The organism is Bradyrhizobium sp. 21 (genome assembly GCF_023073335.1).
Classification (GTDB): Bacteria; Pseudomonadota; Alphaproteobacteria; order Rhizobiales; family Xanthobacteraceae; genus Bradyrhizobium.
This window is the reverse complement of sequence record NZ_JADPJG010000003.1, coordinates 204,164-431,989: the sequence shown is the minus strand read 5'-3', so window position 1 is coordinate 431,989 and position 227,826 is coordinate 204,164. Positions and strand designations below refer to the sequence as shown.

General features: G+C 64.4%; 208 protein-coding genes and 1 other RNA gene (1 of these 209 running past the window's edge). 113 read left to right on the top strand and 96 right to left on the bottom strand.

Annotation, left to right across the window (positions count from 1 at the left end; translation table 11 throughout):
- Window positions 1-92 precede the first annotated feature (92 nt).
- From IVB31_RS07085 to IVB31_RS07045, 9 genes are all read right to left on the bottom strand, one after another.
- A complete protein-coding gene (locus IVB31_RS07085) occupies window positions 93-1,244 on the bottom strand; it encodes an ABC transporter substrate-binding protein (protein WP_247320231.1) in 1,152 nt (383 codons plus the stop codon).
- 78 nt (window positions 1,245-1,322) lie between these two features.
- The gene (locus IVB31_RS07080) at window positions 1,323-1,754 is read right to left on the bottom strand and encodes a thioesterase family protein (protein ID WP_247320230.1); all 432 of its coding nucleotides are present in this window, start codon (window positions 1,752-1,754) and stop codon (window positions 1,323-1,325) included.
- Window positions 1,755-1,762: 8 nt separating this feature from the next.
- Window positions 1,763-2,524 carry an SDR family NAD(P)-dependent oxidoreductase gene (locus tag IVB31_RS07075; RefSeq protein ID WP_247320229.1) on the bottom strand — a complete coding sequence of 254 codons (762 nt, stop codon included), beginning with the start codon at window positions 2,522-2,524 and terminating at the stop codon, window positions 1,763-1,765.
- Window positions 2,525-2,550: 26 nt separating this feature from the next.
- The gene (locus IVB31_RS07070; RefSeq protein ID WP_247320228.1) at window positions 2,551-4,434 is read right to left on the bottom strand and encodes a feruloyl-CoA synthase; all 1,884 of its coding nucleotides are present in this window, start codon (window positions 4,432-4,434) and stop codon (window positions 2,551-2,553) included.
- Window positions 4,431-5,240: a crotonase/enoyl-CoA hydratase family protein gene (locus tag IVB31_RS07065; RefSeq protein ID WP_247320227.1), complete on the bottom strand. Its 810-nt coding sequence runs from the start codon at window positions 5,238-5,240 to the stop codon at window positions 4,431-4,433. Before IVB31_RS07065 ends, IVB31_RS07070 begins: the two co-directional genes overlap by 4 nt.
- 298 nt (window positions 5,241-5,538) lie before the next feature.
- Complete coding sequence (locus IVB31_RS07060) at window positions 5,539-6,000, bottom strand: DUF3237 domain-containing protein (protein ID WP_247320226.1); 462 nt, start codon at window positions 5,998-6,000, stop codon at window positions 5,539-5,541.
- 11 nt (window positions 6,001-6,011) lie between these two features.
- On the bottom strand, window positions 6,012-7,331 hold the full coding sequence (locus IVB31_RS07055) for a TRAP transporter permease (RefSeq protein ID WP_247320224.1): 1,320 nt from the start codon (window positions 7,329-7,331) through the stop codon (window positions 6,012-6,014).
- Window positions 7,332-7,333: 2 nt separating this feature from the next.
- Window positions 7,334-7,843, bottom strand: coding sequence for a TRAP transporter small permease (locus IVB31_RS07050; RefSeq protein WP_247320222.1), 510 nt, complete (start codon window positions 7,841-7,843; stop codon window positions 7,334-7,336).
- 224 nt (window positions 7,844-8,067) lie between these two features.
- The gene (locus IVB31_RS07045) at window positions 8,068-9,084 is read right to left on the bottom strand and encodes a TRAP transporter substrate-binding protein (RefSeq protein WP_247320220.1); all 1,017 of its coding nucleotides are present in this window, start codon (window positions 9,082-9,084) and stop codon (window positions 8,068-8,070) included.
- Window positions 9,085-9,293: 209 nt separating this feature from the next.
- Here IVB31_RS07045 and pobA point away from each other — a divergent pair, with 209 nt between their 5' ends.
- On the top strand, window positions 9,294-10,463 hold the full coding sequence (gene pobA / locus IVB31_RS07040; protein ID WP_247320218.1) for a 4-hydroxybenzoate 3-monooxygenase: 1,170 nt from the start codon (window positions 9,294-9,296) through the stop codon (window positions 10,461-10,463).
- A gap of 223 nt (window positions 10,464-10,686) precedes the next feature.
- Window positions 10,687-11,106: a PaaI family thioesterase gene (locus IVB31_RS07035; protein ID WP_247320216.1), complete on the top strand. Its 420-nt coding sequence runs from the start codon at window positions 10,687-10,689 to the stop codon at window positions 11,104-11,106.
- Between the two features lie 132 nt (window positions 11,107-11,238).
- On the opposite strand, the gene IVB31_RS07030 is transcribed toward IVB31_RS07035, so the two are convergent.
- The gene (locus tag IVB31_RS07030) at window positions 11,239-12,123 is read right to left on the bottom strand and encodes a LysR family transcriptional regulator (protein ID WP_247320214.1); all 885 of its coding nucleotides are present in this window, start codon (window positions 12,121-12,123) and stop codon (window positions 11,239-11,241) included.
- Window positions 12,124-12,245: 122 nt separating this feature from the next.
- On the opposite strand from IVB31_RS07030, the gene IVB31_RS07025 reads away from it, so the two are divergent.
- Window positions 12,246-12,869 carry a pyridoxamine 5'-phosphate oxidase family protein gene (locus tag IVB31_RS07025; RefSeq protein WP_247320212.1) on the top strand — a complete coding sequence of 208 codons (624 nt, stop codon included), beginning with the start codon at window positions 12,246-12,248 and terminating at the stop codon, window positions 12,867-12,869.
- A gap of 185 nt (window positions 12,870-13,054) precedes the next feature.
- Here IVB31_RS07025 and IVB31_RS07020 read toward each other — a convergent pair whose 3' ends face one another.
- Genes IVB31_RS07020 through IVB31_RS07010 form a run of 3 tightly spaced genes read right to left on the bottom strand, consistent with a single transcriptional unit; the run spans window position 13,055 to window position 16,600 of the window.
- Window positions 13,055-13,786: an ABC transporter ATP-binding protein gene (locus IVB31_RS07020; RefSeq protein WP_247320210.1), complete on the bottom strand. Its 732-nt coding sequence runs from the start codon at window positions 13,784-13,786 to the stop codon at window positions 13,055-13,057.
- Complete coding sequence (locus tag IVB31_RS07015) at window positions 13,783-15,552, bottom strand: branched-chain amino acid ABC transporter ATP-binding protein/permease (RefSeq protein WP_247320209.1); 1,770 nt, start codon at window positions 15,550-15,552, stop codon at window positions 13,783-13,785. The genes IVB31_RS07020 and IVB31_RS07015 overlap by 4 nt, the downstream gene beginning before the upstream one ends.
- A 7-nt stretch (window positions 15,553-15,559) precedes the next feature.
- Window positions 15,560-16,600, bottom strand: coding sequence for a branched-chain amino acid ABC transporter permease (locus IVB31_RS07010; RefSeq protein ID WP_247320206.1), 1,041 nt, complete (start codon window positions 16,598-16,600; stop codon window positions 15,560-15,562).
- A gap of 176 nt (window positions 16,601-16,776) precedes the next feature.
- Here IVB31_RS07010 and IVB31_RS07005 point away from each other — a divergent pair, with 176 nt between their 5' ends.
- A complete protein-coding gene (locus IVB31_RS07005; RefSeq protein WP_247320204.1) occupies window positions 16,777-17,310 on the top strand; it encodes a MarR family transcriptional regulator in 534 nt (177 codons plus the stop codon).
- Between the two features lie 60 nt (window positions 17,311-17,370).
- Here IVB31_RS07005 and IVB31_RS07000 read toward each other — a convergent pair whose 3' ends face one another.
- The 10 genes from IVB31_RS07000 to IVB31_RS06955 form a co-directional block, all read right to left on the bottom strand.
- The gene (locus IVB31_RS07000) at window positions 17,371-19,569 is read right to left on the bottom strand and encodes an EAL domain-containing protein (protein ID WP_247320202.1); all 2,199 of its coding nucleotides are present in this window, start codon (window positions 19,567-19,569) and stop codon (window positions 17,371-17,373) included.
- A gap of 107 nt (window positions 19,570-19,676) precedes the next feature.
- The gene (locus IVB31_RS06995; RefSeq protein ID WP_247320200.1) at window positions 19,677-20,960 is read right to left on the bottom strand and encodes a glycerate kinase; all 1,284 of its coding nucleotides are present in this window, start codon (window positions 20,958-20,960) and stop codon (window positions 19,677-19,679) included.
- 195 nt (window positions 20,961-21,155) lie between these two features.
- Entirely contained in the window at window positions 21,156-22,385 is a 1,230-nt protein-coding gene (locus IVB31_RS06990) for an ABC transporter substrate-binding protein (RefSeq protein ID WP_247320198.1), read from the bottom strand.
- A 236-nt stretch (window positions 22,386-22,621) separates the two neighbouring features.
- Window positions 22,622-23,848, bottom strand: coding sequence for an ABC transporter substrate-binding protein (locus tag IVB31_RS06985; RefSeq protein ID WP_247320194.1), 1,227 nt, complete (start codon window positions 23,846-23,848; stop codon window positions 22,622-22,624).
- Window positions 23,849-23,964: 116 nt separating this feature from the next.
- Window positions 23,965-25,200 (bottom strand): ABC transporter substrate-binding protein, encoded by a 1,236-nt coding sequence (locus IVB31_RS06980; RefSeq protein ID WP_247320193.1) that lies wholly within the window; start codon window positions 25,198-25,200, stop codon window positions 23,965-23,967.
- Between the two features lie 31 nt (window positions 25,201-25,231).
- Window positions 25,232-26,251, bottom strand: a complete 1,020-nt coding sequence (locus IVB31_RS06975) for a branched-chain amino acid ABC transporter permease (protein WP_247320192.1) — start codon at window positions 26,249-26,251, stop codon at window positions 25,232-25,234.
- Window positions 26,252-26,253: 2 nt separating this feature from the next.
- On the bottom strand, window positions 26,254-27,132 hold the full coding sequence (locus tag IVB31_RS06970; protein ID WP_247320191.1) for a branched-chain amino acid ABC transporter permease: 879 nt from the start codon (window positions 27,130-27,132) through the stop codon (window positions 26,254-26,256).
- A 12-nt stretch (window positions 27,133-27,144) separates the two neighbouring features.
- On the bottom strand, window positions 27,145-27,858 hold the full coding sequence (locus IVB31_RS06965; RefSeq protein WP_007599709.1) for an ABC transporter ATP-binding protein: 714 nt from the start codon (window positions 27,856-27,858) through the stop codon (window positions 27,145-27,147).
- Entirely contained in the window at window positions 27,855-28,652 is a 798-nt protein-coding gene (locus IVB31_RS06960) for an ABC transporter ATP-binding protein (RefSeq protein WP_247320190.1), read from the bottom strand. The genes IVB31_RS06965 and IVB31_RS06960 overlap by 4 nt, the downstream gene beginning before the upstream one ends.
- A 66-nt stretch (window positions 28,653-28,718) precedes the next feature.
- Complete coding sequence (locus tag IVB31_RS06955; RefSeq protein WP_247320384.1) at window positions 28,719-29,585, bottom strand: IclR family transcriptional regulator; 867 nt, start codon at window positions 29,583-29,585, stop codon at window positions 28,719-28,721.
- Window positions 29,586-29,711: 126 nt separating this feature from the next.
- Between IVB31_RS06955 and IVB31_RS06950 the strand changes: the two genes are divergently transcribed.
- The 6 genes from IVB31_RS06950 (at window position 29,712) to IVB31_RS06925 (ending at window position 38,487) form a co-directional block, all read left to right on the top strand.
- Complete coding sequence (locus IVB31_RS06950; RefSeq protein ID WP_247320189.1) at window positions 29,712-31,808, top strand: 3-hydroxyacyl-CoA dehydrogenase NAD-binding domain-containing protein; 2,097 nt, start codon at window positions 29,712-29,714, stop codon at window positions 31,806-31,808.
- 202 nt (window positions 31,809-32,010) lie between these two features.
- Window positions 32,011-33,705 (top strand): dicarboxylate--CoA ligase PimA, encoded by a 1,695-nt coding sequence (gene pimA, locus IVB31_RS06945; RefSeq protein ID WP_247320188.1) that lies wholly within the window; start codon window positions 32,011-32,013, stop codon window positions 33,703-33,705.
- Window positions 33,702-34,889, top strand: coding sequence for an acetyl-CoA C-acyltransferase (locus IVB31_RS06940; protein ID WP_247320187.1), 1,188 nt, complete (start codon window positions 33,702-33,704; stop codon window positions 34,887-34,889). The genes pimA and IVB31_RS06940 overlap by 4 nt, the downstream gene beginning before the upstream one ends.
- A gap of 161 nt (window positions 34,890-35,050) precedes the next feature.
- Complete coding sequence (gene pimC / locus IVB31_RS06935) at window positions 35,051-36,241, top strand: pimeloyl-CoA dehydrogenase large subunit (protein ID WP_247320186.1); 1,191 nt, start codon at window positions 35,051-35,053, stop codon at window positions 36,239-36,241.
- A 181-nt stretch (window positions 36,242-36,422) separates the two neighbouring features.
- Window positions 36,423-37,565, top strand: coding sequence for a pimeloyl-CoA dehydrogenase small subunit (pimD, locus tag IVB31_RS06930; RefSeq protein ID WP_247320184.1), 1,143 nt, complete (start codon window positions 36,423-36,425; stop codon window positions 37,563-37,565).
- 148 nt (window positions 37,566-37,713) lie between these two features.
- The gene (locus tag IVB31_RS06925; RefSeq protein WP_247320182.1) at window positions 37,714-38,487 is read left to right on the top strand and encodes an SDR family oxidoreductase; all 774 of its coding nucleotides are present in this window, start codon (window positions 37,714-37,716) and stop codon (window positions 38,485-38,487) included.
- A gap of 14 nt (window positions 38,488-38,501) precedes the next feature.
- Here IVB31_RS06925 and IVB31_RS06920 read toward each other — a convergent pair whose 3' ends face one another.
- Together IVB31_RS06920 and IVB31_RS06915 are read right to left on the bottom strand one after the other, a co-directional pair.
- Window positions 38,502-39,395 carry a hypothetical protein gene (locus IVB31_RS06920; RefSeq protein WP_247320181.1) on the bottom strand — a complete coding sequence of 298 codons (894 nt, stop codon included), beginning with the start codon at window positions 39,393-39,395 and terminating at the stop codon, window positions 38,502-38,504.
- 1 nt (window position 39,396) lies between these two features.
- Window positions 39,397-40,755: an MBOAT family O-acyltransferase gene (locus IVB31_RS06915; protein WP_247320179.1), complete on the bottom strand. Its 1,359-nt coding sequence runs from the start codon at window positions 40,753-40,755 to the stop codon at window positions 39,397-39,399.
- Window positions 40,756-40,927: 172 nt separating this feature from the next.
- Between IVB31_RS06915 and glpK the strand changes: the two genes are divergently transcribed.
- Window positions 40,928-42,433 carry a glycerol kinase GlpK gene (gene glpK, locus IVB31_RS06910; RefSeq protein ID WP_247320178.1) on the top strand — a complete coding sequence of 502 codons (1,506 nt, stop codon included), beginning with the start codon at window positions 40,928-40,930 and terminating at the stop codon, window positions 42,431-42,433.
- A gap of 85 nt (window positions 42,434-42,518) precedes the next feature.
- On the opposite strand, the gene IVB31_RS06905 is transcribed toward glpK, so the two are convergent.
- The 5 genes from IVB31_RS06905 to IVB31_RS06885 all read right to left on the bottom strand — a co-directional run bounded on the left by IVB31_RS06905 (window position 42,519) and on the right by IVB31_RS06885 (window position 46,884).
- Window positions 42,519-43,895, bottom strand: a complete 1,377-nt coding sequence (locus IVB31_RS06905; RefSeq protein ID WP_247320176.1) for a Dyp-type peroxidase — start codon at window positions 43,893-43,895, stop codon at window positions 42,519-42,521.
- 5 nt (window positions 43,896-43,900) lie between these two features.
- A complete protein-coding gene (locus IVB31_RS06900; protein WP_247320174.1) occupies window positions 43,901-44,353 on the bottom strand; it encodes a hypothetical protein in 453 nt (150 codons plus the stop codon).
- 447 nt (window positions 44,354-44,800) lie between these two features.
- A complete protein-coding gene (locus IVB31_RS06895) occupies window positions 44,801-45,409 on the bottom strand; it encodes a hypothetical protein (RefSeq protein WP_247320172.1) in 609 nt (202 codons plus the stop codon).
- Between the two features lie 43 nt (window positions 45,410-45,452).
- Window positions 45,453-45,890, bottom strand: coding sequence for a DUF6636 domain-containing protein (locus IVB31_RS06890; RefSeq protein WP_247320170.1), 438 nt, complete (start codon window positions 45,888-45,890; stop codon window positions 45,453-45,455).
- A gap of 10 nt (window positions 45,891-45,900) precedes the next feature.
- Window positions 45,901-46,884: a threonine/serine dehydratase gene (locus IVB31_RS06885; RefSeq protein ID WP_247320168.1), complete on the bottom strand. Its 984-nt coding sequence runs from the start codon at window positions 46,882-46,884 to the stop codon at window positions 45,901-45,903.
- 27 nt (window positions 46,885-46,911) lie between these two features.
- Between IVB31_RS06885 and IVB31_RS06880 the strand changes: the two genes are divergently transcribed.
- Together IVB31_RS06880 and IVB31_RS06875 are read left to right on the top strand one after the other, a co-directional pair.
- Complete coding sequence (locus tag IVB31_RS06880; protein ID WP_247320165.1) at window positions 46,912-47,214, top strand: helix-turn-helix domain-containing protein; 303 nt, start codon at window positions 46,912-46,914, stop codon at window positions 47,212-47,214.
- A gap of 152 nt (window positions 47,215-47,366) precedes the next feature.
- Window positions 47,367-47,996: a glutathione S-transferase family protein gene (locus IVB31_RS06875; RefSeq protein WP_247320163.1), complete on the top strand. Its 630-nt coding sequence runs from the start codon at window positions 47,367-47,369 to the stop codon at window positions 47,994-47,996.
- A 25-nt stretch (window positions 47,997-48,021) separates the two neighbouring features.
- Here the strand turns inward: IVB31_RS06875 and IVB31_RS06870 are convergent, their stop codons facing one another.
- The 3 genes from IVB31_RS06870 to metF all read right to left on the bottom strand — a co-directional run bounded on the left by IVB31_RS06870 (window position 48,022) and on the right by metF (window position 54,084).
- The gene (locus IVB31_RS06870; protein ID WP_247320161.1) at window positions 48,022-48,792 is read right to left on the bottom strand and encodes a hypothetical protein; all 771 of its coding nucleotides are present in this window, start codon (window positions 48,790-48,792) and stop codon (window positions 48,022-48,024) included.
- A gap of 513 nt (window positions 48,793-49,305) precedes the next feature.
- Complete coding sequence (metH, locus tag IVB31_RS06865; RefSeq protein WP_247320160.1) at window positions 49,306-53,157, bottom strand: methionine synthase; 3,852 nt, start codon at window positions 53,155-53,157, stop codon at window positions 49,306-49,308.
- A 6-nt stretch (window positions 53,158-53,163) separates the two neighbouring features.
- A complete protein-coding gene (gene metF, locus IVB31_RS06860) occupies window positions 53,164-54,084 on the bottom strand; it encodes a methylenetetrahydrofolate reductase [NAD(P)H] (protein WP_247320158.1) in 921 nt (306 codons plus the stop codon).
- Between the two features lie 392 nt (window positions 54,085-54,476).
- On the opposite strand from metF, the gene IVB31_RS06855 reads away from it, so the two are divergent.
- Window positions 54,477-55,493: an LLM class flavin-dependent oxidoreductase gene (locus IVB31_RS06855; RefSeq protein ID WP_247320157.1), complete on the top strand. Its 1,017-nt coding sequence runs from the start codon at window positions 54,477-54,479 to the stop codon at window positions 55,491-55,493.
- Window positions 55,494-55,500: 7 nt separating this feature from the next.
- On the opposite strand, the gene IVB31_RS06850 is transcribed toward IVB31_RS06855, so the two are convergent.
- The gene (locus IVB31_RS06850; protein WP_247320154.1) at window positions 55,501-56,346 is read right to left on the bottom strand and encodes a prephenate dehydratase; all 846 of its coding nucleotides are present in this window, start codon (window positions 56,344-56,346) and stop codon (window positions 55,501-55,503) included.
- 21 nt (window positions 56,347-56,367) lie between these two features.
- Window positions 56,368-57,108: a 3-deoxy-manno-octulosonate cytidylyltransferase gene (locus tag IVB31_RS06845; protein ID WP_247320152.1), complete on the bottom strand. Its 741-nt coding sequence runs from the start codon at window positions 57,106-57,108 to the stop codon at window positions 56,368-56,370.
- A 233-nt stretch (window positions 57,109-57,341) separates the two neighbouring features.
- On the opposite strand from IVB31_RS06845, the gene IVB31_RS06840 reads away from it, so the two are divergent.
- The 6 genes from IVB31_RS06840 to IVB31_RS06815 all read left to right on the top strand — a co-directional run bounded on the left by IVB31_RS06840 (window position 57,342) and on the right by IVB31_RS06815 (window position 65,834).
- Window positions 57,342-57,896 (top strand): cytochrome c family protein, encoded by a 555-nt coding sequence (locus tag IVB31_RS06840; RefSeq protein WP_247320150.1) that lies wholly within the window; start codon window positions 57,342-57,344, stop codon window positions 57,894-57,896.
- A 212-nt stretch (window positions 57,897-58,108) separates the two neighbouring features.
- Entirely contained in the window at window positions 58,109-60,010 is a 1,902-nt protein-coding gene (locus tag IVB31_RS06835) for an extracellular solute-binding protein (RefSeq protein WP_247320149.1), read from the top strand.
- A 14-nt stretch (window positions 60,011-60,024) separates the two neighbouring features.
- On the top strand, window positions 60,025-61,899 hold the full coding sequence (locus tag IVB31_RS06830) for an extracellular solute-binding protein (RefSeq protein WP_247320147.1): 1,875 nt from the start codon (window positions 60,025-60,027) through the stop codon (window positions 61,897-61,899).
- A 2-nt stretch (window positions 61,900-61,901) separates the two neighbouring features.
- Window positions 61,902-63,011, top strand: a complete 1,110-nt coding sequence (locus IVB31_RS06825; RefSeq protein WP_247320145.1) for a microcin C ABC transporter permease YejB — start codon at window positions 61,902-61,904, stop codon at window positions 63,009-63,011.
- On the top strand, window positions 63,011-64,192 hold the full coding sequence (locus IVB31_RS06820; RefSeq protein WP_247320143.1) for an ABC transporter permease: 1,182 nt from the start codon (window positions 63,011-63,013) through the stop codon (window positions 64,190-64,192). The genes IVB31_RS06825 and IVB31_RS06820 overlap by 1 nt, the downstream gene beginning before the upstream one ends.
- A gap of 4 nt (window positions 64,193-64,196) precedes the next feature.
- A complete protein-coding gene (locus IVB31_RS06815) occupies window positions 64,197-65,834 on the top strand; it encodes an ABC transporter ATP-binding protein (protein WP_247320141.1) in 1,638 nt (545 codons plus the stop codon).
- A gap of 6 nt (window positions 65,835-65,840) precedes the next feature.
- On the opposite strand, the gene IVB31_RS06810 is transcribed toward IVB31_RS06815, so the two are convergent.
- Window positions 65,841-66,707 carry an NlpC/P60 family protein gene (locus tag IVB31_RS06810; RefSeq protein ID WP_247320138.1) on the bottom strand — a complete coding sequence of 289 codons (867 nt, stop codon included), beginning with the start codon at window positions 66,705-66,707 and terminating at the stop codon, window positions 65,841-65,843.
- The gene (locus IVB31_RS06805) at window positions 66,700-68,073 is read right to left on the bottom strand and encodes a leucyl aminopeptidase family protein (protein ID WP_247320136.1); all 1,374 of its coding nucleotides are present in this window, start codon (window positions 68,071-68,073) and stop codon (window positions 66,700-66,702) included. Before IVB31_RS06805 ends, IVB31_RS06810 begins: the two co-directional genes overlap by 8 nt.
- A 202-nt stretch (window positions 68,074-68,275) precedes the next feature.
- Here IVB31_RS06805 and IVB31_RS06800 point away from each other — a divergent pair, with 202 nt between their 5' ends.
- From IVB31_RS06800 to IVB31_RS06790, 3 genes are all read left to right on the top strand, one after another.
- On the top strand, window positions 68,276-68,479 hold the full coding sequence (locus tag IVB31_RS06800) for a hypothetical protein (protein WP_247320135.1): 204 nt from the start codon (window positions 68,276-68,278) through the stop codon (window positions 68,477-68,479).
- Window positions 68,480-68,764: 285 nt separating this feature from the next.
- On the top strand, window positions 68,765-70,267 hold the full coding sequence (locus tag IVB31_RS06795) for a metallophosphoesterase (protein WP_247320133.1): 1,503 nt from the start codon (window positions 68,765-68,767) through the stop codon (window positions 70,265-70,267).
- Between the two features lie 93 nt (window positions 70,268-70,360).
- Window positions 70,361-71,188 carry a tetratricopeptide repeat protein gene (locus tag IVB31_RS06790; RefSeq protein WP_247320131.1) on the top strand — a complete coding sequence of 276 codons (828 nt, stop codon included), beginning with the start codon at window positions 70,361-70,363 and terminating at the stop codon, window positions 71,186-71,188.
- Between the two features lie 59 nt (window positions 71,189-71,247).
- On the opposite strand, the gene IVB31_RS06785 is transcribed toward IVB31_RS06790, so the two are convergent.
- The 10 genes from IVB31_RS06785 to IVB31_RS06740 form a co-directional block, all read right to left on the bottom strand.
- On the bottom strand, window positions 71,248-72,222 hold the full coding sequence (locus tag IVB31_RS06785; protein ID WP_247320129.1) for a type II secretion system F family protein: 975 nt from the start codon (window positions 72,220-72,222) through the stop codon (window positions 71,248-71,250).
- A 9-nt stretch (window positions 72,223-72,231) separates the two neighbouring features.
- Window positions 72,232-73,209, bottom strand: a complete 978-nt coding sequence (locus tag IVB31_RS06780; RefSeq protein ID WP_247320127.1) for a type II secretion system F family protein — start codon at window positions 73,207-73,209, stop codon at window positions 72,232-72,234.
- Between the two features lie 16 nt (window positions 73,210-73,225).
- Window positions 73,226-74,689: a CpaF family protein gene (locus tag IVB31_RS06775; RefSeq protein ID WP_247320125.1), complete on the bottom strand. Its 1,464-nt coding sequence runs from the start codon at window positions 74,687-74,689 to the stop codon at window positions 73,226-73,228.
- A 21-nt stretch (window positions 74,690-74,710) separates the two neighbouring features.
- Window positions 74,711-75,979, bottom strand: a complete 1,269-nt coding sequence (locus tag IVB31_RS06770; protein WP_247320113.1) for an AAA family ATPase — start codon at window positions 75,977-75,979, stop codon at window positions 74,711-74,713.
- Window positions 75,976-76,713: a CpaD family pilus assembly protein gene (locus tag IVB31_RS06765; protein WP_247320111.1), complete on the bottom strand. Its 738-nt coding sequence runs from the start codon at window positions 76,711-76,713 to the stop codon at window positions 75,976-75,978. The genes IVB31_RS06770 and IVB31_RS06765 overlap by 4 nt, the downstream gene beginning before the upstream one ends.
- A gap of 17 nt (window positions 76,714-76,730) precedes the next feature.
- Complete coding sequence (locus tag IVB31_RS06760; RefSeq protein ID WP_247320109.1) at window positions 76,731-78,206, bottom strand: type II and III secretion system protein family protein; 1,476 nt, start codon at window positions 78,204-78,206, stop codon at window positions 76,731-76,733.
- A gap of 11 nt (window positions 78,207-78,217) precedes the next feature.
- Window positions 78,218-79,015 (bottom strand): Flp pilus assembly protein CpaB, encoded by a 798-nt coding sequence (gene cpaB / locus IVB31_RS06755; protein ID WP_247320108.1) that lies wholly within the window; start codon window positions 79,013-79,015, stop codon window positions 78,218-78,220.
- Window positions 79,016-79,142: 127 nt separating this feature from the next.
- Entirely contained in the window at window positions 79,143-79,667 is a 525-nt protein-coding gene (locus tag IVB31_RS06750) for a prepilin peptidase (RefSeq protein ID WP_247320106.1), read from the bottom strand.
- Window positions 79,668-79,790: 123 nt separating this feature from the next.
- Window positions 79,791-79,937 carry a hypothetical protein gene (locus IVB31_RS06745; RefSeq protein ID WP_247320103.1) on the bottom strand — a complete coding sequence of 49 codons (147 nt, stop codon included), beginning with the start codon at window positions 79,935-79,937 and terminating at the stop codon, window positions 79,791-79,793.
- 68 nt (window positions 79,938-80,005) lie between these two features.
- Entirely contained in the window at window positions 80,006-80,170 is a 165-nt protein-coding gene (locus tag IVB31_RS06740) for a Flp family type IVb pilin (protein WP_247320102.1), read from the bottom strand.
- Between the two features lie 260 nt (window positions 80,171-80,430).
- Between IVB31_RS06740 and IVB31_RS06735 the strand changes: the two genes are divergently transcribed.
- From IVB31_RS06735 to IVB31_RS06720, 4 genes are all read left to right on the top strand, one after another.
- Window positions 80,431-81,258 (top strand): sterol desaturase family protein, encoded by an 828-nt coding sequence (locus IVB31_RS06735; RefSeq protein ID WP_247320100.1) that lies wholly within the window; start codon window positions 80,431-80,433, stop codon window positions 81,256-81,258.
- 153 nt (window positions 81,259-81,411) lie between these two features.
- Window positions 81,412-81,909, top strand: coding sequence for a pilus assembly protein N-terminal domain-containing protein (locus IVB31_RS06730; RefSeq protein ID WP_247320098.1), 498 nt, complete (start codon window positions 81,412-81,414; stop codon window positions 81,907-81,909).
- 226 nt (window positions 81,910-82,135) lie between these two features.
- Window positions 82,136-82,708 (top strand): TadE/TadG family type IV pilus assembly protein, encoded by a 573-nt coding sequence (locus IVB31_RS06725; RefSeq protein ID WP_247320097.1) that lies wholly within the window; start codon window positions 82,136-82,138, stop codon window positions 82,706-82,708.
- Between the two features lie 23 nt (window positions 82,709-82,731).
- The gene (locus IVB31_RS06720; protein ID WP_247320095.1) at window positions 82,732-83,346 is read left to right on the top strand and encodes a TadE/TadG family type IV pilus assembly protein; all 615 of its coding nucleotides are present in this window, start codon (window positions 82,732-82,734) and stop codon (window positions 83,344-83,346) included.
- Window positions 83,347-83,446: 100 nt separating this feature from the next.
- Here the strand turns inward: IVB31_RS06720 and IVB31_RS06715 are convergent, their stop codons facing one another.
- From IVB31_RS06715 to IVB31_RS06705, 3 genes are all read right to left on the bottom strand, one after another.
- The gene (locus IVB31_RS06715; protein WP_247320093.1) at window positions 83,447-83,659 is read right to left on the bottom strand and encodes a cold-shock protein; all 213 of its coding nucleotides are present in this window, start codon (window positions 83,657-83,659) and stop codon (window positions 83,447-83,449) included.
- A 268-nt stretch (window positions 83,660-83,927) separates the two neighbouring features.
- Window positions 83,928-84,215 carry a translation initiation factor IF-1 gene (gene infA, locus IVB31_RS06710; RefSeq protein ID WP_007599789.1) on the bottom strand — a complete coding sequence of 96 codons (288 nt, stop codon included), beginning with the start codon at window positions 84,213-84,215 and terminating at the stop codon, window positions 83,928-83,930.
- A gap of 23 nt (window positions 84,216-84,238) precedes the next feature.
- Entirely contained in the window at window positions 84,239-85,804 is a 1,566-nt protein-coding gene (locus tag IVB31_RS06705; protein WP_247320091.1) for a DEAD/DEAH box helicase, read from the bottom strand.
- 481 nt (window positions 85,805-86,285) lie between these two features.
- On the opposite strand from IVB31_RS06705, the gene urtA reads away from it, so the two are divergent.
- From urtA to IVB31_RS06625, 16 genes are all read left to right on the top strand, one after another.
- A complete protein-coding gene (gene urtA, locus IVB31_RS06700; RefSeq protein ID WP_247320089.1) occupies window positions 86,286-87,608 on the top strand; it encodes an urea ABC transporter substrate-binding protein in 1,323 nt (440 codons plus the stop codon).
- A gap of 83 nt (window positions 87,609-87,691) precedes the next feature.
- The gene (urtB, locus tag IVB31_RS06695; RefSeq protein WP_247320087.1) at window positions 87,692-89,302 is read left to right on the top strand and encodes an urea ABC transporter permease subunit UrtB; all 1,611 of its coding nucleotides are present in this window, start codon (window positions 87,692-87,694) and stop codon (window positions 89,300-89,302) included.
- Window positions 89,299-90,468, top strand: a complete 1,170-nt coding sequence (gene urtC / locus IVB31_RS06690) for an urea ABC transporter permease subunit UrtC (protein WP_247320085.1) — start codon at window positions 89,299-89,301, stop codon at window positions 90,466-90,468. The genes urtB and urtC overlap by 4 nt, the downstream gene beginning before the upstream one ends.
- A 4-nt stretch (window positions 90,469-90,472) precedes the next feature.
- The gene (gene urtD, locus IVB31_RS06685; protein ID WP_247320083.1) at window positions 90,473-91,234 is read left to right on the top strand and encodes an urea ABC transporter ATP-binding protein UrtD; all 762 of its coding nucleotides are present in this window, start codon (window positions 90,473-90,475) and stop codon (window positions 91,232-91,234) included.
- A 3-nt stretch (window positions 91,235-91,237) separates the two neighbouring features.
- Window positions 91,238-91,933 (top strand): urea ABC transporter ATP-binding subunit UrtE, encoded by a 696-nt coding sequence (gene urtE / locus IVB31_RS06680; RefSeq protein ID WP_247320081.1) that lies wholly within the window; start codon window positions 91,238-91,240, stop codon window positions 91,931-91,933.
- A gap of 31 nt (window positions 91,934-91,964) precedes the next feature.
- On the top strand, window positions 91,965-92,795 hold the full coding sequence (locus tag IVB31_RS06675) for an urease accessory protein UreD (protein ID WP_247320080.1): 831 nt from the start codon (window positions 91,965-91,967) through the stop codon (window positions 92,793-92,795).
- A gap of 37 nt (window positions 92,796-92,832) precedes the next feature.
- Window positions 92,833-93,135 (top strand): urease subunit gamma, encoded by a 303-nt coding sequence (locus IVB31_RS06670; RefSeq protein WP_007605424.1) that lies wholly within the window; start codon window positions 92,833-92,835, stop codon window positions 93,133-93,135.
- A gap of 5 nt (window positions 93,136-93,140) precedes the next feature.
- Complete coding sequence (locus IVB31_RS06665; RefSeq protein ID WP_247320079.1) at window positions 93,141-93,653, top strand: hypothetical protein; 513 nt, start codon at window positions 93,141-93,143, stop codon at window positions 93,651-93,653.
- Complete coding sequence (locus tag IVB31_RS06660) at window positions 93,654-93,959, top strand: urease subunit beta (RefSeq protein WP_247320078.1); 306 nt, start codon at window positions 93,654-93,656, stop codon at window positions 93,957-93,959.
- Between the two features lie 57 nt (window positions 93,960-94,016).
- A complete protein-coding gene (locus tag IVB31_RS06655) occupies window positions 94,017-94,556 on the top strand; it encodes an HD domain-containing protein (RefSeq protein WP_247320060.1) in 540 nt (179 codons plus the stop codon).
- A 34-nt stretch (window positions 94,557-94,590) separates the two neighbouring features.
- Window positions 94,591-96,306 (top strand): urease subunit alpha, encoded by a 1,716-nt coding sequence (gene ureC / locus IVB31_RS06650; protein WP_247320058.1) that lies wholly within the window; start codon window positions 94,591-94,593, stop codon window positions 96,304-96,306.
- Window positions 96,307-96,435: 129 nt separating this feature from the next.
- The gene (locus IVB31_RS06645) at window positions 96,436-96,735 is read left to right on the top strand and encodes a putative quinol monooxygenase (RefSeq protein ID WP_247320057.1); all 300 of its coding nucleotides are present in this window, start codon (window positions 96,436-96,438) and stop codon (window positions 96,733-96,735) included.
- Window positions 96,736-96,747: 12 nt separating this feature from the next.
- Window positions 96,748-97,368, top strand: coding sequence for an urease accessory protein UreE (locus IVB31_RS06640; protein WP_247320055.1), 621 nt, complete (start codon window positions 96,748-96,750; stop codon window positions 97,366-97,368).
- On the top strand, window positions 97,349-98,077 hold the full coding sequence (locus IVB31_RS06635; protein ID WP_247320382.1) for an urease accessory protein UreF: 729 nt from the start codon (window positions 97,349-97,351) through the stop codon (window positions 98,075-98,077). The genes IVB31_RS06640 and IVB31_RS06635 overlap by 20 nt, the downstream gene beginning before the upstream one ends.
- Window positions 98,078-98,234: 157 nt before the next feature.
- Window positions 98,235-98,858, top strand: a complete 624-nt coding sequence (ureG, locus tag IVB31_RS06630) for an urease accessory protein UreG (RefSeq protein ID WP_247320053.1) — start codon at window positions 98,235-98,237, stop codon at window positions 98,856-98,858.
- 298 nt (window positions 98,859-99,156) lie between these two features.
- Window positions 99,157-100,815 (top strand): HWE histidine kinase domain-containing protein, encoded by a 1,659-nt coding sequence (locus IVB31_RS06625; RefSeq protein ID WP_247320051.1) that lies wholly within the window; start codon window positions 99,157-99,159, stop codon window positions 100,813-100,815.
- 7 nt (window positions 100,816-100,822) lie between these two features.
- Here the strand turns inward: IVB31_RS06625 and IVB31_RS06620 are convergent, their stop codons facing one another.
- The 5 genes from IVB31_RS06620 to IVB31_RS06600 form a co-directional block, all read right to left on the bottom strand.
- Window positions 100,823-101,431, bottom strand: coding sequence for a TetR/AcrR family transcriptional regulator (locus IVB31_RS06620; protein WP_247320379.1), 609 nt, complete (start codon window positions 101,429-101,431; stop codon window positions 100,823-100,825).
- An 84-nt stretch (window positions 101,432-101,515) separates the two neighbouring features.
- Window positions 101,516-102,658, bottom strand: a complete 1,143-nt coding sequence (locus IVB31_RS06615; protein ID WP_247320049.1) for an OpgC domain-containing protein — start codon at window positions 102,656-102,658, stop codon at window positions 101,516-101,518.
- Window positions 102,659-102,878: 220 nt separating this feature from the next.
- Window positions 102,879-103,334 carry a hypothetical protein gene (locus tag IVB31_RS06610; protein ID WP_247320046.1) on the bottom strand — a complete coding sequence of 152 codons (456 nt, stop codon included), beginning with the start codon at window positions 103,332-103,334 and terminating at the stop codon, window positions 102,879-102,881.
- Between the two features lie 75 nt (window positions 103,335-103,409).
- Window positions 103,410-103,781: a DUF883 family protein gene (locus tag IVB31_RS06605; protein ID WP_247320045.1), complete on the bottom strand. Its 372-nt coding sequence runs from the start codon at window positions 103,779-103,781 to the stop codon at window positions 103,410-103,412.
- A gap of 78 nt (window positions 103,782-103,859) precedes the next feature.
- Entirely contained in the window at window positions 103,860-104,972 is a 1,113-nt protein-coding gene (locus tag IVB31_RS06600; protein WP_247320043.1) for an AI-2E family transporter, read from the bottom strand.
- Window positions 104,973-105,174: 202 nt separating this feature from the next.
- On the opposite strand from IVB31_RS06600, the gene IVB31_RS06595 reads away from it, so the two are divergent.
- Window positions 105,175-105,960, top strand: coding sequence for a L,D-transpeptidase (locus IVB31_RS06595; RefSeq protein ID WP_247320040.1), 786 nt, complete (start codon window positions 105,175-105,177; stop codon window positions 105,958-105,960).
- 17 nt (window positions 105,961-105,977) lie between these two features.
- Window positions 105,978-106,631 (top strand): DUF2865 domain-containing protein, encoded by a 654-nt coding sequence (locus IVB31_RS06590; protein WP_247320039.1) that lies wholly within the window; start codon window positions 105,978-105,980, stop codon window positions 106,629-106,631.
- Window positions 106,632-106,652: 21 nt separating this feature from the next.
- Here IVB31_RS06590 and IVB31_RS06585 read toward each other — a convergent pair whose 3' ends face one another.
- Together IVB31_RS06585 and IVB31_RS06580 are read right to left on the bottom strand one after the other, a co-directional pair.
- Window positions 106,653-108,746, bottom strand: coding sequence for a HAMP domain-containing methyl-accepting chemotaxis protein (locus IVB31_RS06585; RefSeq protein ID WP_247320036.1), 2,094 nt, complete (start codon window positions 108,744-108,746; stop codon window positions 106,653-106,655).
- 235 nt (window positions 108,747-108,981) lie between these two features.
- On the bottom strand, window positions 108,982-111,075 hold the full coding sequence (locus tag IVB31_RS06580) for a HAMP domain-containing methyl-accepting chemotaxis protein (protein ID WP_247320033.1): 2,094 nt from the start codon (window positions 111,073-111,075) through the stop codon (window positions 108,982-108,984).
- A 271-nt stretch (window positions 111,076-111,346) separates the two neighbouring features.
- Between IVB31_RS06580 and IVB31_RS06575 the strand changes: the two genes are divergently transcribed.
- Window positions 111,347-111,502 carry a Thivi_2564 family membrane protein gene (locus tag IVB31_RS06575; RefSeq protein WP_084292245.1) on the top strand — a complete coding sequence of 52 codons (156 nt, stop codon included), beginning with the start codon at window positions 111,347-111,349 and terminating at the stop codon, window positions 111,500-111,502.
- A gap of 142 nt (window positions 111,503-111,644) precedes the next feature.
- Here the strand turns inward: IVB31_RS06575 and IVB31_RS06570 are convergent, their stop codons facing one another.
- From IVB31_RS06570 to cysD, 3 genes are all read right to left on the bottom strand, one after another.
- Window positions 111,645-113,810 carry a malate synthase G gene (locus tag IVB31_RS06570; protein ID WP_247320031.1) on the bottom strand — a complete coding sequence of 722 codons (2,166 nt, stop codon included), beginning with the start codon at window positions 113,808-113,810 and terminating at the stop codon, window positions 111,645-111,647.
- Window positions 113,811-114,104: 294 nt separating this feature from the next.
- Complete coding sequence (gene cysC, locus IVB31_RS06565) at window positions 114,105-116,021, bottom strand: adenylyl-sulfate kinase (protein WP_247320029.1); 1,917 nt, start codon at window positions 116,019-116,021, stop codon at window positions 114,105-114,107.
- Window positions 116,022-116,040: 19 nt separating this feature from the next.
- Window positions 116,041-116,835: a sulfate adenylyltransferase subunit CysD gene (gene cysD / locus IVB31_RS06560; RefSeq protein WP_247320377.1), complete on the bottom strand. Its 795-nt coding sequence runs from the start codon at window positions 116,833-116,835 to the stop codon at window positions 116,041-116,043.
- A 236-nt stretch (window positions 116,836-117,071) separates the two neighbouring features.
- On the opposite strand from cysD, the gene cysG reads away from it, so the two are divergent.
- From cysG to IVB31_RS06500, 12 genes are all read left to right on the top strand, one after another.
- Window positions 117,072-118,496 carry a siroheme synthase CysG gene (gene cysG, locus IVB31_RS06555; RefSeq protein WP_247320027.1) on the top strand — a complete coding sequence of 475 codons (1,425 nt, stop codon included), beginning with the start codon at window positions 117,072-117,074 and terminating at the stop codon, window positions 118,494-118,496.
- Window positions 118,493-118,810 (top strand): DUF2849 domain-containing protein, encoded by a 318-nt coding sequence (locus tag IVB31_RS06550; protein WP_247320025.1) that lies wholly within the window; start codon window positions 118,493-118,495, stop codon window positions 118,808-118,810. Before cysG ends, IVB31_RS06550 begins: the two co-directional genes overlap by 4 nt.
- A gap of 11 nt (window positions 118,811-118,821) precedes the next feature.
- Window positions 118,822-120,477 carry a nitrite/sulfite reductase gene (locus tag IVB31_RS06545; RefSeq protein WP_247320022.1) on the top strand — a complete coding sequence of 552 codons (1,656 nt, stop codon included), beginning with the start codon at window positions 118,822-118,824 and terminating at the stop codon, window positions 120,475-120,477.
- Window positions 120,464-120,979, top strand: coding sequence for a DUF934 domain-containing protein (locus tag IVB31_RS06540; protein ID WP_247320020.1), 516 nt, complete (start codon window positions 120,464-120,466; stop codon window positions 120,977-120,979). Before IVB31_RS06545 ends, IVB31_RS06540 begins: the two co-directional genes overlap by 14 nt.
- Complete coding sequence (locus tag IVB31_RS06535) at window positions 120,976-121,707, top strand: phosphoadenylyl-sulfate reductase (RefSeq protein WP_247320019.1); 732 nt, start codon at window positions 120,976-120,978, stop codon at window positions 121,705-121,707. Before IVB31_RS06540 ends, IVB31_RS06535 begins: the two co-directional genes overlap by 4 nt.
- Before the next feature lie 124 nt (window positions 121,708-121,831).
- Window positions 121,832-122,833: a sulfate ABC transporter substrate-binding protein gene (locus IVB31_RS06530; RefSeq protein ID WP_247320016.1), complete on the top strand. Its 1,002-nt coding sequence runs from the start codon at window positions 121,832-121,834 to the stop codon at window positions 122,831-122,833.
- Window positions 122,834-122,869: 36 nt separating this feature from the next.
- Complete coding sequence (cysT, locus tag IVB31_RS06525; RefSeq protein ID WP_346730855.1) at window positions 122,870-123,706, top strand: sulfate ABC transporter permease subunit CysT; 837 nt, start codon at window positions 122,870-122,872, stop codon at window positions 123,704-123,706.
- A gap of 9 nt (window positions 123,707-123,715) precedes the next feature.
- Window positions 123,716-124,627, top strand: a complete 912-nt coding sequence (gene cysW, locus IVB31_RS06520; RefSeq protein WP_247320013.1) for a sulfate ABC transporter permease subunit CysW — start codon at window positions 123,716-123,718, stop codon at window positions 124,625-124,627.
- Window positions 124,617-125,654, top strand: a complete 1,038-nt coding sequence (locus IVB31_RS06515) for a sulfate ABC transporter ATP-binding protein (protein WP_247320011.1) — start codon at window positions 124,617-124,619, stop codon at window positions 125,652-125,654. The genes cysW and IVB31_RS06515 overlap by 11 nt, the downstream gene beginning before the upstream one ends.
- Before the next feature lie 90 nt (window positions 125,655-125,744).
- The gene (locus tag IVB31_RS06510; protein WP_247320010.1) at window positions 125,745-126,248 is read left to right on the top strand and encodes a CAP domain-containing protein; all 504 of its coding nucleotides are present in this window, start codon (window positions 125,745-125,747) and stop codon (window positions 126,246-126,248) included.
- Between the two features lie 78 nt (window positions 126,249-126,326).
- On the top strand, window positions 126,327-127,502 hold the full coding sequence (locus IVB31_RS06505) for a patatin-like phospholipase family protein (protein ID WP_247319999.1): 1,176 nt from the start codon (window positions 126,327-126,329) through the stop codon (window positions 127,500-127,502).
- 2 nt (window positions 127,503-127,504) lie between these two features.
- Window positions 127,505-128,293: a 3-hydroxybutyrate dehydrogenase gene (locus IVB31_RS06500; protein ID WP_106941870.1), complete on the top strand. Its 789-nt coding sequence runs from the start codon at window positions 127,505-127,507 to the stop codon at window positions 128,291-128,293.
- Between the two features lie 134 nt (window positions 128,294-128,427).
- Here IVB31_RS06500 and IVB31_RS06495 read toward each other — a convergent pair whose 3' ends face one another.
- From IVB31_RS06495 to IVB31_RS06485, 3 genes are all read right to left on the bottom strand, one after another.
- The gene (locus tag IVB31_RS06495; protein ID WP_247319997.1) at window positions 128,428-129,252 is read right to left on the bottom strand and encodes a sulfite exporter TauE/SafE family protein; all 825 of its coding nucleotides are present in this window, start codon (window positions 129,250-129,252) and stop codon (window positions 128,428-128,430) included.
- Window positions 129,253-129,450: 198 nt separating this feature from the next.
- Complete coding sequence (locus IVB31_RS06490) at window positions 129,451-130,809, bottom strand: flippase (protein ID WP_247319986.1); 1,359 nt, start codon at window positions 130,807-130,809, stop codon at window positions 129,451-129,453.
- Window positions 130,810-131,071: 262 nt separating this feature from the next.
- A complete protein-coding gene (locus tag IVB31_RS06485) occupies window positions 131,072-131,911 on the bottom strand; it encodes a protein-disulfide reductase DsbD domain-containing protein (protein WP_247319985.1) in 840 nt (279 codons plus the stop codon).
- 157 nt (window positions 131,912-132,068) lie between these two features.
- Between IVB31_RS06485 and IVB31_RS06480 the strand changes: the two genes are divergently transcribed.
- Window positions 132,069-132,713, top strand: a complete 645-nt coding sequence (locus IVB31_RS06480) for a YqgE/AlgH family protein (protein ID WP_247319983.1) — start codon at window positions 132,069-132,071, stop codon at window positions 132,711-132,713.
- A 176-nt stretch (window positions 132,714-132,889) separates the two neighbouring features.
- Here the strand turns inward: IVB31_RS06480 and IVB31_RS06475 are convergent, their stop codons facing one another.
- Together IVB31_RS06475 and IVB31_RS06470 are read right to left on the bottom strand one after the other, a co-directional pair.
- Window positions 132,890-133,777, bottom strand: coding sequence for a TauD/TfdA family dioxygenase (locus IVB31_RS06475; protein ID WP_247319981.1), 888 nt, complete (start codon window positions 133,775-133,777; stop codon window positions 132,890-132,892).
- 112 nt (window positions 133,778-133,889) lie between these two features.
- Window positions 133,890-134,669, bottom strand: coding sequence for an SDR family NAD(P)-dependent oxidoreductase (locus IVB31_RS06470; RefSeq protein ID WP_247319979.1), 780 nt, complete (start codon window positions 134,667-134,669; stop codon window positions 133,890-133,892).
- Window positions 134,670-134,766: 97 nt separating this feature from the next.
- Here IVB31_RS06470 and IVB31_RS06465 point away from each other — a divergent pair, with 97 nt between their 5' ends.
- Both IVB31_RS06465 and IVB31_RS06460 read left to right on the top strand, forming a co-directional pair.
- A complete protein-coding gene (locus IVB31_RS06465) occupies window positions 134,767-135,504 on the top strand; it encodes an SDR family oxidoreductase (protein WP_247319977.1) in 738 nt (245 codons plus the stop codon).
- A gap of 72 nt (window positions 135,505-135,576) precedes the next feature.
- Window positions 135,577-135,945, top strand: coding sequence for a CsbD family protein (locus IVB31_RS06460; RefSeq protein WP_247319975.1), 369 nt, complete (start codon window positions 135,577-135,579; stop codon window positions 135,943-135,945).
- A gap of 165 nt (window positions 135,946-136,110) precedes the next feature.
- Here IVB31_RS06460 and IVB31_RS06455 read toward each other — a convergent pair whose 3' ends face one another.
- A complete protein-coding gene (locus IVB31_RS06455) occupies window positions 136,111-137,862 on the bottom strand; it encodes a DUF459 domain-containing protein (protein WP_247319973.1) in 1,752 nt (583 codons plus the stop codon).
- A gap of 182 nt (window positions 137,863-138,044) precedes the next feature.
- Complete coding sequence (locus tag IVB31_RS06450; RefSeq protein WP_247319971.1) at window positions 138,045-139,451, bottom strand: lytic murein transglycosylase; 1,407 nt, start codon at window positions 139,449-139,451, stop codon at window positions 138,045-138,047.
- A 199-nt stretch (window positions 139,452-139,650) separates the two neighbouring features.
- Here IVB31_RS06450 and galU point away from each other — a divergent pair, with 199 nt between their 5' ends.
- Complete coding sequence (galU, locus tag IVB31_RS06445; protein ID WP_247319969.1) at window positions 139,651-140,526, top strand: UTP--glucose-1-phosphate uridylyltransferase GalU; 876 nt, start codon at window positions 139,651-139,653, stop codon at window positions 140,524-140,526.
- Window positions 140,527-140,707: 181 nt separating this feature from the next.
- Here the strand turns inward: galU and IVB31_RS06440 are convergent, their stop codons facing one another.
- Complete coding sequence (locus IVB31_RS06440; RefSeq protein ID WP_247319967.1) at window positions 140,708-142,204, bottom strand: diguanylate cyclase; 1,497 nt, start codon at window positions 142,202-142,204, stop codon at window positions 140,708-140,710.
- Between the two features lie 141 nt (window positions 142,205-142,345).
- Here IVB31_RS06440 and IVB31_RS06435 point away from each other — a divergent pair, with 141 nt between their 5' ends.
- A complete protein-coding gene (locus IVB31_RS06435; protein ID WP_247319965.1) occupies window positions 142,346-142,615 on the top strand; it encodes a hypothetical protein in 270 nt (89 codons plus the stop codon).
- Between the two features lie 131 nt (window positions 142,616-142,746).
- On the opposite strand, the gene IVB31_RS06430 is transcribed toward IVB31_RS06435, so the two are convergent.
- On the bottom strand, window positions 142,747-145,623 hold the full coding sequence (locus tag IVB31_RS06430) for an EAL domain-containing protein (protein ID WP_247319963.1): 2,877 nt from the start codon (window positions 145,621-145,623) through the stop codon (window positions 142,747-142,749).
- Between the two features lie 136 nt (window positions 145,624-145,759).
- On the bottom strand, window positions 145,760-146,758 hold the full coding sequence (locus IVB31_RS06425; RefSeq protein ID WP_247319957.1) for an NAD(P)H-quinone oxidoreductase: 999 nt from the start codon (window positions 146,756-146,758) through the stop codon (window positions 145,760-145,762).
- A gap of 111 nt (window positions 146,759-146,869) precedes the next feature.
- Between IVB31_RS06425 and IVB31_RS06420 the strand changes: the two genes are divergently transcribed.
- Window positions 146,870-147,061 carry a DUF1192 domain-containing protein gene (locus tag IVB31_RS06420; protein ID WP_247319956.1) on the top strand — a complete coding sequence of 64 codons (192 nt, stop codon included), beginning with the start codon at window positions 146,870-146,872 and terminating at the stop codon, window positions 147,059-147,061.
- 3 nt (window positions 147,062-147,064) lie between these two features.
- Here IVB31_RS06420 and IVB31_RS06415 read toward each other — a convergent pair whose 3' ends face one another.
- Window positions 147,065-147,496, bottom strand: coding sequence for a helix-turn-helix domain-containing protein (locus IVB31_RS06415; protein ID WP_247319955.1), 432 nt, complete (start codon window positions 147,494-147,496; stop codon window positions 147,065-147,067).
- Between the two features lie 89 nt (window positions 147,497-147,585).
- Between IVB31_RS06415 and IVB31_RS06410 the strand changes: the two genes are divergently transcribed.
- Both IVB31_RS06410 and IVB31_RS06405 read left to right on the top strand, forming a co-directional pair.
- Window positions 147,586-148,449, top strand: coding sequence for an oxidoreductase (locus IVB31_RS06410; protein ID WP_247319954.1), 864 nt, complete (start codon window positions 147,586-147,588; stop codon window positions 148,447-148,449).
- Window positions 148,450-148,916: 467 nt separating this feature from the next.
- The gene (locus tag IVB31_RS06405; protein ID WP_247319953.1) at window positions 148,917-149,426 is read left to right on the top strand and encodes a DUF1465 family protein; all 510 of its coding nucleotides are present in this window, start codon (window positions 148,917-148,919) and stop codon (window positions 149,424-149,426) included.
- Between the two features lie 247 nt (window positions 149,427-149,673).
- Here IVB31_RS06405 and rpmE read toward each other — a convergent pair whose 3' ends face one another.
- Window positions 149,674-149,901 (bottom strand): 50S ribosomal protein L31, encoded by a 228-nt coding sequence (gene rpmE, locus IVB31_RS06400; RefSeq protein WP_007599895.1) that lies wholly within the window; start codon window positions 149,899-149,901, stop codon window positions 149,674-149,676.
- 199 nt (window positions 149,902-150,100) lie between these two features.
- On the opposite strand from rpmE, the gene IVB31_RS06395 reads away from it, so the two are divergent.
- A complete protein-coding gene (locus IVB31_RS06395; RefSeq protein WP_247319951.1) occupies window positions 150,101-151,927 on the top strand; it encodes an ABC transporter ATP-binding protein/permease in 1,827 nt (608 codons plus the stop codon).
- A gap of 693 nt (window positions 151,928-152,620) precedes the next feature.
- On the opposite strand, the gene IVB31_RS06390 is transcribed toward IVB31_RS06395, so the two are convergent.
- The 6 genes from IVB31_RS06390 to IVB31_RS06365 all read right to left on the bottom strand — a co-directional run bounded on the left by IVB31_RS06390 (window position 152,621) and on the right by IVB31_RS06365 (window position 156,554).
- A complete protein-coding gene (locus IVB31_RS06390; RefSeq protein WP_247319948.1) occupies window positions 152,621-153,421 on the bottom strand; it encodes an outer membrane beta-barrel protein in 801 nt (266 codons plus the stop codon).
- Between the two features lie 30 nt (window positions 153,422-153,451).
- Window positions 153,452-153,730 carry a hypothetical protein gene (locus IVB31_RS06385; protein WP_247319947.1) on the bottom strand — a complete coding sequence of 93 codons (279 nt, stop codon included), beginning with the start codon at window positions 153,728-153,730 and terminating at the stop codon, window positions 153,452-153,454.
- Complete coding sequence (locus tag IVB31_RS06380) at window positions 153,727-153,954, bottom strand: hypothetical protein (protein ID WP_247319946.1); 228 nt, start codon at window positions 153,952-153,954, stop codon at window positions 153,727-153,729. Before IVB31_RS06380 ends, IVB31_RS06385 begins: the two co-directional genes overlap by 4 nt.
- 95 nt (window positions 153,955-154,049) lie before the next feature.
- Window positions 154,050-154,496 (bottom strand): GNAT family N-acetyltransferase, encoded by a 447-nt coding sequence (locus IVB31_RS06375; protein WP_247319945.1) that lies wholly within the window; start codon window positions 154,494-154,496, stop codon window positions 154,050-154,052.
- A complete protein-coding gene (locus IVB31_RS06370; RefSeq protein WP_247319944.1) occupies window positions 154,496-155,524 on the bottom strand; it encodes a peptidoglycan -binding protein in 1,029 nt (342 codons plus the stop codon). The genes IVB31_RS06375 and IVB31_RS06370 overlap by 1 nt, the downstream gene beginning before the upstream one ends.
- A 4-nt stretch (window positions 155,525-155,528) precedes the next feature.
- Window positions 155,529-156,554 (bottom strand): flagellar motor protein MotA, encoded by a 1,026-nt coding sequence (locus IVB31_RS06365; RefSeq protein WP_247319942.1) that lies wholly within the window; start codon window positions 156,552-156,554, stop codon window positions 155,529-155,531.
- A gap of 207 nt (window positions 156,555-156,761) precedes the next feature.
- Between IVB31_RS06365 and IVB31_RS06360 the strand changes: the two genes are divergently transcribed.
- The 5 genes from IVB31_RS06360 to IVB31_RS06340 all read left to right on the top strand — a co-directional run bounded on the left by IVB31_RS06360 (window position 156,762) and on the right by IVB31_RS06340 (window position 166,787).
- The gene (locus tag IVB31_RS06360; RefSeq protein WP_247319941.1) at window positions 156,762-157,781 is read left to right on the top strand and encodes a cyclopropane-fatty-acyl-phospholipid synthase family protein; all 1,020 of its coding nucleotides are present in this window, start codon (window positions 156,762-156,764) and stop codon (window positions 157,779-157,781) included.
- Window positions 157,782-158,209: 428 nt separating this feature from the next.
- The gene (locus IVB31_RS06355) at window positions 158,210-160,681 is read left to right on the top strand and encodes an autotransporter outer membrane beta-barrel domain-containing protein (protein ID WP_247319939.1); all 2,472 of its coding nucleotides are present in this window, start codon (window positions 158,210-158,212) and stop codon (window positions 160,679-160,681) included.
- 307 nt (window positions 160,682-160,988) lie between these two features.
- Entirely contained in the window at window positions 160,989-162,182 is a 1,194-nt protein-coding gene (locus IVB31_RS06350) for an efflux RND transporter periplasmic adaptor subunit (protein ID WP_247319929.1), read from the top strand.
- Between the two features lie 157 nt (window positions 162,183-162,339).
- Window positions 162,340-165,492: a multidrug efflux RND transporter permease subunit gene (locus IVB31_RS06345; protein ID WP_247319926.1), complete on the top strand. Its 3,153-nt coding sequence runs from the start codon at window positions 162,340-162,342 to the stop codon at window positions 165,490-165,492.
- 164 nt (window positions 165,493-165,656) lie between these two features.
- Window positions 165,657-166,787, top strand: a complete 1,131-nt coding sequence (locus tag IVB31_RS06340; RefSeq protein WP_247319924.1) for an AAA family ATPase — start codon at window positions 165,657-165,659, stop codon at window positions 166,785-166,787.
- A 29-nt stretch (window positions 166,788-166,816) separates the two neighbouring features.
- Here IVB31_RS06340 and IVB31_RS06335 read toward each other — a convergent pair whose 3' ends face one another.
- The 8 genes from IVB31_RS06335 to tkt all read right to left on the bottom strand — a co-directional run bounded on the left by IVB31_RS06335 (window position 166,817) and on the right by tkt (window position 176,482).
- Window positions 166,817-167,602 carry an inositol monophosphatase family protein gene (locus tag IVB31_RS06335; RefSeq protein ID WP_247319922.1) on the bottom strand — a complete coding sequence of 262 codons (786 nt, stop codon included), beginning with the start codon at window positions 167,600-167,602 and terminating at the stop codon, window positions 166,817-166,819.
- 97 nt (window positions 167,603-167,699) lie between these two features.
- Complete coding sequence (locus IVB31_RS06330) at window positions 167,700-168,809, bottom strand: tetratricopeptide repeat protein (RefSeq protein ID WP_247319920.1); 1,110 nt, start codon at window positions 168,807-168,809, stop codon at window positions 167,700-167,702.
- Window positions 168,810-168,817: 8 nt separating this feature from the next.
- Window positions 168,818-169,507 (bottom strand): thiamine phosphate synthase, encoded by a 690-nt coding sequence (locus IVB31_RS06325; protein ID WP_247319919.1) that lies wholly within the window; start codon window positions 169,505-169,507, stop codon window positions 168,818-168,820.
- 3 nt (window positions 169,508-169,510) lie between these two features.
- The gene (locus tag IVB31_RS06320; RefSeq protein ID WP_247319918.1) at window positions 169,511-170,536 is read right to left on the bottom strand and encodes a class I fructose-bisphosphate aldolase; all 1,026 of its coding nucleotides are present in this window, start codon (window positions 170,534-170,536) and stop codon (window positions 169,511-169,513) included.
- A gap of 301 nt (window positions 170,537-170,837) precedes the next feature.
- Entirely contained in the window at window positions 170,838-171,905 is a 1,068-nt protein-coding gene (fba, locus tag IVB31_RS06315; RefSeq protein WP_247319917.1) for a class II fructose-bisphosphate aldolase, read from the bottom strand.
- Window positions 171,906-171,972: 67 nt separating this feature from the next.
- On the bottom strand, window positions 171,973-173,169 hold the full coding sequence (locus IVB31_RS06310) for a phosphoglycerate kinase (RefSeq protein WP_247319916.1): 1,197 nt from the start codon (window positions 173,167-173,169) through the stop codon (window positions 171,973-171,975).
- Between the two features lie 142 nt (window positions 173,170-173,311).
- Entirely contained in the window at window positions 173,312-174,319 is a 1,008-nt protein-coding gene (gene gap, locus IVB31_RS06305) for a type I glyceraldehyde-3-phosphate dehydrogenase (RefSeq protein ID WP_247319915.1), read from the bottom strand.
- 171 nt (window positions 174,320-174,490) lie between these two features.
- Complete coding sequence (tkt, locus tag IVB31_RS06300) at window positions 174,491-176,482, bottom strand: transketolase (protein ID WP_346730856.1); 1,992 nt, start codon at window positions 176,480-176,482, stop codon at window positions 174,491-174,493.
- A 408-nt stretch (window positions 176,483-176,890) separates the two neighbouring features.
- Between tkt and IVB31_RS06295 the strand changes: the two genes are divergently transcribed.
- From IVB31_RS06295 to IVB31_RS06275, 5 genes are all read left to right on the top strand, one after another.
- A complete protein-coding gene (locus IVB31_RS06295; protein ID WP_007599949.1) occupies window positions 176,891-177,181 on the top strand; it encodes a DUF4164 domain-containing protein in 291 nt (96 codons plus the stop codon).
- Entirely contained in the window at window positions 177,178-177,561 is a 384-nt protein-coding gene (locus tag IVB31_RS06290) for a cell division protein ZapA (protein WP_247319913.1), read from the top strand. Before IVB31_RS06295 ends, IVB31_RS06290 begins: the two co-directional genes overlap by 4 nt.
- A gap of 207 nt (window positions 177,562-177,768) precedes the next feature.
- Window positions 177,769-177,928: non-coding RNA, 6S RNA (gene ssrS, locus IVB31_RS06285), on the top strand.
- Between the two features lie 208 nt (window positions 177,929-178,136).
- On the top strand, window positions 178,137-178,733 hold the full coding sequence (locus IVB31_RS06280) for a 5-formyltetrahydrofolate cyclo-ligase (protein ID WP_247319911.1): 597 nt from the start codon (window positions 178,137-178,139) through the stop codon (window positions 178,731-178,733).
- The gene (locus tag IVB31_RS06275; RefSeq protein WP_247319905.1) at window positions 178,711-179,535 is read left to right on the top strand and encodes a TIGR00282 family metallophosphoesterase; all 825 of its coding nucleotides are present in this window, start codon (window positions 178,711-178,713) and stop codon (window positions 179,533-179,535) included. The genes IVB31_RS06280 and IVB31_RS06275 overlap by 23 nt, the downstream gene beginning before the upstream one ends.
- A 151-nt stretch (window positions 179,536-179,686) precedes the next feature.
- On the opposite strand, the gene IVB31_RS06270 is transcribed toward IVB31_RS06275, so the two are convergent.
- The 5 genes from IVB31_RS06270 to IVB31_RS06250 all read right to left on the bottom strand — a co-directional run bounded on the left by IVB31_RS06270 (window position 179,687) and on the right by IVB31_RS06250 (window position 187,680).
- Window positions 179,687-181,030 (bottom strand): cytochrome c, encoded by a 1,344-nt coding sequence (locus tag IVB31_RS06270; protein WP_247319904.1) that lies wholly within the window; start codon window positions 181,028-181,030, stop codon window positions 179,687-179,689.
- Window positions 181,027-183,195, bottom strand: coding sequence for a xanthine dehydrogenase family protein molybdopterin-binding subunit (locus IVB31_RS06265; protein WP_247319903.1), 2,169 nt, complete (start codon window positions 183,193-183,195; stop codon window positions 181,027-181,029). The genes IVB31_RS06270 and IVB31_RS06265 overlap by 4 nt, the downstream gene beginning before the upstream one ends.
- Window positions 183,196-183,203: 8 nt before the next feature.
- Window positions 183,204-183,668, bottom strand: a complete 465-nt coding sequence (locus tag IVB31_RS06260) for a (2Fe-2S)-binding protein (protein ID WP_247319893.1) — start codon at window positions 183,666-183,668, stop codon at window positions 183,204-183,206.
- Window positions 183,669-184,398: 730 nt separating this feature from the next.
- Window positions 184,399-185,823, bottom strand: a complete 1,425-nt coding sequence (locus IVB31_RS06255) for a methyl-accepting chemotaxis protein (RefSeq protein WP_247319891.1) — start codon at window positions 185,821-185,823, stop codon at window positions 184,399-184,401.
- A 108-nt stretch (window positions 185,824-185,931) separates the two neighbouring features.
- Window positions 185,932-187,680 (bottom strand): methyl-accepting chemotaxis protein, encoded by a 1,749-nt coding sequence (locus tag IVB31_RS06250; RefSeq protein ID WP_247319889.1) that lies wholly within the window; start codon window positions 187,678-187,680, stop codon window positions 185,932-185,934.
- Window positions 187,681-187,888: 208 nt separating this feature from the next.
- Between IVB31_RS06250 and IVB31_RS06245 the strand changes: the two genes are divergently transcribed.
- The 7 genes from IVB31_RS06245 to IVB31_RS06215 all read left to right on the top strand — a co-directional run bounded on the left by IVB31_RS06245 (window position 187,889) and on the right by IVB31_RS06215 (window position 193,015).
- Window positions 187,889-188,635 (top strand): YebC/PmpR family DNA-binding transcriptional regulator, encoded by a 747-nt coding sequence (locus IVB31_RS06245; RefSeq protein ID WP_247319886.1) that lies wholly within the window; start codon window positions 187,889-187,891, stop codon window positions 188,633-188,635.
- 71 nt (window positions 188,636-188,706) lie between these two features.
- Complete coding sequence (gene ruvC / locus IVB31_RS06240; RefSeq protein ID WP_247319884.1) at window positions 188,707-189,234, top strand: crossover junction endodeoxyribonuclease RuvC; 528 nt, start codon at window positions 188,707-188,709, stop codon at window positions 189,232-189,234.
- The gene (gene ruvA / locus IVB31_RS06235; RefSeq protein WP_247319882.1) at window positions 189,231-189,848 is read left to right on the top strand and encodes a Holliday junction branch migration protein RuvA; all 618 of its coding nucleotides are present in this window, start codon (window positions 189,231-189,233) and stop codon (window positions 189,846-189,848) included. Before ruvC ends, ruvA begins: the two co-directional genes overlap by 4 nt.
- A gap of 20 nt (window positions 189,849-189,868) precedes the next feature.
- On the top strand, window positions 189,869-190,903 hold the full coding sequence (gene ruvB / locus IVB31_RS06230; protein WP_247320373.1) for a Holliday junction branch migration DNA helicase RuvB: 1,035 nt from the start codon (window positions 189,869-189,871) through the stop codon (window positions 190,901-190,903).
- 129 nt (window positions 190,904-191,032) lie between these two features.
- A complete protein-coding gene (locus IVB31_RS06225) occupies window positions 191,033-191,950 on the top strand; it encodes a metallophosphoesterase (protein WP_247319879.1) in 918 nt (305 codons plus the stop codon).
- A 115-nt stretch (window positions 191,951-192,065) separates the two neighbouring features.
- The gene (ybgC, locus tag IVB31_RS06220; RefSeq protein WP_247320371.1) at window positions 192,066-192,470 is read left to right on the top strand and encodes a tol-pal system-associated acyl-CoA thioesterase; all 405 of its coding nucleotides are present in this window, start codon (window positions 192,066-192,068) and stop codon (window positions 192,468-192,470) included.
- 77 nt (window positions 192,471-192,547) lie between these two features.
- Entirely contained in the window at window positions 192,548-193,015 is a 468-nt protein-coding gene (locus IVB31_RS06215) for a nuclear transport factor 2 family protein (RefSeq protein WP_247319869.1), read from the top strand.
- Window positions 193,016-193,123: 108 nt separating this feature from the next.
- Here the strand turns inward: IVB31_RS06215 and IVB31_RS06210 are convergent, their stop codons facing one another.
- Together IVB31_RS06210 and IVB31_RS06205 are read right to left on the bottom strand one after the other, a co-directional pair.
- Window positions 193,124-193,843: a type 1 glutamine amidotransferase gene (locus tag IVB31_RS06210; protein ID WP_247319867.1), complete on the bottom strand. Its 720-nt coding sequence runs from the start codon at window positions 193,841-193,843 to the stop codon at window positions 193,124-193,126.
- 30 nt (window positions 193,844-193,873) lie between these two features.
- A complete protein-coding gene (locus IVB31_RS06205; RefSeq protein ID WP_247319865.1) occupies window positions 193,874-194,800 on the bottom strand; it encodes a LysR family transcriptional regulator in 927 nt (308 codons plus the stop codon).
- 151 nt (window positions 194,801-194,951) lie between these two features.
- Between IVB31_RS06205 and IVB31_RS06200 the strand changes: the two genes are divergently transcribed.
- From IVB31_RS06200 to IVB31_RS06160, 9 genes are read left to right on the top strand one after another with little or no spacing between them, the layout of a single operon-like run.
- Complete coding sequence (locus IVB31_RS06200; protein ID WP_256464293.1) at window positions 194,952-195,908, top strand: N-carbamoyl-D-amino-acid hydrolase; 957 nt, start codon at window positions 194,952-194,954, stop codon at window positions 195,906-195,908.
- 44 nt (window positions 195,909-195,952) lie between these two features.
- Window positions 195,953-196,777 (top strand): ABC transporter substrate-binding protein, encoded by an 825-nt coding sequence (locus tag IVB31_RS06195; protein WP_247319863.1) that lies wholly within the window; start codon window positions 195,953-195,955, stop codon window positions 196,775-196,777.
- Window positions 196,774-197,631: an amino acid ABC transporter permease gene (locus tag IVB31_RS06190; RefSeq protein ID WP_247319861.1), complete on the top strand. Its 858-nt coding sequence runs from the start codon at window positions 196,774-196,776 to the stop codon at window positions 197,629-197,631. The genes IVB31_RS06195 and IVB31_RS06190 overlap by 4 nt, the downstream gene beginning before the upstream one ends.
- Complete coding sequence (locus tag IVB31_RS06185; RefSeq protein ID WP_247319859.1) at window positions 197,628-198,392, top strand: amino acid ABC transporter ATP-binding protein; 765 nt, start codon at window positions 197,628-197,630, stop codon at window positions 198,390-198,392. Before IVB31_RS06190 ends, IVB31_RS06185 begins: the two co-directional genes overlap by 4 nt.
- 15 nt (window positions 198,393-198,407) lie before the next feature.
- Window positions 198,408-199,238, top strand: coding sequence for an ABC transporter substrate-binding protein (locus tag IVB31_RS06180; protein WP_247319858.1), 831 nt, complete (start codon window positions 198,408-198,410; stop codon window positions 199,236-199,238).
- Complete coding sequence (locus IVB31_RS06175) at window positions 199,225-200,109, top strand: polysaccharide deacetylase (protein WP_247319857.1); 885 nt, start codon at window positions 199,225-199,227, stop codon at window positions 200,107-200,109. Before IVB31_RS06180 ends, IVB31_RS06175 begins: the two co-directional genes overlap by 14 nt.
- Window positions 200,110-200,117: 8 nt before the next feature.
- Window positions 200,118-200,768 (top strand): aspartate/glutamate racemase family protein, encoded by a 651-nt coding sequence (locus tag IVB31_RS06170; RefSeq protein WP_247319855.1) that lies wholly within the window; start codon window positions 200,118-200,120, stop codon window positions 200,766-200,768.
- A 21-nt stretch (window positions 200,769-200,789) separates the two neighbouring features.
- Window positions 200,790-202,373, top strand: coding sequence for an ABC transporter substrate-binding protein (locus tag IVB31_RS06165; protein WP_247319853.1), 1,584 nt, complete (start codon window positions 200,790-200,792; stop codon window positions 202,371-202,373).
- The gene (locus tag IVB31_RS06160; RefSeq protein WP_247319851.1) at window positions 202,370-203,743 is read left to right on the top strand and encodes an amidohydrolase family protein; all 1,374 of its coding nucleotides are present in this window, start codon (window positions 202,370-202,372) and stop codon (window positions 203,741-203,743) included. Before IVB31_RS06165 ends, IVB31_RS06160 begins: the two co-directional genes overlap by 4 nt.
- Window positions 203,744-203,942: 199 nt before the next feature.
- On the opposite strand, the gene IVB31_RS06155 is transcribed toward IVB31_RS06160, so the two are convergent.
- Window positions 203,943-204,842, bottom strand: a complete 900-nt coding sequence (locus IVB31_RS06155) for a LysR substrate-binding domain-containing protein (protein WP_247319849.1) — start codon at window positions 204,840-204,842, stop codon at window positions 203,943-203,945.
- Window positions 204,843-205,116: 274 nt separating this feature from the next.
- On the opposite strand from IVB31_RS06155, the gene IVB31_RS06150 reads away from it, so the two are divergent.
- From IVB31_RS06150 to IVB31_RS06110, 9 genes are read left to right on the top strand one after another with little or no spacing between them, the layout of a single operon-like run.
- Entirely contained in the window at window positions 205,117-206,151 is a 1,035-nt protein-coding gene (locus IVB31_RS06150) for an ABC transporter substrate-binding protein (protein ID WP_247319847.1), read from the top strand.
- A gap of 23 nt (window positions 206,152-206,174) precedes the next feature.
- The gene (locus IVB31_RS06145; RefSeq protein ID WP_247319845.1) at window positions 206,175-207,215 is read left to right on the top strand and encodes an ABC transporter ATP-binding protein; all 1,041 of its coding nucleotides are present in this window, start codon (window positions 206,175-206,177) and stop codon (window positions 207,213-207,215) included.
- Window positions 207,212-208,087: an ABC transporter permease gene (locus IVB31_RS06140; protein WP_247319842.1), complete on the top strand. Its 876-nt coding sequence runs from the start codon at window positions 207,212-207,214 to the stop codon at window positions 208,085-208,087. The genes IVB31_RS06145 and IVB31_RS06140 overlap by 4 nt, the downstream gene beginning before the upstream one ends.
- The gene (locus IVB31_RS06135; RefSeq protein WP_247319840.1) at window positions 208,084-208,890 is read left to right on the top strand and encodes an ABC transporter permease; all 807 of its coding nucleotides are present in this window, start codon (window positions 208,084-208,086) and stop codon (window positions 208,888-208,890) included. Before IVB31_RS06140 ends, IVB31_RS06135 begins: the two co-directional genes overlap by 4 nt.
- 8 nt (window positions 208,891-208,898) lie before the next feature.
- Window positions 208,899-210,035 carry an FAD-dependent oxidoreductase gene (locus tag IVB31_RS06130; protein ID WP_247319838.1) on the top strand — a complete coding sequence of 379 codons (1,137 nt, stop codon included), beginning with the start codon at window positions 208,899-208,901 and terminating at the stop codon, window positions 210,033-210,035.
- A gap of 19 nt (window positions 210,036-210,054) precedes the next feature.
- The gene (locus IVB31_RS06125; RefSeq protein ID WP_247319835.1) at window positions 210,055-210,351 is read left to right on the top strand and encodes a (2Fe-2S)-binding protein; all 297 of its coding nucleotides are present in this window, start codon (window positions 210,055-210,057) and stop codon (window positions 210,349-210,351) included.
- A complete protein-coding gene (locus tag IVB31_RS06120) occupies window positions 210,348-211,766 on the top strand; it encodes an NAD(P)/FAD-dependent oxidoreductase (RefSeq protein ID WP_247319833.1) in 1,419 nt (472 codons plus the stop codon). The genes IVB31_RS06125 and IVB31_RS06120 overlap by 4 nt, the downstream gene beginning before the upstream one ends.
- Window positions 211,763-212,884 carry an FAD-dependent oxidoreductase gene (locus tag IVB31_RS06115; RefSeq protein WP_247319831.1) on the top strand — a complete coding sequence of 374 codons (1,122 nt, stop codon included), beginning with the start codon at window positions 211,763-211,765 and terminating at the stop codon, window positions 212,882-212,884. The genes IVB31_RS06120 and IVB31_RS06115 overlap by 4 nt, the downstream gene beginning before the upstream one ends.
- Window positions 212,885-212,899: 15 nt before the next feature.
- Window positions 212,900-213,247: a RidA family protein gene (locus IVB31_RS06110; RefSeq protein ID WP_247319830.1), complete on the top strand. Its 348-nt coding sequence runs from the start codon at window positions 212,900-212,902 to the stop codon at window positions 213,245-213,247.
- A 264-nt stretch (window positions 213,248-213,511) separates the two neighbouring features.
- On the opposite strand, the gene IVB31_RS06105 is transcribed toward IVB31_RS06110, so the two are convergent.
- Complete coding sequence (locus IVB31_RS06105; protein ID WP_247319828.1) at window positions 213,512-214,840, bottom strand: dicarboxylate/amino acid:cation symporter; 1,329 nt, start codon at window positions 214,838-214,840, stop codon at window positions 213,512-213,514.
- Between the two features lie 133 nt (window positions 214,841-214,973).
- Here IVB31_RS06105 and IVB31_RS06100 point away from each other — a divergent pair, with 133 nt between their 5' ends.
- Together IVB31_RS06100 and IVB31_RS06095 are read left to right on the top strand one after the other, a co-directional pair.
- Complete coding sequence (locus IVB31_RS06100; RefSeq protein WP_247319825.1) at window positions 214,974-216,293, top strand: solute carrier family 23 protein; 1,320 nt, start codon at window positions 214,974-214,976, stop codon at window positions 216,291-216,293.
- 72 nt (window positions 216,294-216,365) lie between these two features.
- Entirely contained in the window at window positions 216,366-217,202 is an 837-nt protein-coding gene (locus tag IVB31_RS06095; protein WP_247319823.1) for an SDR family oxidoreductase, read from the top strand.
- Between the two features lie 26 nt (window positions 217,203-217,228).
- Here the strand turns inward: IVB31_RS06095 and IVB31_RS06090 are convergent, their stop codons facing one another.
- Entirely contained in the window at window positions 217,229-218,347 is a 1,119-nt protein-coding gene (locus IVB31_RS06090) for a LuxR family transcriptional regulator (RefSeq protein WP_247319821.1), read from the bottom strand.
- Between the two features lie 580 nt (window positions 218,348-218,927).
- On the opposite strand from IVB31_RS06090, the gene IVB31_RS06085 reads away from it, so the two are divergent.
- From IVB31_RS06085 to IVB31_RS06045, 9 genes are all read left to right on the top strand, one after another.
- On the top strand, window positions 218,928-220,004 hold the full coding sequence (locus IVB31_RS06085) for a YadA-like family protein (RefSeq protein WP_247319819.1): 1,077 nt from the start codon (window positions 218,928-218,930) through the stop codon (window positions 220,002-220,004).
- 16 nt (window positions 220,005-220,020) lie between these two features.
- Entirely contained in the window at window positions 220,021-220,620 is a 600-nt protein-coding gene (locus tag IVB31_RS06080) for a hypothetical protein (RefSeq protein WP_247319817.1), read from the top strand.
- Between the two features lie 158 nt (window positions 220,621-220,778).
- On the top strand, window positions 220,779-221,102 hold the full coding sequence (locus IVB31_RS06075) for a LuxR C-terminal-related transcriptional regulator (RefSeq protein WP_247319815.1): 324 nt from the start codon (window positions 220,779-220,781) through the stop codon (window positions 221,100-221,102).
- A 37-nt stretch (window positions 221,103-221,139) separates the two neighbouring features.
- Entirely contained in the window at window positions 221,140-221,961 is an 822-nt protein-coding gene (locus IVB31_RS06070; RefSeq protein WP_247319814.1) for an NAD-dependent protein deacetylase, read from the top strand.
- A gap of 141 nt (window positions 221,962-222,102) precedes the next feature.
- Complete coding sequence (locus IVB31_RS06065) at window positions 222,103-224,187, top strand: hydantoinase/oxoprolinase family protein (RefSeq protein WP_247319812.1); 2,085 nt, start codon at window positions 222,103-222,105, stop codon at window positions 224,185-224,187.
- 2 nt (window positions 224,188-224,189) lie between these two features.
- The gene (locus tag IVB31_RS06060) at window positions 224,190-225,848 is read left to right on the top strand and encodes a hydantoinase B/oxoprolinase family protein (RefSeq protein WP_247319810.1); all 1,659 of its coding nucleotides are present in this window, start codon (window positions 224,190-224,192) and stop codon (window positions 225,846-225,848) included.
- Window positions 225,849-225,881: 33 nt separating this feature from the next.
- Window positions 225,882-226,880 (top strand): TRAP transporter substrate-binding protein, encoded by a 999-nt coding sequence (locus tag IVB31_RS06055; protein WP_247319808.1) that lies wholly within the window; start codon window positions 225,882-225,884, stop codon window positions 226,878-226,880.
- A gap of 10 nt (window positions 226,881-226,890) precedes the next feature.
- Window positions 226,891-227,484, top strand: a complete 594-nt coding sequence (locus IVB31_RS06050) for a TRAP transporter small permease (protein ID WP_247319806.1) — start codon at window positions 226,891-226,893, stop codon at window positions 227,482-227,484.
- A 34-nt stretch (window positions 227,485-227,518) separates the two neighbouring features.
- A protein-coding gene (locus IVB31_RS06045) for a TRAP transporter large permease subunit (protein WP_247319804.1) crosses the window boundary here: on the top strand, window positions 227,519-227,826 show its start. Its footprint extends 997 nt past the window's final position; 308 of the gene's 1,305 nt are visible here — the first part of the coding sequence; its start codon is at window positions 227,519-227,521; the stop codon falls past the right edge of the window.

Here is a 227,826-nt window from a genome sequence, read left to right as displayed (position 1 = left end):
AGCGACACCGCGGCGGCAGCTTGCGATCAACTGCACAAACAAAAGAGCCGGCCCATTGGGCCGGCTCTCGTCATTTCGAAACTATCCCGCGTCTACTTCACCAGCGCGTATTTGCCGTTCTTGACCGTGAGCAGGATGCGCGAACGGTCGTCGAGGCCGTAGCGGTCCTTTTCCGTGAAATTGTAGACGCCCTGGCTCGCCGCCAGTTCCTTTTCCGACAGCAAGGCCTGGCGGATCGCTTCGCGGAATTCCGGCGTGCCGGGCTTGGCCGTCTTCAGCGCCGCCGGAATGACGCGCTTCAGGATCTCGAAGGCATCATAGGAATGGCCGGCGAACTGGCTGCGGCTGTTGGGGCCGTACTTGCCTTCATAGGCCGTGTTGAGCGCAAGGCCCGGCTTCTTTGTGGCGGCTTCGTCCGGCTGATCTTCCGGGTCCATCACCGGGCCGGAGGCCATCAGCACGCCTTCCGCCGCTTTTCCGGCGATGCGGATGAAGTCCATGCTGGCAGCACCATGGGTCTGGTAGATCAGGCCCTGATAGCCGCGCTCGCGCAACTCGGTCTGCGGCAGTGCGGCCGCGGTGCCGGAGGCGCCGACCAGGATCGCGTCGGGATTGGCGGCGACGAGCTTCAGTACCTGTCCGGTGACCGAGGTGTCGGGTCGCGCAAAACGCTCCTCGTCGGCCAAAGTCATGCCCATCGGCACGCCCTGGGCCTTGAAGTCGTTGAACCAGAGATCGCCATAGCTGTCGGAATAGCCGATATAGCCGACCGTCTTCACGCCCTTCGACTTCATGTGCTCGTAGAGCACCTTGCCCATGATCGGAATCGGCTGCGGCATCGCCACCGACCACTTCATGCGCTCCGGCGTGATCGGGAACGGCGCCAGGCCGAAATGCGGAATGCCGGCCTCGTTGGCGACGTTGGAGACCGCGATGGTCGGCGGCGTCAGCGCCGAGCCCATGATGATGTCGGCCTTGGATTCGGTCACGAAGCGGCGGGCGTTGGTGGTCGCGGTGGTGGGGTCGCCGCCGTCGTCGAGCACGATCACCTTCAGCGGAACGCCGCCGATTTCTTTTGGCACGAACTCCAGCGCATTGCGCTCGGGAATGCCCAGCGCAGCGCCGGGGCCCGTCGTGGTGGTGGTGATGCCGATGGTGATTTCGGCGGTCTGGGCCAGCGCGGGCAGGGCCGGCAGCGCCAGCGCGGCTGCGGCGACGGCGGCGGTCAGGTAAAAGCGTTTCATCTATTCCTCCCTTTATGTGTTTCTTTGAAAGCAGAAATCGGGGGGTAATTCAGCCCCCTCTTTTGGTGATGTGGCGATTTAGCTCCCGATCTGACTTCCGGTGAATTTGGCTACCATTTCCGCAGGGAACGGTGCCGATTTCAGTTTGTCGGGGTTAACGGGGTCGCGGCCGACGAGGACACGGGTCTCGAAACCCTCGATCGCCAGCGCCTCGCCCTTGTAGACGCTGTGCTTCACCTCGAAGCTCGAGCGCTTGATGCTCTCGATCTTCGTTTCGATGGTGATCCAGTCGCCGTAAGTCGAGGGAATGTAGAACTTGGCGCGCGTGTCGACCATGGGAATGCCCACCAGGCCGTATTTTTTGACCAGATCCTGCTTGGAGAAGCCGGCGACTTCGAACAGGGTCGACGTCGAATCGTCGAACATCGCGAAATAGCGCGGGTAGTAGACGATGTTGGCGGGGTCGCAGTCACCCCACTGGATCTGGACGTCGCGCCGGTTCACGAACATGCCGCGCCCTATTTCGGTGCCATGCGAAGCGAGCCGTCGAGGCGCACCACTTCGCCGTTCAGGTACGAATTCTCGACCATGTGCAGGGCCAGTGCCGCGAACTCGTCGGCGTGGCCGAGCCGGCGCGGGAAGGGGATCGCGGCGGCGAGCGAGTCCTGCGCCTCCTGCGGAAGGTTGGCGAGCAGCGGGGTGAGGAACAGGCCGGGCGCGATTGTCAGCACCCGCACACCGAACTGCGCGAGTTCGCGCGCGATCGGCAGCGTCATGCCGACGATGCCGCCCTTGGAGGCCGAATAGGCCGACTGCCCGATCTGGCCGTCATAGGCGGCGACGGAGGCCGTGTTGATGATGACGCCGCGCTCGCCGGTCGCCTGCGGCTCGAGCCTTGACATCTCGGTCGCCGCGAGGCGCAGCATGTTGAAGGTGCCGATGAGGTTGACCTTGATGACCTTGTCGAAATCGGCGAGGGCCATCGGGCCGTCGCGGCCGACCACGCGCTTGGCAACGCCGATGCCGGCGCAATTGACCAGCACGCGCGCGGGACCATGGGCCTTGGTCGCCTGCGCGATCGCAGCTTCCGCGGAGGCCGCATCGGAGACATCGCAAGCCACGGCCACGCCCTTGATCTCGGCGGCAACGGTTTCGGCGAGCTTGGCATTGAGGTCGAAGACCGCGACCTTGGCGCCCTGCGCCGCCAGTTTTCGCGCGGTCGCTGCGCCCAGCCCCGATGCGCCGCCGGTGACGATGACTGCCTGATCCTTCAACAACATGGCGCTCTCCTGGTGCGATGATTTTCTTAGCCGACCGATATCACACGGTCGGATGGATTGGCAGCGTAGAGCTCCTCGATCAGGAGGCTGCGATGCTCGAGCACAGCGCGCTGGTTGATCGAGCCCTTGTCGGTGACTTCGCCCTTGTCGATCGACAGCGGCGTGTCCATCAGGATCGCGCGCGTGATCCGCGTCGAGGAGCCGGTGGCCTCGCCGAGAAAGCGGGTCAGCCGTTCGCGAAATGCCTCGCGCACCAGCCGGTCGCGTGTCGCGACGACGAGGTCGTCGGCCGGCAGCGTCGGGTTGATCAGCCGACAGCCGTCGAGATCGAGCACGACGAGTGCGGAGACCTCGTCACGGTTGATGCCGGCGATGACGACGTCGCGCACCAGCGGTGCGCAGGCCGCAACGAAGCGCGCGCGCAAGGGCCCGACGCTGACCCACGTGCCGCTGCCGAGCTTGAAATCCTCACCGATGCGGCCGTCGAAATCGAAGCCGGCGTTGAAATCATCGGGATCGACGGGCTTGAGCGCATCGCCGAGCTTGTAGAAGCCCTCTTCGTCGAACGATTTCGCGGTGATGTCGGGCTGGCGCCAGTAGCCGGGCATCACGTTCGGCCCCTTGCAGCGCACTTCCATTTTGCCGTTGTTCGGCACCAGTTTTGCGTCATTGCCCGATACGGGAAGCCCGACATGACCGGAGCGGCTGGTGCGCGGGTTGACCGACATGAAGAACGGTGCGGTCTCGGTTGCGCCAAGGCCGGTCAGCATCGGTACGCGGTAGCCCTTTTCCTTCAGCGCGAGCTCGTCCAGACTGTTCCAGACGAAGGGCGACAGTGCCGCGCCCGAGAAGAACATCGCATGCAGCCGGTCGAAGAATTTTGCGCGCAGGCCCTGGTCGTCGCGCAGATAAGGCAGCAGCGACTCGTAGCCCTTGGGGACGTTGAAATAGACCGTCGGCGAAATCTCCTGCAGATTGCGCACGGTCTCCTCGATGCCGCCGGGCACCGGCTTGCCGGCGTCCAGATACATCGAACCGCCATTGTAGAGCGTCAGCCCGATATTGTGGTTGCCGCCAAAGGTGTGATTCCAGGGCAGCCAGTCGATGATGACGGGCGGCTCGTCCTTGAGAAAGGCGAGCGTCTCGCGCAGCATCACCTGGTTGGCGCAGATCATGCGCTGGGTGTTGATGACGGCCTTGGGATTGCCGGTCGAGCCCGATGTCAGCAGGAATTTCGCGATGGTGTCGGGGCCGATCTTGCCGTGAACCTCGTCGAGATCGCCGCGGATCGGGGTCGCCATGAGATCGGCGAGCGTGGTGACGTCGCGGCCCGGCACGGTGCCATAGGACGCGGCGATCTCGGTGCCGAGCGAGACGTTGGCCGCGAGCGCGTCGGCAAACTTGTCGGCGTCCTCGGCGAAGACGAGGCCGGGCGTCAGCAGCTTCATCAGATAGGAGAGCTTGCCGAAATCCTTCGACACCAGCGAATAGGCCGGCGACACCGGGCAGAACGGGATGCCGGCATAGTAGGCGCCGAAGGCGAGCAATGCGTGGTCGATCGAATTGCCGGAGAGGATGATGACCGGCCGCTCCGCCGACAGGCCGCGCGCAATCAGGCCTGAGGCGATGTGCCGGCTCGCGGCGAGAAGCTCGGAATAGCTGATCTTGCGCCAGCCGCGGCCGCCCTCGCGCTCGGCCATGAAGACGCGGTCGGGCGTGGTCTTCGCCCAATGATGCAGGCGGTCGGTAATGCGGACCGGATAGTCGCCGAGCGGCTGTTTGGGCCGCAGGTAGATCGTGCCGTCGTCGCGCCGCTCGATGTTGACGACGGGATCGCCGAACGAAATGGGCCGCAGCGGGGAAGTGCTCGCGCCGCGCTCCATGCTGGAAGAGGACGGCTGCGCGCTCATGATTTTGGCTTCACCTTTGCGGTCTTGTGTTCGAGGAACTCGCGGATCCTGCGTTTTGCCTCTTTGTCGCTCTGCGCGACGGTCGCCATCAGCGATTCCATCAAGAGGCCCGTTTGGGGATTGGCCTCCGCGATCATCGGCAGCGCCTGGAGCACGGCGAAGTTCGTCAGCGGCGCGTTGGAGGCGACCTTGGTCGCAAGCTCCAGCGCCTTGCCGAGGCCGTTGCCGGCTTCCGTGACATATTGCGCAAAGCCGTAGGAGGTGCCTTCGGTCGCGGAATAGACGCGGCCGGTCAGCATCATGTCCATCATCCTGGCGACGCCGATCAGCCGCGGCAGCCGAACCGAGCCGCCGCCGCCGACGAAGATGCCGCGCTGCCCTTCCGGCAGGGCGAAATAGGTCGAGGGCTCGGCGACGCGGATATGCGCCGCGCAGGCAAGCTCCAGCCCGCCGCCGATCACGGCGCCCTTCAGCGCCGCAATGACGGGCACGCGGCTGTACTGGATGCGGTCGAACACCCGGTGCCACATTTGAGAATGGAGAAGACCACCGGTCGCGTCATGGTCGGTCAATTCAGAGAGGTCGAGACCGCTGGAGAAATGGTCGCCGATGCCATGGATGACGACCGCGCCGATATCCTCGGGCAGGGACGCAAAACACTCGCCGATTTCCAGGATGATGCCGTCGTTCAGCGCATTGCGCTTGGCCGGCCGGTTCAGACCCACGGTCAAAACCCGGTCGGCCCGCTCGATCCTCAAAAGTCCGGAGGCGCCCGCGTCAGCGGTCTCGGCGTTTCCCTGTGTCATTTGCGTCCTTGTAAGAATAGTTATGTTGTATAACGAATTCCGGGGGAGTCAAGGAGGAGACGGGGTTCGGAGCCCTTCGGATGCCCGCGAAGGGGGCCGAAAGGAGCGGTCAGGTGCGGAAGCCGGCGCTCCAGATCCTATGTCATCCCGGCGAAGGCCGGGACCCATAACCGCAGGGAGTAGTTTGGCGAAAACTCCTCGTTCGATACTGCCACCAGTCGCAATCGATAGAGCACACGGCAGGAGCCGGCTTTCGCCGGGACGACGAGCGGAGTGTGTCGGAAGCCCGCTCGCCCCCTTACACCACCTGATGAACGTCGATCACCACCCGGTCGGCGTGCCGCGCGGCTGAGCCGACAAAGATGTGCTGCATCAGCCAGCGGTAGTTTTCATGCCCTGTCTCGAACTTGGGCACGGTGCGAAAATAAATCAGCTTCGGATCGACCGGCTCGCCACGCTTGAGCTTTTGCAACAGCTCCACCGGGCCGAAGCGCATGCCCTTGTTCTCGACGTAGACAACGGCGCCGTCGTCGGTCTCGAAGGCGTATTTGGCTTCGAGATCGATCAGCTCATTCGGGCGGATGGTCTGAAAGTCGGCGCCGAACGGCAGCACCTTGCCGGTAATCGTGCCCGTCACCTCGCCGCCGAGGATCGGGATGATGCGGCGAATGCCGATGCCGGTCTCGCCGGCGGTGACGACGTCACCGATGCGTGCGGTGATGGTGAAGACGTATTTGGTCTCCAGCGCCGGTGTAGTCATTGGTCAACCTCTCAATGCGCCATCATCCGCGTCGGCAGCCATGTCGCCAGCAGCGGGAACGCGATCAAAATCACCAGGCGCACGAGGTCCGTCGCCACGAACGGGATCACGCCCTTGAAGATGGTGGAGAACGAGACGTCCTTGACCACGCTTTTGATGACAAAGACGTTCATGCCCACCGGCGGGTGGATCAAGCCGAGCTCGACCGTCATGACGATGATGACGCCGAACCAGATCGGGTCGAAGCCGAGATGCGTGATGACGGGAAAGATGATCGGCACGGTCAGGATGATCATCGCCATGGCGTCCATCAGGCAGCCGAGCACCAGATACATCACCATGATCAGCGCCAGCACGCCGTAGGGACCGAGGCCGAGGCCGGTGAGGAATTCCGTCACCTTCTGCGGGGTCTGCGTCACCGTGAGGAAATAGCCGAAGATCAAGGCGCCGATCAGTACGGTGAACACCGCGGCCGCGGTGCGCGTGGCCTGGAGCAGCGACGCCAAAATCTTCTCGCGGTCGAGGCGCCCCGTCAGCACGCCGATGATGAAGGCGCCGGCCGCGCCGACGCCGCCGGCTTCCGTCGGCGTGAAGCGCGGCAGATAGGGCAGGCCGTAGAGGCCGCCGATCACGAACACGAACAGCAGCACCGGCGCCCAGATCTCCTTCAAGCCGGCGAAGCGCTCGCGCCACGGCAGCACCTTGCCCTTGGGCAAAAAGTCCGGTCGGAAGTATCCGATCAGAAAGATCGTGATCATGTACATCGTCATCGCCAGCAGGCCCGGAATGATGCCGGCGATGAACAGTTTTCCGATGTCCTGCTCGGTGATGATACCGTAGACCGCAAGCACCGTGGAGGGCGGCAGCATCGCGCCCAGCGTGCCGCCGGCCGCGATGACGCCGGTGGCAAAGGACTGCGGATAGCCGAAGCGGCGCATCTCGGGGTAGGCGACTGCGGAGAAAGTCGCGGCGGTCGCGACCGACGAGCCGCAGATCGCGGCAAAGCCGCCGCAGGCGCCGACCGTGGCGATCCCGAGCCCGCCGCGCAGATGCCCGACAAATCCGTTGGCGGCGCGGAACAACTCGCGGCTCATGCCGGAATTGCTGACGAACGAGCCCATCAGCAAGAACATCGGGATGACGCCGAAGGTGTAGTCGGTGACCGTGCGCATCGAGGTCTGGCCGACCAGCTTCAGCGCCGGCGTCGCGCCGACGAGATAGGTGAAGCCGGAGACGCCGACGAGGCCCATGGCCATGCCGACGGGCACGCGCAACAGCATCAGCGCGAACAGGGAAACGAAGCCGATTACGGCGACGGCATCGGTGCTCATGATTACTCCGTCGCCTTCAGCTTGGGGTCGTGCATCTCTTCCGGATGGAAGATCAGCCGGTAGGTGCGGATCGCGATCAGCAGCACGGCGGAGGCGTCGCCGATCCAGGCGATCGCGAAGAACGGCCAGGTCGGCATGTGCATGTCGAAGGTCTGGACGTTGTCGTTGTAGGTGCCGCGCACCTTGTCGAACAGCGTCCAGGTCTGCACCGTGACGACGAACAGCAGCACCAGGGTCGCGAACACGTCGATCCAGCGCTGATAGCGCGGTCCAACATTGCCCCAGACCAGATCGACCGTGATGTGGGTGCCGCGATAGGAGGTCGCCGCGATGCCCCAGAAAATCAGAATGCCGAGCAGCATGCGGCCGATGTCGAAACTGTCGGGGATCGCGTAGTTCAGCGTGTTGCGCAGCAGCACCGACAGGAAGATGTCGAGCGCGACGATGCCGACGAAGGCCGCCGCGATCCACTCGATCGAATCGATAACGCGATCCATCCAGCTGCGCTTCATGGGGTGGGCCCGTCGTGTGCTGTCATTGTTTGATCTCGGTCTCGCCGCGGACTTCACCTCGCCCCGCTTGCGGGGAGAGGTCGAATTCGAGCGCTGCTCGAATCGGGTGAGGGGGACTCTCCGCGAGTCCATCTGTCACTATCTTTGCCGAAGCAGCCCCTCACCCCAACCCTCTCCCCGTAAGGACGGGGAGAGGAGGAGGAAGGACCGATCGCGCCGCGGCGTCACTCCGCCAGCGCGTTGTACTTCTTCAGCGACGCCTTCAAATCCGCGAGTGCGGCGTCCGGATCGGCACCGGTCTTTTTCGCCCCGTCACTCCAGGTCTTCACCAGCGGTTCGGCGGCCTTCTTCCAGGCGGCGGTCTGGTCCGGCGTCAGCTTGTAGACCTCGTGATCGGTCTCCGCCTTCACCTTGTCGACGCCGGCATCCTCGAACTTGCCCCAGTGCTCGCCGACCACGCCGGCCATCTCGGTCGAGCAGTTCTTGTCGATCGCGGCCTTCTGCTTGTCGGACATCGCATTGTACTTGTCCTTGTTCATGACGAACACGAACGTCGTGGTGTAGAGCGGCGCCTCCATGTCGTACTTGGTCACCTTGTCGATGCCGAACAGCACCAGCGAGCCCCAGGGGAAGGTGACGCCGTCGGCGACGCCGCGCTCGATGATGTCGCGCACTTCAGGCGCGGACGACTGCACATTGGTGCCGCCGAGCGAGGTGACGAAATTCGCCATGGTGGCATGGGCCGGGCGAATCTTCAGGCCCTTCACGTCCTCCGGCATCACGATCTTCTTGGTGCGGGAGTGGAACGAGGAGGGCGAGTGGACGAAGGCCAGGCAGTATTTGACGTCCTTCATCTCCTTCTCGGCATATTTGCGATACCAGGCGTCCAGCCCCATCGAGCCGCCCTTGGCGTCCGAGATCAGGAACGGCAATTCGCCGGCGCCGACGATCGGGAAGCGGCCGGGCTGGTAGCCGGGATTGACATAGGTGACGTCGGCGATGCCGTCGCGCGCCATGTCGTAATGGTCGAAGGCCTTGCCGAGCTGCTGGGCGGGAAACACCTTGCCCTTGATGGTGCCGCCGGAATCCTTCTCGACCGCAGCCGCCCAGTCCTCCAGCGACTTCTGCAGCGGATGCGAGGCCGGCACCCAGTGCGAGATCTTCAAATCGAAGGTTTTATCCTGCGCGAACGCAGGGCTTACGCTTGCTGCCAGCAGCAAAGCCAGACAGGCTTTCCTCATCACGCGTCTCTCCCTGTTTTGACGGCGGGCTTCGATGGCCCGGTCTCGTTAATTAACATGTTATCTAATTGGCCGGCGCGTTCAAGCCGGAATTGGCGCGGCCTGCCGCCGCGTCATGGACCCCAACCGTTATATGATATAATTATCGTGTGCGGCTCGGCGCGACAGGCAGCCGCGACGCAAGCCTACAGGATCGGGAGGAGCAAGTATTGCGGACAAAAGTCGCAATCATCGGAGCTGGGCCGGCTGGATTGTTGCTTGGGCAACTGCTGCACGATTACGGCATCGACAATGTCATTCTGGAGCGGCAGAGCCCGGACTATGTGCTCGGCCGCATCCGTGCCGGCCTCCTGGAGGAGGGAACCGTCGCGCTGCTCGACCAGATCGGTGCGGGCGCGCGGGCGCATGCCGAAGGCCTGCTGCATGAAGGCATCGAGCTGGCCTTTTCCGGCCGCCGTCACCGCATCGACATGAAGGCCGCGACCGGCAAGACGGTCATGATCTACGGCCAGACCGAGGTCACACTCGACCTGATGAACGCGCGCAAGGCCGCCGGCCTGGCCACGGTCTACGAAGCCAGGGACGTGCAGCCGCACGATTTCGACGGCGGTCACCCGCGCGTCACTTGGGTCAAGGACGGCATTACCCATGAGATCGATTGCGATTTCATCGCCGGCTGCGACGGCTTTCACGGCGTCAGCCGCGCCAGCGTTCCGGCTTCGGCGATCGAGGAGTTCGAGCGGATCTACCCGTTCGGCTGGCTTGGCATCCTCTCGGACACCCCGCCGGTCAGCCACGAGCTGATCTATTCCAACCACGCCCGCGGCTTTGCGCTGTGCACCATGCGTTCGACCAGGCGCAGCCGTTACTATGTTCAGTGTGCGCTCGACGACCATGTCGACCAATGGCCGGACGACCGCTTCTGGGACGAACTGAAGAGCCGGCTCGACCAGGAGGCCGCGGACAGCCTGGTCACGGGACCCTCGATCGAGAAGAGCATCGCGCCCCTGCGCAGCTTCGTCGCCGAGCCGATGCGCTTCGGCAAGATGTTCCTGTGCGGCGATGCCGCCCACATCGTGCCGCCGACCGGCGCCAAGGGGCTGAACCTCGCGGCCAGCGATGCGCATTATCTGTCGAGCGCGCTGCGTGAGTTCTACGACGAGAAATCCAGCGCCGGGATCGACGCCTATTCCGCCAAGGCGCTTGCGCGGGTCTGGAAGGCTGTGCGTTTCTCCTGGTGGATGACCTCGATGCTGCACAAATTCCCCGACACCGGCAGCATCGGCGCCCGCATCCAGCTCGCCGAGCTCGACTACGTCACGCAGTCGCAGGCCGCGATGACGTCGCTATCGGAGAATTACGTGGGGCTGCCGTTCTAGGGGGAAACGTGGCGGTGCCGCATACTCCCGTCATTGCGAGCGAAGCGAAGCAATCCAGACCGTCTCTGCGGAAGGACTCTGGATTGCTTCGTCGCAAGGGCTCCTCGCAATGACGGCGCCGTCCATTTCAAACACCCGCGCAAATTCCGTTTAAAACTTTGTAGGCGGTGAAACCGTCATCCACGTCGCATTCAATGGCGGCAGCCAACGACGCGAGGCAGACATGACCAGCACCGACATTCCCGAAGGCTTCGAGCCGCATTTCCGCAAGAGCCCGCTCACCGATCCCTGGGAGCCGCTCTACTCAAAAAAGACCGACAAGGCCGTGATCTTCGGCCTGCGTCTGGCGAAACCGCATACCAACGGGCGTGGGCTGATCCACGGCGGTCTCATCGCATCGCTCTCCGACAACGCCATGGGCTATAGCTGCGCACAGGTGACGGGGTGGACCACGTCGTTCGTGACGGTCTCGCTCACGGTCGATTTCGTCGGCTCCGCCGAGATCGGCCAGTGGCTCGCGATCGAGAGCGACGTGATCAAGACCGGCAAGACGATCTGCTTCGTGCAGAGCCTGGTGAAGGCTGACAATGCCGTGATCGCGCGTGCCAGCGCGACGTTTCGTGTGGTGCCGAAGAAGGGGTGATGCTCTCGTGCCCCGGACGCGGTGCGGCGCGAAGTGCCGCTCCGCAGAGCCGGGGCCCATACTTCAAACGCGACCCAGCCGCCTTCTGGTCCCGGCTCTGCGCCGCTCCGCGGCGCGTCCGGGACACGAGCCCTACCCGAACCTCCACTCCGCCGTCTCCACCACGAGATCGACGAATGCGCGCACCTTGGCCGAGAGCAGGCGCGAGGTCGGGTAGACGATGTGGATCGGCAGCGCCGGCTGCTCGTACTTTGCCAGCACGATTTTCAGCCGGCCGCGCTTCAGGCCCTCGGCGGCCTGATAGGCCAGCACCCGCGTCACGCCGCCGCCGGCCTCGGCATATTGCAGGGCGGCGTCGGCGCTGTTGCTGGTAAAACGCGGCGTCGGCGCCACTTCGATCTCGCGGCCATCCTGCACGAAGCGCCAGCTGGCGGATGGACCGAAGGCGATGGTCTGGTGCGCGAGTAGTGCCTCCGGCGTCTTCGGCTCGCCATGGCGCTTCAGATAGCCCGGCGTCGCCACCGTGATCCGCCGCATCTCGCCGACCTGGCGCGCAACGAGGGAGGAGTCGGCGAGATGGCCGATGCGCACCGCGGCGTCGACGGCGTCCTCGACGAGGTTGACGAGATGGTCCGATAGCCTGAGTTCGCCGGCGACTTCGGGATAACGCTTGAGGTAGGCGGTCATGACGGGCCCGACATGGAGACGGCCGAAGCCGACCGGGGCCGACACCACCAGCCGCCCGCTCGGCCGGTTGCGCTCCTCCCGCGCGGAGCCGTCGGCCTCCTCGACATCGGCGAGGATGCGCCGCGCGCGCTCCAGATAGCGCGTGCCGACGTCGGTCAGCCCCACCTGCCGGGTGGTCCGCTGCAACAGCCGCGCGCCGAGATGCTCCTCCAGCGCCGCGATCAGCCGCGTGACGGCCGAAGGGGACAGCCGCAGCTTGCGCGCCGCCGGCGCAAAGCCGCGCAAATCGGCGACGGTGACGAAGACATGCATGGCTTCAAGCCGGTCCATCGCATTATTGCATATAATGCAACGATGAAGTGTCAAGCGGGCAGATTGTTTTAACCGCGGAAAGGTCCATTTTAGCTCGCGAGAGACGCAGAGATGCGCCGGAATCTTCAGGAGATGTTCCGATGACGGCAACTCATACCTACGCCAGCGACGTGGCGTTTACGCCGGCGGTGAAATCGATCCAGACCCGAAAGGGATCACGCGACGGCTATGCTCATGCCGAGCAGCGTGGCTGGCGCACCGAGGTCGATGAGGACCTCGCGGCGTTCCTGGCCGGGACCAACAGCTTTTATTTCGCCACCGCCTCGGCCGACGGCCAGCCCTATATTCAGCACCGCGGCGGCCCGAAGGGGTTTTTGAAGGTGCTGGACAAGCAGACCCTGGCTTTCACCGATTACGCCGGCAACCGGCAATACATCACGCAGGGGAACCTGACGGAGAATCCCAAGGCCTACATCTTCGTGATGGACTACGCTCATCGCCGCCGGGTGAAGATCTGGGGCGAGGCCCGCGTGGTCGAGGACGACGAGGCGCTGACGACGTCGCTGATGCCGAAAGGCTATCGCGCGCGGCCGGAGCAGGTGATCCTGTTCAAGATCGCGGCGTGGGATACCAACTGCCCACAGCACATCCCGCAGAAGTTCGATGCGGCGGATGTTGCTGGAGCACTGGCGGCAAGGGACCAGCGCATCGCGGAGCTGGAAGCGGAGGTGGCGGCGCTGAAGGGGGAAAAGGCGGCGGGGTGAATTCAAGCCGCGCGCTCGGTGCCCCCTCTCCCCTTGCGGGAGAGGGTGGCTCGCCGCAAGGCGGCGAGACGGGTGAGGGGTCTCCATCCTAACGAGCAGTTTCACATGCGGAGAGAACCCCTCATCCGGCGCTTCGCGCCACCTTCTCCCGCAAGGGGAGAAGGGAAGAGGAGCAAGCTGCGACGTCAGATCACACTCGCACCTTCGTGCTGGAAGCCGAGATAGCTCGCCGCGACGCGCTCGTTCGCGGCGATGTCGCTGGCCTTGCCGCTGAGCACGAACTCGCCGAGCTCCATCACGTAAGCCTGGTCCGCGATCTTCAATGCAGCCTGCGCGTTCTGCTCGACCAGCAGCACGGAGACGCCGCTGGCACGCAGTTCGGTGACGATGCGGAAGATGTCGGCGACGATGATCGGGGCGAGGCCGAGGCTCGGCTCGTCCAGCATCAGCAGTTTTGGCTCGCCCATCAACGCGCGGCCCATCGCGAGCATCTGCTGCTCGCCGCCGGAGAGCGTGCCGGCGAGTTGCTTGCGGCGCTCCTTCAGCCGGGGAAATGTCGTGTAGACGCGCTCCATCGAGGCTTTCGCCCTGCTTCTCTCGATGCGGAAGGCGCCGAGCTCGAGATTGTCCTCGACATTCATGGTCACGAACAACTCGCGATGCTCGGGAACGAGTCCAAGCCCCATCGCGACGCGGTCCTCGATATCGAGCCGGGAGAGGTCCTGGCCTGCAAAGGCGACGCGGCCCTTCAGCGGAAAAATGCCCATGATGGCCGAGAGCAGTGTGGTCTTGCCGGCGCCGTTGGCGCCGACGATGGTGACGATCTGGTTTTGGCCGACTTCGAGCGAGACCGAGCGCACCGCCTCGACCTTGCCATAGGCGACATGCGCGTTGGTGACGGACAACAGCGCGCTCATGCCGCCACTCCGAGATAGGCCTTGATCACTTCGGGATTGGTCTTGATCGTGGCGGGGGTGCCTTCCGCGATCTTGGTGCCGAAATCCAGCACCACGATGCGGTCGGCGAGATTCATCACGAAGCCCATGTCGTGCTCGACCAGCAGCACGCTCATGCCGCCGTCGCGCAGCTCTCGCAGCAGGGTCGCGAGCCGCTGCTTCTCCATGTGGCGCAGGCCTGCCGCCGGCTCGTCCAGGAGCAGCAGCATCGGATCGACGCAGAGCGCACGGGCGATCTCGACGATGCGTTGCTGTCCGAGCGACAGCGAGCCCGCGAGCTGATGCATCTGCTCGCCAAGCCCGACGCGTTCGATCTGGCGGGCGGCTTCGGCGAGCAGCTTGGCCTCGTCGGCGCGGTCGAGCCGCAGCATCGAGGCGATCGGCCCGCAATGGCCGCGCAGATGGGCGCCGATGGCGACGTTCTCCAGCACGGTCATGTCGGGCACCAGCTTGACGTGCTGGAAGGTGCGGGAGATGCCGAGCTTGACGATCTCCTGCGGCGGCGCGCGGTCGACCTTGTTGCCGAGCACCGAGATCGAGCCTGATGTGGCCGACAGCACGCCGGTGATCAGGTTGAATGTCGTGCTCTTGCCGGCGCCGTTCGGGCCGATCAGCGCGACGATCTCGCGGGCCTGGACGTCGAAGGAGACGTTGTTCACCGCAATCACGCCGCCGAATTGCTTGCGCGCCTTCTCGACCTGGAGCAGGACGCTGGACTGTCCGGGCGCACGGGTGCGCTGCTCCAGTTTCAGCGAGGTGTCCGGCTTCTTGCCACCGGTAGCCTCGGGCAGGAACGACATCAGCCAGGGCCAGACGCCGCCGGGTGCGAGCTGGAGCAGCGCGACCAGCATGATGCCGAACACGATGGTTTCGACCTGGCCGGAGCCCGGCAGGATCAGTGGCAGGTAACTCTGGAGCACTTCTTTCAGGACCACGACGATCGCCGCGCCCAGCACGCCGCCCCAGACATAGCCGGCGCCGCCCACCACCGCGATGAAGAGGTATTCGATGCCGGCCTGCGCACCAAATGGCGTCGGGTTCACCGCGCGCTGAAGATGCGCGTAGAGCCATCCGGAGAGGCCCGCGAGCACCGCGGCGTGGATGAACACCAGCATCTTGGCGCGCGGCGTGTGCACGCCGAACGCCTCGGCTGCGACATGGCCGCGCCTGAGCGCGCGGATGGCGCGGCCGGTGCGGGAGTCCAGCAGGTTCATCGTGAGCAGGGCCGAGACGATCACGGCAACCCAGATCGCGTAATAGATCGAGCCGGGCGAGAGCATCTTGAACGAGCCGATCGACAGCGGCGGGATCGCCGAGATGCCGTCGTTTCTGCCCAGGAATTCCAGCTTGCTGAAGAGATAGAACAGGCCGAGTCCCCAGGCGAGCGTGCCGAGCGGCAGATAGTGGCCGGAGAGACGGACCGTAACGAGGCCGAGCAGCACCGCCAGCAGGCCGCTGACCAATAGCGACAGCGGCAGCGTCAGCCAGGGCGACACGCCGTAGGCCGTCGACAGCACCGCGGTGGTGTAGGCGCCGAAGCCGACGAAAGCTGCTTGTCCAAACGAGGTCAGGCCGCCGACGCCGGTCAGCAGCACGAGGCCCATCGCGACGAGGGCGGTGAGGCCGATATTGTCGAGCAGCACGATCCAGAACGGGGGCATGCCCGGAACGAACGGGATCGCCGCCATGAGAAGCGCGAAGATGAGGATGGGGAGCCGGCTCTGCATCTTGGCGTCAGTCCTTCTCTTCCTCGACCGCGGGGGCAGCGAGCGAGCGCAGCAGCAGCACGGGAATCAAGAGCATGAAAACGATCACCTCCTTGTAGTTGGAGGCGTAGAAGGACGAGAACGCCTCGACGAGGCCGACGAACAGCGCCGCGACGGCGGTGAGGGGGTAGCTGACAAGGCCGCCGATGATCGCGGCGACAAAGCCCTTCAGGCCGATCAGGAAGCCCGAGTCGTAATAGAGCGTCGTGATCGGCACGATCATGATGCCCGACAGCGCGCCGATGACGGACGCCAGCAGGAAGGCGATCTGCCCGGACAGCGTGGTGCGGATGCCGGCAAGCCGCGCGCCGAGCCGGTTCACGGCGGTCGCGCGCAGCGCCTTGCCGTAGAGCGTCAGCCCAAAGAACAGCCAGAGCCCGACGATGAAGGCGATGGTGATGCCATAGACGGTGATGCTCTGGCCGGTGAAGCGCAGCGCGCCGGCCGTGAACGAGCCGGACAGCACGGCAGGTCCGCGCTGGCCTTCGGCGCCGAAGAACAAAAGGCCCAGTCCCTGAAGCGCGAGGTGGACGCCCACCGAGGCGATCAGCAGCACCAGCACGGAGGTGTGCGCCAGCGGCTGGAACGCGATGCGGTAGAGGTACAGGCCGATCATCGCCACGATCACCAGCGACAGCGCGATGCAAACCGCAACCGGCGGCTTCTGGGCGGCGAAGGTGATGGTCAGCGCCAGAACGACGGCCGGCAGCACGATGTTGGTGAGAACGCTGCGCAGGACCAGGCGTCCGTGCAGCGCCTTGCGCGCGGCGAACATGTCGAACGCGAAGGCGCCGATGCCGAGGGCAAGCGCGAGCTTTGCCGTCCCCGGCATCTGGCCCGCGGCCAGCGAGGCATAGGTCAGCGCGCCATAGGTGACAAATTCGCCTTGGGGGATGAGGATCACGCGGGTGACGGCGAACACCAGCACCAGCGCGAGGCCGAGCAGCGCATAGATCGCGCCATTGGTGATGCCGTCCTGCAGCAGGAACAGCATGATGGTGGTATTCAAGACCGGACGCTCCCCCTCAAAGATTAAGGACCGGTCCCCTGATTGTGGTGGACGGTCCGCTCACAGCCATTGAAAAACGCTGACGATATTTGATATGGTCCATAACAATTATCAAATATAACTTCAAGGGCGGCGGACGACCCTCCCGAACTTAGCGGGATTACGAGCATGAGGCGATGACCGTTTCGAAAACCTCTGAAAAGTCCTCTGAAAAGCCCGCCGATACGGCCAAGGTCCGCAAGGACGCGGCCGAGGTGCAAGGTCAGGCGTCTGGCGAAGCCCTCCAGCTCGGCGAACTCTCGGAGCAGCTCGGCTATGTACTGAAGCGGGCGCAGCTCAAGGTGTTCGAGAACTTCCTGCGCTGCATGGCCTCGCTCCAGCTCACGCCGGCGCAGTTCTCCGTGCTGCTGCTGGTCGAGAAAAATCCGGGCCGCAACCAGACCGAGATCGCCTCCACCCTCGGCATCCTGCGCCCGAATTTCGTGGCGATGCTCGACAATCTCGAGAGCCGCGACCTTTGCGCGCGGATACGCTCCACCAACGACCGCCGCTCGCATATCCTGGTGCTGACCGACAAGGGCAAGGCGGTGCTGGCCCGCGCCAAGAAGCTCGTCGCCACCAAGCACGAGGCCCGGCTGAACGAGTTGCTCGGGCAGTCCAACCGCGAAGCCCTGCTCGGAATGCTCTCGAAGATCGCCAACGAATTCTGACGAATTCATCGTTCCGGCGACGGCGCGTCGAACCCGGAATCCCGCGCGGGTTGGCGGCGGTTACGCCGCGGCGAACCGGGCGGCCGTGGCAGGTGTTTCCGCGGAGAGGAAACGGCGCTCGATTTCGACGGCCGGCAAGGGAGGGCTGAATAAATAGCCCTGCATTTCCGTGCAGCCCTCCGCTGCGATCCGGTCCCGTTGCTCTTCGGTCTCCACGCCCTCCGCCGTGGTCGTCATGCCCATCCCACGCGCCAGCGCCGCCACCGCCCGCACGATGCTGAGGGAGCCCGCATCGTTTTCCACGCCGCTGACGAAAGACCGGTCGATCTTGATCTTGTCGAAGGGAAAACATTGCAGATAGGTCAGCGACGAATAGCCGGTGCCGAAATCGTCCATGGCGACCTTGATGCCCAGCGCGCGGAGCTGATGCAGCGTCGCCAGCGTCCCATTCCTGTCCTGCAGCAGAACGCTTTCCGTGATCTCGATCTCCAGTCGCCGCGGATCGAGACCGGAGGCCGCCAGCGCACCGACGATCACCTCCGTCAGGCCGGGCTGGCGGAATTGCATCGCCGAGATGTTGACGGCGATGTGCAGATGATCAGGCCACCGGCTTGCCGTGGCACAGGCCTGCCGGATCACCCATTCGCCGATCGGCACGATCAGGCCGATCTCTTCCGCGAGCGGGATGAAGCTGTTGGGCGCAACCAGTCCGCGCCGTGGATGTCGCCAACGGATCAAGGCTTCGAACCCGCTGATCGCGCGGCCGTCGGTCTTCACGATCGGCTGGTAGTGCAGCTCGAACTCGCCCGCGGCAAGGCCGTTGCGGAGGTCCTGCTCCAGCGCATGACGGCTTTGCGACTCTTCGCCCATGGCCGGTTCGAAGAAGCAGTGCATGCCGCGACCGTCGCTTTTTGCGCGATACAGCGCCAGGTCCGCATTGTGCAGCAGTTGCTCGGGCGTTGCGCCGTCGCCGGGTGCAATGGCGATCCCGATGCTCGCGCCGGCAATGGCCTGGTGTCCGTCGAGCCCGAACGGAGCACTCAAGGTTTTGACAACATCACGCGCCAGCGCGTCCGCTTCCCTCTGGCCGGAAATCGGCGTCTGGAGGATGACGAATTCATCGCCGCCCATGCGCGCGATCGTATCGCTGCTTCGTGCGAGCTGCCTGAGGCGGCGGGCGACATCCTGCAGCAGAATGTCGCCCGCCTGGTGGCCCAGGGTGTCGTTGACCGCCTTGAACTTGTCGAGATCGATGTGATGAACCGCGAACATCCCGTCCTGTTCGAAGGCCTGCTTGAGGCGCTGGCCGAGCAGGACGCGGTTGGCAAGGTCCGTCAGCGCGTCGTGATGCGCCATGTGCGCGATTCGCAGCTCCGCCTTGCGTTGCTCGGTGATATCTTCGTGGGTCGCCACCCACCCGAGGTCGGGCATCGGCCGGTGCCTGATCTTGAAGGTGCGCCCGTTCCGCATTTCGACGATGCTGTCCGTGGCCTCAGCCGACGTGGCGACATCGGTCCGCCATCTGGCGTATTCCTCCCGCGTCATCGCCGGGACGCTGCCGGCTTCGAAGCGCAGGTCCAGGATCTCCGCGAGCGGCGTGCCCGGACGAACGTGCTCGGGCGGCAGGCCGTACATGTCGACATAGTGCGTATTGCAGACCAGCAGCCGATGGTCGGCGTCGAAAAAACAAAGCCCGTGCGACATGTTGTTGATCGCGGTGTCGAACTGAAGATTGCGTTCCTGCAGCCGCGCACTGAGTTCTTCGCGCTCGGTAATGTCTTCGTGGGTCGCCATGCCGCCGCCGTCGGGCAGGGGATGGATGGTGTAGGCGATGATCCTTCCGTCGACGAACTGCTGGACGGTCTTCTCGCTGGCCACCGAGCCTTCGGTGCGGGCGCGGACATAGTCGCGGGCTTCTCCGCGGATGTTCAGGCCCAGCTTGAGCCGATGCTCGATCAGGTTTTTGATCGGCGTGCCCGGGTGCACCTGCTCGGGCGAGAGCGCATACATCTCGCGGTAGCGTGGATTGCAGAAAATGACCCTGCGGTCGCTGCCGAACAGGATGATCCCGAGCCACAGATTATTGGCGGCGCATTTGAGCAGCTCGCCGAGCACGAGCGGATCAATGCTTGCGACCTCCTGATCACTCTCCGTCATGCGCGTTGCCCCCGGACGACGCTGATTAGAGCAGGCGGTGGTGAACGAGCTCAACAATTTGCCCAAGTCCGAGGCAGGTTCCTGAAACTGCGGCGAACGCAAGGTTAAAGGCGGCAATCCCGGTCATAGAAATCCCGGTGCCCGGCGAGGATTCAGACGTCGTTAACCATGGCGGCGTGCGGAACTCTCCGCGAGCCGCCGGCCTCGCGTCAGTCGACGAGGATCACCCTGATATCGTTCACATTGGTCAGCGTGGGCCCCGGCAACAACAGGTCACCCGTCGCCTCGAAGAAAGTCGTCGCGTCGTTGTTGGCGAGATAGGCCTGCGGCTGCAGCCCCTGCGCCTTCATCTTCGCGAACGTCGCCGCGTCGATCAGCGCGCCGGCAGGGTCGGTGGGATTGCCGGCGCCGCCGTCGGCGCCGTCAGTGTCGCCGGCGAGCGCAGAGATGTCTGGCGTGTCCTTCAAGAGGCCGGCAAGCGCCAGCGCGTATTCCTGGTTCGGGCCGCCGCGGCCGTGGCCGCGCACGGTGACCGTGAGCTCGCCGCCGGAGAGGATCGCGACGCGCTTGCCCTGCGCGCGGGCCTGGAGCGCCAGCCTCGCGTGTTCGGCGGCGACCTCGCGTGCCTCGCCCTCGAGATCGGCGCCGAGATCGATGGTCTCATAACCGGCCTCGTGAGCGAGCTTCACCGCGGCGTCGAGCGATTGCTTCGGCCGCGCGATCAATTCGAAATGCGCGCGCGCAAAGGCGGCGTCAGCCGGCTTGCAGCTTTCGTTGCCGGCATCGTCCAGGGCGCGGCGCACGGCGTCATCGATGTCAAGCTTGTACCTGGCCACGATCGCGCGCGCATCAGCGAGCGTGCTCGGATCGGCCACGGTGGGGCCGGAGGCGATCGCGGAAGGATCGTCATGCGGCACGTCGGAGATCGCCAGCGTCACGATCTCGGCGGCATTCTTGCCGGCGCGCGCCAGCCGGCCGCCCTTGATCCGCGACAGATGCTTGCGCACGATGTTCATCTCGCCGATCGGCGCGCCCGAGCGGAGCAGCGCCTTGTTGACCGCCTGCTTCTGCGCGAAGCTGATGCCGTCCACGGGCGCGATCCAGTTCGCCGAACCGCCGCCGGTGAGCAGCACCAGGAGAAGGTCGTCGGGCCCGGCCTCTCCCGCGAGCGCGAGCGTGTCGGCCGCGCCCTTCAGGCCGGCTTCGTCAGGCACGGGATGGCCGGCCTCGACCACGCGGATGCGGCGGGTCGGCACGCCGTAGCCGTGGCGCGTGGTGGCGATGCCGACGAGGCGTTCCGGCGCGAGGTGGAGCGTGTCGAGATAGTGCCGCTCAGCGGCCGCGGCCATCGCGGCCGCGCCCTTGCCGGCGGCAAGGCAGATCACGCGTCCCCTGGGTGCGGGCCGCAGATGCGGAGCCAGAATCGTGCTGGGATGGGCGGCGGCAACGGCGGCGTCGTAGAGCGCGCGGAGCAGGGGACGTCGGTCGGTCATGGCGAAAAAGCCCCAGGCGGACGGAACAGACTGGCGGCAAATGCGCCGCTCACCTGCCTACCGCATCATGCGCCAAAGCGTAAGCGGGCTTTGCCATCATTCGATTGTGCAATCGCGTGATCATAATCGACGCGCAAGCAAAAACCCCCTGCGCGACCAGCGCAGGGGGTTTTCATCGTCGCGTTCTTCAGGCGGCTAGCCGCCGACGTCGGCGCTGATCACGTCGCCGAACAGCTCCCACTTGTCGCCCTTGAACTTCTCGAGCTGGAGCTGGCTGATCGGCGCGAAGTCGGTCGGGGACGTGTTGATCTGCACGCCCGGCAGCAGCACTTCGGTGCGGAAGTTCTTCAGGCTGGCGGCCTGCTTCATGACGTTCTCGCGCGTGAGATCGTCGCCGCACTGCTTCAGGATCTGGACCAGGGTCTGGGCCACGCCGTAACCGACGATGGTGCCGTGGTCGAGCTTGTCGCCGTCGGGGAAGTACTTGTTCATGAAGGCGACGAATTCTTTCATGCCGGGATCGCTGTTCCACGTCGAATCCGAAATGTCCTTCAGATAGTCGGCGGAGATGATGTCCTGCGAGTTCTCGAAACCGGCGGGCTTGAGCACGCTGCCGACGGAGGCCGAGACGTTGTTGAGGAAGTGCAGCGGCTTCCAGCCGATCTCAGCCACCTTCTTGATCGCCTGCGCCGCGAATTTCGGCGTCGTGATGTTCATGAAGACGTCGGCACCGGTGGATTTCAGCTTGACGATGTGGTTGTCGATGGTCGGCTCCGAGGTCTCGTAGCTCTCTTCCATGACGATCATCGACGCGGCCTTGGCGCCGAGGCCGTCCTTCAGGCCCTTGAGATAGTCCTTGCCGTAATCGTCGTTCTGGAACAGCACGGCGATCTTGGCGTCCGGCTTGTTCTTGAGCAGCCATTTCGCATAGATCTGCGTCTCGCTCTGGTAGTTGGGCTGCCAGCCCATGGTCCAGGGGAAGTTCTGCGGATCGTTCCACTTGGTGGCGCCGGTCGCGACCAGGAGCTGCGGCACCTTCTTCGAGTTCATGTATTTGTGGATCGCCGAGTTCGGCGGCGTGCCGAGCGAGTTGAAGATGAACAGCACCTCGTCGCTCTCGACCAGCTTGCGCGCCTGCTCCACCGTCTTCGGCGGCGAGTAGGCGTCGTCATAGGAGATGAAGTTGATCTTGCGGCCGTTGATGCCGCCTTCGTCGTTGATCTTCTTGAAATAGGCGGCTTCGGTCCGCCCGATGATGCCGTAGGCGGAGGCTGGTCCGCTGTAGGGCATGATGTTGCCGACCTTGATCTCGGTATCGGTCGCGCCGGTATCGTATTTCTTCTGGGCCGATGCAGTGGAGGCCGAGGCCGCAATGAGCGCAAGCGCCAGTGACGCGACCGCAAGTTTGCCGGTGACAGCGGGCATTCCTATCTCCCTATTTTCTTGGTGTGTGTGCGCCCCTTTTCTTGTGTTGCTTGTTTTTGGCGACGCGGCCGCAATTCAATACGATTTGCCCGACGCCTACAACAGAAAGCCCCTGCGACGGTGTCGCGGGGGCTGCTTCTTTAGTAGTCAGGAACAGGCGCGTCCTCGTGTGCGCTGCGAGAGGGGCGGCTGTCTTGAGTTGATTAACCAATCGGGGGCGATTTTGAGTTGCGATATCAGTGGCCGATCTCGCTCGAGATGACCTCCCCGAACAGCTCCCATTTCCGGCCCTTGAACCGCATCATCTGGAGCTGCTCGATCGGGGCGAAATTATCGGCTGCGGTGTTGATCTTGATGCCGGGCAGCAATGTGTCGGGTTCGAAATCCTTCAGGCGGGCGGCCTGCTTCATGACGTTCTCATGGGTGAGGTCGTCGCCGCACATTTGCAGCACCTTCACCATGGTCTGGGCGGCGGCATAGCCGAACACCACGCCGGCATCGAGCTTGTTGGCCTTGGGATCGTACTGCGCGACGAAATTGTAGAACCTCTTCATGCCGTCATCGGCATTCCATTGCGGGTCGGAGCCGTCCTTGGTGTAGCTCGCCGACAGGATGCCTTGCGAGATCTCGAGCCCCGCCGGCTCGAGCACGCCGCCGACCGAGGCCGAGACGTTGGAGATGATGTGGAGGGGGTGCCAATTGATCTCGGCCGCCTTCTTGATCGCTTGCGCTGCAAATTTCGGCGTGGTGATGCTGACAAAGATGTCGGCGCCGGATGCCTTCAATTTCACGACGTGCTCGTCGATGGCCGGCTCCGACGTGTCGTAACCGTCTTCCAGCACGATCATCGAGCCCTTGGGCCCGAGACCTTCCTTCAGCCCCTTCAGATAGTCCTTGCCGAAATCGTCGTTCTGGTAGAGCACGCCGATCTTGCCGTCCGGCTTCTCCTTCATGATGTATTTGGCGTAGATCCGCGCCTCGCTCGCGTAGCTCGGCTGCCAGCCCATGGTCCACGGATATTGCTTGGGATCGTTCCACTTCGAGGCACCGCTCGCCACGAACAATTGCGGCACCTTCTTCTCGTTCATGTATTTGCGGATCGCGCCGTTGGTGGAGGTGCCGAGCGAGCCGAAGATCAGCAGCACCCCGTCGCTCTCGACCAGCTTGCGGGCCTGCTCCACGGTCTTCGGCGGCGAATAGCCGTCGTCGTAGGAGATGAACCTGATCTTGCGGCCGTTGATGCCACCCTCGGCATTGATCTTGTTGAAATAGGCCTCCTCGGCCTTGCCGATCGCGGCATAGGCGGAGGCCGGGCCGCTATAGGGCATGATGTTGCCGATCTTGATCTCGGTATCGGAGGCGCCGCTGTCGTATTTCTTCTGCGCCAGTGCCGGGCCGCTCATCGCAGTGCACAAAGCGAATGCGGCCAAAAGGGCCGCAACCTGAAATCGAACGACAGTCATCTTTCTCCACCCGGAATGCTGGCGCCGCATTGAACAAGATTGACGCTCGACGTCAACAAAAAGCCCCCGCGATTGTTCGCGGGGGCTTCTTACGGTTGGATTATTGCGTCAGCTTGTCACTCGGTGGCGACGTCGCCACTGATGATCTCGCCGAACAGTTCCCATTTCTCGCCCTTGAAGCGCTGCATCTGGAGCTGCGCGATCGGGGCGAAATCGGTTGCACTGGTGTTGATCTTGACGCCGGGCAGCAAGGTGTCCGGTGCAAAATCCTTCAGGCTTGCCGCCTGCTTCATGAGGTTGGCGCGGGTGAGGTCGTCACCGCACATTTCCAGGGTCTTGACGAGGGTCGATGCTGCGCCATAGCCGTAGACCATGCTGGTATCGGACTTGTCGGCGCCCGGCATGTACTTGTCGACGAACTCGTTCCACCTCTTCATGCCGGGGTCGTTGGCCCACTGCGGGTCGGTGGAGTCCTTGGCATAGGCCGCAGACAGCACGTTTTGGGAGGCCTCGAAGCCGGCCGGCTTCATCACGCTGCCGACCGAGATCGACACGTTGGTGAGGATCTGGAGCGGCTTCCAGCTGAGCTCGGCGGTCTTCTTGATGGTCTGGGCCGCGAACTTCGGCGTCGCGTAGATCAGCAGCACGTCGGGATTGGCGGCCTTGATCTTGACGATGTGTCCGTCGATCGACGGTTCGGAAACCTCATAGCTCTCTTCCATGATGATCATGGATGCGCCCTTGGCGCCGAGCCCGTCCTTGGTGCCCTTGAGGTAGTCTTTGCCGAAATCGTCGTTCTGGTAGAGGATTGCGACCTTGGCGTCCGGCTTCTCCTTCATCAGCCATTTCGCGTAGATCTGCGCTTCGCTCTGGTAGGAGGGCTGCCAGCCAATGGTCCAGGGGAAGGCCTTCGGATCGTTCCACTTGGTGGCGCCGGTGGCGACAAACAGCTGCGGGATCTTCTTGGCGTTGAGATACTTCTGGATCGCACTGTTCGAGGGTGTGCCGAGCGGGTTGAACACCGCCAGCACCTCGTCACTTTCGACCAGCTTGCGGACCTGCTCGACGGCCTTCGGCGGCGAATAACCGTCGTCGTAGGTGACGAAGTTGATCTTGCGGCCGTTGATGCCGCCCTTGTCGTTGATCATCTTGAAATAGGCTTCTTCGGTCTTGCCGATGATGCCATAGGCCGACGCCGGGCCGCTGTACGGCATGATGTTGCCGATCTTGATCTCGGTATCGGACGCGCCGGTGTCGTATTTCTTCTGCGCGAGTGCTGCGCCGGAGGTGAGAGTGATGACCGCCGTTGCCGTGACCAGCGCAGCGGTTCGCAGTGTTCTTTCAAAAAGCAATTCGGGTCTCCTTGGTTAAATTAACGAGTTTTCAGTTCTTTCTGAGCCGGCCGACGATCTGCTGGCCCAGGATCGCGATCTGCCTTGCGCCGTGTGGCACGAGATAGATGACGAGGAACAAGAGCACGCCGAACACCGCGCCGGACAGGCCCTTGGAGATGCCCTCCGCCATGTTCGGCACGAAGATGATGAACGCTGCGCCGACGAATGAGCCGGGCAGCCAGCCGACGCCGCCGACGACCATGCCGAGGAACAGCGAGATCGCCAGCGTGATGGTGTAGCTGTCGGGCGCGACGAACTGCACGGCGATGGCGCCGAGCGAGCCGGCGATGCCGGTGATGGCGGCGGACACGCCGAACGCCAGTGTCTTGTACAGCGCGACGTCGACGCCCATCGCGGAAGCCGCGATCTCGTTGTCGCGGATCGCCATGAAGGCGCGGCCCGAACGGGAGCGCAGCAAGTTTACCGAGAAGATGTAGATCGCGAGCACGACGGCGAGCGAGAAGTAGTACAGCCACATGTCCTGCGACATCGGCAACCCGAACGGCGCGTCCGGCTTGGTGACGACGAGGCCCTGCACGCCGCCGGTCCAGTGCTCGAGAAAGTTGAGTTTCAGAAGCTGAGGCATGGCGGTGGCGAGCGCAAACGTCGCGAGAGCGAGATAGACACCCGAGAGCCGCAGCGCCGGCTGTCCGAACAGGAAGCCGAAGCCGAAGCAGACCACGCCGGCGATCGGCAAGGTCAGCGCATAGTTGACGTTGAAGTACTCCATCAGGACTGCGGTCGTATAGGCGCCGACGGCGTAGAACGCGCTTTGGCCTAGCGAGAACTGGCCGGATCCGCCGGTCAGGATGTTCAGCGCCAGCACCGCGAGCCCGTAAATCAGGAGCATCGTCATCTGGAAGATGATGAAGTTCTTGACGAAGAGCGGCATGATGATCAGTGCGGCAAGCACCACCAGCGAGGTGCCGGTGCCCAGCGTCATGGCCCGCTTCGGAACGGCCTCGACCGCCTGGTGGCCTTCTGTAACGACTTCTTCTGCAGCGCTCATGATCAAACTCGCTTGACGATCTGCCGGCCGAACAGGCCGGCGGGTTTGACGACCAGGACGGAGATGATCAGCGCGAGCGCGATCGGGAGTTTCAACTCGTTGCCGACGCCCGGGATGTAGGTGCCGACAAGGTTTTCGAAGACGCCCATCAGGAAGCCGCCGACCACGGCGCCGAGCGGGCTGGTTAGGCCGCCGAGCACGGCCGCCGCGAAGCCATAGAGTAGCACGCCTACCATCATGTTGGGCTCCAGGAACACGACGGGGGCGATCAGCATTCCCGCGATTGCACCGATCGCGGACGCCATGCCCCAGCCCAGCGCGATCATCCAGCTCGTGTTGATGCCGACGAGGCGCGCCGATTCAGGGAGCGAAGCGGCCGCCCGCATGGAAAGACCTATCCGCGTATATTGGAAGAAGAAGAACAGCCCGACCAGGAGCAGCAACGTGACGCCGATCATGCCAGCCTGGTGCGTCGAGATCAGCTGGCTGCCGAGGAACGGCGAGGATCCGAACGGGGTGGGATATTGCTTGATGGTGAAGTCCCAGATCAGGCCGGCCGAGGAGTTGATGATTGAAAACAGCGCGATGAAGCCGGCGACATTGGTGAGGATCGGGGCCTTGGTAAGCGGCTTGAACAGGATGCGCTCGATTGCGATGCCGCCGATGAAGGCGAACACGAGCGTGAGCACGAAAGCGACCCAATAAGGCACGCCCCACTGCATCAACTGCCAGGAGATGAAGGTCGAGAACATCGCCATCTCGCCCTGCGCGAAGTTGAGATGGTCGATCGCCTGGTAGATCATGACCACGGCCAGCGCCATGCAGGCGTAGATCGCGCCCGTGGCGATCCCGGCAAGCACTTGGTTGGTGAACAGCTCCATCGTGCCGGCTCCTCAGTAACCCAGATAGGATTTGCGGATTTCTTCGTTGTTCGCGATGTCCTTGGCGTTGCCCGACATCACGATGCGTCCGGTCTCGATCACATAGGCCTGGTCGGCGAGTTCCAGCGCGAGCTGGGCGTTCTGCTCGACCACCAGGATCGACACCTTGTCCTCGCGGTTGATCTTGCCGAGGATGCCGAACAGGTCGCGCACGACCAGCGGCGCTAGGCCGAAGGAAGGCTCGTCCAGCAGCATCAGCCGGGGCCGCAGCATCAGGGCGCGGGCGACGGCGAGCATCTGCTGCTCGCCGCCCGAAAGCGTGCCGGCCTGCTGGGTGTGCCGCTGTTTCAGCACCGGGAAATGCGCATACATGCGCTCGATGTCGGAGACGATGCCGGCGCTGTCCTTGCGGGTGATCGCGCCGAGCTGGAGGTTCTCCTCCACCGTCATGGTGGTGAAGGTGCCGCGGCCCTGCGGCACATGGGCGATACCGAACCGCACGATGCTCTCGGTGGAGCGGTTGTTCAGCGGCTTGCCGTCGAACTCGATGCCGCCGGTGGAGCGCACCATGTTGCAGATCGCGCGCAAGGTAGTGGTCTTGCCGGCGCCGTTCGCCCCTAACAGCGTCGTCAGCGATCCCTCGCTGAGCGAGAAGGACAGGCCGTGAAGCGCCTGGACCTGGCCGTAATAGGCGCGGAGGTCCTTGACGTTGAGCAGCGTCGTCATTGGTCCTTGCTCCCGAGATAGGCTTTGATGACGTCGGGATCCGCCTGCACCTGGGCCGGCGTGCCTTCCGCGAGCTTCTTGCCGAAATTCAGCGCGACGACGTGGTCGGCGATCGACATCACGAGGCCCATGTGGTGCTCGACCAGGAGCACGGTCATGTGGCGGTCGTCGCGGATGCGGCGAATGAGGTCGCCGAGCACGTAGACTTCCTCGTGGTTGAGGCCGCCGGCGGGCTCGTCGAGCAGCAAGATCTTCGGATCGGCAGCGAGTGCGCGCGCCAGCTCGACACGCTTCTGCGTGCCGAAGGGCAGGCCTGAAACAACGGTGTGGGCGACGTCCTCGAGTTTGAGATAAGCGAGGATCTCGTGCACCTTCTTGTTGACGTCAGTCTCGCTGCGCCGGACCCACGCCAGCCTCAGCGAATCGCTGATGATGTCGCTGGAGGTCTTCGAGTGGGCGCCGACGCGGACATTGTCCATCACCGTCAGGTTCGGAAACAGCGCCACGTTCTGGAAGGTGCGGCCGATGCCGATCTCCGCGATCCGGTGCGGCGGCCGCGTCAGGATGCTCACGCCCTCCATCAGGATGTCGCCGGACGACGGCTGATAGAGCCGCGAGAGGCAGTTGAAGAGCGTGGTCTTGCCGGCGCCGTTGGGGCCGATCAAGCCGAGGATCTGGCCCTTGTGCATGTCGAAGGACACGCCGTTGAGCGCGACGATGCCGCCGAACACGACGCTGACGTCGCGAACCGCGAGCAGGGGCGATGTCCCCTGCGCGAGCTGTGCCTGCGTCATCTCGTCTCGCCCACTCTGTTGAGTGGACGAAGGGGCGATACGAACCGCTCCTGATGATCACAAAGGCTATCTGATCCCCTCGGCCACACGCGCAACTTTTCCTCCTGATTTCAGCTTTTTGCTGACTTGTTTTTTTGAATGCGGCATCAAACCCCCGAGTGCCGCTTCGATGTTCCTTACCATCGCCAGCAGACGCGGTCCAATGTCACTGATCAATCGCTCTTCCGTGAAACGGAATGCGGGTGCACCGCAGTTGAAGGCATAGGGCCCGGTTCCGTCGTTGAGCTTGAGCGCGACGCCGGCGGCACCGATATCGTCGTGCCAGTCGCCGACCGAGATCGCAAAGCCGTGTTTGGCCACGGTTTCGCCGGAACGTTCCAGTCCATCGCGCATCTTCGGCCATCGGCTGCCGTAATGTTCGCGCAGAACACGCGATAGTTCTGCGCGTTCGCCTTCATCGAGCGCCCAGAAATAGGCGCGGCCCATCGCGCTGGTTGCAATAGGCACGCGTGAGCCGACGTCGAGTTGAACGCCGACCGTCTCGCTGCCGCGGCTCTGCCCGAAATAGATCATGCTGTGACGGTCGCGGCCGCCGATCGCGACGGCTCCCCCGGTCGCGCGCATCATTTCCTCGCGGAACGGTTCGGACAAATGCCGAACGCCGAGGTTGGATAGCGCCGCGTAACCGAGCGCCATCGCAGCCGGCGCGAGCTGATACTTCTCGAAGCGGGGAACCGGCGTCAGATAGCCGAGCCTCGTCAAGGTATAGGTCAGCCGCGAAACGGTCGGCCTGGGCAGGTTGGTGCGGGCCGCGATTTCCTGGTTGCCGAGAAGTCCGTCGCTGGGCTGGAATGCGCGCAATACGTCTAGTCCGCGGGAAAGCGCGACGACGAAATTCCGATCGGTCGCGGTCTTCTTGGCTGTACGCTTCATCCCTGATCTGCTTCTTGCGCGGAGTCGTTGACAAGCCACGTGCTTCAAAATAACCCTGCCGTCAAGATGCGGAATTAAATTCCGCACTGCGAAATTAACAAAGTTAGCCCACCAAGGAGGGATACCGTGAGCGAAGTGGTCAAGCTTGAGCGTCGTGACGAAGTCGGGATCGTCACGGTCAACAGCCCTCCGGTCAACGCGCTGAGTGCCGCAGTCCGCGGCGGCATTCTCGAGTGCATCAAGGCCGCGATCGCTGATCCCGCGATCAAGGGCATCGTGCTGACCTGCGCCGGACGCACCTTCATCGCCGGGGCCGACATCACCGAATTCGGCAAGCCGCCAAAGTCCCCCGGGCTCAATGAAGTGCTGGCCGAGATCGAAAACTCGCCGAAGCCGGTCGTTGCCGCGATCCACGGCACCGCACTCGGCGGCGGCCTCGAGGTCGCGCTGGCCTGTCATTTCCGCGTGGCAGTCAAAGAGGCAAAGCTCGGCCTGCCCGAGGTGAAGCTCGGTCTGCTGCCGGGCGCGGGCGGCACCCAGCGCCTGCCGCGCGCGGTCGGACCGGAACTCGCGGTCAAGATGATCGTCGGCGGCGATCCAATCGGTGCTGCGGAAGCGCTGAAGAACGGTTTGATCGAGGAGATCGTCGAAGGTCCCGCCGCGGGCGGCGAAGCCTTCGTGCGAAAGCTGCTGGCCGAGAAGCGTCCGTTGCGCCGCCTGCGTGACGACGATTCCAAGATCGCGGCGGCCAAGGCCGACCGCTCGATCTTCACCAATGCGGTCGCCGCCATGACCAAGAAGTCGCGCGGCCTGGAAGCGCCGTTCGCGGCCGCCGACGCCGTGGGCTATGCCATCGATCTGCCGTTCGACGAAGGCCTGAAGAAGGAGCGCGAGGGTTTCCTCAAGCTCGTCGCCAGCGATCAGTCCAAGGCGCAGCGCTACGCCTTCTTCGCCGAACGCGAGGCCAGCAAGATCGCCGGCGTCCCCGAGGGCACCAAATCGCGGCCCGTGAACCGCGTCGCCATTCTCGGCGCCGGCACCATGGGCGGCGGCATTGCGATGTCCTTTGCCAACGCCGGCGTTCCCGTCACCCTGATCGAGACTGGCGAGGAGCAACTCAAGCGCGGCCTGGGGATCATGCAGAAGAACTGGGAAGCGACCGCCGCGCGCGGCGGCATCCCGGCGGATGCGCCCGCCAAGCGCATGGCACTGATCACCGGCGTCGTCGGCATCGAGAACGTCGGCGATGCCGATCTCGTCATCGAAGCCGTGTTCGAGACCATGGCGGTGAAGAAGGAAGTGTTCGGTAAGCTCGACCAGTACGTCAAGCCGGGCGCCGTGCTCGCCTCCAACACCTCCTACCTGAACATCGACGAGATCGCGCAGTCGACCAAGCGACCGCAGGACGTGCTCGGCATGCACTTCTTCTCACCAGCCAACGTCATGAAGCTCTGCGAGATCGTGCGCGCCGACAAGACTGCGCCGGATGCCCTGGTGACGGCTGTCTCGATCGCGCGCAAAATTGCAAAAGTTCCGGCGGTGGTTGGCGTTTGCGACGGTTTCGTCGGTAACCGCATGCTGGCTCAGCGCGGCAAGCAGTCCGAGAAGCTTTTGTTCGAAGGGGCGCTGCCGCAGCAGGTCGATGCCGTCGTGACAAAATTCGGCATGCCGATGGGGCCGTTCGCGATGGGCGATCTCGCCGGCCTCGATATCGGCTGGCGTTCGCGGAAAGATCGCGGCATCAAGTCCGAGATTGCGGATGCGCTGTGCGAAGCCGGCCGCTTCGGTCAGAAGACCGGCAAGGGCTACTACAAGTATGAAGCAGGCAGCCGCTCGGCGCTGCCGGATCCCGAGGTCGAGAAGCTGATCGACGAGACGCTGCTGCGTCTCGGCCGCAAGAAGCGAATCGTCGGCGACGACGAGATCCTCGAGCGCATGATGTATCCGATGATCAACGAGGGTGCGAAGATCCTCGAAGAGGGCATCGCGGCGCGTCCCTCCGACATCGACGTGGTTTGGCTCTATGGCTATGGCTGGCCGATCTACCGTGGCGGCCCGATGTTCTGGGCCGACACCGTCGGCCTCAAGCACATCGCCGATCGCCTCGCGTTCTACGCCAAGGAGACCAACGACCCCAGCCTCGAGCCCGCGCCGCTGCTGAAGAAGCTCGCGGCCGAAGGCAAGACGTTTGCCTCGCTTGCGGCGGCGTCGAAGGCGGCGTGATCGGATCAACGGTGGCTGCGATGACGTGCTCCGGGCAACGCTCCCTGCGTTCCCTCCCCCCTTGGGGGGGAGGGTTAGGGAGGGGGGTGGCTCCGGGCGAGCTCCGAGTTTGTGGCTACCCCTCTCCCCAACCCTCCCCCACAAGGGGGGAGGGAGCCCGTCTGTCCGTACCAGCCTTACGTCCGCAGAGTATCGATCGCCAATGACCCATCCCGGCGAACAGTTTTATCCCGAGGGCGTGCGCTGGGACGAATCCATCGTACAGGGCACGCTGCCTGACCTGCTGGCGAACGCCGCCGCCGAATACGGCCCGCGCACCGCGCTGGAATTCCGCGATCGTCCGATTACCTACACCGAGCTCGCCGCCATGGCCGAGCGTGCAGCTGCCGCATTCCTGCGCGCCGGCTATGGCAAGGGCTCGTCAATCGCGCTGTTCCTCGGCAACACGCCGGACCACCCCGTCAATTTCTTCGGCGCGCTGAAGGCCGGCGCGCGGGTCGCGCATCTGTCGCCACTCGACGGCGAGATCGCGCTGACGCACAAGATTTCCGATTCCGGGTCGCGCCTGCTCGTCACCTCCAACCTCGCCGCACTGCTGCCGACCGCGCTGAAATTCCTGGACAACGGCCTGATCGACCGCCTGATCGTCTGCGAGGACGACGATTGGGGCAAGGTCGGCACGCCGCAGGCGGCGATCCCGGACGATCCCCGCATCGTCACCTTCAAGGCTTTCGTCGAAGGCGCGACTGCGCCGATGCGATGGCCGCAGATGACGGCGGACGACGTCGCGCTGCTGCAATATACCGGTGGCACCACCGGTCTGCCCAAGGGCGCCATGCTCACGCACGGCAATCTCACCTCGGCGGTGTCGATCTACGACGTCTGGGGCAAGCCGTCGCGGGCGACGCGCGGTGACGTGATCGAGCGCGTGATCTGCGTGCTGCCGCTGTTCCACATCTACGCGCTCACCGTGGTGCTGCTGTCCTCGCTCCGCCGCGGTCATCTGATCTCTCTGCATCAGCGCTTCGACGTCGAAGCGGTGATGCGCGACATCGAGGTGAAGCGCGCCACTTACTTCCCGGGCGTACCGACGATGTGGATCGCGATCGCAGCCCTTCCCGGTCTCGACAAGCGCGACTTCTCCTCGCTCGCCACCATCGGCTCCGGCGGCGCGCCGCTGCCGGTGGAGATCGCGAACTTCTTCGAACGCAAGGTCGGCAAGAAGCTGCGCAGCGGCTGGGGCATGACCGAGACCTGCTCGCCCGGCACCGGCCATCCGTCTACAGGTCCCGACAAGCCCGGCTCCATCGGCCTGATGCTGCCCGGGATCGAGCTCGACGTCGTCGCGCTCGACGATCCGACAAAAGTGCTGCCGCCGGGCGAAGTCGGCGAGATCCGCATCAAGGGACCGAACGTCACCAAGGGCTATTGGAACAAGCCGGAGGGATCCGCGGAGGCCTTCGTCGACGGCCGCTTCCTCACCGGCGACATCGGCTACGTCGATACCGACGGCTATTTCTTCCTGGTCGATCGCAAGAAGGACATGATCATTTCCGGCGGCTTCAACGTTTATCCGCAAATGATCGAGCAGGCGATCTACACCATATCAGGCGTGCACGAGGTGATCGTGCTTGGCATTCCCGACCAGTACCGGGGCGAGGCCGCAAAGGCCTTCATCAAGCTCAGGCCGGATGCAAAACCGTTCTCGCTCGACGAACTGCGCGCGCAGCTTGCCGGCAAGCTCGGCAAGCACGAACTGCCGGCCGAGGTCGCGTTCGTCGACGATCTGCCGCGCACGCCGGTTGGCAAATTGTCGCGCCACGAGTTGCGCCAGCAGCAGAAACCAGCACAATCCACCCAGCTTGCTACCCAACTTGCATCAGGAGGTCGCTCTTGACCGACGCCGTCATCGTTTCCACCGCCCGCACCCCGATCGGCAAGGCCTATCGCGGCGCGCTCAACGCCACCGAGGGCGCGACCCTGCTCGGCCACGCCATCGGCGAAGCCGTCGCGCGCGCGAAAATCGATCAGAAAGAGGTCGAGGACGTCGTGATGGGGGCGGCGCTGCAGCAGGGGGCGACCGGCGGCAACATCGCGCGCAAGGCGCTGCTCCGGGCTGGTTTGCCCGTCACCGTTGCCGGCACCACCATCGACCGGCAATGCGCCTCGGGCCTGCAGGCCATCGCGCTCGCCGCACGCTCGGTGATTTTTGACGGCGTCGAGATCGCGGTCGGCGGCGGCGGCGAGTCGATCAGCCTCGTGCAGAACGACAAGATGAACGGCTTCCACGCCCAGGACCCGGCGCTGCTGGAGATCAAGGGCGAGGTCTACATGCCCATGATCGACACGGCCGAAATCGTCGCCAGGCGCTACGGCATCTCGCGCGAGAGGCAGGACGAATACTCGCTGGAAAGCCAGCGCCGCACCGCCGCAGCGCAACAGGGCGGCAAGTTCAGGGACGAGCTGGCGCCGATCACCACGAAGATGGCAGTGACGGACAAGGCGACCGGCGAGGTCTCCTTCAAGGACGTGACGCTGTCGCAGGACGAAGGCCCGCGCCCGGAGACCACCGCGGAAGGCCTCGCTGGCCTGAAGGCCGTGCGCGGCGAAGGTTTTTCGGTCACGGCCGGCAATGCCAGCCAGCTCTCGGACGGCGCCAGCGCCAGCGTGATCATGAGCGACAAGGAAGCGTCGAAGCGCGGGCTCAAGCCGCTCGGCATCTTCCGCGGCTTCGTCTCCGCTGGCTGCGAGCCGGATGAGATGGGCATTGGTCCGGTCTTCGCCGTGCCGCGCCTGCTCAAGCGTCACGGCCTCACGGTCGACGACATCGGCCTGTGGGAGCTGAACGAAGCCTTCGCCGTGCAGGTGCTGTATTGCCGCGACAAGCTCGGCATCGATCCCGACAAGATCAATGTCGACGGCGGTGCGATTGCGGTCGGCCATCCCTATGGCATGTCGGGCGCACGCCTCACCGGCCACGCCCTGATCGAAGGCCGCCGCCGCAAGGCCAAGTACGCGGTCGTCACCATGTGCGTCGGCGGCGGCATGGGCGCGGCGGGACTTTTTGAGGTGTTGCAGTAACTCACTGTCGTCTTGGCCTAGTGCGCAATTGCGCACGAAAGCCGGGACCCATACTCCGCAACCGGAGTTTGGGGCGCAGATGGCAATTGCCTTCGCAAAACGAAGGCCGGTGGAAATGGGTCCTGGCCTTCGCCAGGACGACGAGGAAACAGGAGGATCCGATGGATCTTGCATTCACGAAGGAAGAGCAGGCGTTTCGCGAGGAAGTGCGGTCATTCTTCCGCGACAACGTGCCGCCAGATACGCGGCGCAAGCTGGTCGAGGGCCGCCACCTCTCGAAGGACGAGATGGTGACGTGGTGGCGCATCCTCAACAAGAAGGGTTGGGGCGTCAGCCATTGGCCGAAGCAATATGGCGGCACCGGCTGGACCTCCGTGCAGCACTACATCTTCAACGAGGAGCTGCAGTCCTATCCGGCGCCGCAGCCGCTCGCCTTCGGCGTCAGCATGGTCGGCCCCGTCATCTACACCTTCGGCAACGAGGAGCAGAAGAAGCAATATCTGCCGCGCATCGCCAATGTCGACGATTGGTGGTGTCAGGGTTTTTCGGAGCCCGGTTCCGGCTCCGACCTCGCTTCGCTCAAGACCAAGGCTGAGCGCAAGGGCGACAAATGGATCATCAACGGCCAGAAGACCTGGACCACGCTGGCCCAGCACGCCGACATGATCTTCTGCCTCTGCCGCACCGACAACAATGCCAAGAAGCAGATGGGCATCTCCTTCATCGTCTTCAGCATGAAGTCGAAGGGCGTCACCGTGCGTCCGATCCAGACCATCGACGGCGGGATCGAGGTCAACGAAGTGTTCTTCGATGACGTCGAGGTCCCCATCGAGAACCTGATCGGCGAGGAGAACAAGGGCTGGGACTACGCAAAATTCCTGCTCGGCAATGAGCGCACCGGCATCGCCCGTGTCGGCGTCTCCAAGGAGCGACTGCGCCGCATCCGCGATCTCGCCTCCAAGGTCGAATCCGCGGGCAAGCCGATCATCCAGGACGCCGCCTTCCGCGACAAGCTCGCGGCCTGCGAGATCGAGCTGAAGGCGCTCGAGCTGACGCAATTGCGCGTCGTCGCCGACGAAGGCAAGCACGGCAAGGGCAAGCCCAATCCGGCCTCCTCGGTGCTGAAGATCAAGGGCTCCGATATCCAGCAGACCACGACCGAGCTTTTGATGGAAGTGATCGGCCCGTTCGCCGCGCCCTACGATGTGCACGGCGACGACGGCTCCAACGAAGCCATGGACTGGACCGCCCAGATCGCGCCGAGTTATTTCAACAACCGCAAGGTCTCGATCTACGGCGGGTCCAACGAGATCCAGCGCAACATCATCGCCAAGGCGGTGCTGGGACTTTGATCAACAATGACGGTGTCGTCCTCCGCGAAAGCGGGGGACCCAGTACGCCGCGGCGGTCGTGAGTACGATGGGTGGCTGCGTTTACTGGATCCCCGCCCCGGTGCGCAATTGCGCACAAGGCGGGGACGACGTTTGAGGATGAGGCGACGGCAGGGCAATTCCCGCCGATTTGGAGAGAACCATGGATTTTGATCTGAACGAGGAGCAGCGGCTTCTCAAGGACAGCATCGACGGCCTGCTGACCGATTCCTACGATTTCGAGCGCCGCAAGACCTACATGAAGGAGAAGGGCGGCTGGAGCAAAGCCGTCTGGGGCAAGCTCGCCGAGCAGGGCCTGCTCGGTCTGCCCTTCGCAGAGGCCGATGGCGGCTTCGGCGGCGGCGGCGTCGAGACCATGATCGTGATGGAAGCGCTCGGCAAGGCGCTGGTGCTCGAACCTTATCTCGCAACCGTCGTGATCGGCGGCGGCTTCCTGCGCCATGCGGGCTCCGATGCGCAGAAGGCCGCGCATGTGCCCGGCATCGTCGACGGCAGCAAGACGCTGGCGTTTGCCCAGCTCGAGAAGAATTCGCGCTACGATCTGTTCGACGTCACCACGACGGCGAAGAAGAAGGGCGACGGCTGGGTCATCGACGGCGAAAAATTCGTCGTGCTCAACGGCGAGAACGCCGACACATTGATCGTCACCGCGCGCACCAAGGGCGACCGCCGCGACAAGAGCGGCATCGGCGTGTTCCTGGTGCCGACCGACGCCAAGGGCGTCACCAAGAAGTCGTACCCGACCCAGGACGGCCTGCACGCTGCCGACATCACCTTCACCGGCGTCGAGGTCGGTGCCGATGCCGCGCTCGGCAATCCCGACGACTCGCTCGCGCTGATCGAGCGTGTGGTGGACGAGGCTCGCATCGCACTCTGCGCCGAAGCGGTCGGGTTGATGGACGAATCGCTCAAGACCACCGTCGAGTACCTCAAGACGCGAAAACAATTCGGTGTCGCGATCGGCTCATTCCAGAGCCTCCAGCACCGAGCGTCCGACATGTTCGTCGCCGCCGAGCAGGCGAGGTCGATGTCGATGTTCGCGACCATGGCGGGCGATTTCGAGGACGCCAAGGAGCGAAGCAACGCGATCGCCGCAGCCAAGGTGCAGATCGGCAAGTCGCTGAAGTTTGTCGGACAGCAGGCGATCCAGCTCCACGGCGGCATCGGCATGACCATGGAGGCGAAGATCGGCCACTATTTCAAGCGCCTCACCATGATCGAGAACTCGTTCGGCGACACCGACTACCACCTGCGCCGCGTGGCGGATGGTGGCGGGTTGGTCTGACCACACCATGACTGTCATCCCCCGCGAAAGCGGGGGATCCAGTACGCCGCAGCCCCTCGATTCCAGCCGCGCCGTCTCTGGAATACTGGATCGCCCGGTCAAAGCCGGGCGATGACACCGAACAAGTGGACGCGGCGAGGCAACATCAATGAAAAACACCCCGTTCGATCTCACCGGCAAGGTCGCCGTGGTCACCGGCTCCAGCCGCGGCATCGGCCGCTCCTCCGCGGAGTTGCTCGCCAAGCTCGGCGCGAAAGTCGTGGTCTCCTCCCGCAAGGCTGACGCATGCAAGGAGGTCGCCGACGGCATCAATGCGGCCGGCGGCGAGGCCACCGTCATCCCCTGCAATATCGCGCGCAAGGATGAGGTCGAGGCGCTGATCTCGGGCGCCACCAGGCACTATGGCAAGATCGACATCCTCGTCTGCAACGCGGCGGTGAACCCGTATTACGGCCCGCTGCTCGACATCACCGACGAGGCCTTCGACAAGATCATGGGCAGCAACGTCAAGAGCAACATCTGGCTCTCCGCGCTCGCGATCCCGCAGATGGCCGCGCGCGGTAACGGCTCCGTCGTCATCATCTCCTCGATCGGCGGCCTGCGCGGCTCGACCGTGATCGGCGCCTACGGCATTTCGAAAGCCGCCGACTTCGCGCTGTGTCGTTCGCTCGCCGGCGAATGGGGCCCGAAAGGCGTCCGCGTCAACTGCATCGCGCCCGGCCTCGTCAAGACCGATTTCGCCCGCGCGCTGTGGGAAGACGAAGCCAATCTCAAGCGCCGCACCGCCACCACGCCGCTCCGCCGCATCGGCGAACCCGACGAAATCGCCGGCGCCGTGGCCTACCTCGCCTCGGACGCCTCGAGCTTCATGACGGGCCAGACCATCGTCATCGATGGCGGCGTGACCACCGCGGCGCCGTAGTCGCCGCTCCTCCGCTACGGGCGGCGCGCGCTGTCCCGCTCGGCCAAGGAGCGTTCGATGGCGCGTGCGACGATCAGGGCCGAACGTTCGTCGAGATGCACGCCGTCGTCCCAGCGCAGCTCGCTTCGCGGCGGATTGATCGGGAGCCAAAGCCCGCGATCCGGGAAGGCTTCGTTGACGATCTCGTTGGTCATCCGGACCATGCGGGAGCCTTCTATCTCCGGCGCAAACGGAACGTGGACCAGAAACGCGCGGGTGCCGCGCCGCTGCAGCTCGTCGATGAGCTGCCTGATGCGGACCACATTGGCGCGAGCCGGCACGGTCGAGTCGCCTTCGTTCATCTGCTCCAGCGCACGGTCGAGATAGACCTTGTTGTCGAACGTACTCGGCGGCTGGCGGAGGAGGCGATCCCGCTCGACCTGCGCCCGGGCGGGATTGGGCGTACCGTGCTTCCATGTTTCATAGCCCGCGATGGCGGTTCGCACCGGGCGCAAGAACAACGCTTCCGTGCGTGCGCCGCCGGAGAATCTCTCGATCAGCGCGCTGTCCGGCTCGCGGCTCAGAACATTCGTTTCGATCAGCACAATCTTCGGCGAGTTCGGCCGGTTCGCGACGATCTCGAGACCTGTCAACGGCGAGCCGCCGGCCAGTGAGAGATTGCGGACGCGCGGAGGTGAGAAATACTCCTCCTTGAGGCGCCAGGCGATCGAGCTGCCGACCACCACGATATCAGGCGTGGGATCCCGCACGTAGCTATTGAGGCTGATGAGGCTGCCGCCGCGGGAGGTGACCGCCGGCTGCTGCAGGGCAGAGCCGAAGCGCGCCGTGGCGAGGCCGCAGGCAAGCAGCAGCGCGGCGGCAACCACCGCGCATTTGACCAGCCATGAAACCGTCGATTCCTGCTGCATGTCAGAACTGGAAGTAGATGAAAGTGCTGTCGGGCCCCGCCTCGAGACAAGCGAGCGCCGCGAGCGCGCCATAGAGATACGGCTCCCATCGCCGCAACCGGCCCTCGACGAGCGCACCGATGCCGACATGCTGGATGATGACAGGCAAGGCGTAGAGCAGGGCGAGATTGGTGAACAGTTTTGGCGGATTGGGCGCGTCCGTTGCCACGAACATGCCCTTGAGGTAGCTGAGCGCGTGGTCGAAGTTCGGCAGCTTGAAGAAGATCCAGAGTATCGTGACGCAGAAGAACACAATGCCCATCCGGATCACCCGCACCGCAGGGCGTCCGTCCCCCATGAGTTTCAGGAACGGTCGTTCGATCACCAGCAGAACCCCGTGTGCCATGCCCCACAGGGCGTAGCTCAGGCTTGCACCATGCCAGAGTCCGCCAAGCGTCATCACGATCATCATGTTGAGACCGGTTCGTGCCGGTCCATGACGGTTGCCGCCGAGGGGAATGTAGAGATAGGTCCTGAGCCAGCTCGACAACGATATGTGCCAGCGCGTCCAGAACTCGGAGAACGAAACCGAGATGTAGGGCAGGTTGAAGTTCACGGGCAGGCGATAGCCGAACAGCAGGCCGAGGCCGAGCGCAATCGCCGAGTAGCCGAAGAAGTCGGCGTAGATCTGGTAGCTGTAGAGGAACACCAGCAGCCAACGATCCTGCGTGCGCAGGGTCTCGTAGAGCGGGAAGTCCATATAGGACGTCATCTCGTTGAGATTGTTCGCCACATACAGCTTGAAGAAATAGCCGACGAGGATCCACTTCGCGGCCTCGACGAAGGCGACGTCACCGATCCGCTTGGGAACGATCTGCGGCATGAACTGGGCCGCACGCGTAATTGGGCCGGACACCAGCTGCGGAAAGAAGATGATGTAGAGGAACACCTCGCGCAGGCGCACGGCGCGTTTCTCGCGCGTCAGGTCGACCAGCAGGCTGATGTTGTGGAACACGAAGAACGAGATTCCGATCGGCAGCGGCAGCCGCAGCAGGACGTCGATCGGCGCGACGCCGGTCAGATCGGCCGCGGCAGGGTCAACGAACAGGAACTTGTACTTGAAGAACGCCAGCAGGCCGAGGTTGAAGACGATGCCGGCCGGCATCCAGACGGTTCGGTTCTCGAACGCAAGCACCCGGCAGAGATAGGTGCCCAGCACCGCGACGAGCAGCAGCGGCAGCAACCAGGGCTGGCCGAAGCCGTAGAAGAACACGCTTGCGAGGACGAGCAGCGGGACCTGGAAACTGCGCAGTGGCGGCAGGTAATAGATGCCAAACACGATCGCGACGAAGACGCCGAACTGAAAGGAAGTGAAAGTCATGCCGCCCCATCTGAACGCCCAGCGTGTAGCATTTTCGTAGTCTCCGTCCTAGTCCTTCCATATGCGTTGTCGCTCGCCCCGATGACCGCGGCGGGCTTGACCTTCCGCCTCCAATCCGCTCCCTTTGGCGCAACACAACGACCCTGTCAGGAAACCGCCAAGGTAATCCGCCATGTCTTTCGTCCTCGCCATCGACCAGGGCACCACCTCCTCGCGCGCCATCGTGTTTCGCAGCGACATCTCGATCGCCGCCCGTGCACAGCAGGAATTTCCGCAGCATTTTCCGGCCTCCGGTTGGGTCGAGCACGAGCCCGAGGACATCTGGACCTCGACCGTGATGGTTTGCCGCGAGGCGATCGAGCAGGCCGGCATCACCGCAAAGGACATCGCCGCGATCGGCATCACCAACCAGCGCGAGACCACCGTGGTGTGGGACCGCGCCACCGGGCAGGCCGTGCACCGCGCCATCGTCTGGCAGGACCGCCGCACCGCCGACATCTGCGCCAGACTGAAAGCCGACGGCCGCGAGCCGGTAATCTCGCAGAAGACCGGGCTGATCATCGATCCCTATTTCTCCGGCACCAAGATCGCCTGGATCCTCGATCACGTCCCCGGCGCGCGCGCCCGCGCCGCGCGCGGCGAATTGATGTTCGGCACCGTCGATTGCTATCTGCTCTGGCGTCTCACCGGCGGCAAGGTACACGCCACCGACGCCACCAACGCCTCGCGCACGCTGCTGTTCAACATCCACACCGGCCAGTGGGACGACGAGTTGCTGGAGATCATCGGCGTGCCGCGCTCGATGCTGCCCGAGGTGAAGGATTCATCGGCGCGCTTCGGCGAGAGCACGCCTGACCTGTTCGGCGGCGCGATCGCCATCTCCGGCATCGCCGGCGACCAGCAGGCCGCGACCATCGGTCAGGCCTGCTTCCGCCCGGGCATGATGAAGTCCACCTACGGCACCGGCTGTTTTGCCCTGCTCAACACCGGCACCACGCCCGTCGTCTCCAAGAACAAGCTGCTCACCACCGTCGCCTATCAGCTCGACGGCAAGCGGACCTACGCGCTCGAAGGCTCGATCTTTGTCGCGGGCTCGGCGGTGCAATGGCTGCGCGACGGCCTCGGCATCATCAAGCACGCCGCCGAGACCGGACCTCTTGCCGACCAGTCCGATTCCATGCAGAGCGTCTATCTGGTGCCGGCCTTCGTCGGCATGGGCGCGCCCTACTGGAATCCGCGCGTGCGCGGCGCGCTGTTCGGCCTCACTCGCAACACCGGGCCGGCCGAGCTCGCCCATGCCGCGCTGGAGAGTGTTTGTTATCAGACGTTCGATCTCTGGGCCGCGATGCGCGCGGACTGGCCGAGCTCGGAAACCGCCAGCGTCGTGCTCCGCGTCGACGGCGGCATGACCGCATCCGACTGGACCATGCAGCGGCTCGCAGACTTGCTCGATGCCCCCGTCGATCGCCCCGTGATTCAGGAGACCACCGCGCTCGGCGCCGCCTATCTCGCCGGCCTCCAGGCCGGCGTCTATCCCGAGCCGACGAAATTCGCCGACAACTGGCGGTTGGAGCATCGCTTCAAGCCGAACATGAGCCAGGCGACACGCGAGCGGAAGCTTGCAGGCTGGGCGAGGGCGGTGAAGGGCGTGCTGGCGAGTGACGAGGGGGAGGGGTAGGCGCGCGACCGCGGCGACGATTGATTCGGTTTCCACGCCATTTCGTTCTCCTTGGAAGGCCATTGGAGAACTCAGCCTGAATCAATCATGAGGCCCTGTCTGCGAGGGATCGCAATGCTGCGATGCCCGGCAGGAAGAAGTATTCTCCGCCGCGTGTACTCACGAACGCCGGCAGTCCGGGTAATCGACGCCGCGGCGCTCCGACACGCGGAATCGTGAACGTCCCGCTCCCGTCGTTGCCGCCGATTATTGGATCCTTGTCATTCTCCAGTCCGGCGAAGTCACCATCATTGATCCAGACCTTCTGAACAAACTCGAATTGACGCGCGATGTCGGCGTTGACCAGCAGCATGATGGCGCCGCGCTCGGCGCCGTCATCAGCAGTCGCATCTGCGGGCAGGCGCGACCCGTAGGGCAAACCCTGGCGCAGCAGCCGATGCCGATGGACGGATGTACCATTCGGGCCCGCCAGCCCCGAACGCGGATTGACGCGCCGCACGTGTGCCCCGATCGGGCAGCTCGTTCCCCGCAAGTCGTCGGAATACGTGAATTCGTTATTTCGCACTGGATCTCTGGCGAGCATCGGGTCGTCCTGCTCTGCTGCCAGAGCCAGCGGTGCGCCGCTTTGCCAGCGTCCCATCAGCTTCGCCGCCACGCGCGCGACGTCGGCCTCATCGGTTGCGGAGCTTCGCAGAAAACTGCGGAAGGCCCAGACATGCTGATGTAGCTTTCGCAACACCACGAAGGTGCCGTTGCCGGTGAAACTTGCCGGTGTGGGCAAGTCAGGGACTGCACCAGTCTCATCGGGCCTCCCGAGTACGAACTCGCCGGCCTTCAGGGCTCGCCAACCATTTGCGTCCGAAATGCCCGCGCCGGGCAAGGCGGGCTCCCCACTGCCTTCGATGGCGGGTTGCGTAATTCCGTCACGATAGCCGAAGTGCTCGACCGGAACGAGCCTGCCATCTGGCCCGGCCAGTAATTTCGCATCGATGGCACCAACTGCAGTCAAGCCGTTATCGCGCAAATCAGACAACAATGCCGTCGAAGCCGTATCGCGATCCGCGATCGTCATCGCACTCACCACGACGAGTGCGTGCACTCTCTCGTTGAACGGTGCATCCCACCGCGCCGGAGCGCTATCGCCAACATCGCCGAGCCGATCGGCCCGCGCAGCCATTCCCTGCTGGAATTCCTGTGGGAAGCTCGACAAGCTGGCCTCTGGCAGACCTGCCGCCGACAAACCTTGCCACGAGAGGGCGACGTTGAAAGCCATCGAAGGCGGTGCGTCCAGACCAGCCACACTGGTGCATCGCCCGGCGACACCACTGAACCATCGCCGGGCTTTCACCGGGTCGCTCACGTTCAGCAGATGATAATGCGCAAACGGGAAGCGATACGGCCGCATCGCCATCCCCTGGATATCGTTCCGATCCAGGTCGCCGGCAGCGGATTGCGCAGCCATTCCCGTCAACCGATCTGGTCAAGGAACGTGTCGAACTTGGCCTTCCAGGCCAGCGCCTTGTTGATGTCCGCGACGGTGGAATTTGGATAGGCACAATAATAACCGGTGGTTTCGATGGCGCTGCCAAGAATGTAATCGCGCAGTTTTGGATAATCGCGCGCTCCCGGATATCCCTCGCAATGGCCCCAGATCGCGTCGATTCCTTCGGGGGCGCGCTCGGCGAAATCACGCATATAGTCTTCCACGTCGCCATCGAAATTCGTCGCGAATAGCAAACGCGTATCATTGTCGAAAATGACCCAACGCACGATATGGATCGTCCCGAGAGAAGCGATTTTGCCGCCGCTTGCAGCGGTGAGCCCCTGGAGTGTCTGGCGTAAAGCCGCCGCATGATCGGGAAGGATCTTGGTAATGGCGGTGAGAGCGCTGATCTTCCCAACTTTCATTACAACGGTCATGGCAACTCCTCCCTGTTATCCGCCAGAACCGTTGCGAACGGCTCATGTGCGGAATGGCTGCATATATTACCTCACTTGCCTTCCGCCTGTATTCTAGCACGATTACAACTACAATTTGTGATCTGCTTCACTGATCGCCGCGGACAATTCCTGCGCAGCGAGTTTCGCTTGGTGAATGCGAGCGGCGGCAGATTGAGGTGGCGGACGATCCGCCGCGACGGCACTCGCGCACGGCGGCGCGGCATGTGCCGATCATTGATGAGCGCGCAGCTGCCTCCGCACCGTCATTGCGAGGAGCTCGCGGCAAAAGTGCGAAGCAATGTCGCGCTGCTGCGACGAAGCAATCCAGGTTGCTTCCGCGGAAAGATACTGGATTGCTTCGCTACGCTCGCAATGACGAAGTGGGCCGCCGCCGTCGTTCTTCGAATCGGCATACGCGGTCCGGGATCACCGGATCGCACGAGCACTTGGTTCCGGAAGATCATAGGGAGCGAGACGCCACAATCGCTCGGACAGCTTCTGTAGGGTGGGCGGAGCTTGAAGCTCTCCGTAGCTGGAGCGCAGTGGGAGACGTGGCTCCCATCGATGGATGACGAACACGACCCGATACTGGCTCGGCGCAGGTAGCCTTTGCCTGTAGTCGGCCTCGATCACCGTCTCGCCATCCGCGGTCAGGAACGTCTCGTTCCACGCCATCTCCGAGTGATCCTTGGGGTTTGTCGGATCGACCTGGGCAAAGTCTCTGACGGTGAATCGTGAGTCCGGGCTCGTGACCAGCACCTCGAGAAGGGCGGCGCCGTCCAAATAGAATCGCAGATCGCGCTCTAGCTCCTGTCGATCCTCATCAGGCAGCGGAACGAGCTCGTTGCCCCTGCCGGCATTGCGCAGGATGGCCTTAACCTCTTCGCTGAAATTGGGCGGGTCGTGGGAATCGACCAGTTCCTGGATTATGCGGGCGTAGTTGGCCTTGTCCGCGCTGAAAGAGTAGACGCCCAGGATACTCAGCGAGGGAGGTTTGTCGGCAGTCACGTCGATCTGGCCCTGTGCGGCGCCCATCGTGATCGACCCCGTGCATTGATCAAGAGCACGCGAAGCACGATCAAAACACCTTCTGCTCCGCCCTTGCCAGCGAAAATCCGCGCTGCATCGCGTTGAAGCACGTCAGTCCCGTCTGCTCCGATCGGCACGTGAATCCCGCGCGCTGCCAGACCTCGCCATAGGCGAGCACGGGCAGGGACGGATCCATGATGGTGTCGCCGGCGCAGATGCGGCCTGCGGCTCCCTTCGCGCTCATCTCGAAGGCGTTGCCCCATTCGAGTTCGCAATCGGCGGGCCGGCGCGGGCGCGTCTCCAGGTTCATGATATCGCAGCGGAGCACGCCCTGGCCGTTGTCGGCGAAAAATTGGCAGGCGATGTTTTTCGACGGCGTCAAAAAGCCGATCGGGCGGTCCTGCGCGTGGACGCCGTGGCCGGCCAGGGCAAGCAGGATTGACGTCAGCAGGATCGCCGTCAGGATGAGTCCGCGATACCCAATCATGCGAAGCTCGCTAGCTGTTGAAATTGACTGCCGTGGTGTTTGCGCCGCAGACCAGCACCGCGACCCGCTCGCCGGGAGAGGGACGATAGCGGCCGGAGAGCAAAGCGGCAAATGCGGCGGCGCCGCCGGGCTCGGCCACCACGCGAAGGCTCGACCACAGTGCCGCCTGCGCCTGCCGGATCGCGTCGTCGGCGACCAGGACGACTTGCTCGACATGGGCCCGCGCAATCGGAAACATCAATTGTCCGACACGTCGCGGGGCCAGACTATCGGCGGCGATGCCGCCCGCGGGCGCATCGATCGGCGCGCCCGCCGCGAAGGCGGCGTGAAGCGTTGGCGATTGCTCCGGCTCGACCGCCACGATGCGCGTCCTGCCGGCACTCCAGGCTGCCATACCACCGATCAGGCCGCCGCCGCCGACTGCGACCAGCACCGTGTCGATGCCCGCTGCATCCTGCTCCAGCTCCATTCCGACGCTGCCCTGACCGAGCAAGGTCTCGACCTGGTCGTAAGCATGCACCGCCATGGCGCCGGTCTGCGCGACATGGATTTCGCTCGCGGCGAGCGCGTCCGCATAGCGGCTGCCCGTAATCACGAGTTTCGCGCCATAGCCTTTGATGCGCTCGGCCTTGGCCGGCGAGGTGATGTCGGGCACGAAAATCGTGGCTGGAACACCGAGGCGCTGCGCCGCATAAGCCACCGCCGCGCCGTGATTGCCGCCCGATGCGGCGACGACACCGGTCTCCGGCAGCTGCCGTAATAGCAGATTGGCAAAGGCGCCCCGCGCCTTGAACGATCCGGAATGCTGCAGCATCTCGAGCTTGAACGTGACGGGCAGGGGCTTCAGGCCAAAATCGGCAAGATCGGCCTGGATGAGCGGCGTGCGCCTGATATGCGGACGGATGACCGCTTCGGTCGCCGCAATCCGCACCCGCGTGATGTCCATTGTCGCTCTCATGATGCCGTCCTTGATAGCGCATCCGGGTGTTGACATCAATTAGGTAATTAGCAAAATAGCTAAATGAAGTTCGCCGTCCCTTTGCGCGCGCTCGCCAACGAACGCCGCCTGCAGATCCTGGAATGGCTGCGGGATCCGCGGAAGCATTTTCGCGAGCAGGCCGATGGCGATCTGGTCGAGGACGGCGTCTGCGGATTGCTGATCGCCGAGAAGCTCGGCGTCAGCGCGCCGACGTTGAGCGAGCACATGCGGGTGCTGACGGCCGCAAAGCTGGTGCGCGCCAAGCGCGTCAAGCAGTGGACGATGTACAAGCGCAACGAGACCGCCATCGCTGCCATCAAGCGCTCGATCCAGGACGGTCTTTGAGCGTAGAACGCGCGCCTTGGGCGTGATGCTGACGAGAGCGCCATTGCAGCTGGCGCAATGCTCTATTTCCAAGATCTTCCTTGTGCGGCGGCACTCTTCTCGTCGAGACTGATCGGCCCTGCCGTATCCAACAAGCGAGAAGAGCGACAGCTATGTTCCTGATCGGCCAATACGACTCCCCCTTCGTCCGCCGCGTCGCGCTTGCGCTCCGGCTTTACGGGCTCCCCTTCGAGCACCGGCCGTGGTCGACCTTCGGCGATGCCGACAAGATCGCGCCGTATAATCCGCTGCGCCGCGTGCCGACGCTGGTGCTCGACGACGGCGAGGTCCTGATCGAGAGCACGATCATTCTGGATTATCTCGACGAACTCGTGGGACTCGAGAAAGCGATGCTGCCGCGGGACGGCGCTGATCGGCGTAGGCACCTTCGCATCTGCGCGCTCGCCTCCGGCCTCGGCGACAAGGCGGTGAGCCTGCTCTATGAACGCGTGCTGCGGAAGGAGCCGCTTGCGCTGTGGGTCGAGCGCTGTCAGGCGCAAATCGCGGACGTGCTTGGCGTGCTGGAAGCGGAACGCGCCAAGATACCGACGCCGTACTGGCTGGGTGACCGCATCGGCCATGCCGACATCGCGGTCGCCTGCGTGATCCGCTTCACCCGCGAGGCGCATCCGCAATTGTTCGACGCGGGACGCTATCCGGCGCTCACGGCGCATTCTGAGCGCTGCGAGGCGCTACCGGAATTCATGGAGATCGTCCAGCCCTTGGCGCCGCCGAAGGGGTGAGACGGGCATTGCGAGCGGGCTGCCCCTACTTGTTCAAGTGGGTACACTTGAGCGTGCCTGGCTTGGCGCCAGCGATGATTGCGTTTGGCGCCAGTATGACGCCGAAGAACAACTGGGCACCTGAGATCCGATCGGCGGCCTGCTGGCTGGCATCCAGATTGAGCTTTGCCGCGACCGTCGACGTCAGTTTGGCACGCTCCTCCACGGATACCGTGTCTCGGTATTTGATTTCGTAGACAAGATCGGCCTCCAGGACCGATTGCGTCTGGCACACCATGGCGCCGGTCGAGATGTTCAGCAGAACGACCTCCTCGCACGTGTCCTTCAGCAAGGCTCTACGTGCCACGAGCATCGATTCCTCGGAAATCGACTGAAGGGTGGTGTTCTCGAGTTTCAGGTGGATGGAGCTGATTTCGTTGATCCCGACACCCGCGTTCAACTTGTCCCGGAATTCTTCGGAAGCAGACAGCTTCTTTTCGATCGAAAGTTGCCAGTCACGGGCGATCGTTGGGGATCTCTTGACCTTGTTGACAAGCAGTTCGGGGCGGGCATCGCATGTCGGATGCAACTTGACTTTCTGATCGCCCAAAAATTCGACCGTATTGATCGTCCCCGGGCCACCGAACGTGTTCGGGGGGACGATCTCCAGATATCCGGCATCGTTGACGATCGCTGTGATCGCCGCCCTTCCGGGACGCGGCCACATGTACCAAGCCGTCCCAGCAACCATCGCGATCGCGACGAATAATCCCGTTGCCAACCAGGCCCAATTGAAGGCTATGGTTTTGCCGGACAACAGAGCTGACCTTTCTCGCCGCATGGCACGTATCCTCCCGGACATTCGGCCGCGGCAATCGTGGGCAGCAGACAAACGGCGATCGCGGCGACGAACAGCATCGTGAACTGTTTCATGTGCTCGACCCCAAACAATATTGGTTTGAAGGTAGTATGCCGAGAGAGTATCGAATCGAGGTTGAGCGGACAAGTGATCGAGTTCACAAGTGCCCGTTTTCCGCAGAACACGAAATGTTGAGGCGAGAGGTCGACAAGGCGCGTGGCTGAGCGCGCATGCCGAGCGTTCCGACGAGCCACATCGTTTCAGATTGCGGAGCAGCCGATGCTGCCGAAGGGATGAGGAAGCACTCGCATCCGCCGGAATACGGAAGTGCCACGGCCGACGATGATGGAATATTACAGGTGTTTTGCCCGACGGTGCAACCGCCGCGCGCGGGCAGAAAAATCCCAAGGCATTTCAACCCCATCGCTACTGTGCATGGGGTTGTTTTTCAGTTTTTGAGTGAGGGCGGACCTAGCCCGCGCCCGCGCGCTTCTTTTGCCAAACCAGATGCACCGCGCAGGTGCAGCCCGGCGGATGCGAGGCGAGATCCTTTGCCGTCTCGTCATTCGCCGCTGTCGCCGCGAAGGCCTTGTCCTCTCGCGAGGGGATGTAGTTCAAGACCGGCGCGAGCCAGCGCTCGGTTTCCGCGACGCTCATGCCCTTGCGCGCGGCATAGTCCTCGACCTGGTCGCGCTCGATCTTGCCGACGCCGAAATAATAGCTCTCTGGGTTCGCGAAATAGAGCCCGGACACGCTGCTGCCCGGCCACATCGCAAAGCTCTCCGTCAGCTTCACGCCCGCGGTGGCTTCCGCGTCGAGCAGTTCGAACAACGTCGCCTTCTCGGTGTGATCGGGCTGCGCGGGATAGCCTGGCGCGGGGCGGATGCCCTGATACTTCTCCAGGATCATCTCCTCGTTGGAGAGCGCCTCGTCCGGCGCATAGGCCCAGAACTCGCGGCGCACGCGGGCATGCATCCGTTCGGCGAAGGCTTCCGCGAGGCGGTCGGCCAGGGCCTTGCACAGGATCGACGAGTAGTCGTCATTGGCCATCTTGAAGCGGTCGGCAATCACGTCCTCGCCGATCCCGGCGGTGACGACGAAGCTGCCGACATAATCGGGCACGCCGGTGCCGACGGGCGCGATGAAGTCGGACAGCGCCGCGTTGAAGCGACCCTCGCGCTTCTCGAGTTGCTGGCGCAGCGTGTGCAGCGTCGCGATCGCCTTGGTGCGGCTCTCGTCGGCATAGAGCACGATGTCGTCGCCTTGCGCGTTCGCCGGCCAGAAGCCCACGGTGGCGCGCGCCCGGAACCATTTTTCCTTGACGATAAGATCGAGCATCTTGCGCGCGTCGTCGTAGAGTGAGCGTGCGACTTCGCCGACCTTGGCATCGTCGAGAATCGCGGGAAAGCGTCCGGCGAGCTCCCAGGTCTGGAAGAACGGCGTCCAGTCGATATAGGGCACCAGCTCGGCGAGATCGTAATCGTCAAAACTGCGGATGCCGAGGAAGGTCGGCTTGACGGGCCTGTTTGCGGTGAAATCAACCGGAACGCGGTTGGCGCGGGCCACGGCCAGCTTCAGCCGCTTCTTGTCGGCCTGCGCGCGAAAATGCGCATCGGAGATCTTTGCGTATTCGGCGCGCACCTCGGCGGCATAGGCCTCGCGCTTCTCCGGCGAGAGCAGCGAGGAGGCGACACCGACGGCGCGGCTGGCGTCGTTGACATGCACCACGGGACCGGCCCGATAGCTCGGGTCGATCTTGACCGCCGTATGCACGCGGCTCGTCGTGGCGCCGCCGATCAAGAGCGGCAGCTTCAGGCCTTCGCGCTGCAATTCGCCGGCGAAGAACGCCATCTCGTCGAGCGAAGGCGTGATCAGGCCGGAGAGACCGACGATGTCGGCCTTCTCCGCCTTCACGGTCTCGACGATCTTGGCTGCGGGCACCATCACGCCGAGATCGATGACCTCGTAATTGTTGCACTGGAGCACGATGCCGACGATGTTCTTGCCGATGTCGTGGACGTCGCCCTTGACGGTCGCGAGCACGATCTTGCCGGCGGACGAGCTTTTGCCCGCGTCGATGCCGTTGGCGGCGTTACGCGCCTTCTCTTCCTCCATGAACGGCATCAGCCAGGCCACCGCCTGCTTCATTACGCGCGCGGACTTGACGACCTGCGGCAAGAACATCTTGCCGTCGCCGAAGAGATCGCCGACGACGTTCATGCCGGCCATCAGCGGCCCCTCGATCACGTCAAGCGGGCGTTTCGACCCCTTGCGGGCCTCTTCGGTATCCTGCTCGATGAACTCGGTGATGCCGTGCACAAGCGAATGCGACAGCCGCTTCGCCACCGGCCATTCGCGCCATGCGAGATCGGCTTCCTTGGTCTGGGTCTTGTTGCCGCGGAATTTTTCCGCGAGCGCCAGCAGGCGCTCGGACGCGCCGGGGTCGCGGTTGAGGATGACGTCCTCGCACACCTGCCGCAATTCGGGATCGATGTCGTCATAGACGATCATCTGCCCGGCATTGACGATGCCCATGTCCATGCCGGCCTTGATGGCATGATACAGGAACACCGAGTGCATGGCCTCGCGTACCGGCTCGTTGCCGCGGAACGAGAATGACAGATTGGAGACGCCGCCCGAGATGTGCGCGCCAGGAAGGTTCTTGCGAATCCAGCGCGTCGCCTCGATGAAGTCGACGCCGTAATTGTTGTGCTCCTCGATGCCGGTCGCGATCGCGAAAATATTCGGATCGAAGATGATGTCTTCCGGCGGGAGGCCAACGCGGTTGACCAGGATGTCGTAGGCGCGCTTGCAGATCTCGGTCTTGCGCGCGAACGTGTCGGCCTGGCCGACCTCGTCGAACGCCATCACCACGACAGCCGCGCCGTGGCGGCGGGCGATGTTGGCCTCGTGAATGAATTTTTCCTCGCCTTCCTTCATCGAGATCGAGTTGACGACCGGCTTGCCCTGCACGCATTTCAGGCCAGCCTCGATCACGGAGAATTTCGAGGAATCGACCATCACGGGCACGCGGGCGATGTCTGGCTCGGCGGCGACGAGGTTGAGGAAGGTCACCATGGCCGCTTCGGAGTCGAGCAGACCCTCGTCCATGTTGACGTCGATGATCTGCGCGCCGTTCTCGACCTGGTCGCGCGCGACCTGCAACGCGGCGGTGTAGTCGCCGGCCGTGACCAGCTTGCGGAAGCGGGCGGAGCCGGTGACGTTGGTGCGCTCGCCGACATTCACGAACGGGATCGCGTCCGTCAGGATGAACGGCTCGAGGCCGGAGAGCCTCAAGCGCGGTTCGATCTTCGGCACGATTCGCGGCTTGTGCGGGGCGACCGCGGCCGCGATCGCAGCGATATGGTCCGGCGTGGTGCCGCAGCAGCCGCCGACGATGTTGACGAGGCCGTCACGCGCGAACTCGCCGACCAGGCGCGCCATGTATTCCGGGGTCTCGTCATACTGGCCGAACTCGTTGGGCAGGCCGGCATTGGGATAAGCACACACAAGCGTGTCGGCGACGCGGCCGATATCGGCGATATGCGCGCGCAGATCTTCCGCGCCGAGCGCGCAGTTGAAGCCGATCGTGACGGGCTTGGCGTGCTGCACCGAATGCCAGAACGCTTCCGGCAACTGGCCGGACAGCAGGCGGCCGGATTTGTCGGTAATGGTGCCCGACACCATCACGGGCATGTCGATGCCGCGCTGCTCGGTGATCTCGGCGATCGCGTAGAGCGCCGCCTTGGCGTTCAGGGTGTCGAAGATGGTCTCGACCAGCAGCAGATCGACGCCGCCGTCGAGCATGCCGTTGATCTGTTCGCCATAGGATTTGCGCAGATCGTCGAAGGTGACGGCGCGGTAGCCGGGATTGGAAACGTCGGGCGAGATCGAGGCGGTGCGGTTGGTCGGTCCGACGGCGCCGGCGACGAAGCGCGGCTTGCCGTCCTCGGCCTCGACGCGCCTTGCGGCGTTGCCGGCGAGGCGGGCGCCCTCGCGCGCCATCTCGTAGACGATGTCGGTGAGGTCGTAATCGGCCTGCGCGATCGAGGTCGTGGAGAAGGTGTTGGTGGCGACGATATCGGCACCGGCGCGCAAATACGCGGCGTGGATGTCCTCGATCGCCTGCGGCTGGGTCAGGATCAAGAGGTCGTTGTTGCCGCGCAAATCGCGATGGAAATTCTTGAAGCGCTCGCCGCGGAAGGCGGCCTCGTCGAACTGGAGGTTCTGGATCATCGTGCCCATGGCGCCGTCGAGCACGAGAATACGCTCGCGCGCGGCGTTGAGCAGGGCGGTTCGCTTGGAAGAGGTGGATACGGTCATGTTGTCTTACGCCGCCTTCTGCGCGCTCTTGGCGCGGATGCCGAGCAAATGGCTGATCGCGAACACGAGATCGGCGCGGTTCATGGTGTAAAAATGGAAGGTGTCGACGCCGCGCTTGGCGAGCTTCTGCACCTGGCCGGCCGCGACGGTCGCCGCCACCAGCTTGCGGGTCTCGGCATCGTCGTCGAGGCCCTCGAATTTCGCGGCGAACCAGTCCGGCACGGTGGTGCCGGCGCGGGTGACGAAGGCTCTCGCCTGCTTGAAATTGTGCATGGGCATGATGCCCGGCACGATCGGAATGTTGATGCCGCGGGCGCGGACGCGGTCGAGATAGCGGAAGTAGAGATCGTTATCGAAGAACACCTGGGTGATCGCGCGCGTCGCGCCCGCATCGACCTTGGCCTTCAGCGTGTCGATATCATCGTCGAAGTCGCGCGCCTCGGGGTGCTTCTCGGGGTAGGCCGAGACCGAGACCTCGATATCGCCGTGCCGCTTCCTGATGCCGGCGACGAGCGCGGCGGACGTCTGGTATCCGTCGGGATGGCTGCAATAGGCCGTGCCGATGCCGGCGGGCGGGTCGCCGCGCAGGCCGACGATGTGGCGAACGCCGACCTCGTGATAGCGATCGACGATCTCGTCGATCTCGCCGCGCGAGGCACCGACGCAAGTGAGATGCGCGGCCGGCAGCAGCGCGGTCTCCTTCAGAATGCGCGAGATCGTCGAGTGGGTGCGCTCACGGGTCGAGCCGCCGGCGCCATAAGTCACCGAGACGAATTTCGGGTCGAGCGGGGCCAGCCGGTTGATGGTGTCCCAGAGATTCCGCTCCATATCTTCGGTCTTGGGCGGAAAGAATTCGAAGGAGATCGCAGGCCGCTTCAGGTGCCCGTCTTGCCCGTCGGCTTGGGCAGGAATCGTCACGTCAGTCATGGGCACCACTCGCTCCAGATTATTCGCCAGGTTTTGGCGGCCGGCGGTCAGCTCTAGCTTCGGACGTCCAAGATAGGGTAAAGGCGGTCTGATCGACAGCCCATCGCTGATGGGAAGTGGCCCACTTCTCGTGCATTATGTAGAATTTTGATGCCCATCCGTTCAATCGTGGGAAGGGTTGGCATCGAAAAATACTTCGATATTTCAAGTTGTTGATAAGGCGCCGGGTAATTTTTTCGTTCAGCTCTGGTTGTGGGCAATTTGAGTTTTATATGATGGAGAGGTCGTTTGGCCCAACAGCTCGCGCAGGCCGTGGCGACTCGCGGCCCGCACGTCTGACCTGCGCGGCCTGCCCATTGCCGCCGCGCTGCGCTCCACTAATTTAGCGCGCCATGATCCCGCTCTCAGTCCTCGACCTCTCGGTCGTCACCACAGGCACCAAGCCCGCCGCTGCGCTGCGCAACAGCATCGATCTGGCGCGTCATGTCGATGGGCTCGGCTATGTCCGCTATTGGCTCGCCGAGCATCACAACCTCGCCTCCGTCGCGAGCCCGGCGCCCGACGTGATGATCGGGCAGATCGCGGCGGTGACGAACCACATCCGCGTCGGTTCCGGCGGCGTGATGCTGCCCAATCACGCGCCGCTGGTCGTGGCCGAGCGCTTCAAGATGCTGGAGGCGTTGTTTCCCGGCCGCATCGACCTCGGTCTCGGCCGCGCCCCCGGCACCGACGGTGCCACGGCCTATGCGCTGCGTAGCCGGCTCGATCGCCGTGAAGGCGACGATTTCCTCGAGCGGCTGCACGAATTGATCCTGTGGCAGACCCGGGAATTCCCCTCGGGCCATCCCTACCACAACGTCGTCGCCATGCCCGACGATACGCCGTTGCCACCGATCTGGCTGCTCGGCTCCAGCGATTATTCCTCGGAGCTCGCGGCCCAAGTCGGCATGGGCTTCGCCTTCGCCCATCATTTCGCGTCTCACGATGCGATCGACGCGATGGTACATTACCGTAACCGCTTTCAGCCGTCGGCCTGGAGCGCGAGCCCCCGCGCGATCCTGGCCGTCGCAATCATCACGGCGGACACCGATGAGGAGGCAGAAAAGCTCGCGACCTCGTTCGACCTCAACCGCCTGCGCCGCGACCGCGGCCAGTATCTTCCGCTGCCGAGTGTGGAGGAAGCGCTGGCATATCCCTATACGGATTCCGAGCGCACCTCGATGCTCCGCAACCGCTCGCGCCTGTTCGTCGGCAGTCCCGCGACCGTGCAGAAGACGCTGCAGCCGCTGATCGACGCCAGCAAGCCGGACGAGTTGATGGTGATCACCGCGGTGTATGATCACGAGGCGCGAAAGAAGTCTTATTCGCTGCTGGCGGAGGCGTTCGGATTGGCGATGCAGGCGGCCTAGGCCGAGGCTATTCCATCGTCGCCCGGAACGGGTGCCCCGGATACACGCCGACGATGCGGAATTCGCGCGAGAAGAATTTCAGCTCCTCGATCGCAAACGCGAGGCCCTTGTCATCGGGGTGGCCGTCGACGTCGGCGTAAAACTGGGTGGCGAAGAAATTGCCGTCGACCATGTAGCTTTCGAGCTTGGTCATGTTGACGCCGTTGGTGGCAAAGCCGCCGAGCGCCTTGTAGAGCGCGGCCGGCAAATTGCGCACGCGAAATACAAAAGTGGTGACCAGCGGCCCGGAGCTTTGCGCGGCCCATTTCGGCTCGCGCGCCAGCACCACGAAGCGCGTGGTGTTGTGTGCCTCGTCCTCGATGTCCTCGGCGAGGATGTCGAGGCCGTAGATTTTTGCGGCAAGGCGCGAGGCGATCGCGGCGACGCTCTTGTCGTTGCGCTCGGAGATGTCGCGGGCGCTGCCGGCGGTATCGGCGTGCACGATCGGCTTGATGCCGAGCTTGCGGATGATGCGCCGGCACTGGCCGAGCGCGTGGACATGGCTCTCGACGCTCTTGATGTCTTCGAGCTTTGTGCCTTTCACCGCCATCAGCTGGTGGCGGACCGGCAAGAACCATTCGCCGATGATGAAAAGGCCTGAGGCCGGCAGCAGATGATGGATGTCGGCGACGCGGCCCGCGACCGAGTTCTCGATCGGGATCATGCCGAGATCGGCCTCGCCCGACGAGATCGCCGACAGCGCGTCCTCGAAAGTGGCGCAGGGCATCGGTTCGGCGTCGGGATAGGCCTCGACGATGGCGATGTGGGAATTGGCTCCCGGTTCGCCCTGGAATGCGATTTTCAGCTTGCTCATGACGGGCCTTGTAGCAGCGGCTCAGGATTTGGAAAGGATGCTGCGCGCGGTCTCGAGGTCCGCAGGCGTGTCGACCCCGCGAGGCACGGTATCGACGACGGTAAAGTCGATGCGCATTCCGGCTTCCAGCGCCCGGAGCTGCTCGAGCTTCTCCTGCAATTCCAGCGGCGAGGGCGGCAGCGCGACGAAACGCTCCAGCGCGGCGCGGCGATAGGCGTAGAGACCGATATGGTGGTAGCGCGGTCCGTCCCCGGTCGGCGCCGTGGCGCGGGTGAAATAAAGTGCGCGCATCCGCCGGCCTCCGAGCGAGGTTCCCACGGCCTTCACGACACTCGGCGCGAGGTCCTCCTCCTCGGTGTGGATCTGGGAGGCCAGTGTTGCGATGTCCACGGCGGGGTCTTGCAGCGGCTGCAGCACCTCGCGAATATTGTCGATCGTGATCGTGGGGAAATCGCCCTGGAGATTGACCACGATCTCGGCCTTGCCGTCCGGATCGAGCTTCCGCATGGCCTCGTGGATGCGGTCCGAGCCGGAGGGGTGCTCCGAGCGAGTCATCACGGCCTCGCCGCCATGAGCGGATACGACGGAGGCGATCTCGGCGGTGTCGGTTGCAACCGCGACCCGGCCGATGCCGGCGGCTTCGGCGCGACGCATCACGTGCACGATCATCGGCAGGCCCGCGATATCGGCGAGCGGCTTGCCGGGCAGGCGGGTGGCCGCCATGCGGGCCGGGATCAGCACCAGGATGCGGGGGTCGGTCATGGGTTCAAAGGTTTGGGTTCAGGGGCCTGGAAAGGGTACGTTTTCCGCACCGAGAAATGGGGTGGGGACGGGCACAAGGCGGGGTCGCTTATACGGGTTGCCAGACCCCGGGCAAACCGATATCTCAATGGCAAAACTCGGGGAAACAAGAAGGACCATTTGATTCTCCCGAGGCTCGTCCTGGCGGCCGCTCGGCCGCTGTTTCCTTCTTGCGGTGTGGGGCCTAGCCGGAAATGGACTCTTTCGAACTCAACAAGATTCTCGGTGCCGTGCTCGGCACCTGTCTCATCCTGCTGGTGACGAGCTTCACCGCGAGCGCGCTGTTCTCGCCCAAGATGCCGGAAAAGCCGGGCTTCGAGATCGCCGTGAAGGAAGTGGCCGGCCACGAGGGTGGTGCTGCGGCCGCTGCTGCGCCCTCCGAGCCGATCGAAAAGCTGCTCCAGACCGCCTCGGTCGAGAAGGGCGCCTCCGCCGCCAAGAAGTGCGGCGCCTGCCACACGTTCGAGAAGGGCGGCCCGAACCGCGTCGGTCCGAACCTCTACGGCGTCGTCGGCGATCATGTCGGCGAGGGCCGTGGCGGCTTCAACTTCTCGGCCGCGATGAAGGGCAAGGGCGGCGCCTGGGATTTCGATGCGCTCAACAAGTTTATCGCCAATCCGAAGGGTTACATCCCCGGCACCGCGATGGGTTTCGCCGGCATCCCGAAGGATAGCGAGCGCGCCGACGTGATCGCCTATTTGAACAGCCTCTCCGACAGCCCGAAGCCGCTGCCCACCGCGGCGAAATAAGGTCTTTCGGCAATCAGTCTTGGAATATGCGGCCAGGCTGAAAAGCCTGGCCGTTTCCTTATCCGGGCCTCGCGGTGAGTTTATCGGGGCGTTTGGCCGCATGGGAGGGGCGGTCGGGCTTCCAAGATGAGGAAAAAGCAACATATTCCGTCGAAACCTCGCCTATATTGGGACCTTAAAGGAGTAGCCTCCTTCAAGACAGGAATGTTGATTTGGCCATTACCCGACGCGATCTCCTGCTCACCGGCACTGCTGCCGCAGCGCTGCCCGCCCTCGGTTCCGTAGCGGGCATTCCCGTCGTCGGCGCGGCCGAGGCGCAGTCTGCCAGTGAGCTCACTTGGCGCCACGCGCTCTCGCTGTTCGGAAAGGTCAAGTATCCCGCTGACTTCAAGCGTTTCGACTACGTCAATCCGGACGCGCCCAAAGGCGGCGTCGCGCGCCAGATCGCCGTCGGCACATTCGACAATTTCAACATCGTCGTCTCTGGCGTAAAGGGGCAGGTCGCCGGTGCCGTGGCGTTCATCTATGAATCCCTCACAACGGCCTCGCTCGACGAAGTCTCGACCGAATACGGCGCGCTGGCCGAAGCCGTCAGCCACCCGGACGATTTTTCCTTCGTCACCTATCGTTTGCGGTCCGAGGCCAAATGGCATGACGGCAAGCCTGTCACCGCCGACGACGTGATCTTCTCGCTGGATTCCTTCAAGAAGCACCACCCGCAGTACTCGGCCTATTACAGCCATGTGACGAAGGCCGAGAAGGTCGGCGAACGCGAGGTGAAGTTCGTGTTCGACGCGCCGGGCAACCGCGAACTGCCGCAGATCGTCGGGCAGCTCACGGTCCTGCCGAAGCATTGGTGGGAGGGGACCGACGCGCAGGGCCGCAAGCGCGACGTCTCCGCCACCACGCTCGAAGTGCCTCTGGGTTCGGGCCCTTACAGGATCAAGGAGTTCGTCGCCGGACGATCGATCGCGCTGGAGCGCGTCAAGGACTATTGGGGGCGCGACCTCGCCGCCAATGTGGGCCGCAATAATTTCGACGAGATGCGCTACGAGTATTTCCGCGACGCCACCGTGGCGATCGAGGCTTTCAAGGCCGATCAGGTCGACTGGCGCACCGAGAACAGCGCGAAGAACTGGGCGACGGCCTACGACTTCCCGGCCGTGACCGAAAAGCGCGTGATCCTCGAGGAATTCGCCAATCGCAGCTCGGGCGTCATGCAGGCGTTCGTGCCGAACCTGCGCCGCGCCAAGTTTGGGGATCCGCGCGTGCGTCGTGCGCTCAACTACGCGTTTGACTTCGAGGAGATGAACAAGCAGATCTTCTACGGTCAGTACAAGCGCGTCAGCAGTTATTTCGACGGCATCGACGAGCTCATGGCGACCGGCTTGCCGCAGGGAAAAGAGCTCGAGATCCTCGAGACCGTCCGCGCCGAGGTTCCGCCCGAGGTCTTCACGACGGCCTACAGCAATCCGGTCGGCGGTAGTCCGGAAGCCGTGCGCGACAATCTGCGCGAGGCGCTGCGCCTGTTCAAGGAAGCCGGCTACGAGGTGCGCGACCGCAAGCTGATCGACGTCAAGACCGGCGCTCAGTTCTCCATCGAATTGCTGAACTCGGATCCTAGCTTCGAACGGATCACGCTGTTCTACAAGCCCTCGCTGGAACGGCTCGGCATCGCCGTCAGCGTACGGACCGTCGATCCGACCCAATACGAGAACAGGACTCGCGAGTGGGATTTCGACATCGTCACCAACTCCTGGGGCGAGTCGCAATCGCCAGGCAACGAGCAGCGCGAGTTCTGGTCGTCGAAGACGGCCGACATCGCGGGGTCGCGCAATATTACCGGCATCAAGAACCCGGCCGTCGACAAGCTGATCGAGCAGGTGATCTACGCCAAGGGGCGCGACGATCTCGTTGCGGCAACCAAGGCACTCGACCGCGTGCTGCTGTGGAATCACTACGTGGTGCCGCAGTGGACTTATACGAAGGTCCGCACCGCGCGCTGGGACCGCTTCGGCCGGCCGGCGGAGTTGCCCAAATACGGTCAGTCCGGCTTCCCGTTCATCTGGTGGTACGACGCAGACAAGGCGGCGCGGATCGCAAAGAAGTCGTGAGGGGCATTTCTCGCATGGCGCAGCTTTCACGCCGGCATGTGTTGGCGCTGGGTGCCGGCGGCGCGTTCAGCGCTGCCTGGCTCCGGGGCGCGACAGCGTCCGAAATGCCCGCCGAGGCGCACGGCATCTCGGCGTTCGGCGACCTCAAATATCCCGCCGACTTCCACCATTTCGACTACGTGAATGTCGATGCGCCGAAGGGCGGTACGTTCTCGCTGATTCCGTCGGTGCGCGCGTACAACCAGTCCTACCAGACCTTCAACTCGCTCAACGCCTTCATCCTCAAGGGTGACGGCGCGCAAGGCATGGACATGACGTTTGCGCCGCTGATGGTGCGTGCAAATGACGAGCCGGACGCGATGTACGGGCTTGCCGCCAAATCCGTGCGGATATCACCGGACAGGCTGGTCTATCGCTTCACGATGCGGCCCGAGGCGAAATTCCACGACGGCACGAAGCTCACCGCGCACGACGCGGCGTTTTCGCTGACGGCGCTGAAGACCAAGGGCCATCCGCTGATCATCGTGCAGATGCGCGACATGGTCAGCGCGGAAGCGATCGACGATGCGACCCTCGTCGTCAGCTTTGCCAAGGGACGGGCGCGCGACGTGCCGCTTTATGTCGCGAGCCTGCCGATTTTCTCGAAAGCCTATTATGCATCTCGCGCCTTCGACGAAACGTCTCTGGAGATTCCGCTGGGCTCGGGCCCGTACAAGGTCGGGAAATTCGAGGTCAATCGCTACATCGAGTTCGAGCGGGTGAAGGACTGGTGGGCTGCCGATCTGCCGCCATGCCGCGGCAGCTACAATTTCGAAATCGTGCGCTATGAGTTTTATCGCGACCGCGACGTCGCCTTCGAGGGATTTACCGGCAAGAACTATCTCTACCGCGAGGAGTTTACTTCCCGCCTCTGGGCGACGCGCTATGACTTCCCTGCAGTGAAGGATGGTCGCGTCAAACTGGAGATCGTGCCCGACGACACGCCGTCCGGCGCGCAAGGCTGGTTCATCAACACGCGGCGCGACAAGTTCAGGGATCCGCGCGTGCGCGAGGCCCTGATCGATGCTTTCGACTTCGAATGGACCAACAAGACCATCATGTACGGCGCCTATGCCCGGACGGTGTCGCCGTTCCAGAATTCGGACCTGATGGCGAGCGACGGGCCTCCTCCGCCGGACGAGCTCAAGCTGCTGAAGCCGTTTCGCGGCCAGGTTCCCGACGAAGTGTTCGCCGCGCCGTTTACACCGCCGGTTTCTGACGGCTCCGGGCTGGATCGCAGCCTGTTGCGAAAGGCGCAGCAACTGCTGAGCGAGGCCGGCCTTCCGATCAAGGACGGCAAGCGGGTGTTGCCGAACGGAGAGGTGTTCAAGATCGAGTTTCTGCTGGACGAGCCTTCCTTCCAGCCGCACCATGCGCCCTACGTCAAGAACCTCGCGACGCTCGGCATCGAGGCGAGCGTGCGTCTCGTCGATGCCGTGCAACACAAGGCGCGCCAGGAAGATTTCGATTTCGACATGACGATCCAGCGCTTCAGCATGTCGGCGACGCCGGGCGATGCCATGCGCGCGTTCTTTTCGTCGCAGGTCGCGGCAACCAAGGGCTCTTACAATCTCGCGGGCGTCGCCAGCCCGGCGATCGACGCCATGATCGAGAAAATCATGACGGCCGACAACCGCGAGGAATTGACCGTCGCCTGCCGTGCCTTCGACCGTCTGTTCCGCGCCGGCCGCTATTGGGTGCCGCAATGGTATAACAAGACGCACCGGCTCGCTTATTGGGATCAGTTCAGTCATCCGCAGAAGCAGCCGCGTTATGCCAATGGCGTCGGCGCTCCCGACATCTGGTGGTTCGACCGCGCCAAGGCCGCCAAGCTCGAGCAGGCGAAATAGCCATGAGCGCCTACATCGCCCGCCGCATCCTGCTGATGATCCCGACCCTGCTCGGGATCCTCTTCGTCTCCTTCGTCGTCGTGCAGTTCGCGCCGGGCGGTCCGGTGGAGCGCGTGATCGCGCAGCTGTCCGGCGCCGACACCGGCGGGACCTCGCGCATTTCAGGCGGCAGCGACTTTGCACAGCGCGCGCCCGGGCAGCTGGGCGCCGGCGGCGATGCCATCAACTCGAAATATCGCGGCGCGCAGGGGCTCGATCCTGATTTCATCAAGAAGCTGGAGAAGCAGTTCGGCTTCGACAAGCCGGCGCCGGAACGCTTCGCCCTGATGGTGTGGAACTTCGCCCGCTTCGACTTCGGCAAGAGCTATTTTCGCGACGTCAGCGTCCTGCAGCTCGTCAAGGAGAAGTTGCCGGTCTCGATCTCGCTGGGGATATGGCTGACGCTGCTCACCTACCTGATCTCGATTCCGCTCGGCATCCGCAAGGCGGTCAGGGACGGAACGCGCTTCGACACCTGGACGTCGAGCGTGCTCGTGCTCGGCTACGCTATTCCGGGCTTCCTGTTCGCGATCCTCCTGATCATCCTGTTTGCCGGAGGCTCGTTCTTCAACTGGTTCCCGCTGCGCGGACTGACCTCAGACGGCTGGTCGCAATTTCCCTGGTACTGGAAGATCATCGATTACTTCTGGCATTTGACGTTGCCGCTGATCGCGATGGGGCTCGGCGCGTTCACCACCATGACGTTCCTGACCAAGAACTCTTTTCTGGACGAGATCCGCAAGCAATATGTGATGACCGCGCGCGCGAAAGGCTGCAGCGAGAATCGGGTGCTCTATGGCCACGTCTTCCGCAACGCGATGCTGATCGTCATCGCCGGCTTTCCCAGCACCTTCATTCACGCCTTCTTCTCGGGCTCGCTTCTGATCGAGACCATCTTCTCGCTGGACGGGCTGGGGCTGCTCAGTTTCGAGAGCGTTCTCAACCGCGACTATCCCGTGGTGTTCGGCACGCTCTTCATCTTTTCGCTCGTCGGCCTCGTGATCAACCTGATCTCCGACCTGACCTATATGTGGATCGATCCGCGGATCGATTTCGAGGCGCGGGAGGTCTGATGACGCTGGCCGCCCCCACCACGCCGATCGAAGCCACCGCGAAGTCGCCGCTCGGCGACGTCGTGCCGATCACGCGCAAACCGTTCGTGCCGTCGCCGATCAACAAGCGGCGCTGGCAGAATTTCAAGGCGAACCGGCGCGGCTACTGGTCGTTCTGGATCTTCATGATCCTGTTTGTGGTGTCGCTGTTCGCGGAGCTGATCGCCAATGACCGGCCGTTCATGATCAAATATGATGGCCGTCTCTACTGGCCGTCCGTCGTCACCTATTCGGAAACCACTTTCGGCGGCGACTTCGAAACGGCGGCCGATTATCGCGATCCCTATTTGCAGAAGCTGATCAGGGATAAGGGTGGCATCATCGTCTGGCCGCTGATCCGCTACTCCTACGACACCCACAATCTCGATCTGCCGACGCCGGCGCCGTCGCCGCCGACCTGGATGCTGACGGAAGCGCAGTGCAAACCTGTCGTCGAGAAGAAAGGCCTCAAAGGCTGCCGCGATCTCGAATACAACTGGCTCGGCACCGACGATCAAGGCCGTGACGTGGTGGCGCGACTGATCTACGGCTTCCGCATCTCGGTGCTGTTCGGCCTCTGCTTGACAATCGTCTCCTCCGTCGTCGGCATTGCGGCCGGTGCGGTGCAGGGCTATTTCGGCGGCTGGATCGACCTGTTGTTCCAGCGTTTCATCGAGATATGGACTGCGATCCCTTCGCTCTATCTGCTGCTGATCCTGTCGTCGGTGCTCGTGCCCGGTTTCTTCGTGCTTCTCGGCATCCTGCTGTTGTTTTCCTGGGTATCGCTGGTGGGACTCGTGCGCGCGGAATTTCTGCGCGGGCGCAATTTCGAGTACATCCAGGCGGCGCGGGCGCTCGGCGTGTCGAACAAGGTCATCATGTTCCGGCATCTGTTGCCGAACGCGATGGTCGCGACGATGACGTTCCTGCCATTCATCGTCTCCTCGTCGGTCATGACACTCACGGCCCTCGACTTCCTCGGCTTCGGGTTGCCGCCCGGCTCACCGTCGCTCGGCGAGATGCTGTCGCAGGGCAAGTCCAACGTGCAGGCGCCCTGGCTCGGTTTCTCCGGCTTCTTCTCGGTCGCGATCATGCTGTCACTCTTGATCTTCATTGGCGAGGCCGTGCGCGACGCCTTCGACCCGCGCAAGACGTTCAGGTAAACCAATGGACGCGATCAACCAGCCCCTGCTTGCCGTGCGCGACCTCTCGGTGGCCTTCCACCAGGGCGGCGCCACCACGCTCGCGGTCGACAAGGTCTCGTTCCAGATCAAGCGCGGTGAGTGCGTGGCGCTGGTCGGCGAGTCCGGCTCCGGCAAGTCGGTCAGCGCGCTCTCGATCCTCAAGCTCTTGCCCTATCCGAACGCCTCGCATCCCTCGGGCAGCATCCGCTTCAAGGGGCGCGAGCTGATCGACCAGTCGGAGCGGGAGATGCGCGAGATTCGCGGCAGCGACATCTCGATCATTTTCCAGGAGCCGATGACCTCGCTCAATCCGCTGCACACGATCGAGGCGCAGATCGGCGAGATCATCCAGCTCCATAACCCGACCAGCAATGCCGAGGCGCGCAGGCGGACGCTGGAATTGCTGACGCAGGTCGGCATTCCCGAGCCTGAAACGCGGCTGAAGAGCTATCCGCACCAGCTCTCCGGCGGCCAGCGCCAGCGCGTGATGATCGCGATGGCGCTCGCCAACGAGCCGGACCTGTTGATCGCGGACGAACCGACCACGGCGCTCGACGTCACCGTGCAGGCGCAGATCCTGGCGTTGCTCGCCGAAATCCGCGCGCGGCTCGGCATGAGCCTGCTCTTCATCACCCACGATCTCGGCATCGTGCGCCGCATCGCCGACCAGGTCTGCGTCATGAAGGGCGGCGAGATCGTCGAGCAGGGGCCGGTCGAGCAGGTCTTCAAAAGCCCGAAGCATCCCTATACGCGCGATCTGCTTGCCGCGGAACCGAAGCCGGATCCAGCGCCACCGCAGCCGGATGCGCCGGTGGTGATGTCGGCCGACGACCTGAAAGTGTGGTTCCCGATCAAGCGCGGGTTGATGCGCAAGACGGTCGGTCACATCAAGGCGGTCGACGGCGTCAGCATCGCCGTACGCAAGGGTGAGACGCTCGGCGTTGTCGGCGAGTCCGGCTCGGGCAAGACCACGCTGGGGCTGGCATTGATGCGGCTGATCTCCTCGAACGGACGCATCGTGTTCCTGGGAAAAGATATCCAGGGTCTGCGCTTCAAGGAGATGCGGCCCTTCCGGCGCGACATGCAGATCGTGTTTCAGGATCCGTTCGGCTCGCTCAGCCCGCGCATGTCGGTTGCTGACATCGTCGCCGAAGGTCTCTCCGTGCATCAGCCAAGGCTGTCGCGCGGGGAGCGCGAGGAGCGCGTCGTCAAGGCGCTCGAGGATGTCGGGTTGAAAGCGGACACCCGCCACCGCTATCCGCATGAATTCTCCGGCGGCCAGCGTCAGCGCATCAGCATCGCGCGCGCGGTGGTGCTGGAGCCGGATTTCGTGGTGCTGGACGAGCCGACCAGCGCGCTCGACATGCTGATCCAGGCGCAGATGGTCGACCTACTGCGCGAGCTCCAGCGCCGGCGTGATCTCACCTACATGTTCATCTCGCATGATCTGCGCGTCGTCGCCTCGCTCGCCAGCCACCTGATCGTGATGCGCGGCGGCAAGGTGGTCGAGGAAGGTCAGGCCGCCGAACTGTTCAAGAATCCGAAGACGGATTACACGCGCGCGCTGTTTGCGGCGGCGTTCCGGCTTGAGAGCGAAGGTGGAGGCGCGGTCGCGACGTAGCCTCGGCTAGAGCCGCTTGATCGCCACGACCTCGCTGCCGGCCTGCTTGATCCGCGCGATTGCCGGCTCGGTCGGCTCGACCACGGTGGCCATGTGATGCGCATTGGCGTGAATCACGGTGCTGCCGTCGCGAACGATGGCGACATGGCCCTTCCAGAAGACCAGATCGCCACGTTGCAGGTTGCTTCGCTCACGCGGCTCCAGCAAGCGGCCGAGGCCCGCCTGCTGCATGTCGCTGTCGCGCGGGCACCCGGTGCCCGCTGATGTCAGCGAAACCTGCACCAGGCCCGAGCAATCGATGCCAAAACTGCTTTTGCCGCCCCAGAGATAGGGCGTACCGACGAAGCGCTCGGCGACTGCGACGAAATCCGGCTCGCGATGACCAAGCGGGGCGAGGTGGACCTTGGGCAGATATTGTCCCTCGCGCGTCACTGCGAAGCTGCCGTCCTCGCGCGCGACCGCGATCTTCGATCCCATCACCAGCGTGTCGGCGGGCGGCAGCTTGATCGAGGGACCGGGGAACGCAAACGTGCGGAGCGCGCTGACCATATGGGTGGGCGCGGCCGAGGGCTTCATGAGCGCCGCATCCGGCAGCCAGCCGACATAGCCATCGCCGCCAAGCTGACCCCAGGCCCAGCCCTCGCCGTTGCGATCGTAAACCGTGACGCGCTCGCCGCGCAGCGCTTGTGTCATCAGCATCGCGTTCGACGACGGCTGCTCGCGCACGGGCGCGATCGCTTCGAATATCTCGAACTCCTCACCGGTGACGAAGCGCTCCGCCTGCACCTTGCCTTCGAGATATTTCGCGGCGAGGTCGCCCCGCGCTGGCGTCAGCCGCGGATCGTGGCTCGAATCGTGTCCTGGATCAGGCATAGCGCTCGCTCAGCAATGCGTAAATGGCGCGCGCGGCCTGGCACTCACCGCCTTCGGGGCGCGCGGGCTTCGCCGAGGGCGTCCAGCCATAGATGTCGACATGGAGCCAGCTTTTGGCCTGCTCGACGAAGCGTTGCAGGAACAGCGCGCAAATGATCGAGCCGGCGAAGCCGCCGGACGGTGCGTTGGTGATGGTGGCGGTCTTGGAGTCCAGCCACGCATCGTAAGGCGGCCACAGCGGCATGCGCCACAACGGATCGTTCTCCTTCAGAGCGCAACGCGCGACGTCGGCAGCCAGCGTCTCATCATTGGTGTAAAAGGGCGGTAAATCAGGCCCCAGCGCGACGCGTGCGGCTCCCGTCAACGTGCCGAGATCGATCAGCAGGTCGGGCTCTTCCTCGTCGGCCAGCGCCAGCGCGTCGGCGAGCACCAGGCGCCCTTCTGCATCGGTGTTGCCGATCTCGACTGTGATGCCCTTGCGCGAAGTAAAAATGTCGAGCGGGCGGAAGGCATTGCCGGCGACCGCGTTCTCCACGGCCGGAATCAGCACGCGCAGCCGCAGCTTCAGCTTCGCATCCATCACCATGCGCGCCAACGCCAGCACGTTGGCGGCGCCACCCATGTCCTTCTTCATGATCAGCATGCCGCTCGACGGCTTGAGGTCGAGCCCGCCGGTATCGAAGCAGACGCCCTTGCCGACCAGCGTCACCTTGGGGTGAGCCGGGTCGCCCCAATTGAAGTCGATCAGCCGCGGCGCGCGGTCCGAGGCCATGCCGACGGCGTGGATCAGCGGAAAATTCGTCTTCAAGTCCTCACCGATGGTGCAGGCAAAGCTTGCACCGAATTCGGCGGCGAGATCCCGCGCGGCGGCGGCCAATTCCTCCGGCCCCATGTCATTGGCGGGCGTGTTGATAAGGTTGCGCGCCAGCATCGCAGCGTCCGCCATGCGGTCGATCTCGGCCGCGTCGACGCCCTCGGGCGGCACGAGGCGGACCTCGGGGCGATCCGCCTTGCGGTACCGGGCGAAGCGGTAGCTGCCGAGCGCGAAGGCGAGGGCGGCGAGCCGTGCATCGTGCGGTGCATTGGCGAAGCGATAGACGCCCGGCGGCAGCAGGCTAGCCAGGGCGCCCGGCCGGAACAGGTCGCGCGATCTCGCACCTTCGTCCTCGAGGCCGAACAACACTTGCGCGATCGCGCCATCGGGCGCAGGCAGCGCGAGATAGCCGCCCGGCTTGGCAGCAAAAGCGTTCGCGGTGGCGAACTGGCGTTGCGCTGGCTGCAGCGTCTCGGCGACCTGATCCCAGCTCGACTTGGTGACGAAGGTGATCGGGATGGCGGTGGGCGACGTCTCGAAGACAGAAGGCATTGGCGGGTCCGGATCGTCAGATCGAGCGGGTCATACGAACGGACGAGACTTCGCAGAGTTTCGCCGCCGCTGCAATCGGCTTTGCCGTCACCGCTCAGTGAGCCGCTACTCGCAGCAAGGGGGCCATGCTAGGTTCCGGCAACGGCCCTCAGGTGCGGACATCACCGGCGGCCGACGACAAAGCCGGCCGGGAGGAAATGCAATGGAATTTGTGTGGAGCGTGGTCACATTCATGGGCCAGGCCGTCGAGGCGATTTTCGGCTATGTCGAGCATCATCATTGGATCTTCGCGTTCCTTGCCGGCGGTTACGTCTTCTATCTCCACGACCGCTCCGTTCACGCGCGGTTCGATGCGCTTGACAGGCGCATCGACGAAATTCGCAAGCGGCTTGCCATCGAATATTGATCGGGCGGCGAAACCATGATCGCCCAGGTCTCGTATCTTAGGCTGAGAACTACCGTTCACGCGAACGCGGCCGCAGGGCTTTACTAGCGTTCTGGTTGTGGCATTATTGACGAATATTTTAAATTGTGCCGGCGGGTTCTGCCCGTACCGAGCGCAAGAACGCGGCGCGCAGTCGGTACTTACCCGGGTTCATCATGGCCCGTGTCGATACCGGACTGAACCGGATCATCGAAGGCATTTCTCTCATCGTTTGGGCGGCGCAGCATTCGCAATGAGCGGCGCAAAATGGATAGATCGTTCGTCATCGTACAAATTTCAGACCTGCATCTGGACGGGGCGGGCCGGCTGCTCGCGACGATCGAGACGCTCAATGCCGCAATTCGCGAGAGGATGGCGGACTTCGCGGATGTCCCCGATCGCATCCTGCTGATCACGGGCGATCTCGTGGACGACCCGACGCCGCGCGCGCTCGACGAAGCGCTCGCCGTCATCGCGTCCTTCCGGCAGACCGGGCTGTTCACCGACATCCAGGCAATTGCTGGCAATCACGACGTCAAGCGCCCGAGCCAGCGTGCGGGCCGCTACGACGCCTACGATTACCTGCATCTGCCGCGGACCTCGAAGAGCGTCTACTACCGCCAGGCTGGCCTCGATCTGGTGCTGCTGGATTCCAACCGCGCGAGCCTCACGACCCTCGCGAGCGGCAATATCGACCAGAAGGCCTATAGCGCCATGGTTGCGGATTCCGCGCGGCTGAGCGTCGAGCTCGCGGGCAGCCTTGGGTCGGCCGGCCGCGCCGATCATGCCGAGCCGGCGGAAAACCTGGTGCGCGTGCTGGCGCTGCACCATCATCCGCTGCCGCAGGCGACCGGAGAGGGAAAGCGGTTTCTCGGCGTGCCCGACGAGCCGCTGATGTATCTCGCCGCGCCAGCGACCTTCCTCGAAGCGGCGACTTCCCTCAACGTTGATCTGGTTCTGCACGGACACCGGCATGTCGAGGGGCTGACACGCTATTCGATCCCCGATCCGAGCGCCACGTCGAGCGAGAGCAGTGCAGCATTCTGGCGCACGATCTACGTCTTGTCCTGTCCCTCATCGACCGGGCAAGCCGGTGACGATGCCGGCTTCAACATCATCCATTTCGGCCCGATGTCCCATGCCGGCCGCACGGAGTATCGCTTCGAGATTGCGCGCTACTCGCGGCCACGCAACGATGGTGTCTTCAGGCCGCTCGATTCTAACCTGCCTCACGGCGTCATCAGGCTGCCGGCCGGGCGGGATTTTTCCCGTGACCCCGCCGTCCAGTCGGCCATCGAGATCGACGCCTGCACGATGCTGAAGCGGGATCAGGTCGCAGCTTTCGCCAGCCGGCTCCTGCTGCGCCGCGCCTTCTATGCCGACGACGAGGTGGATTGGGCCGACGTGCTCCACGTCTATCTTGTCACCTCTCACGTCTGGGCCGAGCTCGAGGGCAAACTCTCGAGGTCTGCGCGCAAGCATGACGTCGAGGCAGCGGCCGCGGTGACATCGCTGCTGCGCCGATTGATCGAGCAATCGGCCAACGTGCTCGGCATCGATGATGTTCAGCTCGACGAGCTCCGCGCGAGGCGTCTGGTCAATCGTGACGATCTTCGGCGCGAATTGCCGAGGATGGCGCGCCCGGGCATCGATGTGGAAGCCGAGGGGCGGCAACGACTGCATTGGCTGCGGGACCTGAACGCGCAGGCAAAGGCGCTTGGCCTCGATCCGGGTCTCGGCGGCAAGGTGCCGCCGCAGACGCCCCGGTGACGGGCGCGCCGCGCGGCGTTAACCGGCCGTTAGGGTTAACAGTCTATTGCTGGCGCGTTCGGCTCGATCAATCGGCTCGAGAGTCAAAGCGTCATGCGTCAACGGTTCAGTCTTGAGCGGTTCAGTCTTGCCCGGCTTCTTGCGTCCACCTCGCTGGTCGCGGCGGTGGCCATGGGCCTAGGCGGCTGCACGGCGATGTCGAAACTCTCCGACGTCACGGGCTCGACCGGGTCGCACGCGGAGGCCGCTCCCCCCGATCCCGCGCGCGCCGTCGACGTCTATGGCGAGCGCTACCGTGCCAATCCCAAGGACGCCGATGCGGCGCTCGGCTATGGCCAGGCCTTGCGCGCCAACGGCCAGCGCGCCCAGGCCGCCGCCGTGCTCGAGCAGGCGACCATTGCCAATCCCGGCAACAAGGCGCTGATGGCTCAATACGGCCGTGCACTCTCCGACAACGGCAATTTCCAGCAGGCTTTCGACGTGCTGTCGAAGGCGCATTCGCCCGACAACCCGGATTGGCGCCTGCTCTCGGTGCAGGGTACCGCGCTCGATCAGATGGGCCGTCACGAGGAAGCGCGCTCCTATTATGCGAGCGCGCTGAAGATCGCGCCGGGTGATCCGGGCGTGCTTTCCAATCTCGGCCTGTCCTACATGTTGTCGAGAGAGTTGCCGAAGGCCGAAGACGCGCTGCGGCAAGCCTACGCCTCGCCGCGCGCAAGCGCGCGGGTGCGGCAGAATCTCGGTCTGGTCGTCGGTCTCCAGGGCCGTTTCGCCGAAGCCGAGACCATCGTGAAGGCGGACCTGCCGCCGGACCAGGCGGCGGCCAATGTCGCCTATCTCAAGGAAATGCTGAGCCGCAGCGACGGGTCGCGCGGGGCACCGAAGCGCACTCCGGTAGCTTCGCTCGCCCAGCCCGACTGATCAGACGTGTCTTCCAATCTTGAAGGCGTCCGCGGACCGCGCGCGGCCCGCGTCTGACGTCACTGCATCTCGGTGATCTTGATGCCGGTCGGTCCGAGAATGACGACGAACAGCACCGGCAGGAAGAACAGGATCATCGGCACTGTCAGCTTCGGCGGCAGTGCGGCGGCCTTCTTCTCGGCTTCGTTCATGCGCATGTCGCGGTTTTCCTGCGCCATGACGCGCAAGGATTGGCCGAGCGGGGTGCCGTAACGCTCCGCCTGCTGGAGCGCGAGACATACCGACTTGACGCCCTCGAGCCCGGTGCGCCGCGCCAGGTTCTCATAGGCGACCTTGCGATCCTGCAAATAGGACAGCTCGGCCGTGGTCAGGGTGAACTCCTCCGACAGCGCGATCGACTGGCCAACGATTTCGACCGCGACCTTCCGGAACGCCATCTCGACCGACATGCCGGATTCGATGCAGATCAGGAGCAGGTCGAGCGCATCGGGAAAGGCGCGCTTGATCGAGAGCTGGCGCTTGGAGATCGCGTTCCTGAGGAACAGCATCGGCGCCTGAAGGCCGAGATAGGCCGCGCCGACGCAGATGCCGATCTTGATCGGCATCGACTTCTCCAGATGGGCGATCAGGAACACGTAGATGACCGAGCCGGCGAACAACACGATCGGGGCCACCAGGCGGGCAAACAGGAAGGTGATGTAGGGCGCCTGGCCGCGATAGCCCGCCATGATGAGCTTGTCCCGCGCGGCTTCCTGCGCGAGCCATTTGGTCAGGTTGAAGTCGTCGACGACCTTCGAGACGAGCTGCTTCGGCGTCTGGCGCAGCGAGACCTTTTCGCTCTTGTGGAGGCGCTCGCGCTCGCGCTGCCGGATGCGCTCACGTTCGTTCGCCACCGCCTTCATGCGCTTGGAGAGGCCCTCGCCGGCGAACAGCGGCATCACCAGCGTATAGACGGTGGCGCTGGCGGCGATGGCCGCCAGCATCATGGTCATGAAGCGGACGTCGTGAAGTCTCGAAACGAGGAACTCTACCATGAGGCACCATCAGAAGTCGAAGTTGATCATCTTCTTCATCACCATGATGCCGACCGACATCCAGACGACGCAGCCGACCAGCATGAGCTGGCCGGTGGGATGAGTCCAAAGCAGCGAGATGTATTGCGGCGTCGTGAGGTAGACGAGAAACATCACGATAGGCGGCAGCGAGCCGATGATGCCGGCCGAGGCCTTGGCCTCCATCGACATCGCCTGGATCTTCTCTTTCATCTTCTTGCGGTCGCGCAGCACCCTGGAGAGGTTGCCGAGCGCTTCGGAGAGGTTGCCGCCCGATTTCTGCTGGATCGAGATGACGATACCGAAAAAATTGGCCTCGGGCAGCGGCATGCGATCGTAGAGTCGCGTGCAGGCCTCGCCGAGCGGCATGCCGATCGCCTGCGTCTCGATGATCTGGAGGAATTCGCTGCGCAGCGGTTCGGGCGCGTCGGCGGCGACGACCTTGATCGATTCGAACAGCGGCAGGCCCGCCTTGATGCCGCGGACGATGACGTCGACAGCGTCGGGCAACGCCGCCAGGAACTTGTTTTCGCGGCGCTTCTTCAGGAAGCCCAGCGCCCAGCGCGGCAGGCCGAAGCCGCCGGCAAAGGCAAGGCCGCCGGCGCCGAGCAGGCCGCCGCCGACGAACAAGGCGACTGCGAACAGCACGCCCGCCACGACGGCGGACACGATCCAGAATTTCTGCGGCGCCCAGTCGAGGCCGGCCTGCGACAGGCGAACACTGAGCGGTACGCTCTTCTCCTGCTGGCGCCGTGCCTCGAGATCCTTGAGCGAGGTCTCGACCTGCTCGCGGCGCGAGCGCTGCGTCTTCTCGGCCTGGCGGGTCGTGGGCGCCTCCGCGCGCGAGATCGAGGCGCGGCGGCTCTCCGCCTTCCGTTCCCCGGACAGCATGGGATAGAGGAAGACCCAGGCGAGGCCGCCGACGGTGGCGGTGGCGAGGAAGGCGAGGGCAAGGACTTGCATGTTCATGGCTGTGCTGACCTGCTCACGTCGTCGGCGCCACTTCCGCGGCGTCGAGCGCCGCGGCAAGGCGCTTCTCTTCGCCGTAATAGCGGGCGCGCTCCCAGAATTTCGGGCGGCCGATCCCGGTCGAGCGGTGCCGGCCGATGATCTTGCCGTTGGCATCCTCGCCGACCATGTCGTAGAGGAAGACGTCCTGGGTGATGATGGTGTCGCCTTCCATGCCCATCACCTCGGTGATGTGGGTGATGCGGCGCGAGCCGTCGCGCAGGCGCGCGGCTTGGACGATGACGTCGATCGAGGCGCAGATCATCTCGCGGATGGTGCGCGAAGGCAGGGAGAAGCCGCCCATCGTGATCATGGATTCGCAGCGCGACAGCGCCTCGCGCGGATTGTTGGCGTGCAGGGTGCCCATCGAGCCGTCATGGCCGGTGTTCATGGCCTGGAGCAGGTCGAAAGCCTCGGGTCCGCGGACCTCGCCGACGATGATGCGCTCGGGACGCATACGCAGGCAGTTGCGCACGAGTTCGCGCATGGTGACCTGGCCCTCGCCCTCGATGTTGGGCGGGCGGGTTTCCAGCCGCACCACATGAGGCTGCTGGAGCTGGAGCTCGGCGGCGTCTTCGCAGGTGATGACGCGCTCGTCGTGCTCGATATAGTTGGTCAGGCAGTTGAGCAGCGTGGTCTTGCCGGAGCCCGTACCGCCGGAGATCAGCACATTACAGCGGACACGGCCGATGATCTGCAGGATTTCGGCGCCTTCCGGCGAGATCGCGCCGAACTTGACGAGCTGGTCGAGCGTCAGCTTGTCCTTCTTGAATTTTCGGATGGTGAGCGTGGGCCCGTCGATCGACAGCGGGGGCACGATGGCGTTGACGCGGGAGCCGTCGGCGAGGCGCGCGTCGCAGATCGGCGAGGATTCGTCGACGCGCCGGCCGACCTGGCTGACGATGCGCTGGCAGATATTGAGCAGCTGCTGGTTGTCTCGGAAGCGGATGCCGGTGCGCTGGATCTTGCCGTTGACTTCGATGTAGACGGTGTTGGCGCCGTTGACCATGATGTCGGCGATGTCGTCGCGCGACAACAGCGGCTCGAGCGGGCCGTAACCGAGAACGTCGTTGCAGATGTCGTCGAGCAGCTCTTCCTGCTCGGCGATCGACATCACGATGTTCTTGATCGCGATGATCTCGTTGACGATGTCGCGAATTTCCTCGCGCGCGGATTCGGAGTCCAGCTTGGCGAGCTGTGCCAGATCGATGGCTTCGATCAGCGCGCCGAAGATCGTCGCTTTGACCTCGTAGTAATTGTCCGAGCGGCGGGATTCGATGGTCGGCGCAGGCTTTGCCGGAGCAAGCGGCGGCGAGGCGACCGCCGGCGGGGGCGGCGCGCGCGACACCGCGGGCGCCGGAGCCTGTGCTGGCTCTGGCGACACGGCGCCGGGCTTGGGAGCCCGAGTATCGGTGTCTGTTCCGCTACGCTTACCGAACACTTAACGACTCCATGCGGCGGCTTATTTTCCGCGCAACTTATCAATCAGGGGTGAAAGCAAGGACGACTTTTGTTTCTTCGTCTCGCTGCGGCCGGTCAGGCGCTGGGCAATCTGAAGGAACATCTCGATCGACTTGTGGTTGGCGGAGATCTCCGCGATCATCTGGCCGTTGTTCGCCGCCGAGCCGAAGATCTGCGGCTCGAACGGGATCGAGACCACCGGCTGGCTCTCGATCGCCTTGGCGAACTCCGCGGCAGCGATTTCGGGCCGTTTCGGCACGCCGACCTGGTTCAGGCAGTACAACGGCGGCCGGTCGTTGGGGCGCGCGGCCTTCAGCAGATCGAACAGGTTCTTGGTGTTGCGCAAATTGGCGAGATCAGGCGCCGCCACGATCAGGATGTCGTCCGCCCCGATCAAAGCGCGCTTGGTCCAGCCCGACCATTGGTGCGGAACGTCGAGCACGATGCAGGGCATGGTGGAGCGCAGCGTGTCGAACACGGAATCGAAGGCGTCGACGCCGAAATCATAGACCCGGTCGAGCGTCGCCGGCGCCGCCAGCAGGCTGAGGTGGTCGGTGCATTTCGATAGCAGGCGGTCGATGAAGGCGGTGTCGACGCGATCGGGGGAGAACACGGCGTCGGCAATGCCCTGCGGCGGGTCCTGGTTGTAGTCGAGCCCGGCGGTGCCGAAAGCGAGGTCGAGGTCGGCGACGACCGAATCCATCGCGAGATCGCGCGCGATCGCCCAGGCGACGTTGTGGGAGATGGTCGAAGCGCCGACGCCGCCCTTGGCCCCGACCACGGCGATGATGCGGCCGACCGCCTTGGCTTCCGGAGCCGAGAACAGGTTGCAGATCGAGCGCACGACGTCGATCGCGCCGACCGGGGCCAGCACGTAGTCGCTGACGCCGCGGCGCACCAACTCGCGGTAGAGCGTGACATCGTTGATGCGGCCGATCACGACCACGCGGGTGCCGGCGTCGCAGACGGTTGCGAGATGGTCGAGCCCGCCCAGGAGGTCGTTGCGGCCGTCGCTCTCGATCACGATCACGTTCGGCGTGGGCGCCGAGCGGTAGGCCTCGATCGCAGCCGCCATACCGCCCATCTGGATCTTCAGATGGGCCTTGCCGAGACGGCGATCCTCGCCGGCCGACTGCACGGCGGCAGCCGTTTCCACGCTCTCGCAGAAAGCCTGGACCGAGACGCGCGGCGCGGGCGCAATATGCTCCTCGACCGGCGGGAGAGATGCCTCAGGCTGCTCTTCTTGGGACTGGCGAGCGTAGCTGATCATCTGCCGGTGTCGCTGAGTTTGGCCCTGTCGGCCTCAGGATAGGTGATCCCCGTCGACATTCCCTTACGATACTTCTCGAATGCGGCGGTGCGCCGCGCCGTGTAGACCGGCGTTTCGGGCCGCGGCTGCTCGAGATCCGACGGATTGTCGACCATCGCCGCGAGGTTGCGCTGATAAGCGCAGCCGTAATTGTAATAGTCCTTGTTCTCGAACCAGCTCTTGTTCTTCATCGAAGGGCCGATGTCCTCGGGCCACAGACCGCAGGGACCCGCGACCGCGGCGATCTTGGAATAGGTGAGCCGGATCGGCGGCAGGAAGCGCTTGTCTTCCGGCTGATAAGTGCGCGCGCTGACGCCGCGCGGCGGAACGCCCGCCGCCGACAGCATCGCCTGGATTTCACGCATCGTGTCCGCGACCGGACGCGCATTGGGCGTGCCGGACGGCACGTCGATCCGGATCGCCCCGGTGCCTTCGTGCAGCCAGGCCGATGCAACGCCCATCACGTCGGCGCGCTGGGCGGCGGTCAATCCGCCGCGGGCATGGCCGACGAAGACGACGATGGAGCGGTTCTGCTCCTCGATCGCGATCGGATGGCGCTGCTTGTAGTCGTCGGGAATCGAGGCCGTCGCCGCTTCGTCGTGCTGGCAGCCGCCAAGGGCGAGCGCCATGCCGACGAGCGCGCCACCGAGGCGGATGGCGCGTCTGCGAATCTGGGGTGGTCTTGTGATCTTCATGAAGTCCCCGTTCCGCCTCAGTCGGTGATGAAGCCGTAGGTGCCGCGGTAGTTCTTGGCCGGTTCGGTCCGGCCGGGCACACCGTAGATGCGGTTGATGTTGCCGAGCAGCTCGGCCTGCGGATCCGCAGGCGCGGAGAAGCCATCATCCGGCCGCGAGAGGTCCTTTTGCGCAACGGCCCGAACGATATAGGGCGTTACGATCACGACCAGCTCGGTCGTGTTGTTGACGAAGTCGCGGCTGCGGAACAGCGTGCCGAGAATCGGGAGCTGCATCAGGCCCGGCAGTCCGCTGACCGCCTGCTTGGTCTGCTGCTGGATCAGGCCGGCCATCGCCATCGCGCCGCCGGAGGGAATTTCCAGCGACGTCTCGGCGCGGCGGGTCTTGATCGAGGGCACCGTCAGCGAGTTCACCGAAGTCGAGGTCACGGCCTGGGACAGCGTGATCGCATTTTCGTTTGAGAGCTCCGAGACCTCGGTCATCACCCGCAGGCTGATCTTGCCCTCGGTCAGGACGACGGGGGTGAAGTTGAGCGAGATGCCGAACTTCTTGAAGCTGATCTGGGTGGTACAGACGTGCGTGGTGGGGTCGCAAGCATAGCCCGCGGGCACCGGGAATTCGCCGCCGGCTATGAACGTTGCCGATTCACCGGAGATCGCGGTCAGGTTCGGCTCGGCCAGCGTGCGGATCACGCCCGCGGTTTCCATCGCACGCAGGGTGGCCTGCACCGACGGGGTCGCGCCGAATTTCGTCGTCAGGTTGTTGCCGTCGACGAGGTTGCGGCCGAGAGCCGTGAACGGATTGGAATTGCTGAAGCTGACGACCGAGGTGCCGTAGTTGAGGTTGGCGGTGAGGTCGATGCCGAGCTGCTTGACGATGCTGCGCGCGACTTCGGCGACCGTCACCTTGAGCATGACCTGGTCGCGGCCGCGGACCACGATCGAGTTCACGACCTTGTCGGAGCTGCCGGCGAGGCGCGAGGCGAGATCGTTGGCCTGCTGGGCTTCGGCCGGGTTGGCGGCCGTGCCGGTCAGGATGATGCCGTCGCCCAGCCCGTCGATCTGGATGTCTGAATTGGGGAGGATTTGCTTCAGAGCGGCCCGCGCGCCGTTGAGGTCGCGCTTGACCGCGATGTCATAGGCCGCGATCTGCTGACCGGCGGAATCGAAGAACACGATGTTGGTCTGGCCGACCGTGGCGCCGATGATGTAGGCGCGCTGAGCCGAGCGGACGACCGCATTGGCGATCTTGGGATCAGCGACCAGCACGTCCTTGATATCGCGCGGAAGGTCGATGACGATGGACTTGCCGACGCCGAGCGAGAGAAAGCGCGCGTTCATCTGACCGTCGGCCGCGGCCTGCGCCACAGGGCGATAGTCGGCGGCGACCACGGGTGTCAGCACCGGGTTGAGCGCGAGCGCGACGGCAGCCGAAAACGACAGGGCGCGGACCATCGAGGTTCGCATCGTCGTCAACTCCGCCCTGCATTTCATATCGTCAGTCCTCATCGTGGCTTCGCCGTCGAGCTTGGGATGCCGTAGCGAATGATCGAGACACCGTCGCGCTTCTGCGCGGATTCATCGAGCGTGATCTCGCTCAGCTTGACATCGACTATGCTGCGCAGCGCCAGCGACAGCGTGCCACTCTGGCGCGCGGCGGAGAGCGTCGCGGTCTGCCCGGGATTGAGCTCGAGGGTGACGGTCTTGCCGACCACCGCGTTCTGGCCGTCCTTCTCCCTCGGCGCCTGATCGATGGCCAGGACGCGAATATTGGCCAGGATGATCTCGGACGTGACGATGTCCTGGGCGCCGGGACTCTGGTCGGGGTTCTTGAGGCGGCGCGTCAGAAGCACGTCGACGCGGTCGTTGGGCAGGATGAACCCGCCTGCGCCGGTCTCCGGCGAGATTTCGGTCGAGATCGCCCGCATGCCGGTCGGCAGGATCGCCGCCATAAAGCCGGAGCCTTCGGCCTTGACCAGCTTCTGGTCGCGCATCGGCTCCCCCTGGATGAAGGGGGCGCGCGCGATCGAGCCGGTGACCTGGGTCACGCCCTCGGGGCGCTCGTTGCGGCGGATGAAAGTGGCGCTGGCGGTGGCAGACGGCCAGGTCTGCCATTGCACGTCTTCCGGTTTCACGGTCTGGCCGAGGCCGATATCGTTCTTAGCGACCAGGACGTCGACGGTCGGAAGCTGCGCGACCGGAGCCGCCGGAGGCGGCGCAGAGTCCGATCCGCTCGCCAGGTACGCGGCGACGCCGCCGGCGCAGATGGCGGCCGTCAGGACGACTATGCGTGCCCTATTCATACGCTTCACTTTCCACAAAACGCCGCGACGCTGCCGCCGCCGTAATCGGCAGTTGACCAGCTATTCGTCAAAGCATGGTTAATGAGGCGTATCTAAATCGCCTTAACGCCGGGTTTACCCCGTGCGTTCAGCGCAGTGCGAGGTGGGCGAGGTCGATCGCCTTCACCCATTCGGTCTCCGGATAGACCATCAGTGCGCCGATCGTGAGCGCGATGCCGTACGGGATACCGCTCTCCTTGTCGTGCAGCCGTGCCAGCCAGGCCTGGCCAGCCAGCCCGTATGGCAACGGCCATTGCCGGAACTGGAGCAGGAGCAGCGTCAGCGCTCCGCCGAACAGCGAAGCGTAGAGCAGGAAATTCATCAATTGCGCGAAGCCGAACCAGAGCGCGACCGAAGCCGCGACCTTGGCGTCGCCGCCGCCCATCCAGCCCATTGCGAAGCAGGCAAAGGCCACGACCAGGACCAGCGCGCCGGCGCCGACATGGCTCAGCATCTCGTAAGGTGCCATGCCACCGGCGACAGCGAGCGCGAAGAAACCCGCGACCAGCGCCAGCGAGACGCGATTCGAAATCGTCATCGTGAAGAGATCGCTCGCGGCGGCAAACGCCATCAGGGCCGGGAAGAGCAGAAGGCGCGCAAGGTCAAGGATCATGGGTTGCGTCTTGAGGCCTGGATTTGCCGCGGAGCTGGCGTCGCCGGATGCTAGCCGGCAGTGCTAAACAAACCGACAACGGCGGCAGCGGCCTCGAGAGAGGCGGAACCGCCGAAAGCGTGATTACCAGAGGCTGGCAATGCGTGCTGCGAGCGCGGCCGTCGCAAGCAGGAGCGCAAGGCAGACCCAATACGCCGGCGAGCTGGCCTGCGCCGCCTCCACGTCGTCCGCCGCGACTGCGGCATCGGTTCTGTACTTGCGCAACGCCACCGGAACTCGCCGTCTTCAAAAAACAAAGGCCCCGGAGGTCCGGGGCTTTTGCCGTCGTTCGACCGGCCTTACTTGAGGCTGGTCTGGATCGAGGTGAACTTGGTGTTCAGCGTGCCGCCGAGCTGGTTGACGACGGTGATGATCGCCAGCGCGATGCCGGCGGCGATCAGGCCGTATTCAATGGCGGTGGCGCCGGATTCATCCTTCGCGAAACGCGCAATCAGGTTCTTCATGAACAAAACTCCATCTGGGGTGGGATCGCCTCGTTCGGCGCTGTGCTTGACGCAATGACCATGAGAGCCGAGCTCTTTCGGGAGAGTTAACTCGACCGGGCAAACCCGCTTCGCGCTGGCCAGAGTGAATTTCGCCTTAAGGCGGCATCCGCGATTCACTCCGGTTCCGGATGTGCTGCAAGCACAGTGCCGGCTTCACCGTCCCTTAAATTTAGCGGAGTAGGCCTAGGCGGGACCCGAAATTCGCAAGAGAGGCGACGATGTCGAGCCTGCCCATGGAAGTCGCCCTGATGCTCGGCGAGACCATCGCGAAGGTGGTTCCCACGACCTTCGCGCTCGCGGTGGTCTTCACTGCGCTCGAGCATTTCTGGGCCTGCAATGCCGGCGTGCCGTGGTGGCGCAAGCGGGAGATCGTCACCGACATCTGCTATTGGTTCTTCGTTCCGGTGTTCGCGCGCATCATGCGGATCGGACTTATGATCGTTGGCGCGAGCCTCCTCTTCAACATCCATGATGCCGACGAGCTCATCGCCTTCTACGACAATGGCCACGGTCCGCTGTCGCTATTGCCGCTCTGGGTCCAGGCCGTACTGTTCCTGGTCCTGTCCGATTTCATGCTGTACTGGCTGCACCGGCTGTTCCATGGTGGCGGCTTCTGGAAGTACCACGCGATCCATCACTCCTCGGAGGAGATAAGCTGGATCTCGGCGGCCCGCTTTCATCCCGTCAATCTCGTGCTCGGCACGATCGCGGTCGACGTCGTGCTGCTGATGGCCGGCATTTCGCCGAACGTCATGATCTGGCTCGGCCCGTTCACCACCTTCCATTCGGCCTTCGTGCACGCCAACCTGAACTGGACCTTCGGGCCGTTCAGATATTTGCTGGCGACGCCGGTGTTCCACCGCTGGCACCACACCTCGCTCGCAGAGGGCGGCGACACCAATTTTGCCGGCACGTTCCCGATCTGGGACGTGCTGTTCGGTACCTTCCGCATGCCCGAGGGAGAACTACCGCAGGACTACGGCAAGGACGAAGCCACCATGCCGAAGGAGATCGGAGGGCAGCTTGCCTATCCGTTCCGCCGCTAAGGTCCTCGAAGGCCGCAAAACGCCAGTCCGTTCAAACAATAGTCGGCGAATTTGCGGAACGTTCACGAATTGAGGGCAGGTTAGCGGGGTCGGGCACCGGCTCGGCTGTATCTGATCGCTTCTGCCGGTTTGTGACGTCCCGGGGGTAAGAGTATGCGTAAACAAGTGCTGCGCGGCCATGCGCGCGTCTGTCTTCTCGTTGCGGCCGCGGTGCTGGCATCGCCGGCCGCCGGCCTTGCCGAGCCGACTGCCGATACCATCGCCGTCAATGTCGATCAGGCCAAGCTGGTGCGCCTGCCCGGCAAGGTGGCGACCATCGTGGTCGGCAATCCCATGATCGCCGACGTCACGCTCCAGCCCGGCGGCATGATCGTCGTGACCGGAAAAGGCTATGGCGCCACCAATTTCATCGCGCTCGACCGGGGCGGCGAGATCCTGGTCGACCGCCAGATCCAGGTCGAAGGTCCGAGCGACCGGCTCGTCACCGTCTATCGCGGGATCGAGCGCGAGTCCTATAGCTGCGCGCCGCTTTGCCAGCGCCGCGTGACGCTCGGCGACAGCGATGCCTACTTCAACAACACGATGAACCAGGCCGGTTCGCTGAGCAGCACGGCCAGCGGCAGTGCCGGCGCAGGCGCCAAAACCAACTAACAAGACCAACTGGCAAACCAATGGCGGGTCTGCCCGGGAAGGACCGTCTGGTCCCGCTCCGGCAGCCGCGCGTGCGCGGGCTGAGTTCTTCTCGTCGTGCCTCGGGACGTTCGTGGTTAGCGCACCCTTAACGGTGCGGGCCGTCGGGTGCGGATCGCTTGAAACACTTAAACAATCAGTTTCCGCTACTGAATGGGGCAGATGATCGCCTCTGCTGGGGAATTTGATGCCATCGCCTGCACCTAAGAGGTTCACGCTCCTCGCCGCGCTACGCCGGTTTCGCGGCAGCCGCCGCGGCTCCGCGGCCGTCGAATTCGCGCTGGTCGCACCGATCTTCTTCGGGCTGCTGTTCGCCATCATCGAGACGGCGCTGATGTTCTTCGCGAGCCAGGTGCTCGAGACCATCACCCAGAATTCCGCGCGCGTGTTGCTGACCGGGCAGGCGCAATCCGGTTCGGTGACCGCCTGCGCGGTGTCTGGTGTGAGCACGCCCTGCTCGCAAGCGACGTTCAAGACTTACGTCTGTAGCCAGATCCCGGCGCTCTTTGATTGCAGCAAGCTCTACGTCGACGTCGTGAGCACGAACTCCTTCGGAGCGCTAAGCCTCGTCAACTACGGCGATTCCTGCAGCTTCAACCCAACCGGCGTACAGTACGGTGCCGGGACCGCCGGCCAGGTCGTCGTGGTGCGGCTGTTCTATCAGTGGCCGCTCTTCGTCACCGGCCTCGGCTTCAACATGGGGTGCAGCAACAAGCGGCTGCTGGTGGCGACCGCGGCCTTCAAGAATGAACCCTTCTGAGACAGATGGATCCGAGCGGACCGATGCAGGCGATTGTGAATATCTGGAGAAATGCCCGTAGCTCCGTGCGCGACTTCGTCGCCGACAAGCGCGCGCTCGCCGCGACCGAATTCGCGGTGATCGTGCCGCTGATGCTGGTGATGTTCTTCGGCACTGTCGAATTTTCCTCGGCCGTGGCAATCGATCGGAAAATCACGATGATTGCACGGACTCTGTCCGATTTGACCTCGCAATCGACGATGCTCGCCGATACCGACATGCAGGACACGTTCACTGCAAGCATATCGATCATCATGCCTTACGACGCCTCGCTCGTGAAAGGCGCGATCTCCCAGATCTATATCGACACCAACAGCATCGCCACGGTGCAGTGGAGCAAGGGCGGCACCATTGCGAGCGGCGCGACGCAGGCGACGCTGACGGTCTCGGCCCGGACGGCTGGTGACAAGGTCACCTCGATGATTCCCGCGCCGCTCCTGATTCCGTCGACCTACCTCATCCTCAGCGAGGCGAGCTATGCCTACAAGCCTTCGGTGGGCTACGTGTTGAAGTCGAGCATAACGCTGAGCGATGTCTCCTACACGCGGCCGCGCCAGGTCACCTGTGTTCCTTACAACAATGTACCGTCGTCCTGCTGAAATCTGCGAGCAGGTCCTGCAATGAAAAAAGGCCGGGCATGCGCCCGGCCTTTTCTTTTGACTTGTTCGCTCGAGCCGATCGGGGCCGTAAGCGGTAGGCTCAGCCGGCGGAGCGGAGGTTGTCCGCTGCCGACTTGCCGGAACGGCGGTCGGCCACGATCTCGTAGGAGATCTTCTGGCCTTCGTTCAGCGTGCCGAGGCCAGCGCGCTCGACGGCGCTGATGTGGACGAACACGTCCTGGCCGCCGTCGTCGGGCTGAATGAAGCCGAAGCCTTTGGTCGCGTTAAACCACTTCACGGTTCCCATGCTCATGGGGGTAGTCCCTTCTCAGATAATACAATGTCAAAGCCCGCTCGCGCAGGCAGGTTAGATCGAATTTTGGAAGGGTCGTCAGCTTGTCTGAACCGGCTGTACCGGTGGATGCTAATGTCGTCCGGCCGAAAATCGATTAATTCATTTTATTGGAAACAGGGCCTCAAAACAATCCTGACGCGCGCGATTTTTTGATCCGCCGTGGTGTTCACGGCGGATCAGCATACAGGTCAGAATTTTTCGTCCGCGCTGGCGCGCCGAGCCCCGATCAGCGGCGGCGGAACTGGCCACCGCGCTGCCCTGGACGCGGGGGTCCGCCCATGCCGCTCGGGCGTTCGTCCTTGTGGCGGAAAATCAGCCGGCCCTTTTCGAGGTCGTAGGGCGACATCTCCACTGTCACGCGGTCGCCCGCCAGCGTCTTGATGCGGTTCTTCTTCATCTTGCCGGCGGTGTAGGCAACGATTTCGTGCCCGGCGTCGAGCTGCACGCGGTAGCGCGCGTCGGGGAGGATTTCGGTGACCAGTCCTTCGAACTGGATCAGCTCTTCCTTAGCCATGAATTTCTCCAGGTCGTGGACGGCTAGTGCGAATGGGGTTTGCGGTTCGGTTGGCCGTTCGGCCGACTCTCGCGGCGCAAAAAGGCCACGCCTTGTATCCCATCAGATGCCCTGGCGCTATGCGCGGAACGCTGTTCTGGGCGGCCGTTTGGCGAAGAATGCGCCTTTCCGCCGGAGTGGCCGCGACGAGGTCCCTTCGAAGCTTTCGGGCCAGTGCCAGGCCGTCCGTCAACATGCCTGGCGTCGCCATGCCGTCCCTCGCCCTGCTTGCCGGCACTGTGGTGACGCCCGTCGGCATGCCTTTCGTCGGCACGGCGTCCGTCGCCATGCCGTGCACCTTGCGGACGCTGGCCCGGGCGGCCGGGCCGGCCCTGTCGCTGCTGCGTCGGGGGAGGACCCGCATCGCGGCGGCCTGCGTCGGTGCGGAGGTCCTCCTTCGGCAGTGCCACTTTGATCAGCCGCTCGATGTCGCGGAGATAGCTGAGCTCCTCGCCGCCTGCGACCAGCGAGATCGCGGTGCCCTCGGCGCCGGCGCGCGCGGTGCGGCCGATGCGGTGCACATAGGTCTCGGGCACGTTGGGCAGGTCGAAATTGATGACGTGGGTGATGCCGTCGACATCGATGCCACGGGCGGCGATGTCGGTGGCGACCAGGGTGCGGATCTCGCCAGTGCGGAACTGGGCGAGCGTCCGCTCGCGATGGTTCTGCGACTTGTTGCCATGGATGGCGCTGGCGGGAATGCCGGCCTTCTCAAGCGTCTTCACGACCTTGTCGGCGCCGTGCTTGGTCCGGGTGAAAACCAATGCGCGGTTGACCGGCTCGTTCTTCAGCAGCTTGGCAAGGAACGCCGGCTTGGCCGAGAAGTCGACCTGGATGATGCGCTGCTGAATGCGCTCCACGGTCGAGGAGACCGGGGTCACCGCGACGCGGGCGGGATCGCGCAGCATGGAGTCAGCGAGCTCGGCGATGTCCTTCGGCATGGTGGCCGAGAAGAACAGCGTCTGCCGCTTGATCGGCAGCTTGGCGACGATTTTGCGGATGTCGTTGATGAAGCCCATGTCGAGCATGCGGTCGGCCTCGTCGAGCACGAGGAATTCGACGCTGCCGAGCTTCAGTCCGTTGCTCTGTACGAGGTCGAGCAGGCGGCCGGGAGTAGCGACCAGCACCTCGACACCCTGCATTAACGAGCGGACCTGACGGCCCATCGGCACGCCGCCGATGGCGAGCGTCGAGGACAGGCGGATGTGGCGGCCATAGGCGTTGAAGCTGTCGAGGATCTGGCCGGAGAGCTCGCGCGTGGGCGACAGCACCAGGACGCGGGTGGTCTTCGGCTGCGGCTTGATGCGGTTCTCGAGCAGGCGGTGCAGGATCGGCAACGCGAAGGATGCGGTCTTGCCGGTGCCGGTCTGGGCGATGCCGACGACGTCGCGGCCGGTCAGCGCGGTCGGAATCGTCTGGGCCTGGATGGGGGTGGGGGTGGCGTAGTTCTCTTCAGTGAGAGCACGAGCGATGGGTTCGGCGAGGCCGAAATCCTGAAACGAAGTCAAAAGAGGGGCTCTTTCCATGTCAAAAGCGGGCGGCCGGCGCATTCGGCGCGGCGCGCGCAAAAGGGTGTCGAGAAGGACACCTGCGTGTTTGGGGTGTCGGATGGCTTGATGGGATGGGGCAAGCCAGACGCCCGTAAGGGCTTAAGAACACGCGGCTCGCAACGGTCTCTTGATTCGCAAGAGGCCTCGGCTCCCATATGGAACATCGAGGCGGCGCTTTCAAGGCAATCCCGACACAAACGGGTATCGCGGTGCAGAAATAGTTATGCCGGAAATTTAGCCAGGGTGCACAATTTGCTCAGAAAATAACCTGCTTGCCGCTTTCGCATACATTTAAATTGCCTAACGTTTAGGCGAGGCAGCGGTGGCGAGACTTCGTTTTCTGTCGATTTATCAAATAAAATCAATGTGTTGATGGGTGTCCAATCCATGGCATGGTTCTTGCGAATCCGTTAATCGCAGGCGGCCGTGGGGCCGTTTCGCAGCGTCTTTTTCACGTCTGCGTCAGGGAGATGAGACACTCATGCTTAACAAATCCACTCACGATATAGCGGCATCATTTAGCCGCCGTGGCGTTCTCGCCGCGACTGCCGGACTGATGCTCGGTCTGGCTTCCATTTCCGGCGCAAAGGCCGCGGACGACACCATCAAGGTCGGCGTCCTTCACTCCCTCTCGGGCACCATGGCCATCAGCGAAACCACGCTGAAGGACACCATCCTCTTCCTGATCGACGAGCAGAACAAGAAGGGCGGCGTGAACGGCAAGAAGCTCGAAGCCGTCGTCGTCGATCCCGCTTCGGACTGGCCGCGGTTCGCCGAGAAGGCGCGCGAGCTGATCACCAAGGACAAGGTCGCCGTCGTGTTCGGCTGCTGGACCTCGGTGTCGCGCAAGTCGGTGCTGCCGGTGTTCAAGGAGCTCAACAGCATCCTGTTCTACCCCGTGCAGTACGAGGGCGAGGAGAGCGAGCGCAACGTGTTCTACACCGGTGCCGCACCGAACCAGCAGGCGATCCCCGCCGTCGACTATCTGATGAAGGACGAGAAGGTGAAGCGCTGGGTGCTCGCGGGCACCGACTACGTCTATCCGCGTACCACCAACAAGATCCTGGAAGCCTATCTGAAGTCCAAGGGTGTCGCCCAGGAAGACATCATGATCAACTACACGCCGTTCGGTCATTCCGACTGGCAGACGATCGTGGCCGACATCAAGAAGTTCGGTTCGGCCGGCAAGAAGACCGCCGTGGTCTCGACCATCAACGGTGACGCCAACGTTCCCTTCTACAAGGAGCTCGGCAACCAGGGCATCAAGGCCAAGGACATCCCGGTGGTCGCGTTCTCGGTGGGTGAGGAAGAACTCGCCGGCATCGACGCCAAGCCGCTGGTTGGCCATCTCGCCGCATGGAACTACTTCCAGTCGATCAAGTCGCCGGAGAACGAGAAGTTCATCAAGGCTTGGCAGGCCTACACCAAGAACCCGAAGCGCGTGACCAACGATCCGATGGAAGCGCACGTCATCGGCTTCGACATGTGGGTCAAGGCGGTCGAGAAGGTGAAGTCGACCGATGCGGACAAGGTGATCGACGCTCTCCCGGGCATCGAAGCCAAGAACCTGACCGGCGGCACCTCCAAGATGCTGCCGAACCACCACATCACCAAGCCGGTGTTCATCGGCGAAATCAAGGCCAATGGCCAGTTCGACGTGGTGTGGAAGACCCCGGGTCTCGTTGCCGGCGATGCCTGGTCGAAGGAACTGGAAGGCTCGAAGGACCTGGTCGGCGACTGGGTCGGCAAAAAGTGCGGCAACTTCAACACCAAGACCAACAAGTGCCTCGGTTCGGGCTCCTGATCCAGAGCTGACGCTCTACTGCACGACCGGAGAAGGCGGCTATCCCGCCGCCTTCTCCACCATTTCTGCCGGGGTCATTCACAGTGCCAGCCAATTTGTCCGCCCGTCTCTGTTCGCTCCTGCTCTCGTTGTTTTTGATCGCGTTCGCACTGCCGGCCTTCGCCGGTCCGTTCGAGGATGCGGTCGCCAAATTCGCCAACGATGATTATTCCGACACGGAAGAGGCGATCGGCGTGGTTGCGAGCAGCGGCAACGCGCTGGCTTTTCCGATCATCAGCGCCCTTCAGGACGGCCGGCTCATGGCCGATCCGGACAGCAAGAAGGTTTACGTCACCGGCGCCGACGGCAAGTCGATCGACGCCGCGACCGGCCAGGCGGTGGCCAGCGTTCCCGACAGCGCGAGCGCGGTCCGCCTCAACAACCGCCTGCGCCGCGGCGTCGACGCCGCGGTCGGTGCCCTGACGCTGATGTCGCCGGATGTCACGACCCGCATCCAGGCCGCGCAGTCCGTCTTCAAGTCGCACGAAGAATCGGCGCTCGACGCCGTCAACACCGCTCTGTCGAAGGAAACCAACAAGTCTGCCAAGGCGGCGCTCGGCGACGCGCGTGCGGCGATCCTGCTGTTTAAATCTGACGCCACCGAGGTCGAGAAGTTGGAGGCCGTCGCCACCATCAAGGCGCACGGTGATCAGGAAGCGCTGGCGATGCTCACGGGCATCGGCAGTGATCAGCCGGCGTCCGTGACCACGGCCGCCGCAAGCGCCATTGCTTCGATCCAGAGCTCGCTCGCGATCTGGTCCACCGTGCAGAATGCCTGGTACGGCCTCTCGCTCGGCTCGGTGCTGCTGCTCGCCGCGATCGGGCTCGCCATCACCTTCGGCGTGATGGGCGTCATCAACATGGCCCATGGCGAGATGGTGATGATCGGGGCCTACGTCACCTTCGTGGTGCAAGAGGTGATCCGCACCCGTTATCCCGCCCTGTTCGACTATTCGCTGTTGATCGCAGTGCCGCTCGCCTTCGTCGTCGCCGGCGCCCTCGGCGTCCTGATCGAGCGCAGCATTATCCGCTTCCTCTACGGCCGTCCGCTGGAGACGCTGCTGGCGACCTGGGGCCTGTCGCTGGTGCTCCAGCAGGCGGTGCGCACCATGTTCGGTCCGACCAACCGCGAGGTCGGCAATCCCTCCTGGATGAGCGGCGCGTTCGAGCTCGGCCACATCACCATCACCTATAACCGGCTCTGGATCCTCGTCTTCACGCTCGCCGTCTTTGCGATCCTGCTCGCGATGTTGCGCTACACGGCGCTCGGGCTCGAGATGCGCGCGGTGACGCAGAACCGGCGCATGGCGGCATCGATGGGCATCGCGACCTCGCGCGTCGACGCGCTGACCTTCGGCCTTGGTTCGGGCATTGCCGGCATCGCCGGCGTGGCGCTGTCGCAGATCGACAATGTCAGCCCCAATCTCGGCCAGAGCTACATCATCGACAGCTTCATGGTCGTGGTGTTCGGCGGCGTCGGCAATCTTTGGGGCACGCTGGTCGGCGCCTTCACGCTCGGCATCGCCAACAAGTTCCTGGAGCCGGTCGCCGGCGCCGTGCTCGGCAAGATCGCCATCCTCGTTCTCATCATCCTGTTCATTCAAAAGCGGCCGCGCGGCCTGTTCGCGCTCAAGGGCCGTGCGGTGGAAGCATGACCCCTCACATGCTGACGCGATCGCTGGACCGCGGCGCGACGATCTTCCTTGCCGTCGTCGCGGCCTGCGGCATCCTCATCCCGCTTTCCAACCTGCTGCTGCCCGCGGGCTCGTTCCTGCAGGTGCCGACCTATCTCGTCGCGCTCTGGGGCAAATATGTCTGCTACGCAATTCTCGCGCTTTCGGTCGACCTGATCTGGGGTTATTGCGGGATCCTCTCGCTCGGCCACGGCGCATTCTTCGCGCTCGGGGGCTACGCCATGGGCATGTATCTGATGCGCCAGATCGGCGCCCGCGGCGTCTATGGCAACCCGATACTGCCGGACTTCATGGTGTTCCTTAACTATTCGAAGCTACCCTGGTACTGGTACGGCTTCGACATGTTCTGGTTTGCGGCGCTGATGGTGCTGGTCGTGCCCGGCCTGCTCGCCTTCTGCTTCGGATGGCTCGCCTTCCGCTCCCGCGTTACCGGTGTCTATCTGTCGATCATCACGCAGGCGATGACGTACGCGCTGCTTCTCGCTTTCTTCCGCAACGATTTCGGCTTCGGCGGCAACAACGGCCTGACCGACTTCAAGGACATTCTGGGCTTCAACGTCCAGGCCGGGGGCACCCGTGCCGCGCTGTTCGCGCTGAGCTGTCTTGCGCTGATCGCGAGCTTCCTGATCTGCCGTTCCATCGTGTCCTCCAAGCTCGGCAAGGTGCTGATCGCAATCCGTGACGCGGAATCGCGTAGCCGGTTCCTCGGGTACCGCGTCGAATCCTACAAGCTGTTCGTGTTCACGCTCTCGGCTTGCATGGCCGGCGTCGCCGGCGCGCTTTATGTGCCGCAGGTCGGTATCATCAACCCGAGCGAATTCGCGCCGGGAAATTCGATCGAGGCCGTGATCTGGGTTGCGGTCGGTGGCCGCGGCACGCTGGTCGGCGCCGCGCTTGGCGCCGTCGTCGTCAACTACGCAAAAACGGTCTTCACCTCGGGCGTGCTCGCGCCGTATTGGCTGTTCATGCTGGGCGCGATGTTCATCCTGGTGACGCTGTTGCTTCCCAAGGGCATCGTTGGCACTTTCAACGCATGGTGGGACTTGTGGAAGGAAAAGCGTGGCGCCGCGACCGCGGCGAGCGCCGCCGCCAAAGACGGCATCACCGAACCGAAGATGGCGGAGTAGCGCGATGAACGTCATGGACACCCGCGCGACCTCCGCAATGCTCTATCTCGACGGCGTGCACGTCTCGTTCGACGGCTTCCACGCCATCAACAATCTGTCGCTGACGCTCGAACCCGGCGAGATGCGTGCCGTCATCGGCCCCAACGGCGCCGGCAAGACCACGATGATGGACATCATCACCGGCAAGACCAAGCCGGACGAGGGCACGGTGCTGTTCGACGGCGTCACAGATCTGACGCGCCTCGACGAGACCCGGATTGCGGAACTCGGCATCGGCCGTAAATTCCAGAAGCCGACCGTGTTCGAGAGCCAGACCGTGCAGGACAATCTCCTGCTCGCGCTCAATGTCGATCACAGCGTCAAGGGCACGCTGTTCTGGCGCGGCAGCAAGCCGGAATCGGAACGCATCGACAAGGTGCTGGAGACGATCCGCCTCACCGAGGCGCGCAACCGGCTGGCCGGCAGCCTCAGTCACGGCCAGAAGCAATGGCTGGAGATCGGGATGCTGCTGGCGCAGGATCCGAAGCTGCTGCTTGTCGACGAGCCCGTCGCAGGGATGACCGACGTCGAGACGCATCTCACCGCGGAGCTTTTGAAAGAGATCAACAAGACCCACACCGTGATGGTGGTCGAGCACGACATGACCTTCGTGCGCGAGCTCGGTGTCAAGGTCACCTGCCTGCATGAGGGCACGGTGCTCGCGGAGGGTACCATCGACCAGGTCTCGTCCAACGAGCGGGTCATCGAAGTCTATCTGGGGCGCTGAGCGATGCTTGAGGTCAAGGACATCAACCTGTTCTACGGCGCGGCGCAGGCGCTGCGCGGCGTGTCGATCGCGGCCGAGCCGGGCAAGGTCACCTGCGTGCTCGGACGCAACGGCGTCGGCAAGACCTCGCTCCTGCGCGCCATGGTCGGGCAGTACCCGATCTCGTCGGGCGCGATCGTGCTCGACGGCAGCGACATCACGGGCCTGAAGCCCTACGAGCGGGCGCGCAAGGGCATCGGCTTCGTGCCGCAGGGCCGCGAGATTTTTCCGTTGCTGACGGTCGAGGAAAATCTCAAGACCGGCTTCGGTCCGCTCAAGCGCGAGGACAGGCACATCCCGGACGACGTGTTCTCGCTATTCCCGGTGCTGCAATCCATGCTGGGCCGGCGCGGCGGCGATCTCTCCGGCGGTCAGCAGCAGCAGCTCGCGATCGGGCGCGCGCTGGTGATGCGGCCAAAGCTGCTACTGCTCGACGAGCCGACTGAAGGCATCCAGCCCTCGATCATCAAGGACATCGGCCGCGCCATCTCGTATCTGCGCAATCTCGGCAACATCGCCATCGTGCTGGTCGAACAATATCTCGACTTTGCCTGCGAACTCGGCGACAGTTTTGCGGTGATGGATCGCGGCGCGGTGAAGTTCACCTGCGACCGCTCCAATCTCGACCCGGCCGAAATCAGCCGCCAGATGGCGCTGTAAGTCATTCTGCCGCGACCGGCTGGGGAGGCGGATGCGCAGCGACGTCCTGACGACAGCTTCGGTGTTTGAAGCCAATCGTGCCCGCGGCGCAGTGCGCTTCGACGTCCATGCGCGCGACGGCGTGACGCGGCGCGGGGTCGTGCATGAGTCCGGGTCCTTGCGTGTCCGCTTTCCCTCGCCGGAAGGAGAGGGCCTCTCCGGCGTGTTCGTCAACACGGCCGGCGGCGTTGCCGGCGGGGACAATTTCGATATCGACATTGCCGCGGACGCGGGTTCGCGCCTGACGCTGACCACGGCGGCAGCCGAGAAGGTTTATCGGGCGACCGGGGCGGCGGCGCAGCTCAATATCGCCTTGAAGGTCGCCGCGGGCGCGCATCTTGGCTGGTTGCCCCAGGAGACGATCCTGTTCGATCGCGCCCGTGTCCATCGGAGCTTCGACATCGCGCTCGATGAGACGGCCTCGCTCCTGCTTTGCGAGATCGTCGTGTTCGGCCGCACCGCCATGGGCGAGCGGATGGAGCAGGGCGAGTTCGTCGACCGCTGGCGGCTGCGCCGCGGCGGCAGACTCGTGTTTGCCGAGACCGTCAGGCTCGACGGCAATATCGGCGCAAAACTCGGGCGGGCGTCGGTCGCGAAGGGCGGCGCGGCGATCGGCACGGCTTTGATCGTGCCCGGTGACGAGGCGCTCGTGGATCGCATCCGTGAGGCCTCGGAATCGTTCTCCGGCGAGGTCGGAATCTCGGCCTGGAATGGGTTTGCAATGGCGCGGTTCTGTGCCCAAGATGCCGCGCGCTTGCGCGCCGACATGATGGCCGTGCTGGCGCGCACCGGTGCAGCGTTGCCGCGGCTCTGGCTGAATTGACCGGCTGAATTGATGAGTTGAACGGAAGAGATTCTTCATGAACCTGTCTCCCCGCGAAAAGGACAAGCTTCTGATTTCGATGGCGGCCATCGTCGCCCGCCGCCGGCTGGATCGCGGCGTCAAACTCAACCATCCCGAGGCGATCGCCATCATCTCCGATTTCATCCTCGAAGGCGCGCGCGACGGCCGCACCGTCGCCGAGCTGATGCAATCCGGCGCGCAGGTGCTCACCCGCGACCAGGTGATGCCGGGTATCCCCGAAATGATCCACGACATCCAGGTCGAGGCGACATTCCCGGACGGCACCAAGCTCGTCACCGTGCACGAGCCGATCAGGTAAAGACTATGCTCATTCCGGTGTTCGTCTCAGCGCCATCGACCGAGAACCTGAGCCCGGAGCAGAAGCTCGTTTATGATGCGGTTATCGCCGCGCTTGACGATCTCGGTTTGGAGGAACGCAGGCTGGGGCAATCGGACTACCCCGACGAAGCGCCGCTCAAGGAGGTCATCCAGATCTCACGGAGATGTTCCGGGGGAATTGTTCTTGGCTTCACTCAGACGCTCGTGCAGGCTGGGATCGCGAAGCCCGGAGTGCGGGACACGCCGTTGAGCAATGTGCCGATGCCGACACCATGGAATCATCTCGAGGCAGGAATCTTGTTCTCGCTGCGGCTTCCGGTTCTCGTCTTCCGCGAACCAGGAATCACGGGAGGAATTTTCGATGAAGGCGTCACGGATGTCTTCGTCCACAAGATGCCGACCGTCGCGGACTTTGGAAAGAAGCGGAGTCCTGTCCGCCAGGTCTTGATGAAATGGCAGGCGAAAGTCCGTGGCCACTATTATGAATGGGAGGGTTGATTGATCCCCGGCGAACTCTTCATCCAGGACGGCGAGATCGAGCTCAATGCCGGCCGCAAGACCGTGACGCTGACGGTGGCCAACACCGGTGACCGCCCAATCCAGGTCGGCTCGCACTACCATTTCTTCGAGACCAACCCGGCTCTGAAATTCGACCGCAAGAAGTCCCGCGGCATGCGCCTCGACATCGCGGCCGGCACCGCCGTCCGCTTCGAACCCGGCCAGACCCGCGACGTCCAGCTCGTCGCGGTGGCCGGCAAGAAGATGATTTACGGGTTTCGTGGTGATGTGATGGGAAAGCTGTGACATCCGGAGGAACGAGCGCGATGCGGTACGGTTGAGGCGAAAACGGAGGTCTTTGCCATGCTGACATCCATCCGCCTCGTGTCCAAAGCTGCCGAGTTCGCTGCGCGCCGCCACAACGGCATGGCGCGCAAGGGGCGCGGCAACGAGCCCTATGTCAATCATCTTGCCGAGGTCGCAAACCTGCTGGCGACCGCAACCGATGGCGCCGACGCCGAGCTGGTTGCGGCCGGCTGGCTGCACGATACGATCGAGGACACCGACACCACGCGGGAGGAACTCGCGCAGCGATTTTCCGAGCGCGTTGCGTCGCTCGTCGCAGAATGCACCGACGACATGAACCTGCCGAAGGCCGAGCGTCGGCGGCGGCAGGTGATGGACGCACCGAAAAAATCCGCCGGCGCGAAATTGATCAAGATCGCCGACAAGATCAGTAATATCGGCGCGCGCATTCAAACCGATCCGAGTGCCGAGGAGCGCGACGATCTCGCTGATTACTTCGCGTGGGCCACGCAGGTCGTTGCGGGCTGCCGCGGCGGCAATGCGTGGCTGGATGAGAAATTCGACGATGCGGTGAAAGCAACGAGGGCCTTGCTGTGAACGGCCAAAAATTCAAACGAAAACGGGGCTTGTGATGTCCGTCAAAATAAAGCGTTCCGTCTATGCCGACATGTTCGGCCCGACCACCGGCGACAAGGTGCGGCTGGCCGATACCGATCTCATCATCGAGGTGGAGAAGGATTTCACCGCCTATGGCGAGGAGGTGAAGTTCGGCGGCGGCAAGGTGATCCGCGACGGCATGGGGCAGTCGCAGGTCACCAACAAGCAGGGCGCGGCTGATACCGTGATCACCAATGCCCTGATCGTCGACCATTGGGGCATCGTGAAGGCCGACGTCGCGATCAAGGACGGCATGATCGCCGGCATCGGCAAAGCGGGTAACCCCGACATCCAGCCGGGCGTCACCATCATCATCGGCCCCGGCACAGACGTGATCGCGGGCGAAGGCAAGATCCTCACCGCCGGCGGCTTCGACAGCCACATCCATTTCATCTGCCCGCAGCAGATCGAGCACGCACTGATGTCTGGCGTCACCTCGATGCTTGGCGGCGGCACCGGTCCCTCGCACGGCACCTTCGCCACCACCTGCACGCCGGGGCCGTGGCACATGGGGCGGATGATCCAGTCGTTCGACGCCTTCCCGGTCAATCTCGGCATCTCCGGCAAGGGCAACGCCTCGCGGCCCGCGGCCCTGGTCGAGATGATCAAGGCCGGCGCCTGCGCGCTGAAGCTGCACGAGGATTGGGGCACGACGCCTGCCGCGATCGACAATTGTCTGTCGGTCGCCGACGATTACGACATTCAGGTGATGATCCACACCGACACGCTGAACGAATCCGGCTTCGTCGAGGACACCATCAAGGCGTTCAAGGGCCGCACCATCCACGCCTTCCACACCGAAGGCGCCGGCGGCGGGCACGCCCCTGATATCATCAAGGTCGCGGGCCTGAAGAACGTGCTGCCGTCCTCGACCAATCCGACGCGGCCCTTCACCCGCAACACCATCGACGAGCATCTGGACATGCTGATGGTGTGCCACCACCTCGATCCCTCGATCGCCGAGGACCTCGCCTTCGCCGAAAGCCGCATCCGCAAGGAGACGATCGCGGCCGAAGATATTCTGCATGATCTGGGCGCGCTCTCGATGATGTCCTCGGATTCGCAGGCCATGGGCCGCCTCGGTGAGGTCATCATCCGCACCTGGCAGACCGCCGACAAGATGAAGAAGCAGCGTGGATCGCTGCCGCAGGACAAGGGCAAGGACAACGACAATTTCCGCGTCAAGCGCTACATCGCCAAATACACGATCAATCCGGCGATCGCCCATGGCGTGTCGAAGCTGATCGGCTCGGTGGAGAAGGGCAAGCTCGCCGATCTCGTGCTATGGTCGCCGGCCTTCTTCGGCGTCAAGCCGGACTGCATCGTCAAGGGCGGCATGATCGTCGCTGCTCCCATGGGTGACCCGAACGCCTCGATCCCGACGCCCCAGCCGGTGCACTACCAGCCGATGTTCGGCGCCTTCGGCAAGGCGCGCACCGCGTCGTCCGTGGTGTTCACCTCGAAAGCCGCCATCACCGGCGGCCTCGCGCGGAAACTCGGCATCGACAAGAAGCTCTACGCGGTCCAGAACACCCGCGGAAAAATCTCGAAGAAGAGTATGATCCACAACGACGCCACGCCAAATATTGAGGTCGATCCGGAGACCTATGAGGTGCGCGCCGACGGCGAGCTTCTCACCTGCGCACCGGCCGAGGTGCTGCCGATGGCGCAGCGATATTTCATGTACTGAAATAGCGCCTCTACACATGTCCCCGGCGCGCAGCCGGGGAAGCGGATTTACGGTGTTGCGTTCGATCCCGCCTGGTCTAATGTCCCGCCCGGTATCTGAAGCCCTAAAGAAAAGCCGGGAGGAATTCTCGTGATTTACGTCGTCGCCACCCTGACCATCAAGCCCGAAACGCGCGCCGAATTCATCGCAGCCGCCACCGCCTGCATCAATGAGACCCGGAAAGAACCCGGCAATATCGCCTATGATCTGCATGAGAGCGTCACCGATCCCAGCAAGATGGTGTTCGTCGAGCAGTGGGAGAACATGGAAGCGCTGGGGCCGCATCGCGTTGCCGAGCACATGAAGACGTTCGGCCGTGTCGCGGTGAAGTGCTTCACGGCGCCGCCGAAGATCGAATACATCACGCCCGAGAAGGTCGAGACACGGTAACAGGGTAGAAACATGATCCGGGCGACGCAGGTTAAGGGACAGCACCGTTTCACGGAAACGCCGGCGGATACGGTGGTGCTCGACTTCGACGATCGGCACCGTCGCCGCATGGCGATGACGGGGACGCGCGGTCTCGAATTTCTGCTCGACCTGGAGAATGCCGTCGCGCTGCGCGGCGGCGATGCGTTGGTGCTGGAGGACGGACGGCTGGTCGAGGTGGTCGCCGCACCCGAGCCGTTGCTGGAGATCCGCGGCCACGATCCGCACCATCTCATCCGTGTCGGCTGGCATCTCGGCAATCGCCATCTGCCGACGCAGATCATGGCCAAGGGCCTGCGCATCCGCCGCGACCACGTCATCGAAGCCATGGTGAAGGGCCTCGGTGCGCGCGTGATCGAGATCGAGGCGCCGTTCGATCCCGAAGGCGGTGCCTATGCCGACGCCGGCCACGCGCATGGCCACGACGACCACGCGCATCATGATCACGGTCACGATCACCATGATCATGACCACCACGGTCATGATCATGCGGCGCATGACCACGGTCACAGCCACGACCATCATCATCACGACGAGCATTGCGATCACCCCGACCATCACCACGGCCACAAGCATGCTCATGACCACAAATGAGCCGGTCGCGGCCTGCGACCTCGCGGAGCGCGAGGCGGCGGCGCTGTACCGGCTGATGACCTGGCTTTCCCCGGCGTTTCCGGTCGGCGGCTTCTCCTATTCCAGCGGCCTCGAATGGGCGGTCGAGGCCGGTGACATCACGGACACCGCGACTCTGACCGAGTGGCTCGATGCGATGCTCGGCGATGGCTCGGGTTTCTGCGACGCGACGTTTCTGGTTCACGCTTATCGCGCCGCTGAACTGGGCGAGGGCGCCACCTTGAGCGATATCGCCGAGCTTGCCGCCGCTTTCGTGCCGTCGCGCGAGCGGCAGCTGGAGACGACCTCGCAGGGCCGCGCCTTCATCGACATCGCCCGCGCCGCGTGGGATGCCGACGGCCTGGATGCCATGGTAGCGGCATGCCGCACGCCGCTGGTCTACCCTGTGGCGGTCGGCGTCGTTGCCGCGGCGCACGGCGTGCCGCTGGCGCCGACCTTGCACGCCTTCCTGCATGCGCTGGTCTCGAACTGGATTTCCGCGGCCAGCCGGCTCATTCCGCTCGGCCAGACCGACAGCCAGCGCGTGCTGGTGAGGCTGGAAGCCGCGGTTGCCGCGACCGCAAACCGTGCGCTGCTTGCGACCTTGGACGATCTCGGCAGCGCGACATTCCGCGCCGACCTCGCCAGCCTGCGGCACGAGACGCAATATACGCGGCTGTTTCGGTCATGAGCGATGCGGAGTCTAACCGATCGTCGTCCCGGCGAATGCCGGGACCCATAGCCACAAATGTCTATGGTTGTGGAGCGCTGTGGCTCCAGCTCATGGCAACAAGTGACTTTCGTGGTTATGGGTCCCGGCCTTCGCCGGGACGACGATAGAGGTGGACATGGCAACTTCTCACGGTCCCTTGCGTGTTGGCATTGGCGGCCCGGTCGGATCGGGCAAGACCGCGCTGATGGACCTGCTCTGCAAGACCATGCGCGAGCGCTACGACATCGCCGCGATCACCAACGACATCTACACCAAATGGGATGCGGAATTCCTGGTGCGCTCGGGCTCGCTGACGCCGGACCGCATCGCCGGCGTCGAGACCGGCGGCTGCCCGCACACCGCGATCCGCGAGGATGCCTCGATGAATCTGGCCGCGGTCGCGGACATGCGCGCAAAATTTCCTGGGCTCGACCTCGTGCTGATCGAATCCGGCGGCGATAACCTCGCTGCCACTTTTTCCCCGGAGCTCGCCGACCTCACCATTTACGTCATCGACGTGGCGGCCGGCGACAAGATCCCGTCCAAGGGTGGCCCGGGGATCACCCGGTCCGACCTCCTCGTCATCAACAAGATCGACCTGGCCCCCCATGTTGGCGCCTCCCTGGAAAAGATGGAGACGGACGCCAGGCGCATGCGCGGGGCGCGTCCGTTCGTCATGACCAACCTGAAGAAGAGCCAGGGGCTCGACCGCATCATCGGCTTCATCGAGGCCAAAGGCGGCTTGAAACGGGCTGGCTGACGGACGCGATGACTTAACGCAGGCGTTTTTCTCCGTTAGCGCCCCGGCAGAGCTGCATCCGTGGAACAAATTTCGGACACGGCGATTAACTACCTCCGGTCCCCGGGAGCAAATCCATCCCGTCCTGACCATCGGCCGGGCGGATTAAGCTTTTCAGGCGACCCAAGTTGCGTGCCAATGCCTCCTCCTTCATTATCTCTGCCACCGGGGTTCACCCTGTTTCGGCACATGGCCGTTCGAGCGGCGTTCTTATGCTCCGTGTTTATTGCCGACCTCCTGCTTTTGCCTGAGTAGTCGCGTGGTCCGGCTGGGTTTCATCATCGGCTTCATCGCCCTGCTCGGAGCCCTGCTCTCCGGGCTTGCGGCCTATCGCGTCCACGATCAGGAGCTGGCGTTGGACCGGATCGCGCTGGCGCGCGCCCTCGACGTCCATGCGAGCCTGGTCCAAGACCGGCTCACCGAGCGCGAACTGCTCGCGCGGGTTGCCTCCGGCCTGTTCCGGACACCGTCGGTGCTCAAGCCGAACATGCTCGAACCGTTGCGCTCGGCCATCTATGCCTTCAAGACCGATTTCGTGGTGGCCGGCTGGGTCGCGCGCCTGAAGCCGAACGAGCTCGCCGATGCGCAGGCCGCCATCGCCAGTGCCGGCTTCCCCAATCCGCAGATCCGCACCTATGACGATAAGCCGCTCGACCCGGCAAGCGTCGCCCAGCCAGTCGACGTGCTGATGGACCTCGAACCGCGCAGCAACGAGACCAAGGCGCTGCCCGGCCGCAGCTACGACCAGGATCAGGTGCGCAGCGCCATGCTGACGCGCGCCAGAGTGGAGAAGAGGTCGGTTGCCTCAGAACCGGTTCCTCTCCTGCGCGCCGGCGGGCCGATCGGCATCATCGTGGCCGCTCCCGTCATCCCCGAAGGTGCGACCGAGCCGGCGGGCTTCATCACATTCTCTTACGAGCTCGCCTCCCTGATGCTGACCAACGACGACATGTCGCTGTTTGCGGTCGCGCTGAAGGATCCGCGCAGGGAGGGTGGAGAGCTCGTCGCCAATGATCAAGGCGTGGTCTCGGCCCGCACGACGGCGGCAGACGGGCCGGCGCCGTCGGCGACGCGCACGGTGAGCTTCGGTGGTCGCGACTGGCAGCTCGGCTATTATGCCAAGAGCAATTCGGCACGTCGCGCCGAGCAGACCGCGATCATCGTGGCGGCGATCGGCTTTGCGATCACCGCCATGGTGTGCGGTCTGTTCGGCTATGTCGCCTACAACAATTTGCGGCTGAGCCGGGAAATCCAGGTCAGAATCGGCTTCGAGCGTCGGCTGACGGCGGTGATCGACGAGCTCAACCACCGGGTCAAGAACATCCTGGCGGTGATCCAGTCGATCGTGACGCGCACGCTGCGCCATGGCTCCGACATCGACGTCGCGCGCGAGCTCCTGATCGGCCGTATCCACGCCATGTCCAACGTCGTCTCGCTGCTCAGCGAGAGCCAGTGGCAGGGCGTCAAGCTGAAAGGCCTGTTCGAGGCGCGCGCCATCCCGCATGCCGACCGCATCGCCGTCACCGGTCCTGATATCGCAGTCAGCGCGCGCGCGGCGCAGAGCCTGTCGCTGCTGTTCTTCGAACTCGCCTCGCATTCCGACGAGGGCCTGTCGCTGGTCGGCAAGCATCCGCACATCACCGCCGATTGGACGGTGACGAGTGAGGGGACCGGCGAGGTCTTCCATTTCCGTTGGGAGGAATTCAACACCAGCGAGGCGACGCGCCGCCCCGATTCCGATTTCGGTCTGATCCTGCTCGACCGCGTCGCGCCCGAGGCGCTCGGCGGCACCGCCAAGCGCTATTTCACCGACGTCTCTTATGTCTACGAGCTGACCGCACCGATGGAGACGGTCGAGGACATGACCGAGCGCGACCGCACCGACAAGCTTTCAGCACCGATCCGGCCGGCACGGTAATTCGAGGCTAGCTCTTAGGCCGCAGCACGAGGTCAACCAGATTCCGCGCGTAGGCGGGCGTGATCGGCGCGATGCCGAAGACGTAGCGGTAGAACAGGCCGCCATAGATCGCGTCGTAGAGATCCTCGGGCGCTCCTTCCGCCAGAATGCTGCCGTCGTTCTGGCCCGCGGCGATCATCTCCACCAGTGCGTCGCGGCGGAATTGCAGATAGCGGGCGTAGAACAGCTCGGCGGACCCGGTCTTGGAAATGCATTCGGAGATGACGGCGAGCTGGACCTTGCCGAACTCATCCTGGAGCGCTTCGGCATAGGCCGCGGCATGGCGGCGTGCGCGCGCGGCGGGGCTGCCGGAGCTCGCGGGCGGCAGCGGCAGCATTTGCGCGGCATGGTGGAGGAAGGCGTCGATCAGCAACGCCTCGCGGGACGGCCACCATTTGTAGATCGTCATCTTGGAGACGCTGGAGTGCCGCGCGACCGCGTCGATGGTGGTGGCGGCAAGGCCGGTCGCGGCCATCAGCACATAGGCGCTTTCGAGAATGGCGTTGCTGGTCTCCATCGACCTTGGCCGGCCGCGCCGGGGCGCGCTGTCGGTCTCGTCACCCCCGCCTTTCGCCATCGCCACGCCCGGTCTCCTCACGCAGAGTTAACCCGCATAGCGCAGCCGCCGCTTTCGGCCTAGCACAATCGCACGATCCTTTGGCTAGGCCTGCTGCCGCAAGGCGGCCGGCAAGTCCTGCCGCCTCGACCAAGAGACGTAATAGGCCACCGCGGTCATCGCGGCGAAACCGGCGAGGCTCACGGCGATCTGCATCACCACCAGATTGGCGCCGGTGATGAGGATGAGATGGCCGGCAAAGGACAGGAACACGGCGACGCAGAACACGGCGAGCCATTCCTCGCCGCATCTGATGACCGCCTGGAGCGGCTTCAATTGCAGCCCGGGATGATCCGCCGGAATGAGATGGGTCGCGAGGAAGGCGAGCGCGAGGAAGTGAACCACGCGGTAGGGCGCGAGGTTTTCCTTGTCGGTGGGCGCGATGCTGTTGAGGAGAATGTCCGGCAAATAGGCGGACAGTTCCGGCGAATGCCGCATCAAGGTGACGGCCATCGCGAACACGAGATAGGTCCCCGCGAGTATCCGCAGCCATGGCATGTCGCGCAGCGCGCGCCCGGGTGCGTCTGTCACGGCGAACCAGCCGCCCAGCACCATCAGCATCTGCCAGCACAGCGGATTGAAGGTCCATTCCTGATCGGGGTAGGCGCGAAAATTCCAGCCGTACCACCGCGCGCCGAGATACAGCGCGACCGACATCGCCAGCGTCAGGTTCGGACGTCGCAGCAGACCCCACAGTGCGAATGGGAAGAACGCCATCAGCGGGATCATCAGTTGCAGAAGGTCGAGGTTGAGCGGTTCTTCCTGGAGCACCAATCCCTGGACCAGGATGCGCAGGGGGTGCTCGAGAATCCCCGAGATATTGTATTCCTGAATGATCTCCGGCGCCATCGACTGCGAAGCGACATAGGCGATGGTGGCAATATAGATCACGAACAGCACGACATAGGCGGCATAGAGGCGCCAGGCTCGGCGGAAGATGCGCGTCGCCGCGACGACGTAGCCGCGCTCCAGCGCCATCCTGCCGTGGATGACGGCGACGCCGTAGCCCACGACGAACACGAACAGGTCCGCAGCGCCGCTGAAGCCGAAATTGCGTAGCGTCAGCAAATTGACGACGTTGTTCGGGATATGGTCGACGAACACCGACCAGTTGGCAATGCCGAGGGTCAAATACAGCCTGGCGTCGTGACGGAATGCGGCGAGGTTCGCCTTGACGGATGGTTTCATCGAAAAAATTAGCTTTTGGAATCACGGGCGCCGCTTTTAGCGGCAACCGCCAGCCTATCCGAGTAGCGTTTGCGTGAAGGAGCCCTATTGTCCGGCTGATGAAAAATTGCGCAAGGGCCGATAGCGGATCGCCTGGCCTCATTTGCTCAGCCCCGGACGCAACTTTCGCAATGGGAAGAGTACGCGCGAGATCAGAGAGCCACAGCAACTCAGACCATGGCTACTCGGCAGGCTCGGCCGAGGCGTCGTCGGAGACGCCGGCGCGGCTCGCCATGATGCCGAGGGCGACGCCGCCGATCGCCAGGATCGGCAACAGCCGCTTGACGCCGATGGCGCGAACGATCTGGAGACCCGTGGCGAGCAGCATGGGGTCCGCGAGCATGCTCTGCGCGGTCGACTTCGCGGCGCGCTCAGCCGCGATATGAGCTTGCTTGCGCAACTGCCGCTTGTAGGCCCAGTAGCTCACCGCCGCGGTGAGGGTCAGCAGGAAGAAAACGCCGGCACCGGCGAGGCAGGCTTGCACCGGACCATATTTTTCCAGCACCGAGATGAATGCCGCCGCGCACAGAAAGCACGTGGTGATGAAGAGCGCGAATGCCGCACCCGCAGCCAACGAGGTCAGCCGCACAGTCGTGCCCGTGGATGCAATGATCCCGTCGATGATGCGCTGAAACATGGCCTTGCTCCTCAAACCCCACAAGCCGGCATGGGCGGCGCCGCAGCGCCGCCGTCTCAAAACCCGTTCGCCAGCTCAGCGGCGCCAGGCTGCGCCGATCAGGAAGCCGATTCCGAGCGCAAGCCCGACGGTCGCGAGCGGCCGCTGCGTGATTGCGTCCTCCAGCGTCTCCTCCATCGATCCATAGGCTTCCTGTGCCGCGCCCATCATCGCGCTGCCGCGCTCCGACATATCGTCGATCGCGGAATCCACGTTCTCACGTGCCTGGCGGTAGCCGCGGCGGGCCTGCTTGCTGGAGGAATTCGCAAAGGTATTGAGCGCGTCGGTGATCTGATCGGTGAGGGCGGCGATATCGCTTTTCACGGCTGCTACATCCTTCTCGAGGCGTTCTCTGGTGGCTTTGTCGGTCCAGTCTCTCATCCCGGCTTCGGCATTGGTCGTGGACATCGGGAGCTCCGAGCTGTTGACGGCTGAGATAGCCGGAAAACGTTTCGTCGCGGGGTAAGTTCCGTTCTGAGAAACCGGTCAGGTTTGCGGCAGCTGCGGCGAATCCGTCGGCAGCAGATGCTCCTTCAAGATCAGCGCGACGATCAGAAGCGGCGACGACAGAAACGCGCCCATCGGCCCCCACAGCCAGGTCCAGAATGCCAGCGCCAGCAGCACGGCGAGCGCATTGAGCTCCAGCCGCCGGCCGATGATGGTCGGCGTGACAAAGTGTCCCTCCAGGAAAGTGAGGCCGCCAAAGGCGAGCGCCGCCATCAGGCCGCCTCCGATGGTCGGGAAGGTGACCAGCCCGACCAGGACCAGAACGGCGAACATCGCAACCGGCCCGATGATCGGAATAAAGTTGAGGGCGGCCGCGAGGGCGCCGAGGCCGGCCGGATTGGGCATGCCGGTGACCGCACAGACGAGGCCGGCGCCAACGCCGACGCCGATATTGATGAGGGTCACGGTCAGAAGATAGTTGCCGAGATGGACCTCGATCTCGTTGAGGATCCGAAGCGTGCGCAGCCGTGCGTCGCGATCGCTGAAGGTCATGATCATCGCGCGGCGCAGATCGCGCCAGCTCGCGATGAACAGGATGAGGGTGACGAAGAACAGCAGGAACTCGGTGAAGGTCGGCGACAAAAATTCCAGCGTCGGCTGCACCCATTCGAATTTCGGCATCTGGAAGTTGGGCAGCCCCTCCGAGCCGCCGACCATGGTCTGCAGCTCCCGCCACAGCGCCAGCGGCCGGTCGAACACGTGCAGCTTGTCCTTCAACTGCGCGCCCAGTTCGGGCAGGCGCGAGCTCCATTCCATCACAGGCGAGGCGATCAGCGCGACGAGGAAGCCGACCACGGCTGTTACCGCGATCACGATCAAGGCCGCGGCGAGCCCCCGCGGCACTTTCCGCTTCTCCAGGAAGGTTGCCGCCGGTGAAAGCATCGTGCCGGTGACGAAGGCCATCACGACGGGCAGGAAGAAAGCCTTGCCGACATAGAGCACGGCGACGACTGCGATGAGAAGCAGTCCCGCGAGCGAAAAGGCGACGAATTCGGTGCGGCGGATCACCGGCGGAAGTTCGCCGTGGCTCTCGGGAAGCGGTGTGCCTTCGCCGTTGCCGGGGATCATACGTTCACTGGGAAGGACGCGCACAACACCTCTCCGGCACGGAAGCTTCGGTCCGCGCACCGTTACGGGGTGAAACGTGCGAACTCGCCGCGGGTTCCATCGCGGCTTCGTGAAGAGACGCCCGCTTGACTGTGACGCGGTCGCCGCATCCGGCGGAACTTGTAGCGGCTCGACCGCGTTACCAGACCAGCGCATCACCCTGATGCAGGCATCCACGGGGCAGCACATGACGAAGTTCTCTGCAGTCCGACGCCGCTTTTCGCCGCGCCGCATCACCGCTTTCACCTTCGCGACTGCTCTGCTCGCCGTGCCTTTCGGCGCCGCAAGCGCGCAGACGCTGGGCTATACCTATCCGCAGGATCAGGGCTATTCGCAAGGATATGCAAGCCAAGGCTACGCAAGCCAAGGCTATGCAAGCCAGGAGTCGCAGGCCTCCGACGAAGATGCCGCGCTGCCCGATCGCCTGCGCAAGCAGATTGTCAGCTTCGACCGGAGCGAGCCGGCGGGCACTATCGTTATCGATACCAACAACACTTATCTCTACTACGTGCTGGGCAACGGTCGCGCGATCCGATACGGCGTCGGCGTCGGCCGCGAGGGCTTCACCTGGTCGGGCGTGCAGAGCGTCAGCCGCAAGGCGGAATGGCCGGACTGGCATCCGCCGGCCGAGATGATCGCCCGCCAGCCTTATCTGCCGCGCTTCGTCGCCGGCGGTCCCGGCAATCCGCTCGGCGCGCGGGCGATGTATCTCGGTTCGAGCGAATACCGCATCCACGGCACCAACGATCCCACCACGATCGGCAAATTCGTCTCGTCCGGCTGCATTCGCATGACCAACGAGGACGTCACCGACCTGTTTAGCCGCGTCAATGTCGGCGCCAAGGTCGTGGTGCTGCCGAAGAACGCGCCGCTGATGGCGAGGGGCAGTGATCCCGTGCGCAAGCGCCCGGCATTGACGACGCTGCCCTCTGGCCGGCAGGCGCTGAACATCGCGACGTCGGCCGTGAACTAAGAGTTGGGTGAGGTCACATGACGAGACGTTCGATCGGCAAACTGGCCGGTACCGCGGCGGCGTTCTTCGCCGTCGCCTCCTTGGGGCTCGCCCTGACGCCTTCGGCGCATGCGGAGGATTTCTTCTCGGCATTATTTGGTGGATTGGGACGGCGGCCTCCGCCGCAAATCCAGATGCCTTTCGCGAACGAAGACATGCCGCGCTACGACGCGCCGCGCCAGCGGGCCTCCTATGGCGGCGGCACGGCCTATTGCGTGCGCGGTTGCGACGGTCGCTATTTCCCGGCGCAAGGAAACGATGCCGAGAGCAAGGCGCAGTCCTGCAAGAGCTTCTGCCCGGCGTCAGAGACCTCGCTGGTCTATGGCGGCAATATCGACGACGCCACGACCGACAAGGGAAAATCCTATTCCGACCTGCCGAACGCCTTCCGTTTCCGCAACGAGATCGTGGCGGGCTGCACCTGCAACGGCAAGGACCCGGCCGGGCTCGCCCAGGTCAAGATCGACGATGATCCCACCTTGCGCAAGGGCGACATCGTCGCGGGCGCCGATGGCCTAGTGGTCGCCAGCCGCAATGCCAACGACCGCCGCGGCGTCGCAATGAACTTCTCCCCGCTGCCGGACTCGGTGCGGGCGAGATTCCGCCAGGTGCCGGTGGTGGCGAAGGAGTAGGGGGCGACTCCGATCCGCAGCCTACGCCGCGCGGATCTTGCCGAGGAAGTCGCTGACTTGATGACCAAGCTGGCGGCTCTGGGTTTCGAGCAACTCGGAGGCCTGCTTGACGTTCTCCGCCGCCCCGGCGGCGGTGTCGGCGTCGGCTTTCACGCCGGTCATATTGTCCGAGACGTTCTTGGTGCCCTGCGCCGCGTATTGCGTGCTGCGGGTGATCTCCTGGGTCGCCGCGCCCTGCTCCTGCACGGCGGCGGCGATAGCGGTGGCGACTTCATTGACCTCGCCGATGATGCCGCCGATTGCCTGGATCGCGTTGATGGCATCGCCGGCGACTTTTTGAATGTCGGCGATCTGCCCCGAAATCTCCTCGGTCGCCTTGGCGGTCTGGCTCGCCAGTGACTTCACCTCGGATGCCACGACCGCAAACCCGCGCCCCGCTTCGCCGGCGCGCGCGGCCTCGATCGTGGCGTTCAGTGCGAGCAAATTGGTCTGGGCGGCAATGGTGTTGATGAGGCCTACGACCTCGCCGATGCGCCCCGCGGATTGCGCCAGCCCCTGAACGGTGCTGTCGGTTTCGCGCGCCTGGTTGACGGCGCGGCTGGCAATGCCCGCGGCATGGGCAGCCTGCTGGCTGATGTCGTTGATCGAGGCTGAAAGCTCCTCGGCGGCCGCCGCGACGCTGTCGACGCTCATGGAAGCGTCGTTGGACGCCTTGCCGGCGACCTCGACGCGCGCATTGGTCTGGCGCGATACTGCGGAGAGGTCGCCCGAGGTCTTGCGCATCTCGCCTGACGCTTCGCTGAGCTCGCCCAGTGATTTGCGCACCACGCCTTCGAACTCGCCGACATAGGCTTCCACCGCGCGCTGGCGCGCGGCAGCGCCGGCGTTGCGCTCGCGCTCCTGCTCTTCGATCTTGAGCTTGTCGATCGCCTGCTGCTTGAAAGTATCGAGCGCGCCGGCGAGCGAGCCGATCTCGTCGTGGCGGTCGAGATAGCCGTTGTCGACGCTGAGATCACCGCCGGCCACCTTCAGCATCGCGTCGCGTATCCTGTGCAGCGGCGTGATCACGCGGCGGCTAACCGCCAGCATGGCGGCGCCGGTGAACGCGATCGCGGCAATCAGCAGCGCAAGCTGGGTCAGCAGCGATTGCAGTGCGTCTGCGCGCTGGTTGCTGGAATGGTCCTTCGCCGCGGCGAGCGCGGCATCGGCCAGCCCGATCGCACTCGCCATGCGGCCGACCGAGTAGGGGCTCCATTGGTTGGCGGTCATCGACGCCTTCTCGCCCTTTGCGATCGCGGCGATGATGCCGTCGCGCGTAGCGACGAATTGCGGGTCGAAATAGAGCGATTTGGTTTCCGCCACGGCCGCAGCCAGCGCCGGCGGCAATTGCATGCCCGATGCGGCGAGCTCGATCGCGCTCCAGGCGGTTTCCGTGCCGCCGATCCATTTCGTGAAGGCGAGCTGGACCTCCGGCGCGATCTTGCCGCTGTTGATCGAATTGCCGACGATCAGCGAGGATTCACCCGCGTTGACCCGCAGCAGCCAGGCCATCTGTTTGATCATCAGCAGTTGGTCGATGGTTGCGTCCTGATGGTTGACGCTCGCAGCCAGCATGGGCGACAGCTTCTCGAGGATGACCATCAGCCCGTCCTCGCTCTCGAGATACTCTTTGACAAGCGCCGCGCGGCGCGATGCCTTGGGCTTGGCGACCTCGGTCCAGAATTCAGCCTGCTGCGCCAGCAGCGCCTTGTTCAACCGGTCGAGATCGGCAATCGCCGCCCCAGGCGGGGGCAAATCGATAGAGGGCAAGATGTCGATTGCGCGCGCAAGCGCCGGCATCAATTCGTTGCGGATGCCGCGGATGTATTTCTCGATGTCGCTATCCATCTGGATGTCGGAGGTCAGCTGACGGCTGCTGGTCGAGCGGTCGGCGCGGATGTTCGCCATGGCCTTGAACACATCGGCGGAGGCCGCCGACACCGAGACGATTCGGTTGGCCTGCTGAAGCCGGGTCCATGAGCTCCATGCGCTGATCCAGAAGCCGCCCACGACGACGAACGCGGTGGACAGGATCACTGCCTTCAGCAGCGTGGATACGGTCAGGCGATTGAGCATCGGAAACCCCGGTACGCGTTCAAAATTCGCGGCCCCGCGCCAGCCCCCACGAACTTCGAAAAGCTAAAACGATGCACGCATCATGCGTCCGCCCGCGGCAGGCGCGTGAAACGCATTTGGCCCGAAAAGGGTAAAAACTTAGGCAGTAGCGCTGTCGTAAAATTACGGGGCCTCTATCCCCCTCGTCGTCCTGGCTTTCGCCAAGACGACATCGAGAGTGACGCCCCATCGTGCCCTATGCCGCGCGGATCTTGCCGAGGAAGTCGCTGACCTCATGACCGAGCTGGCGGCTCTGGCTCTCCAGCGTCTCGGAAGCTTGCTTCACATTGTCCGCGGCGGCGGCAGCAGCGTCCGCATCGGCTTTGACGCCGGTGATGTTGTCCGAGACGTTCTTGGTGCCCTGCGCCGCAAATTGCGTGCTGCGGGTGATCTCCTGGGTCGCGGCGCCCTGCTCCTGCACGGCGGCAGCAATTGCGGTCGCGACCTCGTTGACCTCACCGATGATGCCGCCGATGGTCTGGATCGCATTGATGGCCTCGCCCGCGACCTTCTGGATGTCGGCGATCTGCTCGGAGATTTCCTCGGTCGCCTTGGCGGTCTGGCTCGCCAGCGACTTCACCTCGGAGGCAACCACGGCAAAGCCGCGGCCGGCCTCGCCGGCGCGCGCAGCCTCGATCGTGGCGTTGAGCGCGAGCAGATTGGTCTGCTGCGCGATGGTGTTGATGAGGCCGACGACCTCGCCGATACGTCCTGCGGACTTCGCCAGTCCCTGCACGGTGCCGTCGGTCTCGCGCGCCTGCGTGACGGCGCGGCCGGCGATGCCCGCGGCGTGCGCGGCCTGCTGGCTGATGTCGTTGATCGAGGCAGAGAGCTCTTCGGCGGCGGCCGCCACGCTGTCGACGCTCATGGAGGCGTCGTTGGAAGCCTTGCCCGCGACCTGGACGCGGTCGTTGGTCTGGCGTGACACGGCGGAGAGATCGCCCGAGGTCTTGCGCATCTCGCCTGAAGCCTGGCCGAGTTCGCCGAGGGTCTTGCGTACCGCGCCCTCGAACTCGCCGACATAGGCCTCGATCGTGCGCTGGCGTGCCGCAGCCCCGGTGTTGCGCTCGCGCTCGTGCTCCTCGATCTTGAGCTTGTCGGTGGCCTGCTGCTTGAAGGTCTCCAGCGCGCCGGCGAGAGCGCCGATCTCGTCCTTCCGGTCGAGATAGCCGCTATCGACGGCAAGATCGCCGCCGGCGACCTTCAGCATGGCATCGCGGATGGTGTTGAGGGGATGGATGACGCGACGGCTGACCAGCATGATCGCGCCGGCTGCAAGCCCGATGGCCAGCGCCAGCAGCACGAGCTGCACGATCAGCGCGCGTTGCGCCGCGGAGCGCTGTTCCTGGGTGTGGCCCTTGGCGGCGTCGAGCGCGGCTTCCGCGACCGCGACCGCGCTCGCCATGCGGCCGACCGTAAGCGGACTCCACTGATTGGCGGTCATCTCGGGCTTCTCGCCCTTGACCAGCGCGTCCGCAAGACGGTCACGCAGGGACAGATATTGCGTCTCGAAATAGGCTGTCTTGGCGGCTGCCATGGCGGACGCGAGCCCGGGGGGCAGTTGCATGCCGGAAGTCGACAATTCCAGCGCCTTCCACATCGCCGCCGTGCCGCCGACATATTGGGTATAGTTATAGCGCCCCTCCGGCGTGATCTTGCCCGCCGCCAGCCCTGTCGAGACGATCAGCGAGGCTTCGCCTGCGGTGTTGCGCAACAGCCAGGCGTTCTGCTTGATCGACAGCAGTTGGTCGATCGCGGCGTCCTGATGGTTGACGGTGGCGGCCAAGATGTTCGAGAGCCTGTCGAGGGTGTCGAGGAGGCCCTGCGTCGTCTCCATGTATTCCTTCGGCAGGCCCGCGCGGCGCTGATCCTTGGACTTGGCCAGGTCCTCCCAGAACTGCTTCTGCTCGTCTGTCAGCAGCTTGTAGAGGCGCGCAAGCTCAGGCACCAGTGTGCCCGACTGCGGGAATTCGATTGTCGGCAACAGCTCGAGCGCGCGCGCCATCGCCGGCATCTGCGCATCGCGCAAGGCGCGCAGATATTTCTCGATCTCGCCGTCCAGCGGCTCGGTCGCGTTGAGGAGCCGTACCGTGGTCGAGCGGTCGGTGCGCAGATTGTGCATCGCCTTGAACAAATCGGCGGAGGTGTCGGCGATCTGCGAGATGCGGTTGGCGGTCTTGAGGCGGTCCCACGATTCGTAGGCGGTGAGCGAGAGCGCAATCACCACACAGACCGACGTGATCGCGATCACCGCCTTCAGCAGCGCAGATACGGTCAGACGATTCAGCATCGAAGCCCCCCATTCCCCATTTCAAAGTCGCAAAAGACGCCCCGGCAGCATCAAAACGGAGGGGGCGGCAGCATCGGCAATCGCTGCCGTTTACGGCTCATGGCCCAAACGGTGACCGCATCTGAAAGGAAAAGGGTAAAGTTTTAGGCGGGTCGACAGATGGTAGAAGTACGTATTTACTAGAAGTTGCAGCGGGTTGCGCCGATGGAACCGGCGCGGGAGTTGCGCGTTAGGGAATGGTCAGCAATTTGCCTAAAGGGGGGTCCTAGCGATGCTGGTTGGCGTACTCGTCACCTTTCTTGTCATCATCCTTGTTCTTTATCTCATCAACATGCTGCCGATGGACGGCCGCGCCAAGCAGATCGCGCGCGTGGTCGTCATCATCATCGGCATCGTGTCGCTGCTGAAATATCTGGCGGTGTTCTAGCGCAGACCTCTAACCCGCGTGAGAGAAGCGATATGAGGGGACAGTTGTCCCGGATGTCGCTCCGCTCATCCGGGTTGCTGCTCGTCCAACAAAAAAGCCCCGGCGTCGGCCGGGGCTTTTGGTGTTGCGAGTTGGTGGTCTGTCAACCCGCCGCCTTCGCCTCGCGGCGGCGGGCGGTGAGGATGTATTCGGTGTAGCCGTTCGGCTGCTCGCGTCCCCTAAAGACGAGGTCGCAGGCCGCCTTGAATGCGACACCGTCGAAGGCGGGCGCCATCGGCTTGTAGATCGCGTCGCCCGCGTTCTGCTTGTCGACGACGACCGCCATGCGCTTGAGCGATTCCATCACCTGCGCTTCCGTGATCACGCCCTGGTGCAGCCAATTGGCGAGATGCTGGCTGGAGATGCGCAAGGTTGCGCGGTCTTCCATCAGGCCGACATCGTGGATGTCCGGCACCTTGGAGCAGCCGACGCCCTGGTCGATCCAGCGCACGACGTAGCCGAGGATGCCCTGGCAGTTGTTGTCGATCTCCTGCTTGACGTCATCGGGCGCCCAGTTCGACTTCGACACCGGGATGGTGAGGATGTCTTCGAGCTTTGCGCGCGGCCCGCTTTTGGTCAGCTCCTGCTGGCGCGCGGTGACGTTGACCTGATGGTAGTGCAGCGCGTGCAGGGTCGCCGCGGTCGGCGAGGGCACCCAGGCGGTGGTGGCGCCGGCCTGCGGATGGACGAGTTTCTGCTGCAGCATGTCCGCCATCTTGTCCGGCGCGGCCCACATGCCCTTGCCGATCTGGGCATGGCCGGGCAGGCCGCAGGTCAGGCCCATGTCGACATTCCAGTCCTCATAGGCCTTGATCCAGGCCTGCGCCTTCATCTCGTTCTTGCGGATCATGGGACCCGCTTCCATCGAGGTGTGGATCTCGTCGCCGGTGCGGTCGAGGAAGCCGGTGTTGATGAACATGATGCGCTTGGAGGCGCGCTGGATGCAGGCCTTGAGGTTGACGGTGGTGCGCCGCTCCTCGTCCATGATGCCGACCTTGAGCGTGTTCTCAGGCAGCCCCAGCATCTTCTCGACGCGGTCGAAAATCTCGCAGGTCAGGGACACTTCGTCGGGGCCGTGCATCTTCGGCTTGACGATATAGGCCGAGCCGGTGCGGCTGTTCTTGACCTTCGAATTGCCCTTGAGGTCGTGAATCGCGAGCAGGCCCGAGACGGCGGCGTCCAACAGGCCTTCCGGAATCTCCTCGCCCTTTTCATCCAGCACCGCGTCGGTGAACATGTGGTGACCGCAATTGCGCATCAGCAGCAGGCTGCGGCCGTGCAGTTTGACCTCGCCCTTGCCGTCAGGCGTCTTGTAGCTGCGGTCGGCGTTGAGCGCGCGCGTCAGCGTCTTGCCGCCCTTCTCGAAATCGGCCGACAGCGTGCCGTTCATCAGGCCGAGCGTGTTGCGATAGACCAGCACCTTGTCCTCGGCGTCGACCGCGGCGACCGAATCTTCCATGTCGAGGATGGTGGAGACCGCGGACTCCATGATCATGTCGGCGACGCCGGCCGGATCATTTTTGCCGATCGTGCTGCTGCGGTCGATCTTGACCTCGACATGCAGGCCGTTGTTGGCGAGCAACACGGCGGACGGTGCGGCTGCATCGCCCTGAAAGCCTGCGAACTGCGCGGCATTCTTCAGCGCGGTGGCGTTGCCGCTCTTCAGCTTTGCCGCGAGCTGGCCCGCGACGACGCTGTAGGCGGTGACGTCGGTGTGGCTGCCGGTTGCCAGCGGCGCGGCGGCATCGAGGAACGCCTTGGCCTTGGCGATCACCTTGTCGCCGCGTGCCTTGTTGTAACCCTTGCCGCTCTCGGACGGATCGTGCGGAATCGCGTCGGTGCCGTAGAAGGCGTCATAGAGCGAGCCCCAGCGCGCATTCGCCGCGTTCAGCGCATAGCGTGCATTGGTCAGCGGCACGACGAGCTGCGGGCCGCAGATCTTGCCGATCTCCTCGTCGACATTGGCGGTCTCGACCTTCTGCGTCGCAGGCTCGGGGACGAGATAGCCGATCTCGGTCAGGAAGGCCGTATAGGCGTTGAGGTCGAACGCCTTGCCCTTGTTGGCGCGATGCCAGTCGTCGATCTTGGCCTGCAGCGCATCGCGCACCGCCAGCAGCGCGCGGTTCTTCGGCCCCAGCTCCTTGATGATGGCGGCGACCCCAGCCCAGAACGCATCCGGCGCGATCCCGGTTTTCGGGGCCGCTTCCTTGGCGATGAAATCGAACAGGACGGGAGCGATCTTCAATCCGTGGGCGTCGACGCGTTTCATGATGGTCTTTCTCGTTGGAAATGGCTGTTTTTGGCTGCTTTTGACCCGACAGCAGCAAAATGCGCCCACGGGGGGCGACTTTCGGAGTTCTATTAGCCCCAAAACCGGGGCCGTGAGAAGGCCCCCAAAAGCTGTCAAAATGTCAAGGCGACGTTGGGAGCCCACGCACGGTGTCGTTCCCCGCGAAGGCGGGGAATCCGGTACGCCGCGGCCTCTCGGCTGAATCACTGCTGTCGGTGGAATACCGGGTCGCCCGGTCAAGCCGGGCGACGACAGCGGGGCAGCAGCCCGACCTCAAATATTCGCGGCGAGGTCCACGACTTCGTCGAACAGCACGCCGGTCGCTTTCAGCATCTGCTCGATCTCGTCCGCCGCCTCGGCGACCGTCCGCGTCGATGTGTCGATCACGAGCTCGGCGGCCTCAGGCCGCTCGTAATCGTTGCCGATGCCCGTGAAAGAGGCAAGCGCGCCGGCGCGGGCCTTCTTGTAATGGCCCTTGGGATCGCGATCCTCGCAAACGTCGGCCGGTGTCGCGACATGGATCTCGCGGAACGAAATATCTGCGATGCGGCGCGCGGTGGCGCGGTCCTCTCGGGAGGGCGAGACCGCAGCGACGATGGCGATGTGGCCGTTGCGGGCGAGATGCGTCGCGACTTCGGCGAGGCGCCGGATGTTCTCGCTGCGATCGGCGGCCGAGAAGCCGAGATCGCTGTTGAGGCCGGCGCGCAGCGTGTCGCCGTCGAGCAGGACCGGCGAGCCGCCATTGCTGAACAGCCGCCGTTCCAGCGCCTTGGCCAGCGTCGACTTGCCGGAGGCGGGCAGGCCTGTGAGCCAGACCACGGCGCCGTTGTGCTGATAGCGCGCAGAGCGTTCGTCGGGCCGCAGCGCGGATTCCACCGGCACGATGTCGACCGGCACGGCGCGCTGACCGGCATCGACCGACAACACGAGACCGCCGCCGGCGATGCGGCCCGAGACCTCGATCACGAGACGGCCGGTGCGCGGATTCTCGGTATAGGGATCGGTCGCGATGGGATTGGAGAGAGAGATGTCGATCTCGCCGACATGATTGCGGCTGATCGCCTTGTTCTCGACGCTCGACAGCTCGCCGGGATCGACCGCCTTCTCGATCGCCACCACGGTGGCGCGGCTTTCCTTCGGGCCGCAGCGCACCAGGAGCTGGTCGCCCTTGGCGAGCGGCTTGTCGTGCAGCCAGAAGATCCGCGCCCGCAGCCGCCGCGTCTCACGCGGGGCGGCGCTGGTATGCGCGATGATGTCGCCGCGCTCGACGAACAGCTCACGGTCGAGCGTAATGCCGACCGAGCGGCCGGCGCCTTGCCGTCCCGCGACCGGTGTCACCGGCCAGCTCTCGACCGTCTTGATCCTGGCGATCTTGCCGGCCGGCATGATCACGATCTCGTCGCCGGCAACGAGGCTGCCGGATTCGATGCGGCCCGCCACGATGCGGCGGTCGTCGAATTTGTAGATAGCCTGCACCGGCAGCCGCAGCGCCAGCGCTTCCAGCGGTCGCGCCGGCTCGAGCTGATCAAGCGCCTCGACCACGGTCGGACCCTTGTACCAGGAGATGCGATCGGTGCGCTCGGCGACGCCGTCGCCGTCGCGGGCGGAAATCGGGATCACGGCCGTGGGCTTGACGCCGAGGCCTTGCAGATGCGCCGAGATCTCGTCGCTGATCTCCTTGAAACGTTCGGCGGAGAAGTCGACGCGATCCATCTTGTTGACGACGATCGCGACCTGTTTCACGCCGAGCAGATGCAGGAGGTAGCCATGCCGCCTTGTCTGGTCGCGCACGCCTTCGAGCGCGTCGATGATCAGCACCGCGCCGTCGGCCTGCGAAGCGCCGGTGATCATGTTGCGCAGGAATTCGGCATGGCCGGGCGCGTCGATCAGGACGATGTCGCGCGAATTGGTGCGGAAGCGGATCTGGGTGGTGTCGATGGTGATGCCCTGGTCGCGCTCGGTCTGGAGCGCGTCGAGCAGGAACGACCATTCGAATGGCATGCCGCGCCGCGCGCTGACGGCCTTGAGCATCTCGAGCTTGCCGTCGGGCAGGCTGCCGGTCTCGTGCAGGAGGCGGCCGACCAGCGTCGACTTGCCGTGGTCGACATGGCCGACGATGACGATGCGGACCTGCGGTCGCGTCGTGCCGTTCGGCGTGGCGGGCGACGTCGGGGTAACGATCATGTTCATATCGCGCTCGCGTCCTTGATCAGAGATAGCCGGCGACGCGCAGGCGCTCGAAAGCGTCCTCGGTCTCGTGGTCGAGCGCACGGCCGGCGCGTTCCGGCACCTTGGTCTGCTCGAGCTCGATCAGGATCTCGTCGATGTTCGAGGCCGTCGAAGCGACCGGATTGGTGATGTCCTGATCACCCAGCGAGCGATAGCGCTTGCCGTCCTTGGCGAGATACAGCGGGATGATCGGAATGTTCTCGCGCTTGGTGTAGGCCCAGATATCGGACTCGGTCCAATGCAGGATCGGATGGATACGCAAATGCGCGCCCTGCGGCGGCGAGGCATTGAAATGATCCCAGAACTCCGGCGGCTGGTCGCGCACGTCCCAATTGCCTTCGAGACCGCGCGGCGAGAACACGCGCTCCTTGGCGCGCGTGGCCTCCTCGTCGCGGCGGATGCCGGCAATCAGGCCGTCAAAGCCGTATTTGCCGAGCGCCATCTTGAGACCCTCGGTCTTGCGCGCGGCGGAACGGGCGGCGGGGGGCAGCGTTGGGTCGACGGCATCGATGGGCGGGCAGGGCTCGACACGCAGATCGAGATCCCATTCCTTGCCGTAATGATCGCGGAAGCGATACATCTCCGGAAACTTCTTGCCGGTGTCGACATGGAGGGCCGGAAACGGCAGGCGGCCGAAGAACGCCTTGCGCGCCAGCCAGATCATGACATTGGAGTCCTTGCCGAGCGACCACAGCAGGGCGATCTTCTTCAGTCGGCCGAAGGCTTCGCGGAAGATATAGATGCTCTGCGCCTCGAGCTGGTCGAGGTGGTCCATGCTGGGAGCGGTCTGATCGACCGGAATTTGCTGGGAAAGGGGAGCCGTAAAGCTCTGTCCACCTGCGCCGGAATCGGTCCTGAGAAGATGCATCTCTGCCACTTTGCGTTTGGAGGCGAAAATTCTATAGTTGCAGTGCAAGAGAGCAGAAAAAATTTTCTCTTTGCGCGCCAGAAACGACACATATATAGAAAATAATTCCAGTCAACCCCGGATGTGGGGGAAGCGGGTATCGCATGCGGTTCTTGCCGGTGTTTCTCGATCTCAAGGCCGGCCCGGTGGTCCTCATCGGCGCGGGTGAGCTTTTGCGCGCCAAGCTGCGCGTGCTCGCCGCTGCCGGTGCGCGCATCCGCGTGCATGCGCTCGACGGCAATCACGATTTGAGCCTCAGCGCCGACGACGCGGCGCGTATTGAAATCGCGACGACTGATCCGCTCACTGCCGATCTCTCCGGCGTCATCGCTATTGTCTGCGCCGGCGCGGGCGATGTCGGCGTTGCGATGTCGGTGCACGCCAAGGCGCTCGGCCTGCCCGTCAACGTCATGGACGATCTCGAGCATTCGAGCTTCATCTTTCCGGCGATCGTCGATCGCGGCGATGTCGTGGTCGCAGTCGGCACCGGTGGCACTTCGCCGGTGGTGGCGCGGCGCATCCGCGAAAAGATCGAGGCGCTGCTGCCGGCGCGTATTGGCGAGCTCGCCGAGTTCATCGGCGGCTTCCGCAAATCCGTCAACGAGCGCATTGCCGAGTTTCCGCTGCGCCGCCGCTTCTGGGAGCGCGTCATCGACGGTCCGATCGGCGCCTCCGTGCTCGCCGGCCGCAAGGGTGAGGCCGACGCCGCGATCAAGGCGATTTCCGATCCGTCGGCGTTCGCGCGCGCCGACAAGCCGGAAGGCTCGGTCGCGCTGGTCGGCGCCGGCCCCGGTGATCCCGATCTGCTCACCATCAAGGCGCTGCGCGCGCTCCAGGATGCCGACATCGTCTTCCACGACGAACTGGTCTCGCCTGACATTCTCGACCGTATCCGCCGCGACACCACGCGCGTTGCGGTCGGCCGCCGCGTCGGCAAGCCCGGCATCGGCCAGGACGCCATCAACAAGCGGATGATCGAGGCAGCCCAATCCGGCCAGCGCGTGGTGCGGCTGAAGGGCGGCGATCCCTTCGTGTTCGGCCGTGGCGGCGAAGAGGTCGAAGCGCTGCGGGCTGCCGGCGTCGCTTATTCGATCATTCCCGGCATCACTGCTGGCCTCGGCGGCGCCGCCGATTTCGAGGTCCCGCTCACCTACCGTCATGAAGCGACCCGCATCACCTTCCTCACCGCGCACAAGGCGCGCGACGCCGAGATTGTCGATTGGTCGACGCTGACCGACACCAGGATGACCGTCGTGGTCTACATGGGCATGACTGCGGCGCCCGCCGTGCGTGCCGGTCTGCTCGCCGCCGGCCGCTCGCCGGAGACCCCGGTCGGCGTGTTCGCCCGCGTCACGCGTCCCGACGCGCAAGGCGCGATCGGCACGCTGCGCGACCTGCCCGAGTTGGTGCGCCGGACCAACGGCGGTCCCGCCATCCTCATCATCGGCGATGTGGTCCGGCATGCCGGTTCGCTTCGCCGTCAAACTCCCAAACAAATCATCTCTGACCTATTGGATGCAGCCGAATGACCTCTCCGCTTGAACAGAAGAAGATCAAAATCGCCGGCCCCTCGGTCGTGACCGCCAACCGCACCTGGGACGGCATCGTGGTCTACCGGACCGCGGCCAAGAGCTGGTCCCCGGACCTGTCGGAAGCCGCGATCGTGCGCAACTCCGACGAGGCGAAGGCGTTGCTTGCGGAGTCCGTGGCCGATGACGTCGGCGCGATCGGTCCCTATATCGCGCCGGTGCAGATCGGCGCGGACGGCAAGATCGAACCCGGCAATCTGCGCGAACAGATCCGCCGCACCGGTCTCACCATCGGACAGCCGGCCCAGGCTTAAGGCACTCACTTATGTATGCTTATGATGAAATCGACCGCACGCTCGTCAACGAGCGCGTCTCGGAATTCCGCGACCAGGTGAAGCGGCGCCTGTCCGGCGAGCTCACCGAGGACGAGTTCAAGATCCTGCGGCTCCAGAACGGCGTCTATCTGCAACTTCACGCCTACATGTTCCGCGTCGCCATTCCCTACGGCACGCTGGCGTCGAACCAGTTGCGGGCGCTCGCTCATGTCGCGCGCAAATACGACCGCGGCTACGGCCATTTCACCACGCGGCAGAACATCCAGTTCAACTGGATCAAGCTCGCCGAATTGCCGGATGCGCTAGCCGATCTCGCCGAGGTCGGCATCCATGCGATGCAGACGTCCGGCAACAACATGCGCAACGTCACCTCGGACCAGTGGGCGGGCGTCGCGCCCGGCGAAATCGAGGATCCCCGCATCTGGTCGGAGCTGATCCGCCAGCACACCACACTGCATCCGGAATTCTCGTTCCTGCCGCGCAAGTTCAAGATCGCGATCACCGCGTCGGACCACGACCGCGCCGCGATCAAGATCCACGACATCGGGCTGCGCCTGATCAAGAACGAGAAGGGCGAGACCGGCTTCGAGGTGCTGGTCGGCGGCGGTCTCGGCCGCACGCCGTTCATCGGCAAGACCATCAAGCACTTCGTCCACGGCCGCGACATCCTCAGCTATATCGAAGCGATCCTGCGCGTCTACAATCAGTACGGCCGCCGCGACAACATCTACAAGGCGCGCATCAAGATCCTGGTGCATGAGCTCGGCATCGAGAAGTTCTCGCGCGAGGTCGAGGATGAGTGGCAATACATCCGCAACTCCTCGCTCCAGATCGACGACGAGGTGATCGAGGACATCCGCTCGCGCTTCGCCTATCCTGCTTACGAGAAGCTGCCGCACATGCCGGACGAGCTGCGCCAGGCCGCGGCTGATCCCGATTTCGAGGCATGGCGCAAGAACTCGGTTGCCCCGCACAAGGTGCAGGGCTATTCCATCGTCACGATCTCGCTGAAGCCGATCGGCGCGCCTCCGGGCGATGCGACCGCCGAGCAGATGGACGCGCTCGCCGATCTCGCCGACAGATACTCCTTCGGTGAGATCCGCGTCGGCCACGAGCAGAACCTCGCGCTGCCGCACGTCGCCAAGCGCGACCTGCCGGCGCTGTGGAAGGCGCTCGACAAGCTCGGGCTGGCGACACCGAATGTCAATCTGATCACCGACATCATCGCCTGCCCGGGTCTCGACTATTGCTCGCTGGCGAATGCGCGCTCGATCCCGATCGCACAGGAGCTGACGCGGCGCTTCGCCAACCACGAGCTCGCCAATCTGATCGGTCGTCTCCACATCAACATCTCAGGCTGCATCAACGCCTGCGGCCATCACCATGTCGGCCATATCGGCATTCTCGGTGTCGAGAAGAACGGCGAGGAGGTCTACCAGATCACCATCGGCGGCCGCGCCGACGAGGGTGCCGCGCTCGGCAATCTGATCGGCCCCGGCGTCAAGTTCGATGAGGTCGCCGATGTCATTGAGGATGTCGTGGAAGCCTACCTTGCGTTGCGCGAGCGGCCCGAAGAGCTGTTCATCGACACTGTGAAGCGTCTCGGCGTCGAACCCTTCAAGGAGCGCGTCTATGCCACTCGTTAACGGCGGAAAAATCGCCGACGACAGCTTCGTCAAGCTCGCCGTCGACACACCGCTGCCCGAGAGCGGCGATATCCTGGTGCCGGCCGAGCGCTTCGTCGGCGAGGCGGATGCGTTGCTCAAGCGCGCCGGCAAGATCGGCGTGATCTGGCCGAACAACCGCGACATCGCCGAGCTGGTGCCCTATCTCGGCAGGATCACCGTCGTCGCGCTGGTGTTCCCGACCTTTCGCGACGGACGCGCCTACAGCCAGGCGCGGCTGCTGCGCGAGCGTTACAACTATCGCGGCGAATTGCGTGCGACGGGCCAGATCCTGCGCGACCAGTTCGTGTTCATGCTGCGCGCCGGCTTCGATTCCTTCGAGGTCAAGAAGCAGGCCGACGCGGAAGCCTTCATGCAGACCGCAAAACGCTATTCGGTATTCTACCAGCCGACCGGCGACGGCCGGATCACGGCGCTGCACCGGCGCATGCAGCTGCGTCACTCCGAAGGTGTCGGCACGTGAACGCGATAGCGCCTCAGCTTTCGTCGGCGTCCGTTTCTGCGCTGCCCTCGGCGGCGGAGCTCGATCGTGGCTTGCGCGATGCCTCGCCCGCTGAAATCATCGCCGCTGCGCTGAAGACGGTCGGGCGCGAGAAGGTCGCGCTGGTGTCGTCGTTCGGCACGGAATCGGCGACGCTGCTGAAGGTCATGGCCGAGGTCGATCCGGCGATTCCCGTGATCTTCCTCGACACTGGCTGGCTGTTCGAGGAGACGCTGGCCTATCGCGATACACTGATCGCGACGCTGGGCCTGAAGGATGTCCGCTCGATCAAGCCGGCCGAGGAGACACTGTCGCGCGAAGATCCCGACCGCGACCTCTGGTTCTCCGATCCGGACGCCTGCTGCCGTATCCGCAAGGTGGAGCCGCTTGCGCGGGCGCTGAAACCGTTCGATGCCTGGGTCAACGGCCGCAAGCGCTTTCAGGGCAGCATGCGTGCCGACATTCCGGTGGTCGAGCACGACGGCGCACGGTTGAAGTTCAATCCCTTCGCCAATGTCTCGCGCGAGGAACTCGAGGCGATCTTCACCCGCGCCAAATTGCCGCGTCATCCTCTGGTGGCGTCCGGTTTCCGGTCGGTCGGGTGTATGCCTTGCACCAGTCGTACGACCGAGGGCGAGGATGAGCGTGCCGGTCGCTGGCGCGGCCGAGCCAAGACAGAATGCGGCATTCACACGATGAAGACTTCGTAGCACAGTCGAGCTGCGAGCTCGCGAACAAGAAAATCCGGTTCCGTTGACTTAAGCCGGTTTCAATCCGAGTTATGCCTGCAGGTCTTCGCTGATATCGACGTCATCGAAGTGAATGGAGATGGACATGATGCGCCGTATCGTTCCGCTCGCTGCAGGAATTCTCGTTACCGGCTTGATGGCAAGCTCGGCTCTCGCCGCAGACATCAATCTGCTGAACGTGTCGTACGATCCGACGCGCGAACTTTATGCCGAGTTCAACAAGGCGTTCGCGAACGCCTATCAGAAGGAAACCGGCAAGAGCGTCGAGATCAAGCAGTCGCATGGCGGCAGCGGTTCGCAGGCCCGTAGCGTGATCGACGGGTTGCAGGCCGATGTGGTGACGCTCGCGCTCGCCTATGACATCGACGCGATCGCGAACAAGGGCCTCACGACGACCGACTGGCAGAAGCGGCTACCGCAGAATTCATCGCCCTATACCTCGACCATCGTGTTCCTGGTGCGCAAGGGCAATCCGAAGGGCGTCAAGGACTGGGACGATCTGCTCAAGCCGGGTGTCGCGGTGATCACGCCGAACCCGAAGACTTCGGGCGGCGCGCGCTGGAATTATCTGGCGGCCTGGGGCTTTGCGCAGAAGAAATACGGTTCGGCCGACAAGGCCAAGGACTTCATTGGAAAATTGTATCAGCAGGTGCCGGTGCTCGATACCGGTGCGCGCGGCGCGACCGTGACCTTCGTCGAGCGCGGCGTCGGCGACGTGCTGCTGGCCTGGGAGAACGAGGCCTACCTCGCCCTGAAGGAGTTTGGTCCGGAGAAATTCGAGATCGTCGCGCCGCCGCTCTCGATCCTCGCCGAGCCGCCGGTCACGATCGTCGACAAGGTTGCCGATAAAAAAGGCACCCGTAATGCGGCCGATGCCTACCTGCAGTACTGGTACACCAAGGAGGGGCAGGAGATCGCGGCGCGCAACTTTTACCGTCCGCGCGATCCCGAGATCGCCAAGAAGTATGAGAGCTCCTTCGCCAAGGTCGAGCTGTTCACGATCGACGAACTTTTCGGCGGCTGGACCAAGGCGCAGAAGGAACATTTTGCCGACGGCGGCGTCTTCGATCAGATCTACAAGAACTGATCGGGCGCTGTCGGCGGGGCTTAAACAGGGGGCCTGGTGAGCGCAATCGCAGCACGACGCCGGACATTGCCGGGCTTCGGTCTCACCATGGGACTGACGCTGTCCTGGCTGTCGGTCATCATCCTGATTCCGCTCGCCGGCCTGTTCCTGAAATCCTTTGAGCTCAGCCCCGAGCAGTTCTGGAATATTCTCTCCAGCCGACGCACCCTGAACGCGCTGCGGGTCTCCTTCGGCCTCGCCTTCGCGGCGGCCTGCGTCAATTTGGTGATGGGCAGCATCATCGTCTGGGCGCTGGTGCGTTATCGTTTTCCCGGCCGCCGGCTGTTCGATGCCATCGTCGACGTGCCCTTTGCGTTGCCGACCGCGGTTGCCGGCGTCGCGCTGACCGCGTTGTTCGCCGAGAAGGGTTGGCTGGGCGCACCGCTCGCAGCGCTCGGCATCAAGGTGGCATTCACGCCGCTCGGCATCTTCGTCGCCATGATCTTCATCGGCATTCCCTTCGTGGTCCGCACCGTGCAGCCGGTGCTGCAGGATCTCGATCCGGAGATCGAGGAAGCCGCGGGAAGTCTTGGCGCCAGCCGCTGGCAGACCATCATTCGCGTGATCCTGCCCTCGCTCGGACCGGCGCTGCTCACGGGGCTTGCGCTCGCCTTCGCCCGCGCCGTCGGGGAATACGGTTCGGTGATCTTCATCGCCGGCAATCTGCCCAACGTGTCCGAGATCGCGCCGCTCCTGATCGTGATCCGGCTGTCCGAGTTCCGCTATGCCGACGCGACCGCCATCGCGGTGGTCATGCTCGTCGTGTCCTTTGTCATCATCTTCGCCGTCAACCGACTCCAGCGCTGGGCGCAGAGCCGGATCCCGGCGCGCTGAGGACGGACCATGACGATGCAGATCGCAGATTCCGTCTCGCTCCCGGCCCCCGACGCCAAGGCACGCGCGCATGCCGCTGCGGCGCGCGACAACCTCCGCACCGAGCCGAGGGCGGTCCGTGTTGTCATCATCGCGCTGGCGATGATCTTCCTCACCGTCTTCGTCGTGCTGCCACTTGCCCTCGTGTTCGCGCAGGCCTTCTCGAAAGGAATCCTCGCCTATTTCGCCGCGCTCGCCGAGGCGGAGGCGCTTTCCGCGATCAAGTTGACGCTGTTGGTTGCGGCAATTTCGGTCGGCCTCAATCTTGTCTTCGGCTTGGTCGCGGCCTGGGCGATTGCAAAATTCGAATTTCGGGGCAAGACGTTCCTGATCACGTTGATCGACCTGCCGTTCTCCGTAAGCCCGGTGATCTCGGGCCTTGTCTTCGTGCTGCTGTTCGGCGCGCAGGGCTATTTCGGGAGCTGGCTGAGGGATCACGACATCCAGATCCTGTTCGCGGTGCCCGGCATCGCGCTCGCGACCACCTTCGTGACCTTCCCCTTCGTGGCGCGCGCGCTGATCCCGCTGATGCAGGAGCAGGGCACGCAGGAGGAGGAGGCAGCGATCTCGCTCGGGGCCTCGGGCCTGCAGACCTTCTTCCGCGTCACGCTGCCTAACATCAAATGGGGCGTGCTCTACGGCGTCCTGCTCTGCAACGCCCGCGCGATGGGCGAGTTCGGCGCGGTCTCGGTCGTCTCCGGCCATATCCGCGGCGACACCAACACGATGCCCCTGCTGGTCGAGATTCTCTACAACGAATACCAGTTCGTCGCGGCGTTCGCGATCGCATCGCTGCTGGCGATGCTGGCGCTGATCACGCTGATCGCGAAGACCGTTCTCGAAAATCATCTCGACGAAGGACACGACGCAAGTGACCATTGAAGTCAAAAATCTGGTCAAGAAGTTCGGCAGTTTTGCCGCCCTCGACGGTGTCGATCTCAAGGTCGATAATGGCGAGCTGCTCGCGCTGCTCGGTCCGTCAGGCTCCGGCAAGACCACGCTGCTGCGGATCATCGCCGGCCTCGACTGGCCTGATTCCGGTGAAGTCGCCTTCAACGGCGAGGATGCGCTGGCGCAGGGCGCGCGCGAACGGCATGTCGGCTTCGTATTCCAGCATTACGCGCTGTTCCGCCACATGACGGTGTTCGAGAACGTCGCCTTCGGCCTTCGCGTGCAGCCGCGCGCGATCCGCAAGGACGAGGCGACCATCCGTGCGCGCGTCAAGGAGTTGCTCGACCTCGTGCAACTCGACTGGCTTTCCGACCGCTATCCGAGCCAGCTCTCCGGCGGCCAGCGCCAGCGCATTGCGCTCGCCCGCGCGCTCGCGATCGAGCCGCGCATCCTCTTGCTCGACGAACCCTTCGGCGCGCTCGATGCCAAGGTGCGCAAGGAGCTGCGGAGGTGGCTGCGCTCGCTGCACCACGAGATCAACGTCACCTCGATTTTCGTTACCCACGACCAGGAGGAGGCGCTGGAAGTCGCCAACCGCGTCGTGGTGATGGACAAGGGCAGGATCGAACAGATCGGCTCGCCCGACGACGTCTACGAAACTCCGGCGACCGCCTTCGTCCACAGCTTCATCGGCGAATCCATCGAGCTGCCGGTCCACGTCGAAAGCGGCGTCATCCGGCTCGGTGACCGGGCGCTTCGGCTCGCGGCAGACGGCCTTGCGCCTGGCGCGTCAAGACTGTTCGTGCGGCGACATGACATGCTGGTCGGCCCGCCCGGCAGCGGAGCTTTCGAGGGGGCGGTTCAGCACGTCCGGAATTTCGGCCCCGTGCAGCGGGCGGAGGTCGCCCTGTCAGGCGGCGAGACCATCGAGATCGACGCGCCCCGCGACCGGGAACTGCGCGCCGGCGACAGGGTCGGCCTGGAGCCCCGCCGCTACCGCATATTTGCGGGCGCCTGAGCCGGCGCAACGGGTCAATTTTTCCTCAATATTCACCTTTCAGCCACGGTTGGTATGCAACAACGGCCCCTGATTTGGGGGCTCCTGTTCATGCGCGCTGTGGCCGCGATATCCATCACTTTGCTTCTTGCCGGCTGTGCGGGCAACGAAGCGCCGGTCCAGCAGCCGACCATGTATGCCGACATGTCCGTCCCGGGCGCCAAGCTCGACGCGCAGGCGGCCGCGATCATGATCTCGCAATACCGCCAGAACAACGCGCTTGGCACCGTCGTGATCGACCCCGATCTGATGCGGCTCGCCGAATCCCAGTCCCAGGCCATGGCTGCGGCCAACAAGATGGATCATGACGTCCGCGCGCCCTTGGCCAAGCGCCTCAGCGCCGGCGGCTATCCGGCGACCGTTGCGGTCGAAAACGTCTCGGCCGGCTATCATACGCTGGCGGAAGCGTTTTCCGGCTGGCGCGACTCGCCCCCGCATCGCGCCAACATGCTCAAGAGCGGTGTCACAAAATTGGGCATAGCGGCGGGCTATGCTCCCGGCACCAAATACAAGGTGTTCTGGACCATGATCCTGGCCTCGACGGACCCCCGATAAGCCAGACTTGATCCGGGATGCATTGACCCCGCGGCGAAACTTTCGCCACGGTGGCTCGCCTTTTGCTATTGTTCCTGCATGACCAATCATAGCCCCGAAGTCGCAACAGTCCCCGCGAATGCGCAACGCGTCCTGGTTCTCCAGGGCGGCGGCGCACTCGGCTCCTATCAGGCCGGCGCCTATCAGTCGCTGTGCCACGCCGGCTTCGAGCCGGAATGGGTCGCCGGTATCTCGATCGGCGCGGTCAACGCCGCGATCATCGCCGGCAATGAAGGGCAGACGCGCGTCAAACGGCTCAAGGAATTCTGGGAGATGGTCTCCGCGCCGGTGCCGTGGAAGCCGATCGGCAAGAGCGATCACAGCCGCGAGCTGTTCAATTCGACCAGTGCCGCATTGATCGCGACCTTCGGCGTGCCCGGCTTCTTCACACCGCGCATTCCGCCCGCGCCGCTCTGGCCGCCGGGCAGCCCGCAGGCCGAGAGCTATTACGACACCGCGCCGCTGAAGAAGACGCTGGAGCGGCTGGTCGATTTCGACCGTATCAACGATTTGAAGACACGCCTTTCGGTCGGCGCGGTCGGCGTCACCTCCGGCAACTTCAAATATTTCGACAATTTCGAGTTCAGGAAGCTCGGCAAGAAAATCGGCCCGGAGCACATCATGGCCTCCGGCGCGCTGCCGCCGGGGTTTCCGTCCGTCGTCATCGACGGTGAGCATTATTGGGACGGCGGCATCGCCTCCAACACCCCGCTCGACTACGTGCTGGACGCCGAGGTCGACCGCGACCTCCTGATCTTCCAGATCGACCTGTTCAGCGCCCGCGGCGATCTGCCGACCTCGCTGCTCGAGGCGACCGAGCGCGAGAAGGACATCCGCTTCTCCAGCCGTACGCGGATGAACACCGACAAGAACAAGCAGGTGCACAACGCCCGCAGGGCCGTGCGCGACCTGATTTCGAAATTGCCCGATTATCTCAAGAACGACCCGTCCGTGGAATTTCTTGCGAAGGTATCGCGCGAAAGCACTGTTACCGTCGTGCACTTGATCTACCGCAGCAAGAACTACGAATCCTCGTCCAAGGACTACGACTTCTCGCATGTCGCCATGGTCGAGCATTGGGAAGCCGGCGTGCGCGACGTGCATCTGTCGATGCGCCACAAGGACTGGCTCGAGCGGCCGCAATCCGGCGAGACCATGGTCACCTACGATCTCACGGGGGACGTCACCGCGCCCCCGCCAACAAGGAGCGAATAAATATGGGTAGTCTGTCAGGCAAGAACGCCGTCGTGACCGGGTCGACCAGCGGCATCGGGCTCGCTTACGCGCGCGCCTTCGCCGCCGCCGGCGCCAATGTCGTCATCAACGGCTTCGGATCGCCGGAGGACATCGAGAAGGAGCGCGCCAAGATCGAATCCGATTTCGGCGTGAAGGCGGTCTATTCGCCCGCCGACATGACCAAGCCGGCCGAGATCGCCGGGATGATCGCGCTCGGCGAGAAGAGTTTTGGTTCGGTCGACATCCTCGTCAACAATGCCGGCATCCAATTCGTCTCGCCGATCGAGGAATTCCCGCCGGAGAAATGGGACCAGATCATCGCGATCAACCTGTCCTCGGCCTTCCATGCCATTCGCGCCGCTGTCCCCGGCATGAAGAAGAAGGGCTGGGGCCGCATCATCAACACGGCGTCGGCGCACTCGCTGGTCGCCTCGCCCTTCAAGTCGGCCTATGTGTCGGCCAAGCACGGCATCGCCGGCCTGACCAAGACCGTGGCGCTGGAGGTCGCGACCAGCAAGATCACCTGCAACTGCATCAGTCCCGGCTATGTCTGGACGCCGCTGGTGGAGAAGCAGATCCCCGACACCATGAAGGCCCGCAATCTCACGCGCGAGCAGGTCATCAACGACGTGCTGCTCGACGCGCAGCCGACCAAGGAGTTCGTCACCTCCGAGCAGGTCGCAGCCCTCGCGCTGTTCCTGTGCGGCGACGACGCCGCGCAGATCACCGGCACCAATCTCTCGATCGACGGCGGCTGGACCGCGGAGTAACGCACTGTGTCATGCCCCGCGAAGGCGGGGCATCCAGTACGCCGCGGCCTATCGATTCAATCACAGTCGTCTCGGCGTACTGGATCGCCCGGTCAAGCCGGGCGATGACAGCGAGAATGGAGCGCCATTTTCGTTCAGCGCGTCCAGGCCAGCGCCGTCTCGAATGCCGAGGACAGGTGCAGCTCCGCGAACAGGATCTTGCCGGCGACCACGAACAGCACGCAGGCAAGTGTCAGGCGCAGCACCGTCTCGGGCACGCGCGTCGCGCTGAAGCTGCCGACGACGATGCCGGGCAGCGAGCCCAACAGCAGCACGCCCATCAGCGCCCAATCGACGTCGCCAAGCGCCCAGTGCCCCATTCCGGCGATCAGCGTCAGCGGGACGGCATGGGCGATGTCGGAGCCGACGATGGTCACCACCGGCAGGCGCGGATAGAGCAGCAGCAGAACGGTGACGCCGACCGCGCCGGCGCCGACCGATGAAATCGAGACCAGCACGCCGAGCACGATTCCGGTGACGACCGTCGCGATCGCGGTGGTGCGGTCATCGACCTGCTCCAGGCGCCGGCGATAGCGCTCCATGAGCGATCTGCGGAAAATCAGCGAAGTGGCAGTCAGCAGCAGTGCGAAGCAGAGCACTAGGTTGACGAGATTGCGCTCGGAATCACTCTTGAGGTCGAGCTTCCACAGCACGAGCAGCGTCAGCGCGCTCGCCGGAAGGCTGCCGCAGGCGAGCCGCAGCACCGCCGGCCAGTGCACGCTGCGCGACCAGCCATGCACCACGCTGCCGCCGGTCTTGGTGGCGGCGGCATAGAGCAGGTCGGTGCCGACCGCGGTCGAGGGATGAATGCCGAACAGCAGGATCAGCAGCGGCGTCATCAACGAGCCGCCGCCGACGCCGGTCATTCCGACCAGCAGGCCGACGCCGAAACCGGAGGCGACGTAGAGTGGATCGATCATGTCCAGGGAATCTTAGGTTTATCTCGTCAGTTGGGCAATACGACGTAGAATAAAATTTCCCTGGAATGCAACAGCTTGGGAGCAATAAGAAAAATCGTGCTGCATGTCGACGAAAGGTGGGCATTTCGCTTTGTTCCCGGGCCTGCTGCGAAACGGTCGTTCCCCGAGAGCCGCATGCGAAAGGCGGGTGTGAAGCGCCTATTTCCCAAACGCCAGCACGTGCAGGCCGAGGCGCTGTCGCACGATCCAGAACAGCAGCACCGTCTCGAAGCAGAGCGAGATCGAGGTCGCGGCGGCGGCCCCGTGGCCGCCGTAGCGCGGCACCAGCGCGATGCAAAGCACCAGGTTCATCACGAAGGCCAGCGCATAGGCCAGCGCGCAGATCTTCTGCTGGCCGAGCATGTTGAGCAGGCGCTCGACCGGGCCGATCGCGGAGCGCACCACGAGGCCGATCGCGGCGACGAACATGATGTCGTAGCCGACCGTGAATTGCGGCCCGAACAGCCAGAGCAGCGGCTTGCCGAGCGCAAGCAGCACGATGGTCGCCGCCAGCGACGGCCAGAACGTCCAGTTGATGGCATGCGCCACGTAAGCCGACAGGCGCGCCTTGTCGCCGAGCGCGTTGTATTCGGCGAAGCGATGCGCGGTCGTCGCCGACATCGCGTAGTGGATGAAGGAGACCAGCGCCAGCGTCTTCACCACGGCGAAATAGACGCCGACCTCGTCGGAGGGGCGGAACTGCTGCAGCACCAGCACGTCGGTGTAGGACAGCAACAGGTAGAAGCTTTCGACCAGCAGGATCGGGAGCGACACGGCGAGCCAGCCGCCGATGTCATAGGCCTTGGGGCCGGGCTCGATGTGGTCGGCAAGCTTGCGGTTCAGCACCACCATCTGCCCGGTCATCGCGATCCACACCGCGCCGGCGCTCGCGACCATCGCGGCAACGGCGCCGAGATGATAGCCGAGCAGGAAGGCGCCGGCCGTGATGCCGATGATCAGCGCCTGGCGGATGATGAACTGCGGCATCAGGCCGAGCTGCATCCAGTCATGCGAGCGTGCGATGCCGTCCTGGGTGTTGGCGACGACGAAAGCGGGCAGCGTCATGCAGCCAATATAGAGCGGCAGCACCTCGGCCGGATCGATCCAGGGCGCCAGTAATGTGACGATACCGGCAAGGCCGAGCGACACCAGCGCGGACACCGCAAAGACCAGCCAGCGGCTGCCGGAGAGAAAGCCGCGCAGCAGCGCATGATCGCCACTGGTGCGGTACTCCGGAATGATTTTTTGTGCGGAGGCCGAGATACCAAAGTCCATCATGCTGCCGAGCAGCAGCACCCAGGTCCAGACATAGACATAGATGCCGTAGTCGGACGTGCCCATCCAGCGCGCCAGCAGGACCTGCGAGACATAGGCGAGGCCGGCGCTGATGACGCGAATGATGAAGATGGTGCCGGCCAGCCGCCGCGTCAGCGATGCTTCGCTCGACCCGCCCGTCAATCTTTCGCGCAGCCGCGCGATCAGGCCGGCAGGTCCGGTCGTTGCGGGTTCTGCATCCATCACGGCCAATTCGAAATCCCCGGGGCGTTCCGCATGCAGCGGGAGCGCTCGGGATTAGCAACCATTCGTTAAGATTCGGTTGGGTGGAGTGTGTTGCAACCCCAACCACGCTGTCGTCCCGGCGAAGGCCGGGACCCATACCGCGTGATCTATCGGAGACAGTTCGATGGCAGTACCGCCATCTGATGAATAACTACCTGTTTTCGTCAAACCTCTCCCGTGGTTATGGGTCCCGGCCTTCGCCGGGACGACCGGGGAGAGATCACTCCAAATTCGTATTGAACTCGTACGACTTCTCCGGCCCGACCAGCGTGAACTTCAGCGCTGCGCCGTCGGGCTTGGCGCCCGGCGGCAATCCGTCGAGCTCGAACGAAAATCGCTTCACGCCGGCCGGGCTGTGCTCGACCGGCGCAGGGATCGGGAGCGACCAATCGAGCGTCGGCCCTTCCACGAACAAATTGACGTTGCGGCTGTCAGGCACAACCACGTCCACCACCACATTCCTGGGCCCGTCACGCTTGACGTCGCGGATGGTGAGCGGGTTGGGATCGCCGATATTGGCGGGCTTGGGCACGGTGTCGAGCGCTGCACGCAGATTGGCGTCCTCGGTCGAGGCGACGCTGTTGAAGCCGAGCTCGGCGCTGGCCTCGACAGGAATGCAGAGCTTTTCGCACACCGCGTAATTGATCTCGGCGCGCAGCGTCACCGGCTTGTCGGCCGCCTTGGCGACGATGCGCAAGGGCAGCACGATCTGGTCGTGATAGCCGATCGAATGGCCGCCCGCGCCGTCGTCGAATTTCAGCGGCGCCGGCCACATCACCGTCACCGCTTCGACATTGTCCGACTTCGAGAAATCGAAGCGTGGCGGAACGCCGGAATCGCCCGGCATGCGCCAATAGGTTTTCCAGCCGGGCTGGATCTGGAAGGCGATACCGCCGAGCAGGACGGCGCCGCTGCGCGATCCCGCGAGCAACCGCACCGCGGAATGTCCGTCGCGCTGCCAGGGCGATGCGTCGTCGGCGCGGGCTGCAAACGCCAGCGACGACGCAAGCAGGGTTGTCGCGACGCCAATCGCCGCATGCAGGGGAACTCTTGTCAGCATGGTACGTCTTTACAGGGTCACCCCTGGGCAAACCATTGAATTGCTTGTGATGGATGCACTTGAATCATGTCCCTGCAAGTCTTGACCTCGCAAGCCTTGATTTGACAGCGGCGCGGCCCGACATCAGGATAGGAATTGAAACCGGAGTGCTTCACCGATGGCTCCCACAGGCAAGAGGACGGGCGAAAGCACCCGCAATCCCGGCCCCGCGCTCCCCAGTTCGACGGGTTACCTCGACGGCCAGCTCCTGATCGCGATGCCCGTGATGGGCGATGAGCGCTTCGAGCGCTCGGTGATCTATCTCTGCGCCCACTCCGCCGAAGGCGCCATGGGCATCATCGTCAACCACCCGGCCGGCAGCATCGACTTCCCCGAACTGTTGCAGCAGCTCGGCATCATCCAGAAGGGCGAGCACATCAAGCTGCCGGAGAATGCCGAAAGCATGAAGGTGCTGCGTGGCGGTCCCGTCGACACCGGCCGCGGCTTCGTGCTGCACTCCAGCGATTTCTACATCGAGAACGCGACGCTCCGGATCGACGACGGCGTCTGCCTCACCGCGACCGTCGACATCCTGCGGGCGATCGCCAACGGCTCCGGCCCCAAGCACGCCATCCTCGCGCTCGGCTATGCCGGCTGGGCGCCGGGCCAGCTCGAGACCGAAATCCAGAGCAATGGCTGGCTGCATTGCGATGCGGATTCGGATTTGATCTTCGGCGACGACGTCGATGAAAAATACGGCCGCGCATTGCGCAAGATCGGCATCGATCCCGGCATGCTCTCGAACGAGGCGGGCCACGCGTAGCTCTGTTCTCCGCTGTATGCGCCCCACCCACCGCTGTCATGCCCCGGCTTGACCGGGGCATCAAGTACGCCGCGGCCTATCGGCTTTTTCACAACCGCCTCGGCGTACTGGATCGCCCGGTCAAGCCGGGCGATGACACCGGTTGCTGAGTAGCGCTGTGCTCCGCCCAGTGGATCCTATTCCGCCGCCTGCTGCTGCACCGTCGGCTCCGTCCCCGCCACCGTCGCGCGGCGCATGTCGCGGGGCTGCGACTGGTCGTAGCGGCGGACGCGGTGCATGGTCTGGCGGTTGTCCCACATCACGAGGTCATGCAGCTTCCATTTGTGGACGTAGACGAACTCGGCCTGCGTCGCGTGCTCGTTGAGATCGCGCAGCAGCAGCCGGCCCTCGGGCACGCTCATGCCGACGATCTTGCCGGCATGCGATGAGAGATAGAGCGATTTGCGGCGATGGACGGGATGGGTGCGCACGAGACGTTGCAGCACCGGCTTGAACATCTGCTTCTCGTCGTCGGTATATTCGGTGAAGCCGAGCGATCCCCGCGAATACATCAGCGAGTGCTCGCAGACGAGATCCTCGATCTCCGCCTTGGTGTCGTCGTCGAGCGCGTCATAGGCGGCGCGCATGTCGGCGAATTCGGTGTTGCCGCCCTTCGGGTTGAGCACCCGGGCGGACAGCAGCGAGAATTTCGCCGGAATGGGGCGGAACGAACTGTCGGAATGCCACAGGCAATTGCCGAGGTTGAACAGATGCGCGCGGCTGTCTTTCGCCAGCGGTCTGCCGTCCTTGCCGAGATTGGAGACGTCGTTCAGTCCGGACTGCAGCCGGTAGTCCTTCTCTTTCGTCACGGTGCCGCCGCGTGCGTCCTCGCGCTGGCCGAAATTCAGCGCAAAAGCCATCTGCTGCTCATCGGTGATGTCCTGGTCGTGGAAGACCAGCACCGCATATTTGTCCATGGCGGCCTCGACGTCGCGCGCCTCATCCGGCGTGAGAGGCTTTCGCAGGTCGAGGCCGGAAACCTCGCCGACAAAATGGGTCTGAAGCTGCCGGATGGCGATCGTCATGGTGTTTCTCCCGCATACCGCGAGCGGTTGGTCCCGCTCTGTCGGGGAAAAAGTTACTCCCGCGCAGGCCGATGTCAACGCTCGGCGCGCATACCTCTTAAGCGTCAGCCTATCACGCGTTGCGCGCCATCAGGCCGCCATCGACCGGGATCACGGCGCCGGTGAGAAAGGACGCTGCCGGCAGGCACAGGCTCAGCGTCATGTGCGCGACCTCCTCGGGATCGCCATAGCGGCCCAATGCGGTGCGGCGCTTGGCGTAGATCGTCTTGTGCTCCTCCGAGATGCGGTCGGTGATTGCGGTACGGATCGGACCCGGGCAGATGCAATTGACGGTGATGCCTTCGCGGCCGAGCTCCACCGCGAGCGAGCGGGTGAGGCTGGCGACGCCACCCTTTGCCGCCGAATAGGGGCTGTGCAATGCGGTGGCGCCGAGCGCCTCGGTCGAAGCGATGTTGACGATGCGCGGGCTCTTCGACTTGCGTAAGTGAGGCAACGCGGCACGGATGATGCGCGGATGCGCCGTCAGCATCACCGCGATTGCCCTGGTCCATGCGTCCTCATAAGCCTCGTCGTCGATCGCGACGCGCACGGAGATGCCGGCATTGTTGACGATGATATCGAGCCCGCCGAAATGGGTCGCGACGTCGCCGACCACGCGCTTGATCTCGCCGGCGTCGGCCACGTCGAGCTTCCACGCTTTCGCCGAACCTCCGCTCGCCGCGATCTCCTTGGCAACCGCATGCGCGCCTTGCTCGTCGTGATCGGTGGCGGCGACGTGCGCGCCTTCGGTCGCGAACACGCGCGCCGTCGCGCGACCCATGCCGCTGGCCGCGCCGGTGACGAGAACGGTCAGGCCCTTCACGGACCGGCTGAGCTGTTTGAAGTCGGACATGCTGTTTCCTCGCGCCCTGCTTGCTTCTTGTTATGATTGACAAGGCTGGCATCGATCCGCAGACAGGTCAAACAAGCAAACAAAAGGGGAGGCCGCGATGGCGAGCGAGCTGGATTTCACGGGCAAGCAGGTGCTGGTCGTCGGCGGCTCCAGCGGCATCGGCAATGGCATTGCGCAAGCCTTTCGCGCGAAAGGCGCGCACGTTGCAGTTTGCGGCACGCGTGCTCACGCCAAGGAATATTCTCCGGAGGAGGGTTCCGATCTCACGGGGCTCTCTTATTCGGAGCTCGATGTCAGCAACGCTGGTGCGATCGAATCCTTCAAGCCGACCTTCGAACGGCTCGACGTGCTGGTGCTTGCGCAAGGCGCGGTGCTCTATCGCCGCGGCGAGTTCGAGATGGCTGGCTTTCGCAAGGTCGTCGAGGTCAATCTGATGAGCCTGATGGCCTGCGCCACGCGGTTTCATTCCATGTTGCGAGATACCAAGGGCGCGCTGATCATGGTGTCCTCAACCGCGGCCTATCATTCCACCATGGGCAATCCCGCCTACAACGCGTCGAAAACCGGCGCGGTCGGATTGACGCGGACGCTGGGCGAGGCCTGGGCCGAAGATGGCATCCGTGTCAACGGCATCGCGCCCGGTCTGGTCGACACCAAGATGACAAAGGTGACGACCGACAATCCCAAGCGCCTTGAAGATGCATTGTCGCGCATTCCGCTGCGGCGATTGGGCACGCCGGCTGACATGGCGGGCGCGGCGCTGTTCCTGGCATCGCCGCTGTCGTCCTACATCATTGGCCAGACACTGGTCGTCGACGGCGGGCTTATTCTCTGAGTCCTATTTCAAGGGAGATGGAACCGCACCGCTTCTGATCGGTTACTTGGGCGGACCCCGAGGAGGAGCATCATGGATAAAGATCGGATTGTCGGATCGGCCAAGGAATTCGCCGGACGCGCGGAAGGCGCTGTCGGTGATCTCGCAGGCGATGCGCAGACACAGGCGTCGGGCAAGGCGCGGGAAGCCGCAGGCACCGTGCAGAATCTCTACGGCCAGGCCAAGGATGCCGTACGTGACGCCACGGACACGGCGGCCAGCTATGCCAAGGACGCCTATGACAAGCCGACCGAAACCTTGCGCGACGGCTCGCAGGCGATTGCCCAGAAGGTGCAGGACAATCCGCTCGGCGCGCTGCTGGTCGCCGGCGGCATCGGCTTTGCCCTCGCGCTGTTGATGGCGCGGCCTTCGCGCCGTCCGCCGCCGCGCTGGCGTTATTGAGGAGTCATAACTCTGTTCGATGTGCCCCGGACGCAATGCGGCGTGAAGCGCCGCATTGCCGAGCCGGGGCTTTTTTTGTGGGTTAAGAGCGGAGGCCCGGCTCTGCGGCGCATCGCGCCGCGTCCGGGACACGAGACCTCAGCTCAGTAATTTCGGCCCAGTAGATTATCGGGCTACTTCCGCCGACCGTCCGACGCTGCCCGGGGGGCGCGGGATCGCGGGGTTTTGAGCTGGATTGCGTGGCCCCGGTGCCGGCGCCAATTGACGCGGCGGTGCTTGCGGAGAGCCGAAGCCGAAGAAGTCACGCATCGACGGCGTCGCCTGTGCAGGCTGTTGCTGCACCGGCGGCTTCTTCGGCGCGAGTTTGGGCGGCGCGATCGCCGCGGCTGCGCCCGGCGTCCCACCATCGGGCGACGTCGCAGCCATCGGCGTATCGCCCTTGGCCTGCTCGCGGCCGACTTCGCGGCGCGGCCAGGCATAATCGTCGGCACGGCCGGCAGGAGCCGCCAGTGGCTCACCCTTCACCATCGTCTTTGCTGCGAGCGCATCGACGGCGGCGGGACGCGAGCCCGGTCCGCCCAGCAATTGATCGGTCGAGATCGAGGCCGCAACCAGCGGCACGATCGGGCCGGCCAGCGGCCGCGGCGCGGGCTTGCCGGGCTCGGCACTGGTGTCGGGGGTCGCCGGTTCGCTCGGCAGTGCGATCGGGCCGGAGCGTCCGGCGAGCAGGCGCGTGATCTCGCGCTCGACATAGTGGGCGAGCTTGCGGGCGCCGGGTTTGGTGAAATAGACACCGTCATAGCTGCGGAGCTGACGGATCTGGCCTTCGAAATCCGGCCCCTTCTGCAGGAAGCGGCCGGCCTCGTCGACAAAGCCGTCCCAGACGTCGACATAGGTGATGCCGGCCTTGGCCGCGCCTTCGCGATAGAGCGAATCCAGGAACAGCATATCCGCCGTGCCCTTGGGACCGCGGATCGCGGGCAGCCCGACCCAGAGCACCGGCACGCCCTTGCTCTTGAGCACGTTGGCCAGCTCCTCGATCTTCTTGCCGTAGAGCTCGACCCAGCGCTCGTCACGGAATTCGTAGAGGCCGTTCGGGTTGCGCGCGGTCTTCTCCGGAGCGGCGACCTGCGGCGTGTCGGCGTTGTCGGCATCATCCTGCGGCAGGTCTGCATCGGCCGGCTTGTCGTCCGGCTTCGCGGCGGTGTCGCCGGGCTTGCTGTCACCAGGTTTGGCTTCACCGGTCTTGGTGTCACCAGGCTTGGCGTCACCCGGCTTTCCTGGCGGCTTGGCGCGCGCGCCCTTGTCGTTCTTCTTGTCCTTGTCCGTGGCCTTGTCCGATTTATCGGGTGCTGCCGCCTCGCGGATCGCGATGCGGTCGTTGAGGCCGAGCATGACGACGATGACGTCGGGCTTCTCGGTTTCGAGGATGCCCTTGGCAGCAGCCGTCCAGTCCGAGGGTTCGCCCTTGGGCTGGTATTTGATCAGGCCCGAGGTGGTCTTGTGCTTGCGGATCACGCCCATGTCGGGCTGCTCGGTGTAGGCGTCTTCCAGGCCGTAGGCGAGCCAGTCGGCCATGGCGTCGCCGATCACCAGCACGTTCTTGTCAGGCGTGGCGTCGCGCTTGGCCGGCGCCGGCGCGCGCGAAAAATCCTGGCGCGGCGCCTGCTGCTGTTGCTGCTGGAACGGCGCGAAGAAGTCGCCGCCAAACCATCCGCCACGGTCACCGCCACCTCGTGGCGGCGGCGGGGCCTGGCGCTGCGGCGGGCCGCCAAAGCCGGGGAAGTTGAAGAACTGCGCCGAGGCTGGTCCCGCAATCGAGACCAGTATAGCAAGCGCCGTCCCCAGCGCGATCAACGGGCCGGTCTCGGTCAGCGCCTTGAAGAAAGACTTGAACTGGGGCCTGGGCTTCGACATGCGATCTCGGGCACGCGCAAGGGGGATCGGGAGTAGCTCAATATAATAACGGAATCAGGCGCCAAACGGGCAGATTCTCTTTCAGATTCTCTTGCAGATTCTCGGACCCATACACGGGGAACAGCCGTCCCCGTCAAGGCTGCCGGCCAAAATCCCCTGTTCGGGGTTACTTTCGGCGCGATTTACCGCCCGCGCAGCCTTTCCAGGGCATCCGACGATGCAAACCCGTCCGCGGGGACCCCGATCGAGGCCTGGAAGTTGCGCAAGGCTTCCCGGGTCTGGCCGCCGAACTGGCCGTCGGGGGTGCCCTTGTAGAAGCCACGCTGGGCCAGCAGCTGCTGCAGTTCCAGCCGCTCGGTGCGGGACAGCTCGCGTTCCTGCCGCGGCCAGGGCTGCACGAAGGGCTGGCCGCCGCGCAGGCGGTCGGCAAAATGGCCGATCGCCAGCGCATAGGCCTCGGCCGGATTGTACTTCATGATGACCCGGAAGTTCTGCAGCATCAGGAAGCCCGGTCCCTGCGCGCCGGCCGGCGCCAGCAGATAGGCCTTCTCGGCCGGATGCTGGAACGGCTGGTTGGCCGGGCGTTTGAGCCCAAGCTTCTCCCATTGCGCCATCGTCATCGCCTTGGCGCGGTCGGCCAGCATGTAGTTGAAGCCCTGGGGCACCACGACCTCGTAGCCCCAGGTCTGGCCGGCCTGCCAGCCGTCTTTCTTTAAATTGTTGGCGGTCGACGCGATCAGATCAGCGGGATTGTCGACGACGTCGCGCCGGCCGTCACCGTCGCCGTCCACGGCAAAGCGCTTGAATGCGGTCGGCATGAACTGTGTGGGGCCGAAGGCGCCGGCCCATGAGCCGCGCATCTGCTCAGGCCTGAGATCGCCGCGGTTGAGGATCTCCAGCGCCGAGAGGAACTCGTCCTTGAAATAGGCCTGGCGGCGGCCGATGCAGGCCAGCGTCGCGGTCGATTGCAGCACGCTGCGGTCGCCCATCTGCGTCGAGTAATTGGACTCGATGCCCCAGATCGAAGCGATGATGTAGCGATCGACGCCGGTGGCTTTTTCGGTGGCATCGAACTGCGCCTTGTATTTGGCGAGGACTTCCTTGCCCTTGGCGAGGCGGGTGTCGTTCACGAGAATGTCGAGATAGTCCCAGATCGATTTGGTGAACTCCGGCTGTGAGTCCATGAGGTCCATAATGCGCAGATCTGGCGCAAGGCCAGCCGTGAAGCGCTGAAAATTGTCCTGCGTGATGTTGCGCCGTGCGGCATCGGGCCACATGCCCGCAACGCAATTGCTGAAATTGCCTGCGGCCTCGCGGATTGCGGCCGCCGTCATCAACGGATGGCCGGAGGCGCCGTCCTCGCCGCTCCAGGGTTGAACTCCCGTTTGGGCACCCCCGGGGCTGGGCCCAGGTTGCGAAGACGCCGGGTTCGGGCCGGAGAAAATACCGCCGAACAGGTTGGACAGGCCGTTCTGCGCCTGCGCGCCAGCCGGCAGCAGCAACGCGGCCGCAATCATCGCTCCGCTGGTTACAAATCCAGCACGTTTCGCCAGCCCTGCCATTGCCAGCCCTGCCTTTGATTGCATCATGTTCACCCGTCGGCCTGAAAATTCGCCTTCAGGAGGCCCGGTTACGGTTGCCACCAGCTTAACAAAGGTGAAATTTTGGTGACGGCCTTTTTCTCAACTCTGTGGGAGCGAGGCCCCACATCCGCCTTTGTTAGCGGCTGCAAACAAGCTAGCAAGATCCCATTGCTCCGTTCACGTCCTCAAGTATTCGATTGAGCCCATGAAAATTCGCAAAGCCGTATTCCCCGTCGCCGGCCTCGGCACCCGCGTCCTGCCCGCCACCAAGGCGATGCCGAAGGAAATGCTGACCATCGTCGACAAGCCGCTGATCCAGTACGTCTATGACGAGGCGAGGGAGGCCGGCATCGAGCATTTCATCTTCGTCACCGGCCGCAACAAAAATGTCATCGAAGACCATTTCGACAAGATGTTCGAGCTCGATGCCACACTCGCCGCGCGCGGCAAGAAGGCCGAGCAGGAGATTCTGGCGCAGAGCCAGCCGGAAGCCGGCGCCGTCAGCTTCACCCGCCAGCAGGCGCCGCTCGGCCTCGGTCACGCTGTCTGGTGCGCGCGCGACATCGTCGGCAATGAGCCGTTCGCGGTCGTGCTGCCCGACGAGCTCGTGCTCAATTCGCCCGGCTGCCTGAAGCAGATGATCGAGACCGCAAGCAAGCTCGGCGAAAAATCCAATGTCATCGCGGTCGAGGCGGTGCCAGATCACCTGACCCATCAATACGGCATCTGCGGCGTCGGCAAACGCACCGGCAACATGTTCGAGGTCGACGGCATGGTCGAGAAGCCGCCCAAGGGCACCGCGCCCTCCAACCTCTCGATCACCGGCCGCTACATCCTGCAGCCGGAGATCTTCAAGATCCTGGAGACCCAGGAGCGCGGCGCCGGCGGCGAGATCCAGCTCACCGACGCCATGATCGGGCTCGCCAAATCGCAAAAGTTCTACGGCGTCGAGTTCGAGGGCGAGCGCCATGATTGCGGCTCCAAGCCCGGCTTCCTCCGCGCCAATATCGCCTACGGCCTGCAGCGCCCCGAGCTGCGCGACGGGCTGATCGCGGAAATGAAGAAGTATCTGGGGCAGTAGATCCTCCGCGTCGTCCCGGCGAAGGCCGGGACCCATACCGCGTGATCCATCGATTGCGATCGGTAGGCGTACCGGAACGACGAGTCTTCGCCAAACCACGTCCTGTGGTTATGGGTCCCGGCCTTCGCCGGGACGACACTGAGATTGCGTCGCGCCCAATAGCGGCGGCAAGCAGCAGACCTCACGCCACCAGCGACAGCGTCGGCAAGCTCGCGACCACGGACTGGTTGCGGCCGCCGGCTTTTGCCGCATAGAGCGCCTTGTCGGCGGCGGAGACCAGGAGCGGCCAGTCCATGCCGGCGGTAGGGACGAGGCTGGCGATGCCGCAGGAGACGGTGGAGGTCGCCTGGGCGTCGGACCAGCCCTGCACCTTGCCCCGGATCGTCTCGGCGACCTTGAAGGCGTCGGTGACCGAGGTGCCCGGCAGCAGCACGGCGAACTCCTCGCCGCCATAGCGCGCGGCGCAGTCGCCGGCCCGGCGCACGGAATCCGAAATGCAGATGGCGATGCCGACCAGCACTTGGTCGCCGGCCTGATGGCCGAACGTGTCGTTGTAGGCCTTGAAGTGATCGGCATCGATCATCAGCAGCGCGACCGGCGTGTTCTGGCGCACGGCGCGGCGCCATTCGACGTCGATGACCTGGTCGAACTTGCGGCGGTTCTTCAGGCCGGTGAGCGCATCCGTCGTCGCCATCTCCTCGAGCTTGCGCTCGGCCTCGGCGCGCCGGCCGATCTCGCGCGCGAGCACGAGCGTCGAGGCCAGCATGAACAGGATGAGCGCCACGACCACGGCGCCGATGCGGTAGGCTTCCTTCTGCCAGAGCTCGAACACGGCATTCAGCGGTTTGCCGGCCACCACGAACATCGGACCGGCGCCGGTGCTGCGCACGTAGAGGCGCGGCGTCGCGTCCACCGGGCCCTGGCCCGCATAGGACCCGCCGGCCTTGAGATTGTCGGGCTTCCAGCTCTGTTGCGTCCCGAGATTCTTGCCGATCACGTCGAGGTCGAACGGCCGCCGCATCATGATGGTGCGGTCGCGCTTGAGCACGGTGATGGTGTCCTGGGGATCGAGGTTCAGCCGCTCGAACAGCTCATGGAAATAGCTGAAGCGGATCGAGCCGGCGACGACGCCCAGGAAACCGCCGTCGGTATCGCTGATGCGTCGGCTCAGCACGATGGAATAGGCGCCGCGGAACAGCATCGGACGGCTGATGAACAGTCCTGTGTTCGGATTATCGCGATGATTTTTGAAATAATCCTCCTCGCTGCGGTTGGCCGGCAGCGGATCGAGCGTGGAGGCGTCGATGGTCAGCCTGCCGTCGGCGTCGAACACCTGGATGGCGCCGAAATGCCTCGCCGTGGTCGCATGGTCGAACAGGATCAGGTGGCGGACCGCCCTCGATACCGTCGCGATCTCCGGCAGCAGCATGTTGCTGGCGACCGCCTTCAGCGACAGATCGTAGATCTCGATGTTGCGGCTGACGTCGGACTCGATGGTCGTCGCCAGATTCTCCAGCATCTGGCGGGCGAGCGCCTCCTCGCCGCGGCGCATGTCCAGCATGACGTTGACGCAAATGGCGGAAAAGCCGATCACCGTCACTACGGACGAGATGATCAGCAGCTTCGCCGAAAGCCGCCACGGCCGGCGGGCCATGACTTCGCGCCATCCAGACAACATCGTTCGCTCCCGACATGACTGAATGCACCCGAAAGCTTGAGTAGTGTTTAAGCCGGGACGGCGCTGCCGGAATGAGTTAAAAAACGGTATCCGCAGCCCACGTTTTTGGGCAGCGGCACAGACAGGAAGTTGAGGACGACGGTGAACGACTACGACGCGTTGCGCGATTATCTGATGCGACAGAAGCAGGCGGAATTCGTGCTGACCTACGAACAGATCGAGGAGATCATCGGCGCGGCCCTGCCGCGTGCGGCGAATCGCGCCTCATGGTGGGACAGCCTGCGCAGCCCCGATATCCAGATGCCGCAGCGCGAAGCCTGCCTCGCCGCGGGTTTCGTGGCGATGCGGATGCCGGACGGCCAGAGCGTGCGGTTCACGAAAAAGAGGAAGGACGGGCGCAGGCCGGGATAGAGCGACGCAGTCTCGTAGCGTGGGCAAAACGAAGCGTGCCCACCACTTTTGTCGCACAATTGGATCGACGGTAGGCACGGCGCAAGTGCGCCTTTGCCCACCCATTCCGGACTCGCGGAGCGCAAGAAACGCTAGCTCGCCGCTTCCAGCCGGACTTCCGTCAGCAGCCGCATTGCCGCATCCGCGTCCATCGGCTCGCCGAAGGCAAACCCCTGCGCGTATTCGCAGCCCATCTGGTAGAGCTCGACCGCGTCGGAATCGGTCTCGGCGCCTTCCGCCACCACGTCCATGCCGAGATCGTGCGCCAGCGCGATGATCGACTTCAGGATCACGGGGCGCATGCCGCGGTTGGTGGTGCGTACGAAGGACTGGTCGATCTTGATGGTGTCGAACGGGAAACGCTGCAGATAGGCCAGCGACGAATGGCCGGTGCCGAAATCGTCGAGCGACAGCCCGGTGCCGAGCTCGCGGATGCGCGTCAGCATCTGCGCCGCGTGCTCCGGATTTTCCATCACCAGCGATTCCGTCAGTTCCAGCTTCAGCGTGCCGCGCGCCACCGAGGAGCGCGACAGCACGGTGCGGATGTCGTGGATCAAATCGTGGCGCAGCAATTGCCGGGACGAGACGTTGACGCTCGCGAAGATCGGCTCGCGCGAACGCATCGCGCGCTGCCAGATCGAGAGCTGCTTGGCGGTCTGGTCGAGCACGAACATGCCGAGGTCGATGATCAGGCCGGTCTCTTCCGCGATGCTGATGAATTCCGACGGCGCCATGCGCCCGAGCTTCGGATGGTCCCAGCGCACCAGCGCCTCGAAGCCCGCGACCGATCGGTCCTCCAGCCGCACGATCGGCTGGTACAGGATCGTGAGCTCCTGGCGCTCGATGGCGCGGCGCAGCTCGCTCTCCAGCGTCAGGCGATCTGTCTTGCGGGCGCGCATCGCCGGCTTGTAGACGTCGATGCGGTCGCCGCCGATGCGCTTGGAATGATACATCGCAAGCTCGGCGTCCTTGATGATCTCGTCGGTCAGTTGCGTCTGCGGATCGGACAGGGCCAGCCCGATCGAGGCGGTCAGAAAAATCTCGCGCTCGTTGAAAGCGATCGGCGCGCGGATGGTCTTGCGGATGGTCTCGGCGAAGGCGGTGATGCGGGCCGGATCCTGCTCCGAGAGCAGGATCAGGCCGAACTGGTCGCCGGCGAGCCGCGCCAGCGTGTCCTGCGGCTTCAGGATGCGGGTCAGGCGGCGGGCCAGCGTCAGCAGGATGGAATCGCCGACCGCGATGCCGACGGAATCGTTGACCTGCTTGAAGCGGTCGAGATCGATCACCATCAGCGTCGGCCGCAGCGTCGGCATGGTCTTGGCGAAATGCGCGACCGCACCGAGCCGGTCCATGAACAGTTTGCGGTTGGGCAGGCCGGTGAGGTTGTCATGCACGGAATCGTGCAGCAGGCGCTCCTCGGCGTTGCGCAGCTCGGTGACGTCGGTGAGCGTGCCGACCACGCGCGAGACCTCGCCGTCCGACCCGACCACCGGACGCGCCTTCAGCGCAAACCACATGAAATGGCCGTCCGGGGTGCGCAGGCGGAAATCCTGCACCAGGCGGCCCCGGCGCTGGTCGAGCACGCTGTCGAGCGCGGCGCGGAAACGATCCTGGTCGAGCGGATGCAGCACTTCGAGCCAGGACGCAGCCGGGCCTTCCAGCGTGCCGCGCTTGAGGCCGAGCAGGGCTTCGGTCTCGGGGCTGGTGAAGACCTTGTCGGCGGACACGTCCCAGTCCCAGATCAAATCGCCGGAACCGGCCAGCGCCAGCGCCCGCCGCTCGATGTCGGAGACGACGCCGGTGGTGGCGCCGCCGCCCGCGAACGCATGCTGCATGACCGTGAATCCGATCAGCATCACGATCAGCACGAGGCCGCCGAGCAGCGCAGGGCCGACGATGTCGTTGGTGACGGAGCCCGCGACCGCCATGCCGGCCGCGACCACCCAGACCACGAGCAGGAACCAGGTCGGGATCAGCAGCACGGCGCGGTCGAAGCCGTGGGTCGAGAGATAGACGATCAGCGCGAAGCCGGCAAAGGCGATCAGCACCAGCGAGATGCGCGCGATGCCGGAGGCGACGGCCGGGTCGAACAGCGCGAGCGCGACGAGGGAGCCCAGAAAGGCGAGCCAGCCCACCGTGATGTGCGAATAGCGCACATGCCATCGACTGAGATTGAGATAGGCGAACAGGAACACCAGCAGCGTCGCCGCCAGGATCGCTTCGCCCGCCGCGCGCCAGATGCGCTCGGCGTTGTTCGACATGTCGAGCACCTTGCCCCAGAAGCCGAAATCGACGCCGATATAGACCAGCACCGCCCAGGCCAGGGCCGCGGCGGCCGGGAACATGATGCTGCCCTTGACCACGAACAGGATGGTCAGCACCAGCGCGAGCAAGCCGGAGATGCCGATCACGATGCCCTGGTAGAGCGTGAAGGAGTTGACCTTGTCCTTGTAGGATTCCGGTTCCCACAGATAGAGCTGCGGCAGCTTGTCGGTGCGCAGCTCCGCGACGAAGGTGATGACGGCGCCGGGGTCGAGCGTGACGCGGAAGACGTCGGCGGTCGGGCTCTCCTGCCGCTCCGGCCGGTCGCCGGTCGAGGGCGTGATGGTCGCAATGCGTGACAGCCCGAGGTCGGGCCAGAGCAGCCCCGAGGAGACGATGCGGTAATGCGGGGCGACGATCAGGCGGTCGAGCTGGTCGTCGGTGTTGTTGGCGAGCGCAAACACCACCCAGTTCTGGCCACCCTCGCGGGCGCGCACCTCGATGCGGCGAACGATGCCATCGGTGCCGGGCGCGGTGGAGACCTGGATGCGGTCGGCGTCGCTGCGCTGATGCTCGAGCACGCCGGTGAGGTCGATCGCGGGCGCGTCACCGCGGACGCTGACGGCGTCGAGCGCACGCGCCGGGGACGCGGCGACGAGAATCATGAGGCCCAGCGCGATGGGCGCGAGGCACCTGATCAGACGCAAGGTCAGTTCTCCGCGTTCGACGCAAACTCTGTAAAGACGATTTCAGACCGAACGGAAGTGGTTCGGTGCGTCGCGATAGATGCCACGAAAGCGAGGAAAATCAAAGGGTTTCCACGGTCTTCCGTGGGCCAGCGGCCTAGACCTCCAACACAATTTTGCCAATATGTGCCGAGGTTTCCATGCGCCGGTGCGCCTCGGATGCCTTTTCCAGCGGGAAAGTGCTGTCCATCAGCGGCTTGACGCGGCCTTCGCGCAAAAGCGGCATCACTTTCGCCTCGATCGCGGCCACCATCGCCGCCTTGTCCGCATTACTACGGGGGCGCAGCGTCGAGCCGGTATGGGTGAGGCGCTTGACCATCACCTTGGCGATGTTGACGGTGACCTTGGGGCCGTTGAGGGTCGCGATCTGGACGATGCGGCCGTCCACGGCGGCAGCGTCATAGTTGCGGTCGACATACTCGCCGGCGACCATGTCGAGGATCAGATTGACGCCGACCTTGTCGGTTTCCTCCTTCACCACGGCGACAAAATCTTCGGTCTTGTAGTTGATGGCGCGGTCGGCCCCGAGCTTGAGACAGGCATCGACCTTGTCCTGCGAGCCGACGGTAACGAACACTTTTGCGCCGAACGCTTTCGCGAGCTGGATCGCCATGGTGCCGATGCCGGATGAGCCGCCATGGATCAGCAGGGTCTCGCCGGCCTTCAGACCGCCACGCTCGAACACGTTGTGCCAGACCGTCATCAGGGTTTCCGGCAGCGCGCCGGCTTCCTTCATCGACAACGCAGGCGGCACGCTCATCGCCTGGGCGTCCTGGGCGATGCAGTATTGCGCATAGCCGCCGCCGGCGACCAGCGACATCACCTTGTCGCCGATCTTGTGCCGCTTGGCGTTGCTGCCGACCGCCACCACTTCACCGGCGATCTCCAGGCCCGGAAGGTCGCTGGCGCCGGGCGGCGGCGGATAGGCGCCGGAGCGCTGGGCGACGTCGGGCCGGTTGACGCCGGCGGCCTGCACCTTGACCAGGATCTCGTCGGGCCCGGGCTGCGGCAGCGCCCGTTGTTCCGGCACCAGCACCTCCGGTCCGCCGGGCTTGGAGATGGCGACCACGGTCATTTGCGCGGGCAGCTTGTCCATGATGTGTCCTTGAGCAAAGGTGCGGCATGAAGCGAGGCCTCTGATTAGCCAGCGCGGTCCACGCTGGCAACCGCCTCAGCCGCTTGTAGGGCGAACGCAGGAGGAACGACGATGCCGACGGAAGACGACGACCGCCCGCGCAAGAAGATCAGCCATGAAATTGGACAGGATCTCTCACTGTTGTCGGTGGAGGAACTGTCCGAGCGCGTCGCGCTGATGAAGGCCGAGATCGCGAGACTGGAGGAAGCCGCCACCAAGAAGCGCGCGTCGCGCGACGCGGCGGACGGTTTTTTCAAGAAGTAACGTTCACTCCGGTGGGACAATTCGAATGGGACGCGTTCCGATCGGAGCGCCGGTTGCGTTGTCGATGGTGACGGGGTCGATTTCCGTTCCGGCCTCGGCATCGAAGAACCGGGTGACGTTGTCCCCACCGCGGTGTTTCCGTCCCCACGCGCCGAACGCGAAGAGCACCGGCAGGAAGTCCTTGCCGGCAGCGGTCAGAACGTACTCGTCGCGCGGCGGCCGCTCCGAGTAGCGGCGTTTTGCCAGCAGCCGCTCTTCCGTCAACGCCGCAAGCCGGCGGGTCAGAATCGTCGGCGCGATACCCAGGCTTTTCCTGAATTCGTCGAACCGGGTGAGCCCGGCATGCGCGTCCCGCAGGATCAGGATGCTCCACGCGTCCCCCACCAACGCGACGCACCGGGCGATCACGCATGGTTGATCCGACACATTTGCCATGTTCATATCTTTTCGATAGTAATTTACTACTGAATCAGTAGTAACATCCCCTGCATCGATATTCCACGACAAAATGAAAGCCCAGACCGATGAGTAAGACGAAACGCGGCGTTGCGCTGGTCACCGGCGCCTCCTCTGGTATCGGGCTCGCGACGGCACGCGCGCTGCGGCGCGACGGCTACCAGGTCTTCGGAACCAGCCGGAAACCGGCCGCCAACACCTCGGATGGGGTGACGATGCTGGTCTGCGACGTCACGGACGACTCCTCCGTACAGGCGCTGGTCGACCACGTCGTGAGCCGCGCCGCGCGGATCGACCTTCTCGTCAACAATGCCGGGATCGGGCTTCTCGGCGGCGCGGAGGAATCCTCCGCGGTACAGGCGAAGGCATTGTTCGAGGTCAACGTGTTCGGCGTGATGCGTCTGACCAATGCGGTTCTGCCCGTGATGAGGCGGCAGCGCGGGGGCCGGATCGTCAATCTCAGCTCCGTCCTAGGGCTGATCCCCGCTCCCTACAGCGCGCTCTATGCATCGACCAAGCATGCGATCGAAGGATATTCGGAATCGCTCGACCACGAAGTGCGAACGCAAGGCATCCGCATCGTGCTGGTGGAGCCCGGCGGCACCCGCACGTCGTTCGAAGAAAACCTGACGCGGGCGGATCGTCCGCTTGCAGTGTATGACGCCGCTCGCGCCGATGCCGAGAAGGTGATGCGCGAGATCGTCGAGACGGGCGATGCACCGGAGGTGGTCGCAGACATGGTCGTAAAGGCGGCCAATGCGGCAACGCCCAGGAGGCGCTACACCGCGGGAAAGGTGGCGAGGCAGGTCAGCCTCATGCGCCGCTTCCTGCCGGAATCCTTCGTCGACAAGGGCCTTCGCAAATACAACAAGCTTCCGCTTAAGCTGACACCGCCGGCGTCTTCGACATCGGTTGCGCACCAAGCGACGTGAGTTCGGCCATTCCGGGGCGGCGCGAGTTCGTCGCGCCCCGGAATGATGAGTCGTCCGCAGTGCCCTCGGCCACTGACCGACATGGCTAACGAACTCTCAAAATAGTCGCTCGTTTACTCCACATTAAGCTTTAGGGATTATGACTGGAACTGTCCTCGTTTGGACACCGAGTGGCTCCTGTCCACTCTGTTTGACGCCTCCCTGTTATCAACTTTCAAGCCGCCGGTTTTCCGGCGGCTCTTTTTTTGCTTTTTTGAGCAAAGCGTTTTCGAGCAAAGTCGATACCGGTTCGCGTCAAGAAAACGCGTCAAAACAGGAGGCTCTTCCCGGTTGAATTCCGAGGAATGACCCGCGGAAACCATATCCGCGCTTGTCACTGGACTCGGCGTCCGGCCCGCGCAATGATTTGTTCATCATAAGCCGGCGCCTAAGCCGGACGGTAAACAGTTGCGTAAGGGGCGTTAACCATGGAACGTTTGCAAGCCGACGGCGCTCTCGTTCAACTCAGCGAGCGGTTCACCAATTCTGCGGCGTTCAGTGTCCTGTTCCGCGAGGGGATGGATCTGGTCGAAGAGACCGCCGCCTATCTCGACGGCGCCGGGCGTACCGAAGCCAAGGCGCTCGATCGCGCCGTCAGCCTCACCTATGCGACCGAGAGCATGCGTCTCACCACCCGCCTGATGCAGCTCGCCTCGTGGCTGCTGCTGCACCGCGCGGTGAAGGAAGGTGAGATGACGCTGGGCCAGGCCAATCGCGAGAAGACCAAGGTCAAGCTGTCCGCGGCCGATCCGGGCGCCTCCGACACCGTCGAGAAGCTGCCCCCGCAGTTGCAGGACCTGATCCATCGCTCGATGAGCCTGCAGACCCGCGTGCGCCGCCTCGACACCACAATTCACAACCCGCCCGCCGATCTCCCCGCCATCGGCAACCCGCTGGTGCCGCACCTCAACGCGCTGAAGGCTGCGTTCGAGCGGTAGGGTCCACTCCCCGTCCACTACGTCGATGCTGTTGCGCTCGGTCTCGTGCCCCGGACGCAGCGCAGCGTCCCTTCGACGGTGCGCTGCAGAGCCGGGGCCCATGCGGCAGTAAAGAGTGCGGCTTTCTGGGTCCCGGCTCAGCGCCGCAACGCAAAAGCGTTGCAGCGCGTCCGGGACACGAACCTCCCAAACAAAAACGCCCCCGGCTCTCCGGGGGCGTTTTTCGTGTCCAGCCTTGAGGGGCGGATCAATCCTTTTTGAGGAAGCCCGAAAACTTCTTCTGGAAGCGCGAGACGCGGCCGCCGCGATCCATCAGCTGGGCGTTGCCGCCGGTCCAGGCCGGATGCGACTTGGGGTCGATGTCCAGGTTCAGCGTGTCGCCTTCCTTGCCCCAGGTGGAGCGGGTCAGGTACTCGGTTCCGTCGGTCATCACGACCTTAATCGTATGATAATTCGGGTGAATTTCGGCTTTCATGGCAATTCCTCGGCGCCCCGGCGCCTCACTTGAGTGGCTATTGAATGACGGATTTGGGCGGCTCTATACCTCACGGAGGCCGCTAAAACAAGCCATTCCGGGGCTTGGCACGGTCTGAAGGCCTACGGGACATCCCGGATTTGCCACTCCCGCTCGCCCGGCCTATTTGGAACGGACTCCCCTCTAACGGTCGGATCTCATGAGCGCAGTAGAACGGCTTGAAACCGGGCCCGCAGAAGCCCCGTCGATCGAAGCCGAACTGATCGAGGCGCCGGCGAAGAGCCGCGCGAAGCTGCGGCCGCTCCTGGCGCTCGCGCCCTATGTGGCCCGCTATCGCGGCCGCGCGGCGCTGGCCCTTGTCGCGCTGACGATCGCGGCGCTGACCACGCTGCTGGTGCCGGTCGCGGTGCGCCGGATGATCGATTTCGGCCTGACGCCCGAGGGCATCGCGCTGATCAACAGCTATTTCTCGGTGATGATCGCGGTCGTCGCCGTGCTCGCGCTCGCGAGCGCCGCGCGCTACTATCTCGTGATGACGATCGGCGAGCGCATCGTCGCCGATCTCAGGCGCGACGTCTTTGCTCATCTCTTGTCGTTGTCGCCGGCCTTCTTCGATTCCGCGCGCAGCGGCGAGCTTGTGTCGCGGCTCACCGCCGACACCACGCAAATCAAATCCGCCGTCGGTGCTTCCGTCTCGATCGCGCTGCGCAACTTGATGATGTTTTTTGGCGCGGCAGCCATGATGGTGATCACCAGTCCGCGCCTCTCCGGTTTCGTCCTGCTCGCGATTCCCCTGATCGTGCTGCCGCTGGTCGCCTTCGGCCGCTGGGTGCGGCGTCTGTCGCGCAACGCACAGGATACGCTGGCCGAGGCCTCTGCCTATGCGGGCGAGCTGGTCGGCGCGATCCGCACCGTGCAGGCCTATACCAGCGAAGGGTTGGCTGCGAAGCGCTTCGGCGGCGAGGTCGAGCAGGCCTATGAAGCCGCGCGCACCTCGACCCAGGCCCGCGCCGTGCTCACCGCCATCATCATCTTCATCGTGTTCGCAAGCGTGGTCGCGATCCTCTGGATCGGCTCGCACGACGTGCTGATCGGCACCATCTCGCCGGGCCGGCTCGGCCAGTTCGTGCTCTATGCGGCGTTCGCGGCCGCCGGCCTCGGCCAGCTCAGCGAAGTCTGGGGCGAGGTCTCGGCGGCCTCAGGCGCTGCCGAGCGCCTGTTCGAGATTTTGCATGTGCAGCCCGACATCATGGCGCCCGCGGCGCCGCGCGCGCTGCCGGTGCCCGCACGTGGCGAGGTCGGCTTCGACCAGGTCAGCTTCGCCTATCCGGCGCGGCGCGACGTCAATGTGCTCGATGCCGTGTCGTTCACCGTGCGCCCCGGCGAGAAGGTCGCGATCGTCGGTCCCTCCGGTGCCGGCAAGAGCACGATCTTCCATCTGTTGCTGCGCTTCTACGATCCGCGCAGCGGCACGATCTCGCTCGACGGCGTGCCGGTCAAATCCGCCGACCCGCGCGATGTCCGTGCCCGCATCGCACTGGTGCCGCAGGAATCCAACGTGTTCGCCGCGAGTGCCCGCGACAACATCCGCTTCGGCCGGCCCGATGCCACCGACGCCGAGGTCGAGCGCGCCGCCGAGCTCGCGCACGCCGCCCAGTTCATCCGCCGCCTGCCCGAAGGTTTCGAGACCCCGCTCGGCGAGCGCGGCGTGACGCTGTCGGGCGGCCAGCGCCAGCGCATCGCGATTGCGCGTGCGATCCTGCGCGATGCGCCGCTGCTGCTGCTGGATGAGGCCACCTCCGCGCTCGACGCCGAAAGCGAGACGCTGGTGCAGACCGCGCTGGAGGAGCTGATGCGCCACCGCACCACGCTGGTGATCGCGCACCGCCTCGCAACCGTGCTGTCCTGCGACCGCATCCTGGTGATGGACCAGGGCAGAATCGTCGAGCAGGGCACGCATGCCGAGCTGGTCGCGGTGAACGGGCTCTATGCGCGGCTGGCGAGGTTGCAGTTCGAGGGGGCGTGAGGCTCTTCGATCGCCACGACAACCACGATGTCATTCCCCGCGAAGGCGGGGAATCCAGTACGCCGCGGCTCCTCGGTTCAGACCTCGCTGCTTCGGAGTACCGGATCACCCGCCCCAGTGCGCAAGCGCGCACAAGGCGGATGATCACAGCGAGAGTGTTGCGAGGGCGTCCCACAACCTCGTCATTGCGAGCGCAGCGAAGCAATCCAGACTGTTTCTGCGGAAAGCCCCTGGATTGCACGCCGAGTAGCTTTTCCTTGATCCGCTCGCTCGAGCGAAGGGCCGCATCTTGTCGTCAGCCAGCTGCTGCTCGAAGTCAATGTCGGTTGCATCGAGCGCCGGCGTTGCATCCGGGCGGCCGAGCGTTGCATCCGCGGATGAAAAAGCGCCGGGCTTCCCGGCGATCGGTTTGGCCGGGCGGGGCCGGCTGAGCTGGATTGACGTTCGCGCCAACGGACCGCAACCACTTCAGCCAGCACGACTTTTCCATCATGCGAGCGAATGGCTTCGACTGGAGTTGGAGAACTTCGCTACCATCGCCGAAGTCGATAGCCGGCCGCATTCCGCTGACGCTCCGGGCTGCTTTTAGGGCGCCAGCTACATCAGCGCCTTCGGTTCTTTCCGCAGGCGGAAAATGGCAAAAAAGCCCGGGCCTTGCGGCCCGGGCTCGGTCGACTGGAAAGGGATGCTCGATCAGTACTTCGCGATTACGGGTCCGCCGAACGTGTAGTTCACACGCACGGTTCCGACATCAATGTCCTGGCCGATACGATGTGTGCTGGATGGACCGACAAACGGAACGACATTTTGAGCGATGTCTCGGCGGCCCATGAAGAGGTGATCGTATTCGACGGCGACGGACCAATTGGGAGCGAAGCCAAACTCAAGACCCGCGCCGACAGCCCCTCCCCAACGCGTTTCAGAACCGGTCGAAAGTGTCTGGCCGGCCGCTATTCCCCCTACAAGAGCTGCTCCAGTCGGCGTGAATGTGAGTGAGTACTTGTCATGCACGACGGCCGCACCACCCTTTGCATAGAGCAGCACGTTATTCCAGGCGTAGCCAATCTGGCCGGTGAACAGGCCAAAGGCATCGACCTTGGTGTTGTCGTTGAAAAAGGAAGTACCCCCAATCACCGCGAACTGATTGGCATTGCTTCCTTTGAAATCTGCCCAGTTACCCTGGGCTTCTAGGCCGAACACCCAGTTCGTTGCTTGCCAACGATACCCAATCTGCCCGCCGACCGTCCCGCCCGTTGCGTTGTGGCAACCCTCAGCCAGCGGCGGAGCGACTGGCAGGCCGGCGTTGTTGGTGACGTCCCAGCATGTGTGGGCTGAACCGCCTCCACCGTTGATGCCAAGGTAGAAACCGCCCCAGTTGTAGACGGACGCCGCGATCGCTGGAGCCTTGGTGTAGGTCCGCGCTGCCATATCGGCCGCAAATGCAGGGGTGCCCAGCAGCATGGAGCCGACCGTAGCCAGAATGATCTTTTTCATCAGCGCAATCCCATTCAATCAACGAATGGCTCAAGATGCACCATTTGGCGTCGCTAGGCTGTTACCGGCGAGACACATCCGACGACTATCGAGGCGGCTTTCGGAGGTCAGCTGCCGGCCCACTGCCGGCTTCCCTGTCCCGGCGGTCCAGCCGGTTTCACCGTCGAGCTGGAGCCCGCAAAACAGGTTGTATTCTCCGTGCACGAAAACGACGTGCTGCCGTCGAAGCCGTAAGCCGTTGATTTCGCTGTCATCGGCTATTGTGCATGGGGTTGTTTTCGCGGTTTTGGTTTTGGACTGCTCGATCATTTGCACTTCGGCGAGAGCGCCGGCACGTTCGGCCACCGCCAGTTCTTCCAGCTTCCGTCCTCTTCGACACAGGCCGCTGACCCCGGGGTGTTTTTGGGAGCAGGAAGGCTCGACGTCTTGATCGGCGTGGTGAAGCGCTGGTCGACATAGGTCGTCGAGACATATCCGGCGACGATGACGCCGAGCAGGACCGAAGACCCCTTGGCCAGATCACTCCGTTTCATCGGTCATCTCCATCCGCTTGCCGTTGCTGCTTCTGGCCACAACGAATAGCCGACGTCTTGGGATCCCGACGTGACGGGCGTCACGCTCGCCAGAATCACGCCCGCCATGTCATCTTCAGCACCGGCCGGCCCGAGGTCGGGTTCACATCGTCCCCCGCCTGGGCAAAGCCGTTGCGTTCGTAGAAGCGGATGGCGCGATTGTTGTCCTTGTTGACGAGCAGCGTGATGCCCGACGGGGACAGGCGCTTGGCCTCATCCACGAGCAGTCTTGCGGCGTCCGAGCCCCAGTGCGCGGGATCGACCACGAGCTGGTCGAGATAGCCGTCGCCGTCGATGGTGACGAAGCCGGTCAGCACCCCGTCCTGTTCGGCGACGACGATCGAGGCGTTCGGCACCAGATCCTTGCGCCAGCGCTCGCGCCACCAGTCCAGGCGGGCGGCGAAGTCGATCTGCGGATAGGCCTGCTGCCAGGTGCGATGCCAGAGGTCGATCGCGGCTGCTTCGTCGGAGGGCACGTAGGGGCGGAGGTGGAGCGCGCTCACTACCGCTCCGTCAGCTTCAGCTCGATGCGGCGGTTGCGCTTGTAGGCCTCTTCCGTGTTGGCAGTGTCGAGCGGCTGGAATTCGCCGAAGCCCGCGGCGACGAGGCGTTGGGCGGGGACGCCGAGCGAGATCAAGTACTGCACCACCGAGATGGAGCGGGCGGCGGACAGGTCCCAGTTCGACTTGAAGTTCGCACCGCTGACCGGGCGCACGTCGGTATGGCCGTCGACGCGCAGCACCCAGGCGATCTCGTTCGGGATCTTCTTATCGAGCTCGATCAGCGCGGCCGCCAATGTGTCGAGCTCGGCGCGGCCCTCGGGCAACAACAGCGCCTGCCCGGTGTCGAAGAACACTTCCGACTGGAACACGAAGCGGTCGCCGACGATGCGGATGTCGGGGCGGTTGCCGAGAATGGCGCGCAGGCGGCCGAAGAATTCGGAGCGGTAGCGCGACAATTCCTGCACCCGCTGTGCCAGCGCGACGTTGAGGCGAGACCCCAGATCGGCAATACGGTTCTGCGATTCCTTGTCGCGCTTCTCGCTGACGTCGAGCGCTTCTTCCAGCGCCGCCAATTGCCGCCGCAGCGCGCTGATCTGCTGGTTCAACACCTCGATCTGCGCCAGCGCCCGCGCTGAAACCGCTTTCTCGGAGTCCAGCGCCTTGCCGAGCTCGGAGCTCTTGCCCTGCGCATCGTTGCCGGCGGCAGCTAAGCCGTCATAGAGGCCCTTGATGCGGTCGCGCTCGCTCTCGGCCGAAGCGAGGCCCGCTTTCAGCGACGAGACCTGGTCGTCGAGCGTGAGCTTGCCGAGCTTCTCCAGCGACAGCAGCTCGTTGAGCTGGGCGATCTTGGCGTTGAGTTGCTCCAGCGCCTTGTCCTTGCCGGTGACCTCCTGCGACAGGAAGAACTGCACGACCAGGAAGACCGACAGCAGGAACACGATCGACAGCACCAGCGTCGACAGCGCGTCGACGAAGCCGGGCCAGTAGTTGAAAGCGCCGTCGCTGCGGCGGCCGCGCGCCAGAGCCATGTCGCTAACCCTTCTCGGGCTGGCGCGCGATGCGCTCCAGCAGGCGGCGGATTTCGCGGTTCTGCTCGCCCTGGCCGTCGGCCCATTCGCGGATCATCTGCTGCTCGGTGCGCATATGCGAGACCAGCGCCTGGATGGCTTCGGCAAGGCTCGCCATCGACGCGGTGGTGCTGCGGCTGCCGCTACCTTCTTCGAGCACCGAGCGCAAGCGCTCGACGACAGCCTGAAGCTCGCCGCTGGCAATGCCGCCACCGCCGCCGCTGGCGGCGACAGCCATCTCGCCGCTGCCATATTCCCGCACGGTGGTGGCAAGCCAGTCTTCGAGGTCGGTGTAGAAGCGGTTCTGCGCCTGGCTCGATTGCAGGTCGAGGAAGCCGAGGACCAGCGAGCCGGCGAGGCCGAACAGCGAACTCGAGAACGAAATGCCCATGCCGCCGAGCGGGGCGGCCAATCCCTCCTTCAGCGTGTCGAACAGGGCGCCGGAATCGCCCCCGACCTTGAGCCCGTCGATCACCTTGCCGACCGAGCCGACCGTCTCGATCAGGCCCCAGAAGGTGCCGAGCAGGCCGAGGAACACCAGCAGGCCGGTCATGTAGCGGGAGATGTCGCGGGCCTCGTCGAGGCGGGTCGCGATCGAATCGAGCAGGTGCCGCATGGTGGTCTGGGTGATGGTCATCCGCCCGGTGCGCTCGCCGCCCAGGATCATCGCCATCGGCGCCAGCAGTTTGGGGTGGCGGGCCGGCGCCAGGCCGGGATCGGCGATGCGGAAATTGTTGACCCAGGAGACCTCCGGATAGAGCCGGATCACCTGGCGGAAGGCCAGGATGATGCCGATCAACATCACGCCGCCGATCAGGGCATTGAGCCCGGGATTGGCGAAGAAGGCCTGGATGATCTGCTTGTAGAGCACCACGCCCACCAGGGCGCAGAGCACCAGGAAGACCAGCATCCGCACCAGGAAGACGCTGGGCGAGGATAGCTTCGTGTACTCGATGTCGATGGGGGAGCGGGGCGAGGCGCCTGACGGCATGGCCGGTATCATCCGTTACGAAACTTGCTTGCGGGGCGCACTATGGCACAGCGCCAGCCCAAAAAAAGCGCCGGATGCGGCAATTTCGGGGAGAGCCGGGGAACCCAAAGCGCAAACCGTGCTTTGATAGTCAGGTATTCTGCAAGACGTCGGCATTCCGCAGGCTCAGGCGCATTTGCCCTGCCGCCCCAGGACGGGATTGGTCGCATGAGCGTCGTTTCCGCCATCATCGGGACTGCCGAACGGGTACCGCTGCCCGACGTCGTGCTCCGCGCGGCGATCCAGCGCCTTTGCTCGCGCTCGGTGACGCGCTTGTCCGCGTTGGGCGCGGCCGACGATGCCGCCTTTGCAGGACGGATGATGCTGCGGCCGATCGCCGAGGACGCAGATGGCGGTCATGAGGAGATGCCCGCGGCCTTCTTTGCAAAGGTGCTCGGTCCCAACCGCAAATACTCGTCCTGCTTCTACAAGACCGACGCGACCACCTTGCGGGAGGCCGAGGAGGAGGCGTTGCGCCAGACCGTCGAGCATGCCGCTCTCGCCGACGGTCAGAGCATCCTCGAACTCGGTTGCGGCTGGGGCTCGCTGTCGCTGTGGATAGCGCGGCAGTATCCGCACGCGAAGGTGACGGCGGTGTCGGGCTCGCAGGCGCAGCGCGCCTATGTCGAGGAAGAGGCGCGGCTGCGCGGTCTCCCCAACCTGCGCGCGGTCACTGCGGACATGAACGTGTTCGCGCCCGATGGGCAATTCGACCGCATCGTGTCGGTCGAGATGTTCGAGCAAATGATGAACTGGCGCAAGCTGATGACGCGCCTGCGCTCGTGGCTCGCGCCGGAGGGGCGCCTCTTCATGCACATCGTCGCCCATCGCTCCGGCTCTCATCTGTTCGACCGGGCCAATCGCGAAGACTGGATCGCGCAGCACGTCTTCACGGGCGGGCTGATGCCGAGCCATCACCTCATCAGGCAATTCGACGACATCTTCACGGTCGAGAAGGAATGGTGCTGGAGCGGCACGCATTACCAGCGCACCGCCAACGACTGGCTCGCCAATTTCGACGCGCATCGCGACGCCATCGAGGCGGCCTTGCGCAACATCCATGGCGAGGAGACCGGCCTGTGGATGCGACGCTGGCGCTGGTTCTTTCTCGCGACGTCAGGCCTGTTCGGCTATGCCGATGGAACCGAATGGGGCGTCAGCCACTACCGGATGAAGGCGGCGGGATAAGGCGCGGACACTCGAAAGAATTTGTTAAGTGTCTTTCGTTGCGCAAACGGCACACGCCGCGCGTTTTCTTTGCAGGAACATGTTGCGATTGTTGTCTGATCATTTCCGCTCGCCTATCGTCGTGGTTGTCCTTCGTGGACGACATAAATCCGCATCCCCGAACGGTGCGGACGCAATTGGAATGACGTATGCGCGAATGCATCGGTGCTGCCTCGATCCGACGACACCACGATGATCCGCTGCGGAGGAGTCTGAAACGGACGCAGCGGTCTCGATCCAGCGACACCCGGACGCGAATGCTTCGCTTGCTTCTGGCAAGCGCCTCGGCAGCGGCACTGATAGCCCTGTCCACAGCATCCGCCTCCGCCCAAAGCTGGACCGGTACGACAAGCAATGACTGGACGGTCGGCAGCAACTGGTCGGGCGGAGTGGTCCCAATCGCGGGCAACGTCGTCAACATCAATTCGACCTCGCCAAATCCGACCGTGCTCGGTGCCAGTGGCGCGGCAGTTGGAGCGACCGGAAGCATCTTGCTTGGCGGATCTTCCAGCAGTCTGACGATTCAGAACGGCAGCACGCTGACGAGCAACGGCGCTTCTCTCGCGATTGGAGTCGCAGGCGGGAACAACGGCACCGTGACTGTCAGCGGCGCCGGATCGCAATGGATCACATCCGGCGATCAGATCGAAATCGGCGCCAGTGGCAATGGCACACTCAACATCCAGAACGGCGCCAGAGTCGTCGCCCAATCAGGGGTTGCGCTCGGAACCTTCGCTGGCGGCGCGGGCACGCTCAATATCAATAGTGGCGGCACACTCGAGACGAACACTCTCGCACGCGTCGCTGTCGGAACCGGACAGGTCAATTTCGATAACGCCATCCTGCGCGCCCGGATAAATACCGCCTTCTTCATCGGTGGATTTTCGGCGGGAACACTCAACATCGCCACAGGCGGGCTGACCGTCGACACCCAGGCTTTCACCGTGAGCGCGAGCTCCGGTTTTTCCGGCATTGGCGGATTGACAAAGACCGGCGCGGGTACCTTCAATCTCCGCGCAGCCAATACCTATACCGGTGCGACGGTGATCCAGGCCGGCACGCTTGCCCTCGCCAGTAGTGGCTCGGTTGCCGCGTCAAGCCGGGTCGTCGCAAACGGAATCTTCAACGTCTCGGGCATCACTGCCGCCGGCACCAGCATTCAAAGCCTGGCGGGAACCGGCACCGTCGCGCTCGGCGCGAAGAACCTCACCATCACCAATGCGAACGATCAGTTCGCCGGCGTGATCGGTGGCACCGGCGGCCTGACGCTCACCGGCGGCACCCAGACGCTGTCGGGTGCCAATACCTATAACGGCGCGACCAACGTGAACGGCGGCACCCTCCGCGCCGGGGCGGCCAACACATTCAGCGTGGCCTCGGCCGTCACGGTCGCCTCCGGCGGCACGCTCGACCTTGCCGGCTTCAATCAAACGCTCACTTCACTGGCCAACGCCGGCATGGTTAGCCTCGGCGGCGCGCCGGGCACCACGCTGACCGTGGCCGGCAATTATGTCGGCAGTGGCGGCACCGTGCAGCTCAACACGCGGCTCGGCGGCGACAGCTCGCCGACCGACCTGCTGCGGGTGCAAGGCAGCACGTCGGGCACTTCGTCGCTGCGCGTCACCAATGTCGGCGGCACCGGCGCACCGACCGTCGACGGCATCAAGGTGGTCGACGTAGCAGGCGCCTCCAACGGCAGCTTTTCGCTTTTGGGCAGCTATGTTTTTCACGGCGAGCAGGCGGTGGTCGGCGGCGCTTATGCCTATACGTTGCAGAAGAACGGCATTGCCAGTCCCGGCGACGGCGATTGGTATCTGCGCTCGAGCCTGCTCAACCCGCCGCCCGCGACGCCGCCGGGTCCGCTCTACCAGCCGGGCGTTCCGCTATACGAGAACTACGCGCAGGTGCTGCTCGGCATGAATGATCTGCCGACCCTGCAGCAGCGCGTCGGCAACCGCTATTGGGGCGGCAGCGATGCGATGGCGCGCGCCGGTGGCGCGGCGACGGTGCCGGGCGCGGCTTCACCGGCGCCGACGGCGTTCTGGGGCCGCATCGAAGGCGGGCATTCCGACTTGCAGCCCTCCAACACTGCGGGTTCGACCTACAAGGCCGACCATCTGAAAGTGCAGACCGGGCTCGATGGCCTTGCGTTTGAGAACGAGCGGGGCCGGTTGTTCGTCGGGCTCACGGCACAATACGGCCTGACGACCGCCAATGTCGCCTCGTTCTTCGGCAACGGGCGCATCCGCGTCGAGGGGACGGGCGTCGGCAGCACGCTGACCTGGTATGGCGACAACGGCTTCTATGTCGATGGTCAGGCGCAGTCGATGTTCTATCGCAGCGATCTGTCGTCCGTGCTGGCCGGCAGCCTGATCCACGGCAATGAAGGGCTCGGTTATGCCTTCAGCGCCGAAACCGGCAAGCGGATCGGTTTGGGCAATGGCTGGCTGCTGACGCCGCAGGCGCAGCTTTCCTATGCGAAGGTCGCTTTCGACGGCTTTGCCGATCGGTTCGGCGCCCCGGTCGCGTTGCGCGATGGCGACAGCCTGCTCGGCCGCGCCGGGCTTGCACTCAACCATCAGAGGACCTGGAACGACGGCACGGGCATCGTGCGCTCCGACGTCTACGGCATCGCCAATCTGCGTTACGAGTTTCTCAAGGGCACCAACGTCGATGTCGCCGGCACCGGTTTTGCCAATGCGCAAGACCGACTGTGGGGCAGCATCGGCGGCGGCGGCACCTATAGCTGGGCCAACGGGCGCTACGCTGTCTTCGGCGAAGTCTCCTACAATGCGAGCCTCAACAACGGCTCGGACAACCGCAACTACAAGGGCACCGGGGGCTTCCGCTTGACGTGGTGAAGCATGCGCTCGCATCGGAGCGTCATGCCACTGGAACGCCGGCTGGGCCGCAGATGATTCAAATGGGATATCGCTCGGCTGCGATGTTCCGTCGCGGCACGCGGTGATGGAACCGGACTCACAATCGGGTGAGGCGCAAAAAGCGCCCTGACTTCAGCAGCATAGGCCGTGTGACATTGGGCCGCCCGCAAGGTGCGTTGCGTCGCAGCACGTCCCCTCTATTTTGACGGCATCAGCCGCGTGCCATGGCCCAGAACGGGCCCCGCGGCGCGTCATCGGTTTCAACAATATCGGGGCACTTAACTTCATGTCAGGACTTCGCGCGCGATCGGCATGCGTTGCAATGATGCTCGCGGCCTTTACGCCGCTGTTGGGAGGCTGCGACGAATCCAGCTCCGCCATTTCAGCAGCCCAGCCCAACGACCCCGATGTCAGCATCGTCATCGTCAAGCCGCAGCCGCGCGCCGTGGTGCGCGAGCTGCCGGGCCGCATTGCGCCGACGCGGGTGTCCGACGTGCGGCCGCGCGTCTCCGGCATCGTGGTCGAGCGCCTGTTCCGACAGGGCAGCGAGGTGAAGGCCGGCGATCCGCTGTACCGGATCGATCCGCGTCCGTTCGAGGTCGAGGTGATGGCCAACGACGCCGCGGTCGCCAAGGCCGAGGCCGCGCTGATGCAGTCCCAGCAGCAGGCCCGCCGCATCGCCACGCTCACAGCCCAGCGCGCCGCGCCCGAAGCCGAGAACGAGAAGGCGATCGCGGCCGAGCGCCAGGCCCATGCCGAGGTCGAGGGCCGCAAGGCCGACCTCGCACGCGCCAAGCTCAATCTCGATTATGCCACCGTGCGCGCGCCGATCGACGGCGTCGTCGGTGCCGCCTTGGTCAGCGAGGGCGCGCTCGCGGTCCAGAACGAGACCAATCTCGCCACGATCCAGCAACTCGATCCGATCTACGCCGATTTCACCCAGTCCGTGAACGAGCTCAACCAGCTCCGCCGCGCCTTCGAGAGCGGTGACCTCGAGCGCATCGCGCCTGATGCCGCCAAGGTGCATCTCGTGCTCGACGACAACACCCTCTACTCGCTCGACGGCAAACTATTGTTCTCCGACGCCAAGGTCGACGCCAATACCGGTCAGGTGACCTTGCGCGGCGAGTTCCGCAATCCCAAGCGCGAGCTGCTGCCGGGCATGTATGTCCGCGTCCGCATCGACCAGGGCCTCGATAGCGACGCGATCGCGGTGCCGCAGCAGGCGATCCAGCGCAATGGCGGCGGCGGCAGCGAGGTGTTCGTCGTCAAGGACGACAACCACATCGCGGTTCAGCCGGTGCGCACCGGCTCGGTGCAGGACGGCATCTGGTTCGTCACCGACGGCCTGAAGGCCGGCGACAAGGTCGTGGTCGAAGGCTTCCAGAAGTTCGCCGCCGGCGACAAGGTCAAGCCGCAATCCTGGTCGGAGGCGGATGCGACCGCGGACAACCGGCACGCCCAGAAGGCCACGCGGTAAGTCGTCACAGGTGCTTCAGCCCTCATCCTGAGGAGCCCGCTGGAAGCGGGCGTCTCGAAGGATGGCCACGGGCGAGAGCCGGGCCTTCATGGTTCGAGACGCGCGTTCCGCGCTCCTCACCATGAGGGACTGGTGACACAACAAGGGTAATGTATAAATGGCGAGCTTCTTCATCGACAGGCCGATCTTTGCCTGGGTGGTCGCGCTGTTCATCTGTCTGGTCGGCGCAATTTCGATTCCGCTGCTGCCGATCGCGCAATATCCGATCATCGCGCCGCCCTCGATCTCGATCTCGACCAGCTATCCCGGCGCCTCGCCGGAAAACCTCTACAACAGCGTCACGCGGCTGATCGAGGAGGAGCTCAACGGCGCTTCCGGCATCCTCAATTTCGAATCCACCAGCGACTCGCTCGGCCAGGTCGAGATCATCGCCAATTTCCAGCCGGGCACCGATACCAGCGCGGCCTCGGTCGAGGTACAGAACCGCATCAAGCGGGTCGAGGCGCGGCTGCCGCGCGCGGTGATCCAGCAGGGCATCCTGATCGAGGAAGCCTCCAGCGCGGTGCTCCAGATCATCACCCTGAACTCGACCGACGGCAGCCTCGACGAAGTCGGGCTGGGCGACTTCATGATCCGCAACGTGCTCGGCGAGATCCGCCGCATCCCCGGCGTCGGCCGCGCCACGCTCTATTCGACCGAGCGTTCTCTTCGCGTCTGGGTCGATCCGGCAAAGCTGGTCGGCTATGGCCTGACCGCCGACGACGTCAACAAGGCCATCGCCGCGCAGAACGCCCAGGTCGCCTCGGGCAGCATCGGCGCCGAGCCGTCGACTGCGACCCAGCGCACCTCCGCGCTGGTGCTGGTCAAGGGCCAGCTTGCGTCCCCGGATGAATTCGGCACCATCATCCTGCGCGCCAATGCCGACGGCTCGACCGTGCGGCTGCGCGACGTCGCGCGCATCGAGATCGGCGGCCTCAGCTACCAGTTCAACACCCGTCTCGACGGCAAGCCGACCGCCGGTCTGTCCGTGCTGATGTCGCCGACCGGCAATGCGCTAGCGACCGCGAGCGCCGTCGAGGAGAAGATGAAGGAGCTGTCTCGCTTCTTCCCGGCCAATATCGGCTACGAGATTCCCTACAACATCACGCCCGTGGTCGAGGCCTCGATCAAGAAGGTGCTGACAACACTGGTCGAAGCCATCGTGCTGGTGTTCGTCGTGATGTTCGTGTTCCTGCAGAACATCCGCTATACCATCATTCCGACCATCGTGGTGCCGGTGGCGCTGCTGGGCGCCTGCACCACGCTGCTGCTCGCCGGCTACTCCATCAACATGCTCTCGATGTTCGGCATGGTGCTCGCGGTCGGCATCCTCGTCGACGACGCCATCGTCGTGGTCGAGAACGTCGAACGCATCATGGCCGAGGAGGGGCTGCCGCCGAAGGAAGCGACGCGGAAAGCGATGTCGCAGATTACCGGCGCCATCATCGGTATCACGCTGGTGCTGATGGCCGTGTTCGTGCCGATGGCGTTCTTCCCGGGCTCGGTCGGCATCATCTACCGCCAGTTCTCCGTGACCATGGTTGCGGCGATCGGCTTCTCCGCCTTCCTCGCACTGTCGCTGACGCCGGCGCTGTGTGCGACGCTGCTCAAGCCCGTTGCTGCCGGCCATGGTCACGCCAAGAAAGGCGTATTCGGCTGGTTCAACCGCATGCTCGATGGCAGCAAGGAAGGCTATTCCCGCACCGTCGGCTTCTCGCTGAAGCGCACCGGCCGCTTGATGCTGGTCTATGTCGCGCTGCTTGCCGGCCTGTCCTGGGCCTTCGTCAATCTGCCCGGCGGCTTCCTGCCCGTTGACGACCAGGGCTTCGTCACCACCGACGTGCAGACGCCGTCGGATTCGTCCTATGGCCGGACCGAGGCGGTGATCGAGAAAGTGGAAAAATACCTGGCGCAGCGCCCGGGCGTCGACAACGTCACCTTCCTCACCGGCTTCAGCTTCTCCGGCCAGGGCATGAACACCGCGCAGGCCTTCATCACGCTGAAGGACTGGTCGGAACGTGGGCCCAAGGAATCCGCCGCTGCAATCGTCGCCGACATCAACCGCGATCTGTCGTCGTCGATCCACGACGCGAAAATCTCCGCGCTGCAGCCGCCGCCGATCGACAATCTCGGCAATTCATCGGGTTTCTCGTTCCGCCTTCAGGATCGCGGCCAGAAGGGCTATTCCGCGCTGATGCGCGCCGCCGACCAGTTGATCGCGGAGGCCAATGCGAGCTCCGTGCTGCAGAAGGTCTATGTCGAGGGCCTGCCCGAGGCCGGCGTGGTCAATCTCGTGATCGACCGCGAGAAGGCCGGTGCCTTCGGCGTCACCTTCGAGGACATCAACAACACGATCTCGACAAATCTCGGCTCGAACTACATCAACGACTTCCCGAACCGCGGCCGCATGCAGCGCGTCGTGGTGCAGGCCGACGCGCGCGACCGCATGAAACCTGAGGACATCCTCAACTACAACGTCAAGAACAGCCGCGGCCAACTGGTGCCGTTCTCGTCCTTCACCACGGTCGAATGGGCGCGCGGCCCGACGCAGATCGCCGGCTTCAACTATTATCCGGCGGTGCGCATCTCGGGTGAGGCGAAACCCGGCTTCACCTCGGGCGATGCCATCGCCGAGATGGAGCGGCTTTCCAGCAAGCTGCCGCGCGGCTTCGGCTATGAATGGACGGGGCAGTCGCTGCAGGAGAAGCTGTCGGGCTCGCAGGCGCCGTTCCTGCTGGCGCTGTCGGTGTTCGTGGTATTCCTGTGCCTGGCCGCGCTCTATGAGAGCTGGACCATTCCGCTCGCGGTGCTGCTCACCGTGCCGCTCGGCATCGTCGGCGCGGTGGTCGCCGCACAGCTGCGCGGCCTGCCCAACGACGTCTATTTCACCGTCGGCCTGATCACCATCATCGGGCTGGCGGCAAAGGACGCGATCCTGATCATCGAGTTCGCCAAGGATCTGCGAAAAGAAGGCAAGCCGCTGGTGGACGCCACCATCGAGGCCTGCCGCCTGCGCTTCCGCCCGATCCTGATGACCGGCCTCGCCTTCATCTGCGGCGTGCTGCCGATGGCGATCGCCCACGGCGCCGGCGGCGCCAGCCAGCAGGCGCTCGGCTCGGTGGTGATGGGCGGCATGATCGCGGTGGTGATCCTGGCGCTGCTGATGGTGCCGGTGTTCTTCGTCTCGGTGCAGCGCGTGCTGGCGGGGGATCGGGAGAAGGAGGCGGAGGGGCCCGAGATGTATGGGCCGCCGGCGCCGGTGCAGATGTAGGGCACATCGTCACTCCCGGGCTCGGCCAAGAGGGCCGCCCGGGAACGACGAGCACAAAGCTTGCCTTCCCGGGTCAGTCGATCCAGACTGCATCTCTGGATTGAAATGGCGTGTACTCGCACCACAGGAGAATGCACAGCCAGCCCGCCGATTGAGAGCAAGTGATGCGTCTGACCGATATTGCGATCTCCAACTATCGCTCCATCCGGCGGCTCTCCATACCCATCCACCCCTTGTCGGTCTTTGTCGGCGAAAATGGTGTCGGCAAATCCAATCTCTACAAGTCCCTGTCGCTGTTGCGCGACGCGGCGACCGGGCGGATCACGCGGACGATCGCCGACGAAGGCGGATTGAATTCGGTCTGCTGGTCGGGCATCCGCAAACGCGGCGAGGACGGGCGACTGCAATTGTCGGCCAGGTTCGATCGCCTGAAATATTCCATTGAGATCGGATTTCCCAGCCCGCTTTCGGCGTCGTTTCGCGGCGAGCCGATGATCAAGGAAGAAAGCATCGAGACGACGCAGGGCAAGCGAACGGTTAAACTGATGGAGCGGAAGAATTCGCTCGTCAGCGTCCGCGACGACAGCGGCGCATGGGTCAACCACAAGGATGCGGTGCTGCCGTCCGAGCCGGCGCTAGCGGGTTTTTACAACGGCAAGGAATGCCCCGAGATCGATCTGATCAGAAACGCGATGCTGGGCTGGCGCTTCTATCACGATTTCCGTACCGATCCGGCATCGCTGATCCGAAAGCCCTGCCTGGCGATCACGACGCCCTCGCTCAGCGCTGATGGAAGCGATCTGGCTGCCGCCCTGGCGACACTTTATACCATTCGGCAGGACGCCACCGACATCCAGGACGCGATCGAGGATGCATTCCCTGGCGCCGAGCTCAGTGCATGGGAAAACAACGGCGTGTGCGAATTCGCTCTGCAACTGGAGGACATGCCGCGGCCGTTCGGGGCTCATGAACTGTCCGACGGGACGCTGAAATACATCTGCCTGCTTGCGGTGTTCATGGGCTATCGGCTACCGCCGTTCATCGCGCTGAACGAACCCGAGACCAGCCTGCATCCGTCGCTGCTGGCGCCGTTGGCCCGGCTGATCGCCAAGGCATCAAGCCGCGCCGACATCTGGATCGTCACCCATTCGGAACAGCTGATGGAGGCATTGCGATGCGAGAGTTCGGTCCCGCTTCGCCGGGTGATCAAGTCGAAAGGCGCAACGGCCATCGAGGGCCTGACCATCGGCGGTGAATATCGCGACGAGGAACCGGAAGATGACGACGACGCTTAGCTGCCGATCGTGCCGTCGCGCTACCGTTCCTACTTCCGCAAAATCTTCACCAATTCCCCGTGCACGAACTCATTCCCGCACACGACATTGCCCGTCACCAGGACATCGCCGGGCGTGTCGATGTCGGTGATCGTTCCTCCCGCCTCGCGCAGCATGATCATGCCTGCCGCGATGTCCCACGATTGCAAATTGCGCTCCCAATAGCCGTCGAGGCGGCCGGCGGCGACGAAGGCCAAGTCGAGGGAGGCGGCGCCAAAGCGGCGCAAGCCCGCGACGCGGTCCTGGATCGCGGTCATCTCGCGGCGGAATTCCTCGTGGTCGCCGCGGCCGATATGGGGCAGGCCGCAGGCCACCACGCATTCGTTGAGCTGGCGACGGCCGGCGACGCGCAGGCGCTGGTCGTTGAGGAAGGCACCCTTGCCGCGCTCGGCGATGTAGAGCTCGTCATTGGCGGGGTTGTAGATCACGCCGGCGATGATCGTGCCTTCGCGGGACAGGCCGATCGAGATCGCGAATTGCGGGATGCCGTGCAGGAAGTTGGTGGTGCCGTCGAGCGGATCGACGATCCAGGTGTGGCTCTTGTCGGAGCCTTCCCGCATGCCGCCTTCCTCGCCGATGAAGCCGTAGCCGGGGCGGGCCTTGGCGAGGTCCTGGTAGAGGATCTCCTCGGCGCGCTTGTCGGCGAGCGAGACGAAATTGGCCGGCCCCTTCAGCGAGACTTGCAAATGCTCGATCTCGCCGAGATCGCGCTTGAGGCTGCGGCCGGCGCGGCGCGCGGCCTTGACCATGACGTTGATAGTTGCGGAATACAGCATGAGCTCTGGTCTTGATCGGGGGAAATGGCGCGAAATCGCGCCTGTTTGGGGGATGGGGTGCCCTGCGAGGGGCCTAACGTCAAGTCATTGCGTCAAGTCATTTGGTCCCGAGCCATTTTCTGGCGGCCGCCTCGGCCTTGGCGCGGTCCTCGGCTGGCAAATCGGAGAATTGCTTGTCCAGCTCCGGATCGCCCTTGCCGGCTGTCTTGGCCACAAGATGCCATTTAAAGCCTTCGACCTTGTCCACGGATGTCCCCATGCCGTTGATCAGCACCCAGGCCAGCCGGTTCTGTGCGATCGCGCTGCCCTGGCGGGAGGCCTTGCGGAGCAGGGCAACCGCCGCCGGCTGGTTCTTCGGCGTGCCGGTGCCATTGAACAGTGCGATGGCGTATTCGACCTCGGCATCGACATTGTCGGTCAGCGTGGCGGCCTGCAGCAGCCGCACCGCCCTTTCGGGGTCCTTCGGTACGCCGGTGCCTTCCTTGTAAAAGGTTGCGAGCGCGTATTGCGCCTCCGGCAGGCCGGCATCGGCGGCCTGGCGCAGCAGCTCGGCGGAACGCTTGACGTCCTGCGGCAAGGTCTGGCCGTCCAGATAGAGCAGCGCGAGGTTATAGGCCGCTTTGGGCTCGCCGAGCTTGGCGGCGGACGCCATCAGCTTGACCGCCTCGTTCTTGTCCACCGGGCCACCGCGGCCGGTCATGCGCAGCATGGCCTGTGCGAACATCGCCTCGCGGTCGCCGGCATCGGCCGCGCGCTTGTACCATTGCAGCGCCTTGGCGTAGTCGCGCCGGATGCCCATGGCGTTGGAATAGAGCTCGCCCAGCATCGTCATCGCCTTGGGATCGCCGGCCGCGGCACGGGCGGTGGCGAGATCGAAGGCGGTCTTGTACTGGCCGCGCTGATAGGCGCCGAACACCAGATCGACGTTGGAATTGTCGGTCGGAGGCGCCGGGATCACGGTCGCGGCCGGGGCCGGCTTGGGGGAGGCTGAAGGTTTGGGGGACGCGGGGGAGGCCGAAGGCTTGGGGGAGGTCGAAGGCTTGGGTGCCGGCGCGACCTCCTTTTTCTTGGCGACCCGGGGCGGCTTGGGCTTCTGTTTCTCGGCCGATGGGTTCGGCATTGCCGCCGGCGGCGTGATCTGGAGCTGCGCGGCCGCGGGCGCTGTCAGCAGCAGCGTAGCCAGCATGGTCATGTGCGGGAGCTTCATGTCGGGCGCTAGCCGTGCTCCTGACCCGCAATACCCTGCCCCGCAAGCGCAGCCGCATGGCCCTTCTTGATCGCGGCGTCGATCTCGATCAGCGCGGCCTTCGGCCCGCGCGGATCGGCCCAGATGAACTCGCCGACCAGCACGAAATCGGCGCCGCTGGCGGCGAACTCGTAGGCCTCTTCCAGCGACATGGCAAAGCCGACGCAGGGCGGCTCGAACAACTCGGCCCACCAATCCAGCCGCTCGGCAATTGCTTGCGACGAGGGACGCTGGCCCTTCGCGTCAGGTTCGCCGAACAGCACATAGTCTGCGCCTATCTCGCCCGCATCCATGGAATGGTGCCGCGTCGTCAGCCCGCCGACGCCGGCGATGCGATCGGGCTTCAGCGATGGGAGCGCCTCTTTCAGAGCGGCGATGCCGGGGAGGTGCGCGCCGTCGGCACCGCCGCGCGCGACCAGTTCGGCATGGCCATCGACGAGCAGCGCGGCACCCGCCTTCTGGACCGGCGGCGCCAGGGCCTTGATGCACGAGATCATGCTGCGCTGGTCGGTCTCCTTTAGCCGCAGCAGCACGGCAGCGACATCGGCGGAGGCGAGCAGACCGGGCAGCTCGGCGACGAGCGCAGCGGGATCCTCGACAACAGGCGTCGCGAGATAGAGACGCGGCGCAGGGCGCGGCGGAGGCGATTTGTTCGACAAGATCTAGGCTGCCTTCTTTTCCAGGCTGCTGTGCCATTCGCCCCTTGAGGCTAGACTGTTCATTCGCGCGCGATGGCTGAACGCGCGCTGTCCGGCTGCGACATTCTCGGTCTTGCCGGACCAGGCTTTCTGCGGCGCGGCCTGGAGCGCGCGGCCATAGGAGAAGGTCAGGCCCCAGGGCAGCGGACCGAGCTTGTGCATGGCGTTGAGATGCGAAGTTGCCTCTTCATCCGACTGGCCGCCGGAGAGGAAGGCGATGCCGGGCACCGCCGCTGGCACGCAGGCCTTGAGGAGGCGTACCGTCTTCTCCGCGACCTCCTCGACGGAAGCCTGCTTCGCGCACTTCTTGCCGGAGACCGCCATGTTCGGCTTCAGCACCATGCCCTCGAGCGCGACGCGCTGCACGCGCAATTCCTGAAACGTCTTGTTGAGCACGCGGCTCGTCACCTCGTAGCAGCGGTCGATGTCGTGATCGCCGTCCATCAGCACCTCCGGCTCGACGATCGGCACGATCTGCGCAGCCTGGCACAGCGCCGCATAGCGCGCCAGCGCGTGGGCGTTGACGCTGATCGCGGTCATCGAGGGGATGCCGCTGCCGATATCGATCACCGCGCGCCATTTGGCGAAGCGCGCGCCGCGCTCGTAATATGTCTTCAGCCGCTCGGCGAGCCTGTCGAGCCCGACGGTGACCGTTTCACCCGGGCACATCGGCAAGGCTTGCGTGCCTTCGTCGACCTTGATGCCGGGAATGGCGCCGCTCTGTTCGATCAGCTTGACCAGTGGCGTGCCGTCCCTTGCGTCCTGTCCGATCGTCTCGTCATAGAGGATCACGCCGGAAATGTACTGGCTCATGGCCTCCTTCGAGCGGAACAGCATCTCGCGATAGTCGCGGCGATTGCTTTCGGTCGATTCCACGCCGATCGCGTCGAAGCGCTTCTTGATGGTGCCGGAGGATTCGTCGGCGGCGAGGATGCCCTTGCCTGATACGACCATGGCGGTCGCGATCCTGTTGAGCTCAGTCAGATTCATCGAGATGTCCTCCCAAAACGATTCTGCCCTTGCCCGTGAAAATAGACCGTTCTCGGGCAAATGCCGAGTTAACGTTCGTCGCAGGGTAAAAGGCGATGGCTGGGCAGCGGAGGGCCGGCCGGACGGCTCTTCACCTCGCCCCGCTTGCGGGGAGAGGTCGGAAGGCGCGCGATTGGCGCGGATTCCCGGTGAGGGGGACTCTCCGCGAGTTCGGCTGTCACCGCCTTTGCGGAAGCAACCCCTCACCCCGCCCTCTCCCCGCGGAGGGCGGGGCGAGGGAGACGATAGAGCACGCCGGGCTTCACGCCACCTTCGGGGCCAGCTCGCCCTTGGCGTAGCGCTTGGCCATCTCGGCTGTCGTCAGCACCTTCTTGATCTTGGAGGCTTGCCCCGCGGTGTTGAATTCCTGGAGCCGCTGCTTGCACAGCTTGGTCATCGCCTCCATCGCGGGCTTCAGGTATTTGCGCGGGTCGAACTCTTCCGGATTGTCCTTGAGCACTTTCCGGATCTGGCCGGTCATCGCCATGCGATTGTCGGTGTCGATGTTGATCTTGCGCACGCCGTTCTTGATGCCGCGCTGGATCTCGGTAACAGGCACGCCCCAGGTCGGCTTCATCTTGCCGCCATAGGCGTTGATGATGTCCTGCAGGTCCTGCGGCACCGACGAGGAGCCGTGCATGACGAGGTGCGTGTTCGGCAGCTTGCGGTGGATCTCCTCGATCACCTTCATGGCGAGGATGTCGCCGTCGGGCTTGCGGGTAAATTTGTAAGCACCGTGAGAAGTCCCCATCGCGATCGCCAGCGCGTCGACGCCGGTCTCCTGGACGAATTTCACGGCCTCGTCGGGATTGGTCAGCAACTGGTCGTGGGACAGCTTGCCCTCGGCGCCGTGGCCGTCTTCCTTGTCGCCCATGCCGGTCTCGAGCGAGCCGAGCACGCCGAGTTCGCCCTCGACCGAAATGCCGCCGAGATGAGCCATGTCGGTCACGGTCTTGGTGACGCCGACATTGTAGCCCCAGTCAGCCGGGGTCTTGCCGTCGGCCTTCAGCGAACCGTCCATCATGACGGAGGTGAAGCCGGCCTGGATCGCGGTCATGCAGGTGTCCGGGCCGTTGCCATGATCGAGATGCACGCAGACCGGGATGTGCGGATAGATCTCGGTCACCGCGTCCATCATGTGCTTGAGCATGATGTCGTTGGCGTAGGAGCGCGCACCGCGCGAGGCCTGGATGATAACGGGCGCGTCGACCTGGTGGGCGGCGTCCATGATCGCCAACGCCTGCTCCATGTTGTTGATGTTGAAGGCCGGTACGCCGTAATCGTTCTCAGCCGCATGGTCGAGCAATTGACGCAACGTGATCCGAGCCATGTGTCTTTTTCTCCCGTTTGGGCCTGCAAGGCCACTCCTTGAAGGCCGCTAACTATTCGCCGACTGATTATCTGGTGCGCAGAACTTCGACGCCGGGCAGGGGCTTGCCTTCCATCCATTCAAGAAATGCGCCACCGGCGGTCGAAACATAGGTGAACTGACCGGCCACATGGGCCTGGTTGAGGGCCGCGACGGTGTCGCCGCCACCCGCGATCGAGATCAGCTTCTTGGCCTTGGTGCGCTCGGCGGCATGCTTGGCGGCTGCCATCGTGCCGCGGTCGAAGGGCTGCATCTCGAAGGCCCCGAGCGGTCCGTTCCAGACCAGGGTCGCCGCATCGTCGATGGCGGCATGGACACGTGCGATCGACTGCGGACCGACGTCGAGGATCATGCCGTCGGCCGGGATCGCGTCGAGGCCATAGGCGTGCGACGGCGCGTTGGCCGCGAAATGATAGGCGACAACGGCGTCGACCGGCAGGATGATCGCGCAGTTGGCGGCTTCCGCCTTCTCCATGATGCGCAGCGCGGTCGCGGCGAGATCCTTCTCGGCCAGCGACTTGCCGATACCGACGCCCTGGGCGTGCAGGAAGGTGTTGGCCATGCCGCCGCCGATCACCAGCGCGTCGACCTTGGTCACGAGGTTTTCGAGCAGGTCGATCTTGGTCGAGACCTTTGCGCCGCCGATGATCGCGATGACGGGCTTGGTCGGCGAGCCCAGCGCCTTCTCCAGAGCGACCAGCTCGGCCTGCATGGTGCGGCCGGCATAGGCCGGCAGCTTGTGGCCGAGGCCTTCGGTCGAGGCGTGCGCGCGGTGCGCCGCGGAGAACGCGTCGTTGACCCAGATGTCGCCGAGCTTGGCCAGCTCCGCGACGAAGGCGGGATCGTTCTTTTCCTCTTCCTTGTGGAAGCGGGTGTTCTCCAGGCAGAGGATGTCGCCGTCCTTCAAGCCGGCAACGGCCGTGTCCGCGGGCTCGCCGATGCAGTCCTCGGCGAAGGCGACGGGCTTCTTCACGACCTTCGCCAGCGCCTCGGCGACGGGCTTGAGCGAGTCCTTGGCATCCCGCCCCTTGGGGCGGCCGAAATGCGCGAGCAGGATGACCTTGGCCCCCTTGTCGGCGAGCTCCGTGATGGTCGGTGCGACGCGCTCGAGCCTAGTCGCGTCACTGACGCGCCCATTGTCCATGGGCACGTTGAGATCGACGCGCAGCAACACGCGCTTGCCCTTCACGTCAACGTCGTCGAGAGTGCGGAATTTGTTGGTCATCTCTTGGCTCTCTTGTCCCGGGCGCATTGCGGCGCGAAGTGCCGCTGTGCAGAACCGGGACCTACGCGGGGGGACATGGGTCCCGGCTCTGCGGAGCAGCGCAAGCGCGCTGCACCGCGTCCGGGACATGGGACCTACGTTCTTAGATCACCTTCGCCATCGCGACGGCGGTGTCCGCCATGCGGTTCGAGAAACCCCACTCGTTGTCATACCAGGCCAGCACCCGCACCAGCGTGCCGTTCTGAACCTTGGTCTGGTCCATGTGGAACGTGGCGGAATGCGGATCGTGGTTGAAATCGATCGAAACGTTCGGCGCTGTGGTGAAACCGAGGATGCCCTTGAGCTGCTGCTCGCTGGCGCGCTTCATCGCCTCGTTGATTTCCTTCGGGTCGGTGGCGCGCTTGGCGACGATCTTGAGGTCGATGACCGAGACGTTCGGGGTCGGCACCCGGATCGAGACGCCGTCGAGCTTGCCCTTCAACTCCGGCAGCACCAGGCCGATCGCCTTGGCGGCGCCGGTCGAGGTCGGGATCATCGACATCGCCGCCGCACGGCCGCGATAGAGATCCTTGTGCATGGTGTCGAGCGTCGGCTGATCGCCGGTATAGGCGTGGATCGTGGTCATGAAGCCGGTCTCGATGCCGACGAGGTCGTTCAGCACCTTGGCGACCGGCGCAAGGCAGTTGGTGGTGCAGGAGCCGTTGGAAACGACCAGATGATCCCTGCTCAGCGTGTCGTGGTTGACGCCGTAGACGATGGTGGCGTCGGCGCCGTCGGCGGGCGCTGAGACCAGCACGCGCTTGGCGCCGGCGGTCAGATGCGCGGACGCCTTGTCCTTCGAGGTGAAGATGCCGGTGCATTCCAGCGCGATGTCGATGCCGAGATCCTTCCAGGGCAGCTTCGAGGGATCGCGCTCGGCGGTCACCTTGATCTTTGCGCCCCCGAGGCTGATCGAGTCACCGTCGACGGTCACGGTGCCGGGAAAGCGGCCATGGACGCTGTCGAAGCGGAGCAGATGGGCGTTGGTTTCGACCGGGCCGAGGTCGTTGATGCCGACGACCTCGATGTCCTTGCGGCCGGACTCGGCGATAGCCCGCAGGACGTTGCGGCCGATGCGGCCAAAACCGTTAATTCCGACGCGGACTGCCATGTTTCGTCTCCTTATGACCGTTCAATGACGGGTGTTCGATAACGCCAATCATCCCGCACAACGCGCTTAGCGCGCCTGCGAGGGTTTTTTTAGGGCGGACGCCCGGTTCGGCCGGGCGATGCTTGATCATATGGGGAGTTAGATAATCCTTTTTTTTGGCAAGCTCAACTCTCAGGAAACGCGCTTCAGCACGGCGTTCACCGCAGCCTCGGCGGTGATGCCGAAATGCGGGAAGATTTTGTTGAGAGGGGCGCTGGCGCCAAAAGAATGCATGCCGATGAATTCGCCATCCTGGCCGATCACGGCGTCCCAGCCCCAACGCACGGCGGCCTCGATCGCGACCTTGATCGGCGCGTTGCCGATGATCGCGTCACGGCGTTCCTTTGGTTGCGCTAGCAAGAGCTCAAGGGAGGGTACCGAGACCACCCGTGTCGGAATGCCGCGCTCGGCGAGCTGCTTCTGGGCGGCGACGGCCATCTCGACCTCGGAACCGGAAGCGAACAGGGTGGCCTTGGCGTCGCCCTGGGCCGCGACCAGCTCGTAGGCACCGTACTGGCAGGGGTTTTCGTTCACGCTCGTCCGCAGCTGCGGCAGGTTCTGCCGCGTCAGCGCCAGCACTGTCGGGCCGTCGATGCGGTTCAGCGCGAGCTCCCAGCACTCGGCCACCTCGATGGAATCGCAGGGCCGGAACACGCGCATGTTCGGGATGGCCCGCAGCGCCGACAAATGCTCGACCGGCTGATGGGTCGGACCGTCCTCGCCGAGACCGATGGAATCGTGGGTCATCACGTAGACCACGCCGGCGCCCATCAGCGCGGCGAGCCGCATTGCCGGGCGGGCATAATCCGTGAACACCAGGAAGGTCGCGCCGTTCGGCGCAAAGCCGCCGTGCAGGAAAACGCCGTTCATCGCGGCGCACATGCCGAGCTCGCGGATGCCGTAATGGATGAAGCGGCCCTTCGGCGTCTTGGCCGAAAAGGCGGTTGCCGACTTCGCCTTGTTGTTGTTGGAGCCGGTGAGATCGGCCGAGCCCGCCAGAAATTCCATCGGCATCGCGCCGGCGATCACCTCGATCACGGCTTCCGAGGATTTGCGGGTCGCCGCTGTCATCGGCTTCTCCAGCAGCTCCTTCTTGTAGGTTTTGAACGCCTTCGCCAGCGCCGGGGGCCGCTCGTGACGGAGACGCCGCTCGAACTCGGCGCGCTTGCGGCTGCCGAGCTCGCCGAGACGGCCCTCCCATTCTTGCCGGGCTGTCGCACCGCGGCTGCCGGCCTCGCGCCATGCCTTGAGCACGTCATCGGGCACCGAGAACGGCTCGAGCGAAATGCCGAGATTTTCCTTGGCGGCCTTGAGCTCGTCGGCGCCAAGCGCTTCGCCGTGGACCTTGTTGGTGCCGGCCTTGTGCGGGGCGCCGAAGCCTATGGTGGTGCGGCACGCGATCAGGGTGGGCTTGTTCGACTTTTGCGCGCGCGTGATCGCGGCTGCGATCGCGGCCTGGTCGTGCCCGTCGATCTTCTCGGCGGCCCAGCCGCACGCCTTGAACCGCTTCACCTGGTCCACGGAGTCGGACAGCGAGGTCGGACCGTCGATCGAGATGCCGTTGTCGTCATAAAGCACGATCAGCTTGTTGAGCTTCCAGTGCCCGGCCAGCGCGATCGCTTCCTGCGAGATGCCTTCCATCAGATCGCCGTCCGACACGATCACGTAGGTATGGTGGTCGACGATCTTCTTGCCGAACTCAGCGGCAAGCATCTTCTCGCCGAGAGCCATGCCGACGGCGGTCGCAATACCCTGGCCGAGTGGACCGGTGGTGGTCTCGACGCCCTTGGTGTGGCCGTGTTCGGGATGTCCTGGCGTGAGCGATCCCAGCTGGCGGAAGTTTTTGAGCTGGTCGATCGTCATCTCGGAGCTGCCGGTGAGGTAGAGCAGCGCATACAGCAGCATCGAGCCGTGGCCGGCCGAGAGCACGAAGCGGTCGCGATCGGGCCAGGCGGGAGCGGCGGCGTCGAATTTCAGGAATTGCGTGAACAGCACGGTCGCCATGTCGGCGGCGCCCATCGGCAGCCCCGGATGACCCGATTTCGCCTTCTCGACACCGTCCATGGCAAGGCCGCGGATCGCGTTGGCCATACGGTTTTGATCGACCTGCGTCATGTCTGAAATCCGCTTGAAATGAGGCGCTTGTGGCGATTTTCGCCGCGCCGGGAGGAGCCTTTCGGCCGCTGGGGTCGCGGCTGGGATAGCATCTCGGTTCCGGCAGGCCAAGGCAATCAAACGCCGGTTTGGCCGCAAAAGTTGCTTACGGCATGATCCGGACCCGCAGGGCCGCGTTAGCGCAAAGTGCAGGCCGGTTTTCCGGCCAGATCATGCCCCCCGCAAGATCGGTGCATAGTTTCGCGGCGGCGTTGCGCTTCCCTAGCTTGCCACGTAAATTTCTGCTTCTAACCGCTTGCCGAACCGAGTCTTTTGCCGGACGGCAAGCCCCAGGAAAAGCCCACGGAAAACCCCAAGGGCAAGGCCACAGGTTCCGCCGCTGACTGCATGAACGATCGCGTATCCAACAGCTCTGCCATGACCGAGTCCTCGGCCGTCGAGATCGAGATCGCGACCCGCAGGCTCATGGCGGCGCTCGACTCGCTCGAAAGCGCGGTGGAGCGGCGGCGCGATGCCGACCGCGACGAGAACGAGCTCGCGGCGCGGATCCAGGCGCTGGGCGCGGACCGCTCGCGGCTTGCCGACGAGCTCGACGGCGCGCTGGTGAAGGCGCGCAAGCTCGAGCGCTCCAGCCGCGAGATCTCCGATCGGCTGGATTCCGCGATCGTCACGATACGCTCGGTGCTCGATACCGGAGAGGACGGATGAGCCACATCAACGTCACCATCAACGGCCGGCAATACCGCATGGCCTGCGAGGAGGGCCAGGAGGTGCGGCTGCTCAAGCTCGCCGAAAGCCTGGAGACGCGGATCCAGTCCCTGCGCGGAAAATTCGGCGAGATCGGTGATGCCAGGCTCACCGTGATGGCGGCGCTGACAGTCTGTGACGAGCTGGTCGATTCCGGCAACCGCATCCGCACGATGGAGCAGGAGCTGACCGAACTGAGGGATTTCCGCAACGCCGCCGTCGAGCGCGCCCGGTTGACGCAGACCGCGGTCGTGAACGCACTGAACGCCGCCGCCGAGCGCATCGAGAAGTCGACCCAGGTCCTGAACCGGACGGTGGGGAATGGGATTGCGATCGGGTAGGCGTTTCCTTGTGGCCATCCTTCGAGACGCCCGCTGCCGCGGGCTCCTCAGGATGAGGTCCTGTTTTGCGGCGCTATGAGACCCTCATGGTGAGGAGCCCGCTCAGGCGGGCGTCTCGAACCATGCAGGCCCGGCTTTTTCGCCGCATCCGTCCGGGCACGTTGGATCGCTATGGCGATTCGTCAGTATCGTTGTTACATTGCCCAAGCGAGGCTGCGACGCGCGTCAGGAGCCATAATCCCCGGGGCCTTATCGATCCTTTAGGGAACTGTCCCTGGCCGGGCCCGTGGGCTCGGACATATGGTGCCCACCTACTTTCGTAGGGAACTCCGGGATCGAGCGCTTCAACGGCGGCCGCGGCTTCGCACTTTTGTTTGCTTGGTTGTGCTTGTTGAAACGACTGCGGCCAGTTCAACAAGTGTCATGCCCCGGCTCGACCGGGGCATCCAGTACGCCGCGGCCTTTGTGTGAATCACGACCGCTTCTGGAATACTGGATCACCCGCTCCAGTGCGCAAGGGCGCACAAGGCGGGTGATGACGGCGGAGCAGGACTTCGCCTTCGGAGCAAGCGCACATGTCCAACTCCAAAGCCGAACTCCGCGCCAAAGCCCTCGCGGCGCGCGATGCGCTGAGCGAAAAGAAGCGCGCCGTCGCCGCCGCAAAGCTCGCCAAGCGCGGACTGCCCTTCACGCTGCTGCCCGGCAGCATCGTCTCCGGCTATTCGCCGATCCGCAGCGAGATCGATCCGATGCCGCTGATGAAGAAGCTCGCCGAGGAGGGCGCCCGGCTGGCGCTGCCTTGCGTCACCGCCCGCGGCCAGTCGCTGATCTTCCGCATCTTCCATCCGAACGATCGCCTGATGCTCGGCCCGCTCGGCATTCCCGAGCCGTCGCCCGGAGCCGCTGAAGTCATCCCCGATATCATGCTGACGCCGCTCGCGGCGTTCGACCGTCTCGGCCATCGCATCGGTTATGGTGCGGGGCACTATGACCACACCTTCGCGCATCTGCGCAAAGCCAAGACCATCGTCGGCATCGGGCTTGCTTTTGCAGCGCAGGAGATCAAGGCCGTTCCGGCACTATCCCACGACGTGGCGCTGGATTATGTGCTAACGGAATCGGACGTATTTGATTTCCGGAGTTCTGAAGTTGCGCATTCTCTTCGTGGGTGATGTCGTCGGCCGTAGCGGCCGCAACGCCATCGCCGAATATCTGCCCGGCATGGTCAAGGACTGGTCGCTCGATTTCGTCGTCGTCAACGGCGAGAATTCCGCCGGCGGCTTCGGCATCACGGAAGCGATCTATCAGGAGTTTCTCGATGCCGGCGCCGATGCGGTGACGCTGGGCAACCATTCCTGGGACCAGCGCGAAGCGCTGGTGTTCATCGAGCGCGCCGAGCGCCTGGTGCGTCCGGCGAACTATCCGCGCGGCACGCCCGGCCGGGGTGCGGCGCTGGTCGAGACCAAGAATGGCAAGCACGCCCTCGTCGTCAACGCTTTGGGGCGCGTCTTCATGACCCCGTTCGACGATCCCTTCGCAGCGCTGGAGCGCGAGCTCGGCGCCTGTCCGCTCGGCGTTGCCGCCGATGCCATCGTGGTCGACTTCCATTGCGAGGCGAGCAGCGAGAAGCAGGGCATCGGCTTCTTCTGCGACGGCCGCGCCAGCCTGGTCGTCGGCACGCACACGCACGTGCCGACCGCTGACCACCAGATCCTGTCCGGCGGCACTGCCTATATGACGGATGCCGGCATGACCGGCGACTACGACTCCATCATCGGCATGCAGAAGGAAGAGCCGCTGCGGCGGTTCACGTCGGGGATTCCGTCGGGGCGGTTCGAGCCAGCGGCGGGTGCGGCAACGCTCAGCGGCGTGGCGGTGGAGACGGACGACGCGACGGGACTTGCGCTGAAGATCGCGCCGGTGCGCGCGGGCGGAAGGCTGGAGCCGGCGACGCCGAGGTTCTGGTTGAGCTGACACACAGCGCCACAGCTCTGGTGTCGTCCTGGCGAAAGCCAGGACCCATTACCACCAGCGATGGTAACGGGGCACACTCGTAGGGAAACGGTGTCTCGCCAAACAAGCAGTCGGGATAATGGGTCCTGGCTTTCGCCAGGACGACATGAGTTCACTCCGCCGTCTGCTCCCGCAGCTCCGCCACATCCTTCGCCGTCAGCTTCGAGCCCTTCGTGCCGAATCGCGCCGTGACGTAATTCGCCACCGCCGCGATCTCGTCGTCGGTATACGCCTCGCCGAACGCCGGCATCGACAGCGCACCGTCAGGCGTATGCCGCTTCGTCCCCGAGATCACGATCTGCGCGACGTTGGTCGCCGCGGGATCGTTCACCGCCCAGGTGCCGGTCAGCGTCGCCATCGGCGACACCGGGCTCTCGCCGCTCCAGCCATGGCAGCTCGCGCAGGCGCCGGCGAACAGCATCTTGCCGCGTGCGTCCGCCGTCACGCCGTCCTTGTGCGAGGCGGGTGCAACCGGCGCCGTGGTGGCAGGCAGGTCGGGCGAGGGTTGCGGCGGCACGCTGCGAAGATACGCAACGATGCTTCGGATATCTTCCGGCGCGAACTGACTGAAGCTGTGGTCGACCGCTTCCCCCATCGGACCCGAGGCCGAGCCGTGGCCTGGTGCATGGCCGAGCGACAGATACGAGATCAGATCTGCGTCGCTCCAGTTGCCCAGACCAGTCGCCTTGTCGGAAGAAATGTTGAAGGCGCGCCAGCCGGCGGTGATCGCGCCGCCGAACTTCTTGCGGTTATCCAGCGCAAAGCCGAGATTGCGCGGCGTGTGGCACTCGCCGCAATGCGCGAGCGCCTCAACGAGATACGCGCCGCGATTCCATTCCGGGCTCTTCGAGGTGTCGGGCGTAAAGCGCGTGTCCGGATTGAATACGGCCGACCAGACAATCATCGCCCAGCGCTGGTTGAACGGGAACGACAGCGTGTTCTCCGGCGGCTTCGCGCGCACCGCCGGCAGGCTGAACAGATAGGCCTTCACCGCCAAAGCGTCGTCGTCGGTCATGTAGGTGTAGGAGGTGTACGGCATCGCCGGATAGAGCCGGGCGCCGTCATGGCGCTTGCCGCGCTGGACCGCGTTGAGGAAATCCTGGTCGCTGTAATTGCCGATGCCGGTGTCCTTGTCCGGCGTGATGTTGGTGGAATAGAGCGTGCCGAACGGCAGCTTGAAGCCCAGCCCGCCAGAATAGTCCTTCTCGCCGGGCTTGGTGTGGCAGACCATGCAGTCGGCCGCCTTGGCGAGATATTCGCCGCGTTCGACCAGGCTCGCCTTCTCGAGCTTGGCCGGCACGCCGGTCGGCTTGCCGGCGCGGTTATCCGCCAGCGCCACTTTCGCGCCGCCGGCGAAGTCGAGCGGGCCTGGCCCGCGGATGATCCAGACGCCGAGCACGACCACGAGGATGGCGATCACGACGAAGCCAGTGAGGATACGCATCTTGCCGCTCATGCCTTCTTCCCCGCAGCCAGCAGTTTCCGATCGATCGGCAGGCGCCGCAGCGCCACGCCCGTCGCGGCGTAAATCGCATTGCGCAGCGCCGGCGGTCCCGCCGTCGTGCCGGTCTCGCCAATTCCGCCGGGCGCCTCGCCGCTCTTGACGAGGTGAACCTCGATCTTCGGCGTCTGATTGATGCGCAACATCCGGTAGTCGTGGAAATTCGACTGCTGCACGCGGCCCTTGTCGATGGTGATCTCGCCGTAGAGCGCGGCGGTGAGGCCGAAGACCAGACCACCCTCGACTTGAGCCACGATGGTATCCGGATTGACGGCGATGCCGGTATCCACCACCGAAGTCACATGGCGCAAATTGATCTCGCCCTGCTCGTCGACTTCCGCTTCCACCACCGTGGCGATGAAGCTGCCGAAGGACGGCTGCAGGCATACGCCGCGCCCGACGCGCGCCGGCAGCGGCTGACCCCAGCCCGCCTTTTCCGCGGCGAGGTTGAGGACCGACAGGAAGCGCGGCTGGTTGCCTAGCATCGCGCGACGAAACTCGACCGGGTCCTTGCCGGCCTTGCGCGCCAGCTCGTCCATGAAGCACTCGGCCGCAAACACGTTGTTGTTGGGGCCGACCCCGCGCCAGAATCCGGTCGGTATCGCCGGCGGTTCCGCCCGCACATATTCAACGTGGAAATTAGGAATGTCGTAGGGCACGTCGGTGGCGCTGTCGATCGCGTCGATGTCGATGCCCTTCTGGAACGCCGGCGGCAGCCAGCGCGCGATGATCGCCGCGCCGGCGATCTTGTATTTCCAGCCGACGATCTTGCCGCCCGAGAGGGTCGCTGCGATCGTATCGCGATAGACCGGTCGATAAACGTCGTGCTGGATGTCCTCCTCGCGGGTCCACACCACCTTGACCGGTCCATCGACCTTCTTGGCGATGCGAACGGCGGCCACCACCATGTCCGGCTCGAGCTTGCGGCCGAAGCCGCCGCCCAGCAGATGCTGGTTGACGGTCACCTTGTCGACCGGAAGTCCGGCCGCCTTCGCCGCCTCCGACTGCACACGTGCCATGATCTGCGTTCCGGTCCAGATCTCGCAGGAATCGGGCTTGCAATGAACCGTGGCGTTCAGCGGCTCCATCGTCGCGTGGGCAAGAAAAGGCAGTTCGAACGAAGCCTCGATCTTTTCTCCGGCCGCGAGGCCCTTGGCAATGTCGCCGGTTGATTTGGCGACGACGCCGTCCCTTTCGCTGGCGGCGCGCAGATCGTCCCAGACCGCCTTCGAATTGATCTTCGCGTTGGGTCCCTCGTTCCACTCGATCTCGAGCGCATCGAGGCCCTTCTTCGCCGCCCACATGTGATCGCCGACAACGGCGACGAGATCGTCGAGCACCACGATCTGTCGCACGCCGGGAATCTTCCTCGCGGCGCGGTCATCGACCTTGCCGACCTTGCCGCCGAACACCGGGCACTGCGCCAGCGTCGCGAACTTCATGCCCGGCACGATGGCGTCGATGCCGTAGACGGCCTTGCCGCTGACCTTGTCGGGGGTATCGAGCCGCTTGAGCGGCTGGCCGATATAGACAAAATCCTTGGGGTCCTTGAGCGGGACATCCTTGGGCGGCGTCTGGCCGCTCGCGGCGGCCGCCAGCGCGCCATAGGAGAGCGTCCGGCCGCTCGCCTTGTGCGTCACCTGGCCCTTCGATGTCGTGCAGCTGGCGGCATCGACCTGCCATTGCGCGGCCGCGGCCTGCACCAGCATCGCACGCGCGCTGGCGCCGGCTTCACGCAGCGGCTTCCAGAACGCCCGGACCGATGTGGAGCCTCCAGTTGCCTGAATGATGAAAATCGGATTGCCGTAGAGCTTCTCATTGGCGGGTGCGTGCAGCAGCTTGACTTGTGACCAGTCGGCGTCGAGCTCCTCGGCCAGGATCATCGAAACTGCGGTGTAGATTCCCTGTCCCATCTCGACTTGCGGCATCACCAGAGTCGTGGCGCCGTCCGCGTCGATGCGGATGAAGGCGTTGGGCGCGAACTTGCCATCGGTCGTGTCTTTCGGCTGCACCGGCTCGTTGACGGCGGCGCGCAGCGGCAGATGGAAGGCGAGCAGGAAGCCGGTCGCGAGGCCGCCGGTCAGAAGCGTGCGGCGGGAAACGTTATGATGGGCATTCATGGCGGACCTCACGACTGACGGCCGTTGGCGGCGTGCTTGATGGCCTCGCGGATGCGCACATAGGTGCCGCAGCGGCAGATGTTGCCGGCCATCGCGGCGTCGATGTCGGAATCGTCAGGGTTGGGTGTGGCCGCCAGCAGCGCGGCAGCCGACATGATCTGGCCGGACTGGCAATAGCCGCACTGGACGACTTCGGCGTCGAGCCAGGCTTTCTGCACTTTCGCGCCCGCGGGCGTGCTGCCGACATGCTCGATGGTGGTGATGGCGCGGTTCGCGACGGCGCTGACTGGCAGCACGCAGGAGCGCACCGCCTTGCCGTCGACGTGCACGGTGCAGGCGCCGCATTGCGCGATACCGCAGCCGAACTTGGTGCCAGTCATCCCGAGGATGTCACGCAGCACCCACAGCAGCGGCATGTCCGGTGGCGCGTCGAACGATGTCGTTTCGCCGTTGATGGTGAGAGTTGTTGCCATATGCATCCCCTTGCTCGATGGATCGCTTACGGCGATCAGCTCGACGAATATCCGCGCGACCATAAACATATCGATGTGAAACGATGAAGCGTCGATATTTCCGGCGATGCATATTTGCGCTGCCAGCGCGGCAGGCCATGACGTTCACGAATTTGTGCGAGGATCGCTGCAAGCGTTTTGGGCTAATTGATATGATAAGCGTCATGTTTTGATGCATTTTTGCGGCATGCACCATTGATCGTCGCACGTGATCGTGCGAACGCGCAAAGTCATGCGATGACGAAACTCGTGCGATTGGGAAAGTCGGGCGGCGTCGCGTCGCTGCTTGCGGCCATCCTTCGAGGCGTCCGCCTCCGGCGGGCCCTCAGGATGAGGGGTCGATCGCGTGGCTTAATTCAACAGGCAAAGCTGCCAATCAGCCTCATCCTGAGGAGACCGCGAAGCGGTCGTCTCGAAGGACGAGGCGCTTGCTCAGGCCCGCCAAGCTCATATGCGATTGCCCTACGCAAAGCGGGAGCGCTGCGACGCCGGCAGATGCAGACTCACGGGGGTAAGGGGACCCTCTCCCCCGTCTGCGTGATTTCGGAATAATAGCACTGTACGCCTGTTTTGCCTGACGAGTCAAACCGCGTCGAGGCCGGTCGGCGTAAGTCCTTGATTCCCCGCGCCCCGGCTACTGTGCATGGGGTTGTTTTTCAGGTTTTGGATGTGAGGGTCGCAGGAGCGATCGTCAGCTCTGCCGGAAACCCATCCGGAAAGCGCCCCAGTGCTTGCCGCGGATCGTGATCGGCGAGGACAGGTCCTTCATCAGCACGAACTGCCCGCCGCCCATGTCGCGGCGATAGGTCTGGAGCAGGAACGGTTTCGTGTTGGCTGCGACCTTCTGCACCGCGCGATCGGTGAACAGGCGGCGGTTGCGGCAATTGGCGTTATTCCAGACGGGGTCCTTGCCCTGCGGCAGGCGGTAGTTCGGATTGTGGGTCGGCAGATAACCCCCCTTGGCCCAGGCGACGCAGAACACGATGCGCGAATCGGATTTCTGAATCGGATCCTGGATCGCGGGCAGCACGCGGTCGGTGAACTCGACATAATTGGTGTTGTACTGCTTGGGATCGGTGCCGGAGATTTCCCGGTAGGTCTCGTCCATGAGTTGGTCGAGCGTGATCTCGCCGCGGTCGATCGCGGCCTCGAACTCGTCCGAGATCCGCTTTGCGGTCTCGACGACGATGCGGATCAGCGGCGCATCCGATGTCTCCACGCCGCTGTCGGCGATCAGTGCGATCAGGCCTTCGGACACGTCGAGCAGTTTTGTCACGCGCTGATCGGCGCTCTTGAGATCGCGCGAGGAGAGGTCGACGCCCTTGGCGAGTTCGTTCAGCTCGCTGATGACGGTGTCGCAATGTCCGAGATTGGAGGTCGCCGCGCGCGTGACGCTGTCGATCTCAGCCTCCACCGACGCGAAACCCTGCTGGACCCGCGAAATGATGCCCGAAATCTGCTGGGCGCCTTCGCCGGCAGTCTTCGCGCGCTGCGAGGCGTCGCTGCTCTCCCCGATCAGGCCTTCGATCTGGCCATCGAGATCGCGCACGGTGTCGGATATCAGATGCGTGGCCTGGCGGGTGGCTTCCGCGAGATTCTTGACCTCGCTCGCGACCACTGCGAAGCCGCGGCCGGCGTTGCCGGCGCGCGCCGCCTCGATGGTGGCGTTGAGCGCGAGCAGATTGGTCTGCTTCGCGATCGCCTCGATCGAGCCGGAGACCTTTGCCACCTGCGCCAGCGCCGAGCCGACGGCGCTCAAGCGCGCCTCGATCCGCTCCACCGCCGCGACGAGTTCGGAAATGTGGCTGACCGCGGTGTCGACCGCGCCGCGCGACTGCGCGATCTCGCCGACCGCCGCTGACGCGGTCGATTGCACCGCCTGCGACGCGTTGGCGATGTCGTGGTTGGCCGAGACCATCGTCTCGGCAGTTTCCTGGAGGTGATGAAACCGTTCCGACTGGTTCGCGACGCGGTTCGCGACTTCCTGGACGTTGCCGGCAATGTCGGCGAGCTCCACGCCGAGGCCGCCGATGCGGTCCGCGAGCTGATCAATCAGGCGCTCGGCAAGTGTTCGGTTGGAGCCGGTGTCCAGTACTGCAAGTTGTACGACGGACATGTCTTGAGAGTCCTCCAGTCAGAGCCGTTCGCCGGCCCCCCGCGGCATTCCCATTCCAATTTCAACTGTAAAGGATGATTCGCGCCCGGCGTCTTGCCTGAGCGTGCACTACAGTTTGTAGGCGGTCCTGAATCCGCCCCAGTGTCGGCCCTGCACGCGGATCGGGACGTCGATCTCGCGCATCATCACCGTATTACCGTTGCCCATGTCGCGCGCATAGCTCTGGACCAGATACGAGCGCAGGTTGCGCGCGGCGGCCAACCCCGCCGGATCGTTGAACATCCGCCGGTTACGGCTGTTGGCCGTGTTCCAGGCGGCATCACCCGGCCGCTGCGGATGCGAATAGATCCTGTTGTGCACCGGCAGGAAGCCGTTGCGATCGACCATGGCGCAGAATGCCATGCGCTGGTCCTTTGCCAGAAAAGCTTCCTGGAACGGCGGCAGCGCGCGGTCGGCCCAGTCCAGATATCTGGTGCGATATTGCTGCGGATTGGTGCCGGCGATTTCGGCATAGTCGGTGTCGAAGAGATCGTCGATTTTGACTTCGCCGCGCGCGACCGCCTGCTCGAAGATGGTGGTCAGCGCGTTGCCCGCCTCCATGGCACGGGTGACGAACTCCGTGTTTTCTTCGTGGATCGCCCAGAGCCGGTCTTCGATCTTCTCGCTGAGCGCGGCATTGGGGTTGACGAATTGCGCGCGGGCGCCGGCCTTGGATTGCTCGACCACGCGCAGCCGGCAGGCCCCAACGTCTTCGAGGCTGCCTTCGATCATGGCTTGCGGTGCAAGGCGCCCCGCGTCCGCGCCGCCGATCAACACGCCGTCCATCGATATCTCGTAGACCGGCAGCACCCCGCGGGTGGTTTCGAGCTTGAGATGGCAGGGCAGCCGCTCGGTCTTGCGGCGGTCGTCGTGCTCGCTCTGGCGGAGCAGAACGGCGCAGCGCGATTTCAGTTTCTGCGCGAAGGCGGTCACCGCCTTGCCGGCGCTGGCGACGTTCTCGCCGTGGGTTTCGGCCGCCTTGGTCGCAGCATCGATCTCGGCCGCGCTTTCGCCGACCGAGACGATGAACTCCGACGCGCTTGTCGCGTTGCCGGAGACTTCGCTGGTGGTGGCGTTCTGTTCGGCGACCGCGTCGTTGACGGTCTCGAATACCGGGCGGATCGCCTCGATCGCCTGCGAGATGCGGTGCACCGCATCCGCAGAGCCGGCGGCGTCGCGCTGGAGGGCGTCGATCTTCCGGGTGATCTCCTCCGTCGCGCCCTGGGTCTGCACCGCGAGTGCCTTGACCTCGGTGGCGACGACCGCAAAGCCTCTTCCCGCGGCGCCCGCGCGCGCTGCCTCGATGGTCGAGTTGAGAGCGAGCAGCGTCGTCTGCCGCGCGATCTGCGCGATCAGATTGACGACGTTGCCGATGGCGGCCGAGGACTCGCGCAGGCGGTCGACATTGGCGCGGGCTTCCTGCGCCGCAGCGCTGGCCTCGTCGGCGAGCTTGCTGGCCTCGCGGACCTGCGCGCCGATTCCATGCGCGGATTGGGTGAACTTGTCGGCGGCCTGGGCGAAGGTCGAGGCGTTCGACTGCGCGGAATTAGTTCGCCCTGTCAGTGCGTCGGTGCGCTCGCGGATATCGGCAAGCGTCGCCGCGGTCGCCTCGGCGCCGCCGGCGACCGAATTGGCGGCGCGCTCGAGTTGGCGAATCATGGCGCCGAGCTCGAGTTCCAGCAGTTCCAGGATTTCTTTGGCCGAATCGCCTTCGGCGGCCGGAGCGGGCTCGGAATGGGCCGCCGGCTGCGCAGCCTGCGGGCTTGCCGCAGGCGCAGCCATGTCCGGCAGACGCTTCCGAAATAGTCCGAACGCCATCGGGGAAAATCTCTTGTCGGGGAACAGTCGGGCGTTATTTTCGCAGTCTGGAGTGAAGTCAGGGTTAACGATGCCTGATTTCTAGGCGCGAGGCACTACTGTGTTACCCTAAGATCGCGGAGCCCCTTTGATTCCGGTGGGTTGGCAGCCTATAACGCCGCGCTTCCCACGCTCACCTTTGGCTACGATTCCCTAGAGAAGACCACGCATGGCCGGACATTCCCAATTCAAGAACATCATGCACCGCAAGGGGCGGCAGGATGCCCAGAAGTCGAAACTGTTCGGCAAGCTGGCGCGGGAAATCACCGTCGCGGCCAAGCTGGGCACGCCCGACCCCAACATGAACCCGCGCCTGCGCGCGGCCATTATCGCGGCGCGCCAGGAGAACATGCCGAAGGACAATATCGAGCGCGCGGTCAAGAAGGCGCTCGGCAACGAGGGCGAGAACTATGACGAGATCCGCTACGAGGGTTACGGCCCCGGCGGCGTCGCCGTCATCGTCGAGGCGCTGACCGACAACCGCAACCGCGCCGCCTCCGACATCCGCTCCTTCTTCACCAAGTCGGGCGGCAATCTCGGCGAAACCGGCTCGGTCTCCTTCATGTTCGACCGCACCGGCATCATCGAATACGACCGCAGCGTCGCCTCCGACGATGCGGTGCTGGATGCGGGAATCGAAGCCGGCGCCGATGACGTCGTGTCCGGCGAAGGCGGCCACGAGATCTACGCCTCGACAGAAAGCTATCGCGACGTCGCAAAGGCGCTCGAGGCCAAGTTCGGTGAGCCGCGCAAGGCCGCGCTGATCTGGAAGCCGCAGAACACGATCGCGGTGGACGACGAGACCGGCGAGAAGCTCTTGAAGCTGATGGACCTGCTCAACGAGCATGACGACGTCCAGCACGTCTACGCCAATTTCGAGGTGTCGGACGCGCTGCTGGCGAAGATGGGCGGGTAGGGGCCCACTTCCCCTGTTACTTCCGTTCTGTTTCTGTTTCCCTCCCCCCGGCCAGCCGCTATCACTGGCCCATGACTGCGCTCCCGATTCGTGGCCCCGTTCGCATCATCGGCATCGACCCCGGCCTGCGCCGCACCGGTTGGGGCGTGATCGAGGCTGAGGGCAATCGTTTGATCTACGTCGCCTGCGGTTCGGTGGAACCGCCGGACGATCTGCCGCTGGCGAGCCGGCTGCTCGGCATTCATGAAGGGCTCGCGGCCGTTCTCGCCAATCACAGGCCGATGGAAGCCGCGGTCGAACAGACTTTCGTCAACAAGGATGGCGTCGCGACGCTGAAGCTCGGCCAGGCCCGCGGCGTTGCCATGCTGGCGCCCGCAATGTTCGGCATTACTGTTGCCGAATACGCGCCGAACCAGGTGAAAAAGACGGTGGTCGGCGCCGGCCACGCCGACAAGCACCAGATCGCGATGATGCTCAAGATTTTGCTGCCCAAGGCCGATCCGCCCTCCGCCGACGCAGCCGACGCGCTCGCCATCGCCATCACCCACGCCCATCACCGCCAGAGCACGGCGCTGCGGTTGAAGGTGGCGGGTCTATGATCGGCAAGCTCAAGGGCCTGATCGATTCCTACGGCGAGGATTTCGTCATCATCGACGTCGGCGGTGTCGGTTACCAGGTGCATTGCTCGACCCGCACGCTGCAGCATCTGCCCTCGCCGGGCGAGGCTGCCGTGCTGTCGATCGAGACCTATGTCCGCGAGGACGCGATAAAACTGTTCGGCTTCCGCAGCGATCAGGAACGCGAATGGTTTCGCCTGCTCCAGACCGTGCAGGGCGTCGGCGCCAAGGTCGCGCTCGCCGTGCTCGGCACGCTGGCGCCCTCCGATCTCGCCAATGCCATCGCGCTGCGCGACAAGAACGCGGTGGCGCGCACGCCCGGCGTCGGCCCCAAGGTCGCCGAGCGCATCGTCACCGAATTGAAGGACAAGGCGCCGGCTTTTGCCAATGCCGATCCCGCCGCCGTGCATCTCGCAGGCGCCATCGACGACCAGCGCGCGCCGCGGCCTGTCGCGGATGCGATCTCCGCGCTGGTCAATCTCGGCTACGGCCAGCCGCAGGCTGCAGCCGCCATCGCATCGGCATCGCGCAGCGCGGGTGAGAATGCCGAGACGGCGCAACTCATTCGCCTCGGCCTGAAGGAACTGGCGAAGTGAGCGATCCCAAGGCCAACCGCATGGTCACGCCCGAGCGCCGCAGCGATGATGTCGGCGACACCGCGCTGCGTCCCCAATCGCTGTCCGATTTCGTCGGCCAGCAGCAGGCACGCAAGAATCTCTCGATCTTCATCGAGGCGGCGCGCAAGCGCGGTGAGGCGCTCGATCACGTGCTGTTCGTCGGCCCTCCCGGCCTCGGCAAGACCACGCTGGCGCAGATCGTGGCCAAGGAGCTCGGTGTCGGCTTTCGCGCCACATCAGGCCCGGTGATCGCCAAGGCCGGCGATCTCGCCGCGCTGCTCACCAATCTCGAAGAACGCGACGTGCTCTTCATCGACGAGATTCATCGCCTCAGTCCCGCGGTGGAAGAGGTGCTCTATCCCGCGATGGAGGATTTTCAGCTCGACCTCATCATCGGCGAGGGCCCGGCGGCGCGCTCGGTGAAGATCGAGCTGTCGAAATTCACCCTCGTCGGCGCCACCACGCGCGCCGGCCTGCTCACCAATCCCTTGCGCGATCGTTTCGGCATCCCGATCCGGCTCAATTTCTACACCATCGAGGAGCTGGAAAGCATCGTCACCCGCGGTGCGCGCGTGCTCAATGTCGGCATGAGCGCCGACGGCGCCAACGAGATCGCGCGCCGCGCCCGCGGCACGCCCCGCATCGCCGGCCGCCTGTTGCGCCGTGTGCGCGATTTCGCCTCCGCTGCCGATGCGGCCTCGATCGACCGCAAGATCGCCGACCATGCGCTCAGCGCGCTCGAGGTGGACGCCGCGGGCCTCGACGCGATGGACCGCCGCTACCTCACGACCATCGCGCAGAACTATGGCGGGGGCCCGGTGGGCGTCGAGACGATGGCCGCTGCATTGTCCGAGCCGCGCGATGCGATCGAGGACATCATCGAACCCTATTTGATCCAGTGCGGCTATCTCCAGCGCACCCCGCGCGGCCGCCTGCTCACTTCGCACGCCTTCCGCCATCTCGGCATCAGTGAGCCCTCGCGCGATGCGGCGGCACAGTTCGGCCTGTTCGGCACCGACGAGAGCGACGACTGATCTGCGCAAGCGCATGGTGCGCGGGCCGTGATGAATTTCCGGTAATCTCGTGCAGAGGGACTGCACAAACACACCCCATTTCCGCTCCAATCGGATCGCATCGAGAAGCTGCATCACGATCGGGCTTTCATGATCACGCGCCGTCATCTCATCCGTTCCATCGGCGGGCTGTCCGCTCTCGCCGTCTCGACCGCCGCCTACGGCGTCGGAATCGAGCCGGTGCTGCGGCTTCGGGTCACCCGCTATCATCCGACGCCACGGCAATGGCCGGCAGATTTTCCGCTGAAGATCGCCGTGATCGCCGACATCCATGCCTGCGATCCCTGGATGTCGCTGGACCGGATCGAGGCCATCGTCGACCGCACCAACGCGCTGAACGCGGATATCATCGTGCTGCTCGGCGATTATGTCGCCGGCCTGCATCAGGTCACGCGCATCATTCCGTCGAGCGAATGGGCCAAGGTACTGGCCGGCCTCAAGGCCCCGCTCGGCGTCCATGCCGTCATGGGCAATCACGATTATTGGGACGACAGGACCGTGCAGCAGATCGGGCATGGGCCGACCATCGCGCATCGTGCGCTGGAGACGGCCGGCATTCCCGTCTACGAGAATGACGCCGTCCGTCTCACCAAGGACGGCCGTCCGTTCTGGCTCGCCGGCCTCGGCGATCAGCTGGCCTTCCTGCCGGCGCGGCGATTCCGGACCACGGGGCGCCTCGGCGCGGATGACCTCACCGCGACGCTGGCAAAAGTCACCGACGATGCGCCGGTGATCCTGCTCGCGCATGAGCCCAACATCGCGCCGCGCGTGCCCGCGCGCGTCGCGCTGCAACTGTCCGGCCACACCCATGGCGGCCAGATCCGCCTGCTCGGCTGGTCGCCGGCGGTTTCGCGGCAGCATGGCCTCCGGCTCGCCTATGGTCATGTCCGGCTGAAATGCGACGTCATCATTTCCGGCGGCCTCGGTTGCAGCCTCATGCCGATTCGTTTCGGGGTGCCGCCGGAGATCGTCGAGGTGGCGCTGGGGCGGGGGCCGGCGGTGGCATAGGCTGCGCTTGCGCGACCGACCGTTTTTGCGCAAAAACGGAGCGGTAGCGACAAGCAAAGAGGCTCGCGAAGTGACAGCCCATCTCGACGGCGAGATCCGCGACGGCCGCCATCACATGCAGGTCCGCGTCTACTACGAGGACACGGATTTTTCCGGCATCGTCTATCACGCCAATTATCTGCGCTACATGGAGCGCGGACGGACCAATCATCTGCGGCTGATGGGCGCCGAGCAGCAGGCATTGTTCGAGCAGACCGCGGCGGAAGACGCAAGCTTCGCCTTCGTGGTGCGCTCGATGCATCTGGATTTCCTCAGACCTGCCCGGATGGACGACGTGCTCGACGTCGTGACCTGGCCGGTCGCCGTGAAGGGCGCCTCCATCATGCTTGCGCAGGAAGTGCGGCGGGCTGAGGATGTGCTGGTGAAAGCCGAGGTGCGCGTCGCCTTCATCAGCGGCGGCCGTGCGCAGCCGATCCCGAAATCGATTCGCACGCTGATGAAGGCTGATCTGATTTCGTGATCGGGCGATAGCGGACGGCCCCTCGACTCTGCCGCATGCCGCGATAGATTGCGCTGCCGTCAACCGATGAGGCCATCATGTCGCGCCCGCCGCTTCCGCCTTTCACCCGTGAGACCGCAGCCCAAAAGGCGCGCATGGCCGAGGACGCCTGGAATTCACGCGATCCCGTGCGGGTCTCGCTCGCCTATACCGAGGACAGCCGCTGGCGCAATCGCTCCGAGGTATTTCAGGGCCGCGAGGCCATCGTCGCGTTCCTCACCCGCAAATGGGAGAAAGAGCAGGAGTATCGCCTGATCAAGGATCTCTGGGCCTTCGACGGCAACCACATCGCGGTGCGCTTCCAGTACGAATGGCACGACGCGGCTGGCCAGTGGTATCGCTCCTACGGCAACGAGCAGTGGGAGTTCGACGAGCACGGCCTGATGCGGCGGCGCGAGGCCTCGATCAACGACATCGCGATTACGGAGAAGGACCGCCGGTTTCACTGGGCGGCGCCGGGGGTGCGGCCGGCCGATGTGCCGGGGCTGGGGACGGATCCGTTCTGAACACTCGACCCTCATGGTGAGGAGCCGCGAAGCGGCGTCTTGAACCATGCAGGCCCTGCTGCTGCAGCGGGGCCTCGATCCTTCGAGACGCGCGCGAGAGCGCGCTCCTCAGGATGAGGGGATGGATTTGCGCGCCAGAAACCGCGTGATCGCGCCACCGAGCTTGGCGTTGTCCATCGGCTCCCCCAGTGACTCCCGCGCCGTGGCAACGACATCCTCCGGCGCCTTGCCGTCGCGGAGCTCGCAGCACACTTCCGCAAATCCCACGTCGAACTCCGGATGCGGCTGCACGGTCAGCGTCGCGCCGTTGGCGTAGAGCAGGCCGGCATGCGGGGTGAATTCGGACGAGAGGATCGTCAGAGCATCCTTCGGGGCTTCGACCACCTGGTCCTGATGCGAGCAGGCGATGGCGACCGCCTCGCCGTCGACGACGCCATTGTCCGGCAGCACCTGATAGACGTGCCGGCCGATGCCCCAGCCCTTCTCCGATTTGCGCACGGTGCCGCCGAGCGCCTGCGCGATGAGCTGATGGCCGAAGCAGATTCCGACCATCGGCGTCTTGTTGGCATAAGCCGTGCGCACGAAATCTTCCAGCGGCGCGATCCAGTCGAGCCCGTCATAGACGCCGGCGGCGGCGCCGGTGATCAGGACGGCCTCGAGCTTGCCCGGATCGGGGAGTGCGTCGCCATTCGGGATGCTGACCACGTCGACCATGGCCGTCGGATCCTCGGCGCGGACCATGCGCTCGAACATGTCTGGAAACGAGCCGTGCTGCTCGCGATATTTTTGCGGGACCTGCCCGGTCTCGATGATGGTGATGCGTGCCATGTGCCCCCCAAAGGTAAAAGTTTGCGAAGCTCAGTCGCTTTCTGCCCCATGTTGCTGGTGCGGCGTTGTGGGCTCCAGCAGCGCGCTTTCCTTGCGGACCTCGCTGAGAAAGGCCTTTGCCAGGCGCGACAGCGGCTCGGCTTCCGACCATAGCATATAGGCGACGGCGTGCGTCGTCGGCGTGAAGGGCCGGACGACGAGGCCGTTGCCGCCGTTCTGCCGCGGCGAGAAGGGATCGACCACCGCGGCGCCGACGCCGGCGGCGGCGAGCACGCACGCCGTGTTGCAGTAGCGTACCTCGACGGTCGGCCGGAACGGCGCGCCCGCCCGCGCAAAGCTGTCGCGCACGGCCTCGCCAAGACGCGTGCCGCGCTCGAGCCCTATCAAGGGCAGGCCGGACAGGTCCGCGGCCGAGATCACCGGCCTGTCGGCGAGCGGGTGCTGCGGCGGCAGCACGCACACCATCTCGCCGGTGTGCACCACCTCGTGGGCGATGCCGGGATGATGCGTCAGGCCGAGCGCGAAGCCGAGCTCGGCGACGCGGCTGAGCACGCCCTCGATGATGCCCTCATAGCGCCGCACGTCGAAGAACACCCGCGTCTCCGGGCGGCGGCCCAGGAAGGCCGATAGAGCAGCGGGGATGATGCTGTAGGCGAGCGGCGGCGTCGCGACGAGCGCGAGATGCCCGGAGCGGTTCTCGCGCAGATCGCGTACGCGGTTCTCGAGCTTGGCATGCAGCGCGAAGATGGCCTCGCTCTCCTTGTAGAGCGCCATCGCTTCCGCGGTCGGAAACAGCCGGTTGTTGACGCGCTCGAACAGCGCAAAGCCCGCCTGCGCCTCCATCGTCTTCAACGCGTTGCTGACCGCAGGCTGCGACAGCGCCAGCTCGTCCGCCGCCGCCACTGTGGTGCGGTGCCGGATTACGGCACGCAGGATCTCGAGCTGACGCAGGTTCATATCACTGCCGATTATACTCAGGGCCAAAACATCATAGCAGAACGAATTGATTTTGCAGCCCCGCTTCCGCGTAATGGCGGCGGATTTGCACGTCGCATCAAAGGGTTCATTCGCCCATTGAGGCAGCACTGCGCACAGATTGGAGGCAATCTTGGTTCGTGTCCTTCGCGCCGCCGCCGCACAGATGGGGCCGACGCAAAAAGCAGATACGCGCGAGCAGACGCTGAAGCGCATGCTCGACATGCTGGAGGAAGCCGCCGGCCGCGGCGCCAGCCTCGTGGTGTTCCCGGAGCTGGCCTTCACCACCTTCTTCCCGCGGTGGCTGCTCGAAGGCGACGCGCTCGACAGCTATTTCGAGCGCAGCATTCCGAACCCCGCGATCGCCAAGCTGTTCGACCGTGCGCGTGCGCTGCGCGTCGGCTTCTATGTCGGTTATGCCGAGCTGACCCCGGACGGTCGCCGCTACAATTGCGCTATCCTGGTCGATCGCGACGGCGAGATTTTGGGCCGCTATCGCAAGGTGCATCTGCCGGGCTCGGTCGAGCCTCGCGAAGGCGCGCGCTACCAGCAGCTCGAGAAACGCTATTTCGAATATGGCGACCTCGGCTTTCCCGCCTTCCGCGCCGGTTCGGCCTGGGCCCACGCCATCATGGGCATGATGATCTGCAACGACCGCCGCTGGCCCGAATCCTGGCGCGTGCTCGGCCTGCAAGGCGTCGAGCTCGTCTGCATCGGCTACAATTCGGCGGCCTACGATCCCAATGGCGGCACGACGGAAGACGGAGCGCTCCGCACCTTCCATTCGACGCTGGTGGTGCAGGCCAATGCCTACATGAACGCGACCTGGGCGATCTCGGTGGCGAAGGCGGGCGAGGAGGACGGCTCCGGGCTGATCGGCGGCTCCTGCATCGTCGATCCCAATGGACGAATTGTCGCACAGGCCCAGACGCTCACGGACGAGGTGATCGTCGCCGACGTCGATCTCGACCTCTGCCGCCAGGGCAAGGACAAGATGTTCAACTTCGCCGCACATCGGCGGCCCGAGCAATACAGGGTGATCACCGAGCGCGCCGGCGTCATCGAGCCGGCCGTTCTCGACGCTGACTAGCTAAATGGCACGGCGTTAGCAAAGAGATCGGCAAAGGAGCTGACATGACACGCCTCTCGCATTTCCTCGCTTTCGCAGCCTTGGCTGCCGTGACGTCGGCGCAGGCGGCCGAGCTTCCGGCGGAGATCAAGCAGGCGGGCACGCTGAAGCTCACGGCGAACTCCACCTACGCGCCGATGGAATATCGTGACCCCGCGACCAACGAGCTGGTCGGGCTCGATATCGATCTGGCAAACGAGCTCGCCAAGCGGCTCGGCGTGAAGATCGTCTGGAGCGAGACTCCGTTCGCCGAGCTGATCCCGTCGCTCCAGACCAAGCGCGCCGATTTCATCATCTCCGGCATCCAGGATCGCAGCTCGCGACGCGAAACGGCCGACTTCGTCGATTATCTCACCACCGGCCCGCAGTTCTTCGTGATGGCCGAGAGCGAGGCGAAGGCCGCAGCCGACCTCTGCGGCAAAAAGGTCGGCACCACCCGCAGCACCGCGTTCCCGCTCGAGATCGAGAAGTGGAGCAAGCAGAATTGCGAGGCGGCCGGCAAGCCCGCCATCCAGTACGTGCCCGGCGAGAACTCGATCGACGTTCGCAATCAGCTCAAGCAGGGCCGCATCGACGCCGCGGTCCAGGGCAGCGAGACCTTGCCCTATGCGCAATCGCAGGAGCCGGGAAAATACCGCGTCATTGGTGCGCAATTGTCCACGGGCTATCAGGGCATCATGTTCCGCAAGGATGACGCCGTCTTGCGTGAACTCGTGACGGAAAAGCTCACCGCGATGATCGCCGACGGTTCCTACAAGGCCGTTCTCGACAAATGGGGCCTTGGCGCGAACGCGGTCACCCAGCCCATGCTGAACGCGGCGCCGCAATGAAGCCGGTGCCGGCACTCGCGGAGGGTTTTCCCGATCTCTCGGGAATGCGGGTTGCGCGCGAGCCGCACTGGTTTCGCTGGCTCAGCGCCGCCCTGATCGTCCTCGTGCTGGCGGCGATCGGGCGCGCGTTTGCGAACGGTCAGATCGAATGGGCCTATGTCAGCCGTTTCCTGACTGCAAAGGTCATTCTCGAAGGCATCGTCAACACCATGGTGATGGCGGTGCTGGCGATGGCACTCGGCATTTTCCTCGGCGTCGTCGTGGCGGTCATGCGGCTGTCGCCCAATCCGGTGCTGAAGACGGTGGCCGCCGGTTACACCTGGCTATTCCGCGGCACGCCGTTGATCCTGCAATTGCTGCTGTGGTTCAACCTCGCGCTGGTGTTTCCGACCATCGGCATTCCCGGCCTGTGGAGCGCGCGCGCCGTCGACGTCATGACGCCGTTTCTTGCCGCGCTGCTCGGGCTCGGCATCAACCAGGGTGCTTACACCTCCGAAGTAATGCGAGCCGGCATGCTGTCGGTCGACATCGGGCAATATGAGGCGGCACAGGCGATCGGCATGGGACGGCTGCGCGCGCTGCGCCGGATCGTGCTGCCGCAGGCGATGCGGGTGGTGATCCCGCCGCTCGGCAATGAATTCATCGGCATGGTGAAGGCGACTTCGCTTGCGAGCGTCATCCAGTATCCGGAACTGCTGCACAACGCCGAAAACATCTACTATGCCAATTCCCGCGTGATCGAGCTGCTGATCGTCGCCGGGCTCTGGTACCTGCTCGTCGTCTCCGTCCTGACGCCGCTCCAGATGCTGCTCGAGCGCCGTTTTGCCCGCGGCACATTGCGGCTTGCGCGATGACAAAACCACTCGTCGCGATCCGCGCCGTGGCCAAGAATTTTGGCGAATTCCAGGCTCTCAAAAACGTCTCGCTCGACGTCTGGCCCGGCGAGGTGATGTGCCTGATCGGCGCCTCCGGCTCCGGCAAGACCACGCTGCTCCGTTGCATCAACCAGCTCGCCATGATCGATAGCGGCGGCATCTGGCTCGATGGCGAACTGCTGGGCGTGCGCGAGCAGGGTGGGCGGCTCCATCGGCTCAACGAACGGGAGATCGGGCGGCAGCGGCTGAAGACCGGCATGGTGTTCCAGCGCTTCAATCTGTTTCCGCACAAGACCGCGCTGGAGAACGTCACCGAAGGCCCGCTCCAGGTGCAGGGCCGCAAGGCCGACGAGGTGCGCACTGAAGCCGTTGAGCTGTTGCGCCGCGTCGGACTGTCGGCCAAGGCGGACTCCTATCCCGCGCAGCTCTCCGGCGGCCAGCAGCAGCGCGTGGCGATTGCCCGCGCGCTCGCGATGAAGCCGATGCTGATGCTGTTCGACGAGCCGACCAGCGCGCTCGATCCCGAACTGGTCGGCGAGGTGCTCGCCGTCATGAAGGAGCTGGCGAAGAGCGGCATGACCATGATGGTGGTGACGCACGAACTCGGCTTCGCCCGCGAGGTCGCAGACCGGGTCGTCTACATGGACCAGGGCGCGATCGTCGAGCAGGGCCGCGCCTCCGAGGTCTTGGGCGCGCCGCGCGAGGAGCGCACCAAGGCATTTCTTTCGGCAGTAATCTGAAATGGGGGCGTGTTGATGAAGAGAGTTTTGGTTGCGGCGGCGCTTTTGGGCGCCTTGAGTGCCTCGGCTTTAAGTGTTCAGGCTTGGGCCATCGAACTGCCGGCTGAGATCGCCAAGCGCGGCAGCATCAAGGTGGCGGTGGTGCCGAACTATCCGCCGATGGAGTTTCGCGATCCCGCCACCAACGCACTGTCGGGCTTCGACATCGATCTCGGCGAGGCGCTCGGGCGCAAGCTCGGCGCCAAGATCGAATGGACCGAGACCAGCTTTGCTGAGTTCATGCCGTCGATTTCGACGGGCCGGGTGGATGCCATCCTGTCCGGCTTCACCGACTATGCGAGCCGGCACGAGATTGCGTCCTTCGTCGATTATTTGCGCAGCGGTCCAAAATTCTTCGTGCAGCAGTCCCGCGCGTCGGAGTTCAAGGACATGGCGGCGTTGTGCGGCAAGAAGGTCGGCGCCAGCCGCCGAACCATGTTTCCGGCAGAGATCGACAAGTGGAGCCAGAAGAATTGCGGCAGCAATCCGATCCAGTTCGTCGGTACGGACGGTTCGGCAGATGCGCGCACGCAGCTCCGGCAGGGCCGTATCGACGCCGCCGTGCAGGGCAACGAGACGCTGCCCTATCTGATGGATCTCGAGCCGGGCACCTATGCGCCGGTCGGCGATCCCATTGCGACGCAGTTCACGGGCATTGCGCTGCCGGTCAAGGAAAAGGCGTTGCAGCAGGCGATGGTCGAGGCACTCGATGCGCTGATCGCCGACGGCACCTATCGTACCCTGCTTGCCAAGTGGAAACTGACCGACAACGGATTAGAGAAGGCGACCATCAATGCTGGACAGTAAGGCACTCCAGAGCATCCCGCTCGTTCCGGCCAACACCGCGGATCCCGCGCCGGAATATCCATGGCCGAAGCCGTATAATTCGGCGATGTTCCTGTCGTTCGACGTCGACGCGGAGAGCGCGTGGACCAGCAAGGACGCAGGTCATGCCCAGCGGCTCATCACCATGAGCTATGGCGGCTACGAGGCCCGCGTCGGCACGCCCAAGCTGCTCGAGCTGCTCGACCAGCTCGATCTCAAGGCGACCTTCTTCGTCACGGGTTGGTCGGTCGACGCGCATCCCGCGATGGCCGAGTCCATTCTCAAGGCCGGCCACGAGATCGGCCATCACGGTTATCATCATCTGCTGCCCGATCCCGGCGATCCCTGGATCGAGGAGGAGCTGGAACGCGGTTTCGAGGCGCTGAAGCGCCGGCTCGGCGTCAAGCCGACGGGCTATCGCGCGCCTTACGGCGAGTTCACCGAAGAGCTGCGCGTGGCGTTAGTGCGCCACGGCATCGTCTACACCTCCTCGTTCCGCGACGACGTCAGGCCCTATCGTCACCGCCTCGCCGACGGCAAGCCGGGCACGATCGAGCTGCCGGTTACCGCGAGCTATGACGACTGGATGCATGGCCTCTCCGCGCGCTTCAGCCCGCGCTCGATCTTCCCCAAGGAACACGTGCTCTCGATCTGGAAAGACGAGCTCGACGAGACCCGGGACTGGGGCGCGATGGTGACGACGGTGCTGCATCCGCAATGCAGCGGCCGTCCGATGCGGCTGCGCCTGCTGCGCGAATTTCTGACCTACGCAAGATCGTGCCCGGACGTGTGGATCACGACCGGCGAGAAGATCGCGGATAACTTCCTACGCCACGAGGCAGCCAGCCGTTGAGCCATGCCATGACCCGCATCCTTGTCATCAACCCCAACTCCTCGGTCTCGGTGACGGCGGCGATCGACGATGCCGTCGCGCCGCTGCGGATCGCTGGCGGGCCGGAGATCGAGGTCGTGGGCCTTGCCGAGGGACCGCCGGGCATCAGCTCGCAGCGCGATGCCGACAGCGTCGTGATGCCGCTGGTCAACCGCGTGTCGCGTGACGGTGCGGATGCCTTCGTGCTCGCCTGCTTCAGCGATCCCGGCCTGCATGCGGTGCGTGAGGCGGCCGGCGGTCGTCCTGTCATGGGCATCGCCGAATGCGGCATCTTTCGCGCGCTGATGCTCGGCGAACGTTTCGGAATCATCGCGCTGTCGCCGTCGAGCATTCGCCGCCAGCAGCGCATGGCGCGGCTGATGGGCGTCGACAGCCGCTACGCCGGAAGCTGGTCGGTCGGCGCGAGCGCGGCGGAGACGGCAGGCGCCGACATCCGCGCTCGCCTGATCGAAGCCGGTCGCGCGCTGGTCACGCAATGCCGCGCCGATGTCGTGGTGATGGGCTGCGCCGGCATGGCGTCGCACCGTGCAGCGATCGAGGATGCGGCCGGCGTGCCCGTGATTGAGCCGGCGCAGCAGGCCGTCGCGGCGGCGATTGGCGCGGTCTTGTTGAACACGTAATTCCTTCAGGAGCCTCTCGTAATGCCCCTCTCTCGCCGCTCGCTCCTCAAGGCAGCCGCCGCCGTGCCGGTGCTTTCGCTGCCGGGCATTGTGCGCGCTGAATCTCAGTCGACGCTGCGCTTCATTCCCGTCATCGACCTCGCCTTCGTCGATCCCGTCTATTCGACCGCGCAGGTGTCGCGAAACCACGGCTTCATGGTCTACGACACGCTCTATGGCATGAGCTCGTCGCTCCAGGTCTCGCCGCAGATGCTGTCGGGTCACGCCATCGCCGGTGACCAACTCGAATGGGACCTGACCCTGCGCGACGGCCTGTTCTGGCACGATGGCGAGCGCGTGCTGGCGCGCGATTGCGTCGCGAGCATCCGCCGCTGGGCCGCGCGTGACGGCTTTGGCGGCGAGCTGATGGAGGCGACCGCCGAGCTGTCGGCGGCCGACGACCGCACCATCCGCTTCCGCCTCAAACGTCCGTTCCCGCTGCTGCCGCAGGCGCTCGGCAAGGCCGCGATCAACGCCTGCTTCATGATGCCGGAGCGGCTGGCAAGCCAGGACCCGTTCAAGCCGCTGACCGAAGTCATCGGCAGCGGCCCGTTCCGCTACCTCGCCGATGAACGCGTGCAGGGCGCCCGCAACGCCTACGCCAAATTCGAGCGCTACCAGCCGCGCACCGAGGGCAAGCCGGATTGGACGGCGGGACCGAAGATCGTGCATTACGACCGCGTGGTCTGGACCACGACGCCCGATGCCGGCACTGGCGTCGCAGCGCTTCAGACCGGCGAGCAGGATTGGCAGGAGACCACGCCGCATGATCTGTTGCCGATCATCAAGGCCGCCGGCGACATCGAGACGCGCATCCTCGATCCCAGAGGTTATGCCTGCATGCTGCGTCTCAACCATCTCCAGCCACCGTTCGACAATCCCGCCGTCCGTCGCGCGCTCCTGGGGGCGATCGATCAGTCAGCGTTCATGACGGCTGTCGCCGGCACCGATCCGGCGTTCCAGGTGTCGCCGATCGGCTTCTTCGCGCCGGGCACGCCGATGGCAAGCGAGGTCGGCCTCGACGTGTTCCGAGGTCCGCGCGACTACGCCAAGGTCAAGGCCGACCTGAAGGCCGCCGGCTACAATGGCGAGAAGATCGTGGTCCTCGTTCCCACCAACTCGCTGGCGCAGAAGCCGCTCGGCGAGATCGCCGTCGACAGCCTGCGCAAGGCCGGCATGAACGTCGAATACGCCGGGCTCGATTTTGCTGTCGTCTTGCAGCGCCAGCTCAAGAAGGATCCGATCGGGCAGGGCGGCTGGAGCGCGGCGGTCGGCAATTGGCAGGGCATCGACTGGCTCAATCCGGCCGGCAACACCAACCTCCGCGGCGAGGGCAAGGTCGCGGGCTGGTATGCGAGCGAGAAGATGGCCGGCCTGCGCAGCCAATGGCTGGCGGCCTCCCAACTCGCCGAGCAGCAGCGCATCTGCCGCGAGATCCAGGCCGTGGCGTTTGAGGAAATACCCTATATTCCGATCGGCCTGTACAAGCAACCGACCGCCTATCGTAAAGCCATCACCGGCATTCTCGACGGCACCGCCGTCTTCTGGAACGTACGCCCCGCATGAGCAGCATCGCGATCTTCGGCAGCTATGTGCTGTCACGGAAAGACGGCGCGCAGGATGTGCTGCGCGACCATTGGGTCCTGGTCGAAGGCAAGAAGATTGCGGCGGTGACGCGCGACAAGCCGCGCGCCGACGAGGTCTACGATCGTCCCGGCCGCTTTGTGCTGCCGGGCCTCCTCAACCTACACAATCACTGCTTCTCCGAAGCGGTGGCGCGCAGCCACACCGAGGACGGCAATGGCCGCAAGAACAACCAGAGCATCGTCTACACGGTGCTGCTGCCGCTGACCAAGCGCGGCGCCGACCTGTTGTCGGCGGAAGAACGCATGGCCGTCGCACGGCTCGGCATCCTCCAGCTGCTGAAGGGCGGCGCCACTACGGTGATGGAGCCGTTCCGCAACTCGATCCCCGAGATGTTCAATGCGGCGGAGGAGATGGGCATCCGCTTCTACGGTGCGCCCTATCTGTTCTCGACGTCCGACGCCAAGGCCGGCCCGGACGGCGTGGTCCACTATTCAGGCGATGACGGCACCGCCGACATGGCGACATGGGATGCCCTCTATCAGCGCTGGAACAACCGCGGCGACGGTCGCATCGGGCTCGCGATGAGCCCGCACGCGACCGACACCTGCGGTCCCGACCTGTTGAAGGCCTGCGCCGTGCGGGCGCGCGAGCTCGACGTACCCATCACGACGCACATGGCGCAGAGCCGTGCCGAAGTCGAGATCATCGGCAAGCGTTATGGCGGCCGCACGCCGGCAGAATATCTTGACTGGCTCGGCCTGCTGGCGCCCGACCTCATGGCGGCGCACTGCATGTTCAGCAGCGACGACGATCTCAAGCTGATGGCCGCGCGCGGCATGACCGTGCTGAACTGCCCGCGTGTGTTCGCGCGCGCCGGCGTTACCGCGGCCTTCAGCCGCTTCGCGGAGCACGGCGTGCGCACCGTGGTCGGCACCGACGGCTACAACATGGATTTGCTCGGCGAACTCAATGCCGCCTCGCTGATCTCCAAGATCACCTCAGCGCGCGCCGACGTCGCGAACTCGCCCGAGCTGATCGACGCGAACACGGCCGTTGCTGCCGACGTCATCAAGCGCCCGGATCTCGGTCGGATCGAGCCGGGGGCGACCGCTGATCTCACCGTGGTCGATCTCACCCATCCGCATCTTCAGCCGCTGTTCGATCCGCGCCGCGCGCTGATCGCGCTCGCCAACCGTGCCAACATCGATCAGGTCATGGTCGACGGCTGCATGCTGGTCGATGCCGGCCGTTATCTCGGCGCTGACGAGGCGGCGATCACGGAAGCGGGGAATGCTGCGATCGGCAGGATCTGGGACCTGCCGGAGGCGCAGGCCGCGTTCAACGGCTGAGGGGTCTCCTGGAGCCACGAAGGTGGTGCGCTCCCTCTCCCGCTTGCGGGAGAGGGCAGGGGAGAGGGTTCTCTCCATACGAGGACACTCCCGATGAGGAGAGAGCCCCACCCGGCGCTTCGCGCCGACCTCCCCCGCAAGCGGGAGAGAGGTTGCAGCGAGCCCGCGGCGAGATCGATTGAACTCAAAACGTTCTTGGCTAGTCGTCGAATTCAGCGAGTGACTTGCGCATGGTCTCGACGAGATCCAACGCTACCGGCGAGGGGCTGCGCTGCGCGGGGAAAACGGCTGAGAACTCGAAGTCGATTCGCGGCAGGAAGCGGCGCGTGATGACGCCGCGGGTGGAAAATTCCCGTGCGGTGAAGGGGTCGCAGATCGCGACGCCGAGCCCTGATGACACCATGCCGCACATGATCTCCGACAGCGTGGTCTCCACCCGCAGCACGCGGCGGACGTCACTGCGATGGAAGGCCTGATCGACGAGGTGCCGGCTCGACGATCCCGCCGACAGTGAGATGAACGTCTCGCCCTCGAAATCGCCCGGCTCCAAAACCTCTTTCTCCGCCAAACGATGTCCGGTCGGCAGCACCGCGACGCGCGCCAGTGCCGGCAGCCGCAGGCTCGGCAGGCCGGAATGGGCGATCGGCACCTCGGCAAAGCCGATGTCGCATTGATTGTTCAGCACCCAGTCGACCACGATCGGCGAGATCACCCCGAAGAAGGCGAGGTTGAGGTTGGGCCGCTCCTTCAGAAAATGCCCGGCCAGTCGCGGCAGGTAGCCATTCGACAGCGCTGGAAGTGCTGCGATCCGCAACGAGCCGGTGCGGCGGCCGCGGATTTCCTCGGCTGCCGCCGTGATGCGTTCGAGGCCGACGAAGGACCGCTCCACTTCAGTATAGAGCGCCATCGCTGCGGCGGTCGGCACCAGCCCGGTGCCGCGCCGTTCGAACAGCTCCATCTTCAGCAGCGCCTGGAAGTCACGCAGCAGCCGGCTGACTGCCGGCTGCGTCACGGTCATCAGCGCCGCCGCTTCGGTGACGCTGCCGGTCAGCATCGTCGCGCGGAAGGCCTCCACCTGCCGCGAATTGATCCGCGCCATCAAAAATTCCATTCATAACATTTCGGCATGCAAAGGGTGCCATTATTCATTGGACGATGGAAGCTTGAGTTTGCGATCTTTTTCATCAGCGCTGGAGACAGCCCGCTTTTTCGGCAGATTGGAGGGGTTCAAACCTCCGGATCGCGCCAAAACCCGCCGAGCGGGGGCCGGAGCCCTGGTCGGAGAGGAATTTGCGCGGAAGGGAATGCGGAAGTCGCTTCGGCCACGAGACTCGTCGGCACGTCACCTCATCCCGGTATGGAGATCGGACCACATGAAGACTCTTCGCCTTCTGACAGCGGTCAGCATCGCGGCGCTCATTGCCGCCCCGTCGGTCGCCTCGGCCCAGCAGAAAACGATTTATGTCGCCGGCTATGGCGGCTCGTTCGAGAAGACCATCCGCGACGAGGTGATCCCGACCTTCGAAAAGGAGAACGGCGTCAAGGTCGAATACGTCGCCGGCAACTCCACCGACACGCTGGCAAAGCTCCAGGCGCAGAAGGGCAATCAGCAGATCGACGTCGCCATCGTCGACGACGGCCCGATGTACCAGGCGATCCAGCTCGGCTTCTGCGGCAAGCTCGACAGCCTGCCGGCCGATCTCTACGACACCGCCCGCTTCAAGGACGATCGTGCGGTCGCGATCGGCATCGTCGCCACCGGCCTGATGTACAACACCAAGGTGTTTGCGGAGAAGGGCTGGGCGCCGCCGACCTCGTGGAACGATCTGAAGGATACGAAATACGCAAAACAGCTCGTCATCCCGCCGATCAACAACACCTATGGCCTCGAAGCGCTGGTGATGCTGTCGAAGATGAACGGCGGCGGCGAGGCCAACGTCGATTCAGGCTTCAAGATCTTCAAGGAGCAGATCAATCCGAACGTGCTCGCCTACGAGCCGTCGCCGGGCAAGATGACCGAGCTGTTCCAGTCCGGTCAGGCCGTGATCGCGGTGTGGGGCACGGGACGCGTGCAGAGCTTTGCCAACACCGGCTTCCCGGTTGACTTCGTCTATCCGAAGGAAGGCGCAGCCACGCTGCTGACGACCGCCTGTCCCATCACCAAGCCGAACGTCTCGCCGCTGGCATCGAGCTTCATCAAGATGCTGCTCGAACCGAAAATCCAGCTCGTGTTGCTGAAGGATTACGGCTATGGCCCGGTGCTGAAATCGCTCGTGATCCCGCCGGAGCTCGGCAAGATGGCGCCGATCGGGGAGCGCGCTGCAAAGCTCTATAATCCGGATTGGACGGTCATCAACGAGAAGCGCGAGGAGTGGACCAAGCGCTGGAATCGCGAGGTCGAGCGCTGATCGGCCATACCGGAGACAGAGCCATGGCCTACCTCGAGCTCGATCGGGTCGGGAAGCAGTTCGGAACGCAGACTGTGGTCGACGACTTCAGTCTCGCAGTCGGGAAGGGGGAATTCGTCTCCTTCCTCGGCCCCTCAGGCTGCGGCAAGACGACGACCCTTCAGATGATCGCGGGCTTCCTCGACCCGACGCACGGCGCGATCCGGCTGGAGGACAAGGACCTGACCGCGATCCATCCGGCCAAACGCGGGCTCGGCATCGTGTTCCAGAGCTACGCGCTGTTTCCGCACATGACGGCGGCGGAGAACGTCGCCTTTGGCCTCGAGATGCGCAAGGTGGCGCGCTCGGAGCGGACCGAGCGCGTCCGTGCCGCGCTCGCAATGGTTGGGCTCGCCGGCTATGAGGACCGCCATCCGCGTCGCATGTCCGGCGGGCAGCAGCAGCGCGTTGCGCTGGCGCGTGCGCTGGTGATCAAGCCGAGCGTGTTGCTGCTCGACGAACCGCTGTCCAATCTCGATGCCAAGCTGCGCGAGGAGATGCAGATCGAGCTGCGCCAGATCCAGCGCACCATCGGCACCACCACGATTCTAGTCACCCACGACCAGAACGAGGCGATGTCGCTGTCCGACCGGATCGTGGTGATGAGCCAGGGCCGCATCGAGCAGATCGGCACGCCGCAGGAAACCTACGAGCGCCCGGCCTCGGCCTTCGTCTCGCAGTTTCTCGGCAAGACCAACGACTTTGCCGCGACCATCGATCGGACGCGTGCGCCTGCGCTGTTAATGGCGGGCTCCTGGAGCGCGCCCGCGCCGATTGGTCTCAGCGGCTCCGTCACCGTGAGCGTTCGTCCTGAAAGAATCGGCTTTGGGAATACGGGCCTCAGCGCAAAGATCATCACCCGCATTTTCCAGGGTAATCATTGGCTGTTTCAGTGCGACAGTGAATGCGGCCCGGCGATCGTGATCCGCCAGAATGACGGCGAGAGGCAGCCGGTGGAAGGTGAGGCGGTCCGTCTCGCCTGGCGTCCCGAGGACATGAGTGTGCGCGGGGGAGCCTCCGCATGAGCACAGCCGCCGAGCAACGCAGTGCACGGGCTCCGTGGGCGCTGACAGCGCCTGCCCTGATGCTGTTCGTCGGCGTGCTCCTGATCCCGCTGGCAATGACCGTGATGCTGTCGTTCCACGACTGGGGCCAGTACAAGGGCATCGAGCCGGTCTTCATCCTCAAGAACTGGCGCGAGATCGCGACTGATCCCTATTACGCCGAGATGTTCTGGCGGACGTTTCGCATCGCGATCGTGACCACCCTGCTCACCGCCGTGCTCGGTGCGCCCGAAGCCTACATCCTCAATCGCATGAGCGGCCGCTGGAAGAGTATTTTCCTGCTGGTGATCCTCGGGCCGCTGCTGATCTCCGTGGTGGCGCGCACGCTCGGCTGGGCGCTGCTGTTCGGCGGCAACAACGGCCTCGTCAACAAGCTGCTGATGTCGGCCGGTCTGATCCACGCTCCCATTCCCTTCATGTTCACCGAGACCGGAATGGTGGTCGCGCTGGCGCATGTGATGATGCCGTTCATGGTGCTGTCAGTGTGGGCGGCGCTGCAGCGGCTCGATCCGCAGATCGAGAATGCCGCATTGTCGCTCGGCGCGGGGCCCGTGACCATCATCCGCCGCATCATCATGCCCCAGATCATGCCGGGCGTGCTGTCGGGCGCGATCATCGTGTTCTCGCTCTCGGCCAGTGCGTTTGCGACGCCTGCGATCATCGGCGGACGCCGGCTCAAGGTCGCAGCGACGCTCGCCTATGACGAGTTTCTCAACACGCTGGACTGGCCGCTGGGGGCCGCGGTCGCAACGCTGTTGCTGGTCGCGCTCGTGCTGATCGTGGTCGGCAGCAACGCGCTGATCGAACGGCGCTATGCGGAGGTTTTCCGATGAGACGGAACGGCCCGCTCGCGCTGATCTTCCACACCATCTTTGTCATTGTGATGGTGGCACCGATCCTGGTGGTCTGTCTCGTTGCCTTCACCCCCGAAGGCTTTCTGTCGCTACCGACCAACGGTTTTTCGCTGCGCTGGTTCAGGGCAATCGCCAACTATCCCGAATTCATCCACGCCTTCTGGGTCAGCCTTGGGCTGGGTGCGCTGTCCTCCTTCGTGGCGCTGTTGTTTGCGGTGCCGGCGGCGCTGGCGATCGCTCGTTACAGGTTCCGCGGTCGCGATGCGCTCGCAGCTTTGTTCCTGTCGCCACTGATGATTCCGCATGTCGTGCTCGGCATCGCTTTCTTGCGCTTCTTCACCTCGGCGGGCCTCGGCGGCAGCTTCGCCGCGCTGATCATCGCCCATGTCATCATCGTGTTTCCGTTCGCGCTGCGGCTGACGCTTGCGGCGGCGACCGGCATGGACCTCTCGGTGGAGATGGCGGCTGTCTCGCTCGGCGCCAACGGCTGGACGCTGTTCCGCCGCGTGACACTGCCGCTGATCCTGCCGGGCGTCATCAGCGGCTGGGCGCTCGCCTTCATCCAGTCCTTTGACGATCTCACCATGACCGTCTTCCTCGCCGCGCCTGGCACCGAGACGCTGCCGGTGCGCATGTTCCTCTACATTCAGGACAACATCGATCCGCTGGTGACGTCGGTCTCGGCCTGCGTCATCGCTGTTACCATGACCGCCCTCATTCTGCTCGACCGCTTCTACGGGCTCGACCGTGTGCTCGCCGGCAAGGGCGTTACGGGACGATAGGAGAACCAATGCGAAGTGATAACGACGTCGCCGTCGTCGGCGGCGGATTGCTCGGCTCCGCCATTGCCTGGGGCCTCGGCCGGCTCGGCAAGCGCGTCGCCGTGCTCGACGAGGGCGACATCACCAAGCGCGCCTCGCGTGCGAATTTTGCCCTGGTCTGGGTCCAAAGCAAGGGTCTGGGCATGCCGGCCTATACGGTGTGGACTGTGCAGGCATCGCAAGCCTGGAGGCGGCTTGCCTCAGAGTTGAAGCAGCAGACCGGGCTCGACGTCAGCCTCCAGCAGAACGGCGGTTTTCATCTCACGCTCGGCGACGACGAATTCGGGCAACGCGCCGAACTGGTCAAGCGCATGCACAACCAGACTGGTGCCGCCGACTACAAGATGGAGATGCTCTCAGCATCCGAGGTGAAGAAGTCGCTGTCGCTGATCGGCCCTGAGGTCTCGGGCGGCAGCTATTGCCCGCTCGACGGACACGTCAATTCGCTGCGCACGTTTCGTGCGTTCCACACCGGCTTCAAGGCATTCGGCATCGATTATTTGCCGGAGCGACCGGTCTCGGCGATCAGCAAGAGCGGCGGCGAATTCCGCCTGACCACGCCGAAGGGCGAGCTGCGCGCCACCAAGATCGTGCTCGCCGCCGGCAACGCCAACCAGACGCTGGCCCCGATGGTCGGCCTCTCAGCGCCGATGGGCCCGACCCGTGGCCAGATCGTGGTCACCGAGCGCACCATGCCATTCCTGCCGCATCCGCTGACCACGATCCGCCAGACCGACGAGGGCACGGTGATGATCGGCGACAGCAAGGAGGACGAGCTCGACGATCGCACGCTGAAGCATTCGATCAGTGCCGTGATGACCGATCGCGCCCAGCGCATGTTCCCGCATCTCGCGCGGCTCAACGTGGTCAGGAGCTGGGCCGGCATCCGCGTCATGCCGCAGGACGGCTTTCCGATCTACGACCAGTCGGAGACCCATCCCGGCGCCTTCGTCGCCTGCTGCCATTCCGGCGTGACGCTCGCTTCCAACCACGCTTTCGAGATCGCGCGCATGGTCGCGCAGGGCGCGCTCGAGCCCGAGTTGGTCGGTGCGTTCTCGGCCAGCCGTTTTGGCACCGCCGGTGCTGCGAACAACAGCGGCTACTAGAGATATTGAAGGAGCCAAGATGTTCAAACGATCCGAACAGGACAAACGGCCGCCGGTGCAAATCTTCGTCGACGGCGTTGCCGTCGCGGCGCGGCAGGGCGACACCGTCTCCGCCGCGCTGCTGGCTTCCAGCCGGGATGTGCGGCGGTCCACAGCGGTGAGCGGCGCGCCGCGTCTTCCCTACTGCATGATGGGCGTGTGCTTCGACTGCCTCGTCACCATCGACGGCGTCGGCAACCGACAGGGCTGCCTCGTGCCCGTCGCCGAGGGCATGCAGATCGAAATCCAGAAGGGCAAGCGGGAGATCGGAAAATGACTGTGGCTCCCAAACGCGAGGACTACGACGTCGTGGTGATCGGCGCCGGACCTGCCGGCCTCACCGCCGCCGCGACATCCGCCGAATCCGGTCTGTCGACGCTGCTGCTCGACGAGAACATCGGTCCCGGCGGCCAGGTGTTTCGCGCCATCTCTTCGACGCCGGTGACCGAGCACAGCCAGCTGGGCGCCGATTACTGGGTTGGCGCGGACCTCGTGAAGACGCTGCGCGCGAGCACTGCGGAGGTCATCCATCGCGCCACGGTCTGGAGCCTCGACCGCAATCTCGATATCGCCGTTTCGATCGGCGGCGCGTCCGCGTTCGTCAAGGCGCAGCGCGTGATCCTCGCGACCGGCGCGCTTGAGCGGCCATTTCCGATTCCCGACTGGACGCTGCCGGGCGTGATGACCGCGGGTGCGGCGCAGACCATGCTGAAATCGTCGGCGCTGGTGCCGGATGGACGCACGGTGATTGCGGGGCAGGGGCCGCTGCTCTGGCTGCTCGCCGCGCAGATCTTGCGTCTCGGCGGCCGCATCGACCGCATTCTCGACACCACCGAGCGCGGCAATTATTTCGCCGCCCTGCCGCACGCCTTCGCGTTCCTGACCTCGCCCTATTTCGCCAAAGGCTTGTCGATGATGCGCGAGGTGAAGGCCAAGGTGCAGGTTGTTTCCGGCGTCACCGAGCTTGCCGCATCCGGTGACGGCCAGCTCGCGAGCGTGAGCTATGTTGCCGGCGGCAAGCGCGAGACCATTCCAGTGGATTTGCTGCTGCTGCATCAAGGCGTCGTGCCCAACGTCAACCTGGCGATGGCGGCCGGCGTCGATCATCGCTGGGACGATCTGCAATTGTGCTGGTCGCCTGTGCTCGATGCCAGCGGCAACTCGTCGGTCGCCGGCATTGCGATCGCCGGCGATGGCGCCGGCATCGGCGGCGCGAATGCAGCCGTGGTCCGCGGCCGCATCGCGGCGCGCGCGGCGATGGAAGCATTGGCGCCCGCGGCCGCCGCGAAGCTTCCCACGATGGCGACGCTCCGCGCCGATCTCGCCAAGGCCGAGCGTGGCCGCGTTTTCATCGACACGCTGTTCCGTCCGGCGCCGCAGTTTCGCATTCCCGTAGGCGACACCATCGTCTGCCGCTGCGAGGAGGTGACCGCAAAGGACGTTCTCGATGCGGTCGCGATCGGTGCGACCGGGCCCAATCAACTCAAGGCCTATCGCCGCACCGGCATGGGCCCGTGCCAAGGCCGGCTCTGCGGCCTCACCGTCACCGAATTGATGGCGCAGGCGCGCGGCAAGACCCCGCAGGAGATCGGCTATTACCGGCTGCGCGCGCCGGTCAAGCCGATCACGCTCGCCGAGCTTGCTGCCGTTCCGAAGACCGAGGCCGACATCAAGGCCGTGGTGCGCGGATGACAAAAAGCGTGGATGCGATCGTCGTCGGCGGCGGCATCCACGGATGCTCGACCGCGCTGCATCTATGCCTCGCCGGCCTGAAGCCAGTGCTGATCGAGAAGGACTATGCCGGCCGCCATGCCTCCGGCGTCAATGCTGGCGGCGTCCGCCAGCTCGCGCGGCACATCCCGGAAATTCCGCTCTCGATCCGTTCAATGGGGATATGGGAGAAGATCAAAGACCTGCTCGACGACGATTGCAGCTTTGAGAGCTACGGCCAGGTTCAGGTCGCCGAAAATGAGGAGGAGCTCGCGGTCTGCCGCGCGCGCGTGGCCGAGCTCAACGCACTCGGCTTCACGCACGAAGAGCTGATCGACGCGGCCGAGTTGCGCCGGCTGGTGCCGGCGGTGGCTGAAACGTGCCCCGGCGGCGTGGTCTCGCGCCGTGACGGCGCGGCCAATCCGGCGCAGACGACGACGGCGTTCCGGCGCAAGGCCCAGCAACTCGGCGCAACCGTGCGCGAGGGCGTCGCTGCATCCAACATCCGGCAGAGCGACGGCCTCTGGCAGGTCGATGTCGGCGCTGAAACCTTTGCCGCGCCGGTGCTGGTCAACGCCGCGGGCGCCTGGGCCGGCACGATCGCATCTGCGCTCGGCGAGCCCGTGCCGGTCGAGACCGTGGCGCCGATGTTGATGATCACCTCGCGCGTACCGCACTTCATCGACCCCGTCGTGATCCTGCGCGGCCGAAAGCTCTCCTTCAAGCAGTTCAAGAACGGCACCGTGCTGATCGGCGGCGGCCATCTGGCGACGCCCTATCAGGATCGCAACGAGACGGTTCTGGACTGGAAGAGCCTCGCGACCAGCGCGCGCACCGTGTTCGAGCTGTTCCCGGTGATGCGCAGCGCCACCATCGTCCGCGCCTGGGCCGGCATTGAGGCCAAGACGAAGGACGATCTTCCGGTGTTGGGGCCGAGCAGCCGCCACAAGGGTCTCTATCACCAGTTCGGCTTCTCGCTGCACGGTTTTCAGCTCGGCCCCGGCGCCGGCGCCGTCATGGCGGAGCTGATCGTCAATGGCGGTACCCAGACTCGAATCGGCGATCTCGGCATCGACCGCTTCCATCCTTCCACGCTCTAGCTACAAGAGGACATCATGAGCATCATCCGCAGCATCCGTACCCCCATCATGCACCGCGCCGTCGAGGCCAACGGCTTCGTCTTCCTCGGCGGCACCATCGCCGACGACACCTCGGTCTCGATGGGCGAGCAGACCCGCAACATCCTCGGCAAGATCGCTGGCTATCTGAAGGAGGCCGGCACCGACAAGTCGCGCGTTGTCAGCACCTCGATCTTCGTCACGGATCTGTCCAAGAAGAAGGAGATGGACGCGGCCTGGACCGAATTCTTCGGCGACAATCTGCCGACGCGGGCCACCGTCGGCGTCGCCGATCTCGGCGGCAGCGCGCTGATCGAGGTGGTGGTGACCGCGCTGAAGGGCTGATGGCGGAGGCTGAGTGGGAGGGCGGCGCTTCCCTCGCGCTGTCGGCCCTGCGAGCCGTGATCTCGCGCGGCGATGGGGACCAGCTAGAGAAATCTCAACGGCTGCCCCAGCCCATCGTCCTAACAACAAAAACCCGACGCTCTGCCCCCAGCGCGTCGGGTGGAAAAAATGAGTATCAATCCGTGATCCCAACACCATTATTGTGACGCGTGCCGCACTCATTGACCACTCCGGGAAACTACCGCGTCGGTACCGGGCGAGGTCTTATGCGCTACCGCCCGGTTCCAGCGCTTCGCCCATCTCCAGCGGATGGGCCATGGTTTCGTGCAAGGCGTCGCGGTCGAGCTCGCCTTCGGAGATGCTGATGACGACGCAGGCGACGCCGTTTCCGATCAGATTGGTCAGCGCGCGGCACTCGCTCATGAACTTGTCGATGCCGACCAGGATCGCGATCGACTGGATCGGGATGTCAGGCACGATCGAGAGGGTGGCGGCCAGCGTGATGAATCCGGCCCCGGTCACGCCCGAGGCGCCCTTCGAAGTGATCATGGCGACGCCGAGAATGCCGAGCTCCTGCCAGATGGTCAGATGGGTGTTGGTCGCCTGCGCCAGAAACAGCGTCGCCAGCGTCATGTAGATGTTGGTGCCGTCGAGGTTGAAGCTGTAGCCGGTGGGAATCACGAGGCCGACCACCGAGCGCGAGGCGCCCAAATGCTCCATCTTCTGGATCATCTGCGGCAGCACCGTCTCCGACGATGAGGTGCCGAGCACGATCAGCAGTTCATCCTTGATGTAGGCGATGAAGCGCAGGATCGAGAAACCGGCAAGCCGGGCGATCGAGCCCAGCACGATCAGCACGAACAGGATGCTGGTGAGATAGAACGTGCCGATCAGGGCCACGAGGTTGAGCAGCGAGCCGAGGCCGTAGGCGCCGACGGTGAACGCCATCGCGCCGAACGCGCCGATCGGCGCCACGCGCACGATGAGGCGGATGATGCCGAAGAACATCTTCGCGGCCTTGTCGATCGCCTCCGCAATCGGCTCACCAGGCTTGCCGAGGAGCGCAATGGCGAAGCCCGACAGGATCGAGATCAGCAACACCTGCAACAGATCGCCCCGCGCGATGGCCCCCACATAGCTGTCGGGAATGATCGCCAGCAAATGAGCGACGATGCCTTCCTCCTTGGCCTTGGTGACGTAGGTCGCGACCGACTTCGGATCGATCGTGGCGGGGTCGATGTTGAAGCCGTGGCCGGGCTGGAGGATCTCGCCGACAAGGAGACCGACCGCGAGCGCGACGGTCGAGACCGTCTCGAAATAGACCAGCGACTTCAGCCCGACCCGGCCGACGCGCTTGAGGTCGCCCATCGAGGAGATGCCGTGCACGACGGTACAGAAGATCACCGGTGCGATCATCATCTTGATCAGCGCGATGAAACCGTCGCCAAGCGGCTTCAACGCCTTGCCGAGATCGGGATAGAAATAGCCGATCAGCACCCCGAGTGCGATCGCGATCAGCACCTGGACGTAGAGGATCTTGTACCAGGGCTGATGCCGGCGATGGATGGCTGGCTGGATCGCGATCTGTGTCATATTATGTGCCCCGGAACGCATTGATTTTTCGGGATTTGATGATTTCGCATCATGTGATGGTCGCCGCGGAAGCGACAATCACATTTTTGTCGGATCGCACGAAGATCGATCGCTGCACCGCAACGGGGGAAACATGACGATCGCAACAGGCGCGGACGAGCAGGCGCAAAGCTATTTCCCGCGTTGGAAACTGAAGACCTCCGGCGTGATCATGCCGGAGGAGAGGCTGTCATGGGGCCAGACCATCGTCTCCGGTCTCCAGCATTGCGTCGCCATGTCGGGCTCGACGATCATCGCGCCGCTGCTGATGGGATTCGATCCCAACGTTGCGGTCCTGTTCTCCGGCATCGGCACGCTGATCTTCTTCGTCATCGTCGCCGGGCGCGTGCCGAGCTATCTCGGCTCGAGCTTCGCTTTCATCGCCGTCGTCCTCGCTGCCACCGGCTATACCGGGCTTGGGCCGAACCCGAATCTCTCTGTCGCGCTCGGCGGCATCGTCGGAGCCGGCGTGTTGTACGGCGTGATCGCGCTGATTGTGATGTGGTCGGGGGTTGGCTGGATAGAGAGGCTGCTGCCGCCAGCCGTCACCGGCGCCGTGGTCGCCGCGATCGGCCTCAACCTTGCGCCCGTGGCGGTCAAGGCGGTGAGCGCCAACGCATTCGATACCTGGATCGGGCTCGCGACCGTTCTGATCATCGGCGTGGTTGCCGTTGCCGCTCCGGGTCTGTGGCGCCGCCTGCCGATCATCCTCGGCGCGATCGGCGGGTATCTCTTGTATTTGCTGTTCGCCAACGGTTTCGGCTTCGGCAAGCCGGTCGACTTCGCGCAACTCTCGTCCGCGCCATGGTTAGGCATGCCGGGCTTCACAACGCCGACCTTCCAGGCCGATGCGATCTTTCTGATCGCGCCTGTTGCGGTCATTCTCGTTGCCGAGAATCTCGGTCACATCAAGGCCGTCGGCGCCATGACGGGCAGGAGCCTCGATGCCTATCTCGGCCGGGCCCTGTTCGCCGACAGCCTCGCGACGATCGTGGCGGCCTGCGGCGGCGGCACCGGCGTCACGACTTACGCAGAAAACATCGGCGTCATGGCGGCGACGAAGGTCTATTCGACCCTGCTGTTTGCCTTCGCCGCCACGGTGTCGATCCTGCTCGGCTTCTCGCCGAAATTCGGCGCACTGATCCTGTCGATCCCGGGTCCCGTCATCGGCGGTCTCTCGATCGTGCTATTCGGATTGATCGCCGCGATGGCGGGCCGGATCTGGGTCGAGAACAAGGTCGACTTCGCCAATCCGGCGAACCTGATCACCGTCGCGGTGGCGCTGACCGCCGGCGCGGGCGATCTCACGCTCAAATTCGGCGCGTTCACGATCGGCGGGATCGGCACGGCGACCTTCGCTGCCATCATTCTGTACCAGATATTGACCTCGCCACTCGCCCGGCGCGCCGAATGAATCGCAGCGATGCGCTGAGCGATGGAACAAAATCCCTGTTTGGCCGATGATGAGGCATCCCGGAGAGAACCCATGCCGCAAACCGATCGTTCGACCTCGTTTCACTCGCGCCTCGTCGGCCAATATGCGCTCGTGACCGGTGCCTCGCAAGGCATCGGCCGCGCCGTCGCCATCCGGCTCGCCCAGGAAGGTGCGACCGTCGCCATCAACTATTTCGGTCACCCTGAAGGGGCCGAGGAGACGCTCGCGCTCGCCCGGACGGCATCGGCCGACCGCGGCCATGGCAGGCTCGATCATGTCATCGTCAAGGCCGACGTCGGCAATGAGCAGGACATCGCCGCGATGTTCGAGACGATTTTGGCACGCTGGAAGCGCCTCGACTGCCTCGTCAACAACGCCGGCTTCCAGCGGGAATCGCCGAGCGAGGCGCTCGACATCGATACCTATCGCCGCATCATCGACGTCAATCTCAGCGGCGCCGTGCTCTGTGCGCAGAAGGCGCTCGCGCATTTCGTCGCGCGCGGCGCAGGCGGCAGCATCATCAACTGCTCCAGCGTGCACCAGATCATCCCAAAACCCGGCTATCTCGCTTATTCCATCAGCAAGGGCGGCATGGCCAATCTTACGCGTACGCTGGCGCTCGAATTCGCGGGCCGCGGCATTCGCGTCAATGCGGTGGGTCCGGGCGCGATCGACACGCCGATCAACGCGGCCTGGACCGGCGACCCGGAAAAGCGCGGCGTCGTCACCGGACACATTCCCATGGGGCGCGTCGGCACGCCGGAAGAGATCGCCGCCGTGTTCGCCTTCCTCGCCTCGGACGATGCCAGCTACATCACCGGCCAGACCATCTATGCCTGCGGAGGCCTGACCCTGTTCCCCGAATTCCGCGAGAACTGGGCGAGCTAAAGGCGTGCCATGACAATCGGTGCGGATCAACTCTCGGTCGGCCGTTCGAATCCGGCGGTCAGTTTGATCAAGTCACTCTGTCGCGCCGTGCCGGTCTTGCGAAAGAGGTTGTGGAGATGCGTCTTGACGGTCGCCTGCGACGATCCCAGCAGATCGGCCAGGGCCTGCACGCCGCTGACTTTCATGAGGCCGTCGAGCACGCGGATTTCACCCGCGGTGAGGCTGTAAATTTTTGCCAGCGCTTCCAGCGGGGGCGGGCTGGCCGGCGATGTCCTGCGAACGAACACGGCCGCTACTGCGGAATGCACCGCGCCGGCCCGCTGGCGGTCGCCCGACGTCAGCGGCAAGACATGTGCGAACCAGCGGCGAGCGGGTGAATCCGAAAGCGGAATCGCCGCGCCATGGCTTCCGGCCGCGAGGTCGGCGCTCTCGGCTGCCACCAGCAGGTCCCGGAGCATGCGGTGCGCCTCTGGCGCGACAGCCGCCAGTGCGCCTCGCCGCTCGCGCAGTAGCGCGCCGTCGTCGAGCATGGCGCGCGCCTGCTCATTGACATGGACGATCCGGCCGTTCTGCCCCAACAGGAATATGGCGGCCTCGATATTGTCGAGAGTTTCGGTGAGAACCGCCTGCGCCGTGTTGCGCTGATCGAACAAGCGGCCAATGGCGACTGCGCGCTGAAAATGCGGCACGATCAGCGCGGCCCGCTGTCTCGCGGCGGCATCGACGATCCCATGGGTGTTATCCCTGCGAATATTGAGCACGGAGGAACTCGTCGTACCCTTTTCCAGGTTGACGCAGACGACGTCGGCAATCCCCTGCGGTTCGACCCATTCCTTGTGGAAGCGCGTCTCGAAGAGCTCCGCTTCGGGAACGATATCGGCCGGCGTGTAGATCAATCCGGGTTCGACAAAAGTTGCCGCCGGGAAGACCGGATTCATCGGCATGTATTTCTCGAAATAGAGACGCGTGTAGTGCGGGTCGTCGTTGAATAAATGTAGTGCGGCCGAACTTTCGCTGGCGACATCGTGCCAATACAGCACGGCGGAAGAGCCGCCGACGAATGCGCAGGAGCGCTCCAGCGCCCGCAGCCAGAGGGTCGGGTCAAGTGCGGCGTCGTAGATATCGCCGATCAGTGCTGAGAGCATCGAGGCTTCAGACGTCACGGCCAACCCAAATCGTATCGAGCATGCATTCGCGATATTCTCGGCATTTGCGCCTGTTTGCGTCACGTAACACACCTCAGGTCACGCTCACCACAATCATACCTGCAAAAAATGACAGATATGGCAAGCGTCATGCACGGTGGAACGGCGAAGGCGTAATTGCTCAGATCACGGCTTTCCTGCCGTGCTCTTGAGCACGGCCGAATTTGCCAGGAAGTGCCCTCCATCGTTTGCATCGACTTGCCTGCGTTCGCCAGAACTCGCCGCCGATGCCCGGACCATTCGTGCCGCTCTCTGGAGGGCGGCGCTTGCTGCCGCGAAGCATCGCGATGCAATCAAGCAACAATCGGAAAAAACCGGGCGGTCGGCGCCGCACGCACAGACGAATTCAACCGAACGGTTGATGTCCGGCCTGTCGCCTTGGCCCACAGTTACGTTGGGCGCAATTGGTTAACCGACTGACCAGGATCGGCCAGCGTTTTTGAGCCGGGCGCGCAAATGCCTCGTGAGGTCCCTCAAGCGACGTTTCGTCTGATCAAATCTTTCGCTGGCGCTCTGGATATTGACCTCAATCGTCGTCCTCTCGGTAGACCCGGCGCCCGCTGCCGCGCAAGTGGTCTGCGGCGAAGCGGGGACAGGCAATCCGATCGGCCTCGCGACGGGCATCGGCGCCGTCGCGTGTGGCGGCAATGCTAGCGGTTCCGGCAGCGCGACGATGGGCGCCTTCAGCAAGGCGAGCGATGTCAGTAGCACGGCCCTCGGTTCGAGCAGCACGGCCAGCGGGGCATTTAGCACGGCGACCGGCAATGCCAGCGTTGCAAGCGGCTACGACAGCACTGCGAGCGGTGCTGCCAGTTTGGCGGCCGGCCTCGGCAGCACAGCGAACGGCACAAACAGTCAAGCGACCGGCGCCGGCAGCACCGCGATCGGCGGCGCCGTGTTCGTCGGCGATGCTGCCATTGGGTCGGGCAATTACAGTGTCGCGATCGGAGGCGCCGGCGACGGAGCCGCCGGCGTAGGCGCACATTCCAGCGGCGACAAATCGATCGCGATCGGCCTGAGTAGCGTTGCGGCGGGCCCATCCTCGACGGCCATCGGCACCGGCGCCTCAGCCGGCTTCGCAAACTCGACCGCGGTCGGCACCGGCGCGACGGCGACGGCCGCCAATCAGGTCGCGATTGGAACGTCCAGCAACAGCTATCGCATGGCCGGTGTCGCGTCCGCGGCAAGCCTCGCGGCGCAAAGCGGACCGGTCTCCTTCGTCACCACGGATGCGGCCGGCAATCTTGCGACGTCGAGCTTCAATCCGGCGAGCCTCACGACATTGCAGTCGCAGTTCACCTCGCTGCAGTCGCAGGTCACGTCGTTGCAGTCGCAAGTGATGGACAGCCGGCTCGAGGCTCGCAGCGGCACCGCCGTCGCGCTCGCGGCCGGTTCGACGCCGGCGCTACAAGCGGGTCGCAAGTTCGCGCTCTCGGCCGGCTACGGCAATTTCGAGGGCGCCAATGCCTTTGCGCTCGGCGCCACCGCGCTGCTCTATGACGGCAAGAGCTATGCGATCATCGCCAATGCCGGCGGCGGCATCGGACTCGAGCGCAACGTTGCAGGCGGGCGCGGTGCCGTCTCGATCCAGTGGTAGGAAGAACCCGTTCGCGATGATGCTGCGTTGGTTGAGTGCGGGCCTTGGTCTACCGATTGCCGGGCTCCCTATTCTGGGAGCCGTGACGACATCTGCGCAGCAGACCCCGCCGCAGCCGCATCAGGCGCCGGCGCAGCAACAGGCGGCCAAGCCCGCCAACATCGACCGCAACGGCGTGCTGATGCTGATCCGCTCGACGCTGCTTGCGCTCGATCACGCCAACAAGACCGGGAATTACACCGTGCTCCGCGACCTCGGCGCGCCCGGCTTTCAGGTGAACACCGCTGCAAAGCTTGCGGAGATTTTTGCCAAGCAGCGCGGCGACAAGCTCGATCTCTCTGGTGTCGCCGTCATCGATCCGCAATTGTCGCTGCTGCCGCAGATCGAGCCGAGCGGAATGCTGCATATGGCAGGATTTTTTCCGTCGGTGCCCTCGCAGGTGAATTTTGAACTGCTGTTCGCGCCGGTCGAAGGACAATGGCGCGTGTTTGGCGTGTCGCTGTCGGTCGGTCAGTCCGCCCCCGTGGCGCCCGACGTGCCCGAGCCTTCACCGGGCAAATCCGTTGTTTCGCAAAAGCAGGCCACGCCGACGAAGCCAAGCGTGCCCTCGAAATAGCCGTCGCTATCTTCATCGCAACGATTGTCGAGCGGAACTTAACGCGGGTTGTCGTCGTCAATCTTGTGGTAGCGTGTTACTGAACACACCAATGTCCTACAGCCAATGGTGGCGGTCCGATTCCGATCTCCACGTCTCACGGCCGATGGTTCGCCGATGTGCTGCCGCTGACGTCAGGCGACCGCCAGCGCACCGGCGCGCTGCATTCCGCCGTCGCCGCGGTCTTCGTCCGCAAGACCTCGCCCGCAAGTCCGCCGCCGTTGGAGGCGCTCGCAAAGCTCTACAAGCTCACCGCGAGCGAGATCCGCGTGCTCGACGCCGTCATAAAGGTGAGCGGGGTGAAGGCGCTGGCCGAGGCTCTCGGGCTGACGCAGGCCACTGTCAAGACGCATCTGCACAACGTTTTCCGCAAGACCGGCACGGCGCGGCAGAGCGATCTCGTGAAGCTGGTTGCGGGATTCGAGCCGTCCGAGCGGCCGTGATCTGGCAAAACCCGCCTGCGCAGACTACATCTGCGCCATGGCAAATGCTCCGCTGACAACCCCTCCGCTCCGGGATTTCATCGACCGGCACGAAAAACTGTTCGTGCTGACCGGCGCCGGCTGCAGCACCAATTCGGGCATTCCCGACTATCGCGACAGCCATGGCAACTGGAAGCGGACCCAGCCCGTCAATTTCCAGGCCTTCATGTCCGAAGATCGTACGCGCCGGCGCTATTGGGCGCGCAGCCTGATCGGCTGGCGGCGGTTCGGCCGGGCGAGGCCGAATGACGCGCATCATGCGTTGGCCCGGCTTGAGGCGAACGGGCGGTGCGGGATGCTGCTGACCCAGAATGTTGACCGGCTGCATCAATCCGCCGGTCACCGGCAGGTGATCGACCTGCACGGAAGGCTCGATCTGGTCCGCTGCATGGGCTGCGGCGAAAAGACGCCGCGGAGCGAATTCCAGGAGACGCTTGGTCGCGCCAATGCGGATTGGTTGACGCTCGATGCTGCAGACGCGCCCGATGGCGACGCCGACCTGGAGCACGCTGATTTTTCGTCATTCACGGTGCCGGCCTGCGAAGCCTGCGGCGGCATCCTCAAGCCCGATGTCGTGTTCTTCGGTGAGAACGTCCCGCGCGACATCGTTGCTGCCGCGCAGGATCATCTGGCGCAGGCCGACGCCATGCTGATCGTCGGCTCCTCCCTGATGGTCTATTCCGGCTTCCGCTTCGTGCAAGCTGCCGCGCACCGGCAAATTCCGATCGCCGCCGTCAATCTCGGACGCACGCGCGCCGATGATCTCCTCACGCTGAAGGTCGAGGAGCGCTGCGAAGCGGCGCTTGCATTCCTGCTCTGATCGCGCAGGCTGCGAACACGCCTTGCCTATTGCATAGGTGCCAAGCAGAATAGCCGGGCGCGGCGTAATCCTCGCCACCCATGGCATGGAAATTGCTGCGCTTTTGTCCCCAGTCTTGACGATCAGCACGGAGAATTCGGAATGCATGAGGGAGCCGAGGTGCGGCTTGCCGTCGATATTGGTGGCACGTTCACCGACATCGTGCTGGACATGGGTCAGGATCGCAAGACGCGCAAGGTGCTGACGACGCCGCAGCGCCCCGAACAGGCGGTGCTGGACGGCATGCGGCTCATTCTCGCTGACGCGCGCGCGCATATCAGCGACATCGACGTCTTCATTCACGGCACGACGCTTGCGACCAACGCAATCATCGAGCGTCGCGGTGCCAAGACGGCGCTGATCGCGACCGAAGGCTTTCGCGACGTGCTCGATATCGGCACCGAGAGCCGCTACGACCAGTATGATCTCTCCATCGACAAGCCGAAGCCGCTGGCGCCCCGGTCTCTGCGCTTTACCGTGCCGGAGCGCATCGACGCCCAGGGTGCGGTCCGCCTCCCGCTGGACGAAGCGGCGGTGCGCGCGCTCGCGCCAAGATTGCGTGCCCTGAACGTCGAAAGCGTCGCGATCGCGTTCCTGCACTCCTACGCCAATCCCGAGCACGAGCGCCGCGCGGCCGCGATCATCAGTGAGGAGATGCCCGGCATTTCCGTGACCGCATCGTCCGCGGTGTGCCCGGAGATCCGCGAATATGAGCGCACGTCGACTGCGGTGGCCAACGCCTATGTGCAGCCGCTGATCGACGGCTATCTCGCCCGCATGTCCGATGCTTTGCAGGTCGAGCAGTACCGTGGCGCGATCTATCTCGTCACCTCCGGCGGCGGTGTCACCTCGATCGAGACGGCGCGGCGTTTTCCGGTGCGTCTCGTCGAATCCGGCCCTGCCGGCGGTGCCATCTTCGCGGCGCAGATCGCGGCGCGTCTCGGCGAGAGCAAGGTGCTGTCCTTCGACATGGGCGGCACCACGGCAAAGATCTGCCTGATCGAAAAATACCAGCCCGAGACCTCGCGCGTGTTCGAGGTCGATCGCGCTGCGCGCTTCCTGAAAGGTTCGGGGCTGCCAGTGCGGATTCCCGTGATTGAGATGGTGGAGATCGGCGCCGGCGGTGGCTCGATCGCCCATGTCGACGCCATGAAGCGCGTCACCGTCGGCCCCGAGAGTGCCTCGTCGGAGCCGGGGCCCGCTTGCTACGGCCGCGGTGGCCTGCGCCCGGCCGTGACGGATGCGGATGTTGCGCTGGGCATGATCGATCCCGATGCATTCGCGGGCGGCACGATCAAGCTCGACCCGGAACTCTCGAAGCAGGCGCTGCTGCGCGCCGTCGGCGCGCCGCTGGGTCTGTCGGCCGAGACTGCGGCCTATGCTGTGCACGAGGTCGTCTGCGAGAACATGGCGAGTGCGGCACGCGTCCATGCGGTCGAGCGCGGCGAGATTGTCGGCCAGCACACGCTGATCGCTTTTGGTGGCGCCGCACCGCTGCACGCGGCGCGCGTCGCCGAGAAGATCGGTGTCTCCCGCGTGATCGTACCCTCCAATGCTGGCGTGGGTTCGGCCGTTGGCTTCCTTGCGGCTCCGATCGCCTATGAGCTGGTGCGCAGCCGGCATGTTCGGCTCGACGATTTCGACACCGAAGCGGTCTCCGACCTGCTCCAGGAGATGGTGACCGAAGCCCGTGCGCTGGTCGAGACGGGTGCGGCAGGCGCGCCGGTGCGCGAGCGCCGCGCCGCTTTCATGCGCTATGTCGGCCAGGGCCACGAGATCTCGATCGAGTTGCCGAACCGGCGGTTGGCGACGGCCGATCTGGCCGGCCTGCGCCAGAAGTTCGAGGCGGATTATGCGGCGATGTTCGAGCGGCCGATTCCGGGTGCCGCGATCGAGGTCCTGAGCTGGTCGGTGCTCGCGACCACCGAGGCACGCAATCCGCCGCGCGTCGCCGATGTGGCGCGCATGCCCGCCGGCAAGGCGTCGGGTAGCCGCAAATTCTTCGACGGCCGGGCCGGGAAAGTGATCGAGATACCGCTTTACCGCCGCGAGGACATGGCACCGGGCGCGACGATTGCGGGTCCGGCGGTGATCGCTGAGGACGAGACTTCGACTTTCGTCTCCACGAGTTTTGACGCCCATATCGACGGTGCTGGCAGCATCGTCATGGAACGGAAGGCGGCCTGATCATGAGCAAGGCAAGCGGCGCGAGCCTGATCGACCTTCAGATCATGTGGCACCGGCTGATCGCCGTGGTCGAGGAGCAGGCGCAGGTGCTGCTCCGCACCGCCTTCAGCCCGATCGTGCGTGAATGCGGCGACCTCTCCGCCGGCGTGTTCGACCTCAGGGGACGGATGCTGGCGCAGGCGGTGACCGGCACGCCCGGCCACGTCAATTCGATGGCGGAATCGGTCAAGCACTTCATTGCCCACTTCCCGATCGAGACGATGAAAGAGGGCGACGCCTACATCACCAACGATCCCTGGATGGGCACCGGCCATCTCAACGATTTCGTCGTCACCACGCCCTGCTTCAAGGATGGCAAGCCCGTCGCGCTGTTCTCCTGCACCAGCCATCTCATGGACATCGGCGGCATCGGCTTCGGGCCCGACGCCACCGACGTCTTCATGGAGGGGCTCTATATCCCGATGCTGAAGCTGATCGACCAGGGCGTCGTCAACGAGACGCTGATGGCGATGATCCGCACCAATACGCGGCTGCCGATTGACACCGAAGGCGACACCTATTCGCTGGCCGGCTGCAACGACGTCGGCTGCGAGCGCCTGGTCGAGATGATGACCGAGTTCGGCATCGATACGCTCGACGAGCTCGGCGACTACATTTGCGACCGCTCGCGCGAGGCCGTGCTGGCCGAGATCGCGAAACTGCCGAAGGGCAGCTGGCGCAATACCATGGTTGTCGATGGCTACGACGCACCGGTCACGCTGGCGGCGACGCTGACGATCTCGGACGAAGGCATTCACGTCGATTTCGACGGCACCTCGTCCGCCTCGAAGTTCGGCATCAACGTGCCGCTCTCCTACACCATAGCCTATACCGTGTTCGGCCTCGGCTGTGTCGTCGCCTCGCAGATCCCCAACAACGCGGGCTCGCTCTCGCCGCTGACGGTGTCGGCGCCTTCGGGCGCGATCCTCAATGCGCCGAAGCCCGCGCCGGTCGCCTCGCGGCATATTATCGGCCAGATGCTGCCCGACGTCGTGTTCGGTTGCCTGCGCCAGATCATTCCCGAGGACGTGCCGGCGGAAGGCACCTCCTGCCTGTGGAACCTCAACGTGCGCGGACAGACCCGCAGCGGCGCGGGCGGAAACTACGGATTCTCGATGGCGGTGACCAGCAATGGCGGCACCGGCGCGCGCTTTGCAAAGGACGGGCTGTCAGCCACCGCTTATCCCAGCGGCGTGCGCGGCACGCCCGTGGAGATCGCCGAGACGCAGACGCCGCTGATCTTCTGGCGCAAGGAGCTGCGCCCGGATTCCGGCGGGGCGGGCCGCACCCGCGGCGGCCTCGGCCAGATCATCGAGGTCGGCAGCGGCGTCGATGCGCCGTTCGACATTCTGGCGGCGTTCGACCGCATCGATCATCCGCCACGCGGCCGCGATGGCGGCAAGAACGGCGAGGCCGGCTATGTCGGCCTGAAGTCCGGCAAGAAGCTGCGTGGGAAAGGTTTTCAGCAGGTGCCGTCGGACGACCGGCTGGTGGTGCTGACGCCGGGCGGCGCCGGCATCGGTGCTCCTACCGAGCGCGATCGCGCGGCCATCAAGGACGACATCGAAAGCGGTCTCGTGTCCGCCGACAACGCAGTTGAGGTTTATGGATATGCGCGGTGACGCGCCAGTGCAGGTCATAAACGGAGGGCTTCAATGATCACGCGACGGAACTTCACTGCGGGCGCAGCGACGCTGCTGGCCAGCAGCCAGATCTCGACCCGCGCGCGGGCGGCGACGGTGAGCTGGGATATGTCGACGGTCTGGCCCGACGGCAATTTCCACACCCAGAATGCGTTTGCTTTCGCCGAGGAAGTGAAGAAGCAGACTGAAGGCGCAGTCGCGATCACCGTGAAGGCCGGCGGACAGCTCGGCTTCAAGGGCCCCGAGCATCTGCGCGCCGTGCGCGACGGCCTGGTGCCGCTCGCCGACGTCCTCAACATCCAGCAGGTTGGCGACGAGCCCTTCATGGGCGTCGAGAGCATCCCGTTCCTGTGCAGCTCGATGGAGGAATTGAAGGTGCTGCACAAATATGTGCGGCCAGAATACGAGAAAGTCGCCGCGCGCAACAACCAGAAGATTCTCTACATCGTGCCGTGGCCGACGCAATATCTGCACCTCAAGGTCAAGGTCGCCGATGTCGACGGCCTCAAGAACATCAAGATCCGCGTGCCCGACAAGAACGCCGTCGAGATGCTGGCCGTGGTCGGCATGGCGCCGGTGATGATCCCCTGGGGCGAGACGATTCCGGCGCTCGCCTCCGGCGCGGTCTCGGGCGTCTCCACCTCGGCGGTGTCGGGCGTCGACGGAAAATTCTGGGAATTCCTGAAGTACATCTACCCGACCAATCACGTCTGGTCGTCGCAGATGCTCACCGTCAATCTCGACTCCTGGAAGGCGCTCTCGAGCGACCAGCAGCAGCTGGTCGCGGGCGTCGCCGCCAAGATGGAGCCGGGCTTCTGGGCCAACTCGCTCAAGGCTGACGTCGACAGCCTCAACCGTCTCAAGGAAGGCGGCATGGAGGTGGTGCCGGTCTCGGACGCCATGATCACGGACATTCGCAGCAAGACCGCGCCGCAGCTCGACGCGTTCCTCAAGCGCGTGCCGGCGGCCGACAAGCCCGTGCGGGCCTATCTCGCCGAAATGAAGCGCTGAGGGATTTGCGGTGGCGGATGTTTTGCCTGCGTCGTCCCATAGTCTCAACGCGGCGGCGCCGGCGCCGCTGCGCATCCTGCTTGACGGCATCGACCGCCTTGGCCGGCTCGACGGCTGGATTGGTGGCGGCTGCCTGCTGACGCTGACACTGCTGATGCTGTGCGAGGTTGCGACCCGCTTCCTCTCAAATTTCCTGCCGTTCTTTCCGCCGACGATCTCGATCGCGTGGGAATATTCTTCTTACCTGATGGCGGCGTCCTTCACTTTCGGCGCCGCCATGACGCTGCGCGTCGGCGGCCACATCCGCGTCGTGCTGCTGCTCAAGAACGTTCCGGCGGCATTCCGGCGTGCGCTCGAGGTTCTCGCCGCGTTGGGAGGCTTCGTCTTCATGGCCTTCCTGTCCTCCTCCATGGCGAAGTTCGCCTGGGGCGCTTTCATTCGCGGTCAGGTCTCGACCTCGAGCGATACGCCGCTGTGGTTTCCGCAAGCGGTCGTCGCCTTCGGCATGCTGCTGCTCACGCTCCAGTTCCTGGCGCGCGCGATCCAGGCGGCGCTCGGCCTGCCGCTAGAGGATCACCGCATGAAGGCCACCCCCGTCGAATGATCGCGCTCGCGCCCGCCATCGGACATCGGATCCCATGACCATCGAAGTCGTTGCTCTCTTTGCGATCCTGTTCGCGCTTCTGGCCTGCGGCATGTGGATCGGTCTGACGCTTGCGCTCACCGCCACGCTGCTGCTCGCGATGTTCCGCTCGATCCCGCTCGACAAGCTATTGCCGCAATATGCCTGGAACATCCTGACCACCCAGGAGCTGCTGGCGCTGCCGCTGTTCATCCTGATGGGCGAGCTGTTGTTCCGCACCCGCTTGTCGCGCTCGCTATTCCAGGGCCTCGCGCCTTGGGCTGGGCTTTTGCCCGGCCGCCTGCTGCATGTGAACGTGATCGG

Excerpts from the sequence above, each read along its gene's own strand:
- IVB31_RS07085 (WP_247320231.1), bottom strand. The coding sequence starts at position 1,244 with ATGAAACGCTTTTACCTGACCGCCGCCGTCGCCGCAGCCGCGCTGGCG.
- IVB31_RS07080 (WP_247320230.1), bottom strand. The coding sequence starts at position 1,754 with ATGTTCGTGAACCGGCGCGACGTCCAGATCCAGTGGGGTGACTGCGAC.
- IVB31_RS07075 (WP_247320229.1), bottom strand. The coding sequence starts at position 2,524 with ATGTTGTTGAAGGATCAGGCAGTCATCGTCACCGGCGGCGCATCGGGG.
- IVB31_RS07070 (WP_247320228.1), bottom strand. The coding sequence starts at position 4,434 with ATGAGCGCGCAGCCGTCCTCTTCCAGCATGGAGCGCGGCGCGAGCACT.
- IVB31_RS07065 (WP_247320227.1), bottom strand. The coding sequence starts at position 5,240 with ATGACACAGGGAAACGCCGAGACCGCTGACGCGGGCGCCTCCGGACTT.
- IVB31_RS07060 (WP_247320226.1), bottom strand. The coding sequence starts at position 6,000 with ATGACTACACCGGCGCTGGAGACCAAATACGTCTTCACCATCACCGCA.
- IVB31_RS07055 (WP_247320224.1), bottom strand. The coding sequence starts at position 7,331 with ATGAGCACCGATGCCGTCGCCGTAATCGGCTTCGTTTCCCTGTTCGCG.
- IVB31_RS07050 (WP_247320222.1), bottom strand. The coding sequence starts at position 7,843 with ATGAAGCGCAGCTGGATGGATCGCGTTATCGATTCGATCGAGTGGATC.
- IVB31_RS07045 (WP_247320220.1), bottom strand. The coding sequence starts at position 9,084 with ATGAGGAAAGCCTGTCTGGCTTTGCTGCTGGCAGCAAGCGTAAGCCCT.
- IVB31_RS07035 (WP_247320216.1), top strand. The coding sequence starts at position 10,687 with ATGACCAGCACCGACATTCCCGAAGGCTTCGAGCCGCATTTCCGCAAG.
- IVB31_RS07030 (WP_247320214.1), bottom strand. The coding sequence starts at position 12,123 with ATGGACCGGCTTGAAGCCATGCATGTCTTCGTCACCGTCGCCGATTTG.
- IVB31_RS07025 (WP_247320212.1), top strand. The coding sequence starts at position 12,246 with ATGACGGCAACTCATACCTACGCCAGCGACGTGGCGTTTACGCCGGCG.
- IVB31_RS07020 (WP_247320210.1), bottom strand. The coding sequence starts at position 13,786 with ATGAGCGCGCTGTTGTCCGTCACCAACGCGCATGTCGCCTATGGCAAG.
- IVB31_RS07015 (WP_247320209.1), bottom strand. The coding sequence starts at position 15,552 with ATGCAGAGCCGGCTCCCCATCCTCATCTTCGCGCTTCTCATGGCGGCG.
- IVB31_RS07005 (WP_247320204.1), top strand. The coding sequence starts at position 16,777 with ATGACCGTTTCGAAAACCTCTGAAAAGTCCTCTGAAAAGCCCGCCGAT.
- IVB31_RS06995 (WP_247320200.1), bottom strand. The coding sequence starts at position 20,960 with ATGACCGACCGACGTCCCCTGCTCCGCGCGCTCTACGACGCCGCCGTT.
- IVB31_RS06990 (WP_247320198.1), bottom strand. The coding sequence starts at position 22,385 with ATGCCCGCTGTCACCGGCAAACTTGCGGTCGCGTCACTGGCGCTTGCG.
- IVB31_RS06985 (WP_247320194.1), bottom strand. The coding sequence starts at position 23,848 with ATGACTGTCGTTCGATTTCAGGTTGCGGCCCTTTTGGCCGCATTCGCT.
- IVB31_RS06975 (WP_247320192.1), bottom strand. The coding sequence starts at position 26,251 with ATGAGCGCTGCAGAAGAAGTCGTTACAGAAGGCCACCAGGCGGTCGAG.
- IVB31_RS06970 (WP_247320191.1), bottom strand. The coding sequence starts at position 27,132 with ATGGAGCTGTTCACCAACCAAGTGCTTGCCGGGATCGCCACGGGCGCG.
- IVB31_RS06965 (WP_007599709.1), bottom strand. The coding sequence starts at position 27,858 with ATGACGACGCTGCTCAACGTCAAGGACCTCCGCGCCTATTACGGCCAG.
- IVB31_RS06960 (WP_247320190.1), bottom strand. The coding sequence starts at position 28,652 with ATGACGCAGGCACAGCTCGCGCAGGGGACATCGCCCCTGCTCGCGGTT.
- IVB31_RS06955 (WP_247320384.1), bottom strand. The coding sequence starts at position 29,585 with ATGAAGCGTACAGCCAAGAAGACCGCGACCGATCGGAATTTCGTCGTC.
- pimA (WP_247320188.1), top strand. The coding sequence starts at position 32,011 with ATGACCCATCCCGGCGAACAGTTTTATCCCGAGGGCGTGCGCTGGGAC.
- pimC (WP_247320186.1), top strand. The coding sequence starts at position 35,051 with ATGGATCTTGCATTCACGAAGGAAGAGCAGGCGTTTCGCGAGGAAGTG.
- pimD (WP_247320184.1), top strand. The coding sequence starts at position 36,423 with ATGGATTTTGATCTGAACGAGGAGCAGCGGCTTCTCAAGGACAGCATC.
- IVB31_RS06925 (WP_247320182.1), top strand. The coding sequence starts at position 37,714 with ATGAAAAACACCCCGTTCGATCTCACCGGCAAGGTCGCCGTGGTCACC.
- IVB31_RS06920 (WP_247320181.1), bottom strand. The coding sequence starts at position 39,395 with ATGCAGCAGGAATCGACGGTTTCATGGCTGGTCAAATGCGCGGTGGTT.
- IVB31_RS06915 (WP_247320179.1), bottom strand. The coding sequence starts at position 40,755 with ATGACTTTCACTTCCTTTCAGTTCGGCGTCTTCGTCGCGATCGTGTTT.
- glpK (WP_247320178.1), top strand. The coding sequence starts at position 40,928 with ATGTCTTTCGTCCTCGCCATCGACCAGGGCACCACCTCCTCGCGCGCC.
- IVB31_RS06905 (WP_247320176.1), bottom strand. The coding sequence starts at position 43,895 with ATGGCTGCGCAATCCGCTGCCGGCGACCTGGATCGGAACGATATCCAG.
- IVB31_RS06900 (WP_247320174.1), bottom strand. The coding sequence starts at position 44,353 with ATGACCGTTGTAATGAAAGTTGGGAAGATCAGCGCTCTCACCGCCATT.
- IVB31_RS06895 (WP_247320172.1), bottom strand. The coding sequence starts at position 45,409 with ATGGGCGCCGCACAGGGCCAGATCGACGTGACTGCCGACAAACCTCCC.
- IVB31_RS06890 (WP_247320170.1), bottom strand. The coding sequence starts at position 45,890 with ATGATTGGGTATCGCGGACTCATCCTGACGGCGATCCTGCTGACGTCA.
- IVB31_RS06885 (WP_247320168.1), bottom strand. The coding sequence starts at position 46,884 with ATGTCAACACCCGGATGCGCTATCAAGGACGGCATCATGAGAGCGACA.
- IVB31_RS06880 (WP_247320165.1), top strand. The coding sequence starts at position 46,912 with ATGAAGTTCGCCGTCCCTTTGCGCGCGCTCGCCAACGAACGCCGCCTG.
- IVB31_RS06875 (WP_247320163.1), top strand. The coding sequence starts at position 47,367 with ATGTTCCTGATCGGCCAATACGACTCCCCCTTCGTCCGCCGCGTCGCG.
- metH (WP_247320160.1), bottom strand. The coding sequence starts at position 53,157 with ATGACCGTATCCACCTCTTCCAAGCGAACCGCCCTGCTCAACGCCGCG.
- metF (WP_247320158.1), bottom strand. The coding sequence starts at position 54,084 with ATGACTGACGTGACGATTCCTGCCCAAGCCGACGGGCAAGACGGGCAC.
- IVB31_RS06855 (WP_247320157.1), top strand. The coding sequence starts at position 54,477 with ATGATCCCGCTCTCAGTCCTCGACCTCTCGGTCGTCACCACAGGCACC.
- IVB31_RS06850 (WP_247320154.1), bottom strand. The coding sequence starts at position 56,346 with ATGAGCAAGCTGAAAATCGCATTCCAGGGCGAACCGGGAGCCAATTCC.
- IVB31_RS06845 (WP_247320152.1), bottom strand. The coding sequence starts at position 57,108 with ATGACCGACCCCCGCATCCTGGTGCTGATCCCGGCCCGCATGGCGGCC.
- IVB31_RS06840 (WP_247320150.1), top strand. The coding sequence starts at position 57,342 with ATGGACTCTTTCGAACTCAACAAGATTCTCGGTGCCGTGCTCGGCACC.
- IVB31_RS06830 (WP_247320147.1), top strand. The coding sequence starts at position 60,025 with ATGGCGCAGCTTTCACGCCGGCATGTGTTGGCGCTGGGTGCCGGCGGC.
- IVB31_RS06825 (WP_247320145.1), top strand. The coding sequence starts at position 61,902 with ATGAGCGCCTACATCGCCCGCCGCATCCTGCTGATGATCCCGACCCTG.
- IVB31_RS06820 (WP_247320143.1), top strand. The coding sequence starts at position 63,011 with ATGACGCTGGCCGCCCCCACCACGCCGATCGAAGCCACCGCGAAGTCG.
- IVB31_RS06815 (WP_247320141.1), top strand. The coding sequence starts at position 64,197 with ATGGACGCGATCAACCAGCCCCTGCTTGCCGTGCGCGACCTCTCGGTG.
- IVB31_RS06810 (WP_247320138.1), bottom strand. The coding sequence starts at position 66,707 with ATGCCTGATCCAGGACACGATTCGAGCCACGATCCGCGGCTGACGCCA.
- IVB31_RS06805 (WP_247320136.1), bottom strand. The coding sequence starts at position 68,073 with ATGCCTTCTGTCTTCGAGACGTCGCCCACCGCCATCCCGATCACCTTC.
- IVB31_RS06800 (WP_247320135.1), top strand. The coding sequence starts at position 68,276 with ATGGAATTTGTGTGGAGCGTGGTCACATTCATGGGCCAGGCCGTCGAG.
- IVB31_RS06795 (WP_247320133.1), top strand. The coding sequence starts at position 68,765 with ATGGATAGATCGTTCGTCATCGTACAAATTTCAGACCTGCATCTGGAC.
- IVB31_RS06790 (WP_247320131.1), top strand. The coding sequence starts at position 70,361 with ATGCGTCAACGGTTCAGTCTTGAGCGGTTCAGTCTTGCCCGGCTTCTT.
- IVB31_RS06785 (WP_247320129.1), bottom strand. The coding sequence starts at position 72,222 with ATGGTAGAGTTCCTCGTTTCGAGACTTCACGACGTCCGCTTCATGACC.
- IVB31_RS06780 (WP_247320127.1), bottom strand. The coding sequence starts at position 73,209 with ATGAACATGCAAGTCCTTGCCCTCGCCTTCCTCGCCACCGCCACCGTC.
- IVB31_RS06770 (WP_247320113.1), bottom strand. The coding sequence starts at position 75,979 with ATGATCAGCTACGCTCGCCAGTCCCAAGAAGAGCAGCCTGAGGCATCT.
- IVB31_RS06765 (WP_247320111.1), bottom strand. The coding sequence starts at position 76,713 with ATGAAGATCACAAGACCACCCCAGATTCGCAGACGCGCCATCCGCCTC.
- IVB31_RS06760 (WP_247320109.1), bottom strand. The coding sequence starts at position 78,206 with ATGAAATGCAGGGCGGAGTTGACGACGATGCGAACCTCGATGGTCCGC.
- cpaB (WP_247320108.1), bottom strand. The coding sequence starts at position 79,015 with ATGAATAGGGCACGCATAGTCGTCCTGACGGCCGCCATCTGCGCCGGC.
- IVB31_RS06750 (WP_247320106.1), bottom strand. The coding sequence starts at position 79,667 with ATGATCCTTGACCTTGCGCGCCTTCTGCTCTTCCCGGCCCTGATGGCG.
- IVB31_RS06740 (WP_247320102.1), bottom strand. The coding sequence starts at position 80,170 with ATGAAGAACCTGATTGCGCGTTTCGCGAAGGATGAATCCGGCGCCACC.
- IVB31_RS06735 (WP_247320100.1), top strand. The coding sequence starts at position 80,431 with ATGTCGAGCCTGCCCATGGAAGTCGCCCTGATGCTCGGCGAGACCATC.
- IVB31_RS06730 (WP_247320098.1), top strand. The coding sequence starts at position 81,412 with ATGCGTAAACAAGTGCTGCGCGGCCATGCGCGCGTCTGTCTTCTCGTT.
- IVB31_RS06725 (WP_247320097.1), top strand. The coding sequence starts at position 82,136 with ATGCCATCGCCTGCACCTAAGAGGTTCACGCTCCTCGCCGCGCTACGC.
- IVB31_RS06720 (WP_247320095.1), top strand. The coding sequence starts at position 82,732 with ATGCAGGCGATTGTGAATATCTGGAGAAATGCCCGTAGCTCCGTGCGC.
- IVB31_RS06715 (WP_247320093.1), bottom strand. The coding sequence starts at position 83,659 with ATGAGCATGGGAACCGTGAAGTGGTTTAACGCGACCAAAGGCTTCGGC.
- infA (WP_007599789.1), bottom strand. The coding sequence starts at position 84,215 with ATGGCTAAGGAAGAGCTGATCCAGTTCGAAGGACTGGTCACCGAAATC.
- IVB31_RS06705 (WP_247320091.1), bottom strand. The coding sequence starts at position 85,804 with ATGCGCCGGCCGCCCGCTTTTGACATGGAAAGAGCCCCTCTTTTGACT.
- urtA (WP_247320089.1), top strand. The coding sequence starts at position 86,286 with ATGCTTAACAAATCCACTCACGATATAGCGGCATCATTTAGCCGCCGT.
- urtC (WP_247320085.1), top strand. The coding sequence starts at position 89,299 with ATGACCCCTCACATGCTGACGCGATCGCTGGACCGCGGCGCGACGATC.
- urtD (WP_247320083.1), top strand. The coding sequence starts at position 90,473 with ATGAACGTCATGGACACCCGCGCGACCTCCGCAATGCTCTATCTCGAC.
- urtE (WP_247320081.1), top strand. The coding sequence starts at position 91,238 with ATGCTTGAGGTCAAGGACATCAACCTGTTCTACGGCGCGGCGCAGGCG.
- IVB31_RS06675 (WP_247320080.1), top strand. The coding sequence starts at position 91,965 with ATGCGCAGCGACGTCCTGACGACAGCTTCGGTGTTTGAAGCCAATCGT.
- IVB31_RS06670 (WP_007605424.1), top strand. The coding sequence starts at position 92,833 with ATGAACCTGTCTCCCCGCGAAAAGGACAAGCTTCTGATTTCGATGGCG.
- IVB31_RS06665 (WP_247320079.1), top strand. The coding sequence starts at position 93,141 with ATGCTCATTCCGGTGTTCGTCTCAGCGCCATCGACCGAGAACCTGAGC.
- IVB31_RS06655 (WP_247320060.1), top strand. The coding sequence starts at position 94,017 with ATGCTGACATCCATCCGCCTCGTGTCCAAAGCTGCCGAGTTCGCTGCG.
- ureC (WP_247320058.1), top strand. The coding sequence starts at position 94,591 with ATGTCCGTCAAAATAAAGCGTTCCGTCTATGCCGACATGTTCGGCCCG.
- IVB31_RS06640 (WP_247320055.1), top strand. The coding sequence starts at position 96,748 with ATGATCCGGGCGACGCAGGTTAAGGGACAGCACCGTTTCACGGAAACG.
- IVB31_RS06635 (WP_247320382.1), top strand. The coding sequence starts at position 97,349 with ATGCTCATGACCACAAATGAGCCGGTCGCGGCCTGCGACCTCGCGGAG.
- ureG (WP_247320053.1), top strand. The coding sequence starts at position 98,235 with ATGGCAACTTCTCACGGTCCCTTGCGTGTTGGCATTGGCGGCCCGGTC.
- IVB31_RS06620 (WP_247320379.1), bottom strand. The coding sequence starts at position 101,431 with ATGGCGAAAGGCGGGGGTGACGAGACCGACAGCGCGCCCCGGCGCGGC.
- IVB31_RS06615 (WP_247320049.1), bottom strand. The coding sequence starts at position 102,658 with ATGAAACCATCCGTCAAGGCGAACCTCGCCGCATTCCGTCACGACGCC.
- IVB31_RS06610 (WP_247320046.1), bottom strand. The coding sequence starts at position 103,334 with ATGTTTCAGCGCATCATCGACGGGATCATTGCATCCACGGGCACGACT.
- IVB31_RS06605 (WP_247320045.1), bottom strand. The coding sequence starts at position 103,781 with ATGTCCACGACCAATGCCGAAGCCGGGATGAGAGACTGGACCGACAAA.
- IVB31_RS06595 (WP_247320040.1), top strand. The coding sequence starts at position 105,175 with ATGACGAAGTTCTCTGCAGTCCGACGCCGCTTTTCGCCGCGCCGCATC.
- IVB31_RS06590 (WP_247320039.1), top strand. The coding sequence starts at position 105,978 with ATGACGAGACGTTCGATCGGCAAACTGGCCGGTACCGCGGCGGCGTTC.
- IVB31_RS06585 (WP_247320036.1), bottom strand. The coding sequence starts at position 108,746 with ATGCTCAATCGCCTGACCGTATCCACGCTGCTGAAGGCAGTGATCCTG.
- IVB31_RS06580 (WP_247320033.1), bottom strand. The coding sequence starts at position 111,075 with ATGCTGAATCGTCTGACCGTATCTGCGCTGCTGAAGGCGGTGATCGCG.
- IVB31_RS06575 (WP_084292245.1), top strand. The coding sequence starts at position 111,347 with ATGCTGGTTGGCGTACTCGTCACCTTTCTTGTCATCATCCTTGTTCTT.
- IVB31_RS06570 (WP_247320031.1), bottom strand. The coding sequence starts at position 113,810 with ATGAAACGCGTCGACGCCCACGGATTGAAGATCGCTCCCGTCCTGTTC.
- cysC (WP_247320029.1), bottom strand. The coding sequence starts at position 116,021 with ATGAACATGATCGTTACCCCGACGTCGCCCGCCACGCCGAACGGCACG.
- cysD (WP_247320377.1), bottom strand. The coding sequence starts at position 116,835 with ATGGACCACCTCGACCAGCTCGAGGCGCAGAGCATCTATATCTTCCGC.
- cysG (WP_247320027.1), top strand. The coding sequence starts at position 117,072 with ATGCGGTTCTTGCCGGTGTTTCTCGATCTCAAGGCCGGCCCGGTGGTC.
- IVB31_RS06550 (WP_247320025.1), top strand. The coding sequence starts at position 118,493 with ATGACCTCTCCGCTTGAACAGAAGAAGATCAAAATCGCCGGCCCCTCG.
- IVB31_RS06545 (WP_247320022.1), top strand. The coding sequence starts at position 118,822 with ATGTATGCTTATGATGAAATCGACCGCACGCTCGTCAACGAGCGCGTC.
- IVB31_RS06540 (WP_247320020.1), top strand. The coding sequence starts at position 120,464 with ATGCCACTCGTTAACGGCGGAAAAATCGCCGACGACAGCTTCGTCAAG.
- IVB31_RS06530 (WP_247320016.1), top strand. The coding sequence starts at position 121,832 with ATGATGCGCCGTATCGTTCCGCTCGCTGCAGGAATTCTCGTTACCGGC.
- cysW (WP_247320013.1), top strand. The coding sequence starts at position 123,716 with ATGACGATGCAGATCGCAGATTCCGTCTCGCTCCCGGCCCCCGACGCC.
- IVB31_RS06510 (WP_247320010.1), top strand. The coding sequence starts at position 125,745 with ATGCGCGCTGTGGCCGCGATATCCATCACTTTGCTTCTTGCCGGCTGT.
- IVB31_RS06505 (WP_247319999.1), top strand. The coding sequence starts at position 126,327 with ATGACCAATCATAGCCCCGAAGTCGCAACAGTCCCCGCGAATGCGCAA.
- IVB31_RS06500 (WP_106941870.1), top strand. The coding sequence starts at position 127,505 with ATGGGTAGTCTGTCAGGCAAGAACGCCGTCGTGACCGGGTCGACCAGC.
- IVB31_RS06495 (WP_247319997.1), bottom strand. The coding sequence starts at position 129,252 with ATGATCGATCCACTCTACGTCGCCTCCGGTTTCGGCGTCGGCCTGCTG.
- IVB31_RS06490 (WP_247319986.1), bottom strand. The coding sequence starts at position 130,809 with ATGGATGCAGAACCCGCAACGACCGGACCTGCCGGCCTGATCGCGCGG.
- IVB31_RS06485 (WP_247319985.1), bottom strand. The coding sequence starts at position 131,911 with ATGCTGACAAGAGTTCCCCTGCATGCGGCGATTGGCGTCGCGACAACC.
- IVB31_RS06480 (WP_247319983.1), top strand. The coding sequence starts at position 132,069 with ATGGCTCCCACAGGCAAGAGGACGGGCGAAAGCACCCGCAATCCCGGC.
- IVB31_RS06475 (WP_247319981.1), bottom strand. The coding sequence starts at position 133,777 with ATGACGATCGCCATCCGGCAGCTTCAGACCCATTTTGTCGGCGAGGTT.
- IVB31_RS06470 (WP_247319979.1), bottom strand. The coding sequence starts at position 134,669 with ATGTCCGACTTCAAACAGCTCAGCCGGTCCGTGAAGGGCCTGACCGTT.
- IVB31_RS06465 (WP_247319977.1), top strand. The coding sequence starts at position 134,767 with ATGGCGAGCGAGCTGGATTTCACGGGCAAGCAGGTGCTGGTCGTCGGC.
- IVB31_RS06460 (WP_247319975.1), top strand. The coding sequence starts at position 135,577 with ATGGATAAAGATCGGATTGTCGGATCGGCCAAGGAATTCGCCGGACGC.
- IVB31_RS06455 (WP_247319973.1), bottom strand. The coding sequence starts at position 137,862 with ATGTCGAAGCCCAGGCCCCAGTTCAAGTCTTTCTTCAAGGCGCTGACC.
- IVB31_RS06450 (WP_247319971.1), bottom strand. The coding sequence starts at position 139,451 with ATGATGCAATCAAAGGCAGGGCTGGCAATGGCAGGGCTGGCGAAACGT.
- galU (WP_247319969.1), top strand. The coding sequence starts at position 139,651 with ATGAAAATTCGCAAAGCCGTATTCCCCGTCGCCGGCCTCGGCACCCGC.
- IVB31_RS06440 (WP_247319967.1), bottom strand. The coding sequence starts at position 142,204 with ATGTTGTCTGGATGGCGCGAAGTCATGGCCCGCCGGCCGTGGCGGCTT.
- IVB31_RS06425 (WP_247319957.1), bottom strand. The coding sequence starts at position 146,758 with ATGGACAAGCTGCCCGCGCAAATGACCGTGGTCGCCATCTCCAAGCCC.
- IVB31_RS06420 (WP_247319956.1), top strand. The coding sequence starts at position 146,870 with ATGCCGACGGAAGACGACGACCGCCCGCGCAAGAAGATCAGCCATGAA.
- IVB31_RS06415 (WP_247319955.1), bottom strand. The coding sequence starts at position 147,496 with ATGGCAAATGTGTCGGATCAACCATGCGTGATCGCCCGGTGCGTCGCG.
- IVB31_RS06410 (WP_247319954.1), top strand. The coding sequence starts at position 147,586 with ATGAGTAAGACGAAACGCGGCGTTGCGCTGGTCACCGGCGCCTCCTCT.
- IVB31_RS06405 (WP_247319953.1), top strand. The coding sequence starts at position 148,917 with ATGGAACGTTTGCAAGCCGACGGCGCTCTCGTTCAACTCAGCGAGCGG.
- rpmE (WP_007599895.1), bottom strand. The coding sequence starts at position 149,901 with ATGAAAGCCGAAATTCACCCGAATTATCATACGATTAAGGTCGTGATG.
- IVB31_RS06395 (WP_247319951.1), top strand. The coding sequence starts at position 150,101 with ATGAGCGCAGTAGAACGGCTTGAAACCGGGCCCGCAGAAGCCCCGTCG.
- IVB31_RS06390 (WP_247319948.1), bottom strand. The coding sequence starts at position 153,421 with ATGAAAAAGATCATTCTGGCTACGGTCGGCTCCATGCTGCTGGGCACC.
- IVB31_RS06385 (WP_247319947.1), bottom strand. The coding sequence starts at position 153,730 with ATGATCGAGCAGTCCAAAACCAAAACCGCGAAAACAACCCCATGCACA.
- IVB31_RS06380 (WP_247319946.1), bottom strand. The coding sequence starts at position 153,954 with ATGAAACGGAGTGATCTGGCCAAGGGGTCTTCGGTCCTGCTCGGCGTC.
- IVB31_RS06370 (WP_247319944.1), bottom strand. The coding sequence starts at position 155,524 with ATGGCTCTGGCGCGCGGCCGCCGCAGCGACGGCGCTTTCAACTACTGG.
- IVB31_RS06365 (WP_247319942.1), bottom strand. The coding sequence starts at position 156,554 with ATGCCGTCAGGCGCCTCGCCCCGCTCCCCCATCGACATCGAGTACACG.
- IVB31_RS06360 (WP_247319941.1), top strand. The coding sequence starts at position 156,762 with ATGAGCGTCGTTTCCGCCATCATCGGGACTGCCGAACGGGTACCGCTG.
- IVB31_RS06350 (WP_247319929.1), top strand. The coding sequence starts at position 160,989 with ATGTCAGGACTTCGCGCGCGATCGGCATGCGTTGCAATGATGCTCGCG.
- IVB31_RS06345 (WP_247319926.1), top strand. The coding sequence starts at position 162,340 with ATGGCGAGCTTCTTCATCGACAGGCCGATCTTTGCCTGGGTGGTCGCG.
- IVB31_RS06340 (WP_247319924.1), top strand. The coding sequence starts at position 165,657 with ATGCGTCTGACCGATATTGCGATCTCCAACTATCGCTCCATCCGGCGG.
- IVB31_RS06335 (WP_247319922.1), bottom strand. The coding sequence starts at position 167,602 with ATGCTGTATTCCGCAACTATCAACGTCATGGTCAAGGCCGCGCGCCGC.
- IVB31_RS06330 (WP_247319920.1), bottom strand. The coding sequence starts at position 168,809 with ATGAAGCTCCCGCACATGACCATGCTGGCTACGCTGCTGCTGACAGCG.
- IVB31_RS06320 (WP_247319918.1), bottom strand. The coding sequence starts at position 170,536 with ATGAATCTGACTGAGCTCAACAGGATCGCGACCGCCATGGTCGTATCA.
- fba (WP_247319917.1), bottom strand. The coding sequence starts at position 171,905 with ATGGCTCGGATCACGTTGCGTCAATTGCTCGACCATGCGGCTGAGAAC.
- IVB31_RS06310 (WP_247319916.1), bottom strand. The coding sequence starts at position 173,169 with ATGACCAACAAATTCCGCACTCTCGACGACGTTGACGTGAAGGGCAAG.
- gap (WP_247319915.1), bottom strand. The coding sequence starts at position 174,319 with ATGGCAGTCCGCGTCGGAATTAACGGTTTTGGCCGCATCGGCCGCAAC.
- IVB31_RS06295 (WP_007599949.1), top strand. The coding sequence starts at position 176,891 with ATGACCGAGTCCTCGGCCGTCGAGATCGAGATCGCGACCCGCAGGCTC.
- IVB31_RS06290 (WP_247319913.1), top strand. The coding sequence starts at position 177,178 with ATGAGCCACATCAACGTCACCATCAACGGCCGGCAATACCGCATGGCC.
- IVB31_RS06280 (WP_247319911.1), top strand. The coding sequence starts at position 178,137 with ATGTCCAACTCCAAAGCCGAACTCCGCGCCAAAGCCCTCGCGGCGCGC.
- IVB31_RS06270 (WP_247319904.1), bottom strand. The coding sequence starts at position 181,030 with ATGAGCGGCAAGATGCGTATCCTCACTGGCTTCGTCGTGATCGCCATC.
- IVB31_RS06265 (WP_247319903.1), bottom strand. The coding sequence starts at position 183,195 with ATGAATGCCCATCATAACGTTTCCCGCCGCACGCTTCTGACCGGCGGC.
- IVB31_RS06260 (WP_247319893.1), bottom strand. The coding sequence starts at position 183,668 with ATGGCAACAACTCTCACCATCAACGGCGAAACGACATCGTTCGACGCG.
- IVB31_RS06255 (WP_247319891.1), bottom strand. The coding sequence starts at position 185,823 with ATGTCCGTCGTACAACTTGCAGTACTGGACACCGGCTCCAACCGAACA.
- IVB31_RS06250 (WP_247319889.1), bottom strand. The coding sequence starts at position 187,680 with ATGGCGTTCGGACTATTTCGGAAGCGTCTGCCGGACATGGCTGCGCCT.
- IVB31_RS06245 (WP_247319886.1), top strand. The coding sequence starts at position 187,889 with ATGGCCGGACATTCCCAATTCAAGAACATCATGCACCGCAAGGGGCGG.
- ruvC (WP_247319884.1), top strand. The coding sequence starts at position 188,707 with ATGACTGCGCTCCCGATTCGTGGCCCCGTTCGCATCATCGGCATCGAC.
- ruvA (WP_247319882.1), top strand. The coding sequence starts at position 189,231 with ATGATCGGCAAGCTCAAGGGCCTGATCGATTCCTACGGCGAGGATTTC.
- ruvB (WP_247320373.1), top strand. The coding sequence starts at position 189,869 with ATGGTCACGCCCGAGCGCCGCAGCGATGATGTCGGCGACACCGCGCTG.
- IVB31_RS06225 (WP_247319879.1), top strand. The coding sequence starts at position 191,033 with ATGATCACGCGCCGTCATCTCATCCGTTCCATCGGCGGGCTGTCCGCT.
- ybgC (WP_247320371.1), top strand. The coding sequence starts at position 192,066 with ATGCAGGTCCGCGTCTACTACGAGGACACGGATTTTTCCGGCATCGTC.
- IVB31_RS06215 (WP_247319869.1), top strand. The coding sequence starts at position 192,548 with ATGTCGCGCCCGCCGCTTCCGCCTTTCACCCGTGAGACCGCAGCCCAA.
- IVB31_RS06210 (WP_247319867.1), bottom strand. The coding sequence starts at position 193,843 with ATGGCACGCATCACCATCATCGAGACCGGGCAGGTCCCGCAAAAATAT.
- IVB31_RS06205 (WP_247319865.1), bottom strand. The coding sequence starts at position 194,800 with ATGAACCTGCGTCAGCTCGAGATCCTGCGTGCCGTAATCCGGCACCGC.
- IVB31_RS06195 (WP_247319863.1), top strand. The coding sequence starts at position 195,953 with ATGACACGCCTCTCGCATTTCCTCGCTTTCGCAGCCTTGGCTGCCGTG.
- IVB31_RS06190 (WP_247319861.1), top strand. The coding sequence starts at position 196,774 with ATGAAGCCGGTGCCGGCACTCGCGGAGGGTTTTCCCGATCTCTCGGGA.
- IVB31_RS06185 (WP_247319859.1), top strand. The coding sequence starts at position 197,628 with ATGACAAAACCACTCGTCGCGATCCGCGCCGTGGCCAAGAATTTTGGC.
- IVB31_RS06180 (WP_247319858.1), top strand. The coding sequence starts at position 198,408 with ATGAAGAGAGTTTTGGTTGCGGCGGCGCTTTTGGGCGCCTTGAGTGCC.
- IVB31_RS06175 (WP_247319857.1), top strand. The coding sequence starts at position 199,225 with ATGCTGGACAGTAAGGCACTCCAGAGCATCCCGCTCGTTCCGGCCAAC.
- IVB31_RS06170 (WP_247319855.1), top strand. The coding sequence starts at position 200,118 with ATGACCCGCATCCTTGTCATCAACCCCAACTCCTCGGTCTCGGTGACG.
- IVB31_RS06165 (WP_247319853.1), top strand. The coding sequence starts at position 200,790 with ATGCCCCTCTCTCGCCGCTCGCTCCTCAAGGCAGCCGCCGCCGTGCCG.
- IVB31_RS06160 (WP_247319851.1), top strand. The coding sequence starts at position 202,370 with ATGAGCAGCATCGCGATCTTCGGCAGCTATGTGCTGTCACGGAAAGAC.
- IVB31_RS06155 (WP_247319849.1), bottom strand. The coding sequence starts at position 204,842 with ATGGCGCGGATCAATTCGCGGCAGGTGGAGGCCTTCCGCGCGACGATG.
- IVB31_RS06150 (WP_247319847.1), top strand. The coding sequence starts at position 205,117 with ATGAAGACTCTTCGCCTTCTGACAGCGGTCAGCATCGCGGCGCTCATT.
- IVB31_RS06145 (WP_247319845.1), top strand. The coding sequence starts at position 206,175 with ATGGCCTACCTCGAGCTCGATCGGGTCGGGAAGCAGTTCGGAACGCAG.
- IVB31_RS06140 (WP_247319842.1), top strand. The coding sequence starts at position 207,212 with ATGAGCACAGCCGCCGAGCAACGCAGTGCACGGGCTCCGTGGGCGCTG.
- IVB31_RS06135 (WP_247319840.1), top strand. The coding sequence starts at position 208,084 with ATGAGACGGAACGGCCCGCTCGCGCTGATCTTCCACACCATCTTTGTC.
- IVB31_RS06130 (WP_247319838.1), top strand. The coding sequence starts at position 208,899 with ATGCGAAGTGATAACGACGTCGCCGTCGTCGGCGGCGGATTGCTCGGC.
- IVB31_RS06125 (WP_247319835.1), top strand. The coding sequence starts at position 210,055 with ATGTTCAAACGATCCGAACAGGACAAACGGCCGCCGGTGCAAATCTTC.
- IVB31_RS06120 (WP_247319833.1), top strand. The coding sequence starts at position 210,348 with ATGACTGTGGCTCCCAAACGCGAGGACTACGACGTCGTGGTGATCGGC.
- IVB31_RS06115 (WP_247319831.1), top strand. The coding sequence starts at position 211,763 with ATGACAAAAAGCGTGGATGCGATCGTCGTCGGCGGCGGCATCCACGGA.
- IVB31_RS06110 (WP_247319830.1), top strand. The coding sequence starts at position 212,900 with ATGAGCATCATCCGCAGCATCCGTACCCCCATCATGCACCGCGCCGTC.
- IVB31_RS06105 (WP_247319828.1), bottom strand. The coding sequence starts at position 214,840 with ATGACACAGATCGCGATCCAGCCAGCCATCCATCGCCGGCATCAGCCC.
- IVB31_RS06100 (WP_247319825.1), top strand. The coding sequence starts at position 214,974 with ATGACGATCGCAACAGGCGCGGACGAGCAGGCGCAAAGCTATTTCCCG.
- IVB31_RS06095 (WP_247319823.1), top strand. The coding sequence starts at position 216,366 with ATGCCGCAAACCGATCGTTCGACCTCGTTTCACTCGCGCCTCGTCGGC.
- IVB31_RS06090 (WP_247319821.1), bottom strand. The coding sequence starts at position 218,347 with ATGCTCTCAGCACTGATCGGCGATATCTACGACGCCGCACTTGACCCG.
- IVB31_RS06080 (WP_247319817.1), top strand. The coding sequence starts at position 220,021 with ATGATGCTGCGTTGGTTGAGTGCGGGCCTTGGTCTACCGATTGCCGGG.
- IVB31_RS06070 (WP_247319814.1), top strand. The coding sequence starts at position 221,140 with ATGGCAAATGCTCCGCTGACAACCCCTCCGCTCCGGGATTTCATCGAC.
- IVB31_RS06065 (WP_247319812.1), top strand. The coding sequence starts at position 222,103 with ATGCATGAGGGAGCCGAGGTGCGGCTTGCCGTCGATATTGGTGGCACG.
- IVB31_RS06060 (WP_247319810.1), top strand. The coding sequence starts at position 224,190 with ATGAGCAAGGCAAGCGGCGCGAGCCTGATCGACCTTCAGATCATGTGG.
- IVB31_RS06055 (WP_247319808.1), top strand. The coding sequence starts at position 225,882 with ATGATCACGCGACGGAACTTCACTGCGGGCGCAGCGACGCTGCTGGCC.